The sequence below is a fragment of the Corynebacterium sp. MSK004 genome (genome assembly GCF_030232515.1).
In the GTDB taxonomy this organism is placed as follows: Bacteria; Actinomycetota; Actinomycetes; order Mycobacteriales; family Mycobacteriaceae; genus Corynebacterium; species Corynebacterium hesseae.
The window spans coordinates 1-210,400 of the sequence record NZ_JASPKB010000002.1 but is presented as its reverse complement, the minus strand read 5'-3'; the positions used below and the strand labels follow the sequence as shown (position 1 = coordinate 210,400).

Genomic DNA, 210,400 nt, shown 5'->3' with positions numbered 1-210,400 from the left:
GAAGGCTCGTCAGACTTGGACGGCTCATCAGAAGGCTCGTCAGACTTGGACGGCTCATCAGAAGGCTCGTCAGACTTAGACGGCTCATCGGACGGCTCGTCAGACTTAGACGGCTCATCAGAAGGCTCGTCAGACTTAGACGGCTCATCAGAAGGCTCGTCAGACTTAGACGGCTCATCGGACGGCTCATCAGACTTAGACGGCTCATCAGAAGGCTCGTCAGACTTAGACGGCTCATCAGACGGCTCATCAGAAGGCTCGCCAGACTTGGACGGCTCATCGGACGGCTCGTCAGACTTAGACGGCTCATCGGACGGCTCATCAGACTTAGACGGCTCGTCCACAGAGTTCACCGTCTGTCCACCGTCGTTGATGTCCTTGTGCTCAGCGATGGGGTTATCCGAATTATTATCCGGAGTCTCCTTGCCATCCTTGTCGACCTCAACAGAAGTCAACTCCTCGAAAGCAACCGCAGCCTCAACCGGCTCCGTCACAGACTTATCAACAGTGATCGTGACAACAACCTCACCGTTAGCAGACTCCGGAGTAAAGGTCTCCTCGCCCTTACCCAGAACGGTCTTGCCGTCTTCCTTGGAAATCAGCTCAGCGTTAAGGGTGTATTCCTTACCAGGAACCAGACCCTCGTAGGTCACCGTGTCCTCAACCTTTGCACCAGAAACAACCTGAGTCGAGCCCTCAGCAAACTTAGCTTTAGTCCCGATCGACGGAGTCTTGGGCTCTCCTTCATCGTCCGGCAGACCTGGCTGATCCACCGGGACCACACGTTGGCCCTTCCCCTTGCCGTCCGTTACACCATTCGGTCCGACTACAGTGATGTAATAGGTGGGATCTTGCTTCTCAATCTCTACGGAAGGGTCCCTCTCAAGCACAGGCCCAGTAGGATTAACAATCTTGAAGCCAGTGGCTTGTGTAAACCCAGCATGGTCGCCATTAAATTCTTTGTAAATAGCCGCGACACTAGGATCAGCAGGCTTGTCCCCTAATACAACACTGGCGGCTTGTTCGGCGGCTAGTGGCAACCCCACCAGAACGGTTAGGTAAACCCAATTTTCTTTAACGAATGCCTGATCGCCACGCTTGTATGCAGCTTCAATTTGCGTAGCCAGAGAAATCGCCGAGTCGCGATATTCGTCCTTTATCGCAAGCTTTACAGCTTGTTCACGCTTGTATTTAGCATTGAACCCCATAGGTGTAACAACGCCTGGGTCAATACAGAGACCCCAACCCGCGTTATTCTCGGCGTTTCCGCTTCTTGATTTATTAGCCCCCGGTTCCTTGACTGGCTTACCAGCCCAGACTAGGTTGCCCCAGTTTGTGTCGACGCCCTCGCCTCCCCGGAAGAAATCTCCACCAATAGAATTATTCGGCTCGAAGTCGGTCGGCTCAGCCGCATCCGCCTTCGTCCAGGGAACGGTGACCATGGCCGCAATCACTGCTATTGCCGTGAAAACAGCAGTAAGGACCATCCACCCCTCTCTGGAGATATTCCTTAATTTACTCATCGTTTCCTCTTCGAATGATGTGAATGTCTACAAGTTGTTCTGCACAGCAGTAAGTTTCCGCTGAGACAATCTGAAATCTGGACGTAGGTTTTTACACCCTGACCGGCGATTCTCCTTAAGAATCTCACGTACTCTTATAGTCCACTCAGGAGACTATCATCACTCACAGCTAGCCGCAAGATAGTTGATTGCTGAATAACTTTTCCTTATACCCCCATTGAGCGATAATTCAGCAGGTAAAACGTGCTGTGCGCTCGACCTTCAGGCCGTTTTTCGCCAATACGTTCCCCTAAATGTTGACACGGCACATAACTCAGATTTTCTTAGATTTTTCCATTTAAGGTTTCTTAAGTTTTTGCATAAGCGTTTCCTTAAGGCGGTGCTGAGCCAACCGACTTCCCGCACGGAAGATGCCCCGCACACCTCTCCAACCTGCCGACAAGTAGCCCCCAGAAATGCGCAGAAGTGGCCGTGCGTAACACACGGCCACTTCAATCACGTTCAGCACCCCGCTCCCCTGCCAAGGCACAGGGTATCATTCCCCTTAACTTATAACGTCACTGTTTCTTTAATCGTCGGTGGAGCGGATGAGTTTCGGGTCGACGTCGACAACCGGTTCCGGGACCTCGATGACCTCAATATCAGAGACGGCAGTGGCGGTCGGCTCCACGGGCTGTGAGTCACCGTGGACGGTTTTATCAGCATTCGGCCCCACAGTGATCTTTCCGGCCGCGAGGGCTGCCCTATCGCGGGCGGTCTCAACATCCTCGGCGGTCGTAGCCACCATGCCCATGCGGCGGCCGGCGTAGGCCCAGGGCTTGCCAAACAGGCGCACGTCGGTCTCTTCATAGGATAAGGCGGTGTCGAGGCCGGAGAAGGAGACGTCGTCAAGCTCAGCGTCCGCGTGCAGAATGACCGCAGCACCGGGGCTGACCAACGTCACGTCAATAGGGAAGCCCAGAATCGCACGGACGTGGAGCTCAAACTCCGAGAAACGCTGCGTATATCCAGTCAGCATGGCGGTATCCAAAGGACGCGGCGAGACAGATGAGAAGTACACCTCATCGCCCGCCACGAAGAGCTCAACGCCGTAGACACCGCGCCCACCCAACTCGTTGGAGATACGCGCCGCAACGGAGCGTGCGTTCGCCAGGGCATCCTCACTCATCGCCATGGGCTGCCAGGACTCCACCAAGTCACCGTTCTCGTGGCGGTGACCAATGGGCTCGCTAAACCACGTAGCCATCTTGCCCGTAGCTGGGTCGACGGAGCGCACGGCAAGCAGCGTGACCTCATAGTCAAAGTCAACGAAGCGCTCCACCACCACGCGCTTATACTCCGAAGACACGCGGCGCACCATGGACCAGGCCTCCTCCACGTCCTCTTCTTCCTTAAGAAGGATGTGGCCCTTCCCGGAGGTCGTAATATCCGGCTTCACGATGCACGGCAGCCCCAACTCCCCCACCGCCGCTTGCAACTCCTCAGCGGACTCAGCAAAGCGATAGGCAGTGACGGGCAGGCCGATGCTTTCAGCGACCTCACGCACGCTCTCGCGGCGCTGTGTCAGCTCACAGGCCCGCGCCGTCGGCACAACGGTGGTGCCGAATTCCTCGATACGCTTCAGCGCCTCCACCGCGACGGTCTCCACCTCAGGGACCACATAGTCCGGTTTGATGCGCTCTGTAAGCTCCCACACCTTGTGCGGGTCCCTGATGTCAGCGATGTAGCTAAAGTGCGCAAGCTGCTGCGCGGGGGCTCCTGCGTAGCGGTCCACGGCGTGGACCTCCAGCCCTAAGTTCTGAAAGGCAATTACCAGCTGCTTGCCCAGCTCTCCCGCCCCCAAAAGAAGCACCTTGGTGGCGTTTCCCGTCAGAGGGGTTCCGATGTGGCCTGCGATGTCGCCTACGGTAGTCATTCTCGAATTATCGCACACTTCTGGTGCTGCATTGCTTGGCGACGTCCCCCAAACCCCCTTCAGAGGCATTAGAGGCATTAAACCGCCCCGCCTCTCCCGTGCGGTGGTTCCTATAGCCATGTGCACGGTGACACGGGAGAAGCTGGGCGGTTGTTGCGCGGCACCGTCACCGTTAGGCGGTGCCTGAGGTTCGTTCGTCTTGGACTGGCTGGTGACTTACTGGTCCTGCATGACGTCGTGGCGCACGATGGTCTGGTCACGGCCAGGGCCGACACCAATGTAGGAAATGCGGCAGCCGGAGAGTTCCTCCAGACGCAGGACGTAATCCTGAGCCTTCTGCGGGAGGTCCTCAAAAGTCTTGCAGTCAGTGATGTCCTCGTCCCAAGCCGGCATGGTCTCAAAGATGGGCTCGGCGTGGTGGAACTCGGACTGGGTCAGCGGCATCTCGTCGTAGCGCTTGCCGTCGACGTCATAAGCCACGCAGATGGGGATCTCACCGATGCCGGTAAGCACGTCCAGCTTGGTCAGGAAGTAGTCCGTGAAACCATTGACGCGGGTGGCGTAGCGAGCCACCACGGAGTCATACCAACCGCAGCGGCGCTTGCGGCCGGTGTTGACACCGATTTCGCCGCCGGTGGTCTGCAGGTACTCGCCCCACTTGTCGAAGAGCTCAGTGGGGAAAGGACCAGCGCCCACGCGGGTGGTGTAGGCCTTGATGATGCCCAGGGAAGTCTTAATGCGCGTAGGACCAATGCCGGAGCCAACCGAAGCACCGCCGGCCGACGGGTTCGAGGAGGTCACGAAGGGGTAGGTTCCGTGGTCAACATCCAGCATGGTCGCCTGGCCGCCCTCCATGAGGACGTGCTTGCCGGCATCCAGGGCTTGGTTCAGCTCCAGTTCGGCCTCAATGACCATCGGGCGCAGGCGATCGCGGTAGCTCAGGAAGTACTCCACAACCTGCTCCGGATCGATAGCCTTGCGGTTGTACATCTTCACCAGCATCTGGTTCTTAATGTCCAGGGCGGACTCGACCTTCTGGCGCAGGATGGACTCATCAAAAATGTCCTGCACGCGGATGCCGATGCGGGCAACCTTGTCGGCGTAGACAGGACCGATGCCACGGCCGGTGGTACCGATAGCGCGCTTGCCCAAGAAGCGCTCCTGCACGCGGTCCAGGGTCTGGTGGTAGGGCGCCACGAGGTGCGCGTTGGCGGAAATCTTGAGGCGCGAAGCGTTAGCGCCGCGGGCTTCGAGGCCATCGATCTCATCGAACAGGGCCTCCAAGTTAATGACCACGCCGTTGCCCAGGACCGGGGTGGCGTTTTCAGAAAGAATGCCGGCGGGAAGGAGCTTCAGCTCATACTTCTCGCCGCCGACCACGACGGTGTGGCCGGCATTGTTACCGCCGTTGGGCTTCACTACGTAATCGACCTTGCCGCCGAGGATGTCGGTAGCCTTGCCCTTGCCTTCATCGCCCCACTGGGCGCCGACGATGACGATCGCTGCCATGTTGGTGTCACTTCCTATTTATTGAAGTCAAATACGCACCTACTTTACCCGGCATGGCGGTACGACGGTGGGTTTGTGACATGGTCATCAGGAATTGATGCGGTGTCGGTACGGGTGGGCTAGACGTTTTCGGTGTTTTCATCGTCGGTGCTGCCGTCGCCTGAGCCCTCCTCATCGAAGTAGATGGTGTCATTGGTAAACATCAACCGCGACTTGTCCGGGGTGCTGACGATGATGCCGTCATCGACAACAGCGATTTGGGCTTCAACATCACCGATGCCGATTCGGTAGAGCCCGTTGCCCTCGATTTTTGTGCCGTTAGTTGGGATTTCATCGTCATACTGAGTGAACTCAGTGCTGCCCTCTAGCGGCAGGAAGGTCACCAAGTTGAATTCCATGCCCTCCGGCATTGGGGTCTTGCCACCCTTGATGGCCCAAGTCCTGCCGTCGCCATGCGCACAGTCAATGGCGTTGTTTTCTTCAATGATGCCGCAGACCATGTTCCAGCCATCGGCGGAAATGGTGAAGAGCTCTTCGCCGCGGAGGTCTTCTTCATCCTCAGCCAAATCTGCGGACTCAGTCGGTTCCGAATCCACGTCGATGAAGAAGATGTCCGAATTCACACCATCGAAGGAGTTTTCCATGGAGGTGGCTTCGGCGCCTGGGCGCTTGTTTACTTTGCCCTTAACACCGACGATGTCACCGTCGGTCTTGGACTCATAAGTATAGCCCTCACCGTCCTCTTCCACTTCGAAGGACGTGGACGTGATGTAGAGGGCATCCTCGTCCTTGAGTTCGCCCTTGGTGAAGAAGACGGGGACTTTGACATCCTCCCCATCGAACGTGCCCTCCAGCACCGCGTAGCTGAGGAACTTGCAAGCGTCGTATTCATCTTCACTGACGCTCACGTCTTCAAACTTTTCAGTCGAGCCTTTCACGTAGGCTTCTTTATTCTCGAGGACCTTGCTTAGCTCGGTATCCTCGAGCTCCTTCGAGTCATCGCAATCGGCGTTGGCGCTCGAAGAGGACGTGCTGCTCGATGTCGACGTGGCCTTCGAAGAAGTAGGCGCCGCCGAACTCGTCGTGGACTCGGCGGCAGCCTCGATGAATGCTGGCTCCTCGGCTTCCGTCAGCGCACCGCCGATGAGGCTGCACGAGCTCATCAGGAGCCCGGCGGTGGATACAAGTGCAAGAACTGTCAATCGGGTGGACATGGTACTTACCTCCGGCTGTTAGGGACTTAAGAATTGATTGCTAAGAAGTTGGGCGTTGCCTTGGAGCCTACTGGCGCATTGTGATGTGCACTACTTTTCTGGGGAAAGCTCCACTGTCTGCATGCCGCGCATGGCGTGTTTTAGCGAAGCTCTTTCCACGCTTCTATGCTTCTTGTATGATCTGTGCGCTTGTAGACTGCGGCGGCCACTTCACCGACGCCCACACCACTGCCCTCATTGAGGCCTCCCAGCGCGGAATACGCGTCGAGCACTTCCGCTTCGCAGAGGTTCCCAGCCGGCAGGAGTTGAAGGCTATTGATACCCTGGCCAGCGAGATTCTCCCGGAAGACCCCACCCCATCGCTGGATGAGATTGCCGCGCAGCCGGACGTGAGCCACCTTGGGGCGCCGGGGCCAGCGCCCCAGGCACCGTTCCTGCGTGAGCCGCTGCGCGTCGTGGTCATTGGCAACGACGCCGCGCTGAGCGCCGTGCTGACGCGCATGATGCGGGCGGATTACCTGTGGGCCGAGGTAGGCTACGTCCCAACTGGGGAGCGCTCCACCGCGGCGCTGAATTGGGGCCTGAAATTGCCAGAACCGGGGCAAGTTCTCGACGAGCGAGGTGCTGCCTCGGAGGAGGCTCTCACCTTTGCCATGACCGCACCCGTCAAGCCAGTGCCGCTCATCCGCAATGATGCGGGCCTCGCCGTGGCGGGTTCGGCAACGATTGCGGAGTGGTCGAACGAGGAGATCACCGGTGAGATCATCGTTGACGATGCCGTGCTGCTGCGCGCAGACCGCGAGAAGGATGTCTTCGGTGCGAAGCTCGTGCCGATGACGGATGCGCCGGGCATCGTGGCGGCGAAGGCGGTGACAAGTTTTGAGGCGGACGCAGCGCCGCGCCGTGGGCTCTTCGCCCGCATGCGCAAGCCTGCCCAACCAGGGCAGCTCGACCCATCCAGCGTCGTGCAGGGCCGGGCGGTGCAGGCAGGGGGACCGGCGCTCAGCGTCAGCGTCGATGGAGTCCGCGCCAAGCGCCCGGTCAAGCGCGTGACGTTCTACCGTCACCTGCGGGACCTACAGATAGTGCGGCCCTAGGCAGTACACCCCTAGTCCTCTTCCCGCACCTCCGGCGGGTAGGCCGGGTGCTTCGAGGTGGGCACCAGCTGCGCCACGGCGGACTCACGCGACATGCCGCACACCATGAGCAGGTCCACGATGACGGAGCGAGTCTGGGCCAGTACAGCATAGGCGGAGAGCACTGCTTCCTCGCCGGCGACGTCCATCGAGCAGCGCGCTGCCAACTGGCGCAGGCGTTTGACTATCTCCGGAATGGCATGCGCCTCATCCACGCGGCGCTCATGCGCAGTTTGGTGGGTATAGAGGTCAGAGAGCTCCATCGTGATTTCGGCCAGCTCGTCGATAAGCTCCACTTGCTCGGCAGTGGCCTGGTCGCCGTCCTCGGCGAGCACGAGGGCGCGGCGGGACAGCACGCGGGTGCCGCGAACCACGTTATCGACGGGCGTGAGGATGCGCTCCAGCGAGCGGACGTTGCGCTGCGAGCTCCACAGGAAGGGCGAGAGCTTTGCGGTCTCCGCGCCGCCTTTGGTGGCGTTGAGCATGTTATTGATGTCATCTTGCGTGCCGCGCACGGCATCGCGAGCCTCCATGATGGTTTCTGGATCATTGTCCGCAAGGCCCCTGGAGACATCGGAGAGAACCGAGGCCGTAATGCCCAGGACCTTCGAGACTTCCGAACGGCCCGCCCGCAGGGGTGAGGAGGGAATCAGCACGATCATCGTGAGGCCGATAACCGCGCCGATGATGGCGTCGATGGCGCGGGAGAGCCCGCCCATTTCTTCTGGCGGAAGAATGGTGGCGATAAGGATGGCGGCGATGACGATCTGGTTGCTCACCAGCTGCGACCCCGTGACGAAAGAGCCGATCACCAGCGCTAAACCGATGATGATAGTCATGTGGATGGGGCCGGTCCCGAGGGCGTCGACAAGCAGCGTGCCCACCAGCACGCCCACGATGCCGCCGATGGACATATCGACGGCGCGCTTGAGGCGGTCACTTCCCGAAAGGCCGAGGATGATGATGACGGCCATCGGGGCAAAGAAGGGCTGCTCGTGGCCGAAAAAGTCATGCGCAACGTAGAACGCCAAACCGGCACCGAGGGTGCTCTGAATCATGAACACCAGGCGGTTGCGAATACGCGTGAAGCGCGACTTCAGAGATTTATCCACCAACCGCAGCTGCTCGCGGGTAGTCCTGCGGACGCGTTTGGCTCCCGGTGACGAATTCGACGATGACTCTTGCGCTTCCATGATTCCGGTATTTTACGCGTTCTGATGATGGGGTTGGGTATGCAAAAGCCACCCCTCGAGGGCGAAGGGTGGCTTGTTGAGATGTGCTGACGCCGCTTAGAGCCTGCGGCTGGTTGGCGCCGGCGTCAGCGGGGCGTTGGTTTACTTAGAAACGGTCTTGCCCACGGAGTGCAGGTCGGTGCAGGCCTCAACCACGCGGTCAGCCATGCCCTGCTCAGCCTTCTTCATGTAGGAGCGCGGGTCGTAGACCTTCTTGTTGCCAACCTCGCCGTCGATCTTGAAGACGCCGTCGTAGTTAGCAAACATGTGGCGGGCAACCGGGTTGGTGAAGGCGTACTGGGTGTCGGTGTCCACGTTCATCTTGACAACGCCGTAGCCCAGAGCCTGCTCAATCTTCTCCTTCTCGGAGCCGGAGCCGCCGTGGAAGACGAAGTCGAAGGGCTGGGAGCCTTCTTCCAGGCCGAGCTTCTTCACGACGGTCTTCTGGCCCTCATCCAGGACCTCCGGGCGCAGCTTCACGTTGCCCGGCTTGTAGACGCCGTGGACGTTGCCGAAGGTAGCGGCCAGCAGGTAGCGGCCCTTCTCGCCGGTGCCGAGGGCATCGACGGTCTTCTCGAAGTCCTCCGGGGAGGTGTAGAGGTTAGCGCCGGCCTTGGCCTGAACACCGTCCTCTTCACCGCCGACGACGCCAATCTCAACCTCGAGGATGATGTTGGCGTTGTGGGCCTTCTCGAGGAGCTCCTGGGCAATCACGAGGTTCTCATCGATCGGGATAGCGGAGCCATCCCACATGTGGGACTGGAAGAGCGGAAGCTCGCCGCGGTCAACGCGCTCCTGGGAGAAGGCGATCAGCGGGCGCACGTACTCATCCAGGACTTCCTTCTGGCAGTGGTCAGTGTGCAGCGCAACGTTAATGCCGTAGTGCTTTGCAGCCTCGTGAGCGAAGGCAGCCAGTGCCTTGGCGCCGGCAACCTTGTTCTTCACGGACAGGCCGGAACCGAACTCAGCGCCGCCGGTGGAGAACTGGATGATGCCGTCGGACTCAGCCTCGGCGAAGCCGCGGAGTGCGGCGTTGATGGTTTCGGAGGAGGTGCAGTTAATTGCCGGGAATGCGAAGCCGCCCTTCTTGGCGGTATCCAGCATCTGGTTATAAACCTCAGGGGTTGCAATAGGCATGAAATTCCATCCTTTGGAGTTGCTGTGCAGTAAGCCGTGCCGTCTCACAAACCAGCGAAACAACACGTTCCAACATCCAAGTATGCCTGTTATTGTGGTTTTCCGCCGCGAGAAGCGGTGTGACCTCACTTAAACCCCGGCTCCCACGGGTTTAAACGCCCCCTTGAGCTGGGCATATTCTGCCGTCAGGCGGATTCTGACTTGTACTTCACAATTCGGGTGCAGGCTTCCAACAACATCCAACCGGACAATTGAACGGACAAATCGCGCTCAGCCACGCGGATAATGCCCACCTTCTGACCCAAGGAGGAAGGCCCAAAACCGTAGTTGTGGGGCAGCTTCGCATCCGCGGTCCAGTCGGAGCCGAAAATGGGCAAGCCGTCCACCTCTAGGCGGTGTTCCCAGACGGATTCCGCCGAGGCCGTCACCAGCCGCGCGGCCAGCTTCTTCGTCGCGCGGTTAGCCGGGGAATCACCCGGCAGGCGCACCGCCACGTCAGCCAGGTAGCGGGCAAGGATGCCTTTGAAGAGGCCACCGTCGCCGTCGCCAGTCTGCCAATCAATGACACCCGTATACGTTGCCATTCCCGTGGCTACTGCCTGGACGAGGCCGCGGATCCGGGTGGTGTAGTCCATCATGTCCGCGGCGAGCTCGGCCTCATGAATGGTGTCGATGTCCTCCACGGAGCGCAGGCCCGTCTGCTTCCGCAGCGCCAGCACAATCTCCAAGCAAGCACCGAGCACCACGCCCTGGCAGTAGGGGTGGATATTGCGGACGATTTCCTGCCCGTCCATGCGCATGCGGATGCCGTCCATGACGAAGCCATCGTCATCGATGAGGTGATCGTAGATCCAGTCCACGATGTGGCGGGCCTCATCCACGCGCCCCATGCGGGCGAGCATGATAGCGCCCGGCCCGTTGGAAGGAACGTTGAGGAAGGTCTCGCCCTCGCGCCACGGCAGCACGCCCACCTGGGAATCGATGCCATCGCGGATGTTGTGCTGCAGGGTGCCCAACTTCTTGTAGGGGCGCTGCTTCTTCAGTTCACCGGCACGGGAAATAGCCAGGGCCATCCAGGCCTTGTCGTCGTAGTAGCGGTTCTTCGTCAGCGCGCGGAGGTTGCGCACGTGGATGCCGCGGATGGTATCGGAAATGCGCGCGCGGCGGGCCTTGGTGTTCTTGCGCAAGGCGGCGTCGACAAGACAGTCCAAATAGTGCGCCTGCCACCAATAATGCCAGTGCACAAAGAGCGATTCTTTGGTGGTGGGTGGCCAACTCACCACGGCAAGGTTGGTACGAGGCAAGCCCCACACGGCTTGCGCGTGGCGCTCATTGATGGCTGTCTCCGCGAGGTCAGCGCGGTGGGACCATTTCTCTAACACTGTTGTCTCATCATTCTTAAATGTGAATTCGTTACCTAGATGTAAACACAGTGCGCGGGATCTCACCAAGCTTTTGATAAATCCGCATGCTGGCGAATCCACGCATGCATGGCGATGCCTGCGGCCACGCCCGCGTTGATGGAGCGAGTCGAACCAAATTGCGCGATGGAACAGGTCATCAGCGCCGCATCTTGTGCCTCCGGGCTCACCCCGGGCCCCTCCTGCCCGAAGAGGAGCAGGCAGCGCTCGGGCAATTCCGCGGTCTCCAGTGGAACGCACCCGGGGGTGTTATCGATGGCCACGACGGTTAAGTCTTGGTCGGCAGCCCAGGCCATCAGATCGCTGACGTTCGCGTGGTGCATGAGGTGCTGGTACCTGTCAGTCACCATGGCGCCGCGCCGGTTCCAGCGGCGCCGGCCCACGATGTGGACGGTGTCGACAGCAAAGGCGTTGGCGGTGCGCACCACGGTGCCGATGTTGGAATCGTTCTCGAAGTTCTCGATGGCGATGTGCAGGGCGTGCCGGCGCTTATCGATGTCCTCCCGGATCGCCTCGCGCGTCCAGTAGCGGTAGGCGTCGACGACGTTGCGACGATCCCCTTCCGCGAGCAGCTCGGGATCGTACTTCTCCGCCTCCGGGCCCTGCGGGATCGGGCCCTCCCAAGGGCCAACACCGTGGCGGCCCTCATTCCATTCGGTAGGGCCCTTGGCTTCCGCTTCTTCCTCGGGCTTAGGCAAGGCCGAGGTCCTCAAGGCCCAGCAGGTAGCGGTACTCCAAGCCCTCGGCGGCGATGGCATCGCCAGCACCGGTGTTGCGATCCACCACGGTGGCCACGCCGACGACTTCGGCGCCTGCCTTGCGCAGCGCCTTCACTGCGGTCAGTGGGGAGTTGCCGGTCGTGGTGGTGTCCTCGACGACGAGCACCTTCTGGCCCTCAACGTTAAAGCCCTCGATCTGGCGCTGCATGCCGTGCTTCTTGGCTTCCTTGCGGACGACGAAGGCATCGATATCGCGGCCGTCGGCGTGCATGATGGCCAACCCGACCGGGTCCGCACCCATGGTCAGGCCGCCGGCGGCGGCGTAGTCCCAGTCGGCGGTGAGCTGACGCAGCAGCGCGCCGATCAGGCGCGAGGCCTCGTGCTGCAGGGTGGCGCGGCGCAGGTCCACGTAGTAATCGGCCTCCTTGCCGGAGGACAGCGTGACTTTGCCGTGGACGACGGCCAGCTCCTTCACCAGCTCTGCTAGGCGTTGCTTCTTCTGCTGATCCAGGCTCATCGCTCGCTCCTTAAAGTCTGTGGCTTTATAGCCTTGAAAAATCCGCCCTGTAGTTTACCCTCTTGCCGCACGGTTGCCCGCGACTAGTGCTGGTGCCGGGCCGGCAGGTCTAGTCGAAGATGGAGGAGCCGCCGTCGAAACGGCGTGGGAGGCGGGCCTGGTTATTTTCGGGGGCGGGGTGTTCGTGGCCGTCGGCAATCGCGTCCACCTCGTCCGCACCCAAGCTGGAATGGTCGATGGTGCCGCGGGCTTCGCTGGTAGTGCGGCTCGGCATGACCACCGGCTCGGTGGGGCGCTGGATGGTCGGGGTGTCGAGGGAATCATCACGATCCGGAACTGCCGTGGGCCCGGTCGGCTCCGGTTGCGGGGGCTCCGGGATATCGCGGCTCGGGTCGAGCTCATCAACGCGCAGCACTTGGGCAGCCTCGGAGCGCGGTGGGAGCACGCGGGCGGAATCGGCGAGCGTGGCCAGTGGCTCGAGCAGCTCTTCCCACTCTGCGCTGCGCGCCTGCCGGGTGGTCTGGGCAAGCGCCCACTCCCCCTCCATCCACACGGCGGTCACCTCGGCGGGAAGGCGGCTCAGCGCGTCGGTGACGCGGGCATCGATGAGGCGCTGTCCCACGCCGGCGTCGGTGGCGAAGACCTCGAAGCCTTCCTCCTCACGCACGTACACCAGATCCTCAGAATGGTTCTCCGCTTCCTCGCCTGCTCGGCGGAAATCCACAACAATGTCGGAGGCCGCGCCGGTGCGCATGGCCATGACGGGGATTGAGCCCATGTCGAAGAGCAGCGTCTCATGGCCGCGGACGCTTCCGGCCACGATATCCCGGGGCTCCTGGCCGCGGGCGGCGGCGCCGCGAGACCACTCATCGGCCAAGTAGGAATCGTGCTTGATGTATTCCCAGCCGCGCTGCTGGCCAAAGGCCTTGCGCTCGCGGCGGGCGCTGCCCGGCACGAGGTGCCTGGCGCGCTCTGCGCGCTCGGCAAAGCTGTGCGCTGGTGCCGGTTCTGCGCTTGCTTCTACGGCCGGCTCTGCCTCAGGCTCTGGGGTGGTTTCCGGCTCGGTTGCGATGGCGGGCTCTACTGTGGGCTCGGGTTCTTCGGCGTGTACAGGTTCGGCCTCGGGCTCGGCGGATTCAGGGGCCGCGGCATCGGCTGCGCCGTCGGCGGAATCGGTGGCAATAACGTCGGCAGAGGCGTCAGTATCGGTGACGGTGTCGGTTGCTGCGTCACCGGCGGAGTGTGCGGCACGCTGGCGCTGATCCAACCAGAGCACGATGAGACCAGCCGCGAGCGCGAGGGCGGCGAGGGATAAGAGTACGAAAGGCATCATTGACCGACTCTAATCGCCCGGCGCGCCCGATAGGCGCTGGCACGCTGGTCACGCGCGGATTCTAGACGTGCTCGCGGTCCCCGCGCTCCACGGGATTCTTCGGGTTGGCCGACCACTGCGACCAGCCACCGACGAAGTGGCGCAGGCCGGTAAAGCCCACGTATTCCAGAACGGCAATGGTGAGCGCGGAGTGGTTGCCGGAACCGGAGTAGATGATGGCGCCGTCCACGTTCTCCTTGGTCACGCCGTGCTGATCAAGGATTTCCAGGATTTCTTCCTTGGACTTCCACACGGTGATGTCCTGCGTGTGGAAGAGGCGCTCGGGCAGGTTAACCGCGCCCGGGATGTGGCCGGCCTTCAAGTCGAGGTTTTCGCGGCGGCCGGCGAAGCGGTTGCGCGTGCGAACGTCGAGAAGCAGGCCCTTGTGTTCCTTGACTTCATCGATGGTGGCCGTGGGCATCGAGCCCGGCTTCACTTTAAGGTTCGAGGTCATGCCCAGGTTGCCCGGGCCGGTGAGCGTGGGCATTGCCTGGGCGCGCCAGTTGGACAGGCCGCCGTCGAGAATGCGGACGTTATGGATGCCCGCCCAGCGCAGCGTCCACCACGCGCGGCCGGCGAAGAGGCCGCGGCCTTCGTCGTAGACCACGACCTCGCTATCCTCACGCAGGCCCCAGTGATCGATCCACTCTTGAATCTTCTCGGTCTGTGGGAGTGGGTTGCGTCCGACCTTGGAGCCCGGCAGGCCCACGAAGGCTGACGCGGCGTCCGCGTACTGGGCGGTTGGAATGTGAAGGGAAGAAAAAAGATTGAAGGCCTCGCCTTCCCCTGGGGCCCAGAGGGAAGCGAGGATGGTCGTCTTGTCACCACGGTAAATCTTCTCACTCAGCTCGTGAGGGGAGATCAAAATGCTCATGCCCCCAGATCATAGGGGCATGAGCGGGTGCTGGCGACCGTTGAGCGCCATTGGCGCTCAACGATTGAAGCGGTTTAGGCGGTGCGGGCAGCTAGGTCGAGGTGCTCGCCGCCGTCGGCGACGTCAACGTGCACGGTATCGCCATCCACGATGTCACCGGCCAAGAGCTTCTTGGCCAGCTGGTCGCCGATGGCCTGCTGGATCAGGCGGCGCAGCGGGCGGGCACCGTAGGCCGGGTCGTAGCCGCGCTCCGCCAGCCACAGCTTGGCGGCGTCGGACACGTTCAGCGTCAGGCGGCGGCCGGACAGGCGCTCGGCCAAGCCCTTGAGCTGAATGTCCACGATACCGGTGAGCAAATCCGAAGTCAGCGGCTCAAACATCACCACATCATCGAGGCGGTTGATGAACTCCGGCTTGAAGCTGCGCTTGACCGCCTCCATGACCTCTTCCTTGGTGCCGCCGGCACCCAGGTTCGAGGTCAGGATGATGACCGTGTTGCGGAAGTCCACGGTACGGCCCTGGCCATCGGTCAGGCGGCCTTCATCGAGCACCTGGAGCAGCACGTCGAAGACGTCCGGGTGGGCCTTCTCGACTTCGTCGAAAAGCACCAGCGTGTAGGGGCGGCGACGTACCGCCTCGGTGAGCTGGCCGCCGGCGTCGTAGCCCACGTATCCCGGAGGGGCACCGACGAGGCGGGCCACGGAGTGCTTCTCACCGAACTCGGACATGTCGATGCGGACCATGGCGGATTCATCGTCAAAGAGGAAGTCCGCCAGAGCCTTCGCCAGCTCCGTCTTACCCACGCCCGTGGGGCCGAGGAAGAGGAAGGAACCGGTCGGGCGGTTCGGGTCAGCCACACCGGCGCGGGCACGGCGAACGGCGTCGGAGACAGCGGTGACGGCCTCCTTCTGGCCCACCACGCGCTCACCCAACACGGCCTCCATGTTGAGCAGCTTCTCGGTCTCGCCCTGCAGCATCTTGCCAGCCGGGATGCCGGTCCAAGCGGAGACGACCTCCGCGATGGTATCCGGAGTGACCTCCTCAGTGAGCATGGTGTTGTGCTGCTGCTGAGCCTTCTCCTCAGCGGCGGCCAGCTCCTTCTCCAGCGGCGGCATCTTGCCGTAGTTGATCTCAGAAGCCAGTGCTAGGTCACCATCGCGCTCCGCAATCTCCGCCTGGCGGCGCAGATCCTCCAGCTGTTCCTTGATGGTCTGCACGTCATCGATCGCCTTCTTCTCATTGGCCCAGCGGGCCTTGAGCTCGCCGAGCTTCTCGCGCTCATCGGCCAGCTCTTGCTGAAGTGCGGCCAGGCGGTCCTTCGAGGCGGCGTCCGACTCCTTCTTCAGGGCCAGCTCCTCAATCTCGAGGCGGCGCACGATGCGCTCCAGCTCATCGATCTCCTGCGGGGAGGAGTCAATCTCCATGCGCAGGCGGGAGCCGGCCTCATCGACCAAGTCGATGGCCTTATCCGGCAGGAAGCGGTTGGTGATGTAGCGGTGAGAGAGCTCCGCGGCAGAGACCAGGGCTGAGTCCTGGATGCGCACGCCGTGGTGCACCTCGTAGCGCTCCTTGAGTCCACGGAGGATACCGATGGTGTCCTCCACGGAAGGCTCGGCGGCGTAGACCTGCTGGAAGCGGCGCTCCAGGGCGGCGTCCTTCTCGATGTACTTTCGGTACTCGTCAAGGGTGGTAGCACCGACCAGGCGGAGCTCGCCGCGGGCCAGCATGGGCTTAATCATGTTGCCGGCATCCATGGAGCCTTCACCGGTGGCACCGGCGCCGACAATGGTGTGCAGCTCATCGATGAAGGTGATGATCTGCCCATCGGAAGCCTTAATCTCATCGAGCACGGCCTTGAGGCGCTCCTCGAACTCGCCGCGGTACTTCGCGCCGGCGACCATGGAGCCAAGGTCCAGGCTCAGCAGGGTCTTGCCCTTGAGGGATTCCGGGACGTCACCCGCCACGATGCGGCGGGCCAGGCCCTCCACGATGGCGGTCTTACCCACGCCGGGCTCACCGATGAGCACCGGGTTATTCTTCGTGCGACGGCTAAGCACCTGCACGACGCGACGGATTTCCTGATCGCGGCCGATGACCGGGTCGATCTTTCCCTCGCGGGCGCGGGCGGTTAAGTCAGTGGCGTACTTCTCCAGTGCCTGGAACTGCTCCTCGGGGTTCTCCGAAGTCACCTTGGCCGCGCCGCGCACGGAGGGGAAAGCGCCCTTGAGCGCGTCATAGGTGGCACCGCGGGAGGTCAGCAGCTCGGCGGCATCCGACGTGGAACCCGCAATAGCTGCGAGCAGAACCTCGGTGGAGACGAACTCATCACCGAGCTCGCCGGCCAGCTCCTGGGCACGGGTCAAGACGTTGAGGGCGTCGCGGTTAAAGTTCGGGTTCGCCATGTTGGCGCCCTCGGCCTTTGGGAGGGCGTCGATAAGCTGGCGCGCCTCTTTGAGCACCGTCTCCGGATCCACACCGGTGGCCTTGAGCACCGGGGCGGCAATGCCGTCCTTCTGCTCAAGGATGGCTGCTAAGAGGTGTGCCGGGCGGATGTCCGGGTTACCGTTGGCGGAGGCCGTCTGCAGCGCTTGCTGCAGGGCCTCCTGAGTTTTAGTGGTGGGGTTAAAAGAACTCATTGTTGTGTTTCTCCGTTTCTACTGTTTGTCCAAACCTTCCCGCGGCTTTCAGTAGCGAAGGAAGCTTCACTGTCTATAACGCCACAGAACTTGAGTCTGTTCCACTCAACTAGAACTTTTTTAAATTTCCGCGTCTACGCCAGGTTGATCGGCACACGCTCAAGTTTTCTTTTCCCTCTGTAATGGCGTGCCTATATTGGCACACCGCCTATCCTGGCACGCCGTGGGCACAGGAAAACCGGCCCCTCTGCCCTGCTGGATTCAGCAGAACGGAAGAGCCGGTGTTTATCTAGGTTTATCTACGATTAAACGGGCTAGATAGCCTGCGGCTGCTTGCCGGGAAGATCGTAGGCAAAGGTTGCTAGGACCACGCCCGTCACAAAGTAATAGATGGACCACTTTTCCTCGAGGTCGATACCACGGAACTCACCCATAGAAGCCAGGTGGCACATGCCGTCAGCACCGGCCCACAGGGTGAAGTTCTTGATATAAACCAGGCGATCCTCCGGTTCGTACCCGGCCTCCCGCAGCGCTTCACGGGCAAAACGCATCAACAATGCGAAGGACACACCCATCTTGGTCTGCTCCTCGCCATCCACACTCAGCGGAACCACGGAACCAGAAGCAGCGGCGATGCAGGCACTATAGCGTTCGGGGTACGTCACCGCGTAGTCGAAATAGGCCACCGCTACGCACAGGAGCTTGTCGACGGCCGATGCATCCTCCGGCAGCTGCTCCAGGAGGTAGAGGCTGCGGGTTTCAAGCTCACAGTCGGTTTCCTGATCCACGGATTCACGCAGCACGAAGTCATTGTCCACCAACGAAGCAATGAACACATCGGAGACGCCGAAGTACTCGGCCACGTTCTCGATGGTCACTGCCTTCAGCCCGTCGCGCGCCGCCAGCTGGATGGCGCGTTCCATGACGGCCATGCGCGCGCGTTCCGCCGGAAGCTTCTGTAAATCCTCAATCGCAGAGATATCGAGAGCTGGATCGCGGTCCGGAACAAAGCCGGCGAGCATCGCACGGTAATCCTGCATAGGATCGCGCAGGCTCGGCATTTCTAGCGACTCCGCCGCCTTGAACAGGGTTCCGATGAGCGCCTTGCATACCTCGCGCAGGTTGAAGCGCCGCACCACCGAGTGCTGGTGCCGCAGTACGCCGAGAACGCTGAGGTGCGCCATGCCATGAACAGTGGCCAAGGTAGCAACGCTGAACTTTGCCACCGATTCGAAACACACATCGCTTCCAACCTGGAGTTTTTCCTCCGTCGCGATGAGCGCAATGCTTTCGTAGATCAGGTCCAAGGTCCGGTTATAGGTCAAATTTCCTTCTAAGAGAGCCTGCCATTCGTCCTCGAAGACATAGGCCTTCTTTTCAAAGAGGTAGCGGAACAGCTCCGGCTCACGCTCGGCGTACTCGTAATAGGCCTCAGTAAAAGTTGTCAGCTTGGTAAAAAGATCCGCGTAGCCTGGGGCCGCATCAAGCGTTTCCTCAAGAAACTTGACCTTGCGGTCAGTCACATATTCGGGGATCGCCCGCACGATGGCCTCGCGGTCAGGAAACTCCGCAAGCACCTGAGTAGCGCTAAGCTCCGCCAGCTTGGCCACGGATTCGACGGAGATGGCCTCATCCCCCTCCGCAGCTCCGATATGAAGCGCAGACTCGAGTACACGCTCACGAAGTGAGTCTTCATAAAGAAAATGCATACGACTTCCTAAGTTTGCGCTCACATAGAGGAAGAAAGGTAGACACTGGGCGAGCGCCACGCTAATAAATCCTTAATTTTACCCCTATCTTCAGTTAAAGAGCAATGTGTTCAAAAAGCTCCCCTTCAGTCAAGTCACACCCCTACCAATAAAACAATCCCCCAGGCCACGGCCTGGGGGATTGCGCGCGAAGGGCTTTAGCGTCTACTTCGATGAGCCGACATGCCCGATGCCTTCCTTGAAGATGGTGCCGCGCGGCGGCATCATTCCGGTGAACTTGAACACGAGGTAGATGACCACCGCGATGCCCAGGGAGATCCAGCCAAAGCCAGCGGTGAAGCCGTACATAACGGACAGCGGCGCGATGATGGTCCAAGAAATCTCGAAGGGACCGAAGCCGATGTAGGCCATGCCGTACTCCGACAGCGTGCCGGACTTGAGCTTGGGGTCCACGATCTTGAGGATCGCAATACCGGTGGCCACGGTGGCCGTAGCCCAGCCCCAACCGAAGATGCCGCGCTCAATCCAGCGCTCACCGAAGAACTCGGCGGGGAACCACATCAGGAAGAAGATGCAGTAGATGGTGCCCAGAACGAAGAGCAGCAGGAGGGCCTGCCAGTAGGCCGCGACAGCTGCCGGCACGATGGCCGCCACGCCAAAGGCAATGAGGTAGTCAGTCGCCGCACCGGAGACCGAGCTCACCGTGTCCTTATCCAGGTAGTCCTTAGCACCCACCATGTTCATCACGGCGCGGAAAAGCAGGCCCACGACCATGGACATGGCAAACAACGGGATGGAGACGTTCTCCCAGATGGAGGCGATGCCCTTGTTAATGCCGTAGGCGGTCATCACGGTCAGGGCGATGAAGCCAACGTGGAGGGTGATGGGCTCGATGGCGGAAGGGTTCGTCGTCGCGCGGCCCAGCGAGGGGCGATCCTCCAGGCGCGAGATGTAACCGCGGCGCAGCTCCTCCGGGAGCTGCTTCGGAACGTGCGAAACCTTGCCCTTGCGGATGCCCCAGTTACCCGCAATGATGCCGCCGACGATGGCGGCCAAGGTACCCACGGTAGCGGAGGTAAAGCCCAGCGAGGAGGCCGCCTCAGCGCCCACGCCCTCCAAGGCACCGCCGACGGCCGCGGCGGTACCGAAACCGCCGGTAAAGCCGACGGGCAGCATCATGCCGAACCAGTCAGGCGTGTCGAAAGTAGGCTTAAACAGCAAGAGGCCAAGGATGATGAACAGGCCCCACTGGCCGGTGAACATCATGGTGGAATAGCCCCACATGTTGCGAGCGCCCTTGCCCATGTTGCCGCCCATCTCCATGGAGAAGGCCATGGAAGCGAAGACCACGGCGATGAGCAGTGAGGTGTAATCACCGAGGTTCTCGGAAAAACCGATCCAGCCCAAGACATTGGGCCCCAAGAGCAAGCCGAGCAGACCGGCGGTGATGGGGGCAGGCAGCAGCAAGTCCTGGAATACGAACTTGATCTGGTGGCGCAAAACGTTGCCGATAACCATGAGCAAGGAAATCCAGCCCACGTCGGTCATGATTGTGTACGCAGAGAAATCTTCCATGCGAGATCTTCCTTCCATGCCGCGCATCGCGGCATCCTTGAGACGAGACTCACCCACTTTCGGGAAATGAACCGTAGATTACACTACAACTCCCTCCCCGCTTTGCCACCCCTGACGTATAACCCTAGGGGGTTTTGGCGCTACCCCCAGGCGCTAGGATGGGCGGGCATGAGGGAACTGGGTGAGCACCTGCGCAACCATGCCGAGGACTATCGCGATGCAGTACACAGGCACTTTTTTGCCACCGTGGCCGAATCCCGCCAAGTCTTTGCCTTGTCGATGAAGGACACGCACCCCTCACTAGCCCCCGCGCTGGCGTGGGTGCTGGAGAATGTGGAGGACGGTGGGGTTCGGGGGGACGTCGCCAAGCGCTTGGCGCAAATGGGGCGTGATCATCGCCGCCACGGTTTCCCTCCCGAGATCTATCCGAAATTTGAGGCATCGCTGGTGCACGGGTTGGAGGTGCTGGGGCTGACGCCGCACCAGCACGGCGTGGCAACGCGCACCATTTCCAGCGTGTGTTCAATCATGCGCAGCGCCGCCCAGGAGGCGGATGTCGCCGGCACTCCCCCTGCTCACAGCGCCCAGGTCGTGGCGGTGGACAAGCCTAACCGGAACACCGCTGTGGTCCGGCTGGAATCCGGCATGGCGCTGGACTACCGCGCGGGCCAGCACGTACCGGTGACCTCGCAGCTCACGCCCGGAACCTGGCGCCCCCTGACCCCGGCTGCGCCGTCCGATGATTCGGGGCAGCTGACATTCCACCTCGCGCTGGCGGGTGAGGCCTCCTCCATGCTGGCGAAGGCTCAGCCGGGCGATTGGTGGACGCTGGGCATGCCCGCCGGTGAGCCACCGCAGCTCGATTCCGAGACCACTCTCATTTCCTTCGGCACCGGGTGGGCAGGCGCCCGGGCACTGCTTCTCGACGCCCTGGGGAGCACCCTCCCCTCCGGGCTCCAGGTCTATGCCGTGGCCCCCTCGCCGGGCGAGCACTATGACACGGAGTTTCAGGCTAACCTGCAGGCCCTGGTTCCGGAGCTCACTCTGCGGCACATCGTTCGGGATTCGCAGGATCCCTGGCTGCTCGGCGCGCAACCGCCGGCCGCCGGGTTCAACCCAGTGGTGGCCAATGAACCGATGGAACCGGTGCTCACGGCAGGAACGGACCGCCGCTTCGTGCTCATCGGTCCTGCCGATCGCATCGAACTAGCGCGCGCGGCGCTGCTCGACGGTGGCGTTTCGGAGGAGGCAATCACCACGGATAGCTGGCAGCGTGGCCACGAGTGGGCGGCCTCCGCCGCGGAGCTTGACGGCTGGGGCGATGACTGGGAGGCCTGGGCGGCGTGGAAGAAGTCCCAGTGGGCATAGGCGCCTAAGCCTCCAGAACAGGGAGGGACTCACGAACCTTCGTCGCGGTGTCTGGGTCCACCTCGCCGTAGAGGATCTCCGGCTCATAACCAGCCTCCGCGAGGCGCGTGCCATCCGGCGCCACGAGGACGGAGTGTCCAATCCCGGTGGGCCCGGAGGCCTCCCCCGCCTTCGCCTCCCCACCGGGGCGAGCCTGGCCTGCGGCCAAGATATAGGTGGTGGAATCGAGCGCGCGCGCCGCGCTGAGCAGGCGCCACTGCTCCAGCTTGCCCGGGCCATCCGCCCAGCTGGTGGGCACGACGATGAGCTGGGCACCCTGGCGGGCAAGCTCCTTGAATTGCTCGGGGAAGCGGATGTCATAGCAGGTGGCGACACCCACGGTGAGCTCCCCGGCATCGAAAACAACGAGCGATTCGCCGGGCCGAACGGTATCGGATTCCTTGTACTTGAAGGCGTCGTAAGTGTGGATCTTTTCGTAGCCGCCGAGCACTCCGGGGCCGGCGATGAGCGCGACGTTGGCCACGCGGTTAATTGTCTTCTCACCCCGCTGGACGGTATCCGCCGGGGCGAACATTCCCAGCACCACGTACACGCCGAGCTCTTCTGCCAGCGCGCGCACGGCGGTGGCGGTGGGGCCATCAAGCCCCTCCGCGTGCGTATCGAGACGCCCGGAGTCGAAGCTCTGGGTGGTAGCTTCCGGCAGGACGATAAGCTGCGCGCCGTTGTCCGCGGCTTCCCGGATTTTGTCGAGCGCTACTGCGAGGTTGTCCTCAACGTCTCCGGTACTGGTCAATTGAACTGCTGCTACCTTCATGCGGCCCACGGTAGACGAGCCCGGACTAGTTATCCACAGATTTCGCGGATCCGCGGCGGCCGCTCTTTACGGCAAGAGGAGTGCTGGCGCAGTCTCGATGCTATGAACCATCTCGACATTGACCGGGCTGCTCGCGAGCAGATCCGCGACCTCTTCGGCCATGCCTGCCCCGCCGCGCTACCTACCTTGCAGGAACCTCCCCGCACCGCCCGCGCCCTTGCCTTCCTCGGCGCGCGTTGGGAGGACGCCCGGCGGGCCAGCGAAGAAGCTCGGCGGACGCAATTGGAAGAGCTTGACCGCTTCGTGGGGTTAACCCACGGTCTTGATGCAGAGCTTTCCTCCCGTTTGGAAGGAACGCAATGAGCGCGGCCGAGGCGCTTCGTTTGGAAGCTTTAGGGATGGAACGAAACGCATCTGAGCTGGAACGTTATATAGATGAGTCGCACCATCATTGGGTAGGTCTAGCGCTTTCTGGCGCTGCAGCCGATGCCGCGCGGCGCTCTCTGCACCGCGCCAGCGACAGCCTGGTGGATCCCGTGCAGCAGATGCGCCTTGCCGCGCGCATCCTGAGCCTCTACGCGCCGCTGCAGGAGAGAATTGAACAGCTGCGCGCACGCGCTGTGCGGCTCGCTTCAGTCCCCGCCTTTGCTGAACCCGCCAGCGTGGCGCTGGGGCAGTTGGATGCGCTGGCCGACGTCCTCGATTGGGCCTGCGCTCGCCAACTCACCGCCCTGTGCACTCCGGAGCTTGCCCAACCACCCAGCCGCTTGGAGGATTTCGGCGACCTCTCGCTGACCGAGTTGCACGAACTCCAGCTGACCATGGCCAGCGATGAGGTTCGCTCTCTGGCCGCGACTAACCCGGACGTCACCGTGCTCGAGGCCAGCCCCGGGCGGCTGGTGGCGCTCGTGGACCCAGAGAACATCGGCACACAGGCCGCCCAGGTCAGCACGTTTGTGGGCGGGGTAGGTTCTTCCGATACAGCAAGCTGGCCCACTGCGGTGGAACGCGCACGCGCCATCGCCCGCGCCACCCATGGGCCTACGGTGGCGTGGATTGGCTACTCCGCCCCGCCCACGCTGTCCCGCGCGGCGCACGAGGACCCGGCGCGCCGCGGGGCCGCCGAGCTGGGCCGCTTCCAACGCGCCTTGCGGCAGCGCTTTCCTCGGGCTCAGCACATCCTCATCGGCTATTCCTATGGCTCGGTGGTTGTAGGTAAGGCCGCGCAACAGGACTATGTTGCGGATGACGTCGTGCTCGTCGGCAGCCCGGGCGCCTCCGCGGATAGAGCCGCGCAATTGCATGGCAGGATCTGGAGCACGCGGAACACCGAAGACCCCATCGCGATTACCACCGGTCCGCATGGTGGCATCCATGGCCCCGATCCCACCTCCCCCGCCTTCGGTGCAACACCTCTGCCAGGTGCTAGCGGACTTCCGGGCGATCATGGCTCCTATTGGAAAGACCCCGCATTCCTGCGGGGTCTGGGCATCATCGCACGACGCTATTAGTAGGCAGCCACGTGGGGTTGCTGCCTTTTAGAAGAGGCCGGCGTGCTCCTCAGAGTAGGACACCAGCATGTTCTTCGTCTCCTGGTAGTGGGACAGCATCATGAGGTGGTTCTCGCGTCCGATGCCAGACTCCTTGTAGCCGCCGAAGGCGCTGTGCGCCGGGTAGACGTGGTAGTGATTCACCCACACGCGGCCGGCCTGGATTTCTCGCCCGGCGCGGTAGCAGGTGTTCTGGTGGCGCGACCACACACCGGCGCCAAGGCCAAAGTTGGTGTCGTTGGCTATCTGGATGGCTTCCTCGAAGTCCTTGAACGTGGCCACGGAGAGCACCGGTCCGAAGATTTCCTCGCGGAAGATGCGCATGTCATTGGTGCCGCGGAAGACGGTCGGCTCAATGTAGTAGCCGTTTTCCAGGCCCTCCACCTTGTTCACGTGGCCGCCGACGAGAGTTTCCGCACCCTCCTTCGGGCCCACCTCAAGGTATTCGGTGATCTTGTCCATCTGTTCCTGGGAGGCCTGCGCGCCCATCATCGTTTCGGTATCGAGCGGGTGGCCAATCTTGATTTTCTTTACGCGCTCCACCGCCAGTTCTAGGAATTTGTCCGCGATGTCTTCGTGGATCAATGCGCGGGACGGGCAGGTGCAGACCTCGCCTTGGTTGAGGGCGAACATGACAAAGCCCTCCACGCACTTCTCCAGGTAGGCATCGTCCTTGTCCATGATGTCCGCGAAGAAGATGGACGGTGACTTGCCGCCGAGCTCCAGCGTGACGGGGATGACCTTGTCCGCAGCAGCCTTGTTGATGATCTTGCCCACCGGGGTGGAGCCGGTAAAGGCGATTTTGGCGATGCGCTCCGAGGTGGACAGAGCCACGCCAGCTTCTTCGCCGACGCCGTTGACGATGTTGAGCACGCCCTTCGGCAGGAGGTCCTCAATAATCTCAATGAGCAGCAGAATCGATGCCGGGGTTTGCTCAGCCGGCTTCATCACGATGGTGTTACCTGCGGCCAGCGCCGGTGCAATCTTCCACGCCGCCATCAGCAGCGGGAAGTTCCACGGGATAATCTGCCCCACCACACCCAGCGGCTCGTGAAAGTGATAAGCCACGGTGTCCTGGTCGATCTGGGACAGGCGGCCCTCCTGTGCGCGGATGGCGCCGGCGAAGTAGCGGAAGTGATCAACAGCCAGCGGGATATCGGCGGCGAGGGTCTCGCGTACGGCCTTGCCGTTCTCCCAGGTTTCCGCGACGGCGATCTTCTCCAGGTTCTCCTCGATGCGGTCTGCGATGCGGTGCAGCAGGAGCGCGCGCTCCGCTGGGGTGGTCTTGCCGAAAGTCTCGAAAGCCTTCTCCGCGGCATCGATGGCCAAGTTGATGTCTGCTTCCTTACCTCGGGCCACCTGGCAGAAAACCTCACCGGTCACCGGGGTGATGTTGTCCATGTACTCACCATCGACCGGCGGTACCCACTCGCCGCCGATGTAGTTGTCATAGCGCTCGCGGAAGTTGACGATGGCATCAGGGGTGCCTGGGTTTGCGTACAAAGTCATGTGCCTAGTGCCTTTCTCATGGATTCAGTACCGTAACGGTGGCCGCACGCACAATCGCATCTACACGTGACGGGCGGCACAACTCTGGACGCGAGTGTAGCGATAAGTATTGCCAAACTCACGTTTTCAATGAGGAAAGCTTTTGGGGTCGTTGACCAAAGGCGCCTTGCTGCCAAAGTTCGAAGGCCCAGAGCAATTTTGAACAAGAACTTTGGCAACAACGGCACTTTTTAGGCGAAGAGCACGCGGCCTCAGGCCGAGCAGGGCTGGCTGGGCCCCAAAACAGGAGAACCCCCTCCCACAAGGGAGGGGGAAGTGCCTAGCTGTCGCGGCGTCGGTTGCGACGCGGCTTCCACATCACCACGGATGTCGAACGCGGTACGTGGACCAGCTCGCCGCGCGATGGCCGCACCTGGCTGCGCAAGCGCTCAACTTCGGCCTGCAACTCATCACGCTCGGCGGCGAGGCGGTCACGCTCCGCGGTCAGCTCGATGATGGACTTGATACCAGCCAAGTTCACACCATCATCCTGCGAGAGCGTCTGGATCTTGCGCAAAAGCTCGATATCGCTCTCGGAATAGCGGCGCCCACCGCCGGAGGTGCGGGCCGGGGAGACCAACCCCATCCGGTCATACGTGCGCAGGGTTTGAGCATGCATGCCAGACAGTTCCGCAGCCACGGAGATGACGTACATCGCCTTGGGCTGCGCCGCATCGCTTCGGTTCATCCTGTCTTTGCTCATCACGCACCTCCTCCTAGCGGGCTACCGTGTTGCCGGCCCAGCCGGCGCGCGGATCGAAGCCCGAGTCCTTCTCCGCCTGCGCGTAATTGCGCAGCGCCGAGGAGGCAGCAGCATCCAGGGTGGAGGGCACCGTAACTTGTACGGTCACCATGAGGTCACCGGCCTTGCCGCCGCGCTTGGCCACACCGCGGCCCTTCACTCGCAACGTGCGGCCGTCGGGAGTGCCCGCCGGTACCTTCACGCGCACGGGTGAATCGAGGGTCGGCACCGTAATGGTGTCGCCCAAGGCCAGCTCCGCGAAGGAGACAGGGACGGTGACGTGTAGGTCATCGCCCTCCCGGGTGAAGACCTTGTCGGGTTTTACCGTGACCGCCACGAAGAGGTCACCAGACGGCGTGCCATTCGGGCCAGCTTCGCCCTGGCCGGCAAGGCGTACCTTCTGGCCATCGATCACGCCTGCGGGGATGCGCACCGTGATCGAGCGGGTGCGGTGCACCGTTCCGGAACCGGAGCAATCAGCGCACGGGTCCTCGGCGCGCTGGCCGGTGCCATCGCAATCCGTGCACGGCGCCGAGAAACCGAAGGTACCGCGCTGCTCAGAGGTGAAACCGGTGCCATCGCACGTCGAGCACGTCGTCAGCTTGCCGCTCTTTGAACCGGAGCCATGGCACGTGGTGCAGGGAGCTTCGCCGCTGAGCTGCAGCGGGATGGTGGTTCCCTTTGCTGCCTCGCGGAAGTCGAGGGTTATTTGCGTTTCGACGTCGGCCCCCCGCGACGGCCGAGCTGTGTGGCCAGCACCACCGCCGCGGTTGAAAACGCCACCGAAGATATCCCCAAGACCGCCGCCTTGAGACGCTCCTCGAGCGGATCCTCCGAAGATGTCCGAGATGTCAAATTCTTGCGCACCCGGTCCACCCATGTGCGTGGATCGAAACCCGCCGGGAAACCCGGCGCCTCCTCTCCGTCCAAAGCCACCGCCGCGCATCATGGCCTTGAACTGGTCATAGTCCTTGCGGGTCGCTTTATCTGAGAGCACGTCATAGGCCTCAGCCACCTGCTTGAATTTCTCCGCCGCCGCGGGGTTATCCGGGTTGGCATCGGGGTGGTTCTGGCGGGCCAGCTTGCGGTAAGCGTGCTTAATCTCTTCGGCGGTAGCGGATGAGGAGACCCCCAGATCCGCGTAATAATCCTTGTCTGCCCATTCTGGCTTAGCGTTCACTGGGCATCTCCTCCTTTCAGGAGAGTCGATTCATGGTTGGGTTTTAAGATTTTTTGCTAAGTAAAAAGCTAACTAAGTAGAGAAAAGAAGAGTGGCGCCAAGGAACATTGAGCCCTGACGCCACCTGCAATACCTATTCTGCGTTGTCCGAGCTATCCGGACTCTCAGCGGTATCGGCTGACTCTGCAGGGTCGGCGATAATCACCATGGCGGTGCGCACAACGCGCTCCCCCACCGTGTAGCCGCGGCGCAGAACCGTGCCGATGACCTGCTCGTCACCGGTGGACAAGTCCTGGACCGCTTCGTGCACCTCGGGGTCGAAGGCATCGCCCTCGGCGCCGAACGGGGTCAGCTGGTTCTTGGTCAGCACGCCCGTGAGCTTGTCCGCGATGGCCTTGAGCGGGCCCTCGTTGAGGTCACCGTGCTGGCGAGCGAGCTCCATGTCATCAAGGATTGGCAGGAAGTCTGCCAAGACCTTGGCCTTGGTGGTCTCGATCACGGCCTGGCGGTCGCGCTCGGTGCGGCGGCGGTAGTTGGTGTACTCCGCGTTGAGGCGCTGCAGGTCCTCGGTGCGCTCAGCGAGCTGAGCTTCCAAGGAGTTTTCCGCAACGGTCTCCTCACCCGCGGCCGCTTCATCGGTGATGTCGCGGGCGGCGTCCTCTACCGCGGCCTCTGCCTCAGCGGTGTTCGCCGTGGCGTCATCCACGGCGCCGTCGGCAGAAGCGGCCTCGGCGGCGGCAGCCTCCGCAGCCTCAGCGGAGGTTGCCTCAGGGTCGGTATTGGCCGGGTTGCCCGGGTCCTGAGGGGAGGTCATGGTTTACTTCTCCTTGTTCTCGTCGTCCTCGTCGACAACCTCGGCGTCGACGACGTTCGGGTCACCAGCGGCGTCGCCAGCAGCGGCACCCTCGGCGCCCGCCTCAGCAGCCTGCGCCTCGTACAGGGCCTTGCCCAGCTCCTGGGACTCGGTGCCGAGCTTCTCGACGGCCGACTTAATCGCCTCGATGTCATCGCCCTTCAGCGCCTCATCGACGGCATCGGCAGCCTCGGTCACGCGGTTCTTCAGATCCTCCGGCAGCTTGTCGGAGTTCTCATCCATGAACTTGCGGGTCTGGTAGGAGGTGGACTCCGCCTGGTTGCGGGTCTCCTGCTCCTCGCGGCGCTTCTTGTCTTCCTCAGCGTGTGCCTCGGCGTCCTTGACCATGCGGTCAATCTCCTCCTGGGACAGGCCGGAACCATCCTGGATCTTGATGGTGTTTTCCTTGCCGGTGGCCTTGTCCTTAGCGGAAACGGAGACGATACCGTTGGCGTCGATGTCGAAGGTAACCTCGATCTGCGGCACGCCACGCGGTGCCGGGGCAATGCCGCCGAGCTCGAAGGAGCCGAGCAGCTTGTTGGCGGAAGCCATCTCGCGCTCGCCCTGGTAGACCTGAATCTGCACGGAAGGCTGGTTGTCATCAGCCGTGGTGAAGGTCTCGGACTTCTTAGTCGGGATGGTGGTGTTGCGCTCGATGAGCTTGGTCATCACGCCACCCTTGGTCTCGATGCCGAGGGAGAGCGGGGTGACGTCGAGAAGCAGCACGTCCTTAACCTCACCGCGCAGCACGCCAGCCTGCAGAGCAGCGCCGACTGCCACAACCTCGTCCGGGTTCACGCCCTTGTTCGGGTCCTTACCAGTCAGTTCCTTCACCAAGTCGGACACAGCCGGCATACGGGTGGAGCCACCGACGAGGACCACGTGGTCAACCTGGGACAGGGACAGGCCAGCATCCTTGATAACCTGGTTGAACGGCTCCTTGGTGCGGTCCAGCAGGTCCTGGGTGATCTTCTGGAACTCGGTGCGGGACAGGGTCTCATCCAAGAAGAGCGGGTTCTTCTCGGAGTCCACCGTGATGTACGGCAGGTTGATGTTGGCGGACTGGGAGGAGGACAGCTCAATCTTGGCCTTCTCAGCAGCCTCACGCAGACGCTGGACAGCGCGCTTATCCTTGGTCAGGTCAACGCCCTGGGAAGCCTTGAACTTATCGACGAGCCAGTCGACAATGCGCTGGTCCCAGTCGTCACCACCGAGCTGGTTGTCACCAGCGGTAGCCATGACCTCAACAACGCCGTCACCGATCTCCAGCAGGGAGACGTCGAAGGTACCGCCACCGAGGTCGAAGACCAGGATGGTCTGCTCCTGCTCGCCCTTCTCCAGGCCATAAGCCAGCGCGGCGGCAGTCGGCTCGTTAACGATACGCAGGACGTTGAGGCCTGCAATCTGGCCGGCCTCCTTGGTGGCCTGGCGCTGGGAATCCTCGAAGTAAGCCGGGACGGTAATGACGGCGTCGGTAACGTCCTCACCCAGGTAAGCCTCGGCGTCGCGCTTCAGCTTCATGAGCGTGCGGGCCGAAATCTCCTGCGGGGTGTACTTCTTGTCATCGATATCGATGGTCCAGTCGGTGCCAATGTGGCGCTTGACGGAGCGAATGGTGCGGTCAACGTTGGTGACCGCCTGGTTCTTGGCGGACTGGCCAACGAGAATTTCGCCGTTCTTGGCAAAAGCCACGACGGACGGGGTGGTGCGGGAACCCTCGGAGTTAGCGATAACGGTTGCCTCGCCACCTTCCAGCACGGATACAACCGAGTTGGTGGTACCAAGGTCAATTCCTACTGCGCGTCCCATAATCTTTTCTCCTTGCGTGTTGGGGTTTGTTTTAAGTTGATAGTGCGCGACTCAACTTCTGCCGCGTCCAGTCAGCGACTCTAACAGAAGCGACACTCAAAGTCATCCAAACCTGAGCGCCGGTCACTCAACCTACACAACGCAGGCAAACTCAAAGTTGTTCCCGATCGACTCAACTTTTTTATTTATCGCCAACACGCTGGGAAAACAAACCCGGTTTGGCGGAGACTCACCCTACAGGGACGATTGCCGGCTCACCGTCCACATCTACAACGCGGACTGACAGCCCATAGAGTTCCTCAATAAGGGCAGGGGTGATGACCTCGCGCGGCACGCCCGCGTCCCGCACCGTTCCATCTTTCATCGCCACGACGTGATCCGCATAGCGCAATACATGCGCCAAATCATGAATGACCGCAATAAGGGTTTTGCTTCCTGCCAGCTGCCGCATCAGCCGCATGAAGGAATGCTGGTATCCAATGTCAAGCGCGCTCGTTGGCTCATCCAAGAAGAGCACAGGCGTTTCCTGGGCGAGGGCCATGGCCAACCAAGCACGCTGACGCTGACCGCCAGACAACGCCGCTACCTCGGCCGTCTCCAGTTGTTCAAGGCCCACCTTTGCTAGCGCACGACTAACGGCACGCTCGTCCTCCTGGCTCCTCCACCCCATAAATCCTTGGTGGGCGAATCGCCCGCGCGCAACCAGTTCCCTGACATTGATCCCTTCGGGAGCTATGGATTGCTGCGACATCACGGCGACGCGCCGAGCGTAGCTACGCCGAGAGAATGCGGCTGCATCTTCTTCGCCAATGCACACCGCGCCCGCGTTCGGCATTTCCAACCGCGCCAACACCTTCACCAAAGTGGATTTTCCACAACCATTGGGGCCGATAATGGCAGAGAATTTCCCGGCCGGAAAAGACACATCCACCGAGTCGAGAATTAACGGGGCAGTCCTCCCATAGGACATGCTCACCCCCTCAGCCCGCACGCTCGGCGCACCGTCACATACTTTTAGTTGGTTCACTTTACTGACCTTTCATTCCGGCAGATCGGGATTGCCACAGCAGCAAACCCGCCAGGTAGATGCCACCGGCGCAGACCGTAATAAGACCGGCAGGCAGAGCAATTGGGAAAAACAGCCGCTGCCCTGCTAAATCGGCAGCGAGCAAGAAAAGTGCACCGAGGACTCCAGAGAGCAACACCGGCGTCCTGTCTGGACGCGAGAGCAACCGAGCCATATGTGGGGCCGCGAGGGCAATAAATGAGATTGGGCCCGCTATCGCCGTCGATACAGCGACAAGAACTGTGCCAACCAGAACCATCACCACACGTGCACGACTCACGTTCAACCCCAACGCACTCGCCGTGCTATCCCCCAGGGCAAGCGCGTCACACCAGCCACGCAGCAGCAACCCAGCGACGCACGCCGCGCCTCCCAGCACCCCCAATGGAATAACTCGCGCCCAGGACACAGCATTCAATGTTCCAGCAGCCCAAGTCGCCGCACCTAGGGACTGCTCCAACTCACCACTAAGAATCAACCACTTGTTTATTGCTGAAAGGAAGAACGTCACTCCAATCCCCACCACAACCAGCCTTGCTCCCGTGAGCCTTCCGGCAAATGAAAGCCCCATGATGAGTAACGCAGTGATAGTCCCACCCACCAACGCGCCTAGCGCAATGTTGAATGCGGAGCTAAAGCTCGCCAAGGAGACCGCGATGACACCGGTATAGGCACCGGTATTAAACCCGATAATGTCGGGTGACCCCAGCGGATTGTGGGTGAGGATCTGAAAGATGGCGCCCGCTATGCCCAAACACATTCCTACGACAATCGCGGCAACCACCCGCGGAGCACGCCATTGCCACACGACGGTGGCTGCAAAGTCAGTGCTATTGGGATTCGTAGCCACGGACCACAACGCTGCACTATCCTGCCCGGCACCAGGCGAGAAGAGCGAATAGGCAGCAATAGCCAGCGCGACGATCACAATGCCCGCAAAGGACAAAACACTTCTCACGCTCACAATCACAGCCTCCTTCCAGCGCGATGGGACAGCGCAATCAATACTGGGGCACCAATGAGCGACACCGTGACGCCAGCCGGCAACTCAGCAGCAGTGAGGTAGCGGCCCACAATATCGGCGCCCAATAAAAACAAAGGCCCCACCACGGCAGCGGCGACAAGCTGTGCCCGCTCTTCGTATATCCCGCACAGCCTGACAACATGCGGGATAACTAGTCCAACGAACACAATCACCCCCGCCGCTGCGGTGGCGGTAGCAGCCAACACCGTTACCGCCGCGACAAGCCCCAAACGAGTCAGTTTGAGGTTAATGCCGAGACTCGCCGCAACGTCATCCCCCAGAGCAAGGGGCGGCAAGTGGCGAGCAAAGACAATCAGTAGCACCACGCCTACCACCAGTCCGCCGAAGGCAATCACCACTGGCGTCCACGAAGCAACGTCAACGGAGCCCGTCACCCAAGCACGGATTCTTGCAAAGGCGTGAGGATCTATCAGGATCAGCGCGGAGGACAGGCCATCACATACCGCCCCGATGGCTACGCCTGCAAGAATCAGTCTCAGCGGATCAACATCGCCCGCTCTGCCACGCCCTACCGCGGTGACCAGCAGCATGGTCACTGCCGCACCGATGATGGCTGCGAGCGAAAACGTAAAAGGTGATTGCCACCCCCACCAGCCCAGAGCAATGGCGGCGGCCAAGCTGGCGCCTACGTTAATCCCGAAAACTCCGGTATCTGCCAAAGGGTTGCGCGTCATGATCTGCAGAACTGCACCAGCGAGGGCCAAAGCACAGCCTGCGCAAACAGCAACGAGTGTACGGGGAAGACGCCTCTCCCACACGATCGAGGAAGCTATACCAGGCTGTCCCCGAAGGGCGGCCAACACGTCACTGAAGGGAATGCTACGCGCGCCCAACGCCAGCGACAGCGCCACGCCGATACAGAGAATGGCAAGGCCAGCAACTACTACCCAACCAAGACGCCGGGTATTTCCCTTTCCGGCGCGCAACCCCTGCTCAATCACCGACACCACCCAAATACCTTCATATACTCACGCTTCCTTAGCTCGACCTAATTTAGGTTAGGCTACCTTTTATGAATATTCGAAAGAGAATCGCACCCCGCACCCCTCTCCTCCGCCTCACCGCTGTTGGCCTTACCGCAGCGCTAGCGCTCACCGGCTGCGCCAGCCTCGAAAACGCCAACTCAAACGCTGACGCTTCTAACTCTGCGTCCTCACCGTCCGGGAAAGAATCAGGAAACGCCAATTCAGCCTCGGGAAATGACTCCGTGGCCACCGGAGGCGAAGGCTTTTCCGGAGCAGGAGAGAAAAGCCAACACTTTGGCAGCGATGCAGCCCCTGGTCAATTCCCACGCACGGTCACGCATGCACGCGGAACGACCGAACTCAAAGACAAGCCGCAGCGGGTGGTTGTTCTAGAAAGCGGCGAACTCGATTCCGTCCTAGCACTCGGCATGAAGCCAGTCGGCATGACCACGTCCAAGGGCCAGAATCCCGTCCCGGATTACATGGCCGACAAAGCAAGTGACATCGAAACGGTAGGCACGATCAACGAAGTCAATATGGAAAAGATTGCTTCGCTCAACCCCGACCTCATCATCGGCTCGCAGCTGCGCATGGATAAGCACTATGACCAGCTCAATTCCATCGCACCTACCGTTTTCTCGATCCGTCCTGGATACACCTGGAAAGAAAACTTCCGACTCATCGGCGAAGCCCTCGGAGAAGAGGAGCGCACCGAACAAGTCATGGCCGACTATGACAAGAAGATCGAAGAAGTAAAGAAGGTCATTGAGGACGGGCCAGCTAGCGAAGACACCACCGTCACCATTCTGCGCTTCATGCCGGGCAAGGTACGCCTCTACGGGCGCCTTTCACTCATTGGAACGGTGCTTGATGACGCCGGCCTCGCCCGCCCCGCCAACCAGGACATCGAAGAGCTCGCTGCGGAAATCTCGCCGGAGAACATTGACCAAGCGGACGCCGACTACATCTTCTACTGCAGCTACGGAGATCCCTCCGCCACCGGCCAAGACACCGCCGTTTCTACCGCGGCGTTCCAACGGCTACCTGCGGTCAAAGACGGCCATGCCATCGAGGTCAGCGACGATACGTGGGCACTCGGCTTGGGGCCTCTGGGCGCACAGAAAATCGCGTCAGATCTCGCGGACTATCTCAGCCACTAACACGGGGGTAGCACCCTCCCCTCAAAACAACACCTGTGGGATTGACTCACCCCAACTTAAGGGGCTAGCTTTCATGTAAGCGAGATGGGTTACACGTCTACGATTTCTGTGCGGCGGGCCATATCAAGGTCACCGATTTCTCGCTAATCAGGCCAGGCCGTTGCCTGGCTGCTCCCCACACGCAAGAAGGGTGGTCGCACATGAATGCTCACTTCATTAGGCAGCGTCGTTCTTCCGATCGGCCACCGGTTGTGTACGCCAGCGTTAAATAAGCACCTCTTTTCACACAGACTGAACGGCACGGCGCAGAGTATGCGCCCGTGTTGGACTAGAAAGTCTGCAGTTTCCGCTTTCCGCAAGGCCGCACCAGTGTGCCTTGAGACCCATAAAGGTTGTAATCCATGACTAACGATGCTCACACCCCCGTTCCCGAATCCACCGACATTGACGCCGCGCTGATCGCCGACGCCGCGGCCCAGGCCCACTCCTGGCTCGCCTCCACCGCCGACGAGCAGGACCCGGCCACAGAACAGCTCGCAGACTTATTGCGCAACCCGGACGGGGTGGCCTTCACCATGGACTTCGTGGACCGCGTCATGCGCCCCGAGGATGACAAGGTAGCCGCCCACGCGCTGAAGTCTGTCACCACCACCTATGACGCGTCCTTCCTCGGCCTCATCAACGGCTCGCTGGTGGGCCTGGGTGGCTTCTTCGGGCCCATCCTGCCCAACCTGGTCATGCCGCTGGCGCGCATGCGCATGCGCCAGATGGTCGGCCACCTGGTCCTCGACGCCGAGAGCGATGCACTGAACAAGACCTTGGACAAGGCCGCCGAGTCAGGCGAGCAGCTCAACCTCAACCTCCTCGGTGAGGCCGTGCTGGGCGACGACGAAGCGCGCTCCCGCGCCGAGCGCACCCTCAAGCTCATCAATAACCCGCGCGTGACCTACGTCTCCGTCAAGGCCTCCTCCATGGTGGCCCAGCTCAACCCGTGGGATATCGAGGGCTCCCTGGTCCGTCTCAAGGAACGCCTGCGCCCGCTCTACGAGGCCGCCGCGCGCCGCCCCGATAAGGTCTTCATCAACCTGGACATGGAGGAATACCACGACCTCCACCTCACCGTGCGCTTGTTCACCGAGCTGCTCAGCGAGCCGGAGTTCACCAACCTCGAGGCAGGCATCGTCCTGCAGGCTTACCTGCCGGATACCTTCGACGCCCTGGCGCACCTGGCCGAATTCGCCAAGCAGCGCGTGGCCGAGGGCGGCTCCCACATCAAGATTCGCATCGTCAAGGGCGCAAACCTCTCCATGGAGCACGTCCAGGGTGAAATCCACGGTTGGCCGGCAGCGCCCTATTCCACCAAGGATGAGGTGGACGCCAACTACTACCGCCTGCTCGACTACATCCTGCGCCCCGAATTCGCCGATTGTGTGCGCATCGGCGTGGCCACCCACAACCTCTACACCGCAGCATTCGCCTACAAGCTGGGCACCAAGCGCGGCGTTATGCGCATGATGGATTCCGAGATGCTCCAGGGCATGTCCCCCGCCCAGCAGGCCGCGGTCCGCGAGGCCTTCGAGGGCCGCCAGATCCTCTACACCCCGGTGGTGCACGCGGAGGACTTCGATGTCGCCGTCTCCTACCTGGTGCGCCGCTTGGAGGAGAACTCTGCACCGCAGAACTTCCTCTACGCCCTCTTCGCGCCGGAGGAACAAGCACTGAAGGACCAAGAGGAGGTCTTCCGCGAGGCCGTCGACCAGCGCTGGGATACCTTCGCTGGCCCGCGCCGCACCCAAAACCGCCTGGAGGAAGCCGAGCAAGCAGCCGGCCGCCAGGCACCGCGCACCGGACGCTTCGCCAACGAGCCCGACACCGACCCGGCCCTAGAGGCCAACCGCGAGTGGGCGCTCAAGGCCCTGGCCACCGACCCGGGTGAGCATGGCGTGGAGGAGGTGACGGATGCGGGGGTCGTCGACAAGCACGTGGCCCGCGCCGCCGAGCTCGGCGCCGAGTGGGGTGCGCGCCCTGCCGAGGACCGCGCCCGCGCACTTGAGGCCGTGGCCGATGAGCTGGCCAACCGCCGCGGCGAGTTCATCTCCGTGGCCGCCTATGAGGCCAACAAGACTGTCACGCAGACCGACCCGGAAATCTCCGAGGCCATCGACTTCTGCACCTACTACGCACAGTCCGCGCGCCTGCTGGAGAGCTACGCCGCCGAGTTCACGCCCCACCGCGTGACCGTGGTGACCCCGCCGTGGAACTTCCCGGTGGCCATTCCCACCGGCGGCATTGCGGCAGCGCTCGCTGCGGGTTCGGCCGTCATCATCAAGCCGGCGCCGCAGGTCGTGCACTGCGCGAAGCTCGTCGTGGAAGCCTTCCGCGCTGGTTTGGAGGCACAGGGCCTCGACCCGGATCTGGTCCAGCTCGTCTTCACCGATGAGGGTGACGCCGGCCGCGCGCTCATCTCCCACGACGATGTCGACGCCGTCATCCTCACCGGTGCTTCCGATACCGGCAAGCTCTTCCGTTCCTGGAAGCCAGAGCTCAACATCATGGCGGAGACCTCCGGCAAGAACGCGCTCATCATCACCCCGTCCGCGGACCCGGACCTGGCTATTCAGGACCTCTACCTCTCCGCCTTCGGCCACTCCGGCCAGAAGTGCTCCGCGTCCTCCCTGGTCATCTTCGTCGGTGCGGCCGGCGAGTCGCAGCGCCTGCGCTCGCAGCTTGTCGACGCCGTCAAGACCCTCATCCCCGGCCCCGGCTATGAGATCACCACGACGATGAACGGCCTGGCCGAGGCCCCGGGCGAGAAGCTGCTGCGCGGCCTCACCCAGCTGGAGCCGGGTGAAAAGTGGCTGGTAAAGCCGGAGAAGCTCAACGAGGAAGGCACCCTGTGGTCGCCGGGTATCCGCGATAACGTGCGCCCCGGTTCCTGGTTCCACGTCAACGAGTGCTTCGGCCCGGTGCTTGGCATCATGCACGCGGAAACCCTGGAGGAGGCCATCGAGTGGCAGAACTCCACCGGTTATGGCCTGACCGGCGGCATCCACACGCTGGATAACGATGAGATTGACTACTGGCTCGAGCGCGTCGAGGTGGGCAATGCCTATGTCAACCGCGGCATTACCGGCGCGATTGTGCAGCGCCAGTCCTTCGGCGGCTGGAAGCAGTCCGTCATGGGCCCCGGTGCGAAGGCCGGCGGCCCGAACTACGTCGCACAGTTCGGCACCTGGTCCGAGGGCCCGCTGCGCCCCTTCGACGTGGATATCTCCCAGCCGGTGGCGGCCCAGCTGCGTGCCTTCGGCGATCTGGGCTTCTCGGAGGAGGATACCGCTTGGCTGTGGCGCGCAGCAGAGCTCGACGAGCTGGCATGGCAGCAGGAGTTTGGCCGCCAGCACGACCGCGCAGGCCTGGTCTGCGAGGCCAACGTCTTCCGCTACCGCCCTGTGCTCACCCCGCTGCAGGTGCGCATTGGTTCCGATGCCGCGCTTCGCGATGTCTCCCGTCTCGCCCTCGCCGCAACCCGCACCGGCTCCCCGGTGCGCTTCAGCGCCGCCCCGGAAAAGGCCGCGGAACTGCGTGAGCTGGGCTTTAAGGTTGACAGCGTGTCTGCGGGTGCCTTCGCCCGCGAGGTCGCAGGGCTGGAATCTGGCCGCGTGCGCGCTGTGGGCTCTGTCGAGGAGGGCGTCTTTGAGGCGGCGGTGGAATCCAACTCCGTGGTCTTGGATCAGCCAGTGCTGGCTGATGGCCGCCGCGAGCTTCTGCCCTTCCTCCTCGAGCAGGCAGTCTCGGTAACGATGCACCGCTTCGGCATCATCCGCCAGGTAAGCAGCATCCGCGCATAGTTCGTTTTCTGCGCTCATATGAGAAGATGGAGCGCATGACAAACAACAATGATGACGGTGCCCGCTCGGGCACGTCCTCCACGGCCTCTGGCGCGGCGGCTTCTGCCGCCGCGGAGCCCATTAATGAAGAAGCTACCCTCCCGGTGTCGAAGACCGATGACAAGTCTCGCGTCCTCGGGCGCGATGCCATCTCCTTGGCCAAGGTGTGCTTGATCTTCATCATCGTGGTGGCGGGCGTCGGCCTGGCCGGCTACCTGCTGAAGTTCATCTGGGTGGGCCTGCTGCCGGTCATCCTGGCCATTTTGGTGTGCACGGTGCTCTTCCCCGTGACCAACTGGTTGCGCGCGCACAAATTCCCCCGCGCGCTGGCCTCCATCACCACGCTGCTGGGCTTTTTGGCCATCATCGGCGGCGTCTTCGCGGCGATGGCCCCGGTCGTCTCCTCTCAGGGCGCGTCCTTGGTCAATCAGGCTGAAGGCGGCTTGAACAAGCTCGTCGATATGGCCAAGGACCTACCTTTCGATATTGATGCCGCGAAAGTCCAGGAAGTACTTGATGACGCCATGACCTTCATCAAGGGCCAAGCTTCCAACATCGCCACCGGGGTGATTTCCGGTGTATCGATGGCCAGCTCCATCGCCATGGCGCTCGCCATCATGCTCTTCGTAGCCTTCTTCATCCTCAAGGACGGCGATAAATTCCTGCCGTGGCTGCGCACCTACACCGGCTACTCCGCCGGCTGGCACGCCACCGAGCTGCTGACTCGCGTGTGGAACACGTTATCTGGCTTCATTCAGGCGCAAGCAGCCGTCGCGGCCGTCGACGGCATCCTCATCGGCCTCGGCCTCTGGGTTCTCCAGGTACCGCTGGCCCTTGTCATCGGCGTAGTTACGTTCTTCGCCAGCTTCATCCCGGTCATTGGCGCTGTCACTGCGGGCGCTTTGGCCGTCATCATCGCGCTGGTCTCCGATGGGCTGACGAAGGCCTTGCTCGCCTTGGCTCTCATCATCATCGTCCAGCAGGTGGAGGGCAACGTCCTCCAGCCGATGCTGCAATCCAAGGCCATGGGCCTGCACGCGGCAATGGTGCTGCTCTCCGTCACGGTCGGCTCCGCCTTGGCCGGCATCATCGGCGCCTTCCTGGCTGTGCCGGTGGCTGCCACCATTGCCGTGGTCTTCCGCTACCACCAGGAGATGGCCAGCCTGCGTGCCGGCGAAATCGAAGCTAAAAACATTAAGATTTCCACGGCGGAGGGCCATGAGGACGTCATGGAGCTCTACGAGAACCTAGAGGCCAGCGGCGCCCGCTAGCCACACAACCGGTGCATGGCTCTAGCCCTGGCCGTGCAACTGCCCTAGTTGCCAAACTTCTCCCCCACCACCCGCGGCGGGAGCGATGGTTTTGGCAACTAGGGCACTTTCCGTATGTGGGGTCTAATCCGCGGACACCGTGCCGAAGGCGGCGGCCAACTCCTCCGCCGCGTGGTCGAGCACCGAGGCCCACGAGCCATAGGATTCTTCGTTAGCGGTGTCCGAAACCTGCTTGAGAAGCGTGCACGGCACACCAAACTTTCGGCACACCGCAGCGATGGCGTAGCCCTCCATATCGCACAGCGCAGAATCCTGGGCAAGGCGCGTGCGGGTCGGGGTATCCGAAATAAAGGCGTCACCCGTGGCAAGCGTGGCGGTCGGCAGCTTGCCGGAGGTCTCTAGCTCGATGACCTCGGGGAGCAGGTAGCGGGAGACATCGCTGAGCACCTCCAGGTGAAAGTCGTGCTTGCGCACGTGGGAGATCTCGAAGACGCCTGAGAGATCGTCGCGAAGCGCGCCCGCAGTACCGATGTTGATGACACGCTCCGGCAGCACCTCTGCCGACGCCAGCACCGTTGTCAGCTCGATGGCGGCGGGAACCGTACCAATACCCGTGATGAGCAGCGGCGCTCCCTCAGGAACATGCGTGGCTTCGGCATCCACGGCGGCGACGAACAGTGTACGACCAGACAGATTCTCCATGCCTGAGAGACTACCCGCTGACCCGAGGAATGCTCTCCGTAACTCTGGCCGGGGTCTCTGCGGCCTTTGTAGGGTCTGGAACCACACCGAGACCTCAGAAAGGAGAACACAATGTTCACACCACGAGTTTTCGCCGGAGCCGCACTACTTTGCTTCCCCCTCATTGCATGCAGCAGCCCAGAAGAGGTTCAGGCCAGCCCCGTCGCCGAAGTCTGCGAGGCAGGAAATGCCCACGCCGCTTTCGCCGACAACATCGCCCAGGTTCCCCAGTGGAATGGACATGATTGGGCACTGGTTGATTCCGCCCACTTCGATCCGTGCGCGAGCTTAAGTTGGCAGACCATTTCCGTCGAAGGCGCAACGGCCTCCTCGCCGCACCACATCATGCTCTTCCACTACGGCGAGTACATCGGCACCGCCACCACCGAGCCCTACGCCTTCTTCCCCAGCGTCGAGCAGGTCAATGGCAGTGAGATTTCCGTGACCTACCACTGGCCGCAAGAAGACGACGCCAATGCCGCTCCGACGGACACCACGGAAGCGAACTTCCGCTGGGACGCCGCCCATAACAAAGTCGTCATGAGCAGTGACGTTCCTCCTCGCTAAGATAAAACCAATCGTGCGCCTCACACGAGGCGCACTTTTTATGGAAGGAACACTAATGCACAGGTCTGCCCTCGTGGGCACTGTCCTCATCTGCCTCCCACTCGCTGCTTGTGCGCAAAGCCATCAGGACGAGGCAGAGACCCCTATGTTCAGTGCGGTCCACAACAGCTCGGCGAACGTTGCCACCGAGAACACCACGGAAGAGGAGATAAGCCCTGAGCCGACGAGCAGCGAGGCACCTTCCCCTACCCAGAGCGCGGACAAGTCGGAGTCCTGCGAGGATATTGACGCCGACGAGGCCTATCAATCAGGCATTGGCAGCATCGCGCCGTGGAATGACTTTGGCTGGCAACTATCCTCCTCCTCAGGGTTCGACCCTTGCGCGGATTTGAGCTGGCAAATTATCACCATCGAGGGTGCCACGGCCTCCTCGCCACACCACATCATGCTCTTCCACAAAGGCGAATACCTTGGCACCGCCACCTTCGAGCCTTATGGTTTCTTCCCCACCGTCGAGCGAGTGAATGACGCTGAGATCGCCGTGACCTACCACTGGGCCCGCGAGGGCGAAACCACCGCCGGGTGCACCGGCGAAACGCATGCCGGATTCCGTTGGGACGAAGACCAGCAGAAAACAGTCATGAGCGGCGACGTCCCACCGAATTAAACCCCTTATTGTGAGGGTAAATACGGCTATAGTGTGACACGGCTTCCTGTGGAAGCTGCTGTCATCCGCCCCCGTTTTAAGGAGTTTCCTGCGTGACCAATAGCCACCCTTGGCCCCCGCCAAGCAACGAGGGCCCGGAACGTCCTGCACGCTCGGGAAGCATTGTGATCATCGCCGTCGTCGTACTCCTTGCGATCATTGCTGGTGTCACGTGGCTGTTAATGTCGCGCTCCTCTTCTGAAACCACAGAGCAGGAGGCCCTCTTTACGCAGGTGGCCCCGAGCACCAGCACAACAAATGCTGAGGCCACCACAACAAGCAGTGAAACCCGCACTACCAGCGTTAAGACGAGCACTGCGAAACCCGTGACGTCTAAAGCCACACCTCAGAAGGCAGACAGGTGCGGTACAGCAGCTGAAAAGACCAGGAACGATATTCCCCGCCCGATGACGCTGTTTTGCAATGACGACTGGCTCTACCTCGCCTCAGAAAACAGCTCCTCTTTTTATCTCTATTCCTGGGGCGGCGGAGAATGGGTTTCCTATAAAAACGACGGCCTCGTTGACTCAACGACGATCAAATGCTGGGATTCCAACCGCCTCAGTGCCAACAATGTCCCGAAGCAAATCACGGATGACATCCCCCTCTGCGAGCAGAGCACTGAGGACAGCGCTGAGAGCACACAAGCGCAAGAGACCTGCGATGGCCGCTACATCCTCATCGTGGACTCCCTCCTCGTCCCTTATGGCGAGTCCCCGCAATCCGAAATCGACCGCGTGGAGGCCCACTACGCCGGGGCCAAGATCATGCCGGGAACAGCATGCAGCTCGCTGCGTTCGGAACACGAAGGCAAGCAGGTCTATGCGGCCTACTACGACGCCGGACACAGCGTGGATGAGGTCTGTAAGCTCAAGGCGCGATACGGTGGCAACGCCCGTTCGCTCAATAACAATGCAGATTTCAGCGATCCCTGCTAACCCCTCGAAAGGACTTTTCGCCTCGTGGCACACTACAACCTCTATAACTCCCTCAACCTTGACCCTTCCGCTGATTCCGCGACCCTGACCTCGGATATCGAGCGCCGCCTCGCCGCGACTGACCCGTCCAACGCAGCGCTTTACGACGAACTCTCCACCGCCCACAGCATCTTTTCCCGCCAGGACCGCCGCGAGCAGTATGACCGAGCTATCGCGGATCCCTTCGGCCCCGAGGTAGACGTCGCCCGCATCCGCGAGATCGCCACGTCTGGATCCGGAGTGCAGCTCATGCCCCAGCCGTCGACCGCTCAGGCTTCAGGTTCCTCCAACTTCAACGTTGACCTGAGCAACTTCTCCTTCGCCGTGGAGCCCTCCCGCCAGCGCGCGCAGTCGATCCAGTGGTGCATCGTGTGGGGCCTGCTGGCCTTCATGTGGATCATCTCCACGATTCGCGGCCTCGGCGCCCTCGCGGAGGTCGGCAACGCCAGCGGCGTTGAACTCCTCTACGGCGCTGATGACTACGTCGACGAGGCCAGCTCCGCCGGCGCCTTCTTCTTCATGGTCGCCGGCGGCACCCCGGTCTACCTGATGATCGCGGAGTTCATCTGGTCCCTGCGCAAGACCTTGGGCCGCAAGCAGGCCGAGAAGAACGCCACGGCCTAAACTCGCGGGTTAGCGCAGGCGCTGGCCCACAAATCCTGCTGCCAACGTGTTGCCGCTGGACTGATCGATGAGCAGGAAATTGCCCACCGCGCCGCGGGCGGCATAGTCCTCGACGGGAAGCTCCGCCTGCGTTTGGACGGTGATGTAGGCGATGTCATTGAGTGCCGCGGACTCCGGAGCCTCAACGTCCGCCACGCCATCCAGGTCGAGGATGCGGTCCACCGATGCCACGCGCGCCTTGACCAATGCTGTGCCATAGCGCAGCTTCACCATCTGTCCCGCGCGCAGCTCCTTGTCCGTGAGGACCACCGCGGTGGCGGCGAATTCGCGCACCTCCTCCGGGCGCTGCGAACCGGCGATGAGGTCGCCGCGGGCCAAGTCGATGTCATCGGCCAGCCTAAGTACCACGGAATCCCCGGCGCGCGCCGCCTCATCGAAGCCAAGCGGGCCGTCGGTGGTATCAATCGCGGTGACCGTCGAGGTCCGCCCGCCCGGCAGCGTCACCTCATCCCCCACCGCCACGTGCCCGGCCTTCACGCGGCCGGCATAGCCGCGGTAGTCGGAGGCGTGCTCGCGGATGACGTACTGGATGGGGAAACGCATGTCCAGATCGTCGGCGCGGCCGGTGGCCACGGGGACGGTCTCTAGCGTTTCGAGGACCGTCGGACCCTCATACCAGTCCATGGTGGTAGAGCGTTCCACCACGTTATCGCCCTTGAGCGCGGAAATCGGGATGGCCACCGAATCGGTGATACCCAAGCGCGCGGCGACCTCGTTGAACTCAGTCTCGATCGCACGGAAGGTGGCCTCGTCGTAGTCCACCAGGTCGATCTTGTTCACGCCCAGGATCACGTGGCGCACGCCCAGGAGTGCGGCCACGTTGAGGTGTCGGCGGGTTTGTTCGACGACGCCATTGCGGGCGTCGACAAGCAGCACCACCACCTGGGAGGTGGACATGCCGGTGACCGTGTTGCGCGTGTACTGCACGTGGCCCGGGGTATCGGCGAGGATGAAGGTGCGCTTATCGGTGGCAAAGTAGCGGTAGGCCACGTCGATGGTGATGCCTTGCTCGCGTTCGGCGCGGAGGCCGTCGACAAGCAGTGAGAGGTCCATGCCGTCGAAGCCGCGGTCGGCAGAGGAACGCTCCATGGACTCCACCTGGTCCGCCAGCACGGACTTGGTGTCGTAGAGCAGGCGGCCCACGAAGGTGGACTTGCCGTCATCGACGGAACCGGCGGTGCACAGGCGCAGGGTATCGCGCTGTTTGAGCGCGCCGACATTCGGTGCGAGGGTAGTCGTCATCAGAAGTAGCCTTCCTTCTTGCGGTCCTCCATGGCGGACTCGGACAGTTTGTCATCGGCGCGGGTGGCGCCGCGCTCGGACAGGGTGGAAATGGAGATTTCCGCGAGCACCTCATCGGGGGAGGCGGCGGTGGATTCCACAGCACCGGTGCAGGACATATCGCCCACGGTGCGGTAGCGCACGGTGCGGGTCTCCAACGGTTCATCCTCGCGCGGGCCGCCCCACTCGCCCGGGGTCAGCCACATGCCGTTGCGGTTAAACACCTCGCGCTGGTGCGAGTAGTAGATGGAGGGAAGCTGCAGATTGCGCGCGCCGATGTACTCCCAAATATCGGATTCGGTCCAGTTGGAGATGGGGAAGACGCGGACGTTTTCGCCGGCCATCTTGCCACCGTTGTAGAGGTCCCACAGCTCCGGGCGCTGGCGGCGCGGGTCCCAGCCGCCGAAGGAATCGCGGATGGAGAAGATGCGCTCCTTGGCGCGGGCGCGTTCCTCGTCGCGGCGGGCACCACCCAGGACGGCGTCGTAACCGCGCTCGGCGATTGTCTCCACCAGCGGCACGGACTGCAGCGGGTTGCGAGTGCCATCGGGGCGCTCCTGGAGGTCGCCGCGGTCGATCCAATCCTGGACGTGAGCGACGTGCAGGCGCGCGCCGGTCTCGGCGACGAGCTGATCGCGGAAGTCGATGACCTCCGGGAAGTTGTGCCCGGTATCGACGTGGATGAGCTCGAAGGGCACTGTGGCCGGCGCAAAGGCGCGGCGGGCGAGCTCGAAGACGACGACGGAGTCCTTGCCGCCGGAAAAGAGCAGGCCTACCTTGTCGAATTGCCCGGCGACTTCGCGCAGGATGTGAAGGGATTCGTTCTCTAAGTCTTTAAGGTGTGGTGAAAGAGTCATTAGTCGTGCAACCCGCATTCTGTCTTGCCGTCAGTGAAAACGCGCCCGGAGCGCGCATCCTCGCCCTCGCCTACCGGGAAGGTCAACGGCGCGCAGCCGATAGAGCGGTACCCCTGGAGGGTGAGGGGGTGGATGATGAGGTCGTGTTCCTTGATGTAGGCGTCGGTGTCATCGAGGTCCCACGTAATAATCGGGGAAATCTTCAGCCGCCCCGTGCGGTCCAGACTCAGCGCCGGGGCGGTGGCGCGGTGCTCGGAATCGGCGCGGCGCAGGCCGGTGACCCACCCGACATACGGGTCCATAGCCATGTTGAGCGGCTCCACCTTGCGCATGCGGTTATAGGCCGCGACATCGCGCGCGTACAGGCGCGGGCCATAAATCTTGTCCTGCTCCTCGGGGCTCAAGATAGGCAGGACGCGCACCAGCGGCAGGTCCGCATAGCGCTTGGCGACGTCCCCCGCCACCTCCAACGTCTCCGGAAAGTGCCAGCCGGTGTCGATGAAGAGGAGGTCGGCGTCGAGGTGCGCTTGGTGCGCGAGCTCGGCGAGCACGGTGTTTTCCATGGACATCGTGACGGCGAGGCGGCCGGGTGCGTGCTCGGCGGCCCATTCGGTGATGGTCTCGGCGGAGGCGTCATAAAGCTTGTCGGCCCACTCCTCGACGAGTTCCTGGTTGCGCTCGGCCACGGCAAGCTCGAGCGGCGCGGTGTCGCGGGTGCCTTCGGGGCTAATGCTGGGATCGCGGTAGTCGCCGCGGTCCAGCAGGTTTATCGGTTCGGTCATGACACCTCACATTAAAGGGAGGCGGACGTGTGCGCAGCCCCACAGTGGGGCGCGGGGGCTGTGAGCTTGGGTACTAGGGAGAATAAAAATTAGATAGAATGAACCGAGCGGACTAGATTTACAGACTAGACAGTCTATTCCTACCGAACTGAAGGGGTTCTCATGCAGCGTGTCGCAATTGTCGGGGACAGCCCCGCCGCGCTCTCCACCGCCGAACGGCTCATCAGGGCCGGGCTGTGCGTGGACCTCTACTGCGAGCGCCCCGCGCCCTTCGGTTTGCTGCGCCGCTTCGCTGGGCTCGCCGGCGCGGAATCCGTTGCTGAGCCGTGCCCAAAGGGGACAACGCCGCGGCTGCGGCTCATCGGCAACGTCCGCGTCGGAGCCGATATTTCCCACGCGGACCTCAACCAGCTCTCCGCCTCCGGCGACCGCCACCTTGTTCTTTTGGAACTCATGGCCCGCGGCGTGGCCATCACCACGTGGGAGGGCCTGTGCCAGCCCACCGACGACGTCGAGGACTGGGCCGCCGTCACGGCGCGGGCCCAGCGCGCCCCGGTCTGCTTTTAACCGTCCTCGCGCTTTGGCTTGTTGAGATCCTCGAGGGTAGCTAAGCCTAGGGAACGCAGGATCCCCTCGACCGAGTTGATCTCGGCCTCTACCGCACCCAACCTGTCAGCTTGCAGCGCTGACAGCTGTCCGGCTTTCTCCAAATACTTCAAGCGTGGGTAGCGCCCTGCCAAAAGCGTTCCCCAGTAGACGCGCAGATCCAAGATCTCCTGGTTTCCTGGCACCGGTTCGCCATTGTGAAACGCCATGATATCGCGCAGTTGTTGTTCAACCATGGACAAATCCATGTCTGCGCCGGGAGCGCCCTCATCGGAGGAATAGGTTTCCTCGCCATGGCGCAACGGGCGGCGCTCTTTATCGTAGAAGCGATGCAACGTCATGGCGTCTGCTGCCATAACGGGATCGTTGACCGGCAGAGTAGGCGCATCCTCGTGCCCCAACAACTGACCGCGCGACATTCTGATAAACGTGCGCTGGTGTTCCATTCCCGGTGCGGTGCATTCCAAACCCACGCCATAGGATTCCAAATCTTCCTGTTGGAACATGTATCCCAGGTAGCGAGCGTGTGGATTGATGGAAAAGTCTGCGCTGGACGCTCCTGGCAGGTGGAAGTCCACCTGGCGGATGTAGCTGCGCACTCGCGCAACCTGTTCGGGGCTTAAGTAAAGATCCTCATAGAGTGCTCGTGACATGGCGTACTCCTAAAGCATTTGTAGGCGGTCGTAGCTGTCGGTGTCTTCGAAAAAGCCACCGCGCCCGTTGCCCACAATGTCGAAACGATTGACAACTTCGATGCGGTCAAGCCACTTCGCAGAGCGGAAACCGGTGGAGGTCTCCAGTCGCAAGCGCATGGGCGCACCGTTCTTGATGGGAATCTCGCCGCCGTCATAACCAATTGCGATGAGCGTTTCCGGCTGACGGGCCTCCTCCATGGGCATGGACTCGTAGTAGTACGAACCGTTGTAGTTATCGTCGTCGCGAGTCATGTTCTGGAAACTGTGCACGACGACGTCGGAAGCCCCGTCCAGTGGCTTGACTAAATCCAAGAGCTGCGCCAACGGAACGCCTTCCCACTTTCCGACAGAGGTAAATCCTTGAACGCAATGGTGCACCGTATTTTGGGAATACCCAGCCGAAAGCCGGCGTAGGTCCTCCAACGTCAGACGCATGGGCTTTTCGACGAACCCACCAATCTCCAGCACGTAGTCCTTTTCAAATCCATTACAAAGGAGCGCCATGTATTCCTCGGTACCGGGTGGCATGCCCGAGGCCCGGTGATGCGGTGCCTTGGTGACCTCTGAATCGGCATACACCCCGCGTTGGCGCGAAGGAACCTTCGAGCGCAGGAAACGGGTGAAGGGGCGCACCACGGCGTTATGCAACGCGGCAACTGCCATCGGGCGCTTAAGGGAGGTCTTCGTAGCCCAAATGTGGACAAAGACAATAAGCATTATGCCCATGGTGAAAATGATGCCGCCGGCCACCGGCTTATCGGCATGCCCAAAGACCATCTTGGACACCTCGTGACCGTATCCATGCATGATCACCATACCCACGTGAATAACGATGAAGACAAGGTAGGCCACAAGGCCCCAAAAGTGCAGGGTGCGGATGACCTGACGGCCTCCCATCGCCTTGGAAATCCGCGGGAAGTGGTTATTGATAGCGGGCGACTGGAACATGCCAGTGAGGATCATCCACATTGGCAAGATGAGGACAACAAAGCCATAAGACAGCTGTTGGATTGCATTGAACGGGTAGCCGTCCATCGCGCCGGGGATTTGGAAGCCAAGGTAGTGGACTAGATCATCCCATGCTTGGGCAAAGACTCCCCAGCTTTCGGGCCAGTAGCGGCGCCACTGGCCGGTAGCCAGCAAGAGCCCCCAGTAGATAACCAGTAGGAGCATCCACCCCATCACTGAGATGAAGTGCCAATAGCGGCCTTGCCCCAAGGCACCATAGCCTGGAAGGGAAACGATTGGACTGTAGTTTTCGTATTCGCCGGAGACTGGGAAGTACTTGCGCTTGCGCTTTTGTTTGATAGAAAACTGCGCCCATTGTTTGCCTAGGGGCGTGTGAATCGAACGATGCAGCTTAGGGAACGTGCCTAGGATTTCGATACCGCTACGGATGAACAGCGTGACAAAGAGGATATTGACAAAATGTTCGATACGTAGCCAAACGGGAAATTCAGTCAACATGATTAGTCCTCAAAACCTTGATCGTCGGGATAAGCAACGAGCACGCCATAGTCCAGCGCCCAGTACACGACGAGGTAGGCGAGACCACACAGTGCTGTGGTATTCCATGCGGCGGCGAGGTACACATCGGCTCCGTTCCATACCCATGGCGGGGTGCCGGCGAGACCGCCGAAAAACAGAAGCAGTGAACCCACGGCGGGAATGAGTCCGAAATCCCACACACGCCACGGCGTCACGGCACCAAGAACAACAACGACGGCGCACAATGCAACGAGGAGATAGAGGACAATCTCTTGCTCGGGAAAAATCGAAAACTCGGCCCGCGCCACGTACCAGGCCAATCCCCCTTGTAGGGCCATGATGGCCACTATCATGACGCGGGTTAGCTTTGGCAGGTTGATGCGAATATAGCGGAAGAACGGTGCACGCTCTTTGCCCGGCTTGACGTGCAAAGAGATGTCATGAAGGTTTGGGTCAACCGATGAAGGTATGGCAGACATGAGCTACTTCTCCTATCGCGCCCGCTGCGGTCCGCAGGCGTGCTGCGCCCGTGACCATTGCTGGGCACTCGTGTCCAGATGACTCGCTACCGTCACCTGCTGGCAACGCCTGCCCTACCGGAGATTGGCAACGCTCGAGGCAGGCTGGAGCTCTTCTCAGCTCCCTGAAACTCAGTAAACCCCACACCATGAGTTACAGCGAATATGGACGACTGTTCAAATTGCGCCCACGTCTACTAGCTGCGGTTTAGACAAGCGTTCAGAAACCGTCCGTTTGTCCCATTTATCGCACGCGATGAAGCGGTGTTTAACTTGGCAATGTCGAGCTCAACGCTAATTTCTGCCCTCATCCTCGCGCTCAATTCGCTACGCGCTTCAAGGGTAGCCACGCTCCGGAGAAGCATCGATGTACCACCCACACCATTCTTGAAAGGACATGCTTCTTAAATGTCTGCCATGGTCATTTTCGGACTCATCGCCTCTGTAGCACTGCTTTTCGCCTTCGCAATGCTCAACCTTGGGAAATGGACGGTTGATGACTACCCATACCAAATCCTCAACTTCATTGGCGCCGGTTTCCTCGCCGCCTCAGCCGCCACGCCCTTCAACGCCGGCGTCTTCTTCACTGAACTCATCTGGTCCCTCTTCGGTCTGTATGGAATTATCCGCATCTACCTAGACCGTAAGAAGAACACTGCCCAAAGCTAGGGCTCACCCGACCCGCCTCCATTTTGACAGAAAGAATCACCCCCATGAGCTTCGCTTTCGAAATCGGCATCATCGCCGGCATCCTGTTCGTCGTGGCCTACGGCCTGCTCAACTTCCGCGTCCTGACAGCCGATTCCCCGCTGTACCAATCCCTTAATTTCCTCGGCGCGACCGGATTCGTCTACACCGCCATTTCTCCCTTTAACCCAGGCCTGTTCATTGTTGAGACAGTATGGGCCGTCGTCGCGCTTCTTGGCCTCTGGAAGATTTTCACGAAGAAGGCCCCCAGCCAGGCCCGATAAAACCCTCGCCGCTCGGCGCAAACGAGCACTAGACTGAAGGCCCGTCACACACAGGGAGCACGATGTCTAAAGAAGATGCACAGCCACAGCGCAGAGAACTCATCCTGACTGCGGCCCTTAACACCATCGTTCGCGAAGGCGTTGCCGGGCTATCTTTACGGGCGGTCGCCGCCGAGGCACACGTGGCACTCGGCTCCATTGCCTACTATTTCACCGATAAAGACGGCCTCATCAACGCCGCATTCCAGGACTTCACGCACCGCTCGGTGACTGAGTTTCGGGAATTCTATGAAGGCGTCTCCACCCTCGAAGAAGCACGGGCCGCCACTGTGGACATGCTCTCGGCTACCGCCCGTTCACGCACCGATATCATCCTGGGCAGCGAGCTTTACTCGTTGTCGCTGCGCCGCCCGCGCCACCGCATGATCCTTCTGGAGTGGACACGGGCGTGCCAAAAAGTCCTGTCCACATATTTTGATGAACCCACCACGCTGGGGCTTGATGCCCTCTACGAAGGAGCAGTCCTCCACCACGCCATGCGCGTGGGAGAGACTTCGACGCAGCGGATCGCTCTCGCAGTAGAGCGCCTAACCCCACCGGAGTCATTCATCTTGCACACCCCACGCGCGAGCTAGCGCCCGGGCTAGCGATCGCGCGTACTAGGGGATAGACTTGCGCGGTCATTGACCTTTGGCCTTTCCAGGCCGCTCACATGAAACGTTGGTCTATGGAACTCCTACGTATCCTCATATCCCGCTCGAAGCCGTATACCGGCTACGTCATCGCGGTGCTGCTTCTCCAAGCACTGTCCACCGCAGCAACGCTTTACCTTCCTTCGCTCAACGCGAAGATCATCGACAAGGGCGTTGCCCAAGTAGACATCGACTACATCTGGCACACCGGCGGCATCATGCTCATCGTGGCCTTCATCCAGGTCAGCGCCGCCATCGCCGCTATCTGGTTCGGCTCCCGCACCGCGATGGGCCTCGGCCGTGACCTGCGCTCCGAAGTCTTCCGCCGCGTCACCCGCTACTCCGCCGAAGACATGAGCAATTTCGGCACCGCCACCCTCATTACCCGCGGCACCAACGATGTCCAGCAGGTCCAGATGGTCTACATGATGATGCTCAACTTCATGGTTGCCGCCCCCATTATGTCCATCGGCGGCATCATCATGGCCATCCGCGAAGACGCCGGAATGTCCTGGCTCGTCGCGGTGTCCGTCATCGTGCTGCTGGCCGCCATCTCCGTCATCATCGTGCGCCTCATGCCGCTCTTCCGCTCGTGGCAGGAAAAGCTCGACGTCATGAACGGCACGCTGCGCGAGCAAATCGCCGGTATTCGCGTCGTCCGCGCCTTTACCCGCGAAGAGCACGAAGCCGAGCGTTTCCGCACCGCCAACCGCGACATCACCAACCTCTCGCTCAAGGTGGGCCAGCTGTTCGTCCTCATGTTCCCCATCATCACCGTCATCCTGAACGTAGCCACGGGCGCAGTTCTGTGGTTCGGCGGCCACCGCGTCGACGATGGCCTCGTGGAAGTCGGCTCCCTGACCGCCTTCCTGCAATACCTGCTACAGATCCTCGCGGCCGTCATGATGGGCACCTTCATGGCCATGATGCTGCCCCGCGCCGTCATTTGCGCGCGCCGCATCACCGACGTCCTCGAGCACGATCCCTCCATCGTCGAGCCCGCTACCCCGCTCACCCCGGAGCGCTCCGAGGGCGTGGTCGAGTTCGACAACGTCACGTTCCAGTACGCCGGCGCCGAAGCGCCCGTGCTTCACAACGTCTCCTTCACCGCCACCCCCGGCACCACCACCGCTCTCATCGGCGCGACCGGTTCCGGCAAAACCACCGCACTCTCCCTGATCCCGCGCCTCTACCTCCCGACGAAGGGGCGCGTGCTTCTCGACGGCACCAATATCGCCGATATGGCACGAGGGGACGTCGTCAAGCGCGTGGGCCTCGTGCCTCAGAAGCCGTACCTGTTTAGCGGTTCCGTGGCCTCCAACCTGCGCCTCGGCGCCCCGGACGCCACCGACGAGGAGCTGTGGGAAGCGCTGCGCGTGGCCCAGGCAAACTTCGTCGAGGACCTCGACATGCACATCTCCCAGGGCGGCACCAACGTTTCCGGCGGCCAGCGCCAGCGCCTGTCCATCGCACGCATGCTGGTGGCGCGGCCGCTGGTGTACCTCTTTGATGATTCCTTCTCCGCGCTCGACGTGCTCACGGATGCCGCGGTACGCGACGCCATGCGGGAATACACCGCGAAGGCGACGACCATCATCGTGGCGCAGCGCGTGAGCTCGATCGTGGATGCGGATCAGATTCTGGTCATGGACGCCGGGCGCGTCGTGGCCCGCGGCACGCACGAGGAGCTGCTGGAAAGCTCGACGACGTACCGCGAAATTGTGGAATCCCAGGAGGTGGCATAAATGACTGAGCAAGACAACGCGACGTTAGAAGCCGAGATCGAGCAGAAGACCGGCGAAAACGCGCCGCGCAAGGCCAAGAATTTTTGGCCCTCCGCCAAGCGTCTCTTTGGTCTGCTCGCGCCATTCAAGGCGCAGCTTGTCGCGATTGCCGCGATGAACCTCGTGTGCGTGTTCCTCGCCGTGGCCGCGCCCAAGGTTATGGGCAAGGCCACCGACGTCATCTTCTCCGGTGTCATTTCCCGCCACCTGCCCGCCGGCATGACCAAGGAGCAGGCCATCGCCGCTCTGCGCGCGGGCGGGCAGGACAAGTTCGCGGACATGGCCTCCGCCATGGACTTGAACCCCGGCTTCGGCATTGATTTTTCCAAGCTGGGCACGATCATCGGCATCGTGATTGCGATGTACGTGGTGTCCTCGCTCTTCCAGTGGTGGCAGGGCTACCTGCTCAACACGCTGGTGATGAAGGTGGTCTTCGATCTGCGCGAGCGCATCGAGGCGAAGATCAACCGGCTGCCGCTGAACTACTTCGATACGCAGTCGCGCGGCGACCTTCTTTCGCGCACCACCAACGATGCCGACAACGTCCAAACGGCGCTGCAGCAGGCCATTTCGCAGCTGTTTTATAACCTGCTCATGGTCATCGGAATCACGGTCATGATGTTCACTGTGTCCTGGCAGCTGGCCCTCGTTGCGCTGCTGGCGCTGCCGCTAACCGCGGTGGTCATCGGGGTCGTCGGCTCGCGCGCGCAAAAGCAGTTCAAGGCGCAGTGGAAGGCCACCGGTGACCTCAACGGGCAGGTCGAGGAAGCCTTCTCCGGCCATGACCTGGCCACGGTTTTCGGGCGCATCGATTCTATGACGGAGGATTTTGATAAACGCAACGAGGAGCTGTTCCGCTCCGCGTCGCTGGCGCAGTTCCTGGCCGGAATGATGATGCCGATCATGCAGTTCATCTCTTATCTGTCCTACGTGGTCATCGCGGTGCTGGGCGCGCTCAAGGTGGCTTCCGGCTCGCTGACGTTGGGTGGCGCGCAGGCCTTCATCCAGTACTCCCGCGAGTTCAACCAGCCCCTGGGCCAGCTGGGCGGCATGATGCAGCAGGTGCAGTCGGGCGTAGCCTCGGCCGAGCGTGTCTTCGAGTTCCTCGACGCCGAGGAAGAGCCCGCTGAGGAGCCCACCTCCCAGCTAGGTGGGCGTGCCAAGGGGCTCGTGGAGTTCACGGACGTCGACTTCTCTTATGCCCCCGACAAGCCGCTCATCCAGGACCTCAGCCTGCGCGTGGAGCCGGGCCAGACCGCGGCCATCGTGGGCCCCACGGGCGCCGGCAAGACCACGCTGGTCAACCTCATCATGCGCTTCTACGACATCGATTCCGGCACCATCCGCCTCGATGGCGTGGACACCGCGCAGATGTCGCGCCACGAGCTGCGCTCCCAGGTGGGCATGGTGCTGCAGGACGCCGTGGTCTTCGAGGGCACCATCATGGACAACATCCGCTACGGCCGCCTCGACGCCACCGATGAGGAAGTCATCGCCGCCGCCAAGGCCACCTACGTGGACCGCTTCGTCCACGCGCTGCCTGAGGGCTATGACACCGTCATCGATCAGGACAATGGCGCGATTTCCTCCGGCGAGCGCCAGCTCATCACCATCGCGCGCGCCTTCCTGGCGCAGCCGGCGCTCCTCATCCTCGATGAGGCGACCTCCTCCGTGGATACCCGCACCGAGGTGCTTGTTCAGGACGCCATGAACGCGCTGCGCGCGGATCGCACCTCCTTCATCATCGCGCACCGCCTGTCCACGATTCGTGACGCCGACCTCATCGTCGTCATGGAAGAAGGACGCATCGTGGAGCAGGGCACCCACGCCGAGCTTCTCGACGCCCACGGCGCCTACTGGCGCCTCCACCAGTCCCAGTTCCGCGAGGACTAGTCGACGGTCACGGACATCCTCGGGGCCGAGAACGTGTCACCCGTGAGGTTCGCCAACTCGAGGGTGACGTCGCTTAAGGAAAGGTGCTCCATGAGGGCGTCGGGAAGCTCGGCGTCCGGAGCAGGGGGAATTCCGAGCTGATCGAGAACGGCATTGATATCGCCGCCGGTGAGATCCGCCGTGACGGGCACGGTGCGCGCACCCTCGACGGTGGGCGTGACGGTCAGCGAGGTCGCCACGATGCGCGCGGGCTCCACGGTGGTTACTGAACCACCGGTGGTGAGCAGGCCATCGCCGGCATTTCCGGGCAAGGTGATGGCCAGGTTGCGCACGGCAAGGCGATCGCCGGTGAGCTCGATAACGCGCACCTCGCCGTCGCGGGTGGGCATCGTGCCCAGCGTGGCTTTCACGTTTCCCGTTAGCGTGACCTCGTCCGCCTTCACGGTGGAAAAGTAGGGCTGCGCCGGGGCGACCTGCGCGCTCACGCCCGTCGCGCTCGCCGCAGCGACCATGGCGGCCACGAACAACACGCTCCGTGAGCGCGAAGGACGGTGCTTAAACATCGGTGGGCTCCCACGCCAGGGTGAGCGCGCCGCCAATGATGCCGAGCAGCGTGCCGATAAGGAAGCCTCCCAAGTTAGAGGTAGGCAGCGCAATCACGGCCACGATGATGCCGAGCACTCCCAGATACGTCGAGGTGGCCGGGCGAAACCACGCTCCTAAGCCGAACATGACCAACAGCGCCCCGATAAGCAGCGTGGACACGCCCGACACCGTGGAAATCATGACCAGCAGGTCCGAGATGTGCACGGTGAAATACGCGGGCGTGGCGATGACGATTCCCGAAAGTATGAGCAGCAAGCCCGGGATGAACGGCCGCCCACCGCGCCACGCCTTAAACCGATCAGCAGCCATTTCCGCGGCCCCGTTCCACGGATACACCCACGTTCTGTGCTGACAGCGTCTTGGCGCCGATGGAGGTGGCGCGGACGTCGTCGGCAGTCAGCGAAACCTTCTTTGCATACAGGCCCCACGTTCCGGGATCCGCGGTGGTAGACAGCTGGCGCGCATCGATGCCCACGTTCGCATCCTCCATGACCAACGAGCCCTCGATGTCCGACGCACCAACCAACAAGTCGGTGGCCTCCACGCTGTTATCGCCCTTCGCCTTCAGCGCCAGCGTGGCCTCCCCCACCGCCGGCAGGTCCGTCGTGACGTAAAGGCAAAGATCCGAGGCCACCGCGTGCTCCATCTTCAACCGGGCCGTCGGCACGTCCTCCTCACCCTTCTTGTCACTATCCACGAAGAGCGAGAAAGCCTCGCCCTCCAAGTGCCGCATGTTGACGTTGAAGAACGTTCCCGATAGCGCCAGGTTCGCCGTCAGACCGCCTTGCGCCACCGCAAACCCCGTCACGCCGAAAGCCGCAAAACCTGCGATAAGCCCCACCGCCGCCTTCGGCGCACTGATTCTTCCCATACACGTCAGCTTATTTCTCGGCCTCCGAAAACACTAGCTGAATGCTGACTCACTGATTTTGGGGCCGAGGATTTAAGGTAAGAGGCACACACAGCAGCAATTAAAGGAGCGCGCATGTTCGGCTGGGTTGCCATCGCCGCATCGGTCCCGGTGTGGCTGTACTTTTTCTACCGCCTCACGGCGCTGTTTCGGTTCATCCGCTCCGGCGGCCCCACGCAGCTAAACCGTACCGACCGCCCCCTGGCGCGCCTCGGCCGCGTGCTCATCGAAGTCTTCGGCCACACCCACTTCAAGGGCCGGCCGCTAGTCAACGCCGCGCACTGGCTGGTCATGGTGGGTTTCCTCTTCGGCGCCATCGTGTGGTTCGAGGCCTATATCCAAACCTTCGCGCCCGATAAAGGCTGGCCGTGGCTGGGCGACTGGCCGGTGTACCACTTCATCGAAGAGGTCCTCGCCATCGGCACCGTGCTCGGAATCTGCTTCCTCATCGGTGTGCGCCTGAAGCTCGGCCACACCGAGCGCGGCAGCCGTTTCTATAATTCGCAGGTCTTCCCGGCGCACCTGGTGGAGGCCATCGTGCTCCTCGAGGGCCTAGGCATGCTCGCCGTCAAGGCCTCCGCCATCGCCACCTATGGCGGAGGCTCGCCGTGGGCTGATTTCTTGACCATGCGTGTGGCGGGGGTTATGCAGGCGTCGCCAAGCATGGTGCAATTCTTTGCCCTGGTGAAGCTGCTGACAGGCTTGGTGTTCATCGCGTGCATCGCCCGCTATTTCCAATGGGGCGTGATGTGGCACCGTTTCATGGCCTTCTTTAACATCTTCTTCCAGCGCAACGCGGACGGTGAGAAGGCGCTGGGGGCTGTGCCCACGCCGGACCTGGAGGACCTTGAGCCGGGGAGCTGGAAGATGCTTCTCGACGCCTCCTCCTGCACCGAATGCGGCCGCTGCCAGGACCTCTGCCCCGCATGGAACACCGAGAAGCCGCTGAGCCCGAAGAAGCTCATGATGGACCTGCGCCAGGGCGCGCTGGATAACTACAACCCGCACGAGGGGCTCAACGTGCTGGCGATGGCGGGCACGATTGATGATGACGTCCTGTGGGCCTGCACCAACTGCGGTGCGTGTGTGGACCAGTGCCCGGTGGATATCGAGCACATCGACCACGTGGCGGACCTGCGTCGCTTCAAGGTGCTGGCGGAGTCCGACTTCCCGTCGGAGCTGACCGGGCTGTTCAAGAACATGGAGACGAAGGGCAATCCGTGGGGCCGCAACGCCTCGGAGCGACGCGCGTGGATCGATGAGGCACGTGCCGACGGCATCGAGGTGCCGATCATCGGTGAGGACGCGGAAGACTTTTCGGACCTGGAGTACCTGTTCTGGGTCGGTTGCGCGGGTACTTACGACGACAAGGGCCGCGCCACGACGCGCGCCGTGGTGGACATGCTGCACACCGCCGGCGTGAAGTTCGGTGTGCTGGCCACGGGCGAGACCTGCACCGGTGACCCGGCGCGCCGTGCCGGAAATGAGTTCCTGTTCCAGGTGATGGCGGAGCAAAACGTCGCCACGCTTAACGACGCCTTTGCCGGCGTCCCCAAAGGCCAGCGCAAAATCATCACGACGTGCCCGCACTGCTTCAACACGATTCGCAACGAGTACCCCGACTTCGACGGCCACTTCGACGTGCTGCACCACACGCAGCTGCTCAACCGTTTGGTGCGGGAGAAGCTGCTGGTCCCGGTGCCGCGCTCCCCGGAGAACCGCAAGCCGGTGACCTACCACGACCCATGCTTCCTGGGCCGCCACAACAAGGTCTTCGACCCGCCACGTGAGCTCGTGGAGGCGACCGGTGCGTCGCTGGCGGAGATGGACCACAATCGCGACGAGGCTTTCTGTTGCGGTGCCGGTGGCGCGCGCATGTTCATGGAAGAAAACCAGGGCAAGCGAGTTAATGAATTCCGCTCGGAGCAGGCCGTGGCGACCGGTGCGGAGCAGATTGCGACGGGCTGCCCGTTCTGCAATGTCATGCTCACCGGTGGCGTGAAGTCCATCGCGCCGCAGACTCAGGTCAGCGATGTGGCACTCATGCTGCGCGACGCCATTGCCGCCTCCGGCAACCTCCCCGCTCCGCGCGAAAAGGCCTTCCTCGACACGCCTCGCCGCCTGCCCGTGGAAGATTCCGACGCGCCTTCCCCGAAAGGACCCGCGGCGCAATCTGCCCCGACAAGCTCTCCGCAGGCCCCCACCGCTGCGCCGTCCGCACCAAGCGCTCCCTCTGCGCCGCAAGCTCCGTCCGTGCCAACCGTGCCTACTGCTCCAGCAGTTCCTTCCTCCCCTGGCGCTCCGATTGCACCGGCGGCTCCGGCTGCCCCCAGCGCTCCCGCTGCGCCGTCCGCACCAAGCGCCCCGCAAGCACCCGCAGCGCCTAGTGCCCCGGCTGCTCCTTCGGCACCGAAACCTCCAACTGCCCCCAGCGCACCCGCCGCGCCGTCCGCACCAAGCGCCCCGCAAGCACCCGCAGCGCCTAGTGCCCCGGCTACTCCTTCGGCACCGACGCCCCCAACTGCGCCAAGCGCTCCCGCCGCGCCGTCCGCACCGACACCACCGGCGGCACCCAGCGCACCCGCGGCACCAAAGGCTCCAGCCGCGCCCAGCGCACCTCAGGCACCCGCAGCGCCGGCTGCGCCCAGTGCGCCGGCTGCTCCAGCAGCGCCAAGCGCACCAGCCGCACCGAAAGCACCATCTGTGCCAGACGCGCCAGGGGCGCCGAAGACTCCGGGGGCGTCGGCAAGCAAGGGCGACTAGTGCGACGTCGGCCACACCACCAACGCACGGGGTAGGCGTGCCTGATACCCCACAGGTACGCTCTACCCCATGCAAACTGACGTAACCTACGTCCTCGCCTCGGGCGAGACCAACTACACCAACTCGCTGGTGTCCTTCGCATGGATTATGGCGGTGGCGCTGTTGGCACCGTTGGTATCCCATGCCCTAGGCAAGAAGATGCCGGCCGTGGCGCTGCTCATTTTCTTCGGCATGCTCATCGGCCCATCGATGTTGGGCCTGGCCCATGAAGACCCCGGCATCGGAATGCTCAAGGAGCTTGGCGTTGGCGCGCTGTTCCTGCTTGCGGGTTTTGAAATTGACCTCGCCAGCCTGAAGTCGAAGGAAGCCGCGACGGGGCTGTCCACGTGGCTCATCTGCATGGTGGTGTGTGGCGTCGGCGCGTACTTCCTCATGGATGACATCCCGGGTGCCATCGTCATGGCAATTGCTTTGACGTCGACGGCACTGGGCACCATCACGCCGATGCTCAAGCAGGACAAGCTGCTTGGCACGCGGGTGGGCGATTCCGTGGTCATCCACGGCGCCATCGGTGAGGTTGCGCCGATTACCGCGATGGCGCTCCTTTTGGGAACGCGCTCCACGTGGACCACGATGTTGATTCTTCTGGCCTTCATCGCAATCGCGGTCGCCGTGGCCATCATGCCCTTTGCTATTACGACGCTCATGCCGTGGTTCAAGGACGCCTTCATCTCTGGGGCGGGTTCAACGAACCAGACCATCATGCGCCTCATCATTTTGATTCTGGCCATCCTCATGGCGGTCACCGCCGTCTTTGAGCTCGATATCGTGCTGGGGGCCTTCGCAGCGGGCATCATCCTGAACCGCATCGTGCCCGACGAGTTCCATAAGGGCTTAGAGAACCGCCTCGACGTGGTGTTTTATTCCATGCTCATCCCGGTCTTCTTCGTGGTTTCCGGCATGGCGATCGACTGGAAGGTCATCGTGGACGAGCCCCTCAAGGTCCTCGGCATCCCGCTTCTTATCCTGGTGACCCGCGGCCTGCCAGTGTTCCTGCGCGAAAATATCCACCACACGGGCTCCGACGTCGAAACCACCCGCGAGCGCCTCCAAGTGGCGCTCTATGCGGCAACCGGCCTGCCCATCATCGTGGCGGTGATGACGCTTGCGGTGGGTTCGGGCATCGTCGATACAGAAATGGCCTCGATCTTCATCGCCGGCGGTGCCCTCACCGTCGCAATCTTCCCGTTCCTCTCCGGCCTCGTGCGCGAAAAGGAGCAAGCTAAATAGGCTGTTAGGATGGCTATTGTGACTAATCCTTTCAGCATGCGGCTTTCCGACGCCGAACGGACCAACGCCGTCAACGACCTCGCCCAGGCATTGGGTGAAGGCCGTCTATCGATGGACGAGTTTGAGGAGCGCACCGACGCGATAATGGAGGCGACGACTCGCCGCGAGCTGGCGGCCGTCTTCATGGATATTCCCACCAAGGCCAACACGGAGCTCAAGATTTACTCCCAAGGTGAGATGGAGCGCGCCTACCAGTCCACGAAGAAGCCTCGACTGGCCACGGCCATGGTGGGCACGCTGGGGTTGTTGTTTGGCTCGATTGCATCTTTCGGTGCCCTGTCCGGCGTCACCGCCGCGCTGATCGGAACAGGTTTGCTCTTCCTCATCCCTGCGCTGTGGATCATGCTGTACGTGGCCAAGGTGGGCCCGGAATCCTGGCACCGACCGTCGCCGCGCCAGATCGAGCGCCAGCGCATGCGCGAGCTCAAGGCCGCGGACGCGGAGGAACGCGCGCAGATGCGGGCGTTGGAGCAGGCGCAGTGGGCGGAGAGGCGTCGTCAAGCAAGCGAAATCACCGGCGATGCGATGAATCTGGCCAAACGCAAGCTGGAGCAGTGGAACCAGAAGTAACATATCCGGCATGACACACAACCGGATTTTTGATCAATCCACCAAACTACAAGGCGTTGCCTACGATATTCGCGGCGAGGTTTCCACGGAGGCCGAGCGCATGGAGCTCGACGGGCACAGCATTTTGAAGCTCAACACCGGCAACCCGGCAGTGTTTGGTTTCGATGCGCCGGACGTCATCATGCGCGACATGATTGCGGCGCTGCCGACCTCCCAGGGCTACTCCACATCGAAGGGAATTATCCCGGCGCGTCGCGCGATTGTGACGCGCTATGAGCTGGAGGATTTCCCCAGCTTCGACGTCAATGACGTGTACCTGGGAAACGGCGTCTCCGAACTGATTTCGATGGTCACGCAAGCGCTGCTTGACGACGGCGATGAGGTTCTCATCCCCGCCCCTGACTACCCCCTGTGGACGGCGGCGACGTCGCTGGCGGGTGGCACGCCCGTGCACTATTTGTGCGATGAGGAGGATGATTGGAATCCGTCCATTGAGGATATTCGCGCAAAAGTAACGGAGAAGACCAAGGCAATTGTGGTCATTAATCCGAATAACCCGACGGGTGCTGTGTACTCGCGTGAAACGCTGCAGAAAATCGTTGAGGTAGCACGCGAATACAATCTGCTGATTCTGGCGGATGAGATTTATGACCGCATTCTTTATGACGGCGCGAAGCACATTTCGATTGCCTCCCTGGCGCCGGACTTGCTGACGATCACGTTTAATGGCCTGTCGAAGGCCTACCGCGTGGCCGGCTACCGCGCGGGCTGGATGGTGCTGACGGGCCCGAAGTCCCATGCCCGCGGTTTCATTGAGGGCCTGGATTTGCTGGCGGGCACGCGCCTGTGCCCGAATGTACCGGCGCAGCACGCGATTCAGGTCGCACTTGGTGGGCGGCAGTCGATTTATGAGCTCACCGGTGAGGGTGGTCGCTTGCTCAAGCAGCGCAATATTGCCTACGAGAAGCTCAATGAGATTCCGGGTGTGTCGGTGACGAAGCCGATGGGCGCGCTGTACTGTTTCCCGCGTCTGGATCCGGACGTGTATGAGATTCACGATGACGCGAAGCTCATGCTCGACATCCTGCGCGCCGAAAAAATCCTCATGGTGCAGGGCACCGGCTTTAACTGGCCCACGCCGGATCACTTCCGCGTGGTCACGCTGCCGTGGGCTTCGCAGCTGGAGAACGCGATCGAGCGGCTCGGCAACTTCCTGGTGAGCTACCGCCAGTAGCCCTGCACGCTACTGACGGCCAGGCTTCCCACGATCGGGCAGGCGTAAAGGGGCGCGCTCAGCGCAAAAGCGTGCGAGGCCCCTTGCCTCGAGCACTAGCGGTCGGGCGGAGCGGGGCTTCCCGGCTCGGAAGGTGTGGATGCCGGCGGCGCGGCGGGTGTGCGGGCGCTTGGCTCAGTACAGCTTTGGCTTGCGGTGCCGTCACGATGCTCCCGGATGCGCTGGGCGCGCGGCGCGCGATGCGGGTGGGCCGGTTCCCGCGGATCGCGGGGCCCAGCCGGTACCCATTTAATCTTGCCGTTTTCGCGCACAATGCGGCCACGGCCCGGGAGGCCATTGATGGCGTTGTGGTACTTGCACAGCGGACTGAGGTTCTCGGGGTTCGTTTCGCCGCCGTGTCTCCATTCTGTGATATGGTGTATCTGGGAATAATCGGCGCCGCACAGGCAGCGATCCCAGGCGCAGGTGGGTTGCTCGCCGCAGGCCATGATGCGCTGCTTCTCCGAGGCGACGCGCTGGGTGCGGTGGAGTTCCACGGGGCCTTTGACGCGGTCAACAATCATGACGAGGCCTTCTTCGGCGAGCTCGCGCTCGATGAGCTCTTTGCCCGTGATCTTGGCGCCGTTGGATAGCTGAATCACGATGTCCCCGAGATCCGGCGCCACACGGTCGCTGGTTGCTGTGGCTGCGTAGCCGGAGGCCTCATCGCTGGCAGACTCGTCAGAAACATTAGACGGTGATGCGGCAGTGGAATTAAGGCGCGGGGTGGGCGGCGCTGTGGTGGCGGGCGGGAGAGGAGGCGTGCCGTCAGCAGCGGGTGCGGCGGAGTCGGGGCGCGGGGTGGACGGATCACCGAGGCGACCCAGGATTGTGGCGTACTCGGGAAGCTCCATGACGGCGAGGGTCTGGGCCACGGGGCGGGCGAGGCGGCCCTCGCGAAACGCGGCCGTGAAGGAACCCACAGGATCGTCCTCATCGATATTGGGCCGCAAATCCTCGATGAGCGCCGCCGGGGCCGTGAGCGTGAGCTTGGATAGCTCCTTGCCACGGCGAATTGTCACGCCCGGCTTCGGCGTGGGCGGCGGGCTGAGCTCGCGAATGCGCTTGCGCGCATAGCGGGCCACGGCCTTCTCATCGCCAGTGATTCCGCACAGCTCAATGCGCAGATCCCACGCCTGGCGCTGTTTCTTCAGCCTTCCCGCGAAGCGTTCAATGAGAAGCAACGTGGGAAGGTCGTGCCCATTGGCACGGGCGGCCGCAACCGCACGCGCCTGTTTGCGGGTGAAGGAGGTGGAGGCAAAGTAGACGTCGAAAAGCGCCAGCAGAGAGCGTGCCGCAGACTCCGGACCCCATGCCCGCAGCTGCTCAAAGCTGAGCCCCGCAACGCCGGCGACGAGCTCGATGCCCGCCGCCTGGCTGCGAAGATGCGCTTCCACAAGGTTCATGCCAGCAACGCTAAACGCCCCACCCGCACCGCACAACGGCGCCGCCGCCAGCCTGTGGATAACTTGTTGATCGCGTCATCATTAGTTTTCTTTTTAATGAAACTCATTCACAATGATAGGCATGACTAACCTGAATCCGTGGCGTACTGGGCTCATCAGTTTTCTTAGCCTCTCCGCCCTGATAACGCTTGCGGGTTTGTTTCTACTACGCCCCACCACCCCGCCATCCGAGCACACCAGCGCCGATTTCTTCGCTACCTATGCGCTCAATCAGCCACAGGTGACCGGAACCGTCGACCGCATCGATCATCATCTTTGCAGCGATCCCCATGCCGGCCGGGCTTTCGACGAAGCCCCGCTGATTCCCGCCGCGAGCGAGGACACCGGCTGCACCCGCGCACTGATAGATCTGACCTCCGGCGAGGACACGGGGCGCAAAACCCAACTCATCTTCCACGGCTTGGCCAGTGACCCGACCCTAAACCAGGGCGATGAGATAGTGCTTTCCTATTCCGCGGATGGCACCTATGCCTTCGCTGATTTTCAGCGCAGTGGAAACCTTGCGTTATGGGCTATTATCGCGGCCCTTGTTATCGTCGGCTTCGCCGCCTGGCACGGACTGCGCGCACTATTGGGCCTTGTAATCAGCTTGGCAATCGTCTTCTTTTATCTCATCCCCTCCCTTATCGAGGGCCATTCGGCACTACCGCTGGCGCTTGTTACCTGCGCGGCCATCCTTTTCCTCGCCGTTCCTCTCGTGCACGGCGTGAACTGGAAATCCGCCTCCGCCCTGGGAGGAGCATTGGTGGCGCTGGCGTTGTCGGGGGCGTTGGGGTGGGCGTCGATAAGCAGCACGGCACTGACGGGTTCCAGCTCGGAGGATAACCTCAAGTTGCTGCTCTACATGCCGGGGGTTTCCGTCGTGGGCGTGCTGCTGTGCGGGTTTATCATCGGTGCGCTCGGCAGCCTCAACGATATCGCGGTGGCGCAGGCCTCCACCGTGCGCGAGCTGCACGCCGCTGATCCGACGGTGGGGCCCGGCACGCTCTTTACCTCAGCGATGAAAGTGGGCCGCGACCATATCGCCTCCATGGTGTACACCATCGTGCTGACCTATACCGGCGCGGCCCTGCCCCTGCTGATGCTCATCACGGCGGCGCAGCGCCCAGCCCTGCAGATCCTCTCCAGCGACCTCGTCGCCACGGAGGTTCTGCGCTCCCTGCTGGGCGCGATGGCCTTGACACTCGCGGTGCCGCTGACCACCGTGATTGCGGCGTTTACTGTTCCGGAAGGACGCGACCAAGCGCCTCGACGGTCCAGCCCGCGGCACGCCAAGCATCGACGCTGAGTACGTTGCGGCCGTCGATGATGTGGCGGCGGGCTACGAGCCCACCGGCCTCTACCGGGTCGAGGTCGCGGAATTCCTGCCACTCGGTGGCGAGGATGACCAGCTCGGTGTCCTTGAGTGCCGCGCTTGCCGACGCTGCGTAGTTCAACGTCGGGAACACCTTCTTGGCGTTCTCCATGCCCTCCGGGTCATAGACCGTGACGGCGGCACCGGCCAGGGAGAGCGAACCGGCCACGGAGAGTGCCGGCGAATCGCGGACGTCATCGGAGTTGGGCTTGAAGGCGCAGCCCAGAACGGTGACGCGGTGGCCGAGAAGGGATCCGTCGAAAGCCTGCTTGGCCAGGTCCACGACGCGGTCGCGGCGGCGCATGTTGATGGCGTCGACCTCACGGAGGAAGGTCAGAGCCTGGTCCGCACCCAGCTCGCCGGCGCGCGCCATGAAGGCGCGGATATCCTTGGGCAGGCAGCCGCCGCCGAAGCCCAAGCCCGCACCGAGGAATTTGCGGCCGATGCGTTCGTCGTAGCCGATGGCGTCGGCAAGCTTGACCACGTCCGCACCGGCAATCTCGCAAATTTCAGAGACCGCGTTGATGAAGGAAATCTTGGTGGCCAAAAAGGCGTTGGCGGAGACCTTGACCAGCTCGGCGGTCTGCAGGTCGGTCACGATGAACGGGGTGTTCTGCGCCAGCGGCTTGGCATAGACCTCGCGGGCAACCTCTTCGGCACGACTCTCGGCGAATTCGCCGACGCCGAGGACGATGCGGTCCGGGGTGATGGTGTCCTTGACGGCGTAGCCCTCGCGCAGGAACTCCGGGTTCCACGCAATCTCCACGCTGGTGCCCTCCGGGGCAAGCTCATTGGCCATCTGCTGCAGCTCCGCTGCGGTGCCCACCGGGACGGTGGACTTACCGAAGATGATGTGCTCGCCTTTGAGACGCGGCACGAGTTCCGAAATGACGGACTTCACGTAGGTGAGGTCCGCCGCATAGGAGCCGTGTGCCTGCGGGGTTCCTACGCCGAGGAAGTGCAGGTTGGCGAATTCCGCGGCGTCGTCATAGCTGGTGGAAAAACCCAGGCGGCCGGACTCGATGTTGCGCTCGAGCACCTCCGGGAGGCCGGGCTCGTAGAACGGCACGCGGCCGTTCTTGAGAGCTTCAATCTTGTGTTCATCCACATCAACGCCGAGCACCTCGTGGCCGAGTTCCGCCATGCAGGCGGCGTGCGTCGCACCTAGGTAGCCGGTACCAATAACAGTCATACGCATAACCGGCTATTTTAGGCGCGGTTGACCAGAAGCGCGCGGCGAGCACGAAAAGTTTAACGGAAGTTCAGATAGGACTTCGACGGCGTCGGCCCGCGCTGGCCCTGGTACTTCGAGCCCAGTGCGCCGGAGCCATACGGCGCCTCCGCTGGCGAGGACATCTGGAAGATGGCCAGCTGACCCACCTTCATCCCCGGCCACAAGGTAATGGGCAAGTTCGCGGTGTTAGACAACTCGAGCGTGATGTGTCCGGAGAAACCCGGATCAATGAATCCGGCCGTGGAGTGCGTCAGCAGGCCCAAGCGCCCCAGGGAGGACTTGCCCTCCAAGCGACCAGCCAAATTCGCGGGCAGTGTGAACTTCTCCAGCGTTGCGCCAAGCACAAACTCACCCGGATGCAACACGAAGGCATCCCCGTCTGCAACCTCGACCTCGCTGGTGAGGTCCGGCATCTCCTGTTTGGGGTCGATGTGCGTGTAGCGCGAGTTATTAAACACGCGGAAGAACTTGTCTAGGCGCACATCGATTGAGGAAGGCTGGACCATCTCTGCGTCATAAGGCTCAATGCCCAAGGCATCAGGCCCCTCTGAGTCGATGGCGGCACGAATGTCACGATCTGAAAGAAGCACGGCACACAGTCTACCTCCCCACTGGGCCTTTTATGGCCTCGGGCGGCGGCGGTGCTAAGCTTTACTGCGATGCAGATTCTGCATTGCGCCGACGTAGTTTAATGGTAGAACTGCAGCTTCCCAAGCTGCTGGCGCGGGTTCGATTCCCGTCGTCGGCTCAAATCCCGATCTCACAGCCCGCTACCTGCGGGTTTACCCCACGACCAGGCAGTTCCCCATATAGGGGCGCACCAGGTCACAGGCGCAAACATGCGCACTCGTGGGCGCAACTGTGGGCACGCGGTGGGCACGCCCACTCCCTCAAAGCGAAAGCCCCCACCAGCCAACACGGCCAGCGGGGGCTAAAGCTACACGCGCTCAAACAAGCTAGGCGACTCCGGCGGTAGCCAGTACGACTTGGTGACATGCCCACTGAGCACCTTGTACACCACACCCTCATAATCCACCAGGTCCCCCTCCTCCACCGGCAGCTCCGGGGCGAACGGGATAGCACCAGGGCTAGCAGTGTTCTCCTCCGGCGCGGTAGGGCGCACCTGCCCTGTGACGTCACGCCAAATGTACTCATCCACACCCTGCGCTCCAGGCTCCCAGGAATTAAGCCCCGCATGAGTGGACTCCCAGAAGCGTCCATTGTGGGTAATAACATTTGTCTGGCCGTACATCTTCGAGTGATCCGTGAGCGGGTTCTCCCACGCCGGCACCTTGTCCGGCGCTTCGGCAGCCTCCTCTAGCGTCACAGCCTTCGGCTTGTCCAGCTTGCCAGCCTCCTGCAACTCGCTCACCAACTCGGCCTGCGCCTGCTCAACAGCCGGTGCCGCCCTGCGCCGGTCCAACTCATCCGCGCACACCCACGATAGGACGCGCTCGAAGTCTTCCTGCCCTAGCTGCCGAATCGCCAGCTTGATCTCATCAACATTCATTTCCAATTCCTCCTGTAGTAATCCTCAAAGTCTTATATCTTCCGCCAGTACGTAGTACCCTCAGGCCCGCCAGGGTGATTAGATGCAGTCGCTTTGTTGTACTTAAGACACTCATAAGTTCCCGCAACCCCATTAACTGTGGCCTCGACAACTGAAAGACTGGAGTAGTATTCATTTAACTTCCACGGGAAGTAGCGGATATTCTCATACTCGCTGACGTAGCCAACTCGCCTCCAATATGAGTATTCATCCCAACCTTCACCTGGCTTACTCGTGCCAGCATCTGACGTGTGGGCAGCAATACACTCATAAACAGTTCCGTTACTGTGCACTAACTCCCAAAGCTTATAGTCCTTCCCGTAAGTCCACGGCCAGATATAGGCACCCACATTCGAATACACTTTCTTGCCGCCGTACCAGGCTTCCTTGATTTTCTTGCCGCCGTAGTACAGCTCTTTAACCTTCTTGCCACCAATATGAACAGGCATGGCTACTCCGTAATCACATAGAGAACATTCGACGCCGGACGAGACGGCAGTGAGGACACAACCTGAATACGTGAATCCACATAGCGCCTGTTCACCACAGCCGTTTCCGCGTCCTTAAAGTGCGCATCCTGCACGGTGATACGGCCACGAGAATCCGAACGGATTAAACGGTTAGCATTATTTCCATCAGCCTTAAGTTCGTATGCCTCAACCGCATCCGAGACGTCAGCCGAAGTATGCGTATGCCCTGCCTGTTCACTCATCTTCCATGGGGACCAGGTTTTGCCATACAAACCACGCGTCCAAACCTTATTCGAGGAACCAAATTCCGTATAGCGCTGGTAGGTCATTGACGAATCCGGGTTGAACACCTCTAGAAGCCCGGCCAGGCGGGACGGATAGTTAGTGCCAGAACTAACGTTGGCGTTCATGTTCTGATGGTAGATGCCGGTCTTCGTGTAATTGTTTAAGTCCTCATTGCCCCCAATAATCGTGATATACGCGGGGAACGCGGTGTCATCCACATACTTTTTGGAGGCCGCAACGGCGTTCCCGTCCGGTGTTTCCGGCACGGTAATCTGCCCGCTAGACAGCCGCTTAACTATCGCACCTCCGGTTGCGCGGTAGTCAATCGCGGGAATATCAGTTATATCCGCAACCTTATGCGTGTGCGACTTGTCAGCCTTCTCGTTGCCAACCTTATCGACGTAGCCCTTGCGTGCGAGATGATTGTTCTCAGTCGGGTCATTTACGTCGTGAAGGTGCCCCGTGGGGTTAGTTTTCACTACGCGGTTGCCAAATGCAGGCGAACCAAAGTAGCCAACCGCATCACTAATGTGATCGGACGTGTGCGTGTGGTTCTCTGGCGGGAACGTGCTGGGCTTGTTGTTGATCGCATCCCACGTCGTCACCCCGTCTTTACCATCCGCACCCTTAGGCCCGGTTGGGCCAATAGGTCCAGTCTCACCACGAGGCCCAGTCGCGCCCCTAGCACCAACAGGACCGACGTCGCCCTTAGGGCCAGGGTCGCCTTTAAGCCCCTGAGGGCCAGTCTCGCCACGAGGACCAGTCTCGCCTCGCGGCCCAACGTCACCCTTCGGGCCAGTCAAAGACGGGGACGTCTTCCCATTAACCGTCAGCTTGTCCTCATTCCAGGACGTTGACTCCGCAACCTTGCTCACCCTATCCGCATCAGCCTTAGCTGAAGACGCCGAGGCGGCAGCATTCTTCTCAGACGCCGCAGCCTTCGACGCATCAGTAGACGCAGACGACGCGGACGCCTTCGCCCCACTGGCAGACGCCGCAGCACTGGTCTCAGACTTCTTCGCCGCCTCAGCCGCCGTCTCCGCCCGAGTAGCCCCATCCTTCGCGGTCGCCGCATCACGCTTGGACGCGCTTGTGTTGCCGGCGATCTGTTCCTGCTTGTTGTTGACGTCGGCTAAGAGGTTTCTAGCTGACGCCAAGATACGTTGAGCATCCGAGATCACCGCCGGCGAATAATCGTACTGTCCAGCGATCAGCTCACGCAGCGGAATCGTGGACGTGCCATTTGGGACGTTGACCTCAAACGTGTCCCTGCCGCTAATCTGCCGCACATCAAACTGCACAATCAGCGGGCCAGCCTCAATGCCTTGAAGCGTGACAACACCAGAGGCATCAAAGTGATACTTGCGCGGCGACGGTGCCACCGTGAAATCACCTGCGGTCGCCGGACGGAACGTGGGTGCCCACACCGTCACAGAGTCTCTACGGTTAGCATGCTTACCCGTTGGCTCACCACCAACATCCCTAAGGTCAATCTTGATATTTACCATCACTACTCCTTCGGATCAGACATGTATGAAACGGTGCGAGTCCACGTCTTCAAGGTGCGTTGCGCCGCCGTGTCGCCCGTCGTGTACACCTCGAAGGCAATCCTGTCGCCCTTGTTGAACACCACTGACTGCTCGTCGATACTCATAACGCGCACACCGTTGCCAAGCGGCGTGAGTGGGCCAACACCATCCTTCGGCCCGACACTCGCCACCACGCTGCCATTGCGTGTGACGCGCACACCGTAGCGGTTGTGGAACGTAGCGGCCTTCCACACAACGTCGAAGGAGAAGCGGTGCACCGTTGTGCGCTGCACGGTGAACGTATTGAGGTTGGCCCAGCGACCGCTCGCGGGCGTGGACTCGCCAGCTGGGGCACCGTCGGGGAATATCTCAATGATGCGCTTGCCACGCGCCACGGAATAGTCCACAGCAATCGTGTCGGTTAACCCGGAGGTTACGGTCACGGGCAGCTTGATCGTGCGCGAACCGTCAGACAACGGAATGGGATACAGCATCTCGCTAGCAATGCTGAGTTCATCCTTGCCAGCTCTGGGCCGCGTTCGGTAAACACGGACCGACGCCTCGCCGGACCATGACCCCTTAGCCCGAAGCTCGTTCTGGTCCGGGCGCACATACCAGTGTTCATTCTCTGTGGCCTGCGTTCCGTTGCGCTGGGCCACCAGCTTGCGGAAGATGAACTCAGCTTGCTCCCTAGCAATCTCAGCCAACTCGTCTTGGTTCATGCGCAGGCGCTTAAGGATTGTGTCGAACTGCTCATTCGTTGACCGCTGCTCACGCTGAAAGTCTTTATCAAGCGTATTGAGCTGTTCCTGCTTAGCCTGCCAGCCAGTCGCCTTATCGTTGAAGTCCCGCTGCAACTTCCACAACGACGTGTTGTTCTCGTTGTACCACTTCTGAACCGTCACAAAGTCTTTGACAAACCCGTTGAACGTGGTCTGATCTGAGTTGATTTTCACCTGCTCATTCAGCGTTGCTGTGACCTTCTGGTTCCAGTTGGTTTGCAGATCATTCCACTCAGTCTGCAACTTCCACTGGCCGTTATTCCAGTCGTTGTACCACGCCTGCATCTTAATGATCTGCTGGCCACGCTCCTGCCAGAAATCAGCAAAGGACTTACCATCCGGCGCGACTGTCAGCGCAGTAATCTTCGAGGCGAGCTTACCGCCCTTGTTCAGCCCGTCGGTGATCTTCTTCTCCACCGCAGCCTGAGCTTTCTCCAACTCAGCGGCCAAGTCCAGATTGGTGCGCATCTCCTCCATCGCGGCGGCGATACGCGCATCCATCCCGTTCTTGAAAGCCACCAGCTCATCCACGGTCTTCGAGACCTTGGCGGAAGCCGACTCCAGGCTAGCGACTTGCCCCTTAATCTCGTCGTTGACCTTCGTTTGGTCTTGGCGGATCTTGGTCTGGCCTTGCAGCGTTTCCTCATACTTGGCGGTCAGCCCACGCTGCTTCTCAAGCAGCTTCTGTATCTCACCCTGAGCGTCGTCAATCGCCTTGTTGTTCTCGTCAATGCGGTCGAACATGGGCTTCACGGCAGCTTCAAGATCTGCCCTAATTGGGGACGCGTAATCCGGGATAACATCGTCAGGGTCTTTCGAGAACAAAGCTCCCAAAGTCTGAAAGACCGTCGTGAGGATATTGCGCACACCCGACAGAATCCACTTAAAAGCGCCCACCGCCAACTCGGCAGCGCCACCCAGCACCTTGCCGATAGTCTCCACAACCCCATTGAGTAGCTTGTAGAAAGCCTCAGCAATAGGCCCAAGCCCAATACCAGGACGCGTGTCAGCACTCGTGGGCGAATCATCCCGGCGCGCGACGTATTTGTATCCGGGTTCAATGTTGGAGGTTGTCATGTGGCACCTTCGTCGTTGTCCCTATTTGGCAACCCTCAGCCTACACTGGGCGGGTCGTATCGCAGTCCCTGCTCGTACATCCATTCTGCGATGCGTGCTACGGGTCCGAGGAAGACCATGTCTATCTCGGGGTAGCCGTCGCCGGCGGGTACGTTGATGTGGCCGAGGAGGTGGCTAATCTTGCGTATCTGTTCGATCTTGTCCATCGCATAATCCGTTCTCTGCTAGTAGGCGTTTGAGTTGCGCGTTTGTTTGGGCGAGTCGTAGGTTCTCGTCCAGGATTGTGTTCATTTCGGTGATGAGTTTTTCGTTGCGTTCGCGGTACATGTCGGCCTCGTCTATGAGGACGGCTATTTGGTTGTCGAGGCGTTGTTCAATGAGTACTTCGAGTTCGCGTTGTGCGTTGACTGCGCGGGTCTTGCGTGCGCTGAACCATGAGCCGATTGGTCCGAGGAGTTTTTGGATGCGTTCGGAGACGGTGATGAGAAAGGATAGGACGGCGAGGATACCTGCCGAGTAGATAGCCCACGTGTTAGAGAACTCTTCCACGGGGCTATCCTTTCTCGATAACTACAGCATGTTCTGCTAGTTCTGTCAGGGCCTTCCAGCGTACGAAGGTGGAGAAGCCGAAGAGGAAGTGCATGACTGCAATGCCGAACAGTAGGGCTAAGCCGCCGCGCCAGCCTCCGGGTATGTCGTCGCTTATGGCCTGTAGGAACATGCCGGTGCCGATCATGGCCCACACCGCGCACAGTACTGCGTGCCCGTAGGCGAGGCTAAGGAGTCGGGGTGGGTCCAAGGAGCCTATGAGCATGAGTAGTGCGCCGACCAAAAGAAGTATTGCCCATAGCCACAGTGGTGCAGCTGCTTCCACAGCAAAGAGACTTTTAGGTACTTCATGCAGGAAGCTGAGGTACAGGTAGTCCAGGGCGCGGGCGACTGCCGCAATGCCTAGGGCGGCGTTGGCTATGAAGAATAGGCGCGGCCCTAGGCTAACGAGGAGGCTTGGTTTTCCCCGCACGATCCGTTTTTCCCGCTTGGAGTTAAACATGGCTACTGGGGGCTGATGCCGTGCGCGTAGTCGATTTGGTGGGCAATGGTGGAGCGCACCATGTCTCGCTGCGCGGTGGTTGGTTCCGGCTTGTAGTAGCGGATACCCAGGGCGTTCGCCGCGCCGAGGACTACTACGAGGGCGGTTGCTGCCCAGTCGGGAAGATCCAGGCCTGAGTCGGCAACAACTGCTGCGATGGCCAGCACCCAGGCAACGGCAGTCATTACGGTTCCCTTGTAGCGCTTGAGGGCACTGGTCTGATCGGCGCGATCGGCCAGCGCTTGCATCACGAAGTCGCCTGTGGATTGTGGATTGCCGGTAGCCATTAGCGCCCCTCCTTTAGCAGTTCGCGGATCTCGGCCAGTTCCTTGCGGGTCTCGGCCAGCTCCTTCTCGCACTTCTCAGACGCCACCTTCGCGTCGTAGGCGTGTGCGTTACCGTTGACGATGTGCTCCCAGAGTGGCCCCTTCCAGCTGGAGCCAGCCACACGAGAGTTGAACACGTTTTCTAGGTTTGTTGACATTTCCTTCTCCTTCAATGCGGCTAGGAACGTGGCGCGTGAGACCTGCCCCCAGCCATAGATTTTGTTTCGGTGCTGCACCGCGCGGGCCGCGTCACGAGTGGCTGCATCGTAGATGCCGGTTACCGGCACATCCACCGTTTCTTGGAACACTCGCAGTGAGCGCATCTTGTACGCCGGCTCTCCGTACATTCCACTGATGGAATTGTCCGGCCCGGACAGCGGCCCGTAGTACTCGTCACCCGAAAGTGTCCACGCGTCCCGCGCATGATCCACAGGAGCTTGCACACCTGTAACTACACGCCCCGGACCGGCCATGATTTGTCGGCGTACCTGATCTCGGGTGAGGTTCATGTCCACGTTGCCGGGGTCCCACTTGCCCATGTTGGAATACTCTTTGTGCCCAACAACAGAGCTAGTGGCAGAGCGCTGAATCTTGCGCGAGATAGCAGCCATAGCTTTGACCATGGCTTCACGCTGAGCGTTGGTGATGTTCTTGCCGTCGTACTGCACCTCGAAACCAATCGTGTGCCAGTTCGCCGCATTCACCGGAATGTCCTTATAGCGGCCCGAGCCGCCATGCCACGCCACACCAACTGCAACGACAGTCATTACACCTTCACGGTTAACGTGCACGTTGCAGATAGGCCCCGGCAAGTCTGAGCGGCCACGCGCACAGAACTCCGCACTCGTGTTATTCGACCCCGTGTGGTGGTACATCGACCCCCAAATCCAGCCAAAGTCACCATGGCCCCGGTCTTTCCAACCAGGCATCTCAACAACTGTCAGGCCCTCCGCGCGCAGCACGTCAGCAAGCCAAACAGGATCTCCAGTCCAACCCATATCAACTCCTCCCAGCAACAACCCAAGGATACCCCACATGGGACAACACACCAGATTTGACAGTAGTTCCCCATATTGGGATACTTCTTGTGGGTGCTACCCCTGTTACCACACCCCAACAAGGGGTAGCGCCCCTACCACGCAAATATATCTTCCGTTTGGTAGTCGGGTAGACAAACCCCCCAAGTGCTGTGCTTTTAGCTTGGGGGGTTTAATCATTCCGTCAACGTGGCCTTGTTCACCAACGTCGCCAAACCCTGCAAAGCCTTGAGCACAGACTCCTGCGGATCGCGGCGCGGCCTATCCGAAATCTGAAACTCCAACTGTGAGTCATTCGTGGTGGACCAATCGAAATGAACCTCCGTGACAAACGACACGGCATAACGATCGCGCGGCAACTCCAACGCAATCATGGAACCAACCTGCAACAATGCAGACGACTCAAACGGCATCGCCCCACCCAGCGACACCTCATGCGAGCGCGTTGCACGCGTCTTGTACTGGGCTTGGCGCATCAGCATGATCGCATCCAGGGACAGGCCAATGGACGGGCTGAACGTCTCGAAGAACCCGAGTGGCCCCATGCGCTCACGCCGCGACCAATCATCAAAGCTGTGATACGCCATGAGGCGATCGTCCAGAATGTCATCCAGCCCAGCCAGGTCCAGGATGATGTTGAGCGGCGGAGGAAGCAACTGGAAGATAGCTTTCAGTCCAGCCGAGAGCATGTCGTTAAACCACTCCTGCGACTTGCCGCCGACGGTGTAGGTAGAACCCGTGGGCTTAACTGTGGTGATGTGGGCGTCGCGGTATTGGTTGCGACGCAGCATGAACTGCGGCTTTCCCCAATAGTCCACGGCCTTGTTCTCCGCGTCGTAGTCGGTGAAGCCGGTAAGGGTATCCCAGGTGTCTTTCCAAAAATCTTTGACGCTTTTGATAATCCCTTCCCACAACAATCCTCCCGGCGGCAGCTCGGCGCGCTGCTGAATATCCCAGATGAGAGCCATGCGGTTTGGGTCATGGCCCGGCGGTGGTGTTTGGCCACGCCCCGGCAGATACGCCTCATAGCAAAGCGTCAGCCCATCAGTGTCAATAAGGTTGCGCACCAGGTCCAGCACTTCGTTCATCTGAATGCCGATAATTGTTGAGCGAGAATAGTTATCCGCCGACTTGGTGGGCGCAACATAATGCACTTGCCCCTTGGTCTTTTTGCCCATGCGCTTAAAGTTCGGCGCGAGTAGCTGCTCCTTAATCAGCCGGGCTACCGGCCCTACCGCCAGCTTGATCTTCGAGATCTGAAACTCCGGCAACAACCTAGGGTTAGGCCACCCATACAGGGACTGCAAATGCCGCTCCGGGGACACACCATTCAACGTGATGGAGCTACCCTCCCACGAAACATTCTCATCCACATGAGTAACAAACCACACCGTCTCCAACGCGCCTACCTGTATCACCAGCGGAATTGAGGCGTCCGGGTGCGCATCCGCAAACAGCGCCTCATTGACAGGGTTCATCGGCAGCTCCACCCGCACCTTGCCAACGTCATTGAGCACAACGTCAAAGGACAGGTCTAGAACCTCCGCCAGCTCCACAGGGTTAGCGCCTCGACTGTTAAGCGCAAACACCCTCGGGCGCGGCGCGGTCGCGCGCAGAAACGTATCCTGCTGAACCTTCAACAGCTCTTCATAGCTCATTAGTAGAACTCCTCCCAACGCGGCGGCATATGGAGCGTGGCTACACCAGCCGCACTAGAACTGAACGCAAACGTTGACTGCTTGTAGCCCGTCACGACAAACCCAGGGTCTTGATTCCATGTGGTCACAATAGGCTTCGAGGTATTCCCCTCAGTGACCACCAGCTCCGTCGGGCTGAAGTCAATGAGCGCTTCGCCGCGCACCTTGATCTCGAACTCGCGGCCATGCTTAAAGCGCAAGGTTGTAGCCGGCCCCTGCCAGTAAAAGCGCGGGGACGCGGGAACTGAGCCGTCGTTGAACAATGACACGCTGTGCGTGACACCAGCTTGAGCCTCCACCCGTATAGGCTCATAGTCCCCATATGGGTACGGGTCCTCAGATGAGGCGACGATCATGAGCTTGGCTTTGCCAACCGCCATGGGCGCAATACCAATCAGATCCTCGAACTTATCCGCGCGGAACACATCAAGATACTTCCATGGCCCATACCCATCATTGAGGGCGAGACGCCCCGTTGGCGGCAGCTGGTCCCACTCATTATGAGAGGACGGCCAATCCGATTTGAACTGCTCCACAATGCGGCGCGTGTCCTCCGGGGTGCGGCCTTTAATGTCCACCGTCAGCTCCAAAGTCAACGGCTCCGGCACCACACTCACCAAGCGAGACACACGAGAGCGCGGCGCAGCCTGCCGGTTAACCTTCAACCCCGTGCCGTAAAAGCCCTTCGGGGAGCGCAGCAAAGTCACAGGGTGATTCTCCTGCCCCTGCCCCTGCAACTGCCACTTACGCCCAGTCACAGGCCCGTAATACACCAGCGTCTCACGCCCATACCGTTCAGCCATTAGATACTCCCAACCAGATTCTCAAACCCAACAGTAGCCTGCCGGCGGAAACGATCCGCAGCGTCCTGCGCACTATTGGCCACAATGTTGCCAATCGTCTGATTGACCGTGACACCACCCGTAGACGTCACCGACTGAGACTGAGCCACGGACGCGCGGTGCTGGCGCACAGCATCCATACCCGCGTTGAACCGAGCCATCTCCTCGTCGTTCTTCTTGTTCTGCGAGTCAATAGCCTTGCGCAGTCGCTTAGCGTCACCATAAAGTTCCTGCTGCTGCTTCGCCTTGTCTGCGGCCTGCTGCTTTTCCCGCATCTGCTTCTCAGCCTCGGTCTTAACCTTGCGCTCCTCGTTGTAGCGCTCACGGTAGTCGCCCTCCAGCTCACGACGACCCTTATTCATGTCGGAGATGATCTGGTTGTACGCCGCGTTCGACGGGTTGAACGTGTTGTACAGCGGAATGTCCCGCAGCTTTGTCGCCTTCAGACCAATCATGTCAGCGGCCTCACCCGTATAAGAATCCGTGACATAGCGACTGACCTTGCTATACGGGTACTTAATCTGCTCGCCGGCGGCAAGCCAGTTGTTCACATCCCTCGGGTCGCTAAGGATCTTCTGCGCAGCCTTAATCCAATCCTGCGAGTTCAGCGCCTTCTCCAAGTCGATAGGCGCATCCGGATCATCCAACAGCTCACCAGTGATAATCGCCTGCTTAACATGCTCCGGCAAGTCACGACGCTTATCAAACTCATACTGCAACCAACCCGGCGCGGCATCGTAGACCTTTTGTTGTTCCTCGGTCAGTGGGACGGATTGGTTCTCCAGGGCGCGCAGTGCCATGTAGGAGGTTGGGTCGGGGTTGTCGTTGCGGTCGAGGTAGGCGCGCATTCCTACGCGTTCGTTGATGAGGCCTGCGCGGTCTACGGCGCGTACGGCGTCGTCGTGGTCAACGTCGGTGTCGGCGTAGATGAATTGGCCGTCCTTGAAGCCTACGAGGCGGCGGGCGTAGCCTTCGTCCTTGAGTTGCTTGATTTCTTCCTCGCGGGCTAGGGCGCGCTCGTACTCGGCAATGAGGTCGGGGCTGGCTGGTTCCTTCTTCTTCTTGGACTTGTTGTCCTTGTCCTTGTCTTCGGCGCGCTCGGCAACCTTTTGGTAGGCCTTGGCCTTGGCTTCTTGGCGCAAGCGTTCGCGGCGCGCTTCGGGGTCTTCCTTCTTCTTTTTTCCTCCGCTGGTCTTTCCGCCGCCCCAGTATCCGGGGACGTCTAGCATCTTGGTCAGCTGCTCCAGGCCCGGCAGTTTGGTGGTGCGGATCAGGTCGCTGATGACCGCGCCCCATACCTGCTCGGGTGAGCCGGAGTTCACGGCGTTGAGTGTGTTGTCGTACTCGTTGGAGCGCTTGGCGTTGATCACCCACTCGTCCTTGTTGAGGCGGGCGACTGGCATTCCGGTGGTGTCGTCCAGGGCGAGGAAGCCGTCGGTGACTTCAGTGCCCGGACCTGTGGAAGGCAGTCGGTAGCCCTTGTGCTTGTCACCCTTGGCGTATGCGGGGATACGCGCAAAGGAACCACCAGTGAACCGGCCACCTGTGGCACCGAACAACGGGGCAAGGCCCGGGGCGTTGATAGCGCTAACCGCGTTCTGCACAGAACGAACGGTGACAATGGTGTGGATTGAGGTTGTGCTCTTGCCGTCAAGGGCGTCAATGGCGGCTGCTACAGCAAGTGCATTGTCCTTGATGTGGTGCTTCGAGTCGGTGTTCTCCCCGTTCAGCGCTTGCACATCCGCAATGACTTGTTGGGCGTTGTCGCTAATGTTGTGCTCCGAGTTGGTTGAATTGCCGTCGAGCTGCAACAGGGAGGCCAGTACTTCGTCAACGTTGTCGTTGAGGACAAACTGGCCGTCGATCATCTTGCCGGCGTCCAGGGCAATAAGCGCGGACTGTACCTCTTCCGCGTTGGTGTCGAGGACGACTTGGCCGTTGATGTTTTGTGCCTTCAGCCCGAGGTCGTTGAGCTTGTTGACTGCTTCATCTACGTCGCCGTCTTGGACGTCAATGGTGACGAGCTTGCTGGCCATGCCTTCCAGCTTGGCGAGAATGTCATCCAAGCCCTGTGCTTGGAAAGCGACGTCGCCTATCTCATCCTTGCGGGCCTTGAGCACGTCGATAGCGCCGAGGAGATCCATGGCGTTCGGGAACTGGATCTCAAAGTTGCCGTCCTTAAGTTCGGTGACTTCTGCACCCAGCTGCTTCAGCTGGCTGCGTGCTTCCTCCGTGCCTTCACCCTTGACCACAATGGTCTTCTCATCGGGAATGTCCACAACCGAATCGCCCAGGCGGGCAAAGACTGCGGCGGTGGCGTGGGCAGACTGGGTGGCGTTCTGGAAGCCACCGCGCAATGCTTCGACATACAGCTGGGTGCGTGAGAGTTCGTCTGCGCCCTCGCGGAAAGCCTTCGTGTCCAAGGTGGCGGGGTCTTGTGAGAGTTCCTTGAGCTTGGCTTGCAGCTGAGTGGCTGCATTGATGGAGGACTCAATCTCGGCAAGGTTGGTCTCAGACCCCATCGTCCACTCGCGTCCGCGCCCCTTGCGCCCATACATCGGGCCGTCGCCAAGATCGCCCCAGGCCTTGTCAGACAGGTGCTTGGAGCGGCTGTTGTTACCGGCTTGGATACGGTCGGTTATGTCGGCCAGGTCGCCGGTCTGCTTCTCTTTCCACTTCTGCGAGCCGGGGCCACCAGTCAGCTCGTTAGCCTTCTCGGCCAAGTCAGCAACCTTGCTGATCATCGGCTCAAGTCCCTGAATGATCGGGGTGAGCGTGGACATGCCGTCGCCCATGATCTTGATGAAGTCATTACCAATGTTGGTGATAGCCTCCCCGTTCTGCTTCCAGAAGTCTTGGAAGGCGGGGATCGTATCCGTGACAAAGGTCTTGCCCCATTCGCCAATCGTGGAGCCAATATCCTTCGTGGTCTCCACCGTGTCCTTGAAGAAGGAGGCGATAGCGTCACTACCACCAGCACTGTTAGCCCACTCGTTGAACTTGTCGAGCTGGCCCATCATGTCACCCCACATACCGCCCTCACCGAAGGCGGCATTGGTGCCGTCAATGACACTATCGAAGAAGCCACTCATGCCCTGCCATGCGGTCTTGGTGAAGTCACCAATCTTGCGGAACCCATCGACAGCCGAATCCATCCACTGCTCAAGACCGCCGCTTTGGCTCCAATCGTTTAGCCCCTGCATCATGTTGCTAAACCCGTCGGCCAATGCGGGCAGCAAGCGCTCGGCACCCACAGCAGACGCGCGTACGAAGAAGTCCGTGAGGTCTGCCATGCCAGGTGCCATGCGCGCGAACCCATCGCCCGCAGCCTTAACAGTGCGCTCAATGTTTTCCGAGACACGCTCCGAGCCAATGGTGTCCACGAAGGCGCGGCCAAGCTCGCTCACACCGCGCGCAGCCTCCGGCAAGGAGCGCTCCAAGGCGGGGATAGTGTTCTCAGTTACTCGGTCAAAGGAGTCAGCCCAACCCTCCCAGAAGTTATCCTGCACCTTCCGAGACAGCGGCTCCATGGAATCATTCAAGCGGGAGAAAGCATCCACCATGGCCAACGCATTTGGGGTGCCCGGATCGTTCTCATCACCGAAGCCCTTAAACGCCATGGCCACCGTGCCCGCTGCAACACCCAGCGACGACAGCATGGCCGGGGCAAACGCAATGCCCTGCAACGCTTGGGCAAACGGCTGCAACGCCGTGGTTGCCATACCCAAAGAGCCGGCCACGAGGTTGCCCGCGCCACCAGCCAAAGCTCCGACACCGCCGAGCTTCATGCCCACACCGTAGGTCTTAGCACCCACGTCAAGAATCGAACCAAGGGCTGCACCATAAGGGTTGCGCTTCAGCGCGCCAGTAGCCTTGCTCAGGCCACCGCCCTTGCCGCCACCGCCACCAAGCAAGTCACCACCAGGACCACTAACCAAGTCAGTGCCAATACTGGTAACTTCCCCGTGTGCGTCACGCGCAGTACGACCCAGCCCGCGCCCAATTTTCGTCGCGGTTTCCGTACCACTCTTGATCGTATCCCCAGACTTACCCGCCAACTGGGAGGCAGTATTCGAGGTGAAGTTCAGGGCAGCATCCGCACCCAACCCCAGCGGCTTGAGCAAGTCCCGCATGAGGTTCTTGGCCATGTAGCCCACGGTTCCGTCACGACGGTTTGGCTTCAACATGGTGTCAAAGGCCTTGTCGAAGAAGGAAGGCCCAGTCAGATCCCAGTCAAAGTCCATATCCCGCAGACGACGCGCACCGCGCCCATGACGCTCACGCTTCACATCATCCAGCGTCAACGGCTTCCAGTTGGGGTCCTTGGCAAAGCCCTCAACGTTGCGGCGCTTTAACTCCTGCTCAAGCGGGGTGAGGTGATCAAGGTTGGTGTTGACCAACTCCTCATGTGTCTTAGCAAGGGTGCGCTCCAGCTTGCCCATCTCAGTGTTCAGCTCGGCCTGCTTGCGCAGCGAACGCTCCCCCGCATCCAACTGACGCTCCGTCAAACGGATACGCTCAAACTCAACAGCGGTGGCTTTATCCACACCCGTCAACGCCACATGGTCGCCACGTGCGGCAAGACTGTTCGAATCGTGCGCTGCTGCACGTGCCGCAAAGCGCGCCTGCTGCTTAGCCAAGAAATCCGCATGACGCAGCGCGTTCTGAACCAAACGTCCAGTATGCAAGGCTGCATCCTCCGACGCCTCAGGCGTGCCACCGACACGACCCCGGCGCGCCTGTCGCAGCTCCAGTGCCGCGTTGGAACCGCCGCCGCTCATGGAGCGCAGGTGGGTGATCATTTCTTCGAGGTGTTCAAGGTCGCGGGGTGCCCATGCCTTCCAGCGCTGCATGAACTCTTCGCGGCGTTGAATGTCCTCGACCTGCATTTGGTAGGTCTGCCCAATGGAAGCGTTGCGGCTCATGTAGTCTGCCGCGCGGGAGCGCTCCAGCATCTCTTGGGCGCGCAGGGTGGATTGGATCTTCTCCAGTTGGCGCAGTCGGCTTCCCTCGTCGCGGTGACGCTCACGACGCAGGGCATCCATCTCGTCATGCAATGACTCAGCGAGGTTGTCCCACTTGTCGCTCACCGCAGGTGGTGTTGGGGTGTAGCGCTGCCCGCCACCATTCGTGTCCGCGTCCACCTGTGTTGGCATGGGTGTGTTAGTGGAGACGTCGGCTACGTCAACCTTCGTGGGTTGGCGCTGGTGCACGCTGGTACCCGCATCAGCTAGGTCTCCTCCTGCGGCAGCGCCGCCGGTGTTTTGGTTGACGACGTAGACCTTTTGCACCTCGGGGAAGTCCACCTTGAATGGGCGCTGAGCATCCACCTCGGGGGCTTGCAGCTTGTCGAGGGAGTCCTTAGAAAGGGTGACCTCCATGGGTACATCCCGGTCCAGCCAATCGTTGACGACACGTACATCCATTGGCGTGCTGCTGTCACGCTTGCGGATAGCGTGCACGTCGTCATCGTCGAAGACGTCCTCCAGGCGCAGGGTGGGGTCCAGGTCGTCCCACGCGTTCTGCAAGGCTTGGCCCAAGTCCTCAGCAAAGCCATTAAACCGTGTCTCGCCGGTCAGGATCTCCACCATGCGCGGGCGGGTGAGACGGTCGAGTTTATCCTCCACCTTCTTTGTGGCGTACTCGCTTAAGTCCGGGCGGATGGTGACCGTCTTCTGCTTATCAAGACCGGCATCTAGGTCATCCCAGTTGGTCTTGATGTGGACTTCTTTTTCAATGGTGCGCTCGTCCAGCTCGTCGCGGATAGCTTTCTGGCCGGCTTGACCAGAGCGCTTGACCCGAACGGTGATGGTCTTGGTTTCGTCCTTGGTGAGCTTCTTGAGTTCAGCTTGGGCTTCCTTGACCTTCGCCTTATCCAGCTCGGGCTTAATGTCCCAGACGTAGGCCTTCTTGTTGGGGTCCCACGAATCGCCCATGATCTCGTCAACAGCGTCACTGAACTCTGCAATCTTGTCGCGGATCTCCGAGTCGTCATAGTTGAACGTGATGGTGGTGACGGCTTTGGCCCACTTGTTAATGTCGGCCTCAAGGTCCTCAGTGTCCAACGCCAGCTTGACACGGTGCGCGCCCCGGCGCACATCATCATCCTCAAGTGAACGAATCAGTTTGAGGGCGTCGGTAAGCCCGTGGTCCTTAAGGCGGATATTGACCTCGCGGTCATGGGTGAGTGCGGCAAGCTCAGCTTGCACTTGCCGCTTGTCTGCATCTGACAGGCGCACACCCACCGTGAGCTGCATGCCAGCAACGGAGGCACGCAGTTTCTTGCGGAAGTCCTCAGCGTCAGGATTGATCTTGACCTTCACCTTGTCGGTGTCGGCGGACTCCATCTGCTTGTTGAGGTCATCAGCGAACTTGTCCCGGTCAATCTCCGGGCGCACCTTAACCTTCGGCTGCTTGTCCTTGCCTTCGTTGTCCTTAAACGCCTTCTTAAGTTGCCGCTCAAGGTCGTTGTAGAAATCCTGTGTCTCCGGCTGTACCGAAACCCACGCATTACCTACATGTGCGCCCGTTGCCATTGCCTACTCCTTAATTCACCACGTCTCACCAATGAGCTGCATCAGTGCGTCATCCAGCGTGTCCTGCGCGACCTCATGCCGCAGTTTGTCCAACGCCGTCTCAGGACGAGGCGACGGCTCCGGCGGCTGTGCCTTCGCATTAGCTGCCGTGACATAAATCAGCTGCCGCAACAAATCCGTCACATTGCGCAGCTGCTGGTAGGTAGGTGTTTCGTCAGTAAAAGGCAAGTCCAACTCGCCCTCATCCAACCTGTGATACTCCGGGTCTTGGGCCTCCTCAGCCAACAACACTTCGGCCAGCCCGCGATCCTTTAACACCAGGTTGCGATACTCCGACGCAGTAGGCAGGCGCTCCACCAAGCGCATGAGTTTGCCCCACGGCAAGCGGCCACGGAAGAAATCGTGAATGTCCAACCCCCACCTCGTGTGGAAGTCAGCCTCCAGCTCCGCGCCCGCATAGTCCATGAGGTGAATTACTCGTCGGAATCGTCGGATTCTTTTGGGGCGTCAGTGGACTCAAACACCAGGTTGAAGTGCTCGGTGATAGCATCCACCAAATCACTCAACACTGGCATGGGCTGCTCGCGCAGCATCTCCGACAGGCGCGGCCAATCCTTCGCCGGGGTGACAGCCTCCATGAACTTCCACGCCCGACCCACCGTCGGGTTCACATCATCCATGTGGAACGTGGTCAGAAACAGCCCCGTTGGCACGGACTGAATCGTAATGTCCTTCTGCTTGCCCGGCATTTCCAGCACAAACGGCTCCAGCTCGTAGCGGGAAAGTGCCTCATCACGCAGAGATGCGAAACTTACTTTAGCCATGTCAACCTCCAAGATGTGCAACAAAATACGGCTAGAGCCAGCCTACCCCATACAGGGAGACTGGCCCTAGCCGTTCGATACCAACCAGTGAGGACGTCTTTATCCTCACTTAGGGACTATACGTTACTGGTTCCCATCGCGGTGAGTGTCGGAACCGCCACCGCCAAGAACTCGGTCAGCCTCAGCGGCGGTAAAGCCCATAGCGGCAAGACGCTTCTTAGCACCAGGGCCACCGTAGAAACGCTTGGAGGAGTAGCCAAGCTCAGAGTCCTTCAGCGCGGTCAGGGTCAGCGGGTAGGTCACCGCGTTCGCCGGGTCCCACGACTCCGGGCCACGGGTGATCATCACGCGCGGCAGGGAACGACCGAAGTAGAAGGCGTCGTCGCCAACACCGTCCACACCAATGAAGAACGCGCGGTACTCAATGGTGCCCGGCTGCGGGTTGTCCTCCAGGGAGATCTCACCGCCCTTGCCCGGCTTGATCTGATCCATGTAGGACAGCTGGCGGTTAGCGGCAATAGCCAGGGTCTCCTTGCGGGTGTCCTGGAGGGTGGCCTCAACCGTGAGCTTGGAAGAGGTCAGGTCACGACGGGACGGGTCCATCTCGCCCCAGGTCTCGATCTCCTCGGTGGTGTCCTCCGGGGTGAAGTTCGGGGCACCGTTCTTGGCGATACGGCCAAGGCCGACGTAGCCGTCGAGCTTGATCAGGGCACCGTTGTCGTCAGTGAAAGACTCCGGGGCGGTTGCGTCACGCGGGGCAAGCAGGATAGCGCCGCCGCCGACCATCTTACGAATCAGACCATCCTTGACATTGCGGAGGTCGTCGAGCTTAATATCAGCCATTGTTAGTCTCCTTCGACTAGTTGCTTACGAAACGCCAGCGTGTACACCATGCCGTACGTTCTCTTCGTGTGGTCAATATCGCCCACCATGCGCGGGCCTGTATTCTCCACGACGTCATCGACCAAGACGCCACGCACATCACGACCAGGCAGAGCATTAAGAACCGTCGCCACCTCAGCCGCCAACCGTTTCGCGTCCGCACGCTTTTCGGCTTGGACTTCAATTTCAACGGTGGCCCAACGCTCCTCATCAATCGTGTTGTACCCGTTATCCGTGACAATCACAGTTGCCAGATACTGAGCCGTCGTGTCTTGGTCCGGCTCCCACGAACCAACCCACACCAACTCCGTATCAAACGTGTCCTCAAGAAGGTTCATCACAACATCGTCATGCGCGGGGAATCCCCAACGTTGATCAGTCATCGCCGTGCACCTCGCTTAAAGGACTTCACCGACGGCCTACCAGCACTACCTCCATAGCGCGGGCGCGCCCCAGGGTTGACGTCACCGCCAGTGACATACAGCGCCCGAAACAATGTGCGCTCAGGGATTGGGTTAGTCTTACCACCCAACTCTCGCTGCAAGTTGTACTCGCCAAACGTTTGCACCTGTGACTGTGCACGGTCACGCAGATAGGTGTGGTTCGGCTTAGCCGGTTCAGCAAACACCATCGAGGCGTTACGCCCCGTGCGCTTCTTCGTTGTCGCCGTGTACTGCGCAGCCACAGCAGCACCAAGCCCACCAATGTATCCCAGCATCTGCGGACTGTTCAGGATCATGCGGTGCTGAGAGCGGTCAGCCACAAACTTCACCAGACGCATCAGCTACCACCTCTCCACACGATCCATAAACAGCTTCAACCCGGCCAACTGCCCGGACGGAAAGACATGAGCAATAGGGTCAGTGTTGACCAAGTAGGCCTGCTTATCCAGCAAGTTCACCACCCGGTCACCTTTGCGCACATCCTCCGGCCCGAACAAGTACAACGTTGCATCCGACTCGGACGCGTACTGCTTGACACCATCAGAACGCACAGTGTGCTCAGTACCCACCAAGCCTTCGACCTGGAGTGAGCAACCACCGATAGTCCCCATGCGCATCCAGTCCGCATCGCCCTCACGGTTGGTGCGCTTTTTACGCCACACCTCAACGTTGTCATGGCCAGCCAACATCACCAATCAACCCTTTCCGAATAAGGAAACGGCAACCCCGGACGATTGGTCTGCCAGTACTGCACCTCACCAGCCCAGTTCTCACCCCGCTGAGTCTCCAGCGTGCCAAACGACCCAAACTGCAAACCGTCGTTGCCAGCACTGCGCTCAAGAATGTCCAGCTCCGGCTTAGTGAACAACCCGGACGCGAACTCAGATGAGTCAATGCGCGCCGAGTAGTCACCAATGGCTTGCTGCACATAGCGGTCAGGGTTCTTAAAAGTACGCAGCGCGGCAGACAGCACAACCGCAGCAACATCATGCGGCACAGTCTCAGGGGTCCAGTCAGCCTTCACCAACGACGCGGCGATAGCTGAGGTGTCCTCCAAGATTGCGTCCACACGCTTGTGCTCGGACTCAATGAGGTCACGCCCAAGACGAATCTCAAACGCCTCACGAGACGCCAGCTTCATGCCCTGCTCCACGCTACTGTCCTAACTACTGGGAAGCGCCCGCGTTGGCAGAAGCGGCGGTCTTAGCGCCAGCTGCCTTAGCCGCATCAATCTTGTCACGGTCAGCGGTGATCTTCATTGCGCGCAGGAAGTGCTCGGAGTCATCCCCAAACGCAATATCGTTGACCACACCAGCACCCGCGTAGCAGTCCACGATGGAACGGTCCACCGCGTAGTCCGCGTCGTAGTCACGCAGCCAGCGAAGAGCCAAACCGTTGTGCGCCTGAGACGCGCCGAACGCGGCACCAGCCGGAATCGACGGTGCGGCAGTAGCGAGAACAAACGCGGTCTTGTCGAACACGTATGCCTCGTTCGGCTTGAGGTACGGCACCGTGACAAAGGTGAAGCCACGCAGGCGACCAATAGTGGCATCACGCAGCGCGGAGTTGTCACCACCGTTGAAGCCAGAGTCCAGAAGGGTCAGCTCCTCAAGCAGCACCTCCTCCACATCCGCACCGATAGCCACCGTGAGGTTAGCCGCATTCAGGCCACGCTTAATCGCGTTCGAGCGCACGCGGTTAAACAGGGTGGCCATGCCGTACTTGCCGGGGCCGTAGAAGTCCTCAGCCTTCAGGGTGCCCTTAATGCTGGTCTTGTCCTCAATCTTGGACAGGTCATCAGACAGGCGACCATCCGCGTAGGTAGCGCCCTCCAGCTCGGCAACAGCCATGCGCTCAATGTACTGAGCAACCGCATAAACCTGCGGCTGGAGAATCTGCTGAGTGAAGTTGGTGATATCAAGATCAAACTGCTCGTCAGTTACCTCAGTCGCAGAGTACGGGAACTTGCTGAGCTTGACGCCAATCTTGCGCTCCTTCAGGAAGTCCATCTTGATCTTGCGATCCTCGCCAACCGCGCGCAGGTCACGGTCGCGAGCCGGGAGAGTACCCGGAACCTTCACGTTAATGGTGTCATCCTTGGCACCCTTGAAGTCCATTGCGGACCAGCGCCAAAAAAGACCAGCCAGAGAAAGCTCACGCTGGAGAAGGCCAATAGAAACGTTGGCATACTTCTCGTGCTTAATCAGCTCATGCTGATTCGTACCAGGGGCAGTCATTACGCCCTCCTTTTGCTTAGAAACGATTTACGTTCTTGAGAACATCTTTAACGGAAATGTCCATGTCAGCCCCCGGATTACCGCCCGTCTGACCGCGCTGCTCACGCGGATTAGACCGGGGTGAAGAACCACCAGACTGCTGCTCCTCCGACTTCTCAGACCCCGCAGACGCCAGCCCCGCAAACTGTTCAGCAATACTCTTCGCATCGTTGAACCACTCCTCACGAGACTCACCCTGGAGACGATCCGCCATGCTCAAAGGCAAACCAGCCTCAGCCGCCGCAGACTTGCGATACTCATTACCCAGCTCCGCTGCGGCCGTATCGTACTTATCCTGCAACTGCTTGAACTCCTCCGCAGACTTAAAGCCCTCATAGGACTTACGCACCTCATCAGCCGCAGACGCCTTCGCACGCGCCACACGCTCCTGAATGATGCGGTCAAACTCCTCCTGAGACTTCGGCGGGACAAACCCACCAGACTGCTTAGACTCCCCGCCCGTCGCCTCCTGCGACTGCTGACCAGCTTCCTTCGTGGACTCCGAGTTAGACATGAGATCCCTCAATTCTGTTCTGTCCGTGTTATAAAGCGCCGTCGCGCGTAACAACCATGCACCCGTGCATGTACCCCCAAGATACAACACATCTGCCTATATAGGGACACTCAACCAGAAACAGCCCGGCGCGCCGGGCTGAGTGTGTGCTAGTCGGTGAACTCGGGCATGAGGGGATCGACGAAAACATCAGGGTCGTCGACTTCGGAACCGTCTCGCACATCCCAGTAGTCCTCCGCGTGTTTCCAGGCGTCGGGGGCTTGGGCGCGTTGCCACTTCATAAAGTGTGGGGCTTGGCGTGCGAACGCTGTTGCTTCGGTTCCGTCGTCCATTTCGGCGTACTCGGCTATGGCTTCGTCGAACTTGTCTGGGGGCCAGATTGCGGCGGCGCGCTCGACAACCCACTGGTACTCGCGGGTCCAGTCGGTCTTGCCGTAGTCGCGTTTGTTCCATTTTTGCAGGTAGTACTCCAGTTGTTCTTTATCGAAGTTGATTTGGCGGGTGACGTCTGTGCCGGTGTCTGCCATGTAGTCCTCCATGTGGGCTATCTGCATCATCAGGGAGGGGATTGTTAGGCGTAGTTCGTCACGCTCGGTGGATAGTCGGTCGCGTTCCATTTCCTGTAGTAGCTCTCTGTCAATGTCGCCGCCGTGGTAAGCCTCGCGGAATGCTGCGAGTTTATCCGGCCACGCTAGGTCTTTCATGTAGCCCTCGGCGTCCTGCCACAACCGTTGCGCGCGGCGCACTGACTGGGGAAGGGTTGGTGTCGGGTCTATTAAAGATACAGGCTCCAGCCGACATTGGCACCCGTCATGGACTTTTGCTTCACCGCCCTGCATTGCTCCGCCGGCTGATCCGGTCCAGGTGCGGAAGCGGGCGTTGGATTCATCCCATGCGCCTTGGGCGTAGATGACACCTTGGGCGGCAAGGGCGACACAGAAGGAGCACGGGTTTGGTCCGAGGGCGCGCACGTAGCCAAGACCATGCGTGGCTGCTGCTGCTTCCACAAAGTCTTGGCCAGCATCCACCATCGTCACAGCCGCGTTGGTGGCGCGCACCCACGAGCGGTCTGATTGTTTCTCGATACGCAGTTGCTTGGTTTCCTCCAATGCGCCGGGTGTGTCGTCGCCGGCGACTCGGGTGAGCGCTTCAATCTCCTGCGCCTTTTTCTCAAAGCCCTTCGGCCCCTTGTACAGCAGGCGGTTGCGCATGTTGGTTTCATCCATCGGGTTAGGGTCCGGCATGAGCGCTAGTGGGTCATCGCCTTGGTCACCGTCCACCTCAGCCCAGTCGGCACCCATGACCTCGGCAACGTTCGGCAAGCCGTTAACCTCATGCTCGACAGCGGCGGCGGTGGACTCCACCACCTTCACAGAAGCGTCCGCAACTTGGGCAACCCTGCCTGTGAGCATGACCTTGGACAGGGAATCCAAATCGTCATCGAGCTGCACATCCAGCCCAGACCACACTTCGCGGGACTCGCCCACAACCTGCAACGGAACCTCCGGCAAATCCGCCAGGGTGAACGTCACAAAATAGTCCTGGGCCATAGCCAGCGACATTTCATGGAAGTTCTTAAGCAAGTCAATGACCGCATCCAACCACTGCTGCACCACACCAGCTGGCACCTCACGGCGGTCCTTAAAGCCCAATCCTTCCCACAGGCCGCGCAGCACAATCGCCATAGCCAAAGACAACAGGCGGGTGCGCCGGTAGTAGCGCTCCGTTACACCAGCGCCGAAGGTACTACGAGCCACGGTTTACTCACCCACAATCCCGTCACCGTCACCATCAATCATCTCCCGCTTGCGCTGGCGTCGCACACGCGCAACCTCATTCATCCGCGCGCCACGCTTAGCGCCCCACGGTTTCGGCTGATCCTCATACGAGGCCGGTGTGCGCTCACCCTGCTTCACACCAGTCTCCGGGTTAGCCTCCGGCAACTGAATGCTCATATCCGGTGTTGGCACAGTCATCGCCTCAATCTGCATCTCCAAGCGCTTCTGCTCATCATGCAAACGCTTCCACTCAATAACATCAGACTGAGACACACCAGGGATACGACCCCACAGAACCTCCGGCGGCACTTCCAGCATCTGTGCGAGCTTGCCGAACGCATCCGCAGTCTGCGCCAAGGAACGATCCTCCACGTCCTCCCACTGAATCACCGCATCATAGTTGCGGGCTTCCTCCGCATCACCCTGCACCGCAGCAGCAACCCGCATCACCCGCGCGTGCGCATCACCCCACAAGGCGATACGCTCCTTCAACTTCTCACGCCACGGACGATACGAGTTGGTAATAGCATCCGCGCCAAGGTTGATCATCTCACCCGTCAACATGGACATAGGTGTCTGAGTCACCGCCGACAGGTCATTACGATCCGCATCCGCAGCCGCAATAAACGGAGCCATCGATGTTTCATCCAACGTGCCGAACTGAGTATCCCCAGTGCCCATCAGCATCGTGTCATTGCGCAGCTTCAACTTCGCGGCCTCACGCTCCTGCGAGGTCGTACCCTTCGGAGGCTCAATATGGGTGGCGTACAAAATCTTCCACGAGTTATAGCGCTGCACCAGCAAACGGTCATTCGTTGTTAAATCCAGCCGGGCCGCTACATCCATATAGGGCTCAATCTCGCCGAAGCAATTGCCATCCAAATCCATGTGGTTGACAAACATCACCACCGGGCACACACCCGCATCATGCTTGACCACCTCAGTCACCTTGAAGTCCGGCATGTCGCCCTCCAAGGTGTAGATAGCCTCCTCGTCAAAATACTTCCACCGCTTATCCGTGACCTGACGTAGCGCACGAAGGGGATATTCGTCCATATAGGGATCATCAAACTCAGCAATCATCCGGCGCGGCGACACAGGGCGAAGCGTTGCCAACCGCTCACCCTCAGCATCCTCACCAGGCGTCACAGTGACAAAACCATACCCATACTTCACCACGTCATAATTCAACTGCACCTGCCGGGAATCCATATCATTCCGCAACCAGGTGCGCCACATCGCAGAATCCACCCCCTGCTCCGGGTCCCGATACCCCGACACCTTCAACGGCTGAGCCGTAGACGCCACAACAAGACGCAACCACGGCGTACGAGCCAAACGCGCCAACGAACGCTTCTCAGACTCCGCCTCCTTTGGCACCGGAGGTACCGGCTGATTCGCCTCAAACACCCGAGCAAACTGCTCAAGCCGCAAAGACTCACTCCGCAACTTATCCGCAAGCTCACCAACAACCCGCTTATCCAACATCACCAAAACCAACTTTCACCAACCGACTCCAGCTGCCGCACCTCACGACCAACCAGATACTCAAAATGACTCACACCAAGACTAACCGCCTTCAACGGCGTCATATCAGCCAACTCAGAATTACGATCAAACACCCACAAATCACCAGCACGCTTCGCCACACCCGACAACGCCGCATGATCCAAAACCTTCTGCCCCACATGCACAAACCGGCCAGCAATCACCTTCTCCTTAAACGCACCATCCGCCTGCGCCACCTGCCGCAAACCCAAAGCCTTCACCTCCAACCCAGCCTCAGACAACGACCCCAACCACTGACCAGCCGGACCAGACGCATCCAACACAACCCCCAACACATCCCACCGCTCAACCAGCCGAGACACCGCAGCCACCAAATCCGGCCCCACCTCATCATTCCACACCACCTCAGACTGAAACCGACCATCCGCAGTAACACCCGTCACCACCACAGACGCCCGGCGCGCCGCAGACACATCCACCGACACCACAATCCGATCCCCCTCAATCACCGACGACTCCACCAAAGCACGCCGCCACTTCGCCTCCGGCAACTCAGAATTAGACGCATGCATCTCCCACACACCAAGATGCTCACGCGCAAAACCAGCCAGATTCTCACCAGCCTTCGACGTCTTAAAACGCCGAGACAAAAAGTCCCACGACATAAGATAGCCAGCAGACGGATTCGCCTTCGCCCACTCACGAGGATCACCCGGATCAAAATCCGACTCATCCACCGACCACTCAAAATAAGCCAACGACTCCGCATCACCCTCAAACGCACGCTTACGCAAAGCCGCCAAATGATGCGAATACGCAAACCCAGCCGACGACGCCCACAACGTCTGAGCATTAGGAACCGCACCCATCGTCGGCTCCATCGCATCCACCATCTCCCGAGACACAGCAAACGCCTCATCCATCACCAAGAAATCCGCCGTGAAACCACGACCCGAACCAGACGAACGCGCCAAAAACTGAATCGCACGAGGCGACGGCTCACCACGACGAGACGGCTTCCAATACACACCAGGGTCCATATTGCCCGTCTTAATATCCACCATCGACGCCAAATCAGGATTACGAGCAATCACACCCTGAAGCTTGATCAAGCCCTCCTTCGCAGACTTAAACTCATGCGCGGTATGCACAATCTTCTTCTCACGAAGCATGAACAAACCAAACAACTCACGAGCAATAATGATCTCGCCCTTACCATTCTGACGAGGCACAACAAGACCAACATCAGGTGCAGCCCACTTACCATCGCCACGCATATTCAGCATGTTCCGCAGCACATACTCCTGCCACGGAAACAACGTCATGCCAGCAACCTCACGCACCCACGACACCGCATCATCGCCCACAGACGACACAAACAACGGGTGCACCTCCACACGCGGAGTCTGCACACCCGTCTCAGGCATAACAAGCGCAGCGGTCATCGGCCCAAGATCCCCTTGCTCTCAGCCCACGCATCCCACTTCGACACCTCAGCCACCGCAGCACCCGCCGGCAACTCCATCAGGCCCAAATCCTTCAGCACCTGCCGCAACGCCAAAAACTGCTGCCGAAACTCCGACAGCAACGGGTTCGCAACCGGCGACCCCAAATCATCCGTCTGCACTAAGTCCCCTGCAAACTCCGACGCAAACGCATCCAAATTGTCCGCAATGCGCGCGCAGTTGTGAATCAACGTCATATGAACCGGCCCCAGCTCCCGCTCAAAGACCAGCTCATTCCAAACATCGCGGCCCGTGAGCCCAAGGTCAGCGGGCGGCTCCAAGTTCATACCCATATAGACAGCATAGCCCCAAACAGCAACACCACCAGCACCACAAGCGGACCAGGAACACAGACCAGTCGCACCCGAAGCCGCCGCAAATGCCTAGCACAAAGCCCAAAAACGTAGAGGAAACCGCCAAAACTTCAGAGACTTTCACAAGCCAACGCTCGAACCCAATTTCGCCTGGGGAGAGAATCGGCCGTTGGCGTGGGCGTCTCCCGTGTGTGCTGGTCGGGGGGTCACCCCCCACCCCTTCGACGTCGGGGCTGTGACCTGCGGTTTTGTGGTTGTTGCTGGTTGTGGCTGGTTTTTGGCGTGTGTCCTGGCTGGTCACTTTTTGGGTATGGCGGGGTTGTGAGCTGGGGTTTTTCGTTTTTGTGTTCGATTTGTTTTGTGGGTGTTTGGGGTGTTTCCTGGCGTTGCGCGATTTTCAGTGTTTGTGCTGGTCACGTGGTGTTTTTCGTACTTTTTTGCACCTTATATATCGCGTACGCGAACGCGTAACGGGGACGCGTGCCCTATTTGGGGCGTGTTAGCTTTAAGTCGTTCCGTTCAACGGCCCCGCCGCCCGGCGGGTAGCCGCTCCACTACCTACCTATTGGGAGACTGACCATGACCATCATTGACACCGCGACTCCGTTGGCTGCGATCCGCCGCCGCCGTGCCCTTGTGATTGGCGACCGTACTGCGTACGTGACGCCGGATCGCGTGGAGGTTGAGATCGAGCCGGGATGTATTCAATCGTTCCCGCTGCCTGCTGAGTTGTCCGCCCGCGTTGAGACCTTGATCGACGGCATGGAAGTGGGGGATCGTCCGCTGCTGGGCCGTGAGGGTGCCTACATCGACGCGGTTAGCTCTACGGGGTGGCGCGCGTTAGGTGTGGCGCGACTGCGTGAGATCGACGGTCGCCGCGTGCTAGTTGTTGGTGCGCGTTTCTAAATTTTGAATCCCGGCCATTCCAGGCCGGGGCGTGCCTAGTGTGTCTCACAATCGTGGGGTGCGCTAGGGGCGTAAGACCAGCCCACTACCTACTACCCGATCGGAGGATCGAACTATGTCCGCTATTGAATTCATCTCTCAGTTTGGTATTGAAACTGTCTACTACGCACTGGAAGAGATCGTTATCGCTGCACACGGTGGCGACTTCGGTTATGGCGCGCTGGCTACTGTGATGGGCGGTGACCTTGAGGGCGCGCGTGCCGTTGTGAATCTGTCTGCTGCTGTGTTTGGCCACTAGGCCTAGCGGGTTGCACCCGGTCGTTCCAGGCCGGGGCGTGCCTAATGTATCCCGCGTGTGCGGGGTGCGTTGAGGGGCGTTGACTCTAGCCCAACTACCTACCTACTACCCGATCGGAGGATCGACACCATGACCGCCTACATCCCTAGCTACAATCGCCCCACTCAGGACGATCAAGCACTGCTTGAATACATGGCACCCTTGCAGTCTGAACTAGCCAACGGATTTAGTTATGAAACGGATGAAGATGGGGAGTACCGTGACGAAGACGGCAACCCAACTAGCCCGTGGGAGTACTTGATCGACACGCTGGACATTGAGATCACACGATCGCTTAATGGCGACTACAGGGGTGCGCGCATTTTGCTTACGTTCGGCGGGCCTAATATCTGGCTGGACACGGCTGAGCGGGAATTGCAGGGCGCTTGGGGTGGCAAGCGCGTCAACATGCACGTGCCTTATGAGGTGTGCGCAGAGATTGATGAGGCCGTTGAAGAGCTAGCGGGCTGTATGTAGCCGCGTGGGCGTGTCCCTGTACAGGCGTTACGCCCCTCCACCCCCGCTAATTCCCCCCGTGTGGACGTGTTCCCTATATGGGGACTAGAATCAAACATGCCAGCGCGTTAGAGCGCACTACCTACCTACTGATTGGACTGAAATGACTGACTACCTTGCAGCCGCCCGCGACATTGTTGCCAGCGTTAACACCTTTGATGAGATCGAGGCCGTTGACCTAGCGCTAGCGCTTGGTGCTGATTACACAGAGATCGACACCAACGTTCTACGGATCGAGCCGAAAGAATCAGACACCTTTATGGTGCTTACCCTTGCACGCGGCCGTGGTGAGGACGATCCCGCCGGATCGTTTGACGTGTTCTATAACTGCTATGAGCTGGACGAAGATGAGATCGCCCGCCCGTTCGTTGAGGGGTGGGGCGTGTTCGTGAAAGACGTGGACGATCTCGCCACCGCGCTAGGCATCATTGCCTATTGGCTTTAGTCCACTAGCCCCGGTTCCCGCCGGGGGCGTGCCTAGTGTGTACGCGGGTGCCGCGTGGACATTAAGGGGCGTCCCGCCCGATACCTACCTACTACCTACCTACCTACCTACTACCCAGGGAGACTGTTATGACTACCGTTGATTACCGTGATTACGTGTGCAAGGAATGTGCACAGGCTGTAACACACGGGCTTGATTCCACCGTTGACTTTTACCTTCCTGACATGGAGCTAGTCGCCGCCGTTGACCGCACGATCGAGGCCATGCCAGCTAGCACCCGCGTGGACTATGAGAGCACCGCCGCTAATACCGTGAACGCGTTAGGCGTGGCTACGTTCCCGTGCCATGTTTGCGGAGACGCTACACCGGGTGAGCGTTACGCGTTGACCGTTGACCGCGTTGAGGTTGAATTGCCAGATACGTTTGTACGCGTGCCCCGTGAGTGGATACGCGACGCGCGCGGCAAAGCTATCGGGCCTATGTGCCAGGATGGTTTAGGGGACGTGGTGATCGCCGCCGCCGATCTGGAAACTGTCATTCCTATGGTGACAGGGTGGATCACGCCGGGTAAGCACGCCACCTACACGGAGCGGTTCAACGATGCAGCCGGGCGTACGTGTGACCGTGCCGCCGCGCTCATGGCAGGGTTGCCGTGCACCGTGACTGTGGCCGGTTGGATTGAGGGTGCGCGTCCCCAATTGGGGGCGACTACCCCACCGGAGGATCTGGAGTTGCCAGGTGCGCGCCACGCGGCTAAGCGTGCGCAGCTGCCACAGACCAAGGGCGCTGACTCTAGCGAGGTTGTGAGCGTGCTGGTGCGCGGGGTGCATGGCGTTGAGGATTGTGAGCTAGTCGCCGCGCTGTCCAAGTTTGAACACCACGTGCCTGTTACGTGTGGCTGGTTGCGTATGGATGCGGGCCGGAACACGTGGCACTCGCAGCTCAACGCCACCGGGGGTAAAAAGTTCGCCCGCGCTGTCAAAAAGCTAATCGCCACGGGTGAGTTTGAGCTTAAGGCGCTGACAACTGTGTAACGGTGGCGCGGCCTGCTGGGGCCGTGTTAGCCCGCGTGCGTATAGCGTGCCTGTACGCGCGACGGGGTGACGAAAGTGCCACCCAATCCACCTACTGCCTAAGGAATAAATATGTACGAGAATTTTCTAGCCGGTTTCATGTCTACCGCTACTCACGACATTAACGATGTTGTCTACTACGTTCGCGCGCTTAATGATTGCAAGAATGAGATCCTGTCTTTCCTGTCCGCGCTTAAGTGCGATAGCGACGGCGCTGCAATGTTTGGACAAGACCTTGGAAGTCTTGCCAACTGGGAAACGCTGGGGGTCTTTATGGCCGACTGGACTGGACGGATCTGGAAGACGATGAGGTCATCACCAAGCGGAACATGCTGGAAGATCTTGCCGTTGACCTAACCGTCATCTAACCCCACCTACCTACCTACCTACCTACTACCCAGGAGACTAAGAATGTCCACCGCCAACTACGTCGTGAAATACGACATGATCCCCACCGATACGCTCCGCAAGATTGTGGAAGCTGAGGCCAAGAAGTACCGCCCCGCCACCGGTCGCCCGTACAGCCAAGAGTCTATGCGCCGCCGTAATGAGTCGCTTGGACAGTTCTATTTTTCACCGGATGCCGTGCGTTTCTTTAACTCACGCGTGAACACAATTCTTAACACGGGCGTGTTTGTTGAGGGTGTCACCGCACCGACGGGGCGTGAGTACCGGGTGATGTGGATCAGCCCATGCGGTACCGTGCACCGGCTGACTGAATCCGCGTTCGCGACTATGCGCACCGCTGACAGGGTTGCCAGCGCGTTCAATAAGGAGATTGCTAACGCTGGGGTTGTGCCCCGTGAGTACACGATGCGCGCTGAATAGTTCGCCTCCCGCGCTGCCAGGCGCGGGGTGTGCCTAGTGTGTCCCGCCTATCGGGGCACATTAAGGGGCAACCCGCCCGATACCCACCTATCTACCAAAGGATTCACTATGTTGTTCGCTCGCTTTGTCGCCGGTTACATGCGCCAGATCGGCCCCGTTGACGTGTCCTGCGAGGTGCAAGCACTATGCGCCACCGAACCTAAGATCAATGCACTGATTGAGGCTATCTGTGTGCCTAGTGACATGGCTAGCACGCTTGGCCAGGACGTTGCCGACGTGATGAACGGGGATGCCACGCCCGCCGATCTGTTTGACGCGTACGGGTGGGATGCACCTAACCGTGAGCGTGCGATTGAGCTTGTTGCCGACGTTGCCGAAACTATCCGCTTGTACCGCTAACCCGCCTACCTACCGATTGGAGACCGCTATGACTATCACCAATGTGTGCCCAGGGTGCGCGAAGGTGTCTATCCACCAGGGAACCGGCTACATCATGCGCACGCCCGCCGGTACGTGGCAAGGCCGTCCAGAGTGGGACGCGTTCACTAACGGCAAGCACTTCCCTACGTTCCGTACCCGCCGTGAGGCCGCTGAATGGCTTTGGGAAACCTACGGCACCGCTAACTAACCCACCGAAAGAGAGAAAGACCATGGAGATTCTACAGATTCCTGCACACCCCGCGTTGCTAATGTCCGTCGCTCACAATGAGACAATCACGCTCCCCTTGCTGGAAAAATTGTTGATTCGCACGATCAACCCGTGCGTGTTCCGTAACTTGCAATCCCGGCTAGATGAAGAATGTGACGATCTTGATGATGATGATCTGGCACTCCATCACCGCGTGTCTACGATCATGAGCTGCTTTGATGCCGCGATCAAGATGAACGTTGGCCGGGATGGCTTCACCGAGTTCCTGCGTACGCCGTATGCCATGCTGATCGGGGCGCGCTCCGTGCGCCTATATGACAGTGATGATGATGGCAGTTCTTACCCGTTTGTGGAGTATGAGCTGCCCAAAGACTTGCACAGGTTGTCTGATCCTTTGTACATGTGGAGTGAGGAAGACGCGGAGAACCTGAAGGAGTTCATGCACGCCCGTGGGTGGCACGTCCAGGGCGTAGCCTCCAGAGACCCACTTGTTTTTGTGCGTTAGTGCTAGGGGAATCAATGATGGAACCGTTCTACCAGGACAATTCCGTAACCCTGTACAACACGGACGCGGCTACCCTGCTTGCCGAACTGGCAGACAACACGGGTGTTGTTATCACCGATCCACCCTATGACGCGCGTACGCACACGGGGGCGCGCAGCAACAACCGAAAGCGTGAGGACGGGATCAGCGAGTTCCCACCGATCGGCCATGCGGAACTCATGCGAATCCTTGCAGAGTGTGCGCGTGTGTCCGGGCGTTGGGTGGTGGCAAACCTTGCGTATTCCGCCGCGTTTGAGCTGGAGAAACAGCCGCCGGACGGTTTGCGCATGATGCGGATCGGGGTATGGGTGAAGACCAATCCCACGCCGCAGCTCACCGGGGATCGCCCTGCCCAGGGCTGGGAGGCGATCGCCTACATGCACCCGCGTGGGCGCGCGCGCTGGAATGGTGGCGGCAAGCACGGCAATTTTGTGTCCACTGCCGCGCGTGTGACCGCGCACCCGACTGAGAAGCCGGAGGGCATGGTGCGCCAGTTTGTTGAGTGGTTCACCGATCCGGGTGATGTGGTGGTTGACCCGTTCGCCGGCTCGGGTACTACGTTGGTCGCCGCGCGCGATATGGGGCGGCGTGCTATCGGGTGTGAGGTTGATCCGAAGTATTGCGAGATGATTGTTGACCGTTTATCTCAGCAAGTAATCCCTATTTAGGCATAACCAACCACTATAGGGTTGTGCTGGACATTTTTTAAGCTTGGAGATTTCTTAATGGACACGTTTGATTCATATGCGGTGTTTGTGTCGGTGTTGGTGTTTGTGATCGGGTTTCCTGTGTTGTTGGTGGCGCAGGTGGTGATTGCTTTTGGCTGGTGGTCGCCTGTGGTGTTGTTTGGTTCGGGGGTGTTCAGTGTGGCGTTGTGGAAGCTTTCGGCATGTGTCGAACGTTTGCGCTAATCTTTGTTCTGTAAATCTCCTAACCTACTAAGGATTTAACATTGGCTTTCGAGTTCCGCACCTTTGGGAAGGTGCACTACACGGTGGAGGATTCCCTACTTTCGGGCTACACCCACGACATGATTTTTTGGCCTGCGGACGGCTCAATCCAGACCGCACACATCGTACCGCTGAACACCCGTTCTAACGCGCGTGCGTGGCTTGCCGCTGACGAGTACGCCCAGTTCTCGCACGACCAAATCCTAAAGTGGTGCCAGCGTGACCAGGAAGCAACCCGCGAGGCTGACTTCCAGCTCAACCGCGAGCTGTACACCTAACCCACACACAAATTAGCCCCCTATACGCGCGTGCGTGCTACGTACGCGGGTTAGGGGGCTTTGTGCTGCCTGCTAGAGCCAGTCGCGGGAGGTGGAGGCGCTGATTTCGTTGGCGGCGGCTTGTTCGGCGCGCCATTGCGCCAGTGACATGTTCTGGCGTGAGGAATTGCAGCGCAAGTGAGCCGGGGCAAGCCACTGAGGGTCAACACGCCGGGGGTCGTCTTCGTCCAGCTCGGACAGGGGGATCAGGTGGTCCACGCTGAAGCTGTCGGGGTCTGGGAACTCCAGATCCATGTCGATCGCATTCCCGCAGAGGTGGCATATCTGAGAGCGGCGTTTCACGACCTCTACGGCACGCCTCCAGGGGCGTCCAGCGCGCCCAGACGTCTTCGCCATGACTTACCCTCCTCTACTCGTCCTCTACGGTGAGTTGGAGCCACATGTGGGCGTTGTCTGCCCCGTTGGCGGGGTGGATCATGGGTTCGGGCTTGATCATGTACTCGGGTGTGTCGTCTGCGACGATCCCGGCGTCCACGATGCCGTCACAGATGGGTTTGAGGGAAGCTACCATGTTGTCGGTGTCCCTGCGCCGGTTATCCCTTGGCTGGTAGTGCAATTCCACGCGTAGGCGCTGCCCTTTGCGCAGCGGAGCACGCTTATTCACGCCTGCGCCGAGTGTCCACGCAATATGCGCGCGTACGTGGCGCGTGATGCGGTGTTTCTGCCGCCAATGCATGCGGTCGTTGAGGCTAAGCGGTGGTTTCTTCCACGGGAGCGGGATTGTTAGCTCGTCCCAGTTGAAGGTGTGGTCACTGTACACGTTTGGTCGCCTCCTTTAGGCGTTGTTGGAGCTTGAGCGCTGTTTCAGGCAGTTCACGCCCGCGTTGTTTGCTGGCTTCGAGGGCTTTGTGTTTCCCGGCTTGGATCTTGCGGTCCAGTTCACGTTGGCGCGCCTCCCTGCGGGCTTCGATTTCGGCGCGGCCTTCGGGTGTGGCTTGCTTGGCGTCTCGTGCGCGTCGCGCACCCGCGAGGACGTTGGCTGGCATACAGCGACGCCCTTTTTCTTCGTGCCGGTAGAAGTCGGTTACCCCGTCGAGCATTTCGTCCAGGGTGTAGTCGCTGGGGAAGAGTACGCGCGCCCAACCGTCTGCCATGGCGAGGTCTGCGTTGTAGAAGCCGGGGTCGATCAGTTTGATTGCTTGCAGGATTTTTCCGGCGACTGCGATTTCTTCCGGGGTTGGGTTCCTCATGGCTTCGGGTGCTCCAGGGGGTGAAAGTTCTCCGGCAGTAGGGGCACGGCGTCGTGCATGGCGGGGATGAGGATTGTGGAGGCTTTGAGGATCTGGCCTTGGGTGAGCGCGGGGTGCCAGTAGATTGCTTGAATGTCGTAGACGCGTCCGGCGAGCTTGTGGAGTTCCCCGATTGCGTGTGCGCGCACGGTGCCGGGGGCGTTGACTTGGTATGCGAGGTCGCGTGCTTCGCGGACTGTGTTGGCGACGATGATGATGTTTTTGGGGTTGACTGTTTGGGGGTTGAGGCGGCTTGTTGCGCGGGTTCCGATTTGGGTTTTTACGGTGGCCCAGGGAACTAGACCTTTTAGCATTTCAAGATTCATTGTTGTTTCCTTATTTAGAATGGAATGTCGTTGTCCTCTATATCTATGGGATTTTTTTGGTCTTCAACCTCCTCCCAACCGTCCGCATCCACCACGTCTGTACGCGTTTCTAAGGCTTCAAAATTCTGTCGCGGCACACTCACCCCATTTGGGGACCGTTCGGCGCTCAGCGAGGCGGCTGGCCCATGATTTGGGCGTGTATCAAACGCGTCGAGGAACGCATCGAGGTCATTGGGCTGTTTTTTGCCCTGATTTCGGGGCGGCAGCGGGTCATCCTCCCAACAACCGGCATTTAACCAGGTAGAAGGGTGTTTTGTGAACTCCGCGACACGGTTTGGGTCATCCCGGTACTCACGCATTTTTTGCACAATGACCTGCGGAGACTCCACTTTCACAGCTTTCTCCCAGGCTCGGCGCGCCGCCTGCTTGCCAACCTTCCTCGGAACCACCGCCCAAAAATCGTCGAAACCCGCCGCACCTTTTTGGGAGTTTTTGGGATCAGCGTCAGCTGATCTGTTCTGGTCGGGTCGGGATAAAAGAACACCCTGTGTAACGCTCATTGAGCGTTGCGGCGCAACATCCTGCGTAACATCATTTGAGCGTTGCAGCGTAACATTTTGATGCTCACCCTCCTGACCAGCATCTTTGTACGCACCATTCGTTCGCGTCCGCTCTCTATGTGTCCGCATACGATGCTTGGACGCCTCTCGCTTAGCGTCCGTATCAGCCTTAGACGGATTGTAGTTTAACCATGAACTAAACGTGTATCCACCTTGGGACTTGACCCATAAGTCAGCTGCAACTAACGCATCGATGCATTTTGATGTGGCCTGCCACACATCTAGCATGTAGTTCGGCACGAATCCGTCCGTCTCTTGGCTAGCAACCCACGACCCAGCAATGGTCCACAATCCAGCCGCCTGAAACCTATACCTTTTAGGGATCGACAGCAGCTTATGAGACGCATGAAACTGGTCATCCACCTTGAACCAACCCACGAAACAAACCTCCTCCCATTACGTGTGCGCGTGTACGTACGCGCATTAGTTGTCACCCTTGTTGAGGTGCCCCACAAGCAAACGCATGTAGCTAGGAGGTACCTCCTCAAGGATTAGTAGCTCTAGTAGTTGCCCGTTCTCTTCCCATATTTCGTCGGGCAGTGACACGGCGGTGTTGGCTGCGCACATTGCCCGTTCCCAGGTTGGGAATGGCCAGTAGTTGCCGTGCCCGGTGCTGACTACCCAGTATTTGTAGGCGCGGGATTTCCATACCCACGCGCGAGTTGTGAACTCCATGCTTTCTCCTTAGAACGGCGGGTTGTTCTGGTCTTGGGTGGGCCAGGGGCTGCCGCCTTGGGGCAGGGTCTGCTGCTGCGGCTGCTGCTGCATGTTCTGCTGGGGTTGCGGCTGAGTCTGCTGCTGCATGTTCTGCTGGGGCTGCTGGGTCTGCCCATTCCACGCATAGCCGGTATTCGGCGTGACCTGCGGGGCACTCTGACTAGGGCCATTTTTGTCACGCTTACGAAACACGCGCATTGCCCACGCGTTAACCCGGATACGCAAACGTTGGGTTCCTTGGTACTCTTCCATCTCCTGATACAGCTCGCCTACAACGCGCACCCCATCACCCTTCTCTGGAGAGACAACACCTTCCGGCACGTTGAACCACTGCACATCCAGGAAGATCTCGTTGACAGTCTGCCACTCGTCGCGCTCGTCCTTGCGGCTCTTCGACGCGGCTACACGCGCAAAGATGTACCTGTTTCCGTTGCGGTCTCGTCCTTCGGTAGCGTCGGCTACTGCACGTCCGTCAACAATGATTTCTGGCAAGCTCATGGCTAGCCCTCCCTTTCGTCCATAGCGTGACCAATCCCGATACCGTGCATGATGTGCTTCACGCACTCGTTCAAGATTTCTTCTCGCTCGGTCTGGGTTGTGCCACAACCCTTGTAGTCGTGAATGGCTACACCTAGGGCTTGTGCGAGGACGTGAATTGTGTCCTCTTTGTCAAAGTTCTCCGCGTGCTCGGTGATGATGGACACTTCCCCAACAATCGAGGTGGGCACTTCTGATGCGGCGTCGCCGGCGTTTTGCGCGAACTTCCACCCGTCGTAGGCCATGATGCTGATCCCGGCTTTCACATGGTCTGGTAGTTCCAGCCCTGCGTCTGGTTGTGGGATTAGGTAGTTAATCATTGGTGTTCTCCTTGTATTGTGCTGCTGCTAGTAGCGTGAGGGCGATGCTTTGCGCCTCTTCTGGTGTGTGCCACACACGCGTGTGGTCTACGGTGATTAGCCGTTTCGGTGATAGGTCTACGAACGCGCCGCGTGCTTCCCACACGTGGTATTCGCCGTCTTCGAGCATGTAGTCCCATGCTTTATCTGGCAGGTCTGGCGCTATCAGCCCGTAGCCTGCAAGGCGGCTCACGATATGGTGCGCGGGGTCGTTGTTGGCGAGGCCTTCCTCCACGATGTTGATCGCCTTGGTGTAGTTATCCATCATTGCCCCCTGCATAGTTGGCTGCTGCGAGTACGGTGTATGCGAAGTCGCGCGCTTCCTTAGGTATGAGGTCGCCGGGTTCGACGCGCTGCACCATGACTCTGCCTCCAGGGGCTGTCCATACGCTCGGGCCTGTGAGGCCTTGGGGTAGCCAGCCCTTGCCGCCCGGCACAATGATTCCCGCGTCGTTCGACTTAGGCAGGTCGGCCATGAGTAGCCCGTAATCGTCGAGGCGCTTAGCGATACGCGCGGGGCTGTCGCCGTTCTTCATGCCGTGAGCAATGATGTTCTCGGCGCGGGCGAGGTTATCCATCTTGGTCTCCTAGTTCTTCGTCGGTGGGGAAAATATCCAAGAAAGCCGCTTCCTGCACGGCCAGTTTGCTCCGTAGCCGTATGACTTCCTGCGCGAGGTCTGAGGCCAGGGCGGTGAGGTGGGCTTCTTGGCCGTACATGATTCCCAAATACTCGCCCTCTGCGTCGCGCATTTGGTGCGTCCCGTCGGGGCGAGGTTCGCCGTCCATGTAGTATCCCCGCGCCTCCCACGGGCCGGGGCTGGTCTCAGCCAGTAGGCGCTTCAAGTTGGCGGTACTCAGGTCAGTCATCCTGCACCTCCTGGAGTCGGTAGCGCTTGCCAGTCGGGGTGAGGTCTTCGGCTCTTACATCCTTGATAAGCCCGTCTCCGATGACAGAGATATTCCCTATTGTGGACGCCCAAAGCATGGTTACCTTGCCCCAGCCCGCAAGCTCCGCCTCTGCGAGGTAGTGCAGCTCGTCGTCCCACTCAACGTCGGACATCGTGGGTTGGGGCTTGGGTGGGAAGGCGGCACGGACGGTTTCCCAGTTGAATATGGCGGACGCGGTGGACGTACCAGACGCAAGCTTTAAAAGGCTATTCAGCGCTTCGTGTGCGTTGATGATTTGCTGGCGGGTTGGGCTAGTCATCCTGCGCCCCCGTGAATGTGTAACGCTCTCCGGTCGGGGTGAGTAATGCTGGCCCGAAATGGCAGACGACGCACTTGTACGGGTGCAGCGCAAAGCACTGAATTGTATCGTCGTAAACGTTCTGCTTGAGCATGATTGCCTTCTTGTACTCCTCGTGGTCCACGTCAACTACCGCGAGAAAGTGCTTCTTGTCATCCCAAACCACGCCTTCCATGGTGGGGCGAGGCATTGGGGGGAGGGCTTTGAGGATCATTTCCCGATAGTCCTTCACTGCGGGACTTTCCCTGACTACGGTTGCCCGGAGTACGAGCTGCTCGGTGGCGAAGTACGCGGCTTCGATTTGCTCACGAGTTGGTTCAGTCATTGTTGTTCTCCCTGTTTCGGTAGTTGTCGGGGCATTCCTCTGCTGGGGTGTAGCGCTCGTCGTACAGGATCTTGTTGTCCTTGCGCACGTCGCGCACGCGCTCCCAGTAGGCGTCGTTGTCGTCGTACATGTTTATCCTTCGAGGATCATGGTGAGTGTTGTGTCCAGGGCTTTGAAGACCTGCGGGACGGTTAGCTCGTCTGCGTGGAATTGTGCGGCGTAGCGGGCTTCGTGTTTCAGTTGGGTTATCCCGTTGCGGAGGTGTTTGTTCTCCTGCTGGAGCGCGGCAATGTACTGCTCCTCCGGTGTCTGCCTCATGCTTGTTCCCATTCCCCTACCCAGCGGCGCTTGTAATTCTGGAAACGTGGCTCACTGACGCGCTCCCATTCCCCTGCTGGTGGCGTGCCGTCTGCCCGCCAGGCTCTGGGGAGGTCGGGGCGTAGGGTGATCTGCTCTGGCTGTACTAGCTCGTGCCCGATAGCGGCATTGAAGACTTCGTATTCGTCTTCATAGGCCGCGTCGTAGTCGTTGCCAGCTTTGATTATTACGGTGGTGATGACTTCTTCGGGCGCTTCATGTGGGCCTGCTGTTCCGGCTGCTGGCCGGTAGTCACACCACATACCTACGCAGTCGGCGCGTTCTTCGGGTGTGAGGTCTGCGAGTGTTGTCATGCTTCTTTCCTGTTGTTGTGGGTTGGGCGGTAGACCCAGTACGGGGCGGGGGCAAAGGGTATATCTGGCGGGTAGTGGAGGGCGCGTTCTACGGTGCGTAGCCACCGCCAGCCGTGCTGCCGGGTGCGGACGGGGTGCCAGGCGAACCAGCGATGCCACGGGCCGTAGCTCATGCTTCTTCCCAGGGTCCGACTAGGCGTCGGGCGCGGAGCGGGAAGTCTCCCAAATCTCCACCCTTCTCCGTGATCTCGTCGGGCGTGTAGTAGCGCGGCGGGCGATAATCAGCCTCTTGGTAGTCCATGCGGGCAAGCACATGGAGAGCTTCGATCCCCGCGTAGTGCAGCGCCATGTCTACCTTCGCGTACTGGGGCCTAAGCTCGCGCAGCAGTTCCTTGTTGGCTTCTTCCGGGGTCACTTGTTCTGCTCCAGTTCTCCAGCACGCTCAGCGATCCGCTTTTGCAGGTACGCGGCGGACGGCAGTTGGGCAACCTGCTTGTAGGCTTCGCGTAGTTCTTCCACACTGGTCTCCTCCATGAGTTCCGCGAGTAGCTGCTTCTCTTCCTCAGTCATGTCCGGCTCGGCTGGAGTCTGCGGGATCTCTGCCTTCGCTGCTGCAATGGCGTTACTCTTGCGCTCCGGCTGCTGGTCAACACGGGTCGCGGTCATCTCAGTCATGCCCTTAACCTCAGACTCCTCATAGGTGTCACCCATCTCCTCCGGGAAGGCCTGACGCCACGCCAAGGATTCAGCGGTCTTGCCCAGCATGTAGGACGGCTTCGACGCCCACAGCGCCATAGGCTTACCGTCGGGGAAGGCCTGCACAAACTCATCCCACATGGCGGTTTGGGTGAACGGTTGGCCGTCGCGCACGACAGTCACACGCGCAGCCACGGGGTAGCCCTCCGTCTTGAAAGACCAAGTGTCCTTCCACTCTCCGTCGGCAGACTTGTACAGCCACTCGGAAACACTGATGGTCTCGCCCTCAGCCTTAGCGATCTTGCGCGCGGCCTTGCGGTAGCCGGCGATGCCAACCTGAATCGTGTAGGTCTTGCCGCCGTTCTTGGTCTTGCGCTCAATGAGCACAATGTCCTTCTTCAAGCGCGGGTCCAGGTGCATTGCCTCAGCGGTGATGAAGAATGCTTCCAGGTGGTTCGCCGGCACGTGGCCGAGGCCCATTTGTTCGATGAAGGCGCGCTGGGTGTCGTTGAATTTCTCAAGCGTCGTGGTCATTGTGTAGCTCCTCTTCTTGTTTCTTGTCGAGTCGGTTGTATTGGTGGCGGATTGATTTGGTGGTGCGGCCCATGAGTTCGGCTACGGATTCGACTGTCATCCCGGACTGCCAGTAGCGGTACACTGCCATGCGTTCCTCAACTGTCCAGCGCTTGCGTGCCCGCTCCGGTTCGCTCTTAAATTCTTCGACCAGGCCGAGGAGGTCTTGTTCCGGCTCCATCTCCGGCTCCTGTTCCACAGGTGGTTCGACGTCTTTATTTGGGGACACTTCGCCACGCTCAATGATGCGGAGTTCGTAGCCAAAAATCTCGCAGACGTCGATGAGTTCCGACAGGGGCCAGCCTTCTTCTAGAGCTTTGTCCACAATGGGGTGCGGGGCCATTAGTCTTCCTTCCATTCGTCGCGGGCAAACCTGTAAGTGGCGGCACCCAAGGCTTCCTCATACACGTCTGGGTGCGCTTCCTTGAGCTTCTTGGCGTCGAAGCGTAGGGACATGAGTGCTTCATCCTTGAGTAGTTCCTTGTGCTCTGCGGGCACACGCGCTTGAGAGAAGCGGCCTTTGATGCGGCGCGCTACGGGGCGGTCATTAAAGACGGCTTGCGGGGCTTTACCCATGTTGTCAGCCACAACACTCTCTAGGTAGTTCACTCGTTTCTGCGCGGCGTCCAGCTCGTCCCATGCGGTCTTGAGGTTGACCATAAGTGACTCGTCGATACGGTGCGGCGGCAGCTCGTCGTTGACGGGGTTGAGCGCGGACAGGATCTGGCGCTCATGCTCACTGCCTTCCATCTCCGGCGGGATACCCAGCTGGAGGCGCTGGTAGAAGCGCTCCGCGTCGGACACAATGACGTCAAACAGCTTTTGGTCAAACGGCACGCGGTGAATCACTGGCTTGCCGTACACGGGAACTTCCACAAGGTTTGCGCTATAAATCTTGGACACACCCATCTGGAATGTGACCTGCACTAGCCAGCCGTCGGTGACACCGCGCGAAACGCGGGGGCGCTTGACCTCGATGATGCGGCGGGCACGACCACGCGAGGCGCGGCGGTCTAGGGTCACCAGGTTGGGGAACGGCAGTGTTGGGTCTGAGAAAGCAACCTCACCCTTGCCGGTTCGCCAGCCGGGGTTCGCCCGCTTCCACACGTTCACGGCGTAGTCCTCCGCGTCGTGTGCGTCATCGAACATGGCCTGCTTATCTGGGGTGAGGTCTTCCTCCCATTCCCCTTTCATCTGCGCGTACATTTCGTACGCGGAGTAGTAGCCAAGCCCGAGGTACAGGCCGGTGGTCTTGTCGGTGATCATGGCCGACACCTTCGAGGCGGTGATCATTTCCCGCCACTCCTTCGACCCCGGCAGGGGCGGCAGCTTGATTACGTTGCTCATACATCTTCCTTGCTGACTGGTTCGATTTGGTGCTCCAGGTCTTCGGCCCGGATCTTGTACTGTCCGCTGTTAGCCAAGCGGTAGGCTGCTAGCGTCCCGTCGCTGATGCGGCGGTACACAGTCTTTGGTGAAACACCTAGGCGCTCTGCCGCCTCTGTTGTTGTTAGCCATGTCGTCATGGTGCTACCTCCACAAACCGGCGGTACGTGTCTTTGTCTTTGAAAGTGACGAACACTGAGAGGTTTGGCTCTGCGTCTTTCGCTTTGCGTCCTAGCCGTGTTGCCTTCTTGATTGTTAATCCGGTGACGAGTTCAACTAGCTCCCCGTCTCCTCGGTCTACGTGCACTCCGAAGCTCATGCGCAGCCCCATGGCATGTAGGCCAAGGCGATTCCGCCGGCGACGCAAACGATCCCCATGAAGGTGCACCAGCTGACTTTGAAGTAGGTGTCTTGCTCGGCAGCGATGATGAAGATTTGGATGCCTGCTAGCACCATCGCTACCCCGAGTGCGAACATGAAGATTACGGCAGCAATGCTTGTCATTGTTCTACTCCCCGGTTGATCCGAAGCCGCCGGTGCCGCGCTCAGTGTCGCTGAGTTCGTCTACTTCCATCACGCCAACTTCTAGGTACGGCTGCACAATGAGTTGGGCGATGCGGTCGCCGCGCTGAATGATCTTGCGCTCACGCCCAAGGTTGGTGAGGACTACTCCGATTGGGCCACGGTAGGTTTCGTCAATGACTCCGCCGAGCGGGGTGATGCCTTGCTTGGCGAGGCTGGAGCGGCCTTCAATCTTGCCGAACGTACAGGCTGGCAGTTGCACGCCGACGGCAGTGTCTACGGTGACTCGCTCGCCGGAGGCGATTGAGAAAGTGTAGGGGGCGTACAGGTCCAGGCCGGCGTCGCCTTCGTGGGCGCGGGTAGGCAAGATAGCCGAGTTGTCGAAGCGCTTAGTCTTCATTGGTTTCCTCCTCAGTGGAATGCTCTGTGTCATTGGTTCCTTCCTCAATTCCTTCGCCGCTGTACAGGGCGCGGGCCTTAGCGATCTGGGTGGAGATTTCCATTGCTGTCTTCATGCCGTCGAACACGACGTTGAGGATGGGGACTACGTGTTCCAGGCTGGCGTTTGCCGAGACAACGATTAGGTGGTCTCGCAGGGATTCACCTAGGGCAAAGAGTTCTTCAACGGCTTCCTGTGGAGTGCCAGGCTTCGTTACTGACCGCTTGGAGGCGGCTTCAAGTGCTGCGTGGACTTGTTGCGGGGTGAGGTCTTCCCACTGCTGTTCATTCATACTTGGTTCAATCTCTCTATATAGGGACGTTTAGGCTCGCTCAAGGGTTCGCCGGCTTGGTGGGAGTCCTTCTTCTGCGAGGCGCTTAACTTCTGATTTGGGGATTCGCCACGGTTGCCCAGGGCTAGTGCGCGGCATAGCTTTCAGGTAGCCAGCGCGGCACCAGTAGGCAACGTCGGATACTTGAATCCCGAAGATTTCAGCGACGTCTTTGGTCATGTAGTAGGTAGTCATTCATGTCTCCTTGTGTCCCTGTTTGGGGCACGCCATTCAACTTAGCACCCTTGTCCATGTTTGTCCATGTTTGTCCACAATTGTCCACGTTTGTCCACGTAAAATGCTATCATCTCAGTATGAGCACAGGACCCCGAAAAACACCCGACAAAGTAACCATCGAGATCGCCTCCCTCCTCAGAGAGCACGCAGCGCGAAGGCAAATGACCCAAAAGCACATTGCCTCCTACACCGAACTATCCACAAGCCAAACGAGCCGATACCTACGTGGCGAATCCAGCCCCAACATCCACGAGTACGTCGTACTCTGCGAAGCCGTAGGCGCACACCCCGACACCCTACTGGCGCAAGCACTCCACAACATCCGCTGGCGCGAGCAATACGCCCACGATGACGAGCACGCCGTACCCGTCGAAGGCCAAGTTCGCTACAACCTCGACCCCCGCAACTTCCCACCAGCTGACCCACGCCAATAAAAAAGGGCCACCACTTAGCGCAATGCCATGTGGTGACCCTCCTACCTACTGGCCAAACAGCTTGGAGACTGAGAGACCAACTATGAGCATAGCATCTTATGAGCTAAAGAATGGAGCCAAGCGCTACCGCGTGCGCTACACCTTGGCAGACGGCACACGCACAGACAAACGCGGCTTCACCAGCAAAGCCCAAGCCCGCAAATGGGAAGCTGAGATCATCAGCGGCACCCGCCCCACACCAGGCGGACGCGAACAACCCTTGAGCACCTACAAAGACCTGTACCTCAAGACCCTCAAAGGCAAGTCAGCCAACACCATCGACGTGTTCACCATCGCCCTAAACAAACACGTCCTCCCACGATGGGGGCGCACCACACCCAGCAACGTCACACCACAGGCTGTCCAGATGTGGATCTCTGAGTCAGCCAACTCCAACTCACAGGCCACCCGTAACCTTGCCGTCCTATCCAGCCTGCTGAGACTATCCGGCATGGCCAAGAAAGACCTACCCACCCAAGACGTCATCAAGCCCAGCAAAGCCGTCCAGCGCAACGTCTACCTCACCTACCCGCAGCTCTGCGCCTTCGCCAAGGAAGCCAAGACCTACGAGGGGATCATCCTCACCCTCGGCATGGTTGGCATGAGATGGGGCGAACTCGCCGGCTTACGCGTGCGCGACTGGGACAGTGAACGCCAGGTGCTATACCTCAGCCAGTCAGCCACCATCGTGCGCGGCAAGCTCGTACTCGGCCCAACCAAGGGAGGCAAGCCCAGGACAGTGATAGTCCCGCAGAAGGTTGTGCCCTTCATTGACCAAGCCACACGCGGGCGTGGGAAAGACACACCTATCTGGCCGCGCAGCAACGGAGGCTACATGCTACGACCAAAGGGAAGCTCATGGTTCGACGGGGCACTTACACGCGTGCGCGCCAAAGACGAAACCTTCCCGCTGTTACGTCTGCATGACTTGAGGCATACGGCGGCGTCACTCATGGTTCAGTCCGGCGCTCACGTTAAACTGATCCAGCACCAACTCGGGCACGCGTCCGCAGCCATGACCCTAGACACGTATGCGGATTTGTACCCGGAGGATTTGAGTGGCCTGAGGGCTGCAATGAACCGCTCATTTGGTGGGCAAGATGTGGGCACGGAAAGCTAAAAGGCGGGAGAACATGCAGGTCATTGAGTGTCGTGGTTCGACTCCCGTCGTCGGCTCCACTTGTTTTCCCAGCTCCGGTTGGGTTTTACTTCACTCCACCATACGTGTCCACCGTTGCATCTAAGCTACAAAGCATACGGAAAGGAGTCCCAGTGTCCGCACCTATATTCACCCCACGAACAACCGCTGAGCTGCAACAAGAACGCGAACAGCTCCTTCAGGACCTTAGCCCTCGAACCATCGATGAGCTCCGCGCATTGCGCGCAATCGATGAGATTTCCATTGTGGACGAGGATATTCTCAACCGCTTTGAAGCACTCTCGTACGTCATTGGAGAATGATCCTCCGCCATGGATGCACACCATCTTGCTGCATTGGCAAATAGGTTCGCTAACGATGCCAAACAGCTCTTAGACGATTGCCTTCCAGGACCAACGATTGTCGCAAGCGAAGCCTTCAACTCAGAGCGTAAAAGGTTCAGTTTTCAATTATCGAAAGAGCTAAAGTCAAGGACCTCGAATGCAAGCCCTGCGTTGCTAGAAGCTTCTTATTCAATGTGCGAGAACAGCTCAGGCAAGCATTTAGCTGTAGCAGCAAGCAGCTTCAAGATTTGCTACCGCCAATCAAAGAAACAGCCACCAATTGTTCGGTTTGAATACGAGCGAGACGCACAGAATAAGCCGGTATCCCATTTTCATTTCCATTCGGACTCCGTAGCCCTCGGGCTTCTCTTAGCGTCGACGGGACAAAAAGACAACGCATTCCAGCAGCAGAATATCCATTTCCCAATGGGCGGCCACCGCTTCCGTGTGTGTTTAGAGGATGTAGTTGAACTTGTGATTAGAGAATTCGGTATCGAAGCGCTTGAAGGCTGGGAACTGCACGTGCTTGCAGGCAGGGAGAGATTCAGAGAATCACAGAAGAAGGCCATCATTCGAGCCAACGCGCCGCTAGCCATCGAAGTTCTCCGAGAACTCGGCTATGCCGTCCCAGAAATAGGCCCAAATAGTGAACCATCGGCGCCTGCCGAATGGTGACTAGCTCGCCTCGTCCGCGGCGCGAAGGAGTGCGGCGTAGGCGCCATCGCGAGCAAGCAGCTCGGCGTGGGTGCCGCGCTCGACCACGCGGCCGGCATCGAGGACGACGATCTGGTCGGCGTCACGGATGGTGGACAGACGGTGCGCAATGACCAGGCGGGTGGCGTCCGCTCCAAGCACTGCGTCCTGGATGGCGCGCTCCGTTTCGTTGTCAAGGGCCGAGGTGGCCTCATCCAGGATGAGCACCTGGGGTTGGCGCAGCAGCGTGCGGGCCAGCGAGAGGCGCTGCTGCTCACCGCCGGAGAAGCGGTAGCCACGCGATCCCACGAGAGTATCCAACCCGTCGGGAAGCGCGGCGATGACCTCGTCCACGCGGGCGGCATGCAGGGCCGCCCACATCTGCTCCTCGCTCGCATCGGGCTGCGCGAAGAGGTGGTTCTCTCGTACCGTGCCGTGAATGAGGTAGGTCTCCTGGGAGACCACTCCGATGACCGCCGCGCGCTGCGCCGGCGGAATGTCACGCAGGTCTACCCCGCCCAGGTGCACGGTGCCTTCGGTCGGATCGGCAAGGCGCGCCAATAGTGCGGCGACAGTGGACTTACCGGAACCGGTATGCCCCACCAGAGCCGTGGTGGTGTGGGCGGGGATGGTGAGAGAGACGTCGGAAAGCGCGTCGGTGTCCGTGCCGGGGTAGCGGTAGGAGACGTGGTGGAGGGTGAGGGAGGCGTCGGCAAGCTGGGCGGGCCGGGTGGCCTCAGTGAGTTCGGGCTCCAGGTCCAGGTACTCGAAGATGCGGCTGAACAGCGCCATCGACGCCACCCACTGCGCGCCCACGTTGAGCAGGCCGGTAATCGGGCGGAAAATCTGGGTCTGCAGGGTGGAAAAGGCGATAAGCGTGCCGATCGTAATCCCCGGGCGCAGGCCAGCCACCAGGTAAATCAGGGCCGGCATCACACCAAAGATGATCTGGGTGAGCGCCATGCGCCAGCGCCCGGCCAGCTGCGATTCCAGTTCCAAGCGGATGAGGGAGCGGGAGGTCTTCTCAAACGCCGCATAGACCCGCTCCTGCGCGCCCAGCGTCGCTGCCAGTCGCATGCCGGAGACCGACAGATTCTCCGAAATGGTCTGCTGCAACGTCGCCTGCGCGCGACTGTTTTTCTCCATGAGGCTGCGGCGCAGCACGGCGGCGCGGCGGGTGAGCCATACGGCGGGCGGAAGGACGATGAGGGACAGCAATGACAGGGTTGGCGAGAGCGCCACCATTGCCACCAACGTGGCCACCGTCATGGTGAGGTTGCTGGCCACGGATGTCGCCGTGGTGGTCACCATGCCGCGCATCGCCGCGATGTCATTGGTCAAGCGGGATTGAATCTCGCCGCCGCGGTTGTTGGTAAAGAACTGCAGCGACTGGCGCTGCAGGTTGGCAAAGACCTGCGTGCGCAGCTCGTGCATGATGGTGTGCCCCACCCGCGCCGACAGGAAGGACTGAATAACGCCGATGGCCTGGGAGACCACGGTGATGGCCAGCATGCCGCCGACGAGCCACAGCAGCAGCGCGGTGTCGTGTTCAGGAATAGCCTCATCCACGGTGCGGCGTACCAGGAAAGGCTGCACCACCGTCAGCCCGGAGGTGGCGATGATGAGCGCCACCACCACAAGCAGCGTGCCGCGGTGCGCGGCAAAAAGGCCGGCGACGCGACCAAACTTCACTGGGTGCTGGGCCAGCTGATCGACGTCCGCCGGGTCCTTCACCGCGGTGTGCATCGGCCGGGTCATGGCTTAACCGCAGGTAACGATGGGCTGCGGGTCATAGACCGTGGTGGTGGTCTCCCGGGAGATTTCCTTGCCGGAGAGGTCCTTGATCACGCGGGTATCCGAGGTGGTGAAGCCCGGCGTGCCAGACGACGGCGAGCAGTCCTCGCTCACCGACTTGCGCTGCGGCTCGGTCTTGGCCCAGCGGCCGTTGTTGATGGACTCGACCTCAACCGTCTTCACGCCCTTGAAGCGCACGGTGATCTCGTCACCAAAGCTGGTTTCGATGCGCACCGGGTGGTTGGAGGTGTTCTTAAACTGCAGGTCAATTGCGCCTTCGTACACGGTGGCCTCGCGGCCAGCCGGGTAGCGCGAAATGTAATAGGAGTGCGGGGTGTGTGCCACGTCCTCCATGCCGGCGAAGTAGGCCGCGTTGTACAAGGTGGTGGCGAACTGAGAGATGCCGCCGCCCACGGCCTTGCCCGCGTGGCCGTCGATGATGATGCCGGATTCCACATAGCCCTGCGCGGTACCGCGCGGGCCGGTGTAGCCGTTGAGGGAGAAGGTCTCACCCGGGTTGACCACGGCACCGTTGACCTCCTGGGCCACCAGGCGGATGTTGGTGCCGGAGGCGCCGGAGAAGCCGCCAGTGGAGAACTCGGACACGGTGTCATCGAAGGTGGCCTTCTCTGCCATTTCCGTGGTGAAGTCTGCGGGGTCCGGCTTGTAATCGGCATCCCATTCGCGGTCGTCCTCGCTGCTCACACGGTCCTCGAAGCCCTCGAGGGTCTTCTCCCAGTCGATGATGGAGCCATCCACCGAGGGCGTGATCTGCTTGTCGTTGCCGCTGAAGGAAATTTTGGCGTTGGTGCCGGGCACCTCGGAGCCTTGCATGCGCTCTTGGAAAAGCTCGCGCGCGCGGTTCTTATCCACCTTGAGGCGTAGCTCGCCATCCTCCGCGGCGATGGAGACGAACTGGGAAATCTCCGGCTTGCGCAAGGTGCCGGTGGTGTTGTTCTCGCCCTTCAGCGTGAGCGGGTTATCCAGCGCGCGGGCGGCATCCCCGGTGCGCATGGCCTCAATCGCCTCATCATTAATCTGAGGCTCCACCACCATCGGCTCGACGTCGACGCCCTCGGGGTCGAGCCAGTGCTTCACGACGCCCTCGTGCAGCACTCCCTCTTCCACCGCCTGGCCGAGCTTGGGTTTGGTCTCTTTGAGGGAGCCGTCGATAAGCTCCAAGTTTCCGTCTTCCGGCTCGATCTTCAGCTCGTTGCCCACGCGCTCGAGTTGGCCGGAGAGCTGGTTCTCATCGATGTCCACAGCCACAGGGATTTCCTGGGTGGGCTTAATGAAGCTGTACAGGCGCGAGAGGGGGTTCAGGGAAGCGTCGGGAATGCCGTCGACGGCTTTCTGATAATTCAGGCTTAGGCCGGAGTCTTGGGGGATAAGCTGCGAGCTTTTCTCCCCGGCGCGGATATCCACGGGCTGGGCCGCGACGTCCCCGAGTTCCTGCTCCAGCTTCTCCACCGCGGCGGTGCGCTCCATGCGGGAGATGTCCACGCCGCCGACCGACGTCGCGCGCGGGACCTTGTGCTGGTTAGCCATGACGTCCCACGCATAGGCGATGCCGGCGATGAGTATCAGGCCGACGAGCACGCCAAGGGTCACCTGGAGCCCCTTGCGTCGCTGTTGGCTGTGTCCGATTGCCTTTTTCACGTGTACGAGATTAACGGCTGCCAGCTAGTTTTTACTAGTCGCCCTCTTGCTGGGCCACCACGTCGGCGGCCGCGTCGATGACCGCGTTGATGTCATCGTCGGTGGACCACAGCGGCATATCGGCCCCGGCGGTGAGGGCTGCGGCCACGGCCTCCGGCACGCTGAAGTTCTCCGAGATGGAGGCCATCCCTCCCAGGTCATCGGTGTAAATCGTGCCCTCGAAACCCAGTTCCTCGCGGGCCAGCTGGTAGGCCCGCGGGTTGAGGGAGGCGGGCTCGTCCCCTAACCCAGGCACCACGAGGTGGCCCATCATGAGGGCCGCTTCCGGGGTTTGCGGGATTGCCGTGTGGAAAGGCACGAACTCGTGTCCGTACAGTTCTTCCAGCGGCGGGGTAACGGCCTCACCCAGGTGTGTGTCCCCGGAGGCACGCCCGTGGCCCGGGAAGTGCTTGAACACGGCCTTCACGCCGGCGGCCTGCAACCCGCGGGCAAAGGCCGCGCCATATTCGCCGGCGGCCTGTGGGTCGGTGGAGAAGGAGCGGTCACCGACGACTTCCAGGTCTCCCCCATCCACGTCGAGCACCGGGGCGAAGTCCACCGTCACGCCGTGGGCGCGTAGGCTCTGCCCAATCTCCGTGGCTAGGGCCTCGACCTCCTCCGGGCTGTGGCCCTCCGCCATGGCCTGCGGGGAGGGGTAGTCACCCAAGATTTCGGAGAAGCGCTGCACGCGCCCGCCCTCGAAATCGATGGAGACTTCAAAGTCACGGCCCATCTCCTCGCGCAGGGCGTTCACTCCCCGCGGGCCATCGCTGAGCAGCTCCGGGTCGGCCCAGCTAGGGATGAAGAGTCCGCCCACGCCGGCCTCCAGCTTGGCGCGCGCATCGTCGTAGTTCAGCGCAGGCGGCATGAGCTTGGCGGCGGCGCGGGCGCGGACGTCCTCGGGCGCGGTTTCCTGTGGTGCTGCGTCGCCCGACGCGGCGCTCGGGGCCGCGGCGCTGGTTTCGCTGGACGGGGCGTCGGAAAGCTCAGGCTCCGTACTGCACGCGCTCAGCGCACAGATAGCACTCAACAGGAGGGCGGGCATTGCTTTTTTCATGCACCCCAGTGTGCCTGAAGCACCCGCGCGGGCAACAACCGGTTGTTAGGATGGTCACATGAATAACGGAGAGACCATGCTCATTGCCTATGACGGCTCCGACCGCGCCGACCGCGCCCTCGAATACGCCGCGCGGCTGCTGCGCCCCACCGATGTCGAAATCCTCACCGCCTGGGAACCGTCCGCGCGCCAGGCCGCCCGCGCGGTCAGCCGCACCGGGCTGCACCAGTCCACGGTCTCACCGGACAGCGTGGAGGATGACCCGGCCTACGAGGAGGCCCTCGCCATCTGCCACCGCGGTATTGCCAAGGCCGAGTCCCTCGGCCTGCGCGGCCATGCCCACCTGGTGGAATCGGTGACGACGATTCAGAGCGCGATTGTCGACGCCGCCCACGAACTCGACATCGACGTCATCGTCACCGGCACCCGCGCGCTTACCGGCTTCCGCTCGCTGTGGAATAACTCCACCGCGGAGTACATCGTGCGCAACGCGGGCCTGCCGGTCTTCATCGTTCCGCCGGAGAACGATGAGGAGGACGACGCCGCGGAGAGCCACTCCTAAAAGGTAGTACCGAGCTGCTAGAATCTGGCGCCATGGCATTCGACAGCGATTCACTCAACAAGCGCACCCTGGGCCCAGCCCTGGGCAGCGCGGTCGTTGGCGTAGCGCTGGGGGTCGTGACCATCCTGGGCATCGCGCAGTTCTCGCAGGCAGATGCCGTTCCAAACGATAATTCCGTCAAGGCCTCCGACGCCGTGATGGGCGGGCCGGAGTACGGCTCCCGCGAGTAGCGTGCGCGCACGCATCGGGGGGCTTTTCTTTTTAGCCCTCGTGGTCCTGGTGCAGCCGTGGGGGCTGACCGCGGCCGATACCAAGCATGATCTGGTGGCCAACCCGGCTGGGTTTTTGGCCGGTGCCCTGCATGCTTATACCGATACTTTTACGCTGGGCCAGCTCCAGAACCAGGCCTATGGCTACCTCTTCCCGCAGGGCTTGTTCTTCTTGCTGGCGGATCCGCTTCCGGATTGGATAGCGCAGCGCGCCTGGTGGTTCTTGGTCCTGGCCGTGGGCTTTCTGGGCTTCTTCCGCGTGGTCCGCACAGTACTTCCCGCCGCGCCGGGCTATGCCGCACTGATGGGCAGCCTCCTCTATGCGCTCTCCCCGCGCACGCTGACCACGCTGGGTGCGATTTCCTCAGAAACCTGGCCGGTCATGCTGGCCCCCTGGGTGCTGCTTCCTTTCCTGCGGCCGGGCCGTCTGTGTTGGCGGGATGCCGCGCCCTCGGTGGTGGCGGTGGCCTGCATGGGCGCGGTCAACGCCACGGCCACGCTGGCTGCCTGCCTGCCGGCGGGTGTGATTCTGCTGTGGCGGCGCGCGGGCAAGACTGGCCTGGTGTGGTTGGCTGGGTGCGCTGCGGTATCCGCGTGGTGGATTACCCCGCTACTCATCTTGGGCCGCTATGCCCCGCCTTTTACGGAATTCATTGAGTCCGCCGGCGTGACCACGCGGTGGCTCAACCTGGCGGAAATCCTGCGTGGCACCACCAGTTGGGCGCCGTTTGTGGATACCGAGCGCGTTGCCGGCAACGAGCTGGCCACCGAGCCGGTCTTCGTGCTCGTCACCGTGTGCGTTGCCGCCTTAGGACTCATGGGCCTGGCCCGGCTGCCGCGCGAGTGGGGTTTCATGCTGCTGGTGGGCGTGGCCGTGCTCGGCACGCATGCTGCGTGGTACCTCGACGCGCTTGATGGCCCGCTGGCCGCGCTGCGCAACGTGCACAAGTTCGACCCGCTGGTGCGCATCCCGCTGGTACTCGGTGTGGCCGCGATTGCTGCCCGGGTGAGGTTGCCGCGGACGTTGTCCCCGGGGCGTCGTGAAGCAGCGGGCCTTTTAGTGTGCCTCGTGGTGATGGGTGCGACCGCCCCCGCGTGGGCGGGCAGGCTGCTGCCGAAGGGCGCGTACGAGGAGGTGCCCGGCTATTGGCAGGAGGCCGCTTCCTTCATGAACAGCCTAGATACGCGCGTGCTCATCTACCCACCGGCCTCCTTTGCGCGGCAGGACTGGGGCTGGACGCGCGATGAGCCGGCGCAGCCGCTTCTCGACGTCCCCTGGGCCGTCCGCGACGCCGTTCCCCTCATTCCGCCGGAAGCCATTCGTGGCCTGGACGGTGCGATGGCGCAGATTTCCCGCGACCCTGCCACCGCACCCGTGGTGTTGCAGCGCCTTGGCATCGGGGCCGTCGCGGTGCGCCACGACCTCATGTCTGGTTCTTCGGAGCACATCCCGGGCGAGGTCCACACCTTCGGGGAGGTCGACGTCGTCGTCTTCGATCCCGACCTCTCCATGAACCTAGCGCCTGCGGATCCGCCGCGCGTGGCGGGCGGTGGGGAATCGCTCGCGCTCCTCTCCGGACCTCACGAACTGGTCGCCTCCAACGCGGACATCGTCACCGATACGCCTGCGCTGCGTGACCGCAACTACGGCACGCTCTCTGGCCCGGTCTCCGCGCCGCTGGCCCCCGATGACCCCTCCACCGTGCGCAATCGACTGCGCGATTACCCCTCCGCCGGCCCGCTGACCCAGGTGGTGGAGCACGATGGCCGCGTCACAGCGTCCTCGTCTGCCGCAGATGCCTCGGCCTTCGGCGGGGCGAACCCGGCGCGTTCTCTTACCGCGGCCGTTGACGACGAGAACTCCACCGCATGGTGGCCAGCGCCTGGCGATTCCGGCTGGTTAGAGCTGCACTCCGATTCCACGTGGACCTCGCCCAAGCTGCGGCTGATGACCACCGGCACGACTGAGGTGACCATCCACAACGGCGACTCCAAGGTGACGGTCACCATGGAGGCCTACCGCGCCCGCGATATCCGCGTGCCCGGCGCGAAGGCCTCCACCATCCGCATCGAGCCGCAGCGCCGCACCGGAATTGCGGAGGCCTCCATCGTGGATCAGCCCACCCCGCGGCGCATCGTCACCGTGCCCGATGCCTCGCCCGATGCCGAGCAGTTCCTCTTCCAACAGGACAACGAGCACATCCTCATCCGCTCCTTTACTACCCCGCGCGACTTAACGGTGCGGGTCTCCGGTGAGAAGACAGTGCTTATCGACGGCTCCCCCCACGCCCCCAACTCCACCCTCAACCTGCCCGCCGGTCAGCACCTCGTGCGCACCACTGGCGATTGGGCGGCCCTGACCGATACCGCGTCTTCCCTGCCCGCGCCCCTTCCCGCTTCCTCTGACCGCCCTTCAGCCGCAGCCGGCGCTACCCCATCGGCCGCATCGGGCGCTGACCACAGCTATACCCCGCTCGCTGCCGGTGAGACCATCGAGCCCGCCGATCACGACCGCCTTCTCATCACCGGACGCGCCTTCAACGAAGGCTTGCGCGGTGAGCTGCGCTCCCCCAGCACAGCCGCGATCTCGACGCCAGGTTCAGCACAAGACTCAGCACAAGATTCAGCGCCGGACTCGACGCCAGCCCCCAGCTCGGAACCGTTGCCCCTCGAACCGCGCTCCATCGATGCCGACACGCAAGCCTTCCTCATTCCTGCCGGCGCTAGCGGGACCTTCCACATGTCTTTTGCTGCCGACCGCGCCTATCGCGTGGGCCTCGGCCTCGGCGGCGCGCTCGCTGCGCTGACCACCGCGCTGTGTCTGCTTGTCATGGCCCGTGGCCCCCGCTCTCAATCCGCTTCCCCCGCCACTTCCTCTGCTTCCCGAATGCTCTCCCCCGCCCGTGTTGCCCACTCGTCTAGCTCGGCGCGTGTCCTTCTAGCCCTGCTCATCGCGGCAACGATGGCGCTCGTCGCGGGCCTGCCCGGTGTTGCCGCCGCTGCCGCGGCGTGGGCCATCACCCGCTGGACCACGTTGCGCTCCGACTACTTGGCGGGCGCGCTGACCCTGGCCGCGGGCGCGATGCTCGCCCGCGCACCCTGGCCCACGGACGGCTACGCCGGCGACTCGCTTCTGGTGCAGCTGCTCTGCGTCGCGGCTATCACGTGTGCCTGCCTCCCACCCCGCCGCACGCCCTAAGTACCCGGCCCCACCCCAGATGGTTTCCCTCAAAAGGTACTAGTCAAAAGGTGTCTTTGGGGGCAAGGAAACCATCTGCGGCGGTGTAAAAGGTTTGTTTGGGGTCAAGTAAACCGTTTGACTAATGCCTTCTGGAAAATGCCATGAGTGAAGTGCCATCTACGGCCCCGCCGAGCCAGCAGAACCAGTAAAACCAGCGGCGTTGGCAAGGGATCCGGAACCGGAAGCGCTCGCAGAATCGGCGGCGACGCGCGGCAGAGAACGCGGGACGGCGATGCGGCCGCGGGCGAAGGAGCGGATGAGGTCGCGGCCGGGGACCTCGACAAGCGCGTAGGTCGCAGCAGAAAGCACACAGCTAACGACCACCGTGAAGACCAACACCACCGCGAAATCCCCGGCAGAGCCGGAGAAAGCAGACACGCCCAACAGCGGGAAGGCAATGGCCAGCACCGCTACGTGCCACATGAAAACACCATAAGACCAGCGGCCCAGCGCTCGCATCACCTCGGAAGAAAGCCAGCTTTCCCGCGGGGCCAGCGCCACCGGCACCACGATGCACGCCCCGCACACCGCCCCCGCCGCAATGCGCCGCGCAAACTCACCCGGTTCTGGATGCACCAAGCCCTGCGGGCCGAACCACTCGCGGCTGGCCAGCCACACGCAGCCCGCCGCCACCGCCCAACAGGCGGGACGCACAATCCGCCCAGCACGCAGGCGCACCTGCGCGGCCTCGGCCTCCGCGGCCAGCATTCCCACCGCAAACCACGAGAAATACGCGGGCGGCCAAATCTGCGTATTGACATCGCCGGATTCATACCCGGCCACAAACGGCAGGAAGCCCCAGAACAAACTCAGCACGCCAGCTCCAGCAATAAGTGCAACCCGCGGGCGCGCCGAGAGCTTATCCAACAACCACGCCAACAGCGGCAACACCGCATAGAAGGCGAACTCCACACACAGCGACCACAATTGCGTGAGCCCGGGAACCAGGCCATCGGCAATATAGAGCTGCGTGCCAGTCAGGTTGGTGATGACTTGCGGGAGGGTTAAGGGGGAAGCGTCGGGAAGCAAGGCGAGTACGACCACCACACACACCAGATACAGCGGCGCCAAGCGCGCCACGCGGGAGAGCACGTACTGCCCCGCCGTGTGCGCGTGCCGCCGGCGCCACAACAAGAAACCGCTGAGGACGAAGAAGACCGCCACCCCGTAATCCAGGCGCTCAGCCCAGGCCCAGCCGGTGGCCGTCTGAAAGGACACGTGCGTGACCACGACTGCCAATGCTGCCAGCGCACGCACGCCTTCGAGCTCAGGGAGAAAGCGCATGGCCCACTACGATACTATTTCTGCAGTGAATCCCTCGACCGATCGGAGCTGACGTGTTCCTTCGCTCCCGCCTAGCGCAGGTGACGATTGCCGCCGCGGTGTTCCTCATACTCGGGTCCATCCTTCCGCCGCTGTACAACAACCAATCCCGCCCGCTGCCCAGGGACCTCAACCTAGAGATCCACGCGGAGCACGACGGAGCCACGTTTAGCCGCCACACCACCACCGCCCCCGCGATGAAGGATTCCGTGGCCCGCGCGCAGTCCACCGTGGACCTCACCTTCAACGGCGAGACCATCGCGCACATCACCGAGGAATCCCAGCTCAACCGCGAATCCACCTACCCGGTGGCGGGGCCGAACACGACGCAACACATCGAGCTTCCCGCCTTCGACGTACAGATGGAAGACCGGGTGGAGCGCGACGGCATCAGCTACTTCTTCCCCTCCGGCGCGGAGCAGCGCTCCTATCCCTTCTTCGATCCGCTGACCCAAGACACGGAGCCCATCGATTTCCTGCGCGATGAAAAGCTCGACAACATCCCCACCTACGTCTTCCACCAGGATGTCGCGCCAGTCTCGCTCGGGGAGGTCTTCGCCTTCGAAGCCCACCGCTCCGGCCCCGCGGGCGATTTCTACTCGCCCGAATCCCTGGAACGCTACAACCTCAAGCCGAAATCGCACGTCATCCTCGAGCCCTTCTACGCGGTGAGCCGCACCGTGTGGGTCGAACCCACGACCGGCACCATCGTCAACGAGGAGGAACACCCGCGCATCTTCTGGGCCACGGATGCGAGCCAGGCCCAGGCCATGGTCGACGCCGATGACACACAAGAACGCGCGCTTCTCGACGTCCCCCTCTCCTGGTCCGACTCCACCCGCACCGAACGCCTCGACTCGGTTCGCGGAGTCATCGACACGGTCAAGGTCTTGAGCCTCGTCGGCTGGCTGGGCAAGGCCATAGGCGTGGCGTTGTTGGCGGTGGCGGCCGCGATGTTCATGCGCCGCCATGCAGCGCAGAGCGCGTAGGCGCCCGTGACTGTGTCCCGAGCATCCCTTGCGGTGCGCGCCGCCCTCTGCGCCTGGGGCGTGGCGCTCGTGCTCGCGGTGTGCTGGCCCTTCGTGCTGCCCGGCGAGTTCCTGTGGCGCGACATGGTGTTGCTTGAGCACCCGGCGTTCACCGCCTCTGCCTTCGGTGCCGGTGACTTGCCCGCGCGCAACGCACCGCAAGACGGGGTGCTTGCCTTATTCGGCGGGGCGTGGCTGGCCAGGGTCTTCATCCTTGCTGCCGCGAGCGCCTCGGCGTGGGTGGCGGGTCGATGGGCGTGCCAGCGCACACAGTTCAGCCCGTGGGCAGCAGCCGCGGCGATGGCGTGCGCGGTGGCCAATCCTTTCGTCATCGAGCGCCTCTTGCAGGGCCAGTGGTCGCTGGCGGTCGCGGCCTGGCTGGCGCCCGTGATCGCATGGGGTTGCCTCGCTGCGCACCCGCGCGTGGCGTGGCTAGCGCTGTGGGCCGCGTCCTTGACGCCCACCGGCGGGCTCTTCGGGGGACTCATCGCGGTTGTCTGTGAGCGCGAAAGGCGGTGGCTCTTCGCGGGCGGCTCAGTTTTGCTGTGGTTGCCGTGGCTAGTTCCAAGCCTCGTGGCCGGTTCGCCTACCACCCACGGCGACCCCGCCGCCCAGGCCGCGGCCTTCGCCCCGCGCGCGGAGGCCTACGTGGGTGCGGTCGGCTCGCTGCTCGGCTTCGGTGGCATCTGGAATGCCGCAGCAGTACCGGCTTCCCGCGAGCAGGGCTTCGCCCTGGCGGGACTTGCCGTCGCCGCCCTCGCTGTCCTGGGCGCTGCCCGCCTTCCCCGGCGCGAGCTGCGCCCGCTCGCGGCCCTGGCGGTTCTCGGCATGGGCCTGGCCATCCTCGGCGCACTCGCCCCAGGTCTCACCGCCTTCGCCGTGGAGCACGTCCCCGGTGCGGGCCTACTGCGCGATTCCTCCAAGCTCACCTTGCTCGCCCTGCCGCTGGCCGTGGCGGGTATCGCATCCCTGCGCCAACTTCCTGCCGCACTCGCGCTGTGCGCCTGCCTGCTGCAGGCCCCCGATGCACCGCGGGAGCTCGCCGTGTTACGCCCACGCGAAACGGGCATCGACCGCCAGCTCGTCGAAGAGCTCGACGGCCGCCTGACCTTCTTCGCCGACCGCCCTGCCATGGTACCGCTCGACGGCGGCATTGCCCTCGACCCCTATTCCAAGGCCGCCAACAAGCTCGACTCCGGCGAGCTCACCGTCGACGGCATAAACGTGGATCAGCCTGCGCCGCGCTACCTGGCGGCCACCGAAGCCTGGAACACGCGCGACCTCGCCCGGTTGGAGGAGCTCGGCGTGGGCGCGGTCGTCGAAGCGGGAGGCATCGTTGCCACCACCAACGCGCAACCGGCACCCGCCCCGTGGGGGCTTAGCGCCGCCTGGTGCGCACTTCCGCTTCTAGCAACTCTTCGAAGCGCGCACCGGTTTTCTCCCACGAAAAAGTAGCCGCCAACTCGCGTGCCGCGTTGCCTAAACGGTGGCGGAGGGAGGGGTCGTCGACAAGCATGCGCACCGCCGGCGCGAACTCCTCCTCGCACCGCACCAGCACACCGGTCTTGCCGTCGATAACACTGTCTTGCAGGCCGAACGCATAACCTACCGTGGTCACCCCATGTTGGGCCGCCTCCATGACTGCCAAACCCCAGCCTTCTTTTCGAGACGGCATGAGGTGGACATCAGCGCGCGCGAGCAGCGCATGTTTATAGTCCTCCGTCACCTGACCACGGAAGCGCACGCGGTCTTCCACCCCGTGGGCACGCGCATACTCGCGCAGGTGGGATTCCCACCAGCCGGAACCGATGACGTCGAGAAGCGCGCCCGGAATCCGCGCCACGGTGTCCATGGCATGCTCAATTTGCTTGTGCGGCACGAGGCGCGACAGCGTCACCAGGTGGATATCGGCCTCGCGCTCCAAGGTGGGCACGTGTGACGGCAGGGGGTCCACGCCGTTTTCAATGATGTGCGCGCCGTGAATCCCCAGCTTCTCCAGGTCGCGCTTCGAGGCCTCCGAGACCGTCACCCACGTGTTCTCGCGATACAGCGCGGGGACCACGCGAGATTCCAGGAACCACCCCAGCCGCGCCAGCACGGGCCCGGCCACCGGCCACTGCTCGCGGTGGCAGTGGTGCGTCAGGATCACCACGGGCGCCCGGGTGGCCAGGCGCGCAAAGAACGGGATGCCGTTGTGGGTATCCACCACGACATCGAAACCGCGGCGCCCGAACAACATCACCACCAACGCGCGCGGGTAGACGCTGAACTTGGCCCCGGCACGCGAGTAGAGCACGCCGTTGCGGCGCTCGCGCTTGGCGGCGTTCATGTGGCGCGCGGTACGGAAGACCACCTCGTGGCCTTGGGCAGCGAGGTACTCGCCGACGCGCTCGAGGTAGCGCTCGGAACCGCCACCCTGCGGGTGGGTGGAATCGCGCCAACATAAAAGAAGGATTTTCATGACGATGCTTTAGCCTAGTGGGTTATGAAACGCACCCGTGCCTTGGCCACCCTGCGCCGCTCCTGGCGACTGCTGCGCTCCTTCCGCTTTGAGCAGACAGCGCCCGCGGTCTTTTATGGCGGTCTGGCTGAGGACACCGCCGCGCTTGTCGACGCCCTCTCCCGCGACCATTCCCTCTCCCTCACCGGCGCGCGCGTGCTCGACGTCGGGGGCGGGCCCGGCTATTTCGCTTCGGCCTTTGCCCAGCGCGGGGCCAGCTATGTCGGGCTGGAGCCGGACGTGGGCGAGATGGCCGCCGCCGGCATCGAGGTGGCCCAGGCCGTACGCGGCAACGGCACTAGCTTGCCCTTCGCGGATGACATCTTCGACATCACGTATTCCTCCAACGTGGCCGAGCACATCCCCAACCCGTGGGACATGGGTGAGGAGATGCTGCGCGTAACCAAGCCCGGCGGGCTGGTGATCTTGAGCTACACGGTGTGGCTGGGACCCTTCGGCGGGCACGAGACCGGCCTGTGGGAGCACTACGTGGGCGGCGAGTTCGCCCGCGACCGCTATACCCGCCGCCACGGTCACCCGCCGAAGAATGTCTTCGGCACCTCGCTCTTTGCGCTCTCCGCCCGCGAGGGCTTGGACTGGGCGCGCAGCGTGGCTCCGCCTAGCCCACAGGGCGCAGAGTTCCTCGCGGCCTTTCCGCGCTACCACCCTGCCTGGGCCTGGTGGGTGCTCAAGGTGCCGGTGCTGCGCGAGTTCCTCACCTCCAACCTGGTCCTCGTCCTGCGCGCTTAAGCCCCTAAAACGACGAAAGCTCCCCCGCAGGGGAGCATCCGTTTAACCTCGAAGATTAGGAGGCAGACTCAACGCGCTCCTTGAGCGCGGTGAACTGGTCCCACACCTCAGACGGAACGCGGGAGCCCAAGAAGGTCAGGTACTCCTTGTTGTCTTCCATGTCGCCAGCCCAATCGGCCGGGTTCACGGAAAGGGCCTCGCGGACGTCCTCGATGTCGAAGTCGATACCGGTGAGGTCGATATCCTCCGGGCGGGCGGTGTGGCCCACGACGGTCTCGACGGCGTCGACCTTGCCCTCGATGCGGTCCACAATCCACTTGAGAACGCGGGAGTTCTCGCCAAAGCCCGGCCACAGGAAGCGGCGGTCCTCACCGCGGCGGAACCAGTTCACCAGGAAGATGGCCGGCATACGGTCGCCGCCCTTTTCACCCATATCTACCCAGTGCTGCAAGTAGTCACCGGCGTTGTAGCCCATGAACGGCAGCATGGCCATCGGGTCGTGGCGCAGGGCGCCGACCTTGCCCTCGGCGGCAGCAGTCTGACCGGAGGAGAGCAGGGCACCAATCATGGTGCCGTGGTTCCAGTCGAAGGCCTGGGTCACCAGCGGGACGGTATCCGCGCGGCGGCCGCCGAAGAGGATGGCGTCAATCTTGACGCCCTTCCAGTCATCGAATTCCGGCGCAGCGGTCGGGCACTGCGTAATCGGCACGCAGTAGCGGGAGTTCGGGTGAGCCGCCTTGGTGGTCGAAGCCGGGGTCCAGTCGTTGCCATGCCAGTCGATGAGGTGCTCCGGGGCCTCGCCCATTTCCTCCCACCAGACATCGCCGTCGTCGGTCAGCGCGACGTTGGTGAACAGGGTGTTGCCCGGCTCCATCGTCTTCATGGCAATCGGGTTGGAATCGTAGTTGGTGCCCGGTGCCACGCCGAAGAAGCCGTTCTCCGGGTTGACGGCGTACAGGCCGTCCTCGCGCAGCTTCATCCACGCGATGTCATCGCCCACGACCTCAGCCTTCCAGCCCGGGATGGTCGGGGTGATCATGGCCAGGTTGGTCTTACCGCAGGCGGACGGGAAGGCGGCAGCGATGTGGTACTTCTTGCCCTCCGGGTTGGTGAGCTTCAGGATGAGCATGTGCTCTGCCATCCAGCCCTCTTCCTTCGCCATCACGGAAGCGATACGCAGCGCGTAGCACTTCTTGGCCAGGATGGCGTTGCCTCCGTAACCGGAACCGTAGGACCAAATCTCCTTGGTCGCCGGGAACTGCGTGATGTATTTCTTCTCGTTGCACGGCCACGCGACGTCCTCCTGACCCGGCTCCAGCGGGGCACCCACGGAGTGCAGAGCGTGGACAAAGTCACCGTTGTCCCCGATCTTGTCTAGGGCCTGCTGGCCCATGCGGGTCATAATGCGCATGGAGAGCACAACATAAGCCGAGTCGGTGAGCTGCACGCCGAGCTTCGGGTCCGGATCACTAATCGGGCCCATGCAGAACGGCACGACGTACATGGTGCGGCCCTTCATGGAACCGCGGAAGGCCTCGGTCATCTCTTCCTTCATGGCTGCCGGCGGGGCCCAGTTATTGGTCGGGCCTGCGTCCTCTTCAGTCTCAGTGCAGATGAAGGTGCGGGACTCCACGCGCGCGACATCCGACGGGTTCGAGCGCGCCAGGTAGGAGTTCGGGCGCTTCTCCTCGTTGAGCTTAATCAGGGTGCCCTTCTCCACGAGCTCAGCGGCGAGACGGTCAGCCTCCTCCTGGGAGCCATCTACGAAGACGACCTCTTCCGGCTGGAAGAGCTCGACGCTCTCACTGATCCACGAAATAAGCTTCTCGTTCTTCGTGGGCAGTTCACCTACAAGGCCCTTAATAGTTGCGGTCATCTCACATTCTCCTGTGGTCGGTGTGGCCAGGGTGCTTTATTTCGCCGAAGGTTCCCCCAACGACGTTTCACCAACCAGAGTACGGACACTGGTGATGACAGAATGTGTAATGCCCGCCACCCCGGTTATATCCACCCAGTTCATATCGACTATGTCGAGGACAGCGGAGTGTGAAATGTGGCACCCACCGCCCTCAATCGCCCCCATACGGGGGTTTCGTTTCTGTGGATCACCCATCCCGTACGCCCGTCCCGCTACCCCCACGGCGTCCTGTGTGGCCTCCACCGAGGCGCCCCTCCACCCTCCACGGCGCGGCACGTTGCCCCTCACCCCTGCTTAAGGGAACAATGTCAACTGATGAATAGCGCAGACTCTTCCCAGAATCCCGCCGCGCAGATGCCTCACGGCCGCGGCCTCCAGACGGATTTCAACGCCGAGTTCAACAATGATTTGGACTACCCACGCCTCGGCAACGTGACCTTCCGTCGCGGCACCCTCACCGACAACCAGAACGCCCTCTTCGAGGAGCACTGGCCACGGTTGGGGCGCCTGCTTGCCGACGAACCCCTCGACATCCCCGCCTGGTTCGGCCGCGAGGGGGCGAAGACCATCGTCGAGATCGGCTCCGGCACCGGTACCTCAACCGCAGCCATGGCGCCACTCGAGCAGGACACCAATATCATCGCCGTCGAGCTCTACAAGCCGGGCCTGGCCAAGCTGCTAGGTTCCATCGTGCGCAACGATATTGAGAACATCCGCATGGTCCGCGGCGATGGCATCGAGGTTCTCATGCGCATGTTCGCGCCCGAGTCCCTCGACGGTATCCGCATCTTCTTCCCGGATCCGTGGCCCAAGGCCCGCCATCACAAGCGGCGCATCATCCAATCCGGCACGCTCAATCTTTTTGCTTCCCGCCTGAAACCCGGCGGCGTGCTCCACGTGGCCACCGACCACGCCGGCTACGCCGAGTGGATTAATGAGCTCGTCGAGGTCGAGCCTTCCCTCGACTACAAGGGCTGGCCCTGGCCGGAGTGCCCCATCCTCACCGACCGCCAGGTCATCACCAAGTTTGAGGGCAAAGGCCTGGATAAGGAACACGTCATCACCGAGTACCTGTGGGAGAAGAAGTAATGGCCGGAACCTACCTTCTGGTGTGGGACGCACCCAACATGGACATGGGGCTCGGCGCCATCCTCGGGGGGCGCCCCACCGCCGCCTACCGCCCGCGTTTCGACGCCATCGGCCGCTGGCTGGTGGACCTGGCCTTCGATAACGACGCCACCCCTGAGGCCGCCGTTTTCACCAACGTCAGCCCCGGCGGCGCCGACGTCATCCGCCCCTGGGTCGAGGCCATCCGCAACGTCGGCTTCGCCGTGTTTGCCAAGCCAAAGCTCCACGAGGACGATGATGTCGACCCCGACATGGTCGAATACATCAAGGCCAACCGCGAGAACCTCTCCGGTGTCATCGTGGCTTCTGCCGACGGCCAGAACTTCCAGCACCTGCTTGAGCAGCTCTCCGCTTCCGGCCTGCCCACCTGCGTGCTTGGCTTCCACGAGCACACCTCCTGGGCGCTGACCCACCCCGATATCGAGTTCGTCGACCTCGAAGACATCGAGGGCGTCTTCCGCGAACCGCTGCCGCGCGTGAACCTGGACAACCTGCCTCCAGGCGGCGCCTGGCTGCAGCCTTTCCGCCCGCTGTCCGCACTGCTGCCGGACCGCGCGCCCGAGCACAATTAGGAGCCGCATGTTTTATTCTTGGGGCCGTTTTTCCTATGCCCACCGCAAGGTCATCCCGCTCATCATCGTGGGTCTCATCCTCGGCCTCTTCTTCGGCTTCGGCACCCGCCTGGGTGACCGGATGAGCCAGGAGGGCTGGGAGGACCCGGGGGCGGCGTCGACAAGCGCGGCACAGATCGAGCTCGAGACTTTCGGCCGTGACAATTCCGGCGACGTCATCCTGCTTTTCGATGACCCCGAAACCCACGCCGCCGAGGCCAAGGCCTTCCTGGATGAGCTCAAGGCGCAGCACCCGGAGCAGATCGACTCCGTGACCAGCTACTTTGATAAGCGCAACCCGAACCTCATCACGCAGGACCACTCCACGGCCTTCGCCGCCATCGGGCTGAAAGGCGACGGCGAGCAGACCCTCAAGGACTTCCGCGCCATCGAGGATTCGTTGCACGCTGCCGACGTCCCTGTGCAGGTAGCGGGTGCCACCGCCGTGGCCGACGCACTGGATGAAGGCATGTCCAAAGACATCTCCCGCGCGGAGAAGGCCGCCCTGCCGCTCGTCGGCCTGCTGCTCCTCGTGGTCTTCGGCTCCGTCGTGGCGGCGTTCATGCCGCTCGTCGTGGGCGGGCTGTCCATTTTGGGATCGCTGGGCATTCTTTCCATCCTGGCTGGCTTCCAGCAGGTCAACGTGTTCGCGCAGGCCGTCGTCACGCTGCTGGGACTGGGCCTGGCCATCGACTATGGCCTGTTCATGGTCTCCCGCTTCCGTGAGGAGCTGGACAAGGGCCGCGATACCAAGGAGGCCGTGGCGATCACCACCGCCACCGCGGGCCAAACCGTGGTCTTTTCCGCCGCGATGGTGGCCGTATCCCTCTCCGGGCTTTTCCTCTTCCCGCAGGCCTTCCTCAAGTCCGTGGCCTATGGCTCCATCTCCGCGGTGGGCCTCGCCGCACTCCTGTCGGTCATGGTGCTGCCGTCGTTGTTTGGCATGCTGGGTCACAATATCGATAAGTGGACTGTGCGAAAGACCTCGCGGCGCGGGCGCCACATCGAGGACACGTGGTGGTACCGGATGCCGCGCTGGGCCATGGGCCGCGCGGGCCTGATGACTGCCGCCATCTGTGCGCTACTCATCGCGCTGACCCTGCCGGTGCTGGGCGTGAAATTCGGCGGTATCAACGAGACCTACCTGCCGCCCAACCAAGACGCGCGCGTGGCGCAGGATCAGTTCAACGAGCAGTTCCCCTCCTTCCGCACCGAGCCGGTCAAGCTGGTGGTGAAGAACGCGACGAATGAGCAGCTTGTCGACGTCGTCATGCAAGCCCGCTCCATCCAAGGCCTTACCGAGCCAATGGGCCCGAAGACCGCGACCGTCGACGGCACCACCGTCCTCGGCGCCGGTATCCAGGACCGCGAGGACTACGGGCGCATCGTCCACGAACTCGAGAACATCGAGGCACCGGAGGGCGTGGAGCTGTATGTTGGCGGCACCCCGGCCATGGAGGTCGAATCCCTCGACGCGCTCTTTGAGACCCTCCCTTGGATGGCGCTTTACGTGGTGCTGGCCACCTTCCTCCTCATGGCGCTGGTCTTCGGCAGCTTCATCCTGCCGCTCAAGGCCATCATCATGACGCTGCTTTCCCTGGGCGCCACGCTGGGTATCTTGACGCTCATGTTCGTCGATGGCCTCGGCTCCGGCCTGCTCAACTTCACCGCTGGTCCGCTCATGAGCCCGATTCTGGTGCTCATCATCGCCATCGTCTTTGGCCTGTCCACGGACTACGAGGTCTTCCTAGTCTCGCGCATGGTAGAAGCCCGCCGCCGGGGCGCTTCCACGGACGAGGCCATCGCGGCGGGTACCGCGCACACCGGCGGCATCATCACGGCGGCCGCGCTCATCATGATTGTGGTCGCGGGAGCCTTTGGCTTCTCAGACATCGTGATGATGAAATACATCGCCTTCGGCATGATTTTTGCACTGCTTATCGACGCCACCATCGTCCGCATGCTCCTCGTCCCCGCCGTCATGCACCTCCTGCGCGAGGACAACTGGTGGGCCCCGCGCTTCCTCACCCGCCTGACCCACCGCCTCGGCGGCGACAACGCTCCGGTTGCCGAACCGGCCCTGGCCACTGCGTCAGCTGCCGGGCCGGCGCCCACCGCCCCAGTGCTGAACAACGAAGAGGTCGCACCGGCTGCGCAGGACGACGCGCCCCACTCCTCTGTGACTTCGGCAGAACAGGTTGAGGAGGCGTCGCCAAGCGATGCTCCTGTACGCGGGGACCGCAGCGCCGACACCGACACCGAACTCATCCCCTTCTCCGAGCTGGTCAAGCGCCTCAATTCCACGGATGATCGATGAAGAAGAACTGGCTGACCTGGATAGTCTCCCTGCTGATTCTGGCCGCGCTGGCGTGGTTCTTCCGCGACCAGCTGGACTTCATCTCCGAGGGATTGCGCCGCCTGCGCCACGCCGAGCCTTTCCCCGTGGTGCTGGTGGTGTTCTTCGCACTGCTGTCCATCGCGGGTATGGCGGAAGTGATGAAGCGGCTCATCGGCGCAGGCGGCGTCAAGGTGCCACTGCGCGAAACCTATGCCATCACGCTGGCCTCCAATGCCTGGTCCACGACTCTGCCGGCGGGCCCTGCCTTTTCGGCTTTGCTCACCTTCCAGGTGCAGCGCCGCTGGGGTGCGTCGGTGGCGCTGTGCAGCTACTTCCTGTTTTTGTCCTCGATTATTAGCTCGATGTTCCTCGCGCTCATTGGTTTGGGCGGGGTGTTTTTCCTCAACGCGGATATGGCTCTGGGATCGCTTATCACCACGGTTGTCCTCATGCTCGCGGCGCTCGGCGGCATTTTCTGGTTGACCTCGCACCCGGTGACCCTTGAGCGTTGGCTGCGCAAGCTGCGGCCCGGTCCGAAGCGGGACCGCGCAATTCAGGAGGTCCGCAACCTGGGCGAGGTCCACCTTTCGCGCGGCCCCTTTGCTGTGGTTGCTGGGGCGTCGCTAGTTCACCGCCTGGCCGATATGGGCGCGCTGTGGGCATCCGTGTGGGCGGTGACCGGGGAGATTCCGTGGCTGCGCGCGGGTGCTGATGACACCACCCTGGCCGGTGTGGCCCTGGCCTTCCTGGCCGCGAAGCTGGCTGGCTCCGCGCAGGTCACCCCGGGTGGCGTGGGCACGGTGGAGGCCGCGCTCATCACCCCTCTGGTGGCGACAGGCCTGACCGTGGTGCACGCCACCTCCGCGGCCATCATCTACCGGCTTATTTCCTTTGCGCTCATCACTATCATTGGATGGGTCATCTACTTCGCCCACTACGCCCGCGATGGCTTTTCTTACGCGGCGTTGAACCGGAAGGAATCCTAAATGCGCGTTGCCCCGCTTATCGACGTCCTCGCTCTCGCCCTCTTCGCCATCTTCGCCCGCCTGGCGCATGGTGGCCTGAGCTTTAGCTCCTGGGTTGATGCCTTCTGGCCGTGGACCGTGGGCGCACTCGTGGGCTGGATCATCATCATGGCGACGAAGCTGAGCGGCCTGTGGAAGGAGGGCGTCGTCGTGTGGCTGAGCGCCATCATTGGCGGTATGGCCCTGTGGATGCTGGTCAACGGCCGCCTGCCGCACTGGTCCTTCCTCATCGTGGCCACCGTAATGTCGGCGCTGTTCTTCTTTGGCTGGCGAGCCATCGCGGCCTTTGCTTCCCGCTCCCGCGCCTAGAATCTGTGACATAGTCGGTTACCCGTCGACCTTCTTTCACCCCTTTACGCCCTTGCAAATGGACGTTTGAGCTGGGAGTTTGGCGTTCCGGTTGCGGGATAGTTAGGGGCGGTTTAGTGTGTGAGGCATGAAGTTGGGGGACTTACTCGGGGTACTCGCTCGCGGCATGCACGTCGTCTCCTTGTGCGCGGGGCACACGCACGAGGACATGCTGGCGCTGGGCGCGACGCCGCGCGTGGCGCGGCAGCTCGAGGGACTTCACCGCGTTTATTTTGGCCAAACTGCTTTCAGCGCCAAGCAGCGCCGCGCCCGGGAGACTAACCATGCGCTGGATACGCTGCTGCAGATTGAGCGGCATGTGGCGCGCGTCAAGAACTCGCGCCAGGCATGGGACTTGCGCGTGGAATTGTGTGCGACCCCAGAAGGCGAGATTGCGGGTGTGGCGAAGCGCAGGCTCGCGGAGCTCACACCCGAGCCCACTCCTGGCGTCCGCGTGCGACGCAGTGCGGGCGGCATGCACAAGCTCATCATCACGGATCGCCCGCGCGCGATTGCCAATCTAGTAGGCACTCTCAAAGCCACGTCGGAGGACCTGCTCAAGGCAGTCCACGAGGTCTTTTCCGGAAGCGGCGCGCCGAAGCCGGCATTGCATGCTCACGTCATTGTGCGCCTCGAACAGCTGGACAAGATTGTGCGGGGCGAGGGCGATGACATCCTTCTGCAGGCAACCGACGGCGGCACGATGACAGGCGCGGAGTTCCTCCGCACCACGTTTTCTGAGCGTGGCTTCGTCTCCCTCTTCCACCCGGTCGAGGGGCCGGTCAATGTGTATTACGGCAGCCGCTTCGCCAACGATAAGCAACGAATCCTGCTCAGCGCAGAGCATCCGACGTGCGCTTGGCTCGGCTGCACAAGACCTGCCGCGGAATGCCAGATGCACCACATCAGACGGTGGCAGGATGGCGGGCCGACGAACCTCGACAACCTCGTGCCGTTATGCAAGTATCACAACGCCATCAACGACGATGACCCCGCCCGCCCCACGTACCGCGGGCGCATCGACCGCATCGAAGGCCGCATGGCGTGGCTGCCTCCCGACGGTGGACCACCAGTCCCCATCCCCAGCCCGGTCTGGGATTAAAAAAGCCCCTCCGCAAGGAGGGGCTAGAAGCGCTGGCTTACTTCGAGCTCAGCGCGGAAACGTCCACGCCGGCCTGGTTGAGCAGCATAATGACGAGGTTGATGATGTCACCGCTGAGGTCAAGAACGCTAGAGAGCATTGGGTTTCTCCTTCGATTGAATTCCTAGTCTTTAGGCTTATCGGATAAAACAGGCTCACATGTTACGCCGAGACACAAAATTCAGCGCGATCCGCAGGCCTTCTTCGCCCGCCGCCAGGCTTAAACGACGCTAGAGCGGGGAGATGGTGTGCTTCTTGGGCAGGTCCTTCTCTTGCTTATCGGCAAGCTGGCGCAGCGCGCGGCGCAGGGCTAGACGCGACTCGGAGGGCTTAATCATGCCATCGAGGTATCCGCGCTCCGCGGCGACATAGGGTGCGGTCATGGTCTCGTCGTAGAAGTCCATGAACATCTTCTTCGTCATCGCGCGTTGCTCTGGGGTCTCGGCGGCCTCGAGCTGCTTGCCCGCAATCATGACCACGGCGGCGGCCGAGCCCATCACGGCGATCTGGGCCGTCGGCCACGCCAGGTTGATATCACCGGTCAGGTTCTTCGAGCCCATCACGGCATAAGCACCGCCATAAGCCTTGCGCACAATCAGCGAGACCTTCGGCACGGTGGCCTCCACCACGGCAAACGCAAACTTCGCGCCGCGGTGAATCAAGCCCGCCTTCTCCTGGTCCACGCCCGGCAGGTAACCCGGCGTATCCACCACAAAGACCAGCGGGATGTTGTAGGCATCGCAAATACGGATAAAGCGCGCGCCCTTATCGGCGGCATCCGCATCGATACAACCCGCTGAATGCATCGGGTTATTGGCCACAAAACCCACGGCCTTGCCATCAATGCGCCCAAAGGCGGTAATGACGTTGGGGGCGTAGTTTTCCTGAATTTCGATGAGATCGTCATCGTCGCCAAGCTGCGTGAGCAGGTCCATCATGTCGTAGCCGGCGTTCGTATCATCCGGCATGAAGGAATCCAGCTCGGTGTCCTGGGCTACCTCCTCATCAGAAGGCGCATCGAAGACCGGGGATTCGTCGAAGCAGGTCAGAGGCAAATGATCCAGCAAGTCACGAACTAGGTCGAAGGCCTCATCCTCCGAGGGCACCACGACAGACACGTTGCCGTTGAGCTCCTGCTGGCGCGCGGAGCCCAAGTCGTGGGAGGAAATTTCCTCGCCCGTGACCTCCTTGATCACGTTCGGGCCCGTCACGTACATTTCCGCCTCACCATCGACGGCGATGATGAAGTCCGTGGTCACCGGCGCATACACCGCACCACCAGCGGACTTACCCATCATGATGGAAATCTGCGGGCTACGGCCAGATAGCGGCAGCTGGCGGCGGGCAATCTCGGAGTACATGGCCAGAGACGTCACCGCGTCCTGGATGCGCGCACCACCGGAATCCTGGATACCGATAACCGGGCAGCCAATCTTGATGGCCAAATCCATGATGTCGGTGACCTTCTTACCAAAGGTCACGCCCACGGAACCGCCATACACGGTCTTATCGTGCGCGTAGATACACACCGGGCGGCCATTGATGCGGCCGTGACCGGTGACCACGCCGTCGGAGTAAATCGCATCCGGGTCACCGGGGGTCTTGCCCAGGGCGCCGGTTTCGACGAAGGAGCCTTCGTCGAGAAGCGCGGCAATGCGTTGGCGCGGAGTCGAGCGGCCGGCCTCATCGCGGCGTGCCCGGGAGCGTTCACTGCCGGGATCCTGGGCACGCTCGAGGCGCTCGCGTAGGTCCGCTAGCTTGTCAGCGGTACTAGTCACTTCCGAATCTTCTCCTCGATCCAATCCTCCATGTGCTTGCCCACGATACCGATTGCGGGCTCGTCGGGAACCGCCAGGTGGTCACCCGGCAGGTGCACAATCTCCAGATCCTTCACGATAACGCCCCAACCGCCGTCCGGGTTAACTTCGGCATAGGCCGGCTCGAGCTCGATGGCGCCATCATGCATGCGCTCGGAGCGGAACAGGATGACGGGCACGCTTACCGACGCCCACCGTCCCATATCCAGCGAACCCAAAATCTGGTTATCCACGAAGGATGCGCGCTGGTGCTCCAGCACTCCGACGGACAGGCCGTGTTCGGAAGCGTCGGTGGAACTGAGGAATTCCGCGAGCATGGCCATGAGCGCATCTTCGCCCACGGTTTCCAGCATCTCGTAGGGCGGCTCGAAGTCGAGGCCGTAGGTCTTCTTGGCGAAGGCGGCGTAGCGGCCCCAGCGGGCCTTGGTTTCCTCCAGCGTCTTCGGGGCCGGGTGGGCCGGCTGGGTGGTATCCAGCAGAGCGATGAAGGCAACCTCAGCAGTGTCCTCGCCGCGGGCTGCACGCTCCTGGAGCTGGTAGGCCACCTCATAGGCCAACGCGCCGCCGAAGGACCAGCCGCCGAGCACGACCTTGCGGCCGCGCGCGTAGTGCAGGATGTCCTCGATGTAGGCGGCGGCGCGATCCTCCAGGCTGCCCTCGAGGCGCTCCACGCCGTAGACGGCGACGTCGGCAGGCAAGCGGCGGGTCAGCGGCTGGTAGACCACGGTGGTGCCGCCGGCCGGGTGGAACATGAAGACGGCGGGGCCATCGGCCTCGCGCAGGACACGGATATTGCCCTCGACCTCAGTCTCCAGGCCCTCGCGGACAAGATCCGCCAGGTTCTCCAGTGCTTCAGCCTCGTGAACCTGCTGCGCGGTGACCTCGATGCCGGCGCGCTCGGTGAGGCGCTCGGCAATCTTCTCAGCCACCTCATCGCTGACCTGCGGCAGCGCGGAGGTCACTCCGGCCGCGGCCTTACCCGTGAAGGTGGCCCAGGTGCCGAAGACCATGCGCTCCGAGGCATCGCGCGGGGCGACGCCCACGCCTTCGCCGCCCTTCGCGCTCACCGCGGAGGCGTCTGGGGTGGTGTCGTCGCTCTCGGTGAGCGCGGAGGGTGCGTCGGCGGTCGCGTCGGCGCTTGCGGTTGCGGCATCGGGCTGCTCGGACACGGCCTCTTCGACCATGGTGATGACGTCGGCGAGGGAGGCGTCGCGAAGCGCCTGCACCTGCAGCGGCGGAATCTGGAAGTCATTCTCCACCCGGTTCTTGATGCGCATGCCCATGAGCGAATCCAGGCCCAGATCAATGAGCGGCAGCTCGCGCGGGAGATCGGAGACGTCGTAGCCCATGGACTCCGACACGATGAGCGCCAAGCGCTCCTCCACGCTCTCCTTCTCCGGGTCCCAGCGCACGGCGTCGACCCCTACGTCGGGGTCAGCAAACTGCGGCGCGGTCACGGCCTGCGGCAGGCTCGGCTCGGCCGTCGGGGTGGGTTCTGCAAGGTTAAGGGTCGAGGCAAAACCTTCCGCAACAAGCTTGGTGGTCGCTCCATCCACGTAGTGCACCGCCACCGACAGCCCGCCCAGCGTGCGGCGAACAATGGTGGTGACCTCGCCCTTCGCGGGCAGATCCAGGTGCTCCTCGCTCGCCGCGATGTGCGCGCCCGGGGTGACGGCCTCGGCGGCGGCCTCCAGGATGGCCAGCGCGCTCGGCGCCTGGTCAGCGTTCGTGGAGAACGCCACCGCGCCCTCCGGCAGCGTCACGCGCGCGCCCGGCAGGCCGGACACACCCGACGAGGGACGAGCGTTGGTCCAGAAACGCTGGCGGCGGAAGCGGGTATGCGGGGCGGCGACAAGCGCGCCCGAGCCAAAGACCTTAGTGTAGTTCACCGGAGTTCCCGCGACGTAGAGCTTGCCCAGCAGATCCAACAGCGACTCGGTGGGATCCACCTTGCGCTTCAGGCTATAGAGCAGCTGCGCATCCGCCTTGCCCGCAGCAAAGGCCGTGGACATCAGGCCCATGAGCGCAATCGGGTTCGGGGAAATCTCAACGATCTGCATGTGGCCCGCCGCAAAGGCTGCCTCCGCTGCGTCCTGCAGGTAGACGGGCTTGCGGGTCATGCGGATCCAGTAGTCCTCATCGTGCAGCACCGTACCGGGGCGGTAGACCTTGCCGCGGTCCACGGAGGAGAAGAGCGTCGTGTGTAGCGGACGGGTCTCGATGCCAGCGATCTCCGCATAGAGCTCACCGAGGAGCGGGTCGACGGCGGAGGTGTGGCCCGCGCCCTTGACGTTGAGCGCGCGGGCGAACTTGCCCTCGCCTTCGAGGCGCTCCACCAGCGCGAGGACCTCTTCGCGCGGACCACCGACGGTGGTCATGCCGGGGCCGGTGTACACGGCAGGTTCGATGGAACCCGGAAGGGCGTCAATCTCCTCGGCGGAGAGCTCGACGACGGCCATGGCGCCCTGCTGATCGTCGGGAAGCGAGGCCTCGCCCTCCCCCATCAGGCGTGCGCGGTGGCAGGCGATGAGCATGGCGTCGGCCGCCGTGATGCCGCCCGCAGCATAGGCCGCGCCGATCTCACCCATGGACATGCCGATAACGCCGGCAGGGCGCACGCCGAAGGTGGCGAGCAGATCCGTCAGCGCTATCTGGATGGCGGTGATGGCCACCTGCGCGGTTTCGGTGTTGTAGGTCTGGGCGTCGTCGTGCACCAGCTCCAGGATGGACCAGCCGGATTCGCGCTGCACGATGGCGTCGAGCTCCTCCAGGCGCTCCTTGAACAGCGGCGAGATCTCAATCATGTCCTTGGCCATCTTGCGGTGCTGGGAGCCAAAGCCGGAGTACATGAAGACGGGGCCGTGGACGGAGGGAGAATCCGCCGCGGCGATGCCCACGGAGACGGTTCCCTCGGCGACCTGTCGCAGGCGCTTGACAGCTTCCTCGCTGGACGACGCCACCACTACCGCACGCGAGCGCCCATGGTTGCGGCGCGCAAGGGTACGGGCCAGGGAAAGCAGGTTCGGGTTCTCTGCCTCGATATAGTCCGCCAAGTCGGAAGCCGCTGCGGCGCGGCGGGAGGGCAGCAGGCCGGAGACCGGCAGGGCCACTGGCTGCCCCTCGCCGATGGCGACCTGCGGGGCGTCCTGGTGGGTCAGCCCGCGGTAGTCGGTCAACACCACGTGGGCATTGGTGCCGCCGAAGCCGAAGCCGGAGACACCCGCGACCTTCTGGCCGGAATATTCGGGCCATTCGCGCGGATCCTCGACCACTTCGAGGTGCTCGGCGTCGAAATCGATATAGCGGTTGGGGCCCGCGTAGTTGATATTCGGCGGGATGACGCCGTGGCGCATTCCTTCGATGACCTTGATGAGGCCCACCACGCCGGCGGCGGACTCGGAGTGGCCGATGTTGGTCTTGGCAGAACCCAGCAGGGTCGGGTTCGCGGCCTGGCGGCCCGGGCCCAACACGCGGCCGAGCGCGGTGGCCTCGATGGGGTCACCGAGGATGGTGCCGGTGCCGTGGGCCTCGACGTAGTCCACGTCCTGCGGGCGGATGCCGGCGTCGGCATAGGCGCGCTCGAGGACGTCGACCTGCGCCTCCGGGTTGGGGGCGGTCAGGCCGTTGGAGTGGCCGTCGGAGTTGACCGCGGTGCCCTTGATGACGGCATGGATGGTGTCGCCATCGCGCTCGGCGTCCTCGAGGCGCTTGAGCACGAGCACGCCCGCGGCATCCGCGCGGACGATGCCATCGGCATCATCGGAAAAGGCGTGGATGGCGCTGGTGGGAGAGGTGACACCCAGCTCACTAAAGGCGATGGAGGCGTGGGGTGAAGCCAGGATGTTCACGCCGCCGGCGAGTGCCGTATCAGCCGCACCCACGCGCAGGTCCTTGACCGCCTGGTTGACCGCCACGAGGGAGGCGGAGCACGCGGTGTCCACGTTGATGGAAGGGCCGCGCAGATCGAAGGCGTAGGACAGACGGTTGGCAATAATCGCCGAGGACGTACCCGTCATGGCATAGGGATGCATCTCGGCCGGATCGGCGGTAATGAGCATGCCGTAGTCATTGTTGGTGGAGCCCATGTAGACACCGGTGGCCGTGCCGCGCAGCTGGTTGGCGGGTACGCCGGCGTCCTCGAGGGCCTCCCACGAGACCTCCATGAGGATGCGCTGCTGCGGGTCCATGTTGGCCGCCTCCAGCGGGGAGAGACCAAAGAACTCGGGGTCGAAGGAAGCGATGTCCTCGATATAGCCACCGTCGGTGTTCTGCTGCTCAATCTTCTCGCTGGTAATGGGATCGGAAGAGTATTCCGACCAGCGTCCGACAGGCAGCGGGCCGGTGCCAGCGCGGCCTTCGACGAGCATGGTCCAGAACTCATCAACGTTCTTAGCGCCCGGGAAGCGGCCAGCGTAACCGATGACGGCGATGTCACCGCCCGCGATGGTGGCCGGGCGTGGCGACGCCTCTTTCGGTGCGCTCTCCCCTGCAGCGGCTGCACCGTTGACCAGGCGCTCAGCCAGCTGCGCGATGGTGGGGTACTCGTAGGCCACGGTGGGCTCGAGCTTAATGCCGAGGAGGTTTTCTAACTCGCCGGAAAGGACCACTGCGTCACGCGAGGACAGCCCAAAATTCTCCAGCGGTTTGGTGTCCGTGATTTCCTCTGCCGACAGGCCGGTGGTCTGCGCAACCCAGGTGCGCAACCAGCCACGTAGCTCTTCAACGGTCATAAATCTCTAGCTTTCTTACGCGGACTAAAAAATATCTAACTCTGCATTCGATTTTGCGCAGCACAAAAACGCGCACGTCGAAGCGTACATAGGGGTTATCGAATGATTATCTCACTTTGTTAACTTGGGTTTCATAACCGACATACCCACAGGCAGCAGCAACCCCCGCCCCGCAGTAGCGCGGGAACGGGGGTTTAAGCGGCGTGGGCTTTAGGAAGCGAGGTAGCTCTTCTTGGCCACGCGGCGGGCAATCTTGCCCGAGGAGGTGCGCTTGATCTCGTTTGCGTTAAACCACTGGATGACCGCCGGGGTCACGCCATGGTTCGCGGAAACCGCGGAGCGGATGGCTTCGGACGCGGCGGCGTCATCGGCCGGGTTGGCGCCATCGGCGCGCTCGATGAGCAGCACGAGCTCCTCGGTGCTGCCGCCCTCCACGGAGAAGGCCGCGATGGAGTCCGCACGGACGTGGCCCGAGGCCTCCTGCACGGTGCCCTCGATGTCCTGCGGGTAGTGGTTGCGGCCTGCGACCACGATGAGGTCCTTGAGGCGACCGGTGATGTAGAGCTGGTTATCCACGATTGCCGCGAGGTCACCGGTGGCCAACCAGTTATTGTCCTCCGGGGCATTCGGCACGCGGGTGCCCTCCGCCAAGCGCTCCCCCAGCGTGTTGTGGAAGGTCGAGGCGGTTTCCTCCGCGCGGTCCAGGTAGCCAGCGGCTCGGTTCTCGCCGTGCAGCCAGATTTCACCCACGCGGCCATCCGGCAGCTCGGTCTTGGTCTCCGGGTCCACGATGGTCAGGTGCTGGGCCACGACGCTCTGGCCACAGGAGGCATAGGCCACGGAATCCGCGGACTTCTCCACGATGACCGCCTCACCCTGAGCCAGACGCTCGCGGTCGAAGTGGGAAATGACCGGGCGCTCCGGAGTCTGCGGCGTGGTGACAATCAACGAGGCCTCCGCCATGCCATAGGACGGGCGCAGGGCATCGCGGCGCAGGCCAAACTCTTCCTTGCCGAAAGTCTCCCAGAAGGAATTCACCGCAGACTCGGTCACCGGCTCCGAGCCGATCACGATGCCGTCGACGTTGCTGAAGTCCAGCTTCTCCCCCTCGGCCGGGGCGCCGTAGCGCGCGGCGAGCTCGAGGGCGAAGTTCGGAACCACGGCATAGGTACCTTGCAGCTGCTCATCGATGGGCTGGCGCTTGAGCTGATCAATCCAGCGCTTGGGCTGCTGCACGAAGTCGCGCGGCGTCATGATTTCCAGGTTGAGGCCCAGAATCGTCACGAAGACCGCCAGGATGATGCCCATATCGTGGTGCATCGGCAGCCAGGACACCACGCGCGCTGGCAGCTTGATCTGCACCGCGGTGAAGATCTGCAGAACGTTGGTCATGATGTTGCGGTTGGTCAGCAGCACGCCCGCAGGTGTCCGGGTGGAGCCGGAGGTGTACTGCAGGAAGGCCGGGTGGTCCACTGGCGCGGTCTGCAGCGCGGCCAGGGCCGCCTTGCCCTCCTCCGTCTCCAGCGGGTTCACCCAGCTCTGTGCCAGGGAATCCGGCAGGGAGTCGATGGAGATGATGCGCGGGCGCTCAGACGCCGGGTGGTCCGAGAAGTATGCGCGGTTCGCCGCGGCCGAGATGTTATTGGTCAGAACGATCGACGGGTTTGCGTCACCAAAGACCGCCCGCAGGTGGTCGGTGTGGCCGGGCTCGTTCGGATCATAGAGCGGGATCGGGGTCATGCCCGCGTACATCGCACCAAGGAAGCCAAAGATGTACTCGGGGGAGTTGCCCGCGAGGATCGCCACGCGGTCCCCCATCTTGCCTACCTGCTGCAGGCGCGCAGCCACTGCCTTGATGCGGGTATTGACCTGGGAACGGGTGACATCGCGCGGCGTTCCCTCCGGGTTATCGCTATAGACCCATTGGCGCATGACCGGGCGGTCCGGGATACCCGCCTGCTGCTCCGCGGCATAGACGTGTTCGGCAAGGCCCGCCAACGTGAGGTGGGGCGGCAGGGCGATGTTGCCCTTCTCGTCGAAGAACTGGCCGATCAAGGCTTTCAGGTCCATGTGGGAAAGCTCCTTCGTAGGGTAGAGCGGGGCACGCACCCCTGCATCACGTACTTTTGACATTAAAAATATCAGAAGGACTACGCCAACCGTTACATGGCGCGCAGGCGGGACGTCGCCAAGCGCTATTGTGCGTCGATGGTGTCCTTGGCCCACTGCGTCACCCATTGGTTGGCGGTGGTGCCTTCGATAGTGTCCGGATTAGAGGCATACAGTGCGTGGACGCCGTTGGCGTCGATGAGATCGCGAGCGCGCTCCAGACCGTTGCTGACGTCCAGTGGTGCATCACAGATGGAGTCATTCGGCGCGCAGATTTGGAAGGTGCGGTCTGCTAGCGTTCCGAAACCGTTGGCGCGCTCACCGCGCATCGTGGCGCCCGGGACGATGCCCTGAATCAACGTCGAGACGGGCTGCAGGGCAATCTCCGCACCCACGCCGCCGACGTGCGCGCCCGGGTTAATGCCCACGCCGTCCTGGCGCCGCCCGTCCGCGATGAGTGCGACACCCGCCACGCTCTCTGCGGGCACGGGCCCGTTGCCGCCACCAATCCGGTCCGCCACATCACCCGCGATGACCGCGCCCTGCGAAAAGCCGCTCAGGATGAACTTCGTGTTCGGGCAGGTCTCGTGCATGTAGGTCAGCTCGCCCTCCATGCGCGAGGTGCCCTCGTTGCGGGAATCGTCGTAGCTCATCTCGTGCTGCGCGTTGATGTTCTTGAACTGCGCGGTGTACGGCAGCGTCCACACCTTGACGTCCTCGGGAACGTAGGCCTCCTTCAGCGGATTCGTAATCGACAGCATAAAGGAGTTCGGGTTCGCCCCCGGGTTGATCGGATCATCGTCCGCGGCGGATTCCCACGTTCCCGGCGCGGAGATGAACTCTACGCGCGGGCACCAGTCCGGCTGCTCGGGGGTTGCGTTTTCTTCGCCCTCCCCCTGGGAGGGGGCGGGCTCCGCAAGGTTTCCTTGCTCTCCTTCCTCGCGGGTGTTGAGGAAGTGGACCGCTCCCCCGCCAATCACGGCGAGGAGAACAACGACGGCAAGGACGGTAAGTGTTTTACGCATGAAGAAATTTCTACCTCGAGAAGGCACGGGATTGTCTGGAAAATCCCTGCCACGTTACTGAGCGCAGAGCTTGCGGCCCTGCTCGGTGATGAGCCGGACTAGTTCCTCGTGGCTAAGCTCGGTGCGGCCCTGCTCGATGAGCTGTCCGGCCACTGCCGGTGCGGTGACGGCATCGCCCTGGCAGGAGGCCTGCGCGGCACCCACCACTTGGTCTTCCACGCCGTCGACGTTTACGCCGGCCTTCGCCACCGCAGCCAGGAAGTCCTGGTCTGGGCCTTGCGCGGGAGCGGGGGCGGGGATCTCGGAAATCTCGCGTGCGCCGCGGTCTTCCGGCTCCCCGTCCTGTTCCTCTTCGGTGCGCGACGCCGACGAAGAGCTTTCCGACGCCCCACTAGCTGAGGCCGAGCTTGCCGACGCCCCGCCGCTCGCCGCGGAGGAACGCTCCAACGGCGCCACGGAGGTGTCGGTGGCCTCGCCCTCCTCGACGGTGGCGGAACCGCAACCGCTCAACAGGGCACCGGCGGCGAGCAGCGTCGCTGCACCGGCTGCCGCGGCGGGACGCGCGGAGAAAAGACGCATGGCGATTCTCCTACTTCTTATCCGCCTGGACCTGGCCCATGACCTCACGGATGACGCCATGCTGGAAGGACTGGGTCAGCCCACCGGCCGGAATGGAGGTGTAGTCCTCCGTCGGCCAGCCAAACTCGCCCTGCTCCCAGCCGTGCTTGCCCCACTCGTCGAAGATCTTGCCCTTGAGGATGTAGTGCGCGCCGGAGTCCATGGACCAGTAGATGTTGCCGTGCTCGAATTCCTGGAAGAAGCCGCCGTTGACGGCCTTTTCCTCACCAACCGGGAAGCCCAGCTCGGACTCAGCAGCCTTCAGCTCCTTGTACTTCGCGCCGATAGCGCCGTGCACGATGTGGAAGGAACCGTCCGGGTTGCGGGTCAGCACGCCGTCCTCGAAGTCCTGGACCTGACCATCGCCGACCTTGCGCGCCTCGGCAACCGGGTACTTGAGGTCGCCGCCCTCGAAGCCGTTCTTGCCCCATGCATCGAAGAAGTCCTTCGGGATCGGCCAAGCGCCGGTCTCCGGGGTCCAGTAGATGGAGCCGTGCTCGAAGTGGACGTAGCGGCCGCGGCCGTCGGGGGTCTTTTCCTCGCCGGTCGTCGGGAAGCCCAGCCAGGAGGTCGGGCCACCGAGCTCGGAGTAGCGAGCGCCGATGCGGCCAATCACGGCGTGTGCGCCGGTCTCCGGGGACCAGTAAGCGGTACCGGCCTGGAAGTCCTGGGCCTTGCCGCGCTCGGCGACGTCATACTCGTTGTTCACGCAGTTACCGATGATGCCGGACTTGGTGGCCTCCGCAATGGCCCCGACCGGAGTGCAGTCCGCGCCGCGGTCGCTCTTGTCCAGGCCAAGGGAATCAGCGATGTAGGGCCATGCCTCGGTCATCTCAAACTGCCAGTATTCCCAGCTGTGAACGCCGGTCGGACGGAACTTAACCACTGGTTCGACGCCAGCGCGCTTAGCGTAATCAACGAAGGTCTGGGTGGACATGCGGGAGATGGCCTCCAGGCCCACGCCGGCCATGTTGGCCTGGCCCTTGGCCACCGAGCCGATCTGGCCGTAGTCATCCTTGCCGTTACCGGCGGAGACATAGACCTTCATGTCCTTGAGGTTCTCGATGCCCAGCTTCGGATCGTGGTCGATCCAATCCTGGGAGTACAGGTCACCCCACATGTTGGTAGAGGTGAATCCGCCGGCATCGGCCTGCGCGGCGGTAATGGCCTCCGGCATGCCGGTGGTGGTGGTATCGAGGTAACCCGAGAAGGAGCCAACGTACTTGAAGGCCCAGGGGTTGCGCTCAGCAAGGTTGACAGCGGCGGTACCGCCCATGGAGATGCCGGTGACGGCGCGCTTGCCGTTGGAGCGGTAGCCCTTCTCCAGGATCGGGATGAGTTCCTTCATCAGGAAGGTCTCCCACATGTAGTGCCTGCCGTTGTCTTCCTTCTGCCAGTCGGAGTAGAAGGAGGACTCGCCGCCCACCGGCATGATGAGGTTGACGTTGCGGTCGGCGTACTGGGACAAGATGTTGGTCTCGATGGTCCAGCCGGACTCGTCGTCGCGGGCGCGCAGGCCATCGAGCGCCCAGACCTCCGGGAAGGTCTTGTCCGGGTTGGAGTACCAGTCACGCGCGAGCTGGATCTGCACGACCTGTTCCTTGTCCGGCATGGCGACGGACTTGATGTAGACCTTGAGGTGGCGGTTGGTCAGATACTCAACGCGGGACACGGACACGCCCTCCGGCAAGCCCTCGATCTTCGGGTATTCGGTCTCCACCGGAGTGCGCTGCGGCGGATTGGACGGGGCGAAGGAATCGGAGAGGTTGGAGCTGCCCAGAAGATCAGTAATTCCGTCGCTGGAAGAGCCGGAAGACTGCGCGTTTGCAATAGGCAGCAGCGCAAAGCCCACGGCCACGGCGGTGGGCAGTGCAGCAATGGTCAGGCCCTTGCGGGCTGCGGACGGGGAACGCAGGCCGGAAGCCTTGGCGGACCGGCGGGGCTGAGTTGACGCAGTGTTCGGCATTGAAGAGTCCTTGTTAGGGGTAAATCGAGATGAGGGCACGCGCTACCGCGAGCGGGCTCCGCAGGTTCCCCTCCTGCGGAACTCGCCACCGTACGCGTAGTGAGCGGTCTAATGTGTTCTCAAGTTTAAGTTTAACTTGAGACTTTGGGAAGGGGGACACGCCCACCATGGCTATGAAAAAGCCGCCGTGCTCAAGAGCACGGCGGCCACGCAGGAGATGATTACCAAGCGTTCATTACGTTAAGCACCTGTGGCTTGGAGCGTTCGAGTTGGTATCCGAACTGCTCCCAGTTGTGCAGGCCCTGTGCCGGGTAATTCGTCTGCAGGCGAACGCCCATTGCGCGGGCCTTCAGTTCCCACAGGCGGGTGGTGCCGTTGGCAAAGCCCTCCAGGGCCACGCCGGCCGCGATGTGCTCCGGACGGTAGCGCTGCTGATCCACCGGCCCTGGAATGCCGGACGCGGCGGAGACATAAACATCCGTTCCGTGCGCAGCCAGATCCGGGATCAGGTTGAACGGATCATTGCTGAAGCGCTTCGGGTTGATGATGGAACCGTACATGGCGTTGATGTTGAAGCCGCCAGCGTCGAGAAGCGCCAAGCGCATGAACGTCTGAGCGCCCGGCAAGGTAGTGGTGAGGTAGCCGGAGTAGGACAGCGCCTGGCGGAACTGCTCCGGGTGCTTGCCAGCGAGGGTGATGGCAGCGGTAGCGCCCATGGACAGGCCGGCAACCGAGTTATTGTTGCGGGCCACGCCGAAGTTGCCCTCCAGGTAGGCCGGCAGCTCCTGGGACAGGAAGGTTTCCCACTGGTAGTTGACGGGATTGACCAAGTCATAGGTGGCCGGGCCGTTCCAGTCCGCGTAGAAGGACGCTGCGCCACCCACCGGCATCACCAGGGTGATGTTGTGGTCGACATAGGTGCGTGCGGCATTGACGTCATTGATCCAGGCATTGGTGGAATCGGTAGCACGCAGGCCATCGAGCAGGTACAGACCTGCGTTGCCGCCGTTCTTAGCCGGCTGGATCTGCACTGGGATGTTGCGGCCCATTGCCTGGGACCACACGTCGCAGCGCTGCACCCAGTAGCCGACGCGGTCCCACTCGCAGGCACCGGTGGCGTCGCCACGCAGCCAGTCCCGGTTGGCGGCGGATGCTTCTTGCGTACCCGCGGTCACTACCAGGCCCAAAGCCACAGCGATGGCTGCCACCACTGAGAGGACCCGAGTCCGCAGGCCAGAGCTTAGTGAACTCATGTTTCTCCTTAACGTTTTTACTGCCACTACTACATCGCCAACACGCCAGCGATAGTTACAGATCAATAACAAGAATCTTGTTTAGCGTAACGCACCCTGGCAATTTTCGCCTATCCATGGGGGTGCTCCCCAGCTCACACCAAGCTAATGGACAGGATAATCGCTCGGGTCAGACGGCAACATGAGCGTGCGCCCCGAGGTCAGCGAGAAAGCTAGGTTCGCGCGGAAGCGCTCCCACGTCAGGGGCGCGCTATAGGAAGCGATGAGCTCCTGCACTTCTGGGCTGTCCAGCGCGGCGCGCGCCTGGCGGGTCTTATCCTTGTCATACCACGGCGGGAGATACTCGATGTCCGCGCCCGTGAGTGCTGCTTGCCATTCCAGCTCGAGGGATTTGTCGTGGCCCACGCGCCCGCCTTCCTCGCGGGGCATGCGTGCGGCCATCGGCGTGGCCAGACCAATCGTGTCGAGAACCCGGACATTGAGCGGCGCGTTCATCGACGTCATGCCCAAGTTCACCAGGTAGACCGTCGGCGGTTCGTTCATTCCCGGCTCGCGCGGAACAGTGAGCCAGTTGAGGAGGTCCTTTTCTTTATCCTCCACATAGATGGTGGCCAGGGCATCTCCGCCGACGAGTTTCTCGCCGGCTTCTTCATAGCCGCGCATGAACTTCATCCCCAGGTAATCCCGCGCCGAGCGCGGCGGGTGGCCCGCCTCGCGGTTGGTGGCATAGGTCCAGAAATCACGCTCGTCCACGATGGACAGCGGCTTTTCATAGGCATCCCAATCCGTCGGATGCCCGCGCAGCACGATGAAGAATGCCCACACCGCGCAGAAGGCCACCGCAAGCGAAGATACAAGGCCCTTGAGCGGCAGCACGAAAACGGGGAGAAGCGCGGCAAAGAGCGGCAGCAGCAGCATACGGCCGTGCATGAAGTCACCGCCAACGCGCAGCACATACAGCACGTGCACCGCCGCGGCCCCGACCATCAGGTAGGTCACGGTCGAGGCGCTGCGCAGTGCTGCCGGGCGCAGCTGGGCGCGGAAGGTCCACAACGCTGCACCCACCAGCACGAGAACGGGCAGGTACAGGGCATAAGGCCCCACGAAATCCTTCAGGTAGTTCAGGCCGCTGCCCCACGCGCTTGACGACGCCGACTTGGCCACTGCCGTGTGCGGAGTCACCAGGCCGTAGTAGCCCATGCGGAAGAATTGGTAGCCCGCGGGAATGGGAAGGGCCGCGCCGAGGATGCCCAGCCACGCCTTCCAATTACGGTGTGCTGCCAAGAGCAGCAGGCCGGCCAGTCCGCCGTAGAGCGCGAACTCCGGGCGCACGAGCCAGGACAGCCCGGCCCACAGCGCTAGCCAATAGGCGCTGGCGCTATCGCGGGACTGCGCCCAGTGCTGCAGCAGCGCCCATAGGGCCGCGAGGTAGAAAATGGACAGGCCCCATTCGAGCCCGGAGGTGAAGAAGTCACGGGCCGGGGGCAGCGCGAGGTAGACCAGCGCGCCCGCGGGAGCCACCAGCGGTGCGGCAGGCTGGCCCGAGCGGAAGAAGGCGCGTGCCGTGGCCCACGCCCCCAGCACCATCGCCGCAACCGCCAGCACGAGGCCCAGGTTGACGGCGATGGATTCCAGCGGGGCGTTGGTTACCCAGCGCACGAGGAGGATCAGGTATTGCCACAGCGTGGAGGTATTGGCCTCCACGCGCTCGCCCGCGTTGAAGACGGGTCCGTTTCCTTCCTCGAGGTTGCGTACAGTGCGCAGGACAATCAGGCCGTCGTCGGAGATCCAGCGGCGGGCGAATCCACCCCAAAACGAGAAAACTCCGATCACGATGACCGAGGCCAGCGCGCTGAGCGCGGCCGCGGTACGTGTATCGGATTTTCGCATGAGGAGAGAGTTTAGCACTTGCCTTGCCCTGTTCCCGATCGCCGCTGGCTAGCCCACCATTACCGGCATGATGTAGACCGCCATGGCGATGCATGCCAGCCACACCAGGGCCAGAATCTGGAGGACGCGGTCCTCCAAGGCGATCTCGTCCGGTGCACCGCCATTGCCGCGGTCCACATCGGCGGCATAGCGCAGAATGGCGATGGTGAACGGCACCATGGAGATTTGGTACCACACGCTGGCCGGGCCATCAGACTCATTGGAGAGCTGGAAGCCCCACAGGGAGTAGGACATAACCACGGCAGTAGCCGCCAGCGTCCAGACGAAGCGCAGGTAGGTGGGCGTGTAGCCCTCCAGGGATTTGCGGATCTTGGCGCCCGTGCGCTGGGCTAAAAGGATCTCCGAGTAGCGCTTACCCGAGGCCATGAACAAGGAGCCGAACGCGGCCACCAGCAGGAACCACTGGGAAAGCTCAATGCCCGCGGCCACGCCGCCGGCCATGGTGCGCAGCATGAAACCGGAGGACACCAGGGCGATGTCGATCACCGGCATGTGCTTCCACCCGAAGCAGTAGCCCAACTGCAGGCCAATGTAGATGGCCATGACGATGGCGAGCTGCAGACCGGCCGTGGCCAAGAAGGACAAGCCAATCGAGCCGATGATGAGCACGGCCGCCATGACATAGGCCAGGCCCACCGGAAGCACGCCCGCCGCGATCGGGCGGAAGCGCTTCGTCGGGTGCTCACGGTCAGCCTCCACATCGCGGGCATCGTTGATGAGGTAAATGGAGGACGCGCCCATGCAGAAGACGATGAAGGCAAGGAGGACGTCGAGAAGCACGCGCGAATGGAACAGCGAGTCCGCGCCCGCGGCCGCAGGGGCGGCCAAGACCAGGACGTTCTTGACCCACTGCTTGGGGCGCAGGGCTTTGACCATGCCGTCGGCAAGGTTCTTCGGGGGCTTGCGCTTGCGGCCGGTATCGATGCCGGAGGTGTGCGGCTCAGAGTGGAAGACTCTCTGCTCACCGTCGTCGACGCGGTTTGGTCGTTCGCTCATGCGGTCTTCCTTTCATAGCGGTGACATGCTTCCGCGGTGGCGGCCCCCAGCAGGGCGCCGAACGCCGTATCGGATGGGTAATGTACCCCGAGCACCATACGCGAGGCCATCATGACCGGCACACCAACGAGCGGTGCCGGGGTTCCCAGAACGTGCGCGGCGCCCACGAGGAACGCGGTTGTCGACGTCGCGTGGGAGGACGGAAAAGACAGCTTAGACGGGGTTTTCACGCCCACCTTGACGTAGTCATAATCCGGGCGCTTGCGGCGCACAATGCGCTTGATCACAACGCTGGCCGCGTGCGCCGTGAAAGCGCCCACGCCAACAGCTACCCACTGGCGGCGGCGCGCCGGCTTCTGGTAATTCACGGCGGCACCCAGACCAGAGAGAGCCAGCCAACCCAGGGCGTGCTCGCCGAAGTGGCTTAAGCCCCGCGCGGTGGGCAGAACGCCGGGGGCCTCGAAGGCCACGTCCTGAATCTTCTCGAGGACGTGGGATTCGGCGACAGAAAGCTTATTGGGCATCGAAGACCTTTCGCCAGGACTCGCGGGAGGTCAGCTCCGGCAGGGCCGCGCGGTACTCGGCGCGCAGGTCATCGAAGTTCTCCTCGATTTCCTTGAGCAGCTCGCGGGTGGATTTCACCAGCTCGAGGGCTAGCTCGCGGTCGCGCTTGCGGAAGGCCACGCCGGTGCCGCCCGCGGTGGAGACGGTGGCGGAATCCACGCGGGAGAGCGTGAACCAGCGGGCCTCCTCCGGGGTGAGGTTGAGCTGCGGTGCCTCGTGGTGCGCCGGGTCTTCCTTGCTGACCAGGTGCTTAGCGGACTTGATGAGCCACGGAATCTTCTTAATCTTGCCCAGGCGGCCGCCGATGTTGCGGGTGGGCACGCCCGGCGCGCCGGTGGGCGCGGGCAGCTGATCCGCCGAATCGATAATGACGGCGTCCGGGAATTCCTTGCGAATCGCCGCGATGCGCGGCAGCGAGGACTCCAGGATGTCGAAGAGCTGTTCCGGTCCGGCGAGGAAGTCCTTCATGGCCTCCAGCTGGATGGCCATGGTGGAGTACTCCATGCACATGGTGTGCTTGAGGGTGGACTTGAAGATGGACTTGGTGATCCCGCGCGCATCGCCCTCGTGGTAGAGGGCCGCCACGATGAGGCGGTTACGCAGGTGGAAGTAGGCCTGCCAGTCGATGGCATCGTCCTTATCCGCCCAGGCCATGTGCCAGATGGCCGCACCCGGCCAGGTCACCGTGGGGAAACCGTGGGCGGCGGCGCGCAGGGAGTACTCGGTGTCATCCCACTTGATGAACAGCGGCAGCGGCTGCCCGATGCTTTCGGCGACCACGCGCGGGAAGAGGCACATCCACCAGCCGTTGTATTCCACGTCGACGCGGCGGTGCAGCGCGCGGGAGTCGTACTTCTTCGGGTCGAGGTGGGACTGGGCGTCACCGATGGCGCGCAGCGGGTACTTGGCAAAGTCGTGGTCGTAAACGGCGTGCTCGGCCGCGCCCCACATGAAGTCGGCGCGGTTGACGCGCTCGCCGGTGGTGCGCAGCTGGGAGCGCTCCTGCAGGTTGAGCATCTGGCCGCCCACGATGAAGGGCTTGGCGGCGTAGCGCGCTGCTTGGACCGCACGAAGGATGGAATCCGGCTCGATGGCGATGTCATCGTCCATGTAGAGGATGTAGGGCGAGTCGGTATTCTCCAGCGCCTCGAACATGATGCGGGAGTACCCACCCGAGCCGCCCAGGTTTCCCTGGCGGAACTCGCGGAAGCGCTCACCGAAGTGCGCCACCGCGTCGTCGTAGCCCGGCTCGTCCGCCGGGTGCTGGTTGCCCTGATCCGGCATAAGGACGTAGTCGATGATGCCGTCCACCACCGGGTCCTCTGCCAGCGCCTGCAGCGCCGCGACGGCATCGGTGGGGCGGTTGAAAGTCGGGATGCCCACGGCGACGCGCTTGTCCTGCGCCGGGTACTCACTGCCGTCCGGTAGGAGCTGCGGGTTCGGGGCGTGGGGGGCGCACCAGGAGGCGTCGGCAAGCACGGTGTCCTCAACGGCAGAGGCATCGAACCACAGCAGGCCGCCGTCCTCGAAGTTCTTCAGGGGCAGCTCAAACTCGTGGTGGCCGGTGGTCACCACGTGGTTGGCCACGGCGATGCGCTGGCCATCCTGCTTGGAACGGTAGAGGGAAATGTTGGCCTCGCCCTCGACGTCCATCACCAGCACGATGGACTTCAGCTGAGACCAGCGGCGCCAGTAGGCGGCCGGGAAGGCGTTGAAGTAGGTCTCGAAGGAGGCCTCTTCGCCGGCCGGGATGGTCACGGAGGTGCGGCCACTCCAGCTGAGGCGCTCGCGGTTTTGCTCGGACTCGATGAGGTAGAGCATGCGGACGTCGACCGGCTCGCCACGCTTGGGCAGCAGGATGCGCTGTACGGGTTCGTACGCAGCAGTATTGTTGGCAGTCACGATATCTTCGGTTCTCCACACAGGTTTCGACAGTATTCAGGAACCAAGATTAGTGGTTAAGAACTGCTGCGCTGAGTTCCCACGCGGCGAAACGGCAGGAGGCGAACCGAAAAGCGAGTTAAGCCGTGAGGGCAGCATCCTCCGAGATGGGCTCGATACCCAGGCGGTTGAGCATGTAGAGCACGCGGGCGCCGAGGTCATCGGCCAGTTCACGGGTCTCCTCTACGGTTTCTGCCGTAGCGATATCCCAAATCTTGATGTCCTTGCCGACTTCGTGCGGCGCCAAAAGGAAATCGACCTCGATGGTCACGAACTCGTGGCCGCAATTGTCAGAGGCTCAAGAGAGTGTCGAATCGGAGGGAGATTGAGAAAGTAGAGAACAATACTGACTAATTTTTCGCTAACTGACAACTATTAACTCTGTACAATAAGAAGGATACTCCTCATAGCAACACATGATCAGAGTGTCTTTCTTCCTATTTCAGTCAGCTCAAAGAGTCGACTTTAGCGAACCTCTTCCCAACTGCTCCCCAAGTGAGATAAACGCCGGCACAAACAAGAAATGCTGCAAAAAGAACGCCAGCAAGGGAAAACGAAACCTTCAGAGAAATCCCCGCCATCACATGCCCCAATGAGGAACCAAGGATGGGCCTGACCCCCGACGTGTCTACTCTCCGGGGGTCAGGCCCCAAGCCCACCCGTGGAGTTCACAACCTATATAGGAACACCCCCGACGAGGTGACGAGAATCCCCTCGTCGCTGTCGGACGGCGGTTTCCCGACCGGTGGCCCGGCCGCCGGCAAACCTCACCCGCGGCCGCCCGGGCCCTGTCCATGGCCAAGCCCGGTCTGGTGCCCCCGGCGCCAACGACTTCCGGTGCCGCCCCGGGACGGTGAATTGCCCGTCATCCTCATTCCCGGGACCGGGTCGTCGAACAGCTCATCGGTACCGGTGCCTCGAACCACGGGCCCCGGGCGCACAGCGCAGCCGATCGCTTTGACGTCCACCCCGAGATGCGCCACGGATACTCCCGAAACGCCGGCAAAACAAACGCGCTTGCCTGGGAACAGCAGATCTCCGGTTCCATGCTGCTGAATGAGCTGACCATCGGCGACATCACTCGACCGGGCGTGCGGTACACCTTCCTGGGCACGCGGCACGACAATGCCGTGCTCCCCCACTAAAACTCCTTCGTGCGGGAACCCGGCGTCACCAACATCACCGTCCAAGACGTGTGCCCCGCCCACCGCACCGAGCACTACGGCTTCAATTACGACCCTGTCGCCCAGGGCATCGTCGAGGACCCGCTGACCGGGACGGCGTGGCGGGACCACTGCACCGGTACCGGACCGGAGCGATAGTCCTCGACGGACGAGGATCAGGCACCCGGGGAGCCTCCCGTCCGGCACGTCCACGACTCGGCGTAGCGGCCGCCCTTCGCCAGCAATTCATCGTGCGTGCCCCGTTCTGCGACCGTCCCGTCCTCCGAAAGCACGACGATGAGGTCGGCATCGCGGACGGTGTGCAGGCGATGGGCGACGACGATCACGGTGTGATCGCCGCGCAACGCTTCCATCGTGCCGACAATCGCCTGCTCAGTGGCCGCATCCAGCGAGGACGTTGGCTCGTCGAAAAGCACCACCGGGGAATCCTTCAGAAGCGCCCGGGCGATGGCGACGCGCTGCCGCTCGCCTCCCGACAGCAGCGTCCCCTCCTCCCCCACCGGGTTATCCCACCCGGAAGGCAGCAGCTCCACGATGCGGTCCACCCCGGATCGCCGGGCGGCCTCGCGCAAGCGGTCTCCGTCGCCGGGCTTGGAACCGAATCCGGGGTCGGCGAAGACCACGTTGTCCCGCACGGACGCGTCGAAGAGGAACGTCTCCTGGAACACCGGGGTCACCAGCGAGTTTACGCCGTCGGTGCCGATCCGAGGCAAGGGCACCCCGCCAATGAGGATCTCCCCCGAGTCCGGATCATGAAAACGCGACAGCAGCCGCATGACCGTCGTCTTGCCCGCCCCCGACGGTCCCACTACGGCAACCAGTGCTCCCTGAGGTGCACGGAAGCTGACGCCGTCGAGAACCTTCTTATCCCCGTACCCGAAGCTCACGCCGCGGAACTCCACGTCATGCCCGTCGGGCAGCTCCGGTGCGGCAGGCTCGGGAAGGGCGGGGATCGCCCGCAGGTCACGCAGCGCAGCCAACGTGTTGCGGCCCGCGCCGAAACCGCCGGACAACGCTCCCGCCGTGGTGATCGGTCCGGTGAACTGGACGACCACAATGAGCATCGGCGCCAAATGCGCCGGTGACATCCCGCCCGTCGCGGCGACCGCCACGGCGACGACCACCGCCGCCGTGAACACCGCATGGACGACCGAGCCCAACCGTCCGATGGCCGCGCCTTGCGTCGACGTCGCCTTCGCGAACGCATCGTGTTGGGCCTGGATCGCCTCATCCACCATCGCGTCCGCCGCCGAACCGTCGCCCGCGGCGCGAATCACCTGCTGGCCGCGGGTGAACTCGATCAGCCTGCCGGAGACGGCAGCTACGGCGTCAGCATGCGCTTCGTCCGACTCCCCGCCAACCCGGCCAATGGCCCGGTAGGCGAAGAAGAGCACCGGCGCCGACGCGACGAGAACCAACCCGACGCGCCAATCCACCGCCAGAATTCCGAGAGCGATGACGGTCGGCGCAACCACAGCAGCGATGACGGGCCTCAGGATCACGTGCGGCACGGACGCCGCGAACGCCATGCCCGAAGACGCCATCTCCGAAAAGCGGCCGGCCGTGGACTTGGTGACGTACCCGAGTGGCAACGTCAGCACGCGTTCGCCCAGGGAACGCAGCAGGGACGACAGCACCGCTGCGGAATTCGCCCTGCCGACCGTCCCCGCGGCGAGGGACAGCACCGCATGGGCGGCCGCGAGGCCGGCGATGACGCCGGTGAAACGCCACGCCGTCGCATCATCTCCCACGGCCAGAGCCGACAGCAGCGGCAGCAGCGCGACGAACGCCGCACCCTGTGCCAGCGCGGCAAGCGCGGCCAACGCAATGAGCCACGCCAGCGTCATCTTCGAGCGCCGATCCGTCATCGACCACAAGTCCCGGATCATCGGTTCCCTGCCTTTTCATCGTCTGCTTCAGTGCCCCGCGGGGCGGATGGTTCGTCGTCGAGCGCGAACGCGCGCCACAGATCCCGGTAGCGGCCACCGCGCGCAAGCAACTCGTCGTGGGTGCCCGCCTCCGCGACCGCTCCCCCATCGAGAACGAGGATGCGGTCGGCGTTGCGGATCGTGCTCAATCTGTGCGCAATCACGATCACCGTCCGCGAACGAGCCAAACGCTCGATTGCGGACTGAATGAGGGCCTCGGAAGCCGGATCCGCGTAAGCGGTTGCCTCGTCGAAGATGAGCACCGGCGCGTCCGTGACAATCGACCTCGCGATGGCCACGCGCTGCGCCTCACCACCGGAAAAGGTCACGTCGACGTTGACCACCGAATCCAGGCCCTTCGGCAGCGCCGCGATGACCGTATCGAGGTTCGCGAGCTTCGCGGCCGCCATGATTTCGCCGTCGGTGGCGTCTCTCCTGGCCAGCCGGATGTTCTCCCGCAAGGGCAGCGTGAGCAACTGCGGATCCTGGAACACCACCGACACCGAACGGTGCACGTCGCGCACGGCGATGTCGCGAAGATCGTCGCCGCCCAGCAGCACCGAGCCTTCGACAGGGTCGTGGAAACGTGCCAACAGCCGGGCGACGGTGGACTTTCCGGAACCGGAGGACCCCACCAGCGCCGTGAGGGTCCCCGGTTCGAACGTCGCGGACATCCCGTCGAGGACCCGCGGCCCATCCCCGTAGGAGAAGACCAGGTTCCGAACCTCAAGCGCGCCTCCGTGCACGGGCACCGGCTCGGCGGACTCGGTGATCGGCGGCGTGCCCAGCACCTCCGCGATGGACTTCAGGGCGGCGATCCCCGCGATGATGGGTTCGGAGTTCATAGCCACCCTCACGATCGCCGCGGAGAGTCCAAGGCCGAGAACCAGCCCGGCGACGAGACCCTCCGGTTTGCCGCCCGCGGTGTCCCTCAAAGCGAGGCCGGCGCCGCACACCACTGCGAGGACTGTGATCGGGGACGTCACCACGTCGATGAGCCCGAGATAGATGTTCGACTGCCGGGACCAGGCGGACCACGCGCGGACGAACGACGACGCCGCGGCATCGTAGCGGCCCGCGCCCTGGCTGGCGCGTCCGAAGGACTTCATCACCGGGATGCCGCGCACCAACTCGATGACCGCAGCCGTCACTTTTTCAGAGGCTCGCTCGTAGTCGCGCTGAAGACCGGCTCCGCGCGAAATCATCACGCCCATCAGGGCGAAGGTGACCAGCACCGGGACGACCGCCACCACCGCGATCCGCCAATCGACCGCGACGAGCGCGATGAGGGAAAGCAGGGGCACCAGCACCGCCACCACGGTCTCGCCGACGGTGTGGCCCATGAGCTGGTGGACGGCCGCAACGTCCTTCTCAACCGACCCGATGATCCCCGACGAGCGCCGGGCGTCCAGCCAACCCAGCGGCAGCTTCCGAATATGGGCAACCAACCGGCGCCGGAGGTAGAGCTGCAGGTCGTTATCCGCCCGTTGCGAGAGCATGCCGGCGGCGCCGTCCGCAGCCATTCGCACCGTCGCGGCGACGACGATGACAACCACGGCCAACCACGTCCGATGCACCGGGGCCTCCGGGTACGTCATCGCGATGTCGATGATGCCGACCAGCGAAGCGACGGTAGCCACCGACGACAGGACGGACAACGCGACCACCGCACGCATCCGGGTCCGGATCGGGGCGAGCAGCGACCACGGACCGACGGTCCCGTCCACGGCGCTCACTTCCCCGCCTCCCCGATCGCGCTTTTCTTCGCGAGAGTGCAGAAATACACCATGCCGGCGCGTGAGGCTCCGTCCAGCTTCAGCCCGTTGGCTTCGGCGAGGTCCTCGAGCTCGCTGCCCCGGAACACCCGGTGGCCCATCTTCGCCATGACGGCCATGTCGACCCGCTCGTTCACATCGGGATCCTCGACTAACGTCTGCACGTAAGCGATGCCGCCGTCGGCGAGCAGCCCGGAGACCCTGCCGAGCGCGGCTCCCGCATCCTTCATTTGGTGGAGCGCGCCGCACACCCAGATTTCACAGGCCCCGCCGGGCTCTCCCGCGAGCGGCGTGAGGATGTCGGCAACGTGGAATTCCGTCCGGGCCCCGAGCCCGTCGGCGGCGGCGCGTTCGCGGGCGATGCGGATCGCATTGGGCGACAGGTCGTAGCCGACGATGTTCGCCCTGCGATAGCGAGACTCAACGGCGAGCGTGCGGGCGAGCCACCCGGTTCCGCAACCGAGGTCGAGGACCCGGGCCGGCGCATCCGGCCCGGGATCCAGCGCACGGAGCTTCCGGTACACGGCGGCGGCGTCCATCGGTTCGCGCGCATAGCGGCTTAGGAACCTCGGCTCGACCTTGTCCTCGTAGGCCGCGAGGAGCCTGCGGTTGTTCTGGACGATCTGGGCGATCGACTTCATCTGGTTCTGTCTCCGGGTGTGTGGGCCGCGTCCACGCGGCGGTTTCGGGTTAGATGCTCGGATTCGCGGGCCGTCATGCAGACTCCCCCGGCCTCGTTTTCACGGCGATGCCCCACGCCGCGAGCACGGCGATACCAAAGAACCAGGCCGCGCAGACCACCAGACCCGCAGCCCCGGTGCCGTTGACGGCCTCGCCGGCCGCGGATACGGGGGTGTGCCCGGCGATTCCGCGCAGGAGGGGACGGAAGTGGTCGGCGGGCATGAGCACCGTGTTGACGAACATCGCAACGATGATTAACGGGATGAGGGCCACGGAGCCCTGGGGGCTGGTGATGGAGAACGCGATGTACGTGCCGGTGCATGCGGCCGCCGCGGCAACCATCGCGCCGGTCACCGCGATCCTCCACCACCAGGACGCCTCAGGGGGGCTGTCGGAAAGCAAGGCGGCCACCGCCGCGACGACGACCGACATCGCCATGATCCGGATGAACTCAGCGATGATCCGTGCGACCGGCACGGCCGCGTACGGCGCCGGCATGGTGATCAACCGCTCGTGGAGGCCATTGCTGCGTTCAACGAACACAGTGGACGATCCCGTGATGGCCAAGATGAACGCCCACGTCGTCACGACCAGGATGACCGCGTTCGGGAGTTCGAACTCTCCGGTGAGCTGCCTGACCAGGCTACCGAACATGCGGTTGACGATGAACAGGTACACGAGCGGAGCAATGAACGTCATGAACCAGAAGTCGGGGCGCCGCAGCCAAATGTGGGCAATGCGCCGCAGATGCACGAAGATGGGGCCGATCATGATTCGCTCCTCGAGGTGAACCGGCGGATGAACAAGACGATTCCGGCGACCGCCGCGACACCGAGCCACAGGGCTGCCTCTTCCCCGGAACTATCCGGGAAGGCATCCGGGGACGCCGCCCTGATCACCTCGATGATCGGCGAAAACGGCATGTGACGTACGACGTCGCGCAGGGAGCCGTCCAAAGCGGTCGCCGGAATGAACGCGGTGGAGAACATGAGCAGCAGCATTTCCAGCGCCTGGATCGATGAGGCTGTCGACACCGGGGCGGGCACCATCAGGATCACCCCGTCCGTGACCAGGGACAGGACCGCGGCGGCGAGCAGTGACCACAGGACTGTCCACGCGACGTCACCGAGAGCCATGTCGAGGCCGCAGGACCACGCGACGACCAGCAGCGCCGCGATCGACGCGGACATCCGCAGCACATCGGTGGCGAGCCTGCCGGCGACATAGCCGCCTGTGGCCCCGGGCAGCACGCGCACGCGGTCAACGAGCCCGGATTCGACGTCCTGTCCCACCGCCATCGCCGACGCCGCGGCGGTGAACATCGCCGCCTGGAACAGGCAGCCGCCGAGCACGAAACGCAGGTACCCGAAGCCGGATTGCCCTGCCGAGTACCCAAACACCGCGTACAGGCACAGCAGGAAGAGGGGAGGAACGACGAACATGGAGATCAGCGACGCGGTGTTGCGTCGCAACAGCAGCAGATCCCGACGGAGGAACGCCGCGACCGACGTCGCACTCATCGCGCCGCACCCCCTGCGTTCATCGATATGAATACCTCGTTGAGGGTGGGTGGCGACACGCTCAGCGAATCCGGCAACGCTTCCGAGGCCTCCATCGCCTGCGCCACCGCCTCGAGGACCTGCGGTCCGGGGTCGACGTCGAGGGACACCGACTTCCCCGCGACGCGGACGCCGTCCAGGCACGTTCGTCCGAGGCAGCGGGCGAACGCCTCCGCCTCGGCGGTGGTGGCAAAGGACACGCGGAGCACGTGCGACCCGAAGTCGCGGCGCAATTCCTCCGGCGTTCCGCTGGCGACGATGCGGCGGTCCTTGAGCAGATGGACGTGGTCTGCCAGCGCCTCCGCCTCTTCCAGGTACTGGGTGGTCAGCACCAGGGTCATTCCGTCGTCCCGCAGTTGCCGGATGAAGCCCCACAGCTCTTCGCGGCTGACCGGGTCCAGCCCCGTCGTGGGTTCGTCGAGGAACAGCAGCCTGGGCACGACGCACAGCGACGCGGCGATGTCGAGACGGCGCCGCATGCCACCCGAATAGGCCGACGCCAACGTCGAAGCACTGTCTGCGAGCGAGAATTGCGCGAGCAGTTCCGTCGCGCGGGCGGCCGCGTCGGCGCGGTCGAGTCCGCGCAGCCGCCCGAAGAACTCCAGGTTCTCCCGGCCGGTGAGGTTCTCGTCGATCGCCGCGAATTGGCCGGTGGTGGCAATGTCGGCGCGCACGCCCGCCGGATCCTCTTTCACATCGCGCGAGAAGATGCTCACCTCGCCGGAGTCTGCGGTAATGAGCGTCGACAGGATTCGGATGAGGGTGGTCTTGCCTGCGCCGTTGTGGCCGAGGAACGACACGATCGACCCGGCGGGCACGGTGAAACTCACGCCGTCGAGCACATGCTTGCGCATCCGGGCGCCGCGCTTTCCCTTGCGCCCGCCGTCCGGCGGAGCACCTGCCCCGCCTTCGGGCGCGGTGCCGGCTTTGCCCGCAATCGGGTAGCTCTTCGTGAGGTCGCGGACGACGATCGCCGCACCCCGTTCAGCTTGATCCGTCATCGTTTCTCCTTTTCTTTGGTGTCGCAGTGGGCCGCTGCCGGCAGTGGCCCCGTGGTCGGGTTGTCATGCGGCGTTTCGATATGGATGCCTGCATCGCGGGCGAAGGCGAGGACCGGTTCGAGGAGCCGGGGGTGGCTGACGAGATCCCGGCACCCCGGCGCGACCGGCTTCCCCGCGACCGACGCAACGGTGGCGGCGGCAATGGCCGCGGTCATTTTGTAGGAACCTGGGCCGGTCGCCCGGACTACGGTCGTCTCGGCCGCCGGCCCCGCATCGCCCGCGCCGGCGTAGACGCAGCCCCAGAACGCCCGGATGAGCCCGCGGTTCTCCGAAACTTGGAAGATCACGCGATCGCCGGGGCCGATGCCGGCTTCAGCCAACCGAGTCGCAGCCGCCACCGCCTCCGCATGGACCCGGCCGTACGGGACGAGGACGTCCCGCCGATTCTCGACGAAGGTGATCCCCTTCTTCGTCTCATCGGCCTTGTCCCGAAGCACGTCGCTGATGGTCCGGATCGTGTTCACTGGTACCTCTTTCGGTTGCCGGCGCCATGCCGGTGCCGGGCGGACCGGGCCCGCATGGCGCGACCCGGAGGATGTGTCTGAAGGGTTGAAGCAACTGGGTGGGGCGCGTCTCCGTACAGGCTCGGAAACGCTCGCGGGCTCGGGGCCCGCCGGTTCCGGGTGCCCGTCAAGTCACTGCGGACACCAGGGCGGCAACGAAGGCCGCGGCGGACGCTGCAGCCGCGAAACCGTCACGCACTCGCCAGGGGTGATCGGTGCGGAAGGTACGTCGCGGATGGCGGCCGAAGTTGCGCATCACCAGGGTCAGGGACAGCTTTTCGGCGCAGCGCACGGCGCTGACGAACAGGGGAAAGGCGATGCGCGCGGGCGTCGTCGCGCGAATGAAGCCGGAACGGAAAGACTGCCCCGGTCGCATCGAGCGCAATCTAATCGCCCATGTCAGCTGGGGGATTTCGCTGCGCAGGAACGCCGCGATGCTCACCCCGGAAATCGCTATGGTGCACCATGTGTAGGGCACCCGGAGGCGTTGCACCATGGCGTCGAAAAGCTCCTCGACGCGCATACACGCGGAGACCAGGACCGTCCCCGCAAACACGGCCGTCAGTAGCAGTCCGTGATGGATGCCGTGGCGGACAGCCTCCGCCGGATCCCCACTGCCGTAGAACTCGGAGCGCCACCCGAGCAGGCCGAAGAACACCCCGATCAACAGGACGAGGAGGACCTTCCCCGCCGTCGCCCGAACGTCGCGTTCCGCGATCGCAGCGAGTGCGAGGAACGCGACCCCCGTCAGAGCGAGAACGGCGTCTCCGCCGGAGAGCAGCCCGGCGACGAGGACGAGCATCACCGCCGCGACAATCGTGATGGCGTTCAACCCCGCGCGCCTTCGAGCGGCGGATCCACTGGTCCAGGGGCTTTCGTCCAAGGACGTCCGTGCGCCGGCCGCGGGCAGTGCGCGATCCCGCCGGGACGACTCCGGGGAAGCCGGCACGTCGGCTGCGGGACCGGACCAGGCGACCTTCCCTTCGGCGACGATGCTCGCCCGATCCGCCCACGTTCGCGCAGCACGGCGGTCGTGGCACGTGAACACAACGGTTCCGCCGGCCCCTGCGTATTCCGCTAGGGCATCCAGTACGATGCGCGAGCTCGGCGAATCCAGATGCGCCAACGGCTCGTCGAGAAGCAGCAAACGGCGATTGGCCGCCACCGCCAGGAAGATGCCCAACCGTCTTTTCTGTCCGCCCGACAGGACGAACGGCGAGACGGGGTCAAGTGCCCGGGGGCACAAGGCTTCCCGCAGTTTCCACAGCTCATCGGCGCCGAGTGGTCCGTGCGGGTCCGTGCCGGCCAGCGCGGAGTCGATTTCCGCGGCGACGGTCGCGCGGGTGAACTGGTGCTCGGGGTTCTGGAACGCCAACGACGCGAAGGCGTCGGGGACGCGCCGGGCGGACGCGCCGTCAATCCGGAGGTCCGCTCCCGCCTTCATCTGGCCCGACAGCACCGCCAGCAAGGTGGACTTACCGACTCCGTTGGCACCGACTAAGGCATGAATCTCGCCCCGTTCCAGTGTCAGATCGGCCCCGTTCAGGATCCGCTCCCTGCCCCGGGCCACATGGGCTCCGGTCAAGGCCAGCAGTGGAACGGCGTCCGCCTCCGATTCCGGATCGGCGCCATCCCCGGCTCCCCGGGGCCTTCGCCGCCGGTCCGGACTGAGACGGTCCGGTGCCCCCGTGCCCGGCGTACTGGCGTCCGGCGCTCCGGCGGTCGCGGCCGACGTCGCAATGCCCTTCACCGCGATACCCTCCGGCGCTCCGTGCGCGGCGACGCTCCCGTCCGCATCGAGGATTGTCACCGTGTCGACCCACCCGTCGAACGGACGGAGGTCGTGCTCGATGAGCAGGATGACGCGCCCCGGGGCCCGCAAATCACGGATGGCGGCGAACAGCGCCCGCCGACCGTCCTCGTCGACGTGGGCGGCGGGCTCGTCGAAGATCATGACCTCCGGCGCCCTGGCCACCGCACCAGCGATGGCCATCCGCTGGCGTTGCCCGCCCGACAAAGCCCACGGATCCTTCTCCGCGAGCTCTGACAGCCCGAGCTCCGATAGAGCCTCGGCTGATCGCTTGGCGACGATACCGGCTTCCACGAGGGAAAACTCGAGGGCCATGGCCACGTCATCGACGACTCGGAGCGTGAGCACCTGCGTCGCCGGGTCTTGCCCGACGAAGGTGACCCGGTCCCCGTCCACGGGGCGTTCGGTGCCGTCGGCATCGACGATGTGCACGAATCCGGCATGGTCGATGGGGATGTGCGAGGGAATCAGTCCAGCGATGAGGTGGGCCAGGCTTGTCTTTCCGCATCCCACGGGTCCCGTGATGGCGTTGATCGTGCCGAAATCGAAGGAGAGATCCACCATGTCGGGTGCCCATCGCCCATCGGCGTGCCGCACGCCCGCGCCCCTAACCCGTAACCGGGCCGGGGCCGTCCCGCGTGTCGCACCGGCGCACGCGGGTGCTCCGCCGGTCACCGGGTGACCCCGCGGCTGCGAAGCCCCTTTGCGACGGCAAAGCCCAGGACCAAAAACACCAAGCTCGAGGCCAAGGCTACGGCGAAGCTGATCAGGGTCATGGGCGTGGTCGGCGAGTCGACGCCAACTGCGCGCGGGGCCATCGTTCCCATCAGCGCGGAGAACAACATCGCCGACGCCACGAACTGGGTACGCGTCCACCGCCGGTACAGGGTGACCATGAATGGAAGCTCGATGAGCAATCCTTCCATGATCAGCGCCCCGATCGCGGCGACGCCGAACGGGGTGGTCGCCGCGGACACGACGCCCATGGCAAGGCACGCAATGAGGCTCGCGCCAGGCTTGCGGACGACGATGAGGGGAACGACGCACTGCAGGAACCACAACCCGAGCGTCGCCGCGACGAGATAAACGTGGGCGATGCCGGCGAACACCTGCAGGTAGGTCAGGGGCACGACGACGAGAGACCCCGCGACGCCGATCGCGGCGGCGACGAGCATATCGCGGGTGGATGGTCGGCCACCCGCTGCGACCGGTGCGACGTGTACCAACCGCCCGTCGTCCGTCTGCGACGCCACCGCGTCGCCGTCGCCCGTCCCGTCCGGGCCCGCGTCCCCGACTCCCCCTCCGGAGAGGGGTTCTCTGGTCGATCCACGTTTTCTGTTCATCGTCGCCGCCTCGCTTCCGTTGCCGATTCCCGATCGGAACATAACTTGAAACAGTATTAGGTTAGGCAATCCTTATCAACTTATGCCAGACTCGAATTATTGACTTTGCCCCCGCTTCCCCCCATTACGTTGTTAGCAGTTCCACCTCAGGGCACCGAAGATTCATAGCCTGTCCACCCGATTGGGCTGGTTATGTTTATTTCCGGTCCCTCCGTCTGAAAGGACAGTGGAACTAGTCGCTGGCTTCGGTATGGCTTGTTCCCGCCCCTGTCTGAAAATGATCCGGGGGTGATGCCGCCGAAGACAGTGACATCCTCAAACTGCTAATAGGAACCCGACCCAGCCCAGGTGGTATGAGGTCTCACAGTAATGTGGATGCCAGCGCAAGCATGTCCGACAACCCCAGCGATGAAGCTTAAATAGTCCAACTTCTCATTCATCGCTAGGAGGCATACACCCATGGCCTATGACTTCGTCATTGGCGTAGACGTCGGCAAATACTTCCACCACGCCTGCGTCCTCGATCCCCAAGGCAGGCAAGTCCTGTCCAAACGCATCAATCAGCATGAAGGCTCGCTACGCAAGCTCTTCGGCCAATTCCTCGCCGACAACGCCTCGGTCCTTGTTATTCCCAACAACATCGGCCGGTTGACCGTCGCAGTCGCCCAAGACATGGGGGCAGATGTTCGCCATCTACCAGGGCTTGCGATGCGGCAGCTCTCTCGCATCCACGTCGGCAACTCCAAGACCGATGTACGCGACGCCTACGTCATCGCCCATGCCGGTCTTAACCTTCCAGATTCCCTGCGCAGTGTCGACCGCGTTGAGGAAGTCTTTATCCAGCTGATTTAGGCCGTGACAGCGGCATCCTCCGAGATGGGCTCGATTCCCAGGCGGTTGAGCATGTAGAGCACGCGGGCGCCGAGGTCATCGGCCAGCTCGCGGGTCTCCTCCACGGTCTCGGCGGTGGCGATGTCCCAAATCTTGATGTCCTTGCCGGCCTCGTCGCGCGGGATCTCGCGGCCCAAGTACACGATGTAATCCGGGATGGTCACCAGACGCAGGTCCTCGAGGTAGCGGTCCGGGTGCTCCGCCATGCCGCGCTCTTGGAGCACGTGGGCCATGTGGGAGTCGGGGTCGTTTTCGGGGTGGGCTACGGCGGCGTCGACAAGCAGGGCCTCGCCGGCGTACTTCTTCGTCAGCGCTACGGCAGCCTGCGCCAGCGCGTGGTCAGCTCCTGCGGCGAAACGCACGTGGATGCGGTGGGTGCCGAAGTGCTCGCGGACCTCGCGCTCCACCATCACGGGGATGAACTCTTCTAAGGTTGCGCCGGCCTCGTGGCGCTCAATGGTGGCGTCGAGGAAGGAATCAATCTCCTGCGCGGTGTACTCGTGGCCATAATCTGCGTGCAAGTCTTGGCGCAACGTATCGAAACGGCGGGCATTCGGGGAAGTCATCTCTAAACTCACTTTCTGTTCGCCTATTGTTAACCTGCTGTTAACTTTAATCAATCGTTGAGCGTCCGACAAGTTTTATGTGCGGCATCCCGGCCCCGTGCGCTGGCGAAACCTCCCAAAGAAAGGCCAAAGGCCTGCCGGGTGTTCCGGCAGGCCTTCCTGGATTGTTCCTTCTTCTTATCGGGAATGCGCGTTGCGCGACTGCGCAGCTTGAGGTGTTCCTCGAGCCGCTCCGGGGACATCTTCCACATGCTGCGGTCTGCACGCTTCTTCTTGCGCTGGGCCATGCCGTCACCTCCTTCCATCGAGGTGTCTCAGCATAGCGCGCCACGGGGACTAACCCGTACAGGCCGCACGCGGCTTAGTGGCCGCGCTCCTGCTCCAGGGCCTTGCCCTCATTCCAGAACGGGGCCAGCTTGTTATCGAACATGCTCAGCGCGGACGCGATGGCCATGTGCATGTCCAGGTACTGGTAGGTGCCCAGGCGGCCACCAAAAAGAACCTGGTTCTCGCGGGCCTCAGCGGCGGCGAGCTTGCGGTAGGCCTCCAGCTTGGAGCGGTCCTCCGGGGTGTTAATCGGGTAGTACGGCTCATCGCCCTTCTCGGCAAAGCGCGAGTACTCCTTCATAATCACCGTCTTGTCCTTGGGGTACTTATCGGCGCGCTCCGGATGGAAGTGGCGGAACTCGTGGATGCGGGTGTAGTCCACGTCCGCATCGTTGTAGTTCATCACCGGGGTGCCCTGGAAGTCACCGGTCTCCAGCACCTCCAGGTCAAAGTCGAGCGTGCGCCAGCCCAGCTCACCCTCGGCGAAGTCGAAGTAGCGATCCAGTGGGCCGGTGTAGACCACCGGCGCGCTTGGCGACGCCCCCCGCACCTCCTCGCGCACGTCGAACCAGTCGGTGCCCAGACGGACGTCGATAAGCTCGTGCTCCGCCATCTTCTCCAGCCAGGCCGCGTAGCCGTCGACGGGCAGGCCCTCGTAGGTGTCGTTGAAGTAGCGGTTGTTGAAGGTATAGCGCACCGGCAGGCGCGTGATGTTGCCGGCCGGCAGCTCCTTCGGGTCGGTCTGCCACTGCTTGGCCGTGTAATCACGGATGAAAGCCTCGTAGAGCGGGCGGCCAATGAGCGCGATGGCCTTTTCCTCCAGGTTCTGCGCCTCATCTACGGCGAACTCGCCCGCCTGCTCCTTGATGAGCTCGCGCGCCTCATCCGGGGAGTAGTAGCGGCCGAAGAACTGGTTAATCAGGCCCAGGCCCATGGGGAACTGGTAGGCCGTGCCGTCGTGCATGGCGAAGACGCGGTGCTGGTAGTCGGTGAAGTCGGTGAACTGGTTGCAGTACTCCCACACGCGCTTGTTCGAGGTGTGGAAGAGGTGCGCGCCGTACTTGTGGACCTCGATGCCGGTCTCCGGCTCGGCCTCCGAGTAGGCGTTGCCGCCCAGGTGCTCGCGGCGCTCGACGATGAGCACCTTCTTGCCCAGCTGGGAGGCTGCGCGCTCGGCCACGGTCAGGCCAAAGAATCCAGATCCAACAACGATGAGGTCATATGCAGTCATGGCCACCAGCTTAAGGCAGCAACACGTGCAAAACGGCGGGTGACACCCAAGCGAGGAAACTCGCGTGTCACACCTTCTTTCACTCCAACACCTGACGTAACATCTGTCCCGTTAGTTAACTTTTTGCGCTTCTCTTAACCTTGTGGCGCCACCATCCTAGGGAGTAACAGTGCACCTCAAACGTCGTCTTGTTCCCGCGAAATCGACGTGGTCAACGCCGGTTATCGCCACGGTCACCTCGATCGCTGTGGTCGCTGCCGCAGCCGTGGGCGGCCAACCCCTCATCCAGACCCAGGAAGCGGGCAGCGGCCCCATCGAAGTGAGCTCGGCCTCCGAAACCTTCGGTTCTGGCGAAACGGTCGTGGTGGATGACCCGGCCATCGCAGCCCAGGGCGAGGGCGAAGGCCCGCGCGCCGTCAAGCAATTCCACCGCGATGAGACCTTCTCCTCCTTCGCCGTCACATGGAAGGGCACGCGCGATGTCGCGGCCTTCGTCCGCGCGAAGCAGCCGGACGGGTCCTGGTCCGAGTGGTACGACATGGACTCGATGTCCTACAACAACGATGACCCCAACGCCACGAACGGCACTGAGCTCATCTTCGTGGGCGATACCAACGACGTGCAGGTATCCATCAACAACGTGGACCTGGTGACCGGGTCGAACTTGGATGAGAAACTCACCGAGTCCCCCGTTGAGGACGCCGCGCTTGACGACGCCCCCTTCAACGTCGGCAACATCGCCCCCGTTGCCGAGACCGAAGAGCTTCCGGCCAACAGCGACGTCGAAGGCCTCGAGGCTGTCTTCATGGACGGCAACGCCCAGGAGGGCGAGGGCATTGAGCCAACCGCTGAGACCGATGGCATGCCGCGCGTGGTTTCGCGCGCCGGCTGGGGCGCGAATGAGAATATCCGCTGCAAGGGCGCCGACTACGACGACGGTGTGAAGGCCATCGCGCTGCACCACACCGCGGGTTCCAATAACTACACCCGCGCGCAAGCAGCCGCGCAGGTGCGCGCTGCTTACCAGTACCACGCCCAGAATTTAGGTTGGTGCGATATCGGATACAACGCGCTGGTGGATAAGTACGGCACCATCTACGAGGGCCGCTACGGCGGGCTCGCTAAAGCTGTGCAGGGTGCGCACATCGGCGGTTTTAACAAGAACACGTGGGGTATCTCCATGATCGGCAACTACGAGACTGCGCAGCCGACGGAAGCCCTCTTGGAATCTGTCACCGACCTTGCCGGCTGGAAGGGCGCCATTTCCGGTGTCGATCCGACCTCCCGCGTCTCCCTTCGCTCGGAAGGCTTCGGTGGTTCGCGCTACCCAGCAGGCGCCTCTGCCCCCGTCTATGGCCTCTTCGGCCACAGCGACGTTCACTACACCGCGTGCCCGGGGCAATACACCATTGCCCAATGGCCGAAGATCCGCGCGGCGGCGCACAAGAAGTACCTGGCCATCAAGTCGGGTGCGTCTGGTTCGACGTCGACGGACTGGGACAGCGTAGATACCCCTACGCCGGATACCTCCACGCCGGGCGGACAAGCTGCCCCGGCACAAGAGGCGACCTCTTCCCTGGGCGGCGCCGAGATCCCCATGAGCACCGTGACCGCCTTGGTGGGTCTGGCTGGCACGCTCTTCGCCATCATGTATGCCCGCTCGGAGCACCAGGTTGACATGGACCAGACCGTCAACGGGCTGCCGGTGGAGCAGATCCCGGGAATCGTGACCAAGGTGCTGTCCCTGAGCAAGAACGAGGGTTTGAAGGAAACGTGGACGGCGGTCCTTAACGCCTTCGGCCCAGCGCTGGGATTGGCTGTGGGCGGGCCGGATGAGTCGGCCGGCATCATCTACCAGCTCTTTCAGAACGGCATCGTCCTAGGCTCTGAGGACACTGGTACGCACGCACTCGTGGGACGCATCGCCAAGGAATGGGCGTCCGGCGACAACGCGGCGACGCTCGGCTTGCCGACGTCCAACGAAGTCCCCACCGGCCTCGGCAAGGAAGTCCGCGTGCAGTTCCAGGGCGGTTCCATTGTCTACAACCCGGAGACTGAGCAGATTCAGGTGTTCACGGACTAACCCCAAAGCACCCCAAGTCTAAGCGGGATCGCCGATGTAGCGGGAGCCACCTGATGGCTTCCGCTTCGGCATTTATTTGGGCTTGGGGTTTAGGTATCCGGGAGGGCTGAACCTAAAAAGTCCCCTGTGGTCTGCTGCTTCAATGCTGCCTGTGCCGCTTGGTATGCCGGCTGCGAAGTAATCGGCTCCGCCCAGGGTGGTACATACCCCACCCCGCCCCGCAACCTAAAGACATAGCCGGCACCAGTCGGCTTATCCGGGTCATCATCATTGATGCCATTGTGATAAGCACACAACATCGTCAGATTCGGCGGATCCGTCGCCCCACCCGCCTGCCACGGCACTAAATGATGCACCTGGCAATAATCCGCCGGCTTATTACACCCCTCACGCGCACACGTCGGATGCTCCGCACTCGCCATTAACCGCTGCTCAAACCCAGCCAAACGCCGCACACGATGCAACCACACCGGCCCTATAGTCGGATGCACCAAAGTCACATACCCAACCTCAGCAAACTTATAGGTCACAAACTCCCGGCCCGTCATCCGCCCACCGTTGGTAAGCACGAGCTCAATATCATCGCCCTCACCCCGCACAATCTGGTCCAACTCATCCAACGTAACCACCACATTGGTCGCCACCGCAGGCTTCGAACCCCCATGCGCCTGGTTAAAGAACACCTGACCTGCCGCATCCAACAAATCAGCCGGATTAATCGACTCCAAAGTCCCACGCATCTCACTAATGCGCAAGGCTGAATCAGTAATCGTCAACGAATGCGGCCCCACCTTCCGGTACGTCAAGCGCACCCCAGGTTCAGGCACCCGCTGCGGCCGCAACTGCTTCAAGCGTTCCTTCGCTACCTTTGGGATTTGGTGTGCTGGAGTCCCTGCCAACCTGACACGCAGATTCCACGCATCCAACTCCTTTTTCACCTTGGCGGTATACGCCTCAATCAAGTTCAACGACGCCACATCATGTCCTTGGGCAACCGCAGCCGCACGCGCTTGGCGCTGCTTGCCCGTAAAACGCGTCGACCCAAAATACACACGATGCAGCCCAGCTAACTCCACCGCATCAGCCAATGAAGCGCCACGCGCGCGTAAATCATCCACACTGCCTACCGCAAGCCCCACAAGATCCAACCCCGAACTGCGGTAGGAGAAATAAGTCTCCAAATCCCCCATGCGACAAAGACTAAAACACCACCACGCACCCCGCAACCGGAGATATCAGAACCAGCGCTCGAGGACCTTTGCCACACCTGCTTGATGGTGCGGCAGCGTCACTGCATCTGCAGCGGCCACGACATCCGGATGCGCATTCTCCATGGCAACACCGCACCCTGCCCACTCAAGCATCTCGATATCGTTGGGCATATCGCCAAAGGCGATGATGTCTTCGCGGGCGATACCGTGATGCTCAGCCAGCCACTTCACTCCGCGGCGCTTCGTCACGTTGGGGGCCGCAACCTCTAGAACGCCCTCGGACATCGAGTAGGTCACGTGAGCAAGCTCGGAATCAATGTGCGGCGCGATGAGTTCGTAGAGTTCCGGCGCCGAGAACGCGGTATTACGAATCAACAGCTTGACCGCCGGTCGAGACACCAACTCCCCCACGCTCACCAGCCCGAAGCCCTCAAAGAGCGCGTTCTCTGAATAGTGCGATTCCACCACGAAGAGTTCCTCAACTGGGTCCAAGACCGAGCCTCCCGCGCGCTCCGCCCCAAAGCCAACCCCGCCATGCGGCTCGAGCACCTTTGCAGCGACCTTCACGGTTTCCGCGAGGGCCTCAGGCGAGAGCTCGTGGGCGGAGAGAACGCGGTCCTCCGCCGAGTCATAAATCACCGCACCATTTGATGTCACGCAGACTGGGCGCACGGTCAGCTGCTCGAGCACGGGCATGATCCACCGGAAGGGGCGCCCAGTTGCCAGCGCAAACTCGCTGCCCGCGGCGACCGCACGGGCCACAGCCTCGCAGTTTCGCTTGGGCACCCGGTGGTTTCGGTCCAACAAAGTACCGTCGATATCGCTGATGATGAGGCGCGGAGCGTGGTCCGAGAATACTTCATTGGCCATAGCCCCGAGTCTACGTCAGGTTGAGACACACGACGGCACGGATAAGCGCCCAACGACGAAAGCGGCCGCCACGAGATTACTCGTCACGGCCGCGCCTTCGTGCGTCGTTCAGGTCTTAGGCAATCACGTCGTCATCGTCCACGTCTTCCCAGTTCAGGGAACGCTTGATGGCGCGCTTCCAATCGCGGTAGAGAGCCTCGACTTCTTCCTTTTCGCGTTGCGGCTTCCACACCTTGAAGTCACCCTGCTGGGAGCTCAGCACGCTGAGGTCATCCCAGAAGCCGGAGTCAAGGCCCGCGGCGAATGCAGCACCGGTGGCGGTGGTCTCCACGTTCTTCGGGCGGTGCACCTCCACGCCAAGCATGTCCGCTTGGAACTGCATGAGCAGCTCGTTCATCGTCATGCCGCCGTCGACGCGCAGCTCGGTGATCTCCACGCCGGAGTCCGCCACCATGGCATCGGCGACGTCGCGAGTCTGGTACGCCGTGGACTCGAGGACCGCGCGGGCCAGGTGTTTGCGGTTGGCAAAGCGGGTCAGGCCCACGATGACGCCGCGGGCATCCGGGCGCCAGTACGGGGCGAACAGACCAGAGAAGGCAGGAACGATGTAGACGCCACCGTTGTCCTTAACCTCACGGGCCATGTTCTCGATGGAGGCAGAGTTCGGGATGATCTGCAGGTTATCGCGCAGCCATTGCACCAAGGAACCGCCCATGGACACGGACCCTTCGAGCGCATAGACAGGGCGCTCGCCCTCGCGCTGGAAGCACACGGTGGTGAGCAGGCCGTTCTCGGAGAACTTCGGGGTCGTACCGGTGTTGAGCAGGAGGAACAGGCCGGTACCGTAGGTATTCTTGGCGGAACCCGGGCGGAAGCAGCCCTGGCCGAACATGGCGGCCTGCTGGTCACCTAAAATGGCGCGAATCGGCACGCCGGCCAGCGAGCCGCGCTCGCGCACGGTTCGGAAGTCACCCAGGGACGGGCGGATCTCCGGGAGCATGGACGTCGGGATACCCATCTCCTTGCACAGTTCCTCATCCCACTCGAGCTTCTCGATGTCCATGAGCAAGGTGCGCGAGGCATTGGTGACGTCGGTGGCGTGCAGGGCCTCCTGGCCGTTGTCACCGTCGGCACCACCGGTGAGGTTCCACAGCAGCCAGGTATCGATGGTGCCGAAGAGCAGCTCGCCCTTTTCAGCGCGCTCGCGCGCACCCTCGACGTTATCGAGGATCCACTTGACCTTCGGACCGGCCGGGTACGAGTTGATGATGAGGCCGGTGCGGCGGCGCCACTTGTCCGCGCCCTCGTCGCCGGCGAGCTCCTTACAAATCTCGGTGGTGCGGGTGTCCTGCCAGACAATGGCGTTGTATACCGGCTTGCCCGTGTTCTTGTCCCACACAACGGTGGTCTCACGCTGGTTAGTAATACCGAGGGCGGCGATGTCTTCGACATTGATGTCGCCGTTGGCCAAAGCCTCACCCACCGCGCGGCGGGTGTTGCTCCAGATTTCCTCCGGGTCATGCTCGACCCAGCCCTTCTCCGGGAAGATCTGCTCGTGCTCGAGCTGGCCGACGGACACCTGTTCGCCGTCGTGGTTGAAAATAATGCAGCGGGTAGACGTGGTTCCCTGATCAATTGCTGCAACGTAGCTCTTGGTAGACATTGTTTTCTCCTTGTCGGGGTTGGTTTAAAGAACCATGGACAACAGGCCAACGGCGACGGCCGCCAGCATCGGTGCAACTATCGGGACCCATGCATAGCCCCAGTTGGCGTCTCCCTTGTCCTTAATGGGAAGGACGAAGGCGTACATGATGCGGGGGCCAAGGTCACGGACCGGGTTAATCGCGTAGCCGGTGGCGGTGCCGAGGGACAGACCAATAGAGACGATGACGAAGGCAACACCGAAGTAGCTCAGCGGCCCCAGCTCTCCTCCGGTTGGGCCGAAGGCGATGAACATGAGCAGCACGCAGGTAGCGATGAACTCGGTAACCGCGTTCCACCCGTTATTCGGGTGCGCGGGCTTGGTAAAGAAGATGCCCCCGGTGTTCTTGTTGGCGCCGGTGACGTTGCCGGCTTCGTCGAGGTTGTTGGCGTCGAAAAGCTGCTTAAAGGTGGCCCAGGCAAGGAATGCACCAAGCATGGCGCCGAGAATCTGCCCCAGCAGGTAGTAGGGAACGAGGCCCCACTCGAGGGAACCGTTCACGGCCAGCATGATGGTGACCGCCGGGTTGAGGTGGCCACCGGTGGGGTCGGCAACACTAGCGCCGATGAACACCGCGAGGCCCCAGCCCATAGCGATGACGATCCAATCCGAACCGCGTGCGCCCGAGGTTCGAAGGTTAACAACGGCGCACACGCCGTTACCGAGCAGGAGCAGCAGCGCAGTGCCGATGAACTCCCACAGGAATGCATCCATTCCGGTCATTAGATGTCCTTTCTTATCTGCCTAGGCCAAGGGCCCAGCGAGGGATATCCACCGCTCGCTGGGCCCCGTGACTTTTAGGCTTCTTCCTTGGTGGCTCGTGCGCTGCCTGCGCGCTCGAGGATGTCGTTTGCCTCACGGTCGGTCAGCGCTGCCTCTGCGGCGAGCTCTGCCTCGGTGTGCTTGGTGAAGTGGGAGACTTCGCGCTCAATATCGGCCTGATCCCAGCCCAGCAGCGGGGCAACGAATTCAGCGATCGGCTGCGCAGCGGCGACGCCGCGGTCGGCGAACTCGATGGCCACGCGCAGACGACGGGTCACGATATCGTCGATGTGCAGGGCACCCTCGTGGGTTACGGCGTAGCGAACCTCAGCCCAAATGTAGCTTTCAGCGCCCGGAACCGGCTCGAGCAGCGTGGCGTCGTCAGCAGCCGGGGCCAGCACCTCACCGATCAGCGAGCCATAGCGGCCGAGCAGGTGCTCGATGCGGTCCTCGCTGAGGTTATAGCGGTGAGCCAGCGCCGGTACCTGGTTGGCCAGCGCGTGGTAGCCATCCGCGCCCAGAATCGGGGTGCGCTCGGTAACGGACTCGGACACCTTGGAGCCCAGCTCCTTCACGGCCAGGTCCACGGCGTCCTTACCAATGACGCGGTAGGTGGTGTACTTGCCGCCGGCGACGGAAACCATGCCCGGTGCCACGCGGGCCACAGCGTGGTTGCGGGAGAGGTTGGTGGTGGAATCGGACTTGCCGGACAGCAGCGGGCGGAGACCGGAGTACACGCCAACGATGTCATCGCGAGTGATCTTGTTGCGCACGCGCTGGTTGACCTGGTCCAGAATGTAGTCAATATCCGCCTTGGTCGGGGCCGGATCCGGCAGGGACAGGCCCTTTTCCCAATCGGTGTCGGTGGTACCGATGATCCAGTATTCGCCCCACGGGATGACGAAGAGCACGGACTTTTCGGTGACGAAGCACAGCGCGGCTTCCGCGTCGAGGGCATCCTTCGGAACCACGATGTGCACGCCCTTGGAGGCATGAACCGTGAACTTTCCTTCGACGCCGGCCATCTGCTGAATCTTGTCGTTCCACACGCCGGTCGCGTTGATGAAAACCTTGCCCTTGACGGTGGCCTCGCGGCCGGTTTCCAGGTCGCGGACCTTCGCAGCGGTGACACGCCCGCGGGCGTCCTTCTCAAAGCCAATCACCTCGGTGCCGGTACGCACGTTGGCCCCGTATTCGGCGGCGGTGCGCAGGACGGTCATGGTGTGGCGGGCGTCGTCGACAAGCGTGTCGTAGTAGCGCACGCCACCGACGACGGCGTCCTCCTTGAGACCCGGGGTTACCTTCAGCACGCCCTTGCGGGTGAGGTGCTTCTGCATCGGAACGCTCTTGGCGCCACCCATGAGGTCATAGAGGGTAAAGCCGCCAAACATCATGACGCGCTCCCAGCCGCGGTGGGTCAGCGGGAAGATGAACTTCAGCGGCTTCACCAGGTGCGGTGCGAGGGTGGACATGTTGAGCTCGCGCTCCTTGAGGGACTCCGCCACCAGGCGGAAATCAAACATGGCCAGGTAGCGCAGGCCACCGTGGAACATCTTGGAGGAGCGCGACGAGGTGCCAGCGGCGAAGTCGCGGGCCTCGAGCACAGCCGTCTTCAGGCCACGAGTGGCCGCATCCACGGCGGCGCCGGCGCCTACGGAACCTCCGCCGATGATGACGACGTCATAGTCCTCGGTGGAGTAGTCATTCCAGGTCTTTTCAAAATACTCAGGGTTGAAGCTTGTAATACTCGTCGTGCTCATTGTTGACTGAGTCTCCTCTCTCGCTGCACGGCGTCAGAAAGTCCTATCCAGTTGACGGAATGCGCAGCATATCGTGCTCATCCACCACGAGCGCCCTGCTCACCGATACCTCGGCTACCTGCCCGAGAGGCGGATGAGGAAGAAGTTTTCTCCCAAAGCCAATGCTATATATCACCTGGATTTCTCTCCGGAGACGCTACTCACACGTAGGTTCCGGTGGCGTAAGCTGGCGTTTTTAAGGCATTCCATAGGTGAACAAAATAAAATAACACCCCCTTGCGGGGGTGTTTGCGGACTTTTGCAACCCTCGGCACACCGAGGATGTTAACGCCTATTCCTTCTCTCGTTGCAGGCGCGCCATCGCCTCCAACACCTCAGCCATGCCATAACGCTCCGAGGAATACGTCACCGCACGGGCAGCCTTAATCACCTCAATGGGGGCGGTCTCCAGCGCCACCATATGCACAGCGACGCCTTCCCCACCCTCCGCAAAGGTCTCATCCCCTGGCTCGTTGGCAAAGAACAAGAGATCCTTGGACTCGGCGCCGATCTTCTTCACCACGGCTGCCAACCCCTCCGCAGGCGAAGACGCGGTCACCACTGCGCCGCCAGGGGCATCGTTAAACTGCACCCCTTCGGCCCCGTCCGCGCAGGCAATGCGCCAGCAGGTTTGGGGGAGATCCCCAAAAGCCGCAGCGTCCAGCACCTCGCCCTGCGGCGAAATCACGATCACTTCCTCAACCTGCGGGTGCAGTTGTACAAGCGCCTCCTGGAGCCGCTTCGAAATCTCGCCGTTCTCCATGCTCAACGCACTCTGATCCGCCGCAATCACCCGCGGCGCTTCAGAGTATTCAGCCTTCACCCGGTGAGGCAGGCGGGAAACGATGATGCGCGATTGCGTCGCCGCAGACAGCAAGCCCTGCTCCACCACGGATCCCGCGAAAATCTCCTTGCTGCTCGCCGTCATCGAGGCCTGGGCTTCCATCACGTCGGATTTCAGTTGCGCCATGACCTCCGTAACCTTGTCGCGGCCTTCCCCGACGCCGCGCATGGCCTCTTCGACCACCGAGTTGAGGTTCTCCTTGATCCACTCGAGGGTTTCCGGCGCAGTACGCGGGCGATTCTTCTCTGCGGCGTCGGCTCCAGCTTCTGCAGTACCGGTTTCCTCGTTACTGCCCGGCTTCATCAGTGCCATCCGATCCCGCATGAGCTCCACCGTGGCCTCGGAGACGCGGTCCTTAAGGCTTGTCAGATCATCGCGCAGCCGACGCACGCGGTAGCGCTCGGACTCCACCTCAGAGTCCTTTGCCTCTGCCTCCTCCAACGTCGGGGCGCCGCCGCCCTTGCGTGCCGGCACCCAGAACTCGCCGGCCGGCATCGGGCCAAACTCCGCCTCATAGTCGGCCCACAGGCCCTCCAGGGCCTCCTGCATCCGGCGGCGCACCTCAGCGATGTCCGCGTCAAAGTCACCCGTCGTGTAATAAGGCTCCAAGGCCTTAATCAGCACAGGCGTCTTCGTGCGGCCCAGGTGCTTCTTCTGCCCCTTCGTCCACAGGCGCTGGGAGCCAAAGATAACCTGCGGAATAATCGGCACACCCGCGCCATGAGCAATCCGCGCCGCGCCATTGCGCATGCTGCGAATCTCAAAGCTGCGGGAGATCGTTCCTTCCGCGAACACCCCAACGAGCTCCCCGCTCTTGGCCAGCTCAATGCCCTTCACAATCGACGCCCCACCATCGATGCGGTCCACCGGCACATGGCCCATCAGCCGAAAAAGTTGTCCTGCCACCGGTGTCTTAAAGATAGAAGCCTTAGCCAGGTAGCGCACCAAGCGGCGCTTGCGATACGCCAGGAAAGCCCCAAAGAGAAAATCCATGTAGCCGGTGTGATTGCACACGATGACGGCCCCGCCCTTATCCGGGATATTCTCCTCCCCGGACAAGCGCATCTTGAGCCCCTGAGCAATAGTCACCCCGCGCCCGATGTGCGTGATCTGCCGGTAGAGGAAGTTAGCCACAGCGCTCATAGTGCTCCAAATGCTTAAGACCTCGCCGCCGGCGGAAGGCAGCAAGGAGGGGACAAAAGTAAGCGGCGCGCGAGCCGCCGCGCGCCGCGTTCTTCTAGGAGTTTACGGGGTACAGAACGTCCTTGCCCACGAATGGGCGCAGTGCCTCCGGAACCACGACGGAGCCGTCCGCCTGCTGGTGGTTCTCCAGAATGGCCACGAGCCAGCGGGTGGTAGCCAGGGTGCCGTTGAGCGTAGCGGCGTACTGGGTCTTGCCGTTCTCATCGCGGTAGCGCGTGGACAGGCGGCGGGCCTGGAAGGTGGTGCAGTTCGAGGTCGAGGTGAGCTCGCGGTAGGTCTCCTGAGTCGGCACCCACGCCTCGTTATCAAACTTGCGCGCCGCGGAGGAGCCCAGGTCCCCACCCGCAATATCGATGGTGCGGTAGGGAAGCTCCATCGCCGCAAGCATGTCCTTTTCCATCTTCAGGAGTTTTTGGTGCATCTCCTCGGCGTCTTCCGGCTTGCAGTAGACAAACATCTCCAGCTTGTCGAACTGGTGCACGCGCAGGATTCCGCGGGTGTCCTTGCCGTGAGAACCCGCCTCGCGGCGGAAGCAGGAGGACCAGCCCGCATACTGCAGCGGCCCCTTCGACAGGTCGATGATTTCTTCCTTGTGGTAGCCGGCCAGAGCCACCTCGGAGGTACCAACCAGGTAGAGATCATCCGCCGGCAGGTAGTAGATCTCATCCGAGTGCTGGCCCAGGAAGCCGGTGCCTTGCATGACGTCCGGGCGCACGAGCACCGGCGGGATCATGAGCTGGAAACCGGCCTCGCGGGCCTTCTGCGCAGCCAACATCAGCATGCCCAGCTGCAGGAAGGCTCCATCGCCGGTGAGGTAGTAGAAACGTGCGCCACCGACTTTGGCGCCCCGCTTGACGTCGATAAGCCCCAGCGTTTCACCCAATTCCAGGTGATCCTTCGGTTCGAAGTCGAACTGCGGCTTCTCGCCGACCTCCTCGAGCACGATGAAGTCATCCTCACCGCCCGCCGGGGCACCCTCCACCACGTTGGAGAGCTGGTACTGCAGCTCCGTCACCTTGGCCTCGGCTGCGGCCGCTTCCTCGCCGGCCGCCTTGACCTTCTCCTTCAGCTCGTTGGAGCCCTCCAGCAGCGCGGGGCGCTCCTCCGGGGAGGCCTGGCCAATCTTCTTGCCAAAGGCCTTCTGCTCCGAGCGCAGCTGGTCTGCCTTCACAATGGCCGCGCGGCGCTGTTCATCGGCGGAGAGCAGCTGGTCCACCAAAGCGGGGTCCTCCCCACGGGTTACCTGGGAGGCGCGGACGACATCGGGATTTTCGCGAAGAAACTTGAGATCAATCACGCCGGACAGTTTAGCGCACGGCCACACCTTTGCGCTGGTAATAACCAGCGGATTATCATGGATAACATGGCACCTCACATCATTACCGACGGCCCCGTGCCCAAGCACGCTCAGCTGCGGGATATTCTTTCCGAGCTCTGCCGAACCACTCTCAAACCCGGTGACATCCTTCCGGGCGAGCGCATCCTCGAGGAAACTTACGGCGTTTCCCGCATCACCGTGCGCCGCGCTATCGGTGACCTAGTAGCTGAAGGCCGCCTGCGCCGCGTGCGAGGAAAAGGCACCTTCGTGGCCCCCAACCCTCTGGTCTCCCGGCTTCATTTGGCCTCCTTTTCTGATGAGATGGGCTATCAGAAAGTACAGGCCTCCTCGCGCATCCTGCTGGGTGAACGCAGCGCCGCCCCCGGTGAAGTCTGCGCCTTTTTCGGTACGGAAGCCTCTGTTTCCCATACCCACCTGCGGCGCCTGCGCTTGGGCGATGGCGAGCCTTATTCCATCGACGATGGCTGGTATAACTCTGCCTTCGCGCCCACGCTGCTGGAAAATGACATCTACAACTCCGTCTACTCGATTTTGGATAACACCTTCAAGGTCCCCATCACCGAGGCCGAACAAACCGTCACCGCCGTGGCAGCTGAGGAGGACATCGCCGAGCTTCTCGACGTCTCACCGGGCACCCCGCTCCTGCACATCACCCGCCTCGCCCGCTCCGGGGACCGCCCGGTTGAATGGTGTTCCTCGGTCTACCGCACCGACCGCTACCGGCTCACAACACACGTCTCCCGCTCGCGCATCTAGTGATTCTCCCGCCGCCTTAGCCTTGGGCGGGCTAGAAGCCTGAGCCGTTGAGGGGGTAGTATGAAGAGTTCTATGAGCACTTCATCTGCGTGGCGCTCCGCCTCCGCCATCCGCGTCGTCCTCGTTGCTGCCGTGGCCGCGGCCGTCTTCTTGGCGTTCTACGGTCTCTTCAGTGGCGGGCCAACTGGCACCGATTCGGCCGCACATGACTCCGCTTCCCCCAGCGCCGACGGTAGCCAGGCCGCTGATTCCTCCGAAGGCGAAGCCGCATCCTTCACCACCGCCTCCGCGGGCTCGTGTGTGACGTGGGATATCGCCCCGGACGGCACTGCCACAGGTTTTGAGCAGACCAGCTGCGATAAACCGCACCGCTTCGAGGTCTCCGCCCGAGAGGATCTCAGCGCCTACCCCACCAGCGAGTTCGGCCCCAACGCCAAGCGCCCAGACGTCACGCGGCAAAACGCCCTGCGCGACGAGCTATGCGAGGCCCCCACGGTGAGCTACCTCAACGGCAAATGGGATCCCAACGGACGCTACGACATTGCTTCCATCCTTCCGCCGGCCGGTTCCTGGGATCAGGGTGACCGCACCCTCCTGTGCGGCCTGCAGACTACCGACGCCAACGGCGTACCGCAGGAGTCCACGGGCAAGGTCAGCGAGGTGGACCAGGCGATCGTCGCCAAGCCCGGCGAATGCCGCAAGGTGGATGACAAACAGGTAGTCAGCACCGTGCCGTGCCAGGAACCGCACCAGATGGAGACCGTGTCCGTCATCAGCCTGGCAGAGAAGTTCCCCGATGCTTACCCCAGCGATGAAGAGATGGATAAATTCCTCTCCGAAACGTGTACCCAGAACGCCATGGATTACCTGGGCGGCGAGGAGAATCTCTACCAATCCACGCTGCAGCCTTTCTGGGGCGCGATGAGCCGCGAATCGTGGGAGGGAGGCTCCCGTTCGGTGAATTGCTCGCTGATCCACATCAAGGACGGCCACTTCTCCGAGATCACCGGCTCTGCCACGGGCGGCCGTGATGCCCTGAGCATCAATGGCGCCCCGCCCACGGAGCAGCCGAAGCGCAACCCATTGCGCGACCCGAATGCCCAGCCAGCCGAGCAGAACTCCCAGCAGGGCAGCGAGAATGCCCAGCCGGCCGGGCAGAACGCCGATCCCGCCGCGCCTGAAGCCGTGGCACCGGCCCAATAAACCCCCGTCCGCTCAACAGGGAGTAAGCACATGTACGAGGTCAGCGAGGAACGCTTCGAGGAATTAGTCGGCGAGGCCCTGGACAAGATCCCGGATCGCTTCGTCGATCAGATGCGCAACCTGGTCATCCTCGTCGAAGAAGAGCACCCGGATAGCCCCAACCTGCTTGGGCTTTACGAGGGCGTGATGCTCACCCACCGCACGGCCTCACACACCGGCCACCTGCCAGACACCATCTCGATCTACCGGCAGCCTTTGCAGGCGATAAGCAACTCGGAAGAAGAGCTCGCCCACGAAGTCATGGTGACTGTCTTCCACGAGGTCGGGCACTACTTTGGTTTCGAGGAGGACCGTCTCCACGAGCTCGGCTGGGGGTAGGTACCTACCGTGGCCGCAATGAACTAAACTTCGGTATCCGCCCAGCGCCTCAGCACCCACTGGCCAAAGGGCTGGCCCTGCGGCTCCATGAGGGTGAAGCGGCAGTTGGGCATGTACCCGGTGTAGGCAAAATCGGGGTCCACGCCGCAGGCGTGCGTCGTCACCACACGAATGGCGGCGCCGTGGCTGACGACGATGATGTCTTCATCATCCTCCAGCTCAGCAGCGAGATCCTCCAGCACAGGCTGGTAGCGCCCTAACACGTCCACGTAGCTTTCACCGCCCGGCATTCGGGCTTCCGGGTCGCCGTCGACCCAGCCGCGCAACGCCACCATGTACTCGCGGTGGGTATCCTCGCTGCCGCTCATCTCGTGTTCGCCGGCAAAGACCTCGTGAAGGCCCACGCGAACCTCCACCGGAACGCTGCGCTCATCGGCTGCCTCGCCGTATGTGCGGGCGGCCAGCATCGCCGTCTGCTGGGCGCGCAGGGCAATAGAACACACAAATCGCACGCGGCGGCCTGCGCACAGCTCAGCCAATTCGCGGCCGACATCTTCCGCCTGGCCGCGGCCGCGCTCGGTGAGCTCGGCGCCCGGCGGGCGGGTATCCATGATGCGGTCAATATTGGAATAGGTCTGGCCGTGGCGCAGGAGGATGATTCTTCCAGTCATGCTTCACCACACTATTGACCGGTGCGCGCCTGCGCTACCCAGTCATCGGCCTCTTTCAGCCGCGCCAAATCCCGTGGGCCCTCCCCGAGTTTTACCGCGGAAGGCCAGGAGCCGACAAAAACGACGTTCTCCGCGCGCAACCACAGCGCCCGCAAAGCCTCCGCCACCGGTTGGTCCTCGATGTGCCCGATGAGGTCGGCGTGGAAGCGATAGTTACCGAAGACGGTGCGCAGCGGTCGGGATTCGATGCGGGAAAGATCCACCCCGCGGTGCGCGAATTCTTGGAGGGCGCCGACGAGGGAGCCAGGCTCGTTGGGCAGGGTGAAGATGACCGACGTCCTGTCGTTGCCGGTCCGCTCGGTCGGTTTTCCGGCCGGCCCCACCAGGACGAAGCGGGTCGTGGCCCCGGCAACGTCCGCGACATTCTCCGCAATCGAGTCCAGCCCGAAGACCTCCGCTGCCCGGGCAGGGGCGGCCGCGACATCCACCTCCCCGCGCGCCACGGCCTGCGCCGCCGCGCCATTCGACGCCGCCGGGACATACTCCACGTCCGGCAGGTTCTGCTCCAACCAACCGCGTACCTGCTGGTAGGCCACAGGATGCGTGGAGAAAGTTGTGCGGCTGGAACTGCCGGGGCGCACCAGAATGGAGAAGGACACCGGCAGGTCCACCTCGCGGTAGATCTGGACCCGGGAGCCGTCGGCAAGCGCGTCAAAAGTAGCCGTGACGGGTCCGTCCACGGAGTTCTCAATGGCCACGCAGGCATAGTCCGCCGCGCCCGAGCGCACCGCCGCCAGCGCCTCGGCCGGCGAGCTCACCGGAAGGCCCTCGGGGGAATCAAAGTCAGCGGCGAAATGCTGCATCGCCGCTTCCGTAAAGGTTCCGGCGGGCCCAAGGAATGCGATGGTGGTGCTCATGACAGCAACTTTATCCCACTCAACTACTAGACTGAGCCGCCATGGAGAGAACCGAGTTCACACTGGACAAGCTGCGCGAGGATCTAGCGGGCCTGAGCCCTGCCGAGCACGGCTTCACGTATCTCGATCTCGAGCGCCGGCCACAGGCACACGGGCGCTTGAGCGGGTGGATTCTCTCGGTCAAGGATCTCAACGACGTCGCCGGCATGCCCACCACGCTCGGCCATGCCGAGCGTGCCTACGTGGCGGAGGAGACTGATCCTTTTGTGCAGGAGCTTATCGACGCCGGCGCGCGAGTCGTCGGCAAGTCCGCCGCACCCGAGCTGGGCCTGCGTGTGGACACCGAACCTGTCGGCCTGCCCCACCCGGATAATCCTCTCTATCCCGGCCATACGCCGGGCGGTTCCTCCGGCGGGGCAGCGGTCCAGGTGGCGCGAGGATTACTGCGCGCCGCGCATGCTTCCGATGGCGGCGGTTCCATCCGCGTTCCGGCCGCTGCCTGCGGCGTCGTCGGGTTTAAGCCCGGCGGCGAGGACCTCTCGGTGCAGGGGTTCATCACGCGCAGCATCGCCGATACCGCCGCGCTGCATGGCCTTCGTCCGCGTGCCCGGCGCGCCCGCATTGGCGTGCTGACGGATCCCCTTTTCGCTCAAGCCGAGGTGGCCCCGCACATGCTGCGCGCGGTCGCGGAGGCCACCGCCACCTTTGAAGGCGCCGGCTTCGAAACCGTCGCCATCTCTCCCTACCCCCAAGCCGCCCGCACCTTTGAGGCCTTCCAGCACATCTTCACCCGGAGGTTGGCGGGCCTCGACTTTGCGGAGGGTTACGCGGAATGGATTCGCGCGAAGGGCCGCCGAGTCACGGATTCCGAATTTGCCGCGGCCCGCGCCCACGCCGCTCAGCTACCGGAAATGCTGGCACAAGAGTGGGAAGTAGACGCCATCTTAAGCCCCATGCTGGCCTTCGATCCGCCCCGGCGCGGGCATTTCCTGGCGCTGGATCACCAGGTCAACTTTGATGAGCAAACGCGGTGGTCACCGTGGGGTTCGTTGTTCAACGTAGCGCAGCTGCCCGCTATTTCCGTGCCGTGGCCGGTGCGCGATCATCCGCCGGTGGGCGTGCACTTGGGCTCGCTCACGCTTGATGACGCCTCCCTTCTCGGCCTCGCCCAGGTGCTTCACCCATGATCGCGCGCTCCCGCTTGTACGCGGAGATCCTCATCGTCCTCACCATCACGTTTGGTATCTCGGGTGTACGCGCCGCATTGCGCCTGACCGATTCCCTGCTCAACCCGGCGCCGCTCAATGAGCAATCGGTCACCATCAACGCTTCGCAGTCAGCGACTACGTTGCTCGACCTCGCCTTCCAGCTGTGCAGTGCCGCGGTGCTCTTCGCGTGGGGAGCGCTTGCTCTGTACTTGATTTCCTCTCCACCCCGCCCGCAGCGGCGGGATGGCCTGCATGGCGCGGCGTTGGCGGCGGTAATCGGTCTGCCGGGTCTGGCGCTGTATTACATAGCGCTGCACTTCGGCTGGACCAAGGAGGTCGTCCCGGGAGCTTTCGATACGTGGATTGAGATTCCCGTGCTGCTCATCAAGTCCTTTGCTAATGCCTGGGCGGAGGAGCTCGTGGTGGTGTATTGGCTCATGACCAGGCTTAAGCAGTCTGGGTGGGCCCTGCCCGCAACGCTGGCGGCTTCCTCCATCCTGCGCGGCTCTTATCACCTTTACCAGGGTGTTTCCGCGGGCTTCGGCAATATCATCATGGGCGTGGTCTATGGCTGGTACTTCCACCGCACGGGCAAGGTGTGGCCGTTGGTCATCGCGCACTTTCTTATCGACGCCATCGCTTTCGTCGGCTACGCCCTCCTCTTCGGCGCTTAAGCAAGAGCTATCGACAAGCCACAGCGAAAAGACAGCTACCGCCCCCTGTGTGATGGGTGGGGCAGAAGTTGTTTCGCGGTACAGTGTTCCCCATGACCTACCAAGGACGCGATCCAGAGCGCGAAGCCCGCCGTGCCGGCGAGCCCCACGGCAGACCTCGCCGCGCGGGCTCCGCTAGCTCTGCAGGCCCTTCCCGCCCCCGGAACATGGCCAGCCCACGCGGCTCACACGCGGCCGGTGATGACGCTGGCGAGTTCGTCCTTGGTGCCGACGGGCAGCCCTTGCGCGATCGCTACGGCCGCCCGGTGCGCCGCCGCCCATCCGCGCAGCAAGCTAATCCTGCGCATTCATCCTCCCGCGCTCAGCGCCCCAGCGCGCGGCGCTCCCGGCCGGAGGAGACCCGCTTCGACGTCGACGCCTACATGGCCCAGCGCTCCCCTGCGCGCCCAGCGCCCCGCCGGAGCGTACCTTCGCAACAGCCTGCTGTCCGCGCCAATCGGTACACCCCGGATGCCCCACCGCGTAGCTACGCTCCGCAAGCCCCCACCCGCAGGCGTGCCGAAGGTCGCCCGCACAGCCGCCGCAAGAAAGTAAACCCAGCCAAGCAGGCTTTCGGTTGCCTGGGCTGGCTCGTCGTCATCGCCCTCGTCTTCATGGTGGCCTTTACCCTGTGGACGGATTCGCGTTTAACGCGCATCGATGCCCTGCCCACCGAGCAGGTGGCACAAACCTCTGGTACAAACTGGCTGCTCGTAGGTTCGGACTCGCGCCAGGGGCTCACTGAAGAACAACAGGCGGAGCTAGGCACCGGTGGCGATGTGGGCGTCGGCCGCACCGATACCATCATGCTGCTGCACATTCCCGCATCCGGAAAGGCCCAGTTGGTCTCCATTCCGCGCGATAGCTACGTCGACGTCCCCGGCTTTGGCATGGACAAGGTCAACGCGGCCTTTACGTACGGCGGCCCGCAGCTGCTGACCCAAACCGTGGAGCAAGCCACCGGCCTCCACATCGACCACTATGCGGAGATCGGCATGGGCGGCTTGGCCAACGTCGTGGATTCCGTCGGCGGCGTGGATATCTGTGTTAAGGAGCCCATCAACGATCCGCTTGCCGGCATCGACCTCCAAGCGGGCTGCCAAAAGCTCCGCGGGCCGGATGCCCTCGGCTACGTGCGCACCCGCGCCACCGCGATGGGTGACTTGGACCGCGTGGAGCGCCAGCGCGAATTCTTCGCCGCACTGCTGGATAAGGCAACGTCTTTCTCCACGATTGGCAACCCCTTCAAGGCAATTTCACTGGTTAACCACACCGCCGACTCCTTCATCGTCAACGAGAAGGACCACGTCTGGCACCTTGCCCGCGTGGCGCTATCCATGGCCTCCGGCGTGGAGACGAAGACGGTTCCCATCGGCGGCTTCGAGGACACAGTCGTGGGCAACGTCGTCCTCTGGGACGACGCCGAAGCCCAAGCGCTCTGGGACTCCCTGCGCTAAGGCTTCGGCCGGTCGTTTCGATCAAATAAGGCTCCAAAACCACAAGGTTTTGGAGCCTTATTTGATCGTTTCGTACCCGCGCCTCGGGGGCGAAGGCACCGAGATACTAGCGCAGCGTCACCTGACGGGACTTGATGTTCTGCAGCTGCTTGCGCTCATCGGCGTCGAGGTTGGCGTCGTTGGAGATCTCCTCCTCCAGCGCCTTATTCACGCGAGACAACTCTGCCTCGTAGGAATCGTGAGCAACCTCCGGGTCGAGGTCGAAGACCGGAGCGATGAGGCCGTGGGTACGGAAGACGCCGGCAAACTTGGTGTTCTCTCCCAGGTTGAGCTCACCGCGAGCGGCGATGCGCGCGAGGGCGTTAAGGAAAGCATTCTCGTCATCGCAGGGGCGGACCCAGCGGATGTGCGCCTTGCCGCCACCGGCATTAGCCCAGAAGGCGGTACCCACAAAACCCTCGGCCTCCTGGCCTACCTGGTAGGACTCAATGACGGAATCGTTGGCGCGCTGCAGAGCCTGCGCCATATGCGGCGGGACCTGCGCGCCCTCCGGCATCCACCACGCGAAGTCCTGGTAGACGTTGATCTCCAGCTCGGCGTCCTCCTCCAGCAGCTCCTTGAGCTCCGGCTGGGAGCCATCAGCAGCGGTGGACTCGAGAGTGGAACCCGGCGCGTTGTTCTTCACCCAGTTCAGGGCGAAAGCCAGGTCGCGGCCCGGATTGTGCGTGTGGGACTGCACCTGCAGGCCCACGAAGGCCTCGCCGCCGGACTCCTCATCACGGATGAGTGCCGCGGTAGCACCGGGCAGCACGGTGGAGACGTAAACGTCCTTGTCAAAGCCTTTCACAGACAGCTTCGCCGTTGCGGAAGGAACGAATTCCTGCAGGGCGACGAGGCTAGCCTCAGCGGCGAGCCCACCGAAGGGGCGGGGGTCCTTTTCCAGGGCAGCGCGCTCGGCGGCGCGGGCAGCGAGCTTAGCTTGGCGGCGGGACATGCCCTCCGGCAGCTGTTCGTTCTTCTTTTTCTTCTTGGCCATACTGAACAACTTACCTGTTCATTACAGCTCAATGGCATGCAGGGCCACTTCCGGCTGGTTCGTGGCGAGAATATCCACCCCGTTGGCCCACGCCCACTTCATATCCTCGGGTTTATCGATGGTCCACATGTAGGTGGGCAAGCCGTGCGCGCCGATGGCGCCTGGTTGGAGCTTGCCGCGCAACAGCGACATGCCCAGGCCCGTGGGCTGCGATAACAAGATATCTGGGCGGTTGAAATGGCGCTCCCAATCGCGGCGCAAGTAGATGCGGTCGATATGCGGGGCGAGCGCCGCCATTCGACGGATGGCCCGGTGGGAAAAGGAAATCATGTGGATCCGGGGGTCGTCGACAAGCCCTGCGTAGCGCAACCGCAGCACCATCTGTTCTTCGAGGATGTCGCCCTGCCCCGAGGGATGCTTGGTCTCGATGTAGAGGTGATGCTTCTTATCGCCGAGCATCTCGAGGAGCTCGTCGAGAAGCAGCATGCGCTGGCCGCCGCCAATCTTGAGGCGGCGCAGCTCCTCCCATGTCATGCGAGACACTCGGCCTGAGCCATTCGTGGTGCGGTCCAGCGTGGGATCGTGGTGAACCACCACCTTGCCGTCGCTGCTCAGGCGGATATCGCACTCGATGCCGTGAATGGGAAGCTCGAGCGCTTTTTCAAAGGCAAGAGGGGATAGCTCCGGATATTTCCCGGAGTATCCCCTGTGGGCGACAATCTTCACTAGCCGAAGATTTCTTCCTTGATGGTGTTGAGCGTGTTGAAGGAGTTCTCGAAGCGCTCCTTCTCGTGGTCATCGAGGGCCAGCTCGATAACACGGTTGACGCCGGAGCGGTCAACGATGGCCGGGGTGCCGATGAAGACATCCTCGTGGCCGTACTCACCCTGCAGGTAAGCGGAGACAGGAAGTGCGACGGCCTGGTTCTGGATGACCGCGCGGGTGATACGGGCCAGGGCCATGCCGATGCCGTAGGAGGTGGAGCCCTTGGCGTCGATGATGTGGTAGGCGGCGTCGCGGGTGTCCTCGAAGATCTTCTCGATGCGCTCGTTGTAGCCCGGGTCCTTCTCAGAACGATGGGACAGGGAGACACCAGCGATGTTGGCGGAGGAGACGACCGGCAGCTCGGAGTCACCGTGCTCGCCGATGATGTAGGCGTGGACGGAGGTCGGTGCCACGTCATCCATCTCAGAGAGCATGTAGCGGTAGCGGGCCGAGTCCAGGACGGTGCCGGAGCCGATGACGCGCTCGTGCGGGAAGCCGGAGGCCTTCCACACCGCGTAGGTCAGCAGGTCCACCGGGTTGGAGGCGACCAGGAAGATGCCGTCGAAGCCGTTCTTCATGACGTCACCCACGATGGAGTTCATGATCTTGACGTTCTTGTCCACGAGCTGCAGGCGGGTCTCGCCGGGCTTCTGAGCGGCGCCGGCGCAGATGACGACCATGGAGGCGTCCTTGCAGTCTTCGTAGGTGCCCTTGGTCACGCGGGTGCGGGACGGGGCCCAGACAACACCATGGTTGAGGTCCATGACGTTGCCCTCGAGCTTCTTTTCGTCGATGTCGATGATGGCCAGGTGGTCAACAGTTCCCTGGTTGACCAGAGCGTAGGCGTAAGCAACTCCAACGTCGCCAGCGCCGATGAGTACTACTTTGTTTCCAACATGATTTCCCATGCCTCCTATTGTGCCCCCAATGTCCGAATTTTGCTCGTTATGCGCCCGAATTCACAGACCCAGTAGTCCGATCTCACATTTTCATGTCCGATCGGACATCTATGGAGGCTGCGCTGCACGTCGCACCTAAAGCTGGTTCAATGGCCAGCATGCGTCAACTTGCGCGCCGCATCGCACTCAGAACCGCCCGCACGGGCCTTCAGGCTGCAATCTTTTCCTTGGAGATCATCAGCGATCTCACGCCCGGCATGCGCATGACTGGCCGGCGGCGCCTGCCACAAAACATGTGGCCCGGGCTCTTCGGCGCCGAAGTCGCAACGTGGGCAGCCGTCTCCCCTTCCCTTTTGCCCCGCCCGTGGTGGGTCACCGCCGCCAACGTGGCCATCGGCCAAGGCGCTGGACACCTCGCCGCGACCACCGCGGCCTTCGCTGCCAAGCGCGCGCTGCACCACGCTGGCCGCCGCCCCCAGGACCGCGTCGGCCCCACCACTCGGCGCTATTCCTACTACGCACTGGGGGTTGGCACGCTCATCGCAGGCATACGCTCCCTGCGCAATCAGACGGAGCAAGCCCGGCTCGTGGGAAAGCTCAATGACCGCGGCCCGCAGTCCGCAGCACTGGGCATGGCCGTGGGCACGGCAGGCTACGGCGCCTTGCTCGTTGTGGGGGAGGCAGCCCAGCTCACCGTCACTCAGCTGTCCCTCCAGGTCCAGCGCTGGCTGCCCAGGTGGATTGCCTGGCCGCTAGCCGGCGGCGCGGTCGGCTTCGCCACAGCCCTGGTCAGCGACCGGATGGTGTGGCGTCGCCTGCTCCGCAAGGCCTCCGTCCAAGGCCTGGCGCTCAACAAGCTGGTATACCCGGGCTCCGCCATGCCGTGGGAGCCGGAGCGTTCTGGCAGCCCGTGGTCCCATGAGCCTTGGACGGCCGTCGGCTCACAGGGCAGAGCGTTTCTTGACCGCGGCCCGCGCGCCCAGGACATCAAGGAGGTCATGCACTTCGAGCGCGCCCACGAGCCAATTCGCATCTATATCGGACTCATTCGCGGTCGCGGCCCACACGCCGCCGCACGCCACGCGGTGGCGGAGATGGACCGCACGGGCGCGTTTCACCGCGACACGATCGTGTTGCAAATGCCCTCCGGCTCAGGGTGGATCAATAACTATGCGGTCAGCGGCTACGAATTCCTCACGCGGGGCAATTGCGCGACCGTGGCCCTGCAATTCGACTATTTGCCTTCCATGTTTTCCTACCTGGTGGACAAGAACCTCTCCCGCATCTTTGCGCGCGAGCTCATCGCGGCCGTCCATGACCGCCTCGAGCTCCTCCCCGAGGACAACCGCCCCAAGCTGTATTTCAGTGGCGAGTCCCTGGGCTGCTATGCCATCGTGGAGAACTTTGAGACGCTCGAGGAACTCCTCGCCGCCTGCGATGGTGCGGTATTCACCGGACCCCCGCGGATGACCAGCTTCATGCGGCGCCTGCACCGTGAACGCGGTTCCCTGGAACGCCTGCCGCTTATCGACGGCGGCCGGCACCTCCGCTTCGCCGCCGTTCCCGCCCACATGGAGCACGACGCCTTCGGCGAACCTTATGGCCGCTGGGAACGCCCGCGCGTGGCGGTGGGCCAGCACGCCTCCGACGCCATCGTGTGGTGGGACAGCAAGCTCATCTACGCCCGCCCCAACTGGATCCACGAGCCCACCCCGCAGACCCTGTACGCGGATACCTTTAAGAATCTGCGTTGGCACCCGTTCATCACCTTCTGGCAGGTGGCCCTGGATCAGATCAACTCCCTCAACGTGCCCGGCGGCCACGGGCACAACTACTTCGAGGAAACGTTTTGGTACTGGGATTCCGTCCTTGGATCCCAAACGCGCACTCAACTCACCCCAGAATTAGCCGAGCGCATGCGGGTCTTCGTGGAGCGCGACCAGCTCAACAAACCTTCCGACTTCCGCACGCACGTGCGCAAGCAGCTCTAGCCGCACGCCAGTGCGCTCACTGCGCTAGCCACACTTCACACCGGTGCTGTGGTGCGGGCAGTAGCCATTGGGCACCTTGTGCAAGTACTGCTGGTGCTCGTCCTCAGCCAGGTAGTACTGGCCTGAGTCCGTCTCACTGAGGAGGGTGACTTCAGTGGTGGTGGCGCCGAAGCCGGCGTCGGCAAGCATGCCCGCATAGGAATCCACGAGCTTCTGAATCTCCGCGCGTTCCTCCTCAGTCTCTGGGTAGAAGGCCGAGCGGTATTGCGTGCCCACGTCGTTGCCCTGGCGGAAGCCCTGGGTGGGGTCGTGAGCTTCCAAGGCCTTAACCACAAGGTCACGCAGGCTCACGCGCTGTGGATCATAGGTAATCTGCACAGACTCCGCATGGTTGGTCAACCCGCGGCAGACCTCGTAGTAGGTGGGGTTTGGCGTGGTGCCACCCGCATAGCCCACGGAAGTTGCCTCCACGCCTTCGGTCTCCCAGAACATCTTCTCGGCTCCCCAGAAACAACCGATGGCAATGATGAGGGATTTCTGCCCCTCTTTCCACGGGCCGGTAATCGGAGTGCCCAGGACCGCGTGGGGCTGCGGGTTCTCAAGAACAGGCTCCGCGCGCCCGGGAAGAGCGTCCTTAGCTGCCACCAGCGTGGGTTCTGGCTTGAAAAGAAACATGCTGGGTTCTCCTTACACTTAGCGTTGTCCTCCCTCTTATACTCCGCCGTACTGCCCGCAATCCAGGTTTTTGTTCACGGCGGCTCCCATAGAAAAATTATTGTGGCCAAATTCTCATCCGGCCCCTACCATGGGGCCTCGTACCCCAAAGAAAGGATGAAACAAATGGCTGTTTACGAACTTCCGGAACTCGACTACGCATACGATGCCCTGGAGCCGCACATCTCCGCTGAGATCATGGAGCTGCACCACTCCAAGCACCACGCTGGCTACGTTGCTGGCGCTAACGCTGCGCTCGAGGCCCTGGAGGAGCAGCGCAACGGCGAGGCTAATGCTGACGCCATCCGCGCTCTGTCCAAGAACCTGGCCTTCAACCTGGGTGGCCACACCAACCACTCCATCTTCTGGAAGAACCTCTCCCCGAACGGCGGCGGCGAGCCCACCGGCGAGCTGGCTGAGGCTATTAACCGTGACTTCGGTTCCTTCGAGAAGTTCAAGGCTCACTTCTCCGCCGTTGCTACCGGCCTGCAGGGCTCCGGCTGGGCAGTTCTGGGCTATGACCACGTTGCTGGTCGCCTGGTTATTGAGCAGCTCACCGATCAGCAGGGCAACATCTCCGTGAACTTCACCCCGCTGCTGATGCTGGATATGTGGGAGCACGCCTTCTACCTCCAGTACAAGAACGTGAAGGCTGACTACGTTAAGGCCGTATGGAACGTCTTCAACTGGGACGACGTTGCTGAGCGTTACGCTGCTGCTACCAAGTAAGCACGACGGCCTCCTTAAGGCCACGTAGCTTCAACCCGCGCTGGGACCTCTTCGTTGAGGCCCAGCGCGGGTTCGCGTTTTCAACAAGCTGCAGGCCTTTGCACAGGACTCCTGCTCCCGGTGCGCGAGGCGAAACTGCCCGAGCTGCCAAAGTTATACGCCGTCATTGCCGATCCGCGCGGATCTTCGTCATGTAGGGCAGTTGGCCTCTCGGCAAAGGCAATCTGCGACCCGTGAGGGTGATGGGCTACACCCCTTCTGCCCCCACTTAAACGTCATAGAGAGCAACGCGGCGCGGCCCTCGCATTGCTCGCGGTGAAACTGCCGGGCCAACCGGTGCACACCATCCCCTGGCTGCCCCACGAGGTCTCTACCCCGAAGACGCTCGCTGCTCTGGCCGCTAAGCTTCCCTTCGGCAGCTAGTCGGCCTCGACCAAGCTACTGCCCTCAGCGGTGCGGGCCACGACGAAATCCTTGAAGTGCTCGACCGGCGGGGCATCATCGCCCTTCCTCCACACCAGTCCTAGCTCGCGGTAGGCCGCGGGCTGCAGGGGGACGGGGTTGCGGGCTTTGAGGTAGGGGTCGTCGAGCGGCAACAGAGCCGATCCCAGCCCAGCGGCCACGAGGCCCGCCACGGTGGTGAGCTCCATGGATTCGAAGACGAGGCGCGGGGTGAAGCCGGCCTCGCTCGCTAGGGAGTCGAGCAACATGCGCGTTCCATAGCCCGGCAGCATGCCGATGAAGGGTTCATCGCGGAAGTCTTCCATGCGCACCCCGTCTCGCCCTGCGGCCCAATGACCTTCCGGAACCGCTAGACCGAGGCGTTGCAGTTTGAGCTGGTGCCACCCTAGCGGTCCGGGGGCCGTAGGGCGGGGGCCGACCAGCGCCAAGTCGGATTCGCCGGCGGCTACCCTCTCCACGAGCTCGCGGGCCGCACCCTGGTGCAGACGGATATCCACGTGGGGATGCTGGGCGCGGTAGGCCTTGAGCAGCTCCGGGACCATCCACGTGCCCAAGGAATGCATGAAGTCGAGGCGCACGGTGCCGCGCTCCGGATCCATGAGGCGGGACACGGCATCGCGCGCGGCAGCTTCGGACATCAACACCCGCCGAGCGTGTTCCACGAATGCCTGGCCGCGGGCATTCAGCCGCAGGCGCCGGCCGCTGCGCTCGAAGAGGCTGGCCCCCACCTCCGCCTCGATGCGCTGCACGCGGCGGGTCAGCGCGGATTGGGAGAGCCCGAGGGCGTCGGCAGCCGCGCCGACGAGTCCATGGTCCGCCACGGCGACCACGCCGCGCACATCCTCCAGGTTCATGCACACCTCGCATGCTTTAAGTAACTTTCGGACATTTTACACATAATCCGCGCTAGACCATGCTTGATGCATGACCAGAACGCGGCGCGCCACCATTGCCATGCTCTTCGTGGGCCTGGCAATTTTTTCTTGCCTCTACCCCACCCAAGCCATGCTGCCCACCCTGGTGGAGGACATGGGCATGTCCCCCACCGAAGCCGCCATGACCATCTCCGCTGCCACCGGTGCGCTGGCCATTTGTGTCATCCCCGTGTCCATCATCTCCGAGCGCATCGGTCGCGGAAAACTACTGCTTGTTTCCACCATCGCGGCCACGCTCATCGGCATGCTCGTGCCGCTTGCCTCCAATCCAGAGATCCTCATCGCCACCCGCGCGCTCCAGGGCGCTGTCATCGCCGGCGCACCCGCTACCGCCATGGCCTGGATTTCGGAGGAGCTCGAAAGCTCCTACGTCGCCCGCGCCATGGGGCTGTACATCGCCGGCACCACCATCGGTGGGCTGACCGGCCGCCTCATCCCCACCGGGCTTCTCGAGCTCACCTCCTGGCGCTGGGCCCTGGCCGGCTCCAGCCTGGTCACACTTATCCTCGCCATCATCGCCGCTATTTTGCTGCCCTACCAGCAGAATTTCACCCCAAAGGAAATCCACTTCCGCTCGGAGCTGCGAGCCATCTTCCGCCATGCCCGGGATACCCGCCTCATCCCTTTATTCATCGTGGCCTTCGTGGCCATGGGCACCTTCGTATCCCTCTATAACTTCCTGGCATTTAGGCTCATCAACCACTTCCACCTCGCGCCCGGTTTGGCAGGCTTGGTCTTCCTCTTCTACCTCACCGGCACATGGTCCTCGGCGCGCGCCGGCCGGCTGGTCTCACAAGTAGGCCACGCCAACACGCTGCTCCTATCCTGCCTGCTTTTTGCCGTGGGCATCGCGCTATGCATGGGCTCTTTAATCCCCACCCTGCTCGGCATCGTGTTATTCACCATCGGCTTCTTTGCCGCGCACTCCACGGCCTCGGGGTGGGTGGGCCATATCGCCACCCACGACCGCGCGGAGGCCTCCAGCCTCTACGTCTTCTTCTATTACCTGGGCAGCTCCATCCTGGGCGCGCTGGCCGGCGTGCTCTTTGATTCCTTGTCGTGGACCGGCTTCATCGCCGTCTACACCGCCCTCGCCACGGGCATCGCGGTGCTGAGTTGGGTTGTGAGAAAAACCGGATAAACTCGTGTTTTATGGACAAGTGGTCGCCGCGCACATGGCACAGGAAAGCATCCCGCCCGGTCAGCCTGTGGATGATGGTTTTTCTTCTCGCCGGCGCAACCCACACCCTTATCCCAAACTACCGCTGGGTCCTCATCCATCTCTTCACCCTGGGCATCCTCAGCAACAGCATCGTGGTGTGGTCCCAGCACCTCACCGAAAAGTTCGTGCAGCTCAAAGTTCCGATGTCGGCCCGCCCTCGCCAGCTCGCGCGGATTTATCTGCAGAATGCCGGCGTTATCCTCACCCTCGTGGGCCAAATCCTCAGTGAATATTGGGGCCACCACTGGGTGCTCACACAGATAGGTGCCACGCTTGTCGCTCTTGCGGTGTCCTGGCATGGGTTGGCCCTCTTTGCTTTGTGGCGCCGCGCGGAATCCAAACGATTCCGCCCCGTCGTCGCAGCTTATGTGGCCTCGGCCTTCTTCCTTGCCGTGGGCGCTACTCTTGGCGCATTCCTCGCCACACACCCCTCCCATCCGCGCCTGCTCATTGCACACGTTGCCGCCAACATCGGCGGTTTCGTCGGCCTCGCAGCCGCCGGTTCACTCACCATCTTGTTCCCATCTATCTGGCGCACCAAGGGAATCAACCCACACATGAGCCTAAGCTTCACGCTGCTGGCGCTGGGCGTGGTGACCACCGTGATCGGCAGCGCGTGGAATGTACCGCAAGCGGGTCTGATCGTCTACTGCGTCGGCTGGGCGCTCAGCCTGCAGAGCTGGCTGCTCAATGCCCTCACCGTGTTCCGAGAACCACGCGGGCGCATCACCTTCCCGGCGCTATCTGTGCTCTTTTCCTGCTTCTGGTTGCTCGGCAGCCTGGTGTATTACACCACCCAGCATTTCTTCTCCAGCGAGCCACAGATTCCCATGCTCGCGCTCGTCGTAGGGTTTGGCGCCCAACTGCTCATCGGAGTCATGGGCTATATGCTGCCCACCACGATGGGCGGCGGCCCTTCAGCGGTGCGGGCTGGCCTGCGCGAATACAACCGCTGGGGGCTGGGGCGCTCGGTCTTCATCAACGGCGGGCTTGCCCTGTGGCTGGCCACCTCCAGTTCCCTCACCATGGTTGTCGCCTCCCTGCTCTGCCTCGGTTCCATGGCCATCATCCCCGTACTCACCGCTCGCGCGGTCAAGGCTCAGAAAGCCGTGCTCCTCAAGAAGGCCGAAGGCCCAGCGCCCACGACCACCACGGACTGGGACCAGGTGTGGGTGGCCCTTGCGGTGCTCATTATCCTCGGCGGACTCAGCCTCATCCTGTAGATCCCCAGACCTGAAACCCGCAACCTCCTGGGGTGGGTGGTGGGGCGTCGGCAAGCGCTTGGCGACGCCCACCTGCAGGTTGCGGGTTTCAGGTCTGGGGACTTGCACACGGGAGGGCAGGGAGAAGCTAGGGCTCGAGGGATGGCACTCCCGGCGCGCCGTGAGACATCCACTCGCGGACGGCATGGGTCGCGCGCACATCGCCGGCGTTATAGTGCAGAATCTGCGCACGCGCGTCCGTGTCACCGGCGAGGGCGGCTCGGCGGGCATTGACGGATTCCTCGCCATCGAACTCTTCCGGCCATTCAAAGCCAGCGACGGGCGCCACGGTTTTCAGCCCCAGGCCCGCAGTGCCGGCGAAACTGCGCTTGACGTGGACGAACATGTCCACCCATTCCTCTGAGGAGATGAATTCCTCGACCTCCTCCAGGCTCGGGGAGGAGAAGCGCTGGGCGGACCTGCGCATCCAATGGTTTTCGCCGTGGGCGGAGTAGCAATAGGCCGCGAAGGTCTTGCCCGCTGCATGCGCGTCAGCGCGCACCCCCATGAGCCACTCCCAAAACTCGGCGAAATTCTCCGCCTCGGCCCGCCCTCCCAGCGGATCCCAGGTCACAAAGGGGTGGTACTCGCCGTCCAGGAGCGCGCCCCACAGGTAGGCACCTTGATCCAGGTAGGCCTCCATATCGACGTCGACTTCCACATCCGCGCGAGGAACGCTAACCCGGTCGCGGCGCAGCAAAGGGACGCCCTCGCGCCACGCAGCAGCGAGGGCGGAGGGGGCGCCGAGGGAGGCGTCGATAAGCCCCTGCACCGTCGTGATACCGCGCTCGCGGTAGGGGTTAGCGCGGTCGCCCGGCAAGAAGAGGGAGATATCATCCCGGGCCTCCAGCTCTTGCTTACACAAGGGCCAAAAGCGGCAGGAGGCGCACTCCTTGACGCGGCGCGGCCCAGCGGGAAGCGGCTGTACGAGCGCCTCATCGATGCCGAAGCGCGAGGTATCCGTGACAAAAGCCTGACCGCGGTCCTGCCCAATCGCCGCACCCCTGCCAGAATTCAGGCCGACGTCCTCCAAACCCCGCGCGGCCAGGGCTAAACGGTAGCCATCGACGGCGTGATGCTTAATCTTGTATTTCGCCGGCAGCGGCTCACTCAATCCCAAGCGATGGGTGGGGACAACCAGCGTGCGCGAGTTCTCATGCGGGCGGGCCACGCGGTGATCCGAGACGATAACGGGGCTGTACTTATCACCATCCCGAACCAGAAGCTCCACGCGCACCATCCACTCCGACGTGGAAATGACGGCGTTGGTGATGTGTGTGTAACCGTGAGCCAGCGCCTCCAGCGTGGCAAGCGCCCGCTCGAAATCATCCCCCTCCAGATCAATCCGGCGGAAACGGCCAGGCCCCTTCTTGGGAAGGCGAGCGAGCGCGGCATCGATAGCCGCGGCGTGGCGCTCCGCCCGGGCTTGGCTCACCGCGGTGCGTGGGATCTCGGGATGGGCGCGGCGCTGCACCAAGCGATAACGGCAGCCCACGAGGTCCGTGGCGACGAGCACATCCTTCACAGCAGGTGAGCTTAGTAGACCACCTTGCTAGAGTTGTAGCGAGACCCTAAAGATAGATTATTTAAGGACGTTTCAATGGGCATTATGAAGAAGATCCGCAAGGCCCGCCGTGAGGCCCGCGCCGAGATCAAGGCTGCCAAAACCCGCGCAAAGGCAGAGGTAAAGGCCGCGGATAAGGCCAAGCACCGCCAGCAAAAGCTATTGGCCCGTCAGGAAAAGGCGCTTATCAAGTCCGAGGAAAAGGGCCTAAAGAAGCGCCGCAAGCACGAATACAAGATGGCCAAGAAGGAACTCGAGCGTATTAAGGAAGGCCGCTTTAATAAGAACAATGTCAAGCGTTATGCCGGCGCCCTGCGCACCGCAGCGCCCCTTCTTTTGCCTCTCCTTTACCGCGGCATCACCGTTGCCCAGCGCGAGGTTGAGAAGAAGCGCGCGCAGAAGGCCGGCGTCAGCGCCGAGCAGCTGGCCTCCTTCTCCGGCCACGGCGCACCGCTCAAGGCCCGCACCGCCGGTATCCGCAATTCGCTGAAGGATGCGCAGCTTCCCGCCGGTTTCAAGCGCGACGTCAAGGAGCGCCTCAACGAGCTTGATTCTGCGATCGACAATGCCGAGTACATGACCGATCAGCAGCGCCAGCGCGCGCACCGCTCCATCTCCGGTGAGATCGACTCGCTCAACGACGAGATCCAGTCCAAGCTGCGCGCATAGCCGCTCACACGGATTCTCTACGCCTTCGGGCCGCTGCCTTCCCCGCTTTTAGACGGTGGAGGATATGCGGCCCGAAGGCTTTTTCTTTCGCGCTCAAAACCCCTTTTTGGCAATGCATATTAACGCTGTCACGGAATTTGTTTTCGTTCTATAGTTAATAGCGGGAGAATCAGTTTAGAGCTCGAATGGAGAAACATGGCACGCCGCGAAATCACCCAGTTTTTTGACGATATTGATAATTCGCCCCTCAACGAAGATGAAGTGATCGTTATCCGCTTCAGCGTTGACGGTAAGGATTACCTCCTCGACGTCTCGCAGGAGAATGCCGACAAATTCCACGCCGCCATGGAGCCCTTCGTGAAGGCTGCCCGCCACCCGGTCAAGAAGGACACTCGCCGCTACAAGCCGGCCGATGTCCGCGCATGGGCCGCCAAGCACGGCTACGAGGTGGCCGAGCGCGGCAAGATCCCCAACGACGTCATCTTGGCGTACCGCGACGCCAACAACCTCTAAAGAACGCCCTGCTCGCGTGCTGCCGCCACGGCGGAGGTGCGGGAGCGCACGCCCAATTTGTCATAGATGTGGACCAGGTGAGACTTCACCGTCGCCTCCGACAGCATCAGCTCCACCCCGATCTCACGGTTTGAGGAACCCGCCGCGACCAGCTTCAGCACCTCGAGCTCGCGCGGGGTGAGCGAGGTGCGCGGCGTGCGCACGCGGGTCATCAGTTTGTCAGCAACCACGGGCGAGAGCGCCGAATCACCTTCCGCCGCCGAGCGCACCGCCGCGAGCAGCTCTACCGGCGGCGCGTCCTTGAGCAGGTAGCCCACCGCGCCTGCCTCAATTGCGCCGAGGATATCCGCGTCGGTGTCGTAATTGGTCACCACGAGCACCTTAGGGGGATTCTCCATGGAGTAGCGGATAGCGGCGGTCGCTTCCGCACCACCCATGACGCGCGTGCCCTCGATCCCCGCACCAAAACGCAGGTCCATGAGGAGAACATCGATGCCACCCGCCTGGGCTGCGGACACAGCGGCTTCGGCCGTAGCGACTTCGCCCACAACCTCGATGTCCTCAGCCCCCTCGAGCACCGAGCGTAAACCTAGGCGCACGATCTCATGGTCGTCGGCAAGCAAGACCCTAATCACGGGCTTCCTCCTCATTGGTACGGTGTGGACAATTTCCTAATCTACATCGTTGTTTAAGGGCACACTAACTGAGACCGCCGTGCCACTTCCCGGCGTGGATTCAATCACGACCTCGCCGCCGAGTTCCGCTGCGCGCCGGCGCATGGCGGATAGACCAATGTGGCCCAGCCCCGCCGGTTTATTTTCCACCGCCTCCACATCAAAGCCCTGGCCGTTATCCACCACGTCCACGCGCACCTCGTCCGGCGCATACGTCACGGTCACCCGAGCCTTCGTGGCGTGCGCATGCTTGACGACGTTCCCCACCGCTCCCTGCGCAATCCGCAGCAACGCTGCTTCCACCTTCATGGGTAGCTGTTGCGCATCGCCTTCTACGTCCACTGAGACGTCGAGCCCACCGGTCGCCGCAAAATTCTCAGCCATCCTTGTCATTGCCGCCCCCAAGGAGGTTTCGGACAACGCCGCCGGCTGCAACGCCGCAATCATGGCGCGCGCTTCGTGGAGGTTATCCGCTGCTGTTCGCCGAGCCAGTTCGATGCGTTCCTGCGCCTTGGGGATATCCTCCTGTGCGAGATCGCGGTCAGCGGCATGCAGGAGCATCTGAATGGAGGACAAACCTTGTGCCAGCGTGTCGTGGATTTCGTGGGCGATGCGCTGGCGCTCAGCGGTCATGCCGGCCGTGCGCTCGGACTCCACGAGCTGGGAACGGGTCTTCATCAACTCCTGGTTCATGCGGCTCAACGCCCGGAAGGCATAGGTAATAGCAATCGTCACCAAGGCCGATACCGCCGGGCCCATGATGCCGCCGAAGGAGAGCCCGCCCGGTACTTGCACCAGGATGGTCACCGCCGTGGCCGCGAGCACGCAGATGATGCCGGGAATCATCTCCAGCACATAGAGGTAGACAAAGTACAGAGAGAACACGAGGTAGATGGCCGCGGGCGCCACCGCTATATCCGCTAACCACAAGACCGTGAGGATAACCATCCAGCCATAGCGCGCGACGCGCGGCAGGGCCTCCATATAGGCCGAGCCCCCGAAGTACACCACCGCGAAGGAGACCAACAGCAGCAGGTTGAGCACGCCCTGCCACAGCGGCAGGCGAACCGTCATAAATATCGCCACCACCAGCAGCGTCGCCGTCAGGACGTGGATACCGTTGCGCAGTGCATCCGATTCAACCGAGCGCTGGTCTAGTGTGGACGTCATGCGCCACAGCCTACTTCCCCCACTCGCCGCCTGCCTGATCGGCATAGGCTTTGCCGCGGTGGGGTGTTCGGATGCAGCCGACCCCGCCCCCAGCACCGAGGCCGCCAGCCCCGCGTCCGACACAAACTCAGGCGATGGCCTGCCCATGGACGCTACCGCCGAGGTCAGTGACTGGGAAGACTGCCCCTACCTGGACACGCAGTGGGTGGCCGATACGAATGGGCAGAGGATGACCCGGTGGGGCATCGACAAGCGCTTTAGCACCCCCGCCTGCGTGTTCTGGTCCTACCCCGAGGAACCACAGGTTACCGTCCTAGCCCGGCAGATGCCCAGCGTCGACGAGGCGCGCGCGGTCGTGGATTGGGCCGCACCGGTTGAAGATACGGAGCTCGCCGAATTCGATGGTTGGTCCGGCGGGCGCGGCGTCTTTGAGGATCACACGGTCTTTGCCGTCCAGAAGGACAACCACGCCGTGGTGGTGTGGTCGAATCAGCTGCAGACCCTCAAGCCCCAGCTCATAGCGCAGGAAGCAATCAACCGCTTAGGTCTGTAACGACCTAAGCACAGTAACGACCTAAGCATTTAATGGTCTAAACAGCGACTAACGCCTAAACGGCGACGTCATTATAGGGCATCTGCGCCGCTACCCAGGGGAAAATCACCTCCATGAGCAGGAAGAAAACCCCCACGGCGAGGGCCAGCGCCAACACCGCCTTGACCACGGTGGGGCCGGGCAACAGGTTCCAGAGTGCGCGATACATTAGTTCTCCTCCAAGACGGCGGGGCGTTCATTGTCATCTGCTCCGGGGGCTTTAGCCTGTCGGTCAGTCTCCATGGCGTGGATAATCATGCGCTCTGCGTTGGAGAACTGCGGATGGCAGGTGGTGAGGGTGAGCAGGGATTCGCTGGGCTCAGCCCCTTCCATCCCGGGAACAGGCTGGAGCACGCTCACATCACCCGGCAGGGTGATATGGCGCCCCTGAACAGCTTGGTATTCCGGCTTGGCTTGCTGCTCTGGGCTGAAGCAGTCCCCCGCAGCCCCTTCGATAGGCAGCACGCGGTAGGTAATCCAGTCAGTCGCGGTTTCGATGACGATGGCATCGCAGGTCTGCAGGTTTCCCAGGTCATTGAAGGGAGCGCCCTTGCCCACACGGTGCCCGGCTACCGCGAAATTGCCCGGCTCACCAGGCATCTGCGTGTCGGTATAGTGCCCCGGCCCGCGCAACAAATCGTCTTCGTCGGTTCCTTCGAGAACCGCGAACGCGAAGTCCGAGCCGAAGGCCGGGATATAAAGGCGTGCAAAGGCCTCACCGAGCTTCGGGGCATGGCCCGCTCCGCGTGGGTTGTGCCATTCTTCCTGCAGCGTCTCGTTGGCTTGGTCCTGCTTGTGACCAGACTCGATATTTGTCCAATAGGACTCATAAAAGGCGAAGAGAAGCAGAAGCACGCCGGCCGTCAGCATAAGCTCACCGATGACGGTCCCTACGGTCGGCCGAGTGCGCGCGGTGGGGTGGGGCATACCCATACCTTAGCCTCCCGGTAACGTATAAGTGCCCCATCACCCTGCAGAAAGAGGAGTAGGCGATGATCAACATCTTCATGTACCCGGTCTCCGGAATCATGAAACTCTGGCACCTACTTTTTGGTTCCTTCCTTGACGGCTCGATGGCGTGGATCCTCACCATCGTCTTCCTCGTGCTCACGGTCCGCGGCATCATCGCTCCGCTGAATTGGCTCTCCGTGAAACAGGGCCGCATCGGCGCCCTCATGCGCCCGGAGATGACCGAACTCAATGAACACCTCACGCAGGCCGATTCGGTCGATGAGGCTGTCGACATCCTCACCCAGCAACGCGAGCTCAAGGAGCGCTTCCAGCACAACCCGCTGGTGGGTTGTTTCCCCGCCTTCCTCATCATCCCGGCTTTCATTGGCCTCTACCAGGTGGTTCTTCGGGTGTCAGGCTCCGCGAATGAACCGGTGGGGATGCTCACGCTTGGCGACGTCTCCTCCTTCCGCACCTCCACCGTCTTCGGCGTCCCCCTCACCGATTTCGCGCGCGAGCATCACGACTTGGTCCTACCGATGCTCGTGGCGGCACTCGTGTTCACCTCCCTCAACACGCTCATCACGCTCTACCGTGGCTTTCTTACCACGGTCTTCGATCAGAAGATTCCGCGCCGCTTGCTGTGGTTCATGGCGCTCATGGTGGTTCTCATCCCCTGGATGCTGTGGAAAGTGGCTTGGCATGGCCCCATCCCCGTGACCATCATCTTCTACTGGGGCTGCTCCTACCTCTTTACCCTGCTACAGACCTTGGTATATGAATTGATCCTGCACCGTCGCTATCCCCTACCGGAGGCCGTCCACGAACAGCGGCGCGACAGCATCCGGCGGTGGCGGGCTAAGGAAAAGAAGAAAGAGAAGAAAGCCGCTAAACAGCGCCTTAAGGAAGACCCTGCCCACAAAGAGGAGGTTGCTGCTGCCCGCAAACGCCACTCGGCCATCGTGGCGGAGGCACGCAAAATTGTTAAATCGAATAGTCAGCAGGAGGCGCCGAGAGAAGCTGAATAGCCAGCTGCTTCGCGGTTACCAGCGGGGCGACGTCGCGGGTCAGGCGGGCGCCGGCGAGCCCGCCATCGAGGAAAATGAGGATTTGGCTCGCCTGCTCCTCTGAGGGGTAGCCATTCTTGGCGTTGAGCAGGGCAGTGATCGTGGAATGCATCCATGTGCGGTGATCGACGCATGCCGCCACGATGCCCCGCTCGGCATCCGTCTCTGGACGCGGGTATTCACCGGCCGCGTTGAGGAAGTGCGAGCCCCGGAACTCCATGGAGGGTTGTTCCTCGATGGCCTTGTCGAAGAAGGCGAGGATCTTGCTCTCCGGATCGGTCGCGTCCTCGGTGCGCCTCTGCCAATCAGCGCGGTATTCCTCATCGAGGGCCTCGACGTAGGCGATAACGAGGGCATCCTTGGAGCCGAAAAGGGAGTAGAGCGACGCCTTCGCCACGTCGGCCTCGCGCAGGATACGGTCAATGCCGATAACGCGGATGCCCTCGGTGGTAAAGAGCCGCGTGGCGGATTCAAGTAGTCGGCTCCGCGGGCTCGGGCGGTTGCGACGCGACTTCTTTTCGGCCATTTCTTCTCCTCACATGACAAAACCGGTTCATCTATACAATATAGACAAACCGGTATGTATGCGAATTTTTACTTCTTGCGGCCCGTAATGGCTCCCACGATCCACAGCAAGATACATGCACCGACCGTTGCCGTAATGATCATCAGGAACCAGCTATCGCCGACGCTCTTGTTGAAGAGCGCTAGCAATCCGCCACCGATGAGGCCGCCGATAACACCAACGATGAGGTTGGTGAACAGCCCCTGGTCACGCTTCATAATCTTCTCAGCGAGCCAGCCGGCAATGATGCCAACAACAATCGAACCAAAGAAACCGAGACCGAGTCCCATGACACTCACTCCTTTGAATAACAGTAAATAGCGTTTATCTACGTACCCGTCCACCGTACGCGTTAAAACACCAAAACGTCTCGGGCACACCACTTATCCAATAAAAGGGCCCGAATCGTTATAGCGAGGTTATGCGATGGTTACTCCGAGTCTGGTCGAACCACCATCATCGGGCACGGCGCGGACTGCAGCAGTGCGCGGGAGGTAGAGCCCAAGAGCATGCCCTTGAAGCCACCGCGACCGTGGGAGCCCACAACGAGCAGCTGCGCACCTTCGGAGGCCTCCGACAGCGCACGGACCGGGCGGTCACGGGCGATAACCTTCTTAACCTGCACGTCCGGATACTTCTCCTGGAACTCCGCGAGGCGTTCAGTCAGCAGCTCCGCCTGCTCCTTCTCCACCTCAGCCCATTCAGCCTGGGCTGCCGAGAGGCCGGCCAGGGAAGCCTGAACCTGCATGTCCATCCAAGTGTGAACGGCAATCAGCTCTGCGCCGCGGGCATCTGCTTCCTTGAAGGCGTAGTCCGTTGCCTTCTGGGAGACCTCGGAGCCATCGACACCGATAACAACGGGACCGTACTTCGTAGATTCGGTGACGTGGTTATCCTCACGGACCACGACCACCGGGCAAGATGCGTGGGAGACCACAGATGCAGATACCGAGCCCATGACCATGCCGGACAGGCCGCCCATGCCGCGGGAGCCCATGACAATCATGGTGACGTCCTTGGACATCTCCAGCAGCATGTCGATAGGGGAGCCCTCAGCCACGGTGTGGCCGATCTTCAGATCCGGGGCAATCTTGTGAGCCTCGGCGCGGGCCTCCTCGATCTTCTCTAGGGTCTCCGCCTGGAGGTCATCAAAAAGCTCCTTCGGCGGGACCATGCCTTCGGCGTAGAGGAACTGCGGCATCGTGTAACTCGATGCGATACGTAGCGGGATACCCCGCTTCACCGCAGTATTTGCAGCCCAGCGGACGGCGTTCTTCGACGCTTCCGAACCATCAACGGCGACGACGACAATGTCTTCCTTTGCCATGACCTTTCCTTTCGAAGTGCTTACACCTCCAGTCTAATACCTACTGGCCGACCTGTGGGGCGGTAGCGGCATCAGCATTCGCTGGGAAAAGAATGTTGTAGGCAGCCACAGCAATATCACGAATGACGGCACCGATACCATTAGAGAAGAAATCGATGACGGGCGCGAGAATAGAGTTGAAATCCATGGGACAAAGAATATCGCAAAAAGGGCGTGGCGCAACACCACTTCCTATCCGCGATGGACTAAACCCCACTCACGCCCGCGTTGTCGAAGGCCCCATCACCGCGTGGGACTTTGTGCACGACCTCATCGTGACCCAACGTCACCGCCACCCCGACGACAACGACTCGGCCCTCCAAGCCCGCTTCACAGCGAACGAGGTTGTATCCCAAGACGGCACCCCGCTTAGTCCCGACAGCACCCTCGCCACCAACGCGATGGTGTACTTCTACCGCATGCCGGCTCCCGAAACACCCGTCCCATACGACATCCCAATCCTGCACGAAGACGAGCACCTCTTGGTCGTCGACAAGCCGCCCTTCATGGCTACGATGCCTCGCGCCCGCCACATCACGGAGACTGCCACCGTTCGCCTTCGCCGAATGACAGGCAACAACGAGCTTTCCCCCGCGCATCGCCTGGACCGGCTTACCTCGGGCATACTCGTCTTCACCAAGGACCGCACCGTTCGGGGCGCCTACCAAACGCTCTTCGCCGAGCGCCGCGTCACCAAGACTTACGAAGCCATCGCCCCGCTTGCCGACGTCTCCCCCGGCACCGTCTGGCGCTCCCGTATGGAGAAGACCCCAGGGGAATTGCAAGGTCGCATCGTCGAGGGCGAAGTCAACGCCATCACCGAGGTCGGCGGCGTGGAACCAGTAGATAAGGCACCGTACGAAGCCATCCACGGTTCACTTCCCGAGATAGCGAAGTACACTCTCAAGCCACAGACCGGCAAGACTCATCAGCTCCGGCTACACATGCTTCAGGCGGGCATCCCTATTATTGGTGACCCCATATACCCGGTCATTTTCCCTGCAGAGGCCGAAGACATGCGGATTCCCATGCACCTGACGGCGACACACATTTCTTTTGTTGATCCATTCACAGCCAGACCCCGAGAATTCTCCTCTCAACTACCGCTTGAAACCCACCATTTATTGAGCCCGTAATTAGGAACATTTAACCATTGTCAATGGCCTTCGACCTACCTTTCGAAGGCCAGGATCTCGCGTTCATTTCCAAGCGGACGCCCGGCCGCCTCCCACCAGGTGCCCGTGTCCCGCGCGCCCTTCCACCCGGCAACGTAGGCCACCACCAAGCCAGCGACCGGAACGACGACATCGCCAATCGGACTGAACAGAGACGCCGCAAAATCAATCACATGGTCAATCTGGAAGAACTCAAACACCATGCCGTAAAACTCACCCCGGCTATGCAGGTCCGAAACGCGCTTAGCCACGGGTTCAATCACTGGTTCTAGTCGGTCACGAATCGCCGGCCCGAAAAGCAAAAGAACAAAGGACAGCGCCGCCAATGCGAACTTCTTACTGAGTTCCCACGCGCCCGCGCGGTGGGGATGTGTGGCTAAGTCAACGCGCCTCTTCCGTGCTGACTCGTTGGCAACCGGAAGAAAGTCGATCCGCTTAAGGCCATCACAGAGTCTTACACGCGCTGAACGACTACCGGGCTCAAAGACATCTACAGTCTTGCCCGCGAAGAAGTGGCTCAGACCGTCCTCTTCCCACCCTGGGGCCGGCCTCTCCCTCAAGACCAAAGAATGCTCAATATCTTTCACCCGGGAGACAACCTGCCCCTCACGTATCAGACATGCAGCCGGCACCTTATCCATCAATCCACGGGGTGTAGGACACTGCGAAACCCGCGTCTGAATCTCATCCGAGGTAGCAAGACTTTCAGCACTTTTCTGAGTCCGCCAGAGCAGAAGCTTTGCCCCGTGCTGCAAGCAGGACATAGACGGTCTTTCCCTCATAGGGAAGTTCCCACAGGTCAAACTTGTCGGTCAAACGCAACGCCCCCAACTTTGACAGTCTGCGCGAACAACACCAATAACCACAGCCTCTACTGTAACTGACCCTGCCAAGGAAGACGAACAGAACAACTTCACCCCAGCATCGACAGACGTGGTGCCGAGGAGGGCCCTCATGACTCGGTCACAAAAAGCTATTTGTTCAGACCTGGAAGTGCAGACGTGGTAACGCATGCCGGTAGTGCTGGCAAAACGAAAAAGAGACCGTTAAAGCAATGATGGTGCTTTAACGGTCTCTCTTTGTTGTATTGAGTTGTTTGTTGTTGTTTGGTGTCGGCGGTTTCTTACTCTCCCACAACCTCCCGGTTGCAGTACCATCAGCGTTAGCAGGCTTAGC

General features: G+C 62.0%; 208 protein-coding genes, 1 tRNA gene and 1 pseudogene. 71 read left to right on the top strand and 139 right to left on the bottom strand.

Annotated features, from left to right (window positions below):
- The 4 genes from QP999_RS03515 to QP999_RS13435 all read right to left on the bottom strand — a co-directional run.
- Window positions 1–890: VaFE repeat-containing surface-anchored protein (locus QP999_RS03515; protein WP_284847690.1), on the bottom strand; the 890-nt coding region annotated here is incomplete at its 3' end.
- A 1,201-nt stretch (window positions 891–2,091) separates the two neighbouring features.
- Window positions 2,092–3,438, bottom strand: a complete 1,347-nt coding sequence (purT, locus tag QP999_RS03510; protein WP_284847689.1) for a formate-dependent phosphoribosylglycinamide formyltransferase — start codon at window positions 3,436–3,438, stop codon at window positions 2,092–2,094.
- Between the two features lie 216 nt (window positions 3,439–3,654).
- Window positions 3,655–4,947: an adenylosuccinate synthase gene (locus tag QP999_RS03505; protein WP_070523587.1), complete on the bottom strand. Its 1,293-nt coding sequence runs from the start codon at window positions 4,945–4,947 to the stop codon at window positions 3,655–3,657.
- A gap of 119 nt (window positions 4,948–5,066) precedes the next feature.
- Window positions 5,067–6,161: a hypothetical protein gene (locus QP999_RS13435; protein WP_070532115.1), complete on the bottom strand. Its 1,095-nt coding sequence runs from the start codon at window positions 6,159–6,161 to the stop codon at window positions 5,067–5,069.
- Between the two features lie 176 nt (window positions 6,162–6,337).
- Between QP999_RS13435 and QP999_RS03495 the strand changes: the two genes are divergently transcribed.
- The gene (locus QP999_RS03495; RefSeq protein WP_284847688.1) at window positions 6,338–7,258 is read left to right on the top strand and encodes a hypothetical protein; all 921 of its coding nucleotides are present in this window, start codon (window positions 6,338–6,340) and stop codon (window positions 7,256–7,258) included.
- Window positions 7,259–7,269: 11 nt separating this feature from the next.
- On the opposite strand, the gene QP999_RS03490 is transcribed toward QP999_RS03495, so the two are convergent.
- The 10 genes from QP999_RS03490 to QP999_RS03445 all read right to left on the bottom strand — a co-directional run bounded on the left by QP999_RS03490 (window position 7,270) and on the right by QP999_RS03445 (window position 20,489).
- The gene (locus QP999_RS03490) at window positions 7,270–8,490 is read right to left on the bottom strand and encodes an FUSC family protein (RefSeq protein WP_070564041.1); all 1,221 of its coding nucleotides are present in this window, start codon (window positions 8,488–8,490) and stop codon (window positions 7,270–7,272) included.
- A gap of 141 nt (window positions 8,491–8,631) precedes the next feature.
- A complete protein-coding gene (gene fbaA / locus QP999_RS03485; protein ID WP_070523601.1) occupies window positions 8,632–9,666 on the bottom strand; it encodes a class II fructose-bisphosphate aldolase in 1,035 nt (344 codons plus the stop codon).
- 185 nt (window positions 9,667–9,851) lie between these two features.
- Window positions 9,852–11,048 carry a glycoside hydrolase family 76 protein gene (locus QP999_RS03480; RefSeq protein ID WP_070523604.1) on the bottom strand — a complete coding sequence of 399 codons (1,197 nt, stop codon included), beginning with the start codon at window positions 11,046–11,048 and terminating at the stop codon, window positions 9,852–9,854.
- Between the two features lie 62 nt (window positions 11,049–11,110).
- The gene (locus QP999_RS03475; protein ID WP_284847687.1) at window positions 11,111–11,785 is read right to left on the bottom strand and encodes a TrmH family RNA methyltransferase; all 675 of its coding nucleotides are present in this window, start codon (window positions 11,783–11,785) and stop codon (window positions 11,111–11,113) included.
- Window positions 11,778–12,323: an orotate phosphoribosyltransferase gene (gene pyrE, locus QP999_RS03470; RefSeq protein ID WP_193629435.1), complete on the bottom strand. Its 546-nt coding sequence runs from the start codon at window positions 12,321–12,323 to the stop codon at window positions 11,778–11,780. Before pyrE ends, QP999_RS03475 begins: the two co-directional genes overlap by 8 nt.
- Before the next feature lie 109 nt (window positions 12,324–12,432).
- On the bottom strand, window positions 12,433–13,656 hold the full coding sequence (locus QP999_RS03465; RefSeq protein WP_284847686.1) for a TtfA family protein: 1,224 nt from the start codon (window positions 13,654–13,656) through the stop codon (window positions 12,433–12,435).
- Window positions 13,657–13,717: 61 nt separating this feature from the next.
- A complete protein-coding gene (locus QP999_RS03460) occupies window positions 13,718–14,569 on the bottom strand; it encodes a sulfurtransferase (RefSeq protein ID WP_101736091.1) in 852 nt (283 codons plus the stop codon).
- Window positions 14,570–14,643: 74 nt separating this feature from the next.
- Window positions 14,644–17,205, bottom strand: a complete 2,562-nt coding sequence (clpB, locus tag QP999_RS03455; protein ID WP_284847685.1) for an ATP-dependent chaperone ClpB — start codon at window positions 17,203–17,205, stop codon at window positions 14,644–14,646.
- A gap of 314 nt (window positions 17,206–17,519) precedes the next feature.
- On the bottom strand, window positions 17,520–18,914 hold the full coding sequence (locus QP999_RS03450) for a TetR/AcrR family transcriptional regulator (protein WP_284847684.1): 1,395 nt from the start codon (window positions 18,912–18,914) through the stop codon (window positions 17,520–17,522).
- A gap of 204 nt (window positions 18,915–19,118) precedes the next feature.
- Window positions 19,119–20,489 carry a sodium/glutamate symporter gene (locus tag QP999_RS03445; protein ID WP_070532091.1) on the bottom strand — a complete coding sequence of 457 codons (1,371 nt, stop codon included), beginning with the start codon at window positions 20,487–20,489 and terminating at the stop codon, window positions 19,119–19,121.
- A gap of 168 nt (window positions 20,490–20,657) precedes the next feature.
- Between QP999_RS03445 and QP999_RS03440 the strand changes: the two genes are divergently transcribed.
- Window positions 20,658–21,857, top strand: a complete 1,200-nt coding sequence (locus tag QP999_RS03440; protein ID WP_284847683.1) for an FAD-binding oxidoreductase — start codon at window positions 20,658–20,660, stop codon at window positions 21,855–21,857.
- Window positions 21,858–21,861: 4 nt separating this feature from the next.
- Here the strand turns inward: QP999_RS03440 and QP999_RS03435 are convergent, their stop codons facing one another.
- Entirely contained in the window at window positions 21,862–22,671 is an 810-nt protein-coding gene (locus tag QP999_RS03435) for a carbon-nitrogen hydrolase family protein (RefSeq protein ID WP_154762685.1), read from the bottom strand.
- Between the two features lie 102 nt (window positions 22,672–22,773).
- Between QP999_RS03435 and QP999_RS03430 the strand changes: the two genes are divergently transcribed.
- Both QP999_RS03430 and QP999_RS03425 read left to right on the top strand, forming a co-directional pair.
- Window positions 22,774–23,034 carry a hypothetical protein gene (locus QP999_RS03430; RefSeq protein WP_154762684.1) on the top strand — a complete coding sequence of 87 codons (261 nt, stop codon included), beginning with the start codon at window positions 22,774–22,776 and terminating at the stop codon, window positions 23,032–23,034.
- A 35-nt stretch (window positions 23,035–23,069) separates the two neighbouring features.
- Window positions 23,070–24,182 (top strand): alpha/beta hydrolase, encoded by a 1,113-nt coding sequence (locus QP999_RS03425; protein WP_284847682.1) that lies wholly within the window; start codon window positions 23,070–23,072, stop codon window positions 24,180–24,182.
- Between the two features lie 27 nt (window positions 24,183–24,209).
- Here the strand turns inward: QP999_RS03425 and exaC are convergent, their stop codons facing one another.
- The 8 genes from exaC to QP999_RS03385 all read right to left on the bottom strand — a co-directional run bounded on the left by exaC (window position 24,210) and on the right by QP999_RS03385 (window position 33,315).
- Complete coding sequence (gene exaC, locus QP999_RS03420) at window positions 24,210–25,730, bottom strand: acetaldehyde dehydrogenase ExaC (RefSeq protein ID WP_070532076.1); 1,521 nt, start codon at window positions 25,728–25,730, stop codon at window positions 24,210–24,212.
- Between the two features lie 319 nt (window positions 25,731–26,049).
- Window positions 26,050–26,472 carry a heat shock protein transcriptional repressor HspR gene (locus tag QP999_RS03415; protein WP_070523924.1) on the bottom strand — a complete coding sequence of 141 codons (423 nt, stop codon included), beginning with the start codon at window positions 26,470–26,472 and terminating at the stop codon, window positions 26,050–26,052.
- A 13-nt stretch (window positions 26,473–26,485) separates the two neighbouring features.
- Window positions 26,486–27,691 (bottom strand): molecular chaperone DnaJ, encoded by a 1,206-nt coding sequence (gene dnaJ / locus QP999_RS03410; protein WP_070624194.1) that lies wholly within the window; start codon window positions 27,689–27,691, stop codon window positions 26,486–26,488.
- 133 nt (window positions 27,692–27,824) lie between these two features.
- A complete protein-coding gene (gene grpE / locus QP999_RS03405) occupies window positions 27,825–28,505 on the bottom strand; it encodes a nucleotide exchange factor GrpE (protein WP_070532063.1) in 681 nt (226 codons plus the stop codon).
- A gap of 3 nt (window positions 28,506–28,508) precedes the next feature.
- Entirely contained in the window at window positions 28,509–30,353 is a 1,845-nt protein-coding gene (dnaK, locus tag QP999_RS03400) for a molecular chaperone DnaK (protein ID WP_284847681.1), read from the bottom strand.
- A gap of 229 nt (window positions 30,354–30,582) precedes the next feature.
- Complete coding sequence (locus QP999_RS03395; RefSeq protein WP_232748483.1) at window positions 30,583–31,284, bottom strand: ABC transporter ATP-binding protein; 702 nt, start codon at window positions 31,282–31,284, stop codon at window positions 30,583–30,585.
- Between the two features lie 97 nt (window positions 31,285–31,381).
- On the bottom strand, window positions 31,382–32,389 hold the full coding sequence (locus tag QP999_RS03390; RefSeq protein WP_284847680.1) for a FecCD family ABC transporter permease: 1,008 nt from the start codon (window positions 32,387–32,389) through the stop codon (window positions 31,382–31,384).
- Window positions 32,386–33,315 carry a FecCD family ABC transporter permease gene (locus tag QP999_RS03385; protein WP_284847736.1) on the bottom strand — a complete coding sequence of 310 codons (930 nt, stop codon included), beginning with the start codon at window positions 33,313–33,315 and terminating at the stop codon, window positions 32,386–32,388. The genes QP999_RS03390 and QP999_RS03385 overlap by 4 nt, the downstream gene beginning before the upstream one ends.
- A 161-nt stretch (window positions 33,316–33,476) precedes the next feature.
- Here QP999_RS03385 and QP999_RS03380 point away from each other — a divergent pair, with 161 nt between their 5' ends.
- The 3 genes from QP999_RS03380 (at window position 33,477) to QP999_RS03370 (ending at window position 39,747) form a co-directional block, all read left to right on the top strand.
- A complete protein-coding gene (locus tag QP999_RS03380; RefSeq protein WP_284847679.1) occupies window positions 33,477–34,589 on the top strand; it encodes an ABC transporter substrate-binding protein in 1,113 nt (370 codons plus the stop codon).
- A 401-nt stretch (window positions 34,590–34,990) separates the two neighbouring features.
- Window positions 34,991–38,437, top strand: coding sequence for a bifunctional proline dehydrogenase/L-glutamate gamma-semialdehyde dehydrogenase (locus QP999_RS03375; protein WP_284847678.1), 3,447 nt, complete (start codon window positions 34,991–34,993; stop codon window positions 38,435–38,437).
- A 35-nt stretch (window positions 38,438–38,472) separates the two neighbouring features.
- Window positions 38,473–39,747, top strand: a complete 1,275-nt coding sequence (locus QP999_RS03370) for an AI-2E family transporter (protein WP_154736619.1) — start codon at window positions 38,473–38,475, stop codon at window positions 39,745–39,747.
- A 123-nt stretch (window positions 39,748–39,870) separates the two neighbouring features.
- Here QP999_RS03370 and QP999_RS03365 read toward each other — a convergent pair whose 3' ends face one another.
- The gene (locus QP999_RS03365) at window positions 39,871–40,449 is read right to left on the bottom strand and encodes a nucleosidase (protein ID WP_284847677.1); all 579 of its coding nucleotides are present in this window, start codon (window positions 40,447–40,449) and stop codon (window positions 39,871–39,873) included.
- A 111-nt stretch (window positions 40,450–40,560) separates the two neighbouring features.
- Between QP999_RS03365 and QP999_RS03360 the strand changes: the two genes are divergently transcribed.
- From QP999_RS03360 to QP999_RS03345, 4 genes are all read left to right on the top strand, one after another.
- Complete coding sequence (locus QP999_RS03360) at window positions 40,561–41,055, top strand: LppP/LprE family lipoprotein (RefSeq protein ID WP_193629446.1); 495 nt, start codon at window positions 40,561–40,563, stop codon at window positions 41,053–41,055.
- Window positions 41,056–41,110: 55 nt separating this feature from the next.
- Window positions 41,111–41,722, top strand: coding sequence for an LppP/LprE family lipoprotein (locus QP999_RS03355; RefSeq protein ID WP_284847676.1), 612 nt, complete (start codon window positions 41,111–41,113; stop codon window positions 41,720–41,722).
- A gap of 92 nt (window positions 41,723–41,814) precedes the next feature.
- Window positions 41,815–42,699 (top strand): flagellar basal body-associated FliL family protein, encoded by an 885-nt coding sequence (locus QP999_RS03350; protein ID WP_144676759.1) that lies wholly within the window; start codon window positions 41,815–41,817, stop codon window positions 42,697–42,699.
- 24 nt (window positions 42,700–42,723) lie between these two features.
- Window positions 42,724–43,362: a hypothetical protein gene (locus QP999_RS03345; protein ID WP_284847675.1), complete on the top strand. Its 639-nt coding sequence runs from the start codon at window positions 42,724–42,726 to the stop codon at window positions 43,360–43,362.
- A 9-nt stretch (window positions 43,363–43,371) separates the two neighbouring features.
- Here the strand turns inward: QP999_RS03345 and QP999_RS03340 are convergent, their stop codons facing one another.
- Genes QP999_RS03340 through QP999_RS03330 form a run of 3 tightly spaced genes read right to left on the bottom strand, consistent with a single transcriptional unit; the run spans window position 43,372 to window position 46,342 of the window.
- Entirely contained in the window at window positions 43,372–44,664 is a 1,293-nt protein-coding gene (locus QP999_RS03340) for a sulfate adenylyltransferase subunit 1 (RefSeq protein WP_284847674.1), read from the bottom strand.
- Window positions 44,664–45,560: a sulfate adenylyltransferase subunit CysD gene (gene cysD / locus QP999_RS03335; protein ID WP_010188641.1), complete on the bottom strand. Its 897-nt coding sequence runs from the start codon at window positions 45,558–45,560 to the stop codon at window positions 44,664–44,666. Before cysD ends, QP999_RS03340 begins: the two co-directional genes overlap by 1 nt.
- Window positions 45,560–46,342, bottom strand: coding sequence for a phosphoadenylyl-sulfate reductase (locus tag QP999_RS03330; RefSeq protein ID WP_284847673.1), 783 nt, complete (start codon window positions 46,340–46,342; stop codon window positions 45,560–45,562). Before QP999_RS03330 ends, cysD begins: the two co-directional genes overlap by 1 nt.
- A 162-nt stretch (window positions 46,343–46,504) precedes the next feature.
- On the opposite strand from QP999_RS03330, the gene QP999_RS03325 reads away from it, so the two are divergent.
- Window positions 46,505–46,909 (top strand): methylenetetrahydrofolate--tRNA-(uracil-5-)-methyltransferase, encoded by a 405-nt coding sequence (locus tag QP999_RS03325; protein ID WP_070624218.1) that lies wholly within the window; start codon window positions 46,505–46,507, stop codon window positions 46,907–46,909.
- On the opposite strand, the gene QP999_RS03320 is transcribed toward QP999_RS03325, so the two are convergent.
- From QP999_RS03320 to QP999_RS03310, 3 genes are read right to left on the bottom strand one after another with little or no spacing between them, the layout of a single operon-like run.
- Entirely contained in the window at window positions 46,906–47,601 is a 696-nt protein-coding gene (locus tag QP999_RS03320; RefSeq protein ID WP_070532020.1) for a hypothetical protein, read from the bottom strand. The two genes, QP999_RS03325 and QP999_RS03320, sit on opposite strands and share 4 nt — an antisense overlap.
- 9 nt (window positions 47,602–47,610) lie before the next feature.
- Window positions 47,611–49,110 (bottom strand): molybdopterin-dependent oxidoreductase, encoded by a 1,500-nt coding sequence (locus tag QP999_RS03315; RefSeq protein ID WP_070624220.1) that lies wholly within the window; start codon window positions 49,108–49,110, stop codon window positions 47,611–47,613.
- Window positions 49,111–49,112: 2 nt separating this feature from the next.
- Entirely contained in the window at window positions 49,113–49,610 is a 498-nt protein-coding gene (locus QP999_RS03310) for a hypothetical protein (protein WP_070624222.1), read from the bottom strand.
- A 447-nt stretch (window positions 49,611–50,057) separates the two neighbouring features.
- Here QP999_RS03310 and QP999_RS03305 point away from each other — a divergent pair, with 447 nt between their 5' ends.
- From QP999_RS03305 to QP999_RS03285, 5 genes are all read left to right on the top strand, one after another.
- Complete coding sequence (locus QP999_RS03305) at window positions 50,058–50,318, top strand: CBU_0592 family membrane protein (RefSeq protein ID WP_070532007.1); 261 nt, start codon at window positions 50,058–50,060, stop codon at window positions 50,316–50,318.
- A 44-nt stretch (window positions 50,319–50,362) separates the two neighbouring features.
- The gene (locus tag QP999_RS03300; RefSeq protein ID WP_070532003.1) at window positions 50,363–50,620 is read left to right on the top strand and encodes a CBU_0592 family membrane protein; all 258 of its coding nucleotides are present in this window, start codon (window positions 50,363–50,365) and stop codon (window positions 50,618–50,620) included.
- A 62-nt stretch (window positions 50,621–50,682) separates the two neighbouring features.
- The gene (locus tag QP999_RS03295; RefSeq protein ID WP_070624224.1) at window positions 50,683–51,255 is read left to right on the top strand and encodes a TetR/AcrR family transcriptional regulator; all 573 of its coding nucleotides are present in this window, start codon (window positions 50,683–50,685) and stop codon (window positions 51,253–51,255) included.
- A 92-nt stretch (window positions 51,256–51,347) separates the two neighbouring features.
- Window positions 51,348–53,057: an ABC transporter ATP-binding protein gene (locus tag QP999_RS03290; protein ID WP_284847735.1), complete on the top strand. Its 1,710-nt coding sequence runs from the start codon at window positions 51,348–51,350 to the stop codon at window positions 53,055–53,057.
- A complete protein-coding gene (locus QP999_RS03285; protein ID WP_284847672.1) occupies window positions 53,058–54,989 on the top strand; it encodes an ABC transporter ATP-binding protein in 1,932 nt (643 codons plus the stop codon).
- Here QP999_RS03285 and QP999_RS03280 read toward each other — a convergent pair.
- Genes QP999_RS03280 through QP999_RS03270 form a run of 3 tightly spaced genes read right to left on the bottom strand, consistent with a single transcriptional unit; the run spans window position 54,986 to window position 56,466 of the window.
- Entirely contained in the window at window positions 54,986–55,552 is a 567-nt protein-coding gene (locus tag QP999_RS03280) for a hypothetical protein (RefSeq protein WP_284847671.1), read from the bottom strand. The two genes, QP999_RS03285 and QP999_RS03280, sit on opposite strands and share 4 nt — an antisense overlap.
- Window positions 55,545–55,904 (bottom strand): DUF6114 domain-containing protein, encoded by a 360-nt coding sequence (locus QP999_RS03275; RefSeq protein WP_070531987.1) that lies wholly within the window; start codon window positions 55,902–55,904, stop codon window positions 55,545–55,547. Before QP999_RS03275 ends, QP999_RS03280 begins: the two co-directional genes overlap by 8 nt.
- Window positions 55,894–56,466: a DUF6230 family protein gene (locus tag QP999_RS03270; protein ID WP_070523701.1), complete on the bottom strand. Its 573-nt coding sequence runs from the start codon at window positions 56,464–56,466 to the stop codon at window positions 55,894–55,896. Before QP999_RS03270 ends, QP999_RS03275 begins: the two co-directional genes overlap by 11 nt.
- Before the next feature lie 114 nt (window positions 56,467–56,580).
- Here QP999_RS03270 and QP999_RS03265 point away from each other — a divergent pair, with 114 nt between their 5' ends.
- From QP999_RS03265 to QP999_RS03250, 4 genes are all read left to right on the top strand, one after another.
- Window positions 56,581–59,268, top strand: coding sequence for a (Fe-S)-binding protein (locus QP999_RS03265; RefSeq protein ID WP_284847670.1), 2,688 nt, complete (start codon window positions 56,581–56,583; stop codon window positions 59,266–59,268).
- Window positions 59,269–59,337: 69 nt separating this feature from the next.
- Entirely contained in the window at window positions 59,338–60,558 is a 1,221-nt protein-coding gene (locus tag QP999_RS03260; protein WP_070523707.1) for a cation:proton antiporter, read from the top strand.
- A 9-nt stretch (window positions 60,559–60,567) separates the two neighbouring features.
- Complete coding sequence (locus tag QP999_RS03255) at window positions 60,568–61,188, top strand: DUF1707 SHOCT-like domain-containing protein (RefSeq protein WP_502870649.1); 621 nt, start codon at window positions 60,568–60,570, stop codon at window positions 61,186–61,188.
- 10 nt (window positions 61,189–61,198) lie between these two features.
- Window positions 61,199–62,422 (top strand): pyridoxal phosphate-dependent aminotransferase, encoded by a 1,224-nt coding sequence (locus QP999_RS03250; protein ID WP_284847668.1) that lies wholly within the window; start codon window positions 61,199–61,201, stop codon window positions 62,420–62,422.
- A gap of 95 nt (window positions 62,423–62,517) precedes the next feature.
- Here the strand turns inward: QP999_RS03250 and QP999_RS03245 are convergent, their stop codons facing one another.
- Entirely contained in the window at window positions 62,518–63,867 is a 1,350-nt protein-coding gene (locus QP999_RS03245; RefSeq protein ID WP_284847667.1) for an HNH endonuclease signature motif containing protein, read from the bottom strand.
- A gap of 121 nt (window positions 63,868–63,988) precedes the next feature.
- Here QP999_RS03245 and QP999_RS03240 point away from each other — a divergent pair, with 121 nt between their 5' ends.
- Entirely contained in the window at window positions 63,989–65,215 is a 1,227-nt protein-coding gene (locus tag QP999_RS03240) for a YibE/F family protein (RefSeq protein WP_284847666.1), read from the top strand.
- On the opposite strand, the gene QP999_RS03235 is transcribed toward QP999_RS03240, so the two are convergent.
- Window positions 65,145–66,479 carry a UDP-glucose dehydrogenase family protein gene (locus QP999_RS03235; RefSeq protein WP_284847665.1) on the bottom strand — a complete coding sequence of 445 codons (1,335 nt, stop codon included), beginning with the start codon at window positions 66,477–66,479 and terminating at the stop codon, window positions 65,145–65,147. The genes QP999_RS03240 and QP999_RS03235 overlap by 71 nt on opposite strands.
- A gap of 53 nt (window positions 66,480–66,532) precedes the next feature.
- Entirely contained in the window at window positions 66,533–67,105 is a 573-nt protein-coding gene (dcd, locus tag QP999_RS03230) for a dCTP deaminase (RefSeq protein ID WP_284847664.1), read from the bottom strand.
- Window positions 67,106–67,192: 87 nt separating this feature from the next.
- On the opposite strand from dcd, the gene QP999_RS03225 reads away from it, so the two are divergent.
- Window positions 67,193–67,263, top strand: a tRNA-Gly gene (locus QP999_RS03225).
- Between the two features lie 189 nt (window positions 67,264–67,452).
- Here QP999_RS03225 and QP999_RS03220 read toward each other — a convergent pair.
- From QP999_RS03220 to QP999_RS03105, 24 genes are all read right to left on the bottom strand, one after another.
- Window positions 67,453–68,025: a carbohydrate-binding protein gene (locus tag QP999_RS03220; RefSeq protein ID WP_284847663.1), complete on the bottom strand. Its 573-nt coding sequence runs from the start codon at window positions 68,023–68,025 to the stop codon at window positions 67,453–67,455.
- 32 nt (window positions 68,026–68,057) lie between these two features.
- On the bottom strand, window positions 68,058–68,513 hold the full coding sequence (locus QP999_RS03215; protein ID WP_284847662.1) for a hypothetical protein: 456 nt from the start codon (window positions 68,511–68,513) through the stop codon (window positions 68,058–68,060).
- A 2-nt stretch (window positions 68,514–68,515) separates the two neighbouring features.
- On the bottom strand, window positions 68,516–70,327 hold the full coding sequence (locus QP999_RS03210) for a hypothetical protein (protein ID WP_284847661.1): 1,812 nt from the start codon (window positions 70,325–70,327) through the stop codon (window positions 68,516–68,518).
- Window positions 70,328–70,329: 2 nt separating this feature from the next.
- Complete coding sequence (locus QP999_RS03205; RefSeq protein WP_284847660.1) at window positions 70,330–72,207, bottom strand: coiled-coil domain-containing protein; 1,878 nt, start codon at window positions 72,205–72,207, stop codon at window positions 70,330–70,332.
- Window positions 72,208–72,381: 174 nt separating this feature from the next.
- On the bottom strand, window positions 72,382–72,756 hold the full coding sequence (locus tag QP999_RS03200) for an MreC domain-containing protein (RefSeq protein WP_143334605.1): 375 nt from the start codon (window positions 72,754–72,756) through the stop codon (window positions 72,382–72,384).
- A 4-nt stretch (window positions 72,757–72,760) separates the two neighbouring features.
- On the bottom strand, window positions 72,761–73,258 hold the full coding sequence (locus QP999_RS03195; RefSeq protein ID WP_284847659.1) for a hypothetical protein: 498 nt from the start codon (window positions 73,256–73,258) through the stop codon (window positions 72,761–72,763).
- Between the two features lie 2 nt (window positions 73,259–73,260).
- Window positions 73,261–73,584, bottom strand: a complete 324-nt coding sequence (locus QP999_RS03190) for a hypothetical protein (protein WP_284847658.1) — start codon at window positions 73,582–73,584, stop codon at window positions 73,261–73,263.
- Window positions 73,584–74,498, bottom strand: a complete 915-nt coding sequence (locus tag QP999_RS03185; protein WP_284847734.1) for a peptidoglycan recognition protein family protein — start codon at window positions 74,496–74,498, stop codon at window positions 73,584–73,586. The genes QP999_RS03190 and QP999_RS03185 overlap by 1 nt, the downstream gene beginning before the upstream one ends.
- 338 nt (window positions 74,499–74,836) lie before the next feature.
- Complete coding sequence (locus QP999_RS03180; RefSeq protein ID WP_239249104.1) at window positions 74,837–76,318, bottom strand: Gp37-like protein; 1,482 nt, start codon at window positions 76,316–76,318, stop codon at window positions 74,837–74,839.
- The gene (locus QP999_RS03175) at window positions 76,318–77,160 is read right to left on the bottom strand and encodes a hypothetical protein (protein ID WP_284847657.1); all 843 of its coding nucleotides are present in this window, start codon (window positions 77,158–77,160) and stop codon (window positions 76,318–76,320) included. Before QP999_RS03175 ends, QP999_RS03180 begins: the two co-directional genes overlap by 1 nt.
- The gene (locus tag QP999_RS03170) at window positions 77,160–83,735 is read right to left on the bottom strand and encodes a hypothetical protein (protein ID WP_284847656.1); all 6,576 of its coding nucleotides are present in this window, start codon (window positions 83,733–83,735) and stop codon (window positions 77,160–77,162) included. The genes QP999_RS03175 and QP999_RS03170 overlap by 1 nt, the downstream gene beginning before the upstream one ends.
- Window positions 83,736–83,750: 15 nt before the next feature.
- Entirely contained in the window at window positions 83,751–84,200 is a 450-nt protein-coding gene (locus tag QP999_RS03165; protein ID WP_284847655.1) for a hypothetical protein, read from the bottom strand.
- An 8-nt stretch (window positions 84,201–84,208) separates the two neighbouring features.
- Entirely contained in the window at window positions 84,209–84,559 is a 351-nt protein-coding gene (locus tag QP999_RS03160; RefSeq protein ID WP_284847654.1) for a hypothetical protein, read from the bottom strand.
- Between the two features lie 123 nt (window positions 84,560–84,682).
- Complete coding sequence (locus tag QP999_RS03155) at window positions 84,683–85,402, bottom strand: phage tail tube protein (protein WP_284847653.1); 720 nt, start codon at window positions 85,400–85,402, stop codon at window positions 84,683–84,685.
- A gap of 2 nt (window positions 85,403–85,404) precedes the next feature.
- Window positions 85,405–85,824 (bottom strand): hypothetical protein, encoded by a 420-nt coding sequence (locus tag QP999_RS03150; protein WP_143334595.1) that lies wholly within the window; start codon window positions 85,822–85,824, stop codon window positions 85,405–85,407.
- Entirely contained in the window at window positions 85,821–86,222 is a 402-nt protein-coding gene (locus tag QP999_RS03145; protein WP_239249109.1) for a hypothetical protein, read from the bottom strand. The genes QP999_RS03150 and QP999_RS03145 overlap by 4 nt, the downstream gene beginning before the upstream one ends.
- Before the next feature lie 3 nt (window positions 86,223–86,225).
- On the bottom strand, window positions 86,226–86,573 hold the full coding sequence (locus QP999_RS03140) for a hypothetical protein (RefSeq protein ID WP_143334593.1): 348 nt from the start codon (window positions 86,571–86,573) through the stop codon (window positions 86,226–86,228).
- Window positions 86,573–87,025: an uS10 family ribosomal protein gene (locus QP999_RS03135; RefSeq protein ID WP_143334592.1), complete on the bottom strand. Its 453-nt coding sequence runs from the start codon at window positions 87,023–87,025 to the stop codon at window positions 86,573–86,575. The genes QP999_RS03140 and QP999_RS03135 overlap by 1 nt, the downstream gene beginning before the upstream one ends.
- Before the next feature lie 25 nt (window positions 87,026–87,050).
- Window positions 87,051–88,121, bottom strand: a complete 1,071-nt coding sequence (locus QP999_RS03130) for a phage major capsid protein (protein ID WP_143334591.1) — start codon at window positions 88,119–88,121, stop codon at window positions 87,051–87,053.
- 16 nt (window positions 88,122–88,137) lie between these two features.
- The gene (locus QP999_RS03125; RefSeq protein WP_143334590.1) at window positions 88,138–88,674 is read right to left on the bottom strand and encodes a hypothetical protein; all 537 of its coding nucleotides are present in this window, start codon (window positions 88,672–88,674) and stop codon (window positions 88,138–88,140) included.
- Between the two features lie 149 nt (window positions 88,675–88,823).
- Window positions 88,824–90,431 (bottom strand): VG15 protein, encoded by a 1,608-nt coding sequence (locus tag QP999_RS03120; protein WP_284847652.1) that lies wholly within the window; start codon window positions 90,429–90,431, stop codon window positions 88,824–88,826.
- 3 nt (window positions 90,432–90,434) lie between these two features.
- Window positions 90,435–91,940 carry a phage portal protein gene (locus QP999_RS03115; RefSeq protein WP_284847651.1) on the bottom strand — a complete coding sequence of 502 codons (1,506 nt, stop codon included), beginning with the start codon at window positions 91,938–91,940 and terminating at the stop codon, window positions 90,435–90,437.
- On the bottom strand, window positions 91,940–93,406 hold the full coding sequence (locus tag QP999_RS03110; RefSeq protein ID WP_284847650.1) for a terminase TerL endonuclease subunit: 1,467 nt from the start codon (window positions 93,404–93,406) through the stop codon (window positions 91,940–91,942). The genes QP999_RS03115 and QP999_RS03110 overlap by 1 nt, the downstream gene beginning before the upstream one ends.
- Window positions 93,403–93,753 (bottom strand): hypothetical protein, encoded by a 351-nt coding sequence (locus QP999_RS03105; protein ID WP_284847649.1) that lies wholly within the window; start codon window positions 93,751–93,753, stop codon window positions 93,403–93,405. Before QP999_RS03105 ends, QP999_RS03110 begins: the two co-directional genes overlap by 4 nt.
- Before the next feature lie 606 nt (window positions 93,754–94,359).
- On the opposite strand from QP999_RS03105, the gene QP999_RS03100 reads away from it, so the two are divergent.
- The 13 genes from QP999_RS03100 to QP999_RS03040 all read left to right on the top strand — a co-directional run bounded on the left by QP999_RS03100 (window position 94,360) and on the right by QP999_RS03040 (window position 100,306).
- Window positions 94,360–94,686 (top strand): hypothetical protein, encoded by a 327-nt coding sequence (locus QP999_RS03100; protein WP_144269058.1) that lies wholly within the window; start codon window positions 94,360–94,362, stop codon window positions 94,684–94,686.
- Window positions 94,687–94,801: 115 nt separating this feature from the next.
- Entirely contained in the window at window positions 94,802–94,984 is a 183-nt protein-coding gene (locus tag QP999_RS03095; protein ID WP_284847648.1) for a hypothetical protein, read from the top strand.
- A gap of 129 nt (window positions 94,985–95,113) precedes the next feature.
- Window positions 95,114–95,500, top strand: a complete 387-nt coding sequence (locus QP999_RS03090; protein WP_284847647.1) for a hypothetical protein — start codon at window positions 95,114–95,116, stop codon at window positions 95,498–95,500.
- A gap of 142 nt (window positions 95,501–95,642) precedes the next feature.
- Window positions 95,643–95,984 (top strand): hypothetical protein, encoded by a 342-nt coding sequence (locus QP999_RS03085; protein ID WP_144269061.1) that lies wholly within the window; start codon window positions 95,643–95,645, stop codon window positions 95,982–95,984.
- Between the two features lie 128 nt (window positions 95,985–96,112).
- Window positions 96,113–97,018: a hypothetical protein gene (locus QP999_RS03080; RefSeq protein ID WP_284847646.1), complete on the top strand. Its 906-nt coding sequence runs from the start codon at window positions 96,113–96,115 to the stop codon at window positions 97,016–97,018.
- 111 nt (window positions 97,019–97,129) lie between these two features.
- Complete coding sequence (locus QP999_RS03075) at window positions 97,130–97,414, top strand: hypothetical protein (RefSeq protein ID WP_284847645.1); 285 nt, start codon at window positions 97,130–97,132, stop codon at window positions 97,412–97,414.
- 54 nt (window positions 97,415–97,468) lie between these two features.
- Complete coding sequence (locus tag QP999_RS03070; protein ID WP_284847644.1) at window positions 97,469–97,885, top strand: hypothetical protein; 417 nt, start codon at window positions 97,469–97,471, stop codon at window positions 97,883–97,885.
- A 108-nt stretch (window positions 97,886–97,993) separates the two neighbouring features.
- Window positions 97,994–98,284 carry a hypothetical protein gene (locus tag QP999_RS03065; RefSeq protein ID WP_144269063.1) on the top strand — a complete coding sequence of 97 codons (291 nt, stop codon included), beginning with the start codon at window positions 97,994–97,996 and terminating at the stop codon, window positions 98,282–98,284.
- A gap of 28 nt (window positions 98,285–98,312) precedes the next feature.
- Window positions 98,313–98,513 carry a hypothetical protein gene (locus QP999_RS03060; RefSeq protein WP_143334579.1) on the top strand — a complete coding sequence of 67 codons (201 nt, stop codon included), beginning with the start codon at window positions 98,313–98,315 and terminating at the stop codon, window positions 98,511–98,513.
- Window positions 98,514–98,535: 22 nt separating this feature from the next.
- Window positions 98,536–99,039: a hypothetical protein gene (locus QP999_RS03055; protein ID WP_239249121.1), complete on the top strand. Its 504-nt coding sequence runs from the start codon at window positions 98,536–98,538 to the stop codon at window positions 99,037–99,039.
- A gap of 14 nt (window positions 99,040–99,053) precedes the next feature.
- Window positions 99,054–99,746 carry a DNA-methyltransferase gene (locus QP999_RS03050; protein WP_284847643.1) on the top strand — a complete coding sequence of 231 codons (693 nt, stop codon included), beginning with the start codon at window positions 99,054–99,056 and terminating at the stop codon, window positions 99,744–99,746.
- Between the two features lie 57 nt (window positions 99,747–99,803).
- Window positions 99,804–99,989: a hypothetical protein gene (locus QP999_RS03045; protein ID WP_284847642.1), complete on the top strand. Its 186-nt coding sequence runs from the start codon at window positions 99,804–99,806 to the stop codon at window positions 99,987–99,989.
- A 41-nt stretch (window positions 99,990–100,030) separates the two neighbouring features.
- The gene (locus QP999_RS03040; protein ID WP_284847641.1) at window positions 100,031–100,306 is read left to right on the top strand and encodes a hypothetical protein; all 276 of its coding nucleotides are present in this window, start codon (window positions 100,031–100,033) and stop codon (window positions 100,304–100,306) included.
- 72 nt (window positions 100,307–100,378) lie between these two features.
- Here QP999_RS03040 and QP999_RS03035 read toward each other — a convergent pair whose 3' ends face one another.
- The 25 genes from QP999_RS03035 to QP999_RS02915 form a co-directional block, all read right to left on the bottom strand.
- Window positions 100,379–100,600, bottom strand: a complete 222-nt coding sequence (locus QP999_RS03035; RefSeq protein WP_284847640.1) for a hypothetical protein — start codon at window positions 100,598–100,600, stop codon at window positions 100,379–100,381.
- A 115-nt stretch (window positions 100,601–100,715) separates the two neighbouring features.
- A complete protein-coding gene (locus QP999_RS03030) occupies window positions 100,716–101,126 on the bottom strand; it encodes a RusA family crossover junction endodeoxyribonuclease (protein ID WP_284847639.1) in 411 nt (136 codons plus the stop codon).
- The gene (locus QP999_RS03025) at window positions 101,116–101,556 is read right to left on the bottom strand and encodes a hypothetical protein (protein WP_284847638.1); all 441 of its coding nucleotides are present in this window, start codon (window positions 101,554–101,556) and stop codon (window positions 101,116–101,118) included. Before QP999_RS03025 ends, QP999_RS03030 begins: the two co-directional genes overlap by 11 nt.
- Complete coding sequence (locus tag QP999_RS03020) at window positions 101,553–101,921, bottom strand: hypothetical protein (RefSeq protein ID WP_284847637.1); 369 nt, start codon at window positions 101,919–101,921, stop codon at window positions 101,553–101,555. The genes QP999_RS03025 and QP999_RS03020 overlap by 4 nt, the downstream gene beginning before the upstream one ends.
- A gap of 14 nt (window positions 101,922–101,935) precedes the next feature.
- Window positions 101,936–102,919, bottom strand: a complete 984-nt coding sequence (locus QP999_RS03015) for an LvrA C-terminal domain-related protein (RefSeq protein WP_284847636.1) — start codon at window positions 102,917–102,919, stop codon at window positions 101,936–101,938.
- 45 nt (window positions 102,920–102,964) lie between these two features.
- Window positions 102,965–103,216, bottom strand: coding sequence for a hypothetical protein (locus tag QP999_RS03010; protein ID WP_284847635.1), 252 nt, complete (start codon window positions 103,214–103,216; stop codon window positions 102,965–102,967).
- Window positions 103,217–103,225: 9 nt separating this feature from the next.
- Window positions 103,226–103,756, bottom strand: a complete 531-nt coding sequence (locus QP999_RS03005) for a single stranded DNA-binding domain-containing protein (RefSeq protein ID WP_284847634.1) — start codon at window positions 103,754–103,756, stop codon at window positions 103,226–103,228.
- Window positions 103,757–103,758: 2 nt separating this feature from the next.
- Window positions 103,759–104,115: a hypothetical protein gene (locus QP999_RS03000; protein ID WP_284847633.1), complete on the bottom strand. Its 357-nt coding sequence runs from the start codon at window positions 104,113–104,115 to the stop codon at window positions 103,759–103,761.
- Window positions 104,108–104,422: a hypothetical protein gene (locus QP999_RS02995; RefSeq protein WP_144269074.1), complete on the bottom strand. Its 315-nt coding sequence runs from the start codon at window positions 104,420–104,422 to the stop codon at window positions 104,108–104,110. The genes QP999_RS03000 and QP999_RS02995 overlap by 8 nt, the downstream gene beginning before the upstream one ends.
- Window positions 104,412–104,732 (bottom strand): hypothetical protein, encoded by a 321-nt coding sequence (locus QP999_RS02990; RefSeq protein WP_284847632.1) that lies wholly within the window; start codon window positions 104,730–104,732, stop codon window positions 104,412–104,414. Before QP999_RS02990 ends, QP999_RS02995 begins: the two co-directional genes overlap by 11 nt.
- Window positions 104,725–105,021, bottom strand: coding sequence for a hypothetical protein (locus tag QP999_RS02985; protein WP_284847631.1), 297 nt, complete (start codon window positions 105,019–105,021; stop codon window positions 104,725–104,727). The genes QP999_RS02990 and QP999_RS02985 overlap by 8 nt, the downstream gene beginning before the upstream one ends.
- Window positions 105,014–105,361: a hypothetical protein gene (locus QP999_RS02980; protein ID WP_284847630.1), complete on the bottom strand. Its 348-nt coding sequence runs from the start codon at window positions 105,359–105,361 to the stop codon at window positions 105,014–105,016. Before QP999_RS02980 ends, QP999_RS02985 begins: the two co-directional genes overlap by 8 nt.
- Window positions 105,354–105,725 carry a hypothetical protein gene (locus QP999_RS02975; protein WP_284847629.1) on the bottom strand — a complete coding sequence of 124 codons (372 nt, stop codon included), beginning with the start codon at window positions 105,723–105,725 and terminating at the stop codon, window positions 105,354–105,356. The genes QP999_RS02980 and QP999_RS02975 overlap by 8 nt, the downstream gene beginning before the upstream one ends.
- Window positions 105,718–105,855 (bottom strand): hypothetical protein, encoded by a 138-nt coding sequence (locus tag QP999_RS02970; protein ID WP_284847628.1) that lies wholly within the window; start codon window positions 105,853–105,855, stop codon window positions 105,718–105,720. The genes QP999_RS02975 and QP999_RS02970 overlap by 8 nt, the downstream gene beginning before the upstream one ends.
- 2 nt (window positions 105,856–105,857) lie before the next feature.
- Window positions 105,858–106,043: a hypothetical protein gene (locus QP999_RS02965; RefSeq protein ID WP_284847627.1), complete on the bottom strand. Its 186-nt coding sequence runs from the start codon at window positions 106,041–106,043 to the stop codon at window positions 105,858–105,860.
- On the bottom strand, window positions 106,040–106,396 hold the full coding sequence (locus tag QP999_RS02960; protein WP_284847626.1) for a hypothetical protein: 357 nt from the start codon (window positions 106,394–106,396) through the stop codon (window positions 106,040–106,042). Before QP999_RS02960 ends, QP999_RS02965 begins: the two co-directional genes overlap by 4 nt.
- Before the next feature lie 169 nt (window positions 106,397–106,565).
- The gene (locus tag QP999_RS02955) at window positions 106,566–106,811 is read right to left on the bottom strand and encodes a hypothetical protein (RefSeq protein WP_284847625.1); all 246 of its coding nucleotides are present in this window, start codon (window positions 106,809–106,811) and stop codon (window positions 106,566–106,568) included.
- The gene (locus QP999_RS02950; protein WP_143334557.1) at window positions 106,808–107,626 is read right to left on the bottom strand and encodes a recombinase RecT; all 819 of its coding nucleotides are present in this window, start codon (window positions 107,624–107,626) and stop codon (window positions 106,808–106,810) included. The genes QP999_RS02955 and QP999_RS02950 overlap by 4 nt, the downstream gene beginning before the upstream one ends.
- Window positions 107,610–108,008: a hypothetical protein gene (locus tag QP999_RS02945; protein ID WP_284847624.1), complete on the bottom strand. Its 399-nt coding sequence runs from the start codon at window positions 108,006–108,008 to the stop codon at window positions 107,610–107,612. Before QP999_RS02945 ends, QP999_RS02950 begins: the two co-directional genes overlap by 17 nt.
- A complete protein-coding gene (locus QP999_RS02940) occupies window positions 108,008–109,012 on the bottom strand; it encodes a hypothetical protein (RefSeq protein ID WP_284847623.1) in 1,005 nt (334 codons plus the stop codon). Before QP999_RS02940 ends, QP999_RS02945 begins: the two co-directional genes overlap by 1 nt.
- Entirely contained in the window at window positions 109,009–109,191 is a 183-nt protein-coding gene (locus QP999_RS02935) for a helix-turn-helix domain-containing protein (RefSeq protein WP_143334554.1), read from the bottom strand. Before QP999_RS02935 ends, QP999_RS02940 begins: the two co-directional genes overlap by 4 nt.
- Before the next feature lie 175 nt (window positions 109,192–109,366).
- Window positions 109,367–109,555, bottom strand: coding sequence for a hypothetical protein (locus QP999_RS02930; RefSeq protein ID WP_284847622.1), 189 nt, complete (start codon window positions 109,553–109,555; stop codon window positions 109,367–109,369).
- Between the two features lie 4 nt (window positions 109,556–109,559).
- Entirely contained in the window at window positions 109,560–109,973 is a 414-nt protein-coding gene (gene dut, locus QP999_RS02925; protein ID WP_284847621.1) for a dUTP diphosphatase, read from the bottom strand.
- The gene (locus QP999_RS02920; protein WP_284847620.1) at window positions 109,963–110,304 is read right to left on the bottom strand and encodes a hypothetical protein; all 342 of its coding nucleotides are present in this window, start codon (window positions 110,302–110,304) and stop codon (window positions 109,963–109,965) included. Before QP999_RS02920 ends, dut begins: the two co-directional genes overlap by 11 nt.
- Window positions 110,305–110,334: 30 nt before the next feature.
- Window positions 110,335–110,538 (bottom strand): helix-turn-helix domain-containing protein, encoded by a 204-nt coding sequence (locus tag QP999_RS02915; protein ID WP_143334550.1) that lies wholly within the window; start codon window positions 110,536–110,538, stop codon window positions 110,335–110,337.
- A 2-nt stretch (window positions 110,539–110,540) separates the two neighbouring features.
- Here QP999_RS02915 and QP999_RS13395 point away from each other — a divergent pair, with 2 nt between their 5' ends.
- From QP999_RS13395 to QP999_RS02895, 4 genes are all read left to right on the top strand, one after another.
- Window positions 110,541–111,014, top strand: coding sequence for a helix-turn-helix domain-containing protein (locus QP999_RS13395; RefSeq protein WP_350309528.1), 474 nt, complete (start codon window positions 110,541–110,543; stop codon window positions 111,012–111,014).
- Window positions 111,015–111,096: 82 nt separating this feature from the next.
- Complete coding sequence (locus QP999_RS02905) at window positions 111,097–112,173, top strand: tyrosine-type recombinase/integrase (protein ID WP_284847618.1); 1,077 nt, start codon at window positions 111,097–111,099, stop codon at window positions 112,171–112,173.
- Window positions 112,174–112,325: 152 nt separating this feature from the next.
- A complete protein-coding gene (locus tag QP999_RS02900; protein ID WP_071409849.1) occupies window positions 112,326–112,514 on the top strand; it encodes a hypothetical protein in 189 nt (62 codons plus the stop codon).
- Window positions 112,515–112,523: 9 nt separating this feature from the next.
- On the top strand, window positions 112,524–113,210 hold the full coding sequence (locus QP999_RS02895) for a hypothetical protein (protein WP_284847617.1): 687 nt from the start codon (window positions 112,524–112,526) through the stop codon (window positions 113,208–113,210).
- On the opposite strand, the gene QP999_RS02890 is transcribed toward QP999_RS02895, so the two are convergent.
- Genes QP999_RS02890 through QP999_RS02880 form a run of 3 tightly spaced genes read right to left on the bottom strand, consistent with a single transcriptional unit; the run spans window position 113,211 to window position 117,777 of the window.
- The gene (locus QP999_RS02890) at window positions 113,211–114,986 is read right to left on the bottom strand and encodes an ABC transporter ATP-binding protein (protein WP_284847616.1); all 1,776 of its coding nucleotides are present in this window, start codon (window positions 114,984–114,986) and stop codon (window positions 113,211–113,213) included.
- Window positions 114,987–114,989: 3 nt separating this feature from the next.
- Complete coding sequence (locus tag QP999_RS02885) at window positions 114,990–116,681, bottom strand: VanW family protein (protein WP_284847615.1); 1,692 nt, start codon at window positions 116,679–116,681, stop codon at window positions 114,990–114,992.
- Window positions 116,682–116,715: 34 nt separating this feature from the next.
- Entirely contained in the window at window positions 116,716–117,777 is a 1,062-nt protein-coding gene (locus QP999_RS02880) for a glycoside hydrolase family 3 N-terminal domain-containing protein (RefSeq protein ID WP_284847614.1), read from the bottom strand.
- Between the two features lie 58 nt (window positions 117,778–117,835).
- On the opposite strand from QP999_RS02880, the gene QP999_RS02875 reads away from it, so the two are divergent.
- Genes QP999_RS02875 through QP999_RS02865 form a run of 3 tightly spaced genes read left to right on the top strand, consistent with a single transcriptional unit; the run spans window position 117,836 to window position 121,807 of the window.
- Window positions 117,836–118,339 carry a universal stress protein gene (locus QP999_RS02875; protein WP_284847613.1) on the top strand — a complete coding sequence of 168 codons (504 nt, stop codon included), beginning with the start codon at window positions 117,836–117,838 and terminating at the stop codon, window positions 118,337–118,339.
- A gap of 32 nt (window positions 118,340–118,371) precedes the next feature.
- Window positions 118,372–118,569 carry a DUF2613 domain-containing protein gene (locus tag QP999_RS02870; RefSeq protein ID WP_010188604.1) on the top strand — a complete coding sequence of 66 codons (198 nt, stop codon included), beginning with the start codon at window positions 118,372–118,374 and terminating at the stop codon, window positions 118,567–118,569.
- A 1-nt stretch (window position 118,570) separates the two neighbouring features.
- Window positions 118,571–121,807 (top strand): alpha-(1->3)-arabinofuranosyltransferase domain-containing protein, encoded by a 3,237-nt coding sequence (locus tag QP999_RS02865; protein WP_284847612.1) that lies wholly within the window; start codon window positions 118,571–118,573, stop codon window positions 121,805–121,807.
- A 159-nt stretch (window positions 121,808–121,966) separates the two neighbouring features.
- Here the strand turns inward: QP999_RS02865 and QP999_RS02860 are convergent, their stop codons facing one another.
- A complete protein-coding gene (locus QP999_RS02860) occupies window positions 121,967–123,133 on the bottom strand; it encodes an acyltransferase family protein (protein WP_284847611.1) in 1,167 nt (388 codons plus the stop codon).
- Window positions 123,134–123,186: 53 nt separating this feature from the next.
- On the opposite strand from QP999_RS02860, the gene QP999_RS02855 reads away from it, so the two are divergent.
- Entirely contained in the window at window positions 123,187–124,161 is a 975-nt protein-coding gene (locus tag QP999_RS02855) for a PorA family protein (RefSeq protein ID WP_284847610.1), read from the top strand.
- A 12-nt stretch (window positions 124,162–124,173) separates the two neighbouring features.
- Entirely contained in the window at window positions 124,174–125,655 is a 1,482-nt protein-coding gene (locus QP999_RS02850) for an MmpA family trehalose lipid delivery protein (protein WP_284847609.1), read from the top strand.
- Here the strand turns inward: QP999_RS02850 and QP999_RS02845 are convergent.
- A complete protein-coding gene (locus tag QP999_RS02845; protein WP_284847608.1) occupies window positions 125,579–126,661 on the bottom strand; it encodes a glycosyltransferase family 4 protein in 1,083 nt (360 codons plus the stop codon). The genes QP999_RS02850 and QP999_RS02845 overlap by 77 nt on opposite strands.
- Before the next feature lie 24 nt (window positions 126,662–126,685).
- Here QP999_RS02845 and QP999_RS02840 point away from each other — a divergent pair, with 24 nt between their 5' ends.
- Entirely contained in the window at window positions 126,686–127,450 is a 765-nt protein-coding gene (locus QP999_RS02840) for a class I SAM-dependent methyltransferase (protein ID WP_239249415.1), read from the top strand.
- A gap of 55 nt (window positions 127,451–127,505) precedes the next feature.
- On the opposite strand, the gene QP999_RS02835 is transcribed toward QP999_RS02840, so the two are convergent.
- Entirely contained in the window at window positions 127,506–129,326 is a 1,821-nt protein-coding gene (locus QP999_RS02835; protein ID WP_284847607.1) for a phosphoenolpyruvate carboxykinase (GTP), read from the bottom strand.
- A gap of 357 nt (window positions 129,327–129,683) precedes the next feature.
- On the opposite strand from QP999_RS02835, the gene trmB reads away from it, so the two are divergent.
- The 6 genes from trmB (at window position 129,684) to QP999_RS02805 (ending at window position 135,920) form a co-directional block, all read left to right on the top strand.
- A complete protein-coding gene (trmB, locus tag QP999_RS02830; RefSeq protein WP_070531906.1) occupies window positions 129,684–130,457 on the top strand; it encodes a tRNA (guanosine(46)-N7)-methyltransferase TrmB in 774 nt (257 codons plus the stop codon).
- Window positions 130,457–131,068, top strand: a complete 612-nt coding sequence (locus QP999_RS02825) for an NYN domain-containing protein (RefSeq protein WP_070523775.1) — start codon at window positions 130,457–130,459, stop codon at window positions 131,066–131,068. Before trmB ends, QP999_RS02825 begins: the two co-directional genes overlap by 1 nt.
- Before the next feature lie 7 nt (window positions 131,069–131,075).
- Entirely contained in the window at window positions 131,076–133,424 is a 2,349-nt protein-coding gene (locus tag QP999_RS02820) for an MMPL family transporter (protein ID WP_284847606.1), read from the top strand.
- Complete coding sequence (locus tag QP999_RS02815; RefSeq protein ID WP_284847605.1) at window positions 133,421–134,431, top strand: lysylphosphatidylglycerol synthase transmembrane domain-containing protein; 1,011 nt, start codon at window positions 133,421–133,423, stop codon at window positions 134,429–134,431. Before QP999_RS02820 ends, QP999_RS02815 begins: the two co-directional genes overlap by 4 nt.
- Complete coding sequence (locus tag QP999_RS02810) at window positions 134,432–134,779, top strand: DUF3054 domain-containing protein (RefSeq protein ID WP_070523783.1); 348 nt, start codon at window positions 134,432–134,434, stop codon at window positions 134,777–134,779.
- Between the two features lie 127 nt (window positions 134,780–134,906).
- On the top strand, window positions 134,907–135,920 hold the full coding sequence (locus QP999_RS02805; RefSeq protein WP_070562258.1) for an HNH endonuclease signature motif containing protein: 1,014 nt from the start codon (window positions 134,907–134,909) through the stop codon (window positions 135,918–135,920).
- Window positions 135,921–136,189: 269 nt separating this feature from the next.
- On the opposite strand, the gene QP999_RS02800 is transcribed toward QP999_RS02805, so the two are convergent.
- The 12 genes from QP999_RS02800 to QP999_RS02745 form a co-directional block, all read right to left on the bottom strand.
- On the bottom strand, window positions 136,190–137,737 hold the full coding sequence (locus QP999_RS02800; protein WP_284847604.1) for an acyl-CoA carboxylase subunit beta: 1,548 nt from the start codon (window positions 137,735–137,737) through the stop codon (window positions 136,190–136,192).
- Window positions 137,734–142,506 carry a type I polyketide synthase gene (locus QP999_RS02795; protein WP_284847603.1) on the bottom strand — a complete coding sequence of 1,591 codons (4,773 nt, stop codon included), beginning with the start codon at window positions 142,504–142,506 and terminating at the stop codon, window positions 137,734–137,736. Before QP999_RS02795 ends, QP999_RS02800 begins: the two co-directional genes overlap by 4 nt.
- A gap of 210 nt (window positions 142,507–142,716) precedes the next feature.
- Window positions 142,717–144,576 carry a FadD32-like long-chain-fatty-acid--AMP ligase gene (locus QP999_RS02790; RefSeq protein ID WP_284847733.1) on the bottom strand — a complete coding sequence of 620 codons (1,860 nt, stop codon included), beginning with the start codon at window positions 144,574–144,576 and terminating at the stop codon, window positions 142,717–142,719.
- Between the two features lie 125 nt (window positions 144,577–144,701).
- Window positions 144,702–145,640 carry a cutinase family protein gene (locus QP999_RS02785; RefSeq protein ID WP_284847602.1) on the bottom strand — a complete coding sequence of 313 codons (939 nt, stop codon included), beginning with the start codon at window positions 145,638–145,640 and terminating at the stop codon, window positions 144,702–144,704.
- 54 nt (window positions 145,641–145,694) lie between these two features.
- Complete coding sequence (locus QP999_RS02780) at window positions 145,695–146,219, bottom strand: hypothetical protein (RefSeq protein WP_284847601.1); 525 nt, start codon at window positions 146,217–146,219, stop codon at window positions 145,695–145,697.
- A gap of 10 nt (window positions 146,220–146,229) precedes the next feature.
- The gene (locus QP999_RS02775) at window positions 146,230–148,143 is read right to left on the bottom strand and encodes an alpha/beta hydrolase-fold protein (RefSeq protein ID WP_502870652.1); all 1,914 of its coding nucleotides are present in this window, start codon (window positions 148,141–148,143) and stop codon (window positions 146,230–146,232) included.
- 302 nt (window positions 148,144–148,445) lie between these two features.
- Window positions 148,446–149,477, bottom strand: coding sequence for an alpha/beta hydrolase (locus QP999_RS02770; RefSeq protein ID WP_070685889.1), 1,032 nt, complete (start codon window positions 149,475–149,477; stop codon window positions 148,446–148,448).
- 144 nt (window positions 149,478–149,621) lie between these two features.
- Window positions 149,622–151,367, bottom strand: a complete 1,746-nt coding sequence (locus tag QP999_RS02765) for an arabinofuranosyltransferase AftB family protein (protein ID WP_284847599.1) — start codon at window positions 151,365–151,367, stop codon at window positions 149,622–149,624.
- Between the two features lie 48 nt (window positions 151,368–151,415).
- Window positions 151,416–152,423, bottom strand: a complete 1,008-nt coding sequence (locus QP999_RS02760) for a decaprenyl-phosphate phosphoribosyltransferase (RefSeq protein ID WP_070517732.1) — start codon at window positions 152,421–152,423, stop codon at window positions 151,416–151,418.
- On the bottom strand, window positions 152,420–152,947 hold the full coding sequence (locus QP999_RS02755) for a phosphatase PAP2 family protein (RefSeq protein WP_070517733.1): 528 nt from the start codon (window positions 152,945–152,947) through the stop codon (window positions 152,420–152,422). The genes QP999_RS02760 and QP999_RS02755 overlap by 4 nt, the downstream gene beginning before the upstream one ends.
- The gene (locus QP999_RS02750; RefSeq protein WP_284847598.1) at window positions 152,937–154,889 is read right to left on the bottom strand and encodes a glycosyltransferase; all 1,953 of its coding nucleotides are present in this window, start codon (window positions 154,887–154,889) and stop codon (window positions 152,937–152,939) included. Before QP999_RS02750 ends, QP999_RS02755 begins: the two co-directional genes overlap by 11 nt.
- A gap of 118 nt (window positions 154,890–155,007) precedes the next feature.
- Window positions 155,008–155,199 (bottom strand): hypothetical protein, encoded by a 192-nt coding sequence (locus QP999_RS02745; RefSeq protein ID WP_284763260.1) that lies wholly within the window; start codon window positions 155,197–155,199, stop codon window positions 155,008–155,010.
- A 703-nt stretch (window positions 155,200–155,902) separates the two neighbouring features.
- Here QP999_RS02745 and QP999_RS02740 point away from each other — a divergent pair.
- The gene (locus tag QP999_RS02740; protein WP_154762578.1) at window positions 155,903–156,073 is read left to right on the top strand and encodes a hypothetical protein; all 171 of its coding nucleotides are present in this window, start codon (window positions 155,903–155,905) and stop codon (window positions 156,071–156,073) included.
- A gap of 9 nt (window positions 156,074–156,082) precedes the next feature.
- Window positions 156,083–156,250 carry a hypothetical protein gene (locus tag QP999_RS02735; protein ID WP_154762579.1) on the top strand — a complete coding sequence of 56 codons (168 nt, stop codon included), beginning with the start codon at window positions 156,083–156,085 and terminating at the stop codon, window positions 156,248–156,250.
- Between the two features lie 17 nt (window positions 156,251–156,267).
- On the opposite strand, the gene QP999_RS02730 is transcribed toward QP999_RS02735, so the two are convergent.
- From QP999_RS02730 to QP999_RS02690, 9 genes are all read right to left on the bottom strand, one after another.
- Window positions 156,268–158,001 carry an ABC transporter ATP-binding protein gene (locus QP999_RS02730; protein ID WP_070517736.1) on the bottom strand — a complete coding sequence of 578 codons (1,734 nt, stop codon included), beginning with the start codon at window positions 157,999–158,001 and terminating at the stop codon, window positions 156,268–156,270.
- Window positions 157,998–159,776 carry an ABC transporter ATP-binding protein gene (locus tag QP999_RS02725; protein ID WP_284847597.1) on the bottom strand — a complete coding sequence of 593 codons (1,779 nt, stop codon included), beginning with the start codon at window positions 159,774–159,776 and terminating at the stop codon, window positions 157,998–158,000. The genes QP999_RS02730 and QP999_RS02725 overlap by 4 nt, the downstream gene beginning before the upstream one ends.
- The gene (locus QP999_RS02720) at window positions 159,773–160,456 is read right to left on the bottom strand and encodes a class I SAM-dependent methyltransferase (RefSeq protein ID WP_284847596.1); all 684 of its coding nucleotides are present in this window, start codon (window positions 160,454–160,456) and stop codon (window positions 159,773–159,775) included. Before QP999_RS02720 ends, QP999_RS02725 begins: the two co-directional genes overlap by 4 nt.
- Window positions 160,457–160,529: 73 nt before the next feature.
- Window positions 160,530–161,267 (bottom strand): ABC transporter permease, encoded by a 738-nt coding sequence (locus QP999_RS02715; protein WP_070523826.1) that lies wholly within the window; start codon window positions 161,265–161,267, stop codon window positions 160,530–160,532.
- Complete coding sequence (locus tag QP999_RS02710; RefSeq protein ID WP_284847595.1) at window positions 161,264–162,016, bottom strand: ABC transporter permease; 753 nt, start codon at window positions 162,014–162,016, stop codon at window positions 161,264–161,266. The genes QP999_RS02715 and QP999_RS02710 overlap by 4 nt, the downstream gene beginning before the upstream one ends.
- Window positions 162,013–163,056 (bottom strand): ABC transporter ATP-binding protein, encoded by a 1,044-nt coding sequence (locus QP999_RS02705; RefSeq protein ID WP_070531848.1) that lies wholly within the window; start codon window positions 163,054–163,056, stop codon window positions 162,013–162,015. The genes QP999_RS02710 and QP999_RS02705 overlap by 4 nt, the downstream gene beginning before the upstream one ends.
- Window positions 163,053–163,580, bottom strand: a complete 528-nt coding sequence (locus tag QP999_RS02700) for a hypothetical protein (protein ID WP_246816483.1) — start codon at window positions 163,578–163,580, stop codon at window positions 163,053–163,055. Before QP999_RS02700 ends, QP999_RS02705 begins: the two co-directional genes overlap by 4 nt.
- A gap of 166 nt (window positions 163,581–163,746) precedes the next feature.
- Window positions 163,747–165,993: an ATP-binding cassette domain-containing protein gene (locus QP999_RS02695; protein WP_232770745.1), complete on the bottom strand. Its 2,247-nt coding sequence runs from the start codon at window positions 165,991–165,993 to the stop codon at window positions 163,747–163,749.
- Window positions 165,994–166,100: 107 nt separating this feature from the next.
- A complete protein-coding gene (locus tag QP999_RS02690) occupies window positions 166,101–166,604 on the bottom strand; it encodes an ECF transporter S component (protein ID WP_230307979.1) in 504 nt (167 codons plus the stop codon).
- A 627-nt stretch (window positions 166,605–167,231) separates the two neighbouring features.
- Here QP999_RS02690 and QP999_RS02685 point away from each other — a divergent pair.
- Window positions 167,232–167,618: pseudogene (locus QP999_RS02685) on the top strand (IS110 family transposase); the annotation flags it as partial.
- A 2-nt stretch (window positions 167,619–167,620) separates the two neighbouring features.
- On the opposite strand, the gene QP999_RS02680 reads toward QP999_RS02685, so the two are convergent.
- From QP999_RS02680 to glf, 3 genes are all read right to left on the bottom strand, one after another.
- Window positions 167,621–168,229, bottom strand: a complete 609-nt coding sequence (locus QP999_RS02680) for a three-helix bundle dimerization domain-containing protein (RefSeq protein ID WP_046647606.1) — start codon at window positions 168,227–168,229, stop codon at window positions 167,621–167,623.
- A gap of 50 nt (window positions 168,230–168,279) precedes the next feature.
- A complete protein-coding gene (locus QP999_RS02675; RefSeq protein WP_046647607.1) occupies window positions 168,280–168,516 on the bottom strand; it encodes a hypothetical protein in 237 nt (78 codons plus the stop codon).
- 74 nt (window positions 168,517–168,590) lie between these two features.
- Window positions 168,591–169,787, bottom strand: a complete 1,197-nt coding sequence (gene glf / locus QP999_RS02670) for a UDP-galactopyranose mutase (RefSeq protein ID WP_046647608.1) — start codon at window positions 169,785–169,787, stop codon at window positions 168,591–168,593.
- Window positions 169,788–169,956: 169 nt separating this feature from the next.
- On the opposite strand from glf, the gene QP999_RS02665 reads away from it, so the two are divergent.
- Window positions 169,957–171,870, top strand: coding sequence for an N-acetylmuramoyl-L-alanine amidase (locus QP999_RS02665; protein ID WP_284847594.1), 1,914 nt, complete (start codon window positions 169,957–169,959; stop codon window positions 171,868–171,870).
- A gap of 89 nt (window positions 171,871–171,959) precedes the next feature.
- On the opposite strand, the gene QP999_RS02660 is transcribed toward QP999_RS02665, so the two are convergent.
- From QP999_RS02660 to serS, 7 genes are all read right to left on the bottom strand, one after another.
- Window positions 171,960–173,060 carry an HNH endonuclease signature motif containing protein gene (locus QP999_RS02660; RefSeq protein ID WP_070531830.1) on the bottom strand — a complete coding sequence of 367 codons (1,101 nt, stop codon included), beginning with the start codon at window positions 173,058–173,060 and terminating at the stop codon, window positions 171,960–171,962.
- Window positions 173,061–173,105: 45 nt separating this feature from the next.
- A complete protein-coding gene (locus tag QP999_RS02655; protein ID WP_284847593.1) occupies window positions 173,106–173,951 on the bottom strand; it encodes an HAD family hydrolase in 846 nt (281 codons plus the stop codon).
- 115 nt (window positions 173,952–174,066) lie between these two features.
- A complete protein-coding gene (gene glpK, locus QP999_RS02650; RefSeq protein WP_070523843.1) occupies window positions 174,067–175,614 on the bottom strand; it encodes a glycerol kinase GlpK in 1,548 nt (515 codons plus the stop codon).
- Window positions 175,615–175,638: 24 nt separating this feature from the next.
- On the bottom strand, window positions 175,639–176,376 hold the full coding sequence (locus QP999_RS02645; RefSeq protein WP_070597024.1) for an MIP/aquaporin family protein: 738 nt from the start codon (window positions 176,374–176,376) through the stop codon (window positions 175,639–175,641).
- A gap of 74 nt (window positions 176,377–176,450) precedes the next feature.
- Complete coding sequence (locus tag QP999_RS02640; RefSeq protein ID WP_284847592.1) at window positions 176,451–178,175, bottom strand: glycerol-3-phosphate dehydrogenase/oxidase; 1,725 nt, start codon at window positions 178,173–178,175, stop codon at window positions 176,451–176,453.
- Between the two features lie 331 nt (window positions 178,176–178,506).
- Window positions 178,507–180,201: a lysophospholipid acyltransferase family protein gene (locus QP999_RS02635; protein ID WP_284847591.1), complete on the bottom strand. Its 1,695-nt coding sequence runs from the start codon at window positions 180,199–180,201 to the stop codon at window positions 178,507–178,509.
- Window positions 180,202–180,295: 94 nt separating this feature from the next.
- Complete coding sequence (serS, locus tag QP999_RS02630; protein WP_070563457.1) at window positions 180,296–181,558, bottom strand: serine--tRNA ligase; 1,263 nt, start codon at window positions 181,556–181,558, stop codon at window positions 180,296–180,298.
- 57 nt (window positions 181,559–181,615) lie between these two features.
- Between serS and QP999_RS02625 the strand changes: the two genes are divergently transcribed.
- The 3 genes from QP999_RS02625 (at window position 181,616) to QP999_RS02615 (ending at window position 183,937) form a co-directional block, all read left to right on the top strand.
- A complete protein-coding gene (locus QP999_RS02625; protein ID WP_070523858.1) occupies window positions 181,616–182,356 on the top strand; it encodes a GntR family transcriptional regulator in 741 nt (246 codons plus the stop codon).
- Between the two features lie 72 nt (window positions 182,357–182,428).
- The gene (locus QP999_RS02620; protein WP_070523861.1) at window positions 182,429–183,559 is read left to right on the top strand and encodes a septum formation family protein; all 1,131 of its coding nucleotides are present in this window, start codon (window positions 182,429–182,431) and stop codon (window positions 183,557–183,559) included.
- A gap of 30 nt (window positions 183,560–183,589) precedes the next feature.
- Complete coding sequence (locus tag QP999_RS02615) at window positions 183,590–183,937, top strand: metallopeptidase family protein (RefSeq protein ID WP_070531807.1); 348 nt, start codon at window positions 183,590–183,592, stop codon at window positions 183,935–183,937.
- A gap of 23 nt (window positions 183,938–183,960) precedes the next feature.
- Here the strand turns inward: QP999_RS02615 and QP999_RS02610 are convergent, their stop codons facing one another.
- Together QP999_RS02610 and pheA are read right to left on the bottom strand one after the other, a co-directional pair.
- Entirely contained in the window at window positions 183,961–184,608 is a 648-nt protein-coding gene (locus QP999_RS02610; RefSeq protein ID WP_070597027.1) for a histidine phosphatase family protein, read from the bottom strand.
- An 11-nt stretch (window positions 184,609–184,619) separates the two neighbouring features.
- Window positions 184,620–185,525: a prephenate dehydratase gene (gene pheA, locus QP999_RS02605; protein WP_070562208.1), complete on the bottom strand. Its 906-nt coding sequence runs from the start codon at window positions 185,523–185,525 to the stop codon at window positions 184,620–184,622.
- Window positions 185,526–185,566: 41 nt separating this feature from the next.
- Here pheA and QP999_RS02600 point away from each other — a divergent pair, with 41 nt between their 5' ends.
- The 3 genes from QP999_RS02600 (at window position 185,567) to QP999_RS02590 (ending at window position 188,903) form a co-directional block, all read left to right on the top strand.
- A complete protein-coding gene (locus QP999_RS02600; protein ID WP_284847590.1) occupies window positions 185,567–186,712 on the top strand; it encodes an amidase in 1,146 nt (381 codons plus the stop codon).
- Complete coding sequence (locus tag QP999_RS02595) at window positions 186,709–187,407, top strand: CPBP family intramembrane glutamic endopeptidase (protein ID WP_284847589.1); 699 nt, start codon at window positions 186,709–186,711, stop codon at window positions 187,405–187,407. Before QP999_RS02600 ends, QP999_RS02595 begins: the two co-directional genes overlap by 4 nt.
- Window positions 187,408–187,613: 206 nt before the next feature.
- A complete protein-coding gene (locus QP999_RS02590) occupies window positions 187,614–188,903 on the top strand; it encodes an LCP family protein (RefSeq protein ID WP_284847732.1) in 1,290 nt (429 codons plus the stop codon).
- Window positions 188,904–189,009: 106 nt separating this feature from the next.
- Here QP999_RS02590 and QP999_RS02585 read toward each other — a convergent pair whose 3' ends face one another.
- Genes QP999_RS02585 through QP999_RS02575 form a run of 3 tightly spaced genes read right to left on the bottom strand, consistent with a single transcriptional unit; the run spans window position 189,010 to window position 191,612 of the window.
- Window positions 189,010–189,939, bottom strand: coding sequence for a DUF5926 family protein (locus tag QP999_RS02585; protein WP_143336130.1), 930 nt, complete (start codon window positions 189,937–189,939; stop codon window positions 189,010–189,012).
- A 21-nt stretch (window positions 189,940–189,960) separates the two neighbouring features.
- A complete protein-coding gene (locus QP999_RS02580) occupies window positions 189,961–190,665 on the bottom strand; it encodes a glycerophosphodiester phosphodiesterase family protein (RefSeq protein WP_070523881.1) in 705 nt (234 codons plus the stop codon).
- Window positions 190,665–191,612 (bottom strand): L-lactate dehydrogenase, encoded by a 948-nt coding sequence (locus QP999_RS02575; protein ID WP_070523884.1) that lies wholly within the window; start codon window positions 191,610–191,612, stop codon window positions 190,665–190,667. The genes QP999_RS02580 and QP999_RS02575 overlap by 1 nt, the downstream gene beginning before the upstream one ends.
- 140 nt (window positions 191,613–191,752) lie before the next feature.
- Between QP999_RS02575 and QP999_RS02570 the strand changes: the two genes are divergently transcribed.
- Window positions 191,753–193,594 (top strand): alpha/beta-hydrolase family protein, encoded by a 1,842-nt coding sequence (locus tag QP999_RS02570; protein WP_070624356.1) that lies wholly within the window; start codon window positions 191,753–191,755, stop codon window positions 193,592–193,594.
- Window positions 193,595–193,618: 24 nt separating this feature from the next.
- Here QP999_RS02570 and msrA read toward each other — a convergent pair whose 3' ends face one another.
- Window positions 193,619–194,269 carry a peptide-methionine (S)-S-oxide reductase MsrA gene (gene msrA, locus QP999_RS02565; protein ID WP_070624357.1) on the bottom strand — a complete coding sequence of 217 codons (651 nt, stop codon included), beginning with the start codon at window positions 194,267–194,269 and terminating at the stop codon, window positions 193,619–193,621.
- Window positions 194,270–194,434: 165 nt separating this feature from the next.
- Here msrA and QP999_RS02560 point away from each other — a divergent pair, with 165 nt between their 5' ends.
- Window positions 194,435–195,037: a superoxide dismutase gene (locus QP999_RS02560; RefSeq protein ID WP_070523894.1), complete on the top strand. Its 603-nt coding sequence runs from the start codon at window positions 194,435–194,437 to the stop codon at window positions 195,035–195,037.
- Window positions 195,038–195,456: 419 nt separating this feature from the next.
- Here the strand turns inward: QP999_RS02560 and QP999_RS02555 are convergent, their stop codons facing one another.
- Window positions 195,457–196,353, bottom strand: coding sequence for a LysR family transcriptional regulator (locus QP999_RS02555; RefSeq protein WP_070624358.1), 897 nt, complete (start codon window positions 196,351–196,353; stop codon window positions 195,457–195,459).
- Between the two features lie 70 nt (window positions 196,354–196,423).
- Here QP999_RS02555 and QP999_RS02550 point away from each other — a divergent pair, with 70 nt between their 5' ends.
- On the top strand, window positions 196,424–197,575 hold the full coding sequence (locus tag QP999_RS02550; protein WP_284847588.1) for an MFS transporter: 1,152 nt from the start codon (window positions 196,424–196,426) through the stop codon (window positions 197,573–197,575).
- An 11-nt stretch (window positions 197,576–197,586) separates the two neighbouring features.
- Complete coding sequence (locus QP999_RS02545) at window positions 197,587–198,879, top strand: copper oxidase (RefSeq protein WP_070532615.1); 1,293 nt, start codon at window positions 197,587–197,589, stop codon at window positions 198,877–198,879.
- 127 nt (window positions 198,880–199,006) lie between these two features.
- Here the strand turns inward: QP999_RS02545 and QP999_RS02540 are convergent, their stop codons facing one another.
- Window positions 199,007–200,443, bottom strand: a complete 1,437-nt coding sequence (locus QP999_RS02540) for a TM0106 family RecB-like putative nuclease (RefSeq protein WP_198530315.1) — start codon at window positions 200,441–200,443, stop codon at window positions 199,007–199,009.
- A gap of 75 nt (window positions 200,444–200,518) precedes the next feature.
- Here QP999_RS02540 and QP999_RS02535 point away from each other — a divergent pair, with 75 nt between their 5' ends.
- On the top strand, window positions 200,519–201,151 hold the full coding sequence (locus QP999_RS02535) for a DUF6474 family protein (protein ID WP_070523907.1): 633 nt from the start codon (window positions 200,519–200,521) through the stop codon (window positions 201,149–201,151).
- Window positions 201,152–201,346: 195 nt separating this feature from the next.
- Window positions 201,347–201,664, top strand: coding sequence for a histone-like nucleoid-structuring protein Lsr2 (locus QP999_RS02530; protein ID WP_070563488.1), 318 nt, complete (start codon window positions 201,347–201,349; stop codon window positions 201,662–201,664).
- On the opposite strand, the gene QP999_RS02525 is transcribed toward QP999_RS02530, so the two are convergent.
- Window positions 201,661–202,299, bottom strand: a complete 639-nt coding sequence (locus QP999_RS02525) for a LuxR C-terminal-related transcriptional regulator (protein WP_010188464.1) — start codon at window positions 202,297–202,299, stop codon at window positions 201,661–201,663. The two genes, QP999_RS02530 and QP999_RS02525, sit on opposite strands and share 4 nt — an antisense overlap.
- Window positions 202,300–202,335: 36 nt before the next feature.
- Window positions 202,336–203,508, bottom strand: coding sequence for a sensor histidine kinase (locus QP999_RS02520; protein ID WP_284847587.1), 1,173 nt, complete (start codon window positions 203,506–203,508; stop codon window positions 202,336–202,338).
- Between QP999_RS02520 and QP999_RS02515 the strand changes: the two genes are divergently transcribed.
- Entirely contained in the window at window positions 203,507–204,061 is a 555-nt protein-coding gene (locus tag QP999_RS02515) for a DUF2020 domain-containing protein (RefSeq protein WP_070562178.1), read from the top strand. The genes QP999_RS02520 and QP999_RS02515 overlap by 2 nt on opposite strands.
- Window positions 204,062–204,116: 55 nt before the next feature.
- On the opposite strand, the gene QP999_RS02510 is transcribed toward QP999_RS02515, so the two are convergent.
- Complete coding sequence (locus QP999_RS02510; RefSeq protein ID WP_168162985.1) at window positions 204,117–204,269, bottom strand: hypothetical protein; 153 nt, start codon at window positions 204,267–204,269, stop codon at window positions 204,117–204,119.
- Window positions 204,269–205,027, bottom strand: a complete 759-nt coding sequence (locus QP999_RS02505) for a class E sortase (protein ID WP_070562176.1) — start codon at window positions 205,025–205,027, stop codon at window positions 204,269–204,271. The genes QP999_RS02510 and QP999_RS02505 overlap by 1 nt, the downstream gene beginning before the upstream one ends.
- Before the next feature lie 65 nt (window positions 205,028–205,092).
- Between QP999_RS02505 and yidC the strand changes: the two genes are divergently transcribed.
- Complete coding sequence (gene yidC, locus QP999_RS02500; RefSeq protein WP_070532600.1) at window positions 205,093–206,079, top strand: membrane protein insertase YidC; 987 nt, start codon at window positions 205,093–205,095, stop codon at window positions 206,077–206,079.
- On the opposite strand, the gene QP999_RS02495 is transcribed toward yidC, so the two are convergent.
- The 4 genes from QP999_RS02495 to QP999_RS02480 form a co-directional block, all read right to left on the bottom strand.
- Entirely contained in the window at window positions 206,036–206,644 is a 609-nt protein-coding gene (locus tag QP999_RS02495) for a TetR/AcrR family transcriptional regulator (protein ID WP_070523919.1), read from the bottom strand. The genes yidC and QP999_RS02495 overlap by 44 nt on opposite strands.
- Before the next feature lie 68 nt (window positions 206,645–206,712).
- Window positions 206,713–206,973 (bottom strand): GlsB/YeaQ/YmgE family stress response membrane protein, encoded by a 261-nt coding sequence (locus tag QP999_RS02490; protein WP_010188457.1) that lies wholly within the window; start codon window positions 206,971–206,973, stop codon window positions 206,713–206,715.
- 140 nt (window positions 206,974–207,113) lie between these two features.
- Window positions 207,114–208,010 (bottom strand): universal stress protein, encoded by an 897-nt coding sequence (locus tag QP999_RS02485; protein ID WP_070523921.1) that lies wholly within the window; start codon window positions 208,008–208,010, stop codon window positions 207,114–207,116.
- Between the two features lie 40 nt (window positions 208,011–208,050).
- Window positions 208,051–208,197 carry a hypothetical protein gene (locus QP999_RS02480; protein WP_167595824.1) on the bottom strand — a complete coding sequence of 49 codons (147 nt, stop codon included), beginning with the start codon at window positions 208,195–208,197 and terminating at the stop codon, window positions 208,051–208,053.
- Here QP999_RS02480 and QP999_RS02475 point away from each other — a divergent pair.
- A complete protein-coding gene (locus QP999_RS02475) occupies window positions 208,133–209,185 on the top strand; it encodes a pseudouridine synthase (RefSeq protein ID WP_083303781.1) in 1,053 nt (350 codons plus the stop codon). The two genes, QP999_RS02480 and QP999_RS02475, sit on opposite strands and share 65 nt — an antisense overlap.
- Before the next feature lie 35 nt (window positions 209,186–209,220).
- Here QP999_RS02475 and QP999_RS02470 read toward each other — a convergent pair whose 3' ends face one another.
- Window positions 209,221–209,475, bottom strand: coding sequence for a hypothetical protein (locus QP999_RS02470; RefSeq protein WP_246819430.1), 255 nt, complete (start codon window positions 209,473–209,475; stop codon window positions 209,221–209,223).
- Between the last annotated feature and the right edge of the window lie 925 nt (window positions 209,476–210,400).

Bases quoted from the DNA above. Each gene is read 5' to 3' on its own strand.
- purT (WP_284847689.1), bottom strand. From the start codon at position 3,438: ATGACTACCGTAGGCGACATCGCAGGCCACATCGGAACCCCTCTGACG.
- QP999_RS03505 (WP_070523587.1), bottom strand. From the start codon at position 4,947: ATGGCAGCGATCGTCATCGTCGGCGCCCAGTGGGGCGATGAAGGCAAG.
- QP999_RS13435 (WP_070532115.1), bottom strand. From the start codon at position 6,161: ATGTCCACCCGATTGACAGTTCTTGCACTTGTATCCACCGCCGGGCTC.
- QP999_RS03495 (WP_284847688.1), top strand. From the start codon at position 6,338: ATGATCTGTGCGCTTGTAGACTGCGGCGGCCACTTCACCGACGCCCAC.
- QP999_RS03490 (WP_070564041.1), bottom strand. From the start codon at position 8,490: ATGGAAGCGCAAGAGTCATCGTCGAATTCGTCACCGGGAGCCAAACGC.
- fbaA (WP_070523601.1), bottom strand. From the start codon at position 9,666: ATGCCTATTGCAACCCCTGAGGTTTATAACCAGATGCTGGATACCGCC.
- pyrE (WP_193629435.1), bottom strand. From the start codon at position 12,323: ATGAGCCTGGATCAGCAGAAGAAGCAACGCCTAGCAGAGCTGGTGAAG.
- QP999_RS03465 (WP_284847686.1), bottom strand. From the start codon at position 13,656: ATGATGCCTTTCGTACTCTTATCCCTCGCCGCCCTCGCGCTCGCGGCT.
- QP999_RS03460 (WP_101736091.1), bottom strand. From the start codon at position 14,569: ATGAGCATTTTGATCTCCCCTCACGAGCTGAGTGAGAAGATTTACCGT.
- clpB (WP_284847685.1), bottom strand. From the start codon at position 17,205: ATGAGTTCTTTTAACCCCACCACTAAAACTCAGGAGGCCCTGCAGCAA.
- QP999_RS03450 (WP_284847684.1), bottom strand. From the start codon at position 18,914: ATGCATTTTCTTTATGAAGACTCACTTCGTGAGCGTGTACTCGAGTCT.
- QP999_RS03445 (WP_070532091.1), bottom strand. From the start codon at position 20,489: ATGGAAGATTTCTCTGCGTACACAATCATGACCGACGTGGGCTGGATT.
- QP999_RS03440 (WP_284847683.1), top strand. From the start codon at position 20,658: ATGAGGGAACTGGGTGAGCACCTGCGCAACCATGCCGAGGACTATCGC.
- QP999_RS03435 (WP_154762685.1), bottom strand. From the start codon at position 22,671: ATGAAGGTAGCAGCAGTTCAATTGACCAGTACCGGAGACGTTGAGGAC.
- QP999_RS03430 (WP_154762684.1), top strand. From the start codon at position 22,774: ATGAACCATCTCGACATTGACCGGGCTGCTCGCGAGCAGATCCGCGAC.
- QP999_RS03425 (WP_284847682.1), top strand. From the start codon at position 23,070: ATGGAACGAAACGCATCTGAGCTGGAACGTTATATAGATGAGTCGCAC.
- exaC (WP_070532076.1), bottom strand. From the start codon at position 25,730: ATGACTTTGTACGCAAACCCAGGCACCCCTGATGCCATCGTCAACTTC.
- QP999_RS03415 (WP_070523924.1), bottom strand. From the start codon at position 26,472: ATGAGCAAAGACAGGATGAACCGAAGCGATGCGGCGCAGCCCAAGGCG.
- grpE (WP_070532063.1), bottom strand. From the start codon at position 28,505: ATGACCTCCCCTCAGGACCCGGGCAACCCGGCCAATACCGACCCTGAG.
- dnaK (WP_284847681.1), bottom strand. From the start codon at position 30,353: ATGGGACGCGCAGTAGGAATTGACCTTGGTACCACCAACTCGGTTGTA.
- QP999_RS03380 (WP_284847679.1), top strand. From the start codon at position 33,477: ATGAATATTCGAAAGAGAATCGCACCCCGCACCCCTCTCCTCCGCCTC.
- QP999_RS03375 (WP_284847678.1), top strand. From the start codon at position 34,991: ATGACTAACGATGCTCACACCCCCGTTCCCGAATCCACCGACATTGAC.
- QP999_RS03370 (WP_154736619.1), top strand. From the start codon at position 38,473: ATGACAAACAACAATGATGACGGTGCCCGCTCGGGCACGTCCTCCACG.
- QP999_RS03365 (WP_284847677.1), bottom strand. From the start codon at position 40,449: ATGGAGAATCTGTCTGGTCGTACACTGTTCGTCGCCGCCGTGGATGCC.
- QP999_RS03360 (WP_193629446.1), top strand. From the start codon at position 40,561: ATGTTCACACCACGAGTTTTCGCCGGAGCCGCACTACTTTGCTTCCCC.
- QP999_RS03355 (WP_284847676.1), top strand. From the start codon at position 41,111: ATGCACAGGTCTGCCCTCGTGGGCACTGTCCTCATCTGCCTCCCACTC.
- QP999_RS03340 (WP_284847674.1), bottom strand. From the start codon at position 44,664: ATGACGACTACCCTCGCACCGAATGTCGGCGCGCTCAAACAGCGCGAT.
- cysD (WP_010188641.1), bottom strand. From the start codon at position 45,560: ATGACTCTTTCACCACACCTTAAAGACTTAGAGAACGAATCCCTTCAC.
- QP999_RS03330 (WP_284847673.1), bottom strand. From the start codon at position 46,342: ATGACCGAACCGATAAACCTGCTGGACCGCGGCGACTACCGCGATCCC.
- QP999_RS03325 (WP_070624218.1), top strand. From the start codon at position 46,505: ATGCAGCGTGTCGCAATTGTCGGGGACAGCCCCGCCGCGCTCTCCACC.
- QP999_RS03320 (WP_070532020.1), bottom strand. From the start codon at position 47,601: ATGTCACGAGCACTCTATGAGGATCTTTACTTAAGCCCCGAACAGGTT.
- QP999_RS03315 (WP_070624220.1), bottom strand. From the start codon at position 49,110: ATGTTGACTGAATTTCCCGTTTGGCTACGTATCGAACATTTTGTCAAT.
- QP999_RS03310 (WP_070624222.1), bottom strand. From the start codon at position 49,610: ATGTCTGCCATACCTTCATCGGTTGACCCAAACCTTCATGACATCTCT.
- QP999_RS03305 (WP_070532007.1), top strand. From the start codon at position 50,058: ATGTCTGCCATGGTCATTTTCGGACTCATCGCCTCTGTAGCACTGCTT.
- QP999_RS03300 (WP_070532003.1), top strand. From the start codon at position 50,363: ATGAGCTTCGCTTTCGAAATCGGCATCATCGCCGGCATCCTGTTCGTC.
- QP999_RS03295 (WP_070624224.1), top strand. From the start codon at position 50,683: ATGTCTAAAGAAGATGCACAGCCACAGCGCAGAGAACTCATCCTGACT.
- QP999_RS03290 (WP_284847735.1), top strand. From the start codon at position 51,348: ATGGAACTCCTACGTATCCTCATATCCCGCTCGAAGCCGTATACCGGC.
- QP999_RS03285 (WP_284847672.1), top strand. From the start codon at position 53,058: ATGACTGAGCAAGACAACGCGACGTTAGAAGCCGAGATCGAGCAGAAG.
- QP999_RS03280 (WP_284847671.1), bottom strand. From the start codon at position 55,552: ATGTTTAAGCACCGTCCTTCGCGCTCACGGAGCGTGTTGTTCGTGGCC.
- QP999_RS03275 (WP_070531987.1), bottom strand. From the start codon at position 55,904: ATGGCTGCTGATCGGTTTAAGGCGTGGCGCGGTGGGCGGCCGTTCATC.
- QP999_RS03270 (WP_070523701.1), bottom strand. From the start codon at position 56,466: ATGGGAAGAATCAGTGCGCCGAAGGCGGCGGTGGGGCTTATCGCAGGT.
- QP999_RS03265 (WP_284847670.1), top strand. From the start codon at position 56,581: ATGTTCGGCTGGGTTGCCATCGCCGCATCGGTCCCGGTGTGGCTGTAC.
- QP999_RS03260 (WP_070523707.1), top strand. From the start codon at position 59,338: ATGCAAACTGACGTAACCTACGTCCTCGCCTCGGGCGAGACCAACTAC.
- QP999_RS03255 (WP_502870649.1), top strand. From the start codon at position 60,568: ATGGCTATTGTGACTAATCCTTTCAGCATGCGGCTTTCCGACGCCGAA.
- QP999_RS03250 (WP_284847668.1), top strand. From the start codon at position 61,199: ATGACACACAACCGGATTTTTGATCAATCCACCAAACTACAAGGCGTT.
- QP999_RS03245 (WP_284847667.1), bottom strand. From the start codon at position 63,867: ATGAACCTTGTGGAAGCGCATCTTCGCAGCCAGGCGGCGGGCATCGAG.
- QP999_RS03240 (WP_284847666.1), top strand. From the start codon at position 63,989: ATGACTAACCTGAATCCGTGGCGTACTGGGCTCATCAGTTTTCTTAGC.
- QP999_RS03235 (WP_284847665.1), bottom strand. From the start codon at position 66,479: ATGCGTATGACTGTTATTGGTACCGGCTACCTAGGTGCGACGCACGCC.
- QP999_RS03220 (WP_284847663.1), bottom strand. From the start codon at position 68,025: ATGAATGTTGATGAGATCAAGCTGGCGATTCGGCAGCTAGGGCAGGAA.
- QP999_RS03215 (WP_284847662.1), bottom strand. From the start codon at position 68,513: ATGCCTGTTCATATTGGTGGCAAGAAGGTTAAAGAGCTGTACTACGGC.
- QP999_RS03210 (WP_284847661.1), bottom strand. From the start codon at position 70,327: ATGGTAAATATCAAGATTGACCTTAGGGATGTTGGTGGTGAGCCAACG.
- QP999_RS03205 (WP_284847660.1), bottom strand. From the start codon at position 72,207: ATGACAACCTCCAACATTGAACCCGGATACAAATACGTCGCGCGCCGG.
- QP999_RS03195 (WP_284847659.1), bottom strand. From the start codon at position 73,258: ATGTTTAACTCCAAGCGGGAAAAACGGATCGTGCGGGGAAAACCAAGC.
- QP999_RS03190 (WP_284847658.1), bottom strand. From the start codon at position 73,584: ATGGCTACCGGCAATCCACAATCCACAGGCGACTTCGTGATGCAAGCG.
- QP999_RS03185 (WP_284847734.1), bottom strand. From the start codon at position 74,498: ATGTACCACCACACGGGGTCGAATAACACGAGTGCGGAGTTCTGTGCG.
- QP999_RS03180 (WP_239249104.1), bottom strand. From the start codon at position 76,318: ATGAGCTATGAAGAGCTGTTGAAGGTTCAGCAGGATACGTTTCTGCGC.
- QP999_RS03175 (WP_284847657.1), bottom strand. From the start codon at position 77,160: ATGGCTGAACGGTATGGGCGTGAGACGCTGGTGTATTACGGGCCTGTG.
- QP999_RS03170 (WP_284847656.1), bottom strand. From the start codon at position 83,735: ATGGCAACGGGCGCACATGTAGGTAATGCGTGGGTTTCGGTACAGCCG.
- QP999_RS03165 (WP_284847655.1), bottom strand. From the start codon at position 84,200: ATGGACTATGCGGGCGCGGAGCTGGAGGCTGACTTCCACACGAGGTGG.
- QP999_RS03160 (WP_284847654.1), bottom strand. From the start codon at position 84,559: ATGGCTAAAGTAAGTTTCGCATCTCTGCGTGATGAGGCACTTTCCCGC.
- QP999_RS03155 (WP_284847653.1), bottom strand. From the start codon at position 85,402: ATGGCTGATATTAAGCTCGACGACCTCCGCAATGTCAAGGATGGTCTG.
- QP999_RS03150 (WP_143334595.1), bottom strand. From the start codon at position 85,824: ATGACTGATCAACGTTGGGGATTCCCCGCGCATGACGATGTTGTGATG.
- QP999_RS03145 (WP_239249109.1), bottom strand. From the start codon at position 86,222: ATGCGTCTGGTGAAGTTTGTGGCTGACCGCTCTCAGCACCGCATGATC.
- QP999_RS03140 (WP_143334593.1), bottom strand. From the start codon at position 86,573: ATGTTGGCTGGCCATGACAACGTTGAGGTGTGGCGTAAAAAGCGCACC.
- QP999_RS03135 (WP_143334592.1), bottom strand. From the start codon at position 87,025: ATGAAGCTGGCGTCTCGTGAGGCGTTTGAGATTCGTCTTGGGCGTGAC.
- QP999_RS03130 (WP_143334591.1), bottom strand. From the start codon at position 88,121: ATGACTGCCCCTGGTACGAATCAGCATGAGCTGATTAAGCACGAGAAG.
- QP999_RS03125 (WP_143334590.1), bottom strand. From the start codon at position 88,674: ATGTCTAACTCGGAGTCCACGAAGGAAGCTGGTCAGCAGTCGCAGGAG.
- QP999_RS03115 (WP_284847651.1), bottom strand. From the start codon at position 91,940: ATGTTGGATAAGCGGGTTGTTGGTGAGCTTGCGGATAAGTTGCGGAGT.
- QP999_RS03110 (WP_284847650.1), bottom strand. From the start codon at position 93,406: ATGACCGCTGCGCTTGTTATGCCTGAGACGGGTGTGCAGACTCCGCGT.
- QP999_RS03105 (WP_284847649.1), bottom strand. From the start codon at position 93,753: ATGAACTTGGAGCCGCCCGCTGACCTTGGGCTCACGGGCCGCGATGTT.
- QP999_RS03100 (WP_144269058.1), top strand. From the start codon at position 94,360: ATGACCATCATTGACACCGCGACTCCGTTGGCTGCGATCCGCCGCCGC.
- QP999_RS03095 (WP_284847648.1), top strand. From the start codon at position 94,802: ATGTCCGCTATTGAATTCATCTCTCAGTTTGGTATTGAAACTGTCTAC.
- QP999_RS03090 (WP_284847647.1), top strand. From the start codon at position 95,114: ATGACCGCCTACATCCCTAGCTACAATCGCCCCACTCAGGACGATCAA.
- QP999_RS03085 (WP_144269061.1), top strand. From the start codon at position 95,643: ATGACTGACTACCTTGCAGCCGCCCGCGACATTGTTGCCAGCGTTAAC.
- QP999_RS03080 (WP_284847646.1), top strand. From the start codon at position 96,113: ATGACTACCGTTGATTACCGTGATTACGTGTGCAAGGAATGTGCACAG.
- QP999_RS03075 (WP_284847645.1), top strand. From the start codon at position 97,130: ATGTACGAGAATTTTCTAGCCGGTTTCATGTCTACCGCTACTCACGAC.
- QP999_RS03070 (WP_284847644.1), top strand. From the start codon at position 97,469: ATGTCCACCGCCAACTACGTCGTGAAATACGACATGATCCCCACCGAT.
- QP999_RS03065 (WP_144269063.1), top strand. From the start codon at position 97,994: ATGTTGTTCGCTCGCTTTGTCGCCGGTTACATGCGCCAGATCGGCCCC.
- QP999_RS03060 (WP_143334579.1), top strand. From the start codon at position 98,313: ATGACTATCACCAATGTGTGCCCAGGGTGCGCGAAGGTGTCTATCCAC.
- QP999_RS03055 (WP_239249121.1), top strand. From the start codon at position 98,536: ATGGAGATTCTACAGATTCCTGCACACCCCGCGTTGCTAATGTCCGTC.
- QP999_RS03050 (WP_284847643.1), top strand. From the start codon at position 99,054: ATGATGGAACCGTTCTACCAGGACAATTCCGTAACCCTGTACAACACG.
- QP999_RS03045 (WP_284847642.1), top strand. From the start codon at position 99,804: ATGGACACGTTTGATTCATATGCGGTGTTTGTGTCGGTGTTGGTGTTT.
- QP999_RS03035 (WP_284847640.1), bottom strand. From the start codon at position 100,600: ATGGATCTGGAGTTCCCAGACCCCGACAGCTTCAGCGTGGACCACCTG.
- QP999_RS03025 (WP_284847638.1), bottom strand. From the start codon at position 101,556: ATGAGGAACCCAACCCCGGAAGAAATCGCAGTCGCCGGAAAAATCCTG.
- QP999_RS03020 (WP_284847637.1), bottom strand. From the start codon at position 101,921: ATGAATCTTGAAATGCTAAAAGGTCTAGTTCCCTGGGCCACCGTAAAA.
- QP999_RS03010 (WP_284847635.1), bottom strand. From the start codon at position 103,216: ATGGAGTTCACAACTCGCGCGTGGGTATGGAAATCCCGCGCCTACAAA.
- QP999_RS03005 (WP_284847634.1), bottom strand. From the start codon at position 103,756: ATGAGCTTGCCAGAAATCATTGTTGACGGACGTGCAGTAGCCGACGCT.
- QP999_RS03000 (WP_284847633.1), bottom strand. From the start codon at position 104,115: ATGATTAACTACCTAATCCCACAACCAGACGCAGGGCTGGAACTACCA.
- QP999_RS02995 (WP_144269074.1), bottom strand. From the start codon at position 104,422: ATGATGGATAACTACACCAAGGCGATCAACATCGTGGAGGAAGGCCTC.
- QP999_RS02990 (WP_284847632.1), bottom strand. From the start codon at position 104,732: ATGGATAACCTCGCCCGCGCCGAGAACATCATTGCTCACGGCATGAAG.
- QP999_RS02985 (WP_284847631.1), bottom strand. From the start codon at position 105,021: ATGACTGACCTGAGTACCGCCAACTTGAAGCGCCTACTGGCTGAGACC.
- QP999_RS02980 (WP_284847630.1), bottom strand. From the start codon at position 105,361: ATGACTAGCCCAACCCGCCAGCAAATCATCAACGCACACGAAGCGCTG.
- QP999_RS02975 (WP_284847629.1), bottom strand. From the start codon at position 105,725: ATGACTGAACCAACTCGTGAGCAAATCGAAGCCGCGTACTTCGCCACC.
- QP999_RS02970 (WP_284847628.1), bottom strand. From the start codon at position 105,855: ATGTACGACGACAACGACGCCTACTGGGAGCGCGTGCGCGACGTGCGC.
- QP999_RS02965 (WP_284847627.1), bottom strand. From the start codon at position 106,043: ATGAGGCAGACACCGGAGGAGCAGTACATTGCCGCGCTCCAGCAGGAG.
- QP999_RS02960 (WP_284847626.1), bottom strand. From the start codon at position 106,396: ATGACAACACTCGCAGACCTCACACCCGAAGAACGCGCCGACTGCGTA.
- QP999_RS02950 (WP_143334557.1), bottom strand. From the start codon at position 107,626: ATGACCACGACGCTTGAGAAATTCAACGACACCCAGCGCGCCTTCATC.
- QP999_RS02945 (WP_284847624.1), bottom strand. From the start codon at position 108,008: ATGGCCCCGCACCCCATTGTGGACAAAGCTCTAGAAGAAGGCTGGCCC.
- QP999_RS02940 (WP_284847623.1), bottom strand. From the start codon at position 109,012: ATGAGCAACGTAATCAAGCTGCCGCCCCTGCCGGGGTCGAAGGAGTGG.
- QP999_RS02935 (WP_143334554.1), bottom strand. From the start codon at position 109,191: ATGACGACATGGCTAACAACAACAGAGGCGGCAGAGCGCCTAGGTGTT.
- QP999_RS02930 (WP_284847622.1), bottom strand. From the start codon at position 109,555: ATGACAAGCATTGCTGCCGTAATCTTCATGTTCGCACTCGGGGTAGCG.
- dut (WP_284847621.1), bottom strand. From the start codon at position 109,973: ATGAAGACTAAGCGCTTCGACAACTCGGCTATCTTGCCTACCCGCGCC.
- QP999_RS02920 (WP_284847620.1), bottom strand. From the start codon at position 110,304: ATGAATGAACAGCAGTGGGAAGACCTCACCCCGCAACAAGTCCACGCA.
- QP999_RS02915 (WP_143334550.1), bottom strand. From the start codon at position 110,538: ATGACTACCTACTACATGACCAAAGACGTCGCTGAAATCTTCGGGATT.
- QP999_RS13395 (WP_350309528.1), top strand. From the start codon at position 110,541: ATGTCTCCTTGTGTCCCTGTTTGGGGCACGCCATTCAACTTAGCACCC.
- QP999_RS02905 (WP_284847618.1), top strand. From the start codon at position 111,097: ATGAGCATAGCATCTTATGAGCTAAAGAATGGAGCCAAGCGCTACCGC.
- QP999_RS02895 (WP_284847617.1), top strand. From the start codon at position 112,524: ATGGATGCACACCATCTTGCTGCATTGGCAAATAGGTTCGCTAACGAT.
- QP999_RS02890 (WP_284847616.1), bottom strand. From the start codon at position 114,986: ATGACCCGGCCGATGCACACCGCGGTGAAGGACCCGGCGGACGTCGAT.
- QP999_RS02880 (WP_284847614.1), bottom strand. From the start codon at position 117,777: ATGAAAAAAGCAATGCCCGCCCTCCTGTTGAGTGCTATCTGTGCGCTG.
- QP999_RS02875 (WP_284847613.1), top strand. From the start codon at position 117,836: ATGAATAACGGAGAGACCATGCTCATTGCCTATGACGGCTCCGACCGC.
- QP999_RS02870 (WP_010188604.1), top strand. From the start codon at position 118,372: ATGGCATTCGACAGCGATTCACTCAACAAGCGCACCCTGGGCCCAGCC.
- QP999_RS02860 (WP_284847611.1), bottom strand. From the start codon at position 123,133: ATGCGCTTTCTCCCTGAGCTCGAAGGCGTGCGTGCGCTGGCAGCATTG.
- QP999_RS02845 (WP_284847608.1), bottom strand. From the start codon at position 126,661: ATGAAAATCCTTCTTTTATGTTGGCGCGATTCCACCCACCCGCAGGGT.
- QP999_RS02840 (WP_239249415.1), top strand. From the start codon at position 126,686: ATGAAACGCACCCGTGCCTTGGCCACCCTGCGCCGCTCCTGGCGACTG.
- QP999_RS02835 (WP_284847607.1), bottom strand. From the start codon at position 129,326: ATGACCGCAACTATTAAGGGCCTTGTAGGTGAACTGCCCACGAAGAAC.
- trmB (WP_070531906.1), top strand. From the start codon at position 129,684: ATGAATAGCGCAGACTCTTCCCAGAATCCCGCCGCGCAGATGCCTCAC.
- QP999_RS02825 (WP_070523775.1), top strand. From the start codon at position 130,457: ATGGCCGGAACCTACCTTCTGGTGTGGGACGCACCCAACATGGACATG.
- QP999_RS02820 (WP_284847606.1), top strand. From the start codon at position 131,076: ATGTTTTATTCTTGGGGCCGTTTTTCCTATGCCCACCGCAAGGTCATC.
- QP999_RS02815 (WP_284847605.1), top strand. From the start codon at position 133,421: ATGAAGAAGAACTGGCTGACCTGGATAGTCTCCCTGCTGATTCTGGCC.
- QP999_RS02810 (WP_070523783.1), top strand. From the start codon at position 134,432: ATGCGCGTTGCCCCGCTTATCGACGTCCTCGCTCTCGCCCTCTTCGCC.
- QP999_RS02805 (WP_070562258.1), top strand. From the start codon at position 134,907: ATGAAGTTGGGGGACTTACTCGGGGTACTCGCTCGCGGCATGCACGTC.
- QP999_RS02795 (WP_284847603.1), bottom strand. From the start codon at position 142,506: ATGACCGTTGAAGAGCTACGTGGCTGGTTGCGCACCTGGGTTGCGCAG.
- QP999_RS02790 (WP_284847733.1), bottom strand. From the start codon at position 144,576: ATGGACCTGAAAGCCTTGATCGGCCAGTTCTTCGACGAGAAGGGCAAC.
- QP999_RS02785 (WP_284847602.1), bottom strand. From the start codon at position 145,640: ATGCGTAAAACACTTACCGTCCTTGCCGTCGTTGTTCTCCTCGCCGTG.
- QP999_RS02780 (WP_284847601.1), bottom strand. From the start codon at position 146,219: ATGCGTCTTTTCTCCGCGCGTCCCGCCGCGGCAGCCGGTGCAGCGACG.
- QP999_RS02770 (WP_070685889.1), bottom strand. From the start codon at position 149,477: ATGAGTTCACTAAGCTCTGGCCTGCGGACTCGGGTCCTCTCAGTGGTG.
- QP999_RS02765 (WP_284847599.1), bottom strand. From the start codon at position 151,367: ATGCGAAAATCCGATACACGTACCGCGGCCGCGCTCAGCGCGCTGGCC.
- QP999_RS02760 (WP_070517732.1), bottom strand. From the start codon at position 152,423: ATGAGCGAACGACCAAACCGCGTCGACGACGGTGAGCAGAGAGTCTTC.
- QP999_RS02755 (WP_070517733.1), bottom strand. From the start codon at position 152,947: ATGCCCAATAAGCTTTCTGTCGCCGAATCCCACGTCCTCGAGAAGATT.
- QP999_RS02740 (WP_154762578.1), top strand. From the start codon at position 155,903: ATGCGCCACGGATACTCCCGAAACGCCGGCAAAACAAACGCGCTTGCC.
- QP999_RS02730 (WP_070517736.1), bottom strand. From the start codon at position 158,001: ATGATCCGGGACTTGTGGTCGATGACGGATCGGCGCTCGAAGATGACG.
- QP999_RS02720 (WP_284847596.1), bottom strand. From the start codon at position 160,456: ATGAAGTCGATCGCCCAGATCGTCCAGAACAACCGCAGGCTCCTCGCG.
- QP999_RS02715 (WP_070523826.1), bottom strand. From the start codon at position 161,267: ATGATCGGCCCCATCTTCGTGCATCTGCGGCGCATTGCCCACATTTGG.
- QP999_RS02710 (WP_284847595.1), bottom strand. From the start codon at position 162,016: ATGAGTGCGACGTCGGTCGCGGCGTTCCTCCGTCGGGATCTGCTGCTG.
- QP999_RS02705 (WP_070531848.1), bottom strand. From the start codon at position 163,056: ATGACGGATCAAGCTGAACGGGGTGCGGCGATCGTCGTCCGCGACCTC.
- QP999_RS02695 (WP_232770745.1), bottom strand. From the start codon at position 165,993: ATGGTGGATCTCTCCTTCGATTTCGGCACGATCAACGCCATCACGGGA.
- QP999_RS02690 (WP_230307979.1), bottom strand. From the start codon at position 166,604: ATGCTCGTCGCCGCCGCGATCGGCGTCGCGGGGTCTCTCGTCGTCGTG.
- QP999_RS02680 (WP_046647606.1), bottom strand. From the start codon at position 168,229: ATGACTTCCCCGAATGCCCGCCGTTTCGATACGTTGCGCCAAGACTTG.
- QP999_RS02675 (WP_046647607.1), bottom strand. From the start codon at position 168,516: ATGGCCCAGCGCAAGAAGAAGCGTGCAGACCGCAGCATGTGGAAGATG.
- glf (WP_046647608.1), bottom strand. From the start codon at position 169,787: ATGACTGCATATGACCTCATCGTTGTTGGATCTGGATTCTTTGGCCTG.
- QP999_RS02660 (WP_070531830.1), bottom strand. From the start codon at position 173,060: ATGGGGGATTTGGAGACTTATTTCTCCTACCGCAGTTCGGGGTTGGAT.
- QP999_RS02655 (WP_284847593.1), bottom strand. From the start codon at position 173,951: ATGGCCAATGAAGTATTCTCGGACCACGCTCCGCGCCTCATCATCAGC.
- glpK (WP_070523843.1), bottom strand. From the start codon at position 175,614: ATGTCTACCAAGAGCTACGTTGCAGCAATTGATCAGGGAACCACGTCT.
- QP999_RS02645 (WP_070597024.1), bottom strand. From the start codon at position 176,376: ATGACCGGAATGGATGCATTCCTGTGGGAGTTCATCGGCACTGCGCTG.
- QP999_RS02640 (WP_284847592.1), bottom strand. From the start codon at position 178,175: ATGAGCACGACGAGTATTACAAGCTTCAACCCTGAGTATTTTGAAAAG.
- QP999_RS02635 (WP_284847591.1), bottom strand. From the start codon at position 180,201: ATGAGCGCTGTGGCTAACTTCCTCTACCGGCAGATCACGCACATCGGG.
- QP999_RS02625 (WP_070523858.1), top strand. From the start codon at position 181,616: ATGGATAACATGGCACCTCACATCATTACCGACGGCCCCGTGCCCAAG.
- QP999_RS02620 (WP_070523861.1), top strand. From the start codon at position 182,429: ATGAGCACTTCATCTGCGTGGCGCTCCGCCTCCGCCATCCGCGTCGTC.
- QP999_RS02615 (WP_070531807.1), top strand. From the start codon at position 183,590: ATGTACGAGGTCAGCGAGGAACGCTTCGAGGAATTAGTCGGCGAGGCC.
- QP999_RS02610 (WP_070597027.1), bottom strand. From the start codon at position 184,608: ATGACTGGAAGAATCATCCTCCTGCGCCACGGCCAGACCTATTCCAAT.
- pheA (WP_070562208.1), bottom strand. From the start codon at position 185,525: ATGAGCACCACCATCGCATTCCTTGGGCCCGCCGGAACCTTTACGGAA.
- QP999_RS02600 (WP_284847590.1), top strand. From the start codon at position 185,567: ATGGAGAGAACCGAGTTCACACTGGACAAGCTGCGCGAGGATCTAGCG.
- QP999_RS02595 (WP_284847589.1), top strand. From the start codon at position 186,709: ATGATCGCGCGCTCCCGCTTGTACGCGGAGATCCTCATCGTCCTCACC.
- QP999_RS02590 (WP_284847732.1), top strand. From the start codon at position 187,614: ATGGCCAGCCCACGCGGCTCACACGCGGCCGGTGATGACGCTGGCGAG.
- QP999_RS02585 (WP_143336130.1), bottom strand. From the start codon at position 189,939: ATGGCCAAGAAGAAAAAGAAGAACGAACAGCTGCCGGAGGGCATGTCC.
- QP999_RS02575 (WP_070523884.1), bottom strand. From the start codon at position 191,612: ATGGGAAATCATGTTGGAAACAAAGTAGTACTCATCGGCGCTGGCGAC.
- QP999_RS02570 (WP_070624356.1), top strand. From the start codon at position 191,753: ATGGCCAGCATGCGTCAACTTGCGCGCCGCATCGCACTCAGAACCGCC.
- msrA (WP_070624357.1), bottom strand. From the start codon at position 194,269: ATGTTTCTTTTCAAGCCAGAACCCACGCTGGTGGCAGCTAAGGACGCT.
- QP999_RS02560 (WP_070523894.1), top strand. From the start codon at position 194,435: ATGGCTGTTTACGAACTTCCGGAACTCGACTACGCATACGATGCCCTG.
- QP999_RS02555 (WP_070624358.1), bottom strand. From the start codon at position 196,353: ATGAACCTGGAGGATGTGCGCGGCGTGGTCGCCGTGGCGGACCATGGA.
- QP999_RS02550 (WP_284847588.1), top strand. From the start codon at position 196,424: ATGACCAGAACGCGGCGCGCCACCATTGCCATGCTCTTCGTGGGCCTG.
- QP999_RS02545 (WP_070532615.1), top strand. From the start codon at position 197,587: ATGGACAAGTGGTCGCCGCGCACATGGCACAGGAAAGCATCCCGCCCG.
- QP999_RS02535 (WP_070523907.1), top strand. From the start codon at position 200,519: ATGGGCATTATGAAGAAGATCCGCAAGGCCCGCCGTGAGGCCCGCGCC.
- QP999_RS02530 (WP_070563488.1), top strand. From the start codon at position 201,347: ATGGCACGCCGCGAAATCACCCAGTTTTTTGACGATATTGATAATTCG.
- QP999_RS02515 (WP_070562178.1), top strand. From the start codon at position 203,507: ATGCGCCACAGCCTACTTCCCCCACTCGCCGCCTGCCTGATCGGCATA.
- QP999_RS02520 (WP_284847587.1), bottom strand. From the start codon at position 203,508: ATGACGTCCACACTAGACCAGCGCTCGGTTGAATCGGATGCACTGCGC.
- QP999_RS02510 (WP_168162985.1), bottom strand. From the start codon at position 204,269: ATGTATCGCGCACTCTGGAACCTGTTGCCCGGCCCCACCGTGGTCAAG.
- QP999_RS02505 (WP_070562176.1), bottom strand. From the start codon at position 205,027: ATGCCCCACCCCACCGCGCGCACTCGGCCGACCGTAGGGACCGTCATC.
- yidC (WP_070532600.1), top strand. From the start codon at position 205,093: ATGATCAACATCTTCATGTACCCGGTCTCCGGAATCATGAAACTCTGG.
- QP999_RS02495 (WP_070523919.1), bottom strand. From the start codon at position 206,644: ATGGCCGAAAAGAAGTCGCGTCGCAACCGCCCGAGCCCGCGGAGCCGA.
- QP999_RS02490 (WP_010188457.1), bottom strand. From the start codon at position 206,973: ATGGGACTCGGTCTCGGTTTCTTTGGTTCGATTGTTGTTGGCATCATT.
- QP999_RS02485 (WP_070523921.1), bottom strand. From the start codon at position 208,010: ATGGCAAAGGAAGACATTGTCGTCGTCGCCGTTGATGGTTCGGAAGCG.
- QP999_RS02475 (WP_083303781.1), top strand. From the start codon at position 208,133: ATGACGGCACCGATACCATTAGAGAAGAAATCGATGACGGGCGCGAGA.
- QP999_RS02480 (WP_167595824.1), bottom strand. From the start codon at position 208,197: ATGGATTTCAACTCTATTCTCGCGCCCGTCATCGATTTCTTCTCTAAT.